The sequence below is a fragment of the Eubacterium sp. AB3007 genome (genome assembly GCF_000688015.1).
Lineage (GTDB): Bacteria > Bacillota > Clostridia > Peptostreptococcales > Anaerovoracaceae > Aminicella.
In genome coordinates this window covers 1,267,594-1,498,279 of sequence record NZ_JIAD01000001.1, presented here as the reverse complement: position 1 = coordinate 1,498,279, position 230,686 = coordinate 1,267,594, and the positions used below count along the sequence as shown (strand labels likewise).

General features: G+C 54.1%; 179 protein-coding genes, 2 other RNA genes, 4 pseudogenes and 1 riboswitch (2 of these 186 running past the window's edge). Of the genes and pseudogenes, 145 read left to right on the top strand and 40 right to left on the bottom strand.

Annotated features, from left to right (window positions below; translation table 11 throughout):
• From P156_RS12850 to P156_RS0107075, 5 genes are all read left to right on the top strand, one after another.
• Positions 1-2,007 carry the 3' portion of a zinc ribbon domain-containing protein gene (locus P156_RS12850; protein ID WP_027869524.1) on the top strand. It extends 555 nt beyond the left edge of the window, so 2,007 of the gene's 2,562 nt are visible here — the last part of the coding sequence; the start codon falls outside the window, past its left edge; it ends in the stop codon at positions 2,005-2,007.
• A 34-nt stretch (positions 2,008-2,041) separates the two neighbouring features.
• Positions 2,042-4,900, top strand: coding sequence for a UPF0182 family protein (locus P156_RS0107090; RefSeq protein WP_242838706.1), 2,859 nt, complete (start codon positions 2,042-2,044; stop codon positions 4,898-4,900).
• A 138-nt stretch (positions 4,901-5,038) separates the two neighbouring features.
• The gene (locus P156_RS0107085; RefSeq protein WP_027869522.1) at positions 5,039-6,958 is read left to right on the top strand and encodes a glutamine synthetase; all 1,920 of its coding nucleotides are present in this window, start codon (positions 5,039-5,041) and stop codon (positions 6,956-6,958) included.
• A 44-nt stretch (positions 6,959-7,002) separates the two neighbouring features.
• Positions 7,003-8,283, top strand: coding sequence for a serine--tRNA ligase (gene serS, locus P156_RS0107080; RefSeq protein WP_027869521.1), 1,281 nt, complete (start codon positions 7,003-7,005; stop codon positions 8,281-8,283).
• 84 nt (positions 8,284-8,367) lie between these two features.
• On the top strand, positions 8,368-9,318 hold the full coding sequence (locus P156_RS0107075; RefSeq protein ID WP_027869520.1) for an NAD(P)-dependent oxidoreductase: 951 nt from the start codon (positions 8,368-8,370) through the stop codon (positions 9,316-9,318).
• A gap of 31 nt (positions 9,319-9,349) precedes the next feature.
• Here the strand turns inward: P156_RS0107075 and P156_RS13555 are convergent.
• Positions 9,350-10,240, bottom strand: a pseudogene (locus tag P156_RS13555) (LysR family transcriptional regulator).
• Positions 10,241-10,445: 205 nt separating this feature from the next.
• Here P156_RS13555 and P156_RS0107065 point away from each other — a divergent pair.
• The 8 genes from P156_RS0107065 to P156_RS0107030 all read left to right on the top strand — a co-directional run bounded on the left by P156_RS0107065 (position 10,446) and on the right by P156_RS0107030 (position 18,367).
• On the top strand, positions 10,446-11,873 hold the full coding sequence (locus P156_RS0107065) for an aminotransferase class I/II-fold pyridoxal phosphate-dependent enzyme (protein WP_027869519.1): 1,428 nt from the start codon (positions 10,446-10,448) through the stop codon (positions 11,871-11,873).
• Between the two features lie 251 nt (positions 11,874-12,124).
• Entirely contained in the window at positions 12,125-13,441 is a 1,317-nt protein-coding gene (rsxC, locus tag P156_RS0107060; protein ID WP_051600790.1) for an electron transport complex subunit RsxC, read from the top strand.
• Positions 13,441-14,442, top strand: coding sequence for an RnfABCDGE type electron transport complex subunit D (locus tag P156_RS0107055; protein ID WP_027869517.1), 1,002 nt, complete (start codon positions 13,441-13,443; stop codon positions 14,440-14,442). The genes rsxC and P156_RS0107055 overlap by 1 nt, the downstream gene beginning before the upstream one ends.
• Complete coding sequence (locus P156_RS0107050) at positions 14,432-15,007, top strand: FMN-binding protein (protein ID WP_027869516.1); 576 nt, start codon at positions 14,432-14,434, stop codon at positions 15,005-15,007. The genes P156_RS0107055 and P156_RS0107050 overlap by 11 nt, the downstream gene beginning before the upstream one ends.
• On the top strand, positions 15,007-15,666 hold the full coding sequence (rsxE, locus tag P156_RS11960; protein WP_051600788.1) for an electron transport complex subunit RsxE: 660 nt from the start codon (positions 15,007-15,009) through the stop codon (positions 15,664-15,666). Before P156_RS0107050 ends, rsxE begins: the two co-directional genes overlap by 1 nt.
• Complete coding sequence (locus tag P156_RS0107040) at positions 15,666-16,244, top strand: electron transport complex protein RnfA (protein ID WP_051600786.1); 579 nt, start codon at positions 15,666-15,668, stop codon at positions 16,242-16,244. The genes rsxE and P156_RS0107040 overlap by 1 nt, the downstream gene beginning before the upstream one ends.
• Before the next feature lie 17 nt (positions 16,245-16,261).
• Positions 16,262-17,242, top strand: a complete 981-nt coding sequence (locus tag P156_RS0107035) for an RnfABCDGE type electron transport complex subunit B (RefSeq protein WP_027869514.1) — start codon at positions 16,262-16,264, stop codon at positions 17,240-17,242.
• A 324-nt stretch (positions 17,243-17,566) separates the two neighbouring features.
• A complete protein-coding gene (locus tag P156_RS0107030) occupies positions 17,567-18,367 on the top strand; it encodes a PucR family transcriptional regulator (RefSeq protein ID WP_185752159.1) in 801 nt (266 codons plus the stop codon).
• Positions 18,368-18,446: 79 nt separating this feature from the next.
• On the opposite strand, the gene P156_RS0107025 is transcribed toward P156_RS0107030, so the two are convergent.
• Positions 18,447-19,313, bottom strand: a complete 867-nt coding sequence (locus tag P156_RS0107025; protein ID WP_027869512.1) for a DUF6591 domain-containing protein — start codon at positions 19,311-19,313, stop codon at positions 18,447-18,449.
• Positions 19,306-19,563, bottom strand: coding sequence for a helix-turn-helix transcriptional regulator (locus P156_RS11955; protein ID WP_051600785.1), 258 nt, complete (start codon positions 19,561-19,563; stop codon positions 19,306-19,308). Before P156_RS11955 ends, P156_RS0107025 begins: the two co-directional genes overlap by 8 nt.
• Positions 19,564-20,433: 870 nt before the next feature.
• Between P156_RS11955 and P156_RS0107015 the strand changes: the two genes are divergently transcribed.
• The gene (locus P156_RS0107015) at positions 20,434-20,667 is read left to right on the top strand and encodes a hypothetical protein (protein ID WP_027869511.1); all 234 of its coding nucleotides are present in this window, start codon (positions 20,434-20,436) and stop codon (positions 20,665-20,667) included.
• 130 nt (positions 20,668-20,797) lie between these two features.
• On the opposite strand, the gene P156_RS0107010 is transcribed toward P156_RS0107015, so the two are convergent.
• The 4 genes from P156_RS0107010 to P156_RS0106995 are packed head-to-tail and all read right to left on the bottom strand — an operon-like array spanning position 20,798 to position 23,989.
• Complete coding sequence (locus tag P156_RS0107010; protein ID WP_027869510.1) at positions 20,798-22,594, bottom strand: aminopeptidase P family protein; 1,797 nt, start codon at positions 22,592-22,594, stop codon at positions 20,798-20,800.
• A 60-nt stretch (positions 22,595-22,654) separates the two neighbouring features.
• Positions 22,655-23,008, bottom strand: a complete 354-nt coding sequence (locus P156_RS0107005; RefSeq protein ID WP_027869509.1) for an arsenate reductase family protein — start codon at positions 23,006-23,008, stop codon at positions 22,655-22,657.
• Between the two features lie 11 nt (positions 23,009-23,019).
• Positions 23,020-23,637 (bottom strand): Gx transporter family protein, encoded by a 618-nt coding sequence (locus P156_RS11950; protein ID WP_242838705.1) that lies wholly within the window; start codon positions 23,635-23,637, stop codon positions 23,020-23,022.
• Entirely contained in the window at positions 23,621-23,989 is a 369-nt protein-coding gene (locus tag P156_RS0106995) for a NusG domain II-containing protein (RefSeq protein ID WP_081818573.1), read from the bottom strand. The genes P156_RS11950 and P156_RS0106995 overlap by 17 nt, the downstream gene beginning before the upstream one ends.
• 16 nt (positions 23,990-24,005) lie before the next feature.
• Here P156_RS0106995 and P156_RS0106990 point away from each other — a divergent pair, with 16 nt between their 5' ends.
• From P156_RS0106990 to P156_RS0106965, 6 genes are all read left to right on the top strand, one after another.
• Positions 24,006-25,022 (top strand): FAD:protein FMN transferase, encoded by a 1,017-nt coding sequence (locus tag P156_RS0106990; RefSeq protein ID WP_034802353.1) that lies wholly within the window; start codon positions 24,006-24,008, stop codon positions 25,020-25,022.
• A gap of 290 nt (positions 25,023-25,312) precedes the next feature.
• Positions 25,313-27,061, top strand: coding sequence for a GH3 auxin-responsive promoter family protein (locus tag P156_RS0106985; protein WP_027869506.1), 1,749 nt, complete (start codon positions 25,313-25,315; stop codon positions 27,059-27,061).
• 35 nt (positions 27,062-27,096) lie between these two features.
• Positions 27,097-27,975 carry a RimK family alpha-L-glutamate ligase gene (locus P156_RS12845; protein WP_051600779.1) on the top strand — a complete coding sequence of 293 codons (879 nt, stop codon included), beginning with the start codon at positions 27,097-27,099 and terminating at the stop codon, positions 27,973-27,975.
• A 28-nt stretch (positions 27,976-28,003) separates the two neighbouring features.
• Positions 28,004-29,776 (top strand): ABC transporter ATP-binding protein, encoded by a 1,773-nt coding sequence (locus P156_RS0106975; RefSeq protein WP_027869505.1) that lies wholly within the window; start codon positions 28,004-28,006, stop codon positions 29,774-29,776.
• Positions 29,773-31,533: an ABC transporter ATP-binding protein gene (locus tag P156_RS0106970; RefSeq protein WP_027869504.1), complete on the top strand. Its 1,761-nt coding sequence runs from the start codon at positions 29,773-29,775 to the stop codon at positions 31,531-31,533. Before P156_RS0106975 ends, P156_RS0106970 begins: the two co-directional genes overlap by 4 nt.
• 12 nt (positions 31,534-31,545) lie before the next feature.
• Positions 31,546-34,059 carry a RimK family alpha-L-glutamate ligase gene (locus P156_RS0106965; RefSeq protein WP_027869503.1) on the top strand — a complete coding sequence of 838 codons (2,514 nt, stop codon included), beginning with the start codon at positions 31,546-31,548 and terminating at the stop codon, positions 34,057-34,059.
• 54 nt (positions 34,060-34,113) lie between these two features.
• Here P156_RS0106965 and P156_RS0106960 read toward each other — a convergent pair whose 3' ends face one another.
• On the bottom strand, positions 34,114-35,502 hold the full coding sequence (locus P156_RS0106960) for a PLP-dependent aminotransferase family protein (protein WP_027869502.1): 1,389 nt from the start codon (positions 35,500-35,502) through the stop codon (positions 34,114-34,116).
• Positions 35,503-35,617: 115 nt separating this feature from the next.
• Here P156_RS0106960 and P156_RS0106955 point away from each other — a divergent pair, with 115 nt between their 5' ends.
• The 7 genes from P156_RS0106955 (at position 35,618) to P156_RS0106925 (ending at position 41,678) form a co-directional block, all read left to right on the top strand.
• Positions 35,618-36,175: an ECF transporter S component gene (locus P156_RS0106955; protein ID WP_034802350.1), complete on the top strand. Its 558-nt coding sequence runs from the start codon at positions 35,618-35,620 to the stop codon at positions 36,173-36,175.
• A 156-nt stretch (positions 36,176-36,331) separates the two neighbouring features.
• Positions 36,332-36,730, top strand: coding sequence for a hypothetical protein (locus tag P156_RS0106950; protein ID WP_027869500.1), 399 nt, complete (start codon positions 36,332-36,334; stop codon positions 36,728-36,730).
• Positions 36,731-37,073: 343 nt separating this feature from the next.
• Positions 37,074-37,793 (top strand): A24 family peptidase, encoded by a 720-nt coding sequence (locus P156_RS0106945; RefSeq protein ID WP_027869499.1) that lies wholly within the window; start codon positions 37,074-37,076, stop codon positions 37,791-37,793.
• Between the two features lie 141 nt (positions 37,794-37,934).
• Positions 37,935-38,687, top strand: coding sequence for a tRNA pseudouridine(38-40) synthase TruA (gene truA, locus P156_RS0106940; protein WP_242838704.1), 753 nt, complete (start codon positions 37,935-37,937; stop codon positions 38,685-38,687).
• Positions 38,688-38,708: 21 nt separating this feature from the next.
• Positions 38,709-39,188 (top strand): dCMP deaminase family protein, encoded by a 480-nt coding sequence (locus tag P156_RS0106935; protein ID WP_027869497.1) that lies wholly within the window; start codon positions 38,709-38,711, stop codon positions 39,186-39,188.
• 31 nt (positions 39,189-39,219) lie between these two features.
• The gene (locus P156_RS0106930) at positions 39,220-40,332 is read left to right on the top strand and encodes an MraY family glycosyltransferase (RefSeq protein WP_034802347.1); all 1,113 of its coding nucleotides are present in this window, start codon (positions 39,220-39,222) and stop codon (positions 40,330-40,332) included.
• Positions 40,329-41,678, top strand: a complete 1,350-nt coding sequence (locus P156_RS0106925; RefSeq protein WP_027869495.1) for an MATE family efflux transporter — start codon at positions 40,329-40,331, stop codon at positions 41,676-41,678. Before P156_RS0106930 ends, P156_RS0106925 begins: the two co-directional genes overlap by 4 nt.
• Positions 41,679-41,937: 259 nt before the next feature.
• On the opposite strand, the gene P156_RS0106920 is transcribed toward P156_RS0106925, so the two are convergent.
• Positions 41,938-42,810 (bottom strand): PhzF family phenazine biosynthesis protein, encoded by an 873-nt coding sequence (locus tag P156_RS0106920; RefSeq protein ID WP_027869494.1) that lies wholly within the window; start codon positions 42,808-42,810, stop codon positions 41,938-41,940.
• Between the two features lie 168 nt (positions 42,811-42,978).
• Here P156_RS0106920 and mtnA point away from each other — a divergent pair, with 168 nt between their 5' ends.
• The 13 genes and pseudogenes from mtnA (at position 42,979) to rpmE (ending at position 54,073) form a co-directional block, all read left to right on the top strand.
• Entirely contained in the window at positions 42,979-44,028 is a 1,050-nt protein-coding gene (mtnA, locus tag P156_RS0106915) for an S-methyl-5-thioribose-1-phosphate isomerase (RefSeq protein ID WP_027869493.1), read from the top strand.
• Positions 44,029-44,928 carry a DMT family transporter gene (locus P156_RS0106910; RefSeq protein WP_027869492.1) on the top strand — a complete coding sequence of 300 codons (900 nt, stop codon included), beginning with the start codon at positions 44,029-44,031 and terminating at the stop codon, positions 44,926-44,928.
• 30 nt (positions 44,929-44,958) lie between these two features.
• Positions 44,959-45,738 (top strand): ScpA family protein, encoded by a 780-nt coding sequence (locus P156_RS11940; RefSeq protein ID WP_051600777.1) that lies wholly within the window; start codon positions 44,959-44,961, stop codon positions 45,736-45,738.
• A complete protein-coding gene (gene scpB / locus P156_RS0106900) occupies positions 45,735-46,346 on the top strand; it encodes an SMC-Scp complex subunit ScpB (protein WP_027869491.1) in 612 nt (203 codons plus the stop codon). Before P156_RS11940 ends, scpB begins: the two co-directional genes overlap by 4 nt.
• 1 nt (position 46,347) lies before the next feature.
• Positions 46,348-47,001, top strand: a complete 654-nt coding sequence (locus P156_RS0106895; protein WP_027869490.1) for a CpXC domain-containing protein — start codon at positions 46,348-46,350, stop codon at positions 46,999-47,001.
• Positions 46,998-47,717, top strand: coding sequence for a pseudouridine synthase (locus tag P156_RS0106890; RefSeq protein ID WP_027869489.1), 720 nt, complete (start codon positions 46,998-47,000; stop codon positions 47,715-47,717). The genes P156_RS0106895 and P156_RS0106890 overlap by 4 nt, the downstream gene beginning before the upstream one ends.
• Positions 47,718-47,803: 86 nt before the next feature.
• A pseudogene (rho, locus tag P156_RS11935) lies at positions 47,804-49,042 on the top strand (transcription termination factor Rho); the annotation flags it as partial.
• A gap of 12 nt (positions 49,043-49,054) precedes the next feature.
• The gene (locus P156_RS11930; protein ID WP_051600775.1) at positions 49,055-50,107 is read left to right on the top strand and encodes a DUF1385 domain-containing protein; all 1,053 of its coding nucleotides are present in this window, start codon (positions 49,055-49,057) and stop codon (positions 50,105-50,107) included.
• Positions 50,104-50,976 carry a peptide chain release factor N(5)-glutamine methyltransferase gene (gene prmC / locus P156_RS0106875; RefSeq protein ID WP_027869488.1) on the top strand — a complete coding sequence of 291 codons (873 nt, stop codon included), beginning with the start codon at positions 50,104-50,106 and terminating at the stop codon, positions 50,974-50,976. Before P156_RS11930 ends, prmC begins: the two co-directional genes overlap by 4 nt.
• Positions 50,973-51,743, top strand: coding sequence for a hypothetical protein (locus P156_RS0106870; RefSeq protein WP_185752158.1), 771 nt, complete (start codon positions 50,973-50,975; stop codon positions 51,741-51,743). The genes prmC and P156_RS0106870 overlap by 4 nt, the downstream gene beginning before the upstream one ends.
• Positions 51,744-51,789: 46 nt before the next feature.
• Positions 51,790-52,395 carry an AAA family ATPase gene (locus P156_RS13330; protein ID WP_027869486.1) on the top strand — a complete coding sequence of 202 codons (606 nt, stop codon included), beginning with the start codon at positions 51,790-51,792 and terminating at the stop codon, positions 52,393-52,395.
• 18 nt (positions 52,396-52,413) lie between these two features.
• The gene (locus P156_RS0106860) at positions 52,414-53,745 is read left to right on the top strand and encodes a sodium:proton antiporter (RefSeq protein WP_027869485.1); all 1,332 of its coding nucleotides are present in this window, start codon (positions 52,414-52,416) and stop codon (positions 53,743-53,745) included.
• Between the two features lie 127 nt (positions 53,746-53,872).
• Positions 53,873-54,073 carry a 50S ribosomal protein L31 gene (rpmE, locus tag P156_RS0106855; protein WP_027869484.1) on the top strand — a complete coding sequence of 67 codons (201 nt, stop codon included), beginning with the start codon at positions 53,873-53,875 and terminating at the stop codon, positions 54,071-54,073.
• Between the two features lie 505 nt (positions 54,074-54,578).
• On the opposite strand, the gene P156_RS11925 is transcribed toward rpmE, so the two are convergent.
• Positions 54,579-55,280 (bottom strand): cyclase family protein, encoded by a 702-nt coding sequence (locus tag P156_RS11925; RefSeq protein ID WP_242838703.1) that lies wholly within the window; start codon positions 55,278-55,280, stop codon positions 54,579-54,581.
• Between the two features lie 803 nt (positions 55,281-56,083).
• On the opposite strand from P156_RS11925, the gene prfA reads away from it, so the two are divergent.
• The 6 genes from prfA to P156_RS11920 are packed head-to-tail and all read left to right on the top strand — an operon-like array spanning position 56,084 to position 61,378.
• Entirely contained in the window at positions 56,084-57,148 is a 1,065-nt protein-coding gene (gene prfA / locus P156_RS0106840) for a peptide chain release factor 1 (RefSeq protein WP_027869483.1), read from the top strand.
• The gene (locus P156_RS0106835; protein ID WP_027869482.1) at positions 57,148-58,146 is read left to right on the top strand and encodes an L-threonylcarbamoyladenylate synthase; all 999 of its coding nucleotides are present in this window, start codon (positions 57,148-57,150) and stop codon (positions 58,144-58,146) included. Before prfA ends, P156_RS0106835 begins: the two co-directional genes overlap by 1 nt.
• A 16-nt stretch (positions 58,147-58,162) precedes the next feature.
• Positions 58,163-58,594 carry a ribose 5-phosphate isomerase B gene (rpiB, locus tag P156_RS0106830; RefSeq protein WP_027869481.1) on the top strand — a complete coding sequence of 144 codons (432 nt, stop codon included), beginning with the start codon at positions 58,163-58,165 and terminating at the stop codon, positions 58,592-58,594.
• 12 nt (positions 58,595-58,606) lie between these two features.
• Complete coding sequence (gene upp, locus P156_RS0106825; RefSeq protein ID WP_027869480.1) at positions 58,607-59,236, top strand: uracil phosphoribosyltransferase; 630 nt, start codon at positions 58,607-58,609, stop codon at positions 59,234-59,236.
• 14 nt (positions 59,237-59,250) lie between these two features.
• Positions 59,251-60,585 carry a tyrosine--tRNA ligase gene (gene tyrS / locus P156_RS0106820; protein ID WP_081818488.1) on the top strand — a complete coding sequence of 445 codons (1,335 nt, stop codon included), beginning with the start codon at positions 59,251-59,253 and terminating at the stop codon, positions 60,583-60,585.
• A gap of 1 nt (position 60,586) precedes the next feature.
• Positions 60,587-61,378: a nucleoside phosphorylase gene (locus tag P156_RS11920; protein ID WP_051600773.1), complete on the top strand. Its 792-nt coding sequence runs from the start codon at positions 60,587-60,589 to the stop codon at positions 61,376-61,378.
• A gap of 428 nt (positions 61,379-61,806) precedes the next feature.
• Here the strand turns inward: P156_RS11920 and P156_RS0106810 are convergent, their stop codons facing one another.
• Entirely contained in the window at positions 61,807-62,769 is a 963-nt protein-coding gene (locus P156_RS0106810) for an NAD(P)-dependent oxidoreductase (protein WP_027869478.1), read from the bottom strand.
• A gap of 15 nt (positions 62,770-62,784) precedes the next feature.
• Positions 62,785-63,303 (bottom strand): cob(I)yrinic acid a,c-diamide adenosyltransferase, encoded by a 519-nt coding sequence (locus P156_RS0106805; protein WP_027869477.1) that lies wholly within the window; start codon positions 63,301-63,303, stop codon positions 62,785-62,787.
• A gap of 209 nt (positions 63,304-63,512) precedes the next feature.
• Here P156_RS0106805 and P156_RS0106800 point away from each other — a divergent pair, with 209 nt between their 5' ends.
• From P156_RS0106800 to P156_RS12840, 3 genes are read left to right on the top strand one after another with little or no spacing between them, the layout of a single operon-like run.
• Positions 63,513-63,992, top strand: coding sequence for a GtrA family protein (locus tag P156_RS0106800; RefSeq protein WP_207638243.1), 480 nt, complete (start codon positions 63,513-63,515; stop codon positions 63,990-63,992).
• Complete coding sequence (locus P156_RS0106795; RefSeq protein ID WP_027869475.1) at positions 63,989-64,537, top strand: TetR/AcrR family transcriptional regulator; 549 nt, start codon at positions 63,989-63,991, stop codon at positions 64,535-64,537. The genes P156_RS0106800 and P156_RS0106795 overlap by 4 nt, the downstream gene beginning before the upstream one ends.
• A 3-nt stretch (positions 64,538-64,540) precedes the next feature.
• Positions 64,541-65,758 carry a class II aldolase/adducin family protein gene (locus P156_RS12840; protein WP_051600770.1) on the top strand — a complete coding sequence of 406 codons (1,218 nt, stop codon included), beginning with the start codon at positions 64,541-64,543 and terminating at the stop codon, positions 65,756-65,758.
• Positions 65,759-65,806: 48 nt separating this feature from the next.
• Here P156_RS12840 and P156_RS0106785 read toward each other — a convergent pair whose 3' ends face one another.
• The 3 genes from P156_RS0106785 to P156_RS0106775 form a co-directional block, all read right to left on the bottom strand.
• Positions 65,807-66,754, bottom strand: coding sequence for a serine O-acetyltransferase (locus tag P156_RS0106785; protein ID WP_051600768.1), 948 nt, complete (start codon positions 66,752-66,754; stop codon positions 65,807-65,809).
• A gap of 2 nt (positions 66,755-66,756) precedes the next feature.
• Complete coding sequence (gene hslO / locus P156_RS0106780) at positions 66,757-67,644, bottom strand: Hsp33 family molecular chaperone HslO (protein ID WP_027869473.1); 888 nt, start codon at positions 67,642-67,644, stop codon at positions 66,757-66,759.
• 89 nt (positions 67,645-67,733) lie between these two features.
• Positions 67,734-68,204, bottom strand: coding sequence for a hypothetical protein (locus tag P156_RS0106775; RefSeq protein ID WP_027869472.1), 471 nt, complete (start codon positions 68,202-68,204; stop codon positions 67,734-67,736).
• A 238-nt stretch (positions 68,205-68,442) separates the two neighbouring features.
• Here P156_RS0106775 and P156_RS0106770 point away from each other — a divergent pair, with 238 nt between their 5' ends.
• The gene (locus tag P156_RS0106770) at positions 68,443-69,966 is read left to right on the top strand and encodes an EamA family transporter (protein ID WP_027869471.1); all 1,524 of its coding nucleotides are present in this window, start codon (positions 68,443-68,445) and stop codon (positions 69,964-69,966) included.
• A gap of 33 nt (positions 69,967-69,999) precedes the next feature.
• On the opposite strand, the gene P156_RS0106765 is transcribed toward P156_RS0106770, so the two are convergent.
• From P156_RS0106765 to P156_RS0106755, 3 genes are all read right to left on the bottom strand, one after another.
• Positions 70,000-70,881 (bottom strand): LysR family transcriptional regulator, encoded by an 882-nt coding sequence (locus P156_RS0106765; protein ID WP_027869470.1) that lies wholly within the window; start codon positions 70,879-70,881, stop codon positions 70,000-70,002.
• A gap of 181 nt (positions 70,882-71,062) precedes the next feature.
• A complete protein-coding gene (locus tag P156_RS0106760; protein WP_027869469.1) occupies positions 71,063-71,629 on the bottom strand; it encodes a 4Fe-4S single cluster domain-containing protein in 567 nt (188 codons plus the stop codon).
• Between the two features lie 61 nt (positions 71,630-71,690).
• The gene (locus P156_RS0106755) at positions 71,691-74,036 is read right to left on the bottom strand and encodes an anaerobic ribonucleoside triphosphate reductase (RefSeq protein WP_027869468.1); all 2,346 of its coding nucleotides are present in this window, start codon (positions 74,034-74,036) and stop codon (positions 71,691-71,693) included.
• A gap of 191 nt (positions 74,037-74,227) precedes the next feature.
• Here P156_RS0106755 and P156_RS0106750 point away from each other — a divergent pair, with 191 nt between their 5' ends.
• The 7 genes from P156_RS0106750 (at position 74,228) to P156_RS0106720 (ending at position 83,347) form a co-directional block, all read left to right on the top strand.
• A complete protein-coding gene (locus P156_RS0106750) occupies positions 74,228-74,740 on the top strand; it encodes a transcription repressor NadR (RefSeq protein WP_027869467.1) in 513 nt (170 codons plus the stop codon).
• Positions 74,741-75,049: 309 nt separating this feature from the next.
• The gene (locus P156_RS12835) at positions 75,050-78,604 is read left to right on the top strand and encodes a long-chain fatty acid--CoA ligase (protein ID WP_051600766.1); all 3,555 of its coding nucleotides are present in this window, start codon (positions 75,050-75,052) and stop codon (positions 78,602-78,604) included.
• Positions 78,605-78,620: 16 nt separating this feature from the next.
• On the top strand, positions 78,621-79,115 hold the full coding sequence (greA, locus tag P156_RS0106740) for a transcription elongation factor GreA (protein ID WP_027869466.1): 495 nt from the start codon (positions 78,621-78,623) through the stop codon (positions 79,113-79,115).
• A gap of 10 nt (positions 79,116-79,125) precedes the next feature.
• A complete protein-coding gene (gene lysS / locus P156_RS0106735) occupies positions 79,126-81,063 on the top strand; it encodes a lysine--tRNA ligase (RefSeq protein ID WP_051600764.1) in 1,938 nt (645 codons plus the stop codon).
• 119 nt (positions 81,064-81,182) lie between these two features.
• Entirely contained in the window at positions 81,183-81,521 is a 339-nt protein-coding gene (locus tag P156_RS0106730) for a PadR family transcriptional regulator (protein ID WP_027869464.1), read from the top strand.
• A complete protein-coding gene (locus P156_RS0106725) occupies positions 81,505-81,798 on the top strand; it encodes a hypothetical protein (protein ID WP_027869463.1) in 294 nt (97 codons plus the stop codon). The genes P156_RS0106730 and P156_RS0106725 overlap by 17 nt, the downstream gene beginning before the upstream one ends.
• Positions 81,799-81,937: 139 nt before the next feature.
• Positions 81,938-83,347, top strand: coding sequence for a helix-turn-helix domain-containing protein (locus P156_RS0106720; protein ID WP_081818487.1), 1,410 nt, complete (start codon positions 81,938-81,940; stop codon positions 83,345-83,347).
• A gap of 2 nt (positions 83,348-83,349) precedes the next feature.
• Here P156_RS0106720 and P156_RS0106715 read toward each other — a convergent pair whose 3' ends face one another.
• On the bottom strand, positions 83,350-84,207 hold the full coding sequence (locus P156_RS0106715) for a PucR family transcriptional regulator (protein WP_034802340.1): 858 nt from the start codon (positions 84,205-84,207) through the stop codon (positions 83,350-83,352).
• Positions 84,208-84,552: 345 nt separating this feature from the next.
• Between P156_RS0106715 and tnpA the strand changes: the two genes are divergently transcribed.
• From tnpA to P156_RS0106695, 4 genes and pseudogenes are all read left to right on the top strand, one after another.
• Entirely contained in the window at positions 84,553-84,957 is a 405-nt protein-coding gene (gene tnpA, locus P156_RS0106710) for an IS200/IS605 family transposase (protein ID WP_027869460.1), read from the top strand.
• The gene (locus P156_RS0106705) at positions 84,954-86,051 is read left to right on the top strand and encodes an RNA-guided endonuclease TnpB family protein (protein ID WP_027869459.1); all 1,098 of its coding nucleotides are present in this window, start codon (positions 84,954-84,956) and stop codon (positions 86,049-86,051) included. The genes tnpA and P156_RS0106705 overlap by 4 nt, the downstream gene beginning before the upstream one ends.
• Before the next feature lie 135 nt (positions 86,052-86,186).
• Positions 86,187-87,200: pseudogene (locus P156_RS11905) on the top strand (aminotransferase class I/II-fold pyridoxal phosphate-dependent enzyme); the annotation flags it as partial.
• Positions 87,201-88,364 carry a pyridoxal phosphate-dependent aminotransferase gene (locus P156_RS0106695; protein WP_027869458.1) on the top strand — a complete coding sequence of 388 codons (1,164 nt, stop codon included), beginning with the start codon at positions 87,201-87,203 and terminating at the stop codon, positions 88,362-88,364.
• A 68-nt stretch (positions 88,365-88,432) separates the two neighbouring features.
• Here the strand turns inward: P156_RS0106695 and P156_RS0106690 are convergent, their stop codons facing one another.
• The 3 genes from P156_RS0106690 to P156_RS0106680 form a co-directional block, all read right to left on the bottom strand.
• Entirely contained in the window at positions 88,433-89,107 is a 675-nt protein-coding gene (locus P156_RS0106690; protein ID WP_027869457.1) for a hypothetical protein, read from the bottom strand.
• A gap of 68 nt (positions 89,108-89,175) precedes the next feature.
• Positions 89,176-90,516, bottom strand: coding sequence for an MATE family efflux transporter (locus P156_RS0106685; RefSeq protein WP_027869456.1), 1,341 nt, complete (start codon positions 90,514-90,516; stop codon positions 89,176-89,178).
• Positions 90,517-90,579: 63 nt separating this feature from the next.
• Positions 90,580-91,218, bottom strand: a complete 639-nt coding sequence (locus P156_RS0106680; RefSeq protein WP_027869455.1) for a uracil-DNA glycosylase family protein — start codon at positions 91,216-91,218, stop codon at positions 90,580-90,582.
• Between the two features lie 1,007 nt (positions 91,219-92,225).
• On the opposite strand from P156_RS0106680, the gene P156_RS0106675 reads away from it, so the two are divergent.
• The 3 genes from P156_RS0106675 to P156_RS0106665 are packed head-to-tail and all read left to right on the top strand — an operon-like array spanning position 92,226 to position 95,721.
• Positions 92,226-92,783 (top strand): HdeD family acid-resistance protein, encoded by a 558-nt coding sequence (locus tag P156_RS0106675; protein ID WP_027869454.1) that lies wholly within the window; start codon positions 92,226-92,228, stop codon positions 92,781-92,783.
• A gap of 1 nt (position 92,784) precedes the next feature.
• Positions 92,785-93,330 carry a DJ-1 family glyoxalase III gene (locus P156_RS0106670; protein ID WP_027869453.1) on the top strand — a complete coding sequence of 182 codons (546 nt, stop codon included), beginning with the start codon at positions 92,785-92,787 and terminating at the stop codon, positions 93,328-93,330.
• Between the two features lie 9 nt (positions 93,331-93,339).
• On the top strand, positions 93,340-95,721 hold the full coding sequence (locus P156_RS0106665) for a clostripain-related cysteine peptidase (protein WP_027869452.1): 2,382 nt from the start codon (positions 93,340-93,342) through the stop codon (positions 95,719-95,721).
• A 47-nt stretch (positions 95,722-95,768) separates the two neighbouring features.
• Here P156_RS0106665 and P156_RS11900 read toward each other — a convergent pair whose 3' ends face one another.
• From P156_RS11900 to P156_RS0106645, 4 genes are all read right to left on the bottom strand, one after another.
• Complete coding sequence (locus P156_RS11900) at positions 95,769-96,584, bottom strand: MBL fold metallo-hydrolase (RefSeq protein ID WP_185752157.1); 816 nt, start codon at positions 96,582-96,584, stop codon at positions 95,769-95,771.
• A gap of 281 nt (positions 96,585-96,865) precedes the next feature.
• The gene (locus P156_RS12830; RefSeq protein ID WP_051600758.1) at positions 96,866-97,852 is read right to left on the bottom strand and encodes a G5 and 3D domain-containing protein; all 987 of its coding nucleotides are present in this window, start codon (positions 97,850-97,852) and stop codon (positions 96,866-96,868) included.
• A gap of 3 nt (positions 97,853-97,855) precedes the next feature.
• A complete protein-coding gene (locus tag P156_RS11890; RefSeq protein WP_051600756.1) occupies positions 97,856-98,674 on the bottom strand; it encodes a zinc dependent phospholipase C family protein in 819 nt (272 codons plus the stop codon).
• Between the two features lie 13 nt (positions 98,675-98,687).
• Complete coding sequence (locus tag P156_RS0106645) at positions 98,688-100,376, bottom strand: sigma-54-dependent Fis family transcriptional regulator (protein ID WP_034802336.1); 1,689 nt, start codon at positions 100,374-100,376, stop codon at positions 98,688-98,690.
• A 170-nt stretch (positions 100,377-100,546) separates the two neighbouring features.
• Here P156_RS0106645 and hutH point away from each other — a divergent pair, with 170 nt between their 5' ends.
• Together hutH and P156_RS0106635 are read left to right on the top strand one after the other, a co-directional pair.
• The gene (gene hutH, locus P156_RS0106640; RefSeq protein ID WP_027869450.1) at positions 100,547-102,088 is read left to right on the top strand and encodes a histidine ammonia-lyase; all 1,542 of its coding nucleotides are present in this window, start codon (positions 100,547-100,549) and stop codon (positions 102,086-102,088) included.
• 253 nt (positions 102,089-102,341) lie between these two features.
• The gene (locus P156_RS0106635; protein ID WP_027869449.1) at positions 102,342-103,964 is read left to right on the top strand and encodes a BCCT family transporter; all 1,623 of its coding nucleotides are present in this window, start codon (positions 102,342-102,344) and stop codon (positions 103,962-103,964) included.
• A gap of 141 nt (positions 103,965-104,105) precedes the next feature.
• Here P156_RS0106635 and P156_RS13735 read toward each other — a convergent pair.
• Both P156_RS13735 and P156_RS0106625 read right to left on the bottom strand, forming a co-directional pair.
• Positions 104,106-104,219 (bottom strand): annotated as a pseudogene (locus tag P156_RS13735) (helix-turn-helix domain-containing protein); the annotation flags it as partial.
• Positions 104,220-105,020: 801 nt separating this feature from the next.
• The gene (locus tag P156_RS0106625; protein WP_027869448.1) at positions 105,021-106,310 is read right to left on the bottom strand and encodes an IS30 family transposase; all 1,290 of its coding nucleotides are present in this window, start codon (positions 106,308-106,310) and stop codon (positions 105,021-105,023) included.
• 500 nt (positions 106,311-106,810) lie between these two features.
• Between P156_RS0106625 and cobI the strand changes: the two genes are divergently transcribed.
• The 26 genes from cobI (at position 106,811) to P156_RS0106495 (ending at position 141,158) form a co-directional block, all read left to right on the top strand.
• Entirely contained in the window at positions 106,811-107,509 is a 699-nt protein-coding gene (gene cobI, locus P156_RS0106620) for a precorrin-2 C(20)-methyltransferase (RefSeq protein WP_027869447.1), read from the top strand.
• Positions 107,510-107,551: 42 nt separating this feature from the next.
• Positions 107,552-108,391, top strand: coding sequence for an ABC transporter ATP-binding protein (locus tag P156_RS0106615; RefSeq protein WP_027869446.1), 840 nt, complete (start codon positions 107,552-107,554; stop codon positions 108,389-108,391).
• A gap of 40 nt (positions 108,392-108,431) precedes the next feature.
• The gene (locus P156_RS0106610) at positions 108,432-109,163 is read left to right on the top strand and encodes an ABC transporter permease (protein WP_027869445.1); all 732 of its coding nucleotides are present in this window, start codon (positions 108,432-108,434) and stop codon (positions 109,161-109,163) included.
• Positions 109,164-109,476: 313 nt separating this feature from the next.
• On the top strand, positions 109,477-110,292 hold the full coding sequence (locus P156_RS0106605) for a sirohydrochlorin cobaltochelatase (protein ID WP_027869444.1): 816 nt from the start codon (positions 109,477-109,479) through the stop codon (positions 110,290-110,292).
• Between the two features lies 1 nt (position 110,293).
• Positions 110,294-111,382 carry a hypothetical protein gene (locus tag P156_RS13550; protein ID WP_051600754.1) on the top strand — a complete coding sequence of 363 codons (1,089 nt, stop codon included), beginning with the start codon at positions 110,294-110,296 and terminating at the stop codon, positions 111,380-111,382.
• A complete protein-coding gene (locus tag P156_RS0106595) occupies positions 111,379-111,846 on the top strand; it encodes a bifunctional precorrin-2 dehydrogenase/sirohydrochlorin ferrochelatase (protein WP_027869443.1) in 468 nt (155 codons plus the stop codon). Before P156_RS13550 ends, P156_RS0106595 begins: the two co-directional genes overlap by 4 nt.
• Positions 111,846-112,793 (top strand): hydroxymethylbilane synthase, encoded by a 948-nt coding sequence (gene hemC / locus P156_RS0106590; protein ID WP_034802331.1) that lies wholly within the window; start codon positions 111,846-111,848, stop codon positions 112,791-112,793. The genes P156_RS0106595 and hemC overlap by 1 nt, the downstream gene beginning before the upstream one ends.
• A complete protein-coding gene (gene cobA, locus P156_RS0106585) occupies positions 112,790-114,298 on the top strand; it encodes a uroporphyrinogen-III C-methyltransferase (protein ID WP_027869441.1) in 1,509 nt (502 codons plus the stop codon). Before hemC ends, cobA begins: the two co-directional genes overlap by 4 nt.
• The gene (gene hemB, locus P156_RS0106580; protein WP_027869440.1) at positions 114,299-115,282 is read left to right on the top strand and encodes a porphobilinogen synthase; all 984 of its coding nucleotides are present in this window, start codon (positions 114,299-114,301) and stop codon (positions 115,280-115,282) included.
• Between the two features lie 27 nt (positions 115,283-115,309).
• On the top strand, positions 115,310-116,551 hold the full coding sequence (locus P156_RS0106575; protein WP_081818483.1) for a DUF819 domain-containing protein: 1,242 nt from the start codon (positions 115,310-115,312) through the stop codon (positions 116,549-116,551).
• Positions 116,552-116,641: 90 nt separating this feature from the next.
• Positions 116,642-116,831, top strand: a riboswitch (cobalamin riboswitch).
• Positions 116,832-116,956: 125 nt separating this feature from the next.
• Entirely contained in the window at positions 116,957-118,132 is a 1,176-nt protein-coding gene (locus P156_RS0106570) for a sirohydrochlorin cobaltochelatase (protein ID WP_034802328.1), read from the top strand.
• Positions 118,133-118,138: 6 nt separating this feature from the next.
• The gene (locus P156_RS0106565) at positions 118,139-118,630 is read left to right on the top strand and encodes a hypothetical protein (RefSeq protein ID WP_185752156.1); all 492 of its coding nucleotides are present in this window, start codon (positions 118,139-118,141) and stop codon (positions 118,628-118,630) included.
• Between the two features lie 160 nt (positions 118,631-118,790).
• On the top strand, positions 118,791-120,050 hold the full coding sequence (locus P156_RS0106560; RefSeq protein ID WP_027869436.1) for a 6-phosphofructokinase: 1,260 nt from the start codon (positions 118,791-118,793) through the stop codon (positions 120,048-120,050).
• 422 nt (positions 120,051-120,472) lie between these two features.
• Positions 120,473-121,930: a 5-bromo-4-chloroindolyl phosphate hydrolysis family protein gene (locus P156_RS12825; protein ID WP_051600752.1), complete on the top strand. Its 1,458-nt coding sequence runs from the start codon at positions 120,473-120,475 to the stop codon at positions 121,928-121,930.
• Positions 121,920-123,110, top strand: coding sequence for a toxic anion resistance protein (locus tag P156_RS0106550; protein ID WP_027869435.1), 1,191 nt, complete (start codon positions 121,920-121,922; stop codon positions 123,108-123,110). The genes P156_RS12825 and P156_RS0106550 overlap by 11 nt, the downstream gene beginning before the upstream one ends.
• A gap of 27 nt (positions 123,111-123,137) precedes the next feature.
• On the top strand, positions 123,138-123,518 hold the full coding sequence (locus P156_RS0106545) for a DUF4234 domain-containing protein (RefSeq protein ID WP_051600750.1): 381 nt from the start codon (positions 123,138-123,140) through the stop codon (positions 123,516-123,518).
• 253 nt (positions 123,519-123,771) lie between these two features.
• Positions 123,772-124,911 carry a leucine-rich repeat protein gene (locus tag P156_RS0106540; RefSeq protein ID WP_185752155.1) on the top strand — a complete coding sequence of 380 codons (1,140 nt, stop codon included), beginning with the start codon at positions 123,772-123,774 and terminating at the stop codon, positions 124,909-124,911.
• A 15-nt stretch (positions 124,912-124,926) separates the two neighbouring features.
• Positions 124,927-126,324, top strand: a complete 1,398-nt coding sequence (locus P156_RS0106535) for a VWA-like domain-containing protein (protein ID WP_027869432.1) — start codon at positions 124,927-124,929, stop codon at positions 126,322-126,324.
• A 207-nt stretch (positions 126,325-126,531) separates the two neighbouring features.
• Positions 126,532-128,073 carry an AAA family ATPase gene (locus tag P156_RS0106530; RefSeq protein WP_027869431.1) on the top strand — a complete coding sequence of 514 codons (1,542 nt, stop codon included), beginning with the start codon at positions 126,532-126,534 and terminating at the stop codon, positions 128,071-128,073.
• 398 nt (positions 128,074-128,471) lie between these two features.
• Positions 128,472-128,774, top strand: coding sequence for a DNA repair protein (locus P156_RS0106525; protein WP_207638242.1), 303 nt, complete (start codon positions 128,472-128,474; stop codon positions 128,772-128,774).
• Positions 128,758-129,408: a signal peptidase I gene (lepB, locus tag P156_RS0106520; protein ID WP_242838702.1), complete on the top strand. Its 651-nt coding sequence runs from the start codon at positions 128,758-128,760 to the stop codon at positions 129,406-129,408. Before P156_RS0106525 ends, lepB (P156_RS0106520) begins: the two co-directional genes overlap by 17 nt.
• 187 nt (positions 129,409-129,595) lie before the next feature.
• A complete protein-coding gene (locus P156_RS0106515) occupies positions 129,596-131,155 on the top strand; it encodes an isopeptide-forming domain-containing fimbrial protein (protein WP_027869428.1) in 1,560 nt (519 codons plus the stop codon).
• Between the two features lie 281 nt (positions 131,156-131,436).
• Positions 131,437-132,318 (top strand): class C sortase, encoded by an 882-nt coding sequence (locus P156_RS11875; RefSeq protein ID WP_081818481.1) that lies wholly within the window; start codon positions 131,437-131,439, stop codon positions 132,316-132,318.
• 2 nt (positions 132,319-132,320) lie between these two features.
• Positions 132,321-133,454 (top strand): Cna B-type domain-containing protein, encoded by a 1,134-nt coding sequence (locus P156_RS0106505; protein WP_185752154.1) that lies wholly within the window; start codon positions 132,321-132,323, stop codon positions 133,452-133,454.
• A 9-nt stretch (positions 133,455-133,463) separates the two neighbouring features.
• Positions 133,464-134,033: a hypothetical protein gene (locus tag P156_RS0106500; RefSeq protein WP_027869426.1), complete on the top strand. Its 570-nt coding sequence runs from the start codon at positions 133,464-133,466 to the stop codon at positions 134,031-134,033.
• Positions 134,034-134,297: 264 nt separating this feature from the next.
• Positions 134,298-141,158, top strand: coding sequence for a SpaA isopeptide-forming pilin-related protein (locus P156_RS0106495; RefSeq protein WP_081818480.1), 6,861 nt, complete (start codon positions 134,298-134,300; stop codon positions 141,156-141,158).
• 224 nt (positions 141,159-141,382) lie between these two features.
• Here the strand turns inward: P156_RS0106495 and P156_RS0106490 are convergent, their stop codons facing one another.
• The gene (locus tag P156_RS0106490; RefSeq protein ID WP_027869424.1) at positions 141,383-142,027 is read right to left on the bottom strand and encodes a DUF4878 domain-containing protein; all 645 of its coding nucleotides are present in this window, start codon (positions 142,025-142,027) and stop codon (positions 141,383-141,385) included.
• 462 nt (positions 142,028-142,489) lie between these two features.
• On the opposite strand from P156_RS0106490, the gene P156_RS0106485 reads away from it, so the two are divergent.
• The gene (locus P156_RS0106485; RefSeq protein ID WP_027869423.1) at positions 142,490-148,855 is read left to right on the top strand and encodes a SpaA isopeptide-forming pilin-related protein; all 6,366 of its coding nucleotides are present in this window, start codon (positions 142,490-142,492) and stop codon (positions 148,853-148,855) included.
• Between the two features lie 199 nt (positions 148,856-149,054).
• On the opposite strand, the gene P156_RS0106480 is transcribed toward P156_RS0106485, so the two are convergent.
• Positions 149,055-151,322, bottom strand: coding sequence for a cation:proton antiporter (locus P156_RS0106480; RefSeq protein ID WP_027869422.1), 2,268 nt, complete (start codon positions 151,320-151,322; stop codon positions 149,055-149,057).
• Between the two features lie 136 nt (positions 151,323-151,458).
• On the opposite strand from P156_RS0106480, the gene metG reads away from it, so the two are divergent.
• From metG to istB (P156_RS0106460), 4 genes are all read left to right on the top strand, one after another.
• Positions 151,459-153,378, top strand: coding sequence for a methionine--tRNA ligase (gene metG, locus P156_RS0106475; RefSeq protein WP_027869421.1), 1,920 nt, complete (start codon positions 151,459-151,461; stop codon positions 153,376-153,378).
• Positions 153,378-154,310 (top strand): TatD family hydrolase, encoded by a 933-nt coding sequence (locus tag P156_RS0106470; RefSeq protein ID WP_081818479.1) that lies wholly within the window; start codon positions 153,378-153,380, stop codon positions 154,308-154,310. Before metG ends, P156_RS0106470 begins: the two co-directional genes overlap by 1 nt.
• A 1,126-nt stretch (positions 154,311-155,436) precedes the next feature.
• Positions 155,437-156,636, top strand: coding sequence for an IS21 family transposase (istA, locus tag P156_RS0106465; RefSeq protein WP_027869409.1), 1,200 nt, complete (start codon positions 155,437-155,439; stop codon positions 156,634-156,636).
• 12 nt (positions 156,637-156,648) lie between these two features.
• Positions 156,649-157,413, top strand: coding sequence for an IS21-like element helper ATPase IstB (istB, locus tag P156_RS0106460; RefSeq protein WP_027869408.1), 765 nt, complete (start codon positions 156,649-156,651; stop codon positions 157,411-157,413).
• Between the two features lie 77 nt (positions 157,414-157,490).
• Here istB (P156_RS0106460) and P156_RS0106455 read toward each other — a convergent pair whose 3' ends face one another.
• Entirely contained in the window at positions 157,491-158,405 is a 915-nt protein-coding gene (locus P156_RS0106455) for a hypothetical protein (protein ID WP_027869419.1), read from the bottom strand.
• Positions 158,406-158,570: 165 nt separating this feature from the next.
• Between P156_RS0106455 and tilS the strand changes: the two genes are divergently transcribed.
• From tilS to dusB, 5 genes are all read left to right on the top strand, one after another.
• Complete coding sequence (tilS, locus tag P156_RS0106450; RefSeq protein WP_027869418.1) at positions 158,571-160,013, top strand: tRNA lysidine(34) synthetase TilS; 1,443 nt, start codon at positions 158,571-158,573, stop codon at positions 160,011-160,013.
• Between the two features lie 199 nt (positions 160,014-160,212).
• Complete coding sequence (gene ftsH / locus P156_RS11870; protein ID WP_081818478.1) at positions 160,213-162,402, top strand: ATP-dependent zinc metalloprotease FtsH; 2,190 nt, start codon at positions 160,213-160,215, stop codon at positions 162,400-162,402.
• Entirely contained in the window at positions 162,386-163,963 is a 1,578-nt protein-coding gene (locus P156_RS0106440; protein ID WP_027869417.1) for a PucR family transcriptional regulator, read from the top strand. The genes ftsH and P156_RS0106440 overlap by 17 nt, the downstream gene beginning before the upstream one ends.
• 11 nt (positions 163,964-163,974) lie before the next feature.
• Positions 163,975-164,793 carry a type III pantothenate kinase gene (locus P156_RS0106435; protein WP_027869416.1) on the top strand — a complete coding sequence of 273 codons (819 nt, stop codon included), beginning with the start codon at positions 163,975-163,977 and terminating at the stop codon, positions 164,791-164,793.
• Positions 164,784-165,770 (top strand): tRNA dihydrouridine synthase DusB, encoded by a 987-nt coding sequence (gene dusB / locus P156_RS0106430; protein WP_051600748.1) that lies wholly within the window; start codon positions 164,784-164,786, stop codon positions 165,768-165,770. The genes P156_RS0106435 and dusB overlap by 10 nt, the downstream gene beginning before the upstream one ends.
• A gap of 89 nt (positions 165,771-165,859) precedes the next feature.
• Here the strand turns inward: dusB and P156_RS12820 are convergent, their stop codons facing one another.
• Positions 165,860-166,264 carry a DUF3783 domain-containing protein gene (locus P156_RS12820; RefSeq protein ID WP_051600746.1) on the bottom strand — a complete coding sequence of 135 codons (405 nt, stop codon included), beginning with the start codon at positions 166,262-166,264 and terminating at the stop codon, positions 165,860-165,862.
• 124 nt (positions 166,265-166,388) lie between these two features.
• Between P156_RS12820 and P156_RS11860 the strand changes: the two genes are divergently transcribed.
• Together P156_RS11860 and pgeF are read left to right on the top strand one after the other, a co-directional pair.
• Positions 166,389-167,951: an FAD-binding oxidoreductase gene (locus P156_RS11860; RefSeq protein WP_034803031.1), complete on the top strand. Its 1,563-nt coding sequence runs from the start codon at positions 166,389-166,391 to the stop codon at positions 167,949-167,951.
• Complete coding sequence (gene pgeF / locus P156_RS0106415; RefSeq protein WP_027869414.1) at positions 167,948-168,814, top strand: peptidoglycan editing factor PgeF; 867 nt, start codon at positions 167,948-167,950, stop codon at positions 168,812-168,814. Before P156_RS11860 ends, pgeF begins: the two co-directional genes overlap by 4 nt.
• A gap of 389 nt (positions 168,815-169,203) precedes the next feature.
• On the opposite strand, the gene P156_RS0106410 is transcribed toward pgeF, so the two are convergent.
• Entirely contained in the window at positions 169,204-170,202 is a 999-nt protein-coding gene (locus tag P156_RS0106410) for a helix-turn-helix domain-containing protein (RefSeq protein WP_027869413.1), read from the bottom strand.
• Positions 170,203-170,432: 230 nt separating this feature from the next.
• Here P156_RS0106410 and ybaK point away from each other — a divergent pair, with 230 nt between their 5' ends.
• Together ybaK and P156_RS0106400 are read left to right on the top strand one after the other, a co-directional pair.
• Positions 170,433-170,921, top strand: coding sequence for a Cys-tRNA(Pro) deacylase (ybaK, locus tag P156_RS0106405; protein WP_027869412.1), 489 nt, complete (start codon positions 170,433-170,435; stop codon positions 170,919-170,921).
• Positions 170,918-171,589 (top strand): hypothetical protein, encoded by a 672-nt coding sequence (locus P156_RS0106400; RefSeq protein WP_027869411.1) that lies wholly within the window; start codon positions 170,918-170,920, stop codon positions 171,587-171,589. The genes ybaK and P156_RS0106400 overlap by 4 nt, the downstream gene beginning before the upstream one ends.
• A gap of 1 nt (position 171,590) precedes the next feature.
• On the opposite strand, the gene P156_RS11855 is transcribed toward P156_RS0106400, so the two are convergent.
• Together P156_RS11855 and P156_RS0106390 are read right to left on the bottom strand one after the other, a co-directional pair.
• Complete coding sequence (locus P156_RS11855) at positions 171,591-172,475, bottom strand: FAD-binding oxidoreductase (protein WP_051600745.1); 885 nt, start codon at positions 172,473-172,475, stop codon at positions 171,591-171,593.
• Between the two features lie 157 nt (positions 172,476-172,632).
• Entirely contained in the window at positions 172,633-174,060 is a 1,428-nt protein-coding gene (locus P156_RS0106390; protein ID WP_051600743.1) for a YjiH family protein, read from the bottom strand.
• Positions 174,061-174,394: 334 nt separating this feature from the next.
• On the opposite strand from P156_RS0106390, the gene P156_RS13320 reads away from it, so the two are divergent.
• From P156_RS13320 to P156_RS0106370, 5 genes are all read left to right on the top strand, one after another.
• Positions 174,395-174,574 (top strand): hypothetical protein, encoded by a 180-nt coding sequence (locus P156_RS13320; protein ID WP_185752153.1) that lies wholly within the window; start codon positions 174,395-174,397, stop codon positions 174,572-174,574.
• Between the two features lie 36 nt (positions 174,575-174,610).
• Positions 174,611-175,810 (top strand): IS21 family transposase, encoded by a 1,200-nt coding sequence (gene istA / locus P156_RS0106385; protein ID WP_027869409.1) that lies wholly within the window; start codon positions 174,611-174,613, stop codon positions 175,808-175,810.
• A 12-nt stretch (positions 175,811-175,822) separates the two neighbouring features.
• Positions 175,823-176,587, top strand: a complete 765-nt coding sequence (istB, locus tag P156_RS0106380) for an IS21-like element helper ATPase IstB (protein WP_027869408.1) — start codon at positions 175,823-175,825, stop codon at positions 176,585-176,587.
• A 147-nt stretch (positions 176,588-176,734) separates the two neighbouring features.
• On the top strand, positions 176,735-177,040 hold the full coding sequence (locus P156_RS11850) for a transposase (protein ID WP_034802323.1): 306 nt from the start codon (positions 176,735-176,737) through the stop codon (positions 177,038-177,040).
• An 11-nt stretch (positions 177,041-177,051) separates the two neighbouring features.
• Positions 177,052-177,909: an IS3 family transposase gene (locus tag P156_RS0106370; protein ID WP_051600425.1), complete on the top strand. Its 858-nt coding sequence runs from the start codon at positions 177,052-177,054 to the stop codon at positions 177,907-177,909.
• A gap of 445 nt (positions 177,910-178,354) precedes the next feature.
• Here P156_RS0106370 and P156_RS0106365 read toward each other — a convergent pair whose 3' ends face one another.
• Positions 178,355-178,897, bottom strand: coding sequence for an NADH peroxidase (locus tag P156_RS0106365; protein ID WP_027869407.1), 543 nt, complete (start codon positions 178,895-178,897; stop codon positions 178,355-178,357).
• Positions 178,898-179,125: 228 nt separating this feature from the next.
• Between P156_RS0106365 and P156_RS0106360 the strand changes: the two genes are divergently transcribed.
• The 10 genes from P156_RS0106360 (at position 179,126) to P156_RS0106315 (ending at position 190,545) form a co-directional block, all read left to right on the top strand.
• The gene (locus P156_RS0106360; RefSeq protein WP_027869406.1) at positions 179,126-180,757 is read left to right on the top strand and encodes a hypothetical protein; all 1,632 of its coding nucleotides are present in this window, start codon (positions 179,126-179,128) and stop codon (positions 180,755-180,757) included.
• Between the two features lie 102 nt (positions 180,758-180,859).
• Positions 180,860-181,084, top strand: coding sequence for a NifU family protein (locus P156_RS0106355; RefSeq protein ID WP_027869405.1), 225 nt, complete (start codon positions 180,860-180,862; stop codon positions 181,082-181,084).
• A 15-nt stretch (positions 181,085-181,099) separates the two neighbouring features.
• A complete protein-coding gene (locus P156_RS11845) occupies positions 181,100-182,614 on the top strand; it encodes a Sapep family Mn(2+)-dependent dipeptidase (protein WP_051600741.1) in 1,515 nt (504 codons plus the stop codon).
• Positions 182,607-183,170, top strand: a complete 564-nt coding sequence (locus P156_RS0106345; RefSeq protein ID WP_027869404.1) for an ECF transporter S component — start codon at positions 182,607-182,609, stop codon at positions 183,168-183,170. Before P156_RS11845 ends, P156_RS0106345 begins: the two co-directional genes overlap by 8 nt.
• On the top strand, positions 183,171-183,590 hold the full coding sequence (tsaE, locus tag P156_RS0106340; RefSeq protein WP_242838701.1) for a tRNA (adenosine(37)-N6)-threonylcarbamoyltransferase complex ATPase subunit type 1 TsaE: 420 nt from the start codon (positions 183,171-183,173) through the stop codon (positions 183,588-183,590).
• Entirely contained in the window at positions 183,578-184,384 is an 807-nt protein-coding gene (gene tsaB, locus P156_RS0106335) for a tRNA (adenosine(37)-N6)-threonylcarbamoyltransferase complex dimerization subunit type 1 TsaB (protein ID WP_027869402.1), read from the top strand. The genes tsaE and tsaB overlap by 13 nt, the downstream gene beginning before the upstream one ends.
• Before the next feature lie 15 nt (positions 184,385-184,399).
• On the top strand, positions 184,400-184,873 hold the full coding sequence (gene rimI, locus P156_RS0106330) for a ribosomal protein S18-alanine N-acetyltransferase (protein ID WP_034802321.1): 474 nt from the start codon (positions 184,400-184,402) through the stop codon (positions 184,871-184,873).
• Positions 184,874-185,129: 256 nt separating this feature from the next.
• The gene (gene tsaD, locus P156_RS0106325) at positions 185,130-186,149 is read left to right on the top strand and encodes a tRNA (adenosine(37)-N6)-threonylcarbamoyltransferase complex transferase subunit TsaD (protein ID WP_027869400.1); all 1,020 of its coding nucleotides are present in this window, start codon (positions 185,130-185,132) and stop codon (positions 186,147-186,149) included.
• Between the two features lie 108 nt (positions 186,150-186,257).
• Entirely contained in the window at positions 186,258-188,360 is a 2,103-nt protein-coding gene (locus P156_RS0106320; protein ID WP_027869399.1) for an ABC-F family ATP-binding cassette domain-containing protein, read from the top strand.
• Between the two features lie 172 nt (positions 188,361-188,532).
• Positions 188,533-190,545 (top strand): C69 family dipeptidase, encoded by a 2,013-nt coding sequence (locus P156_RS0106315; RefSeq protein ID WP_027869398.1) that lies wholly within the window; start codon positions 188,533-188,535, stop codon positions 190,543-190,545.
• A gap of 46 nt (positions 190,546-190,591) precedes the next feature.
• On the opposite strand, the gene hypB is transcribed toward P156_RS0106315, so the two are convergent.
• Positions 190,592-191,266 (bottom strand): hydrogenase nickel incorporation protein HypB, encoded by a 675-nt coding sequence (hypB, locus tag P156_RS0106310; RefSeq protein ID WP_034802319.1) that lies wholly within the window; start codon positions 191,264-191,266, stop codon positions 190,592-190,594.
• A 109-nt stretch (positions 191,267-191,375) separates the two neighbouring features.
• On the opposite strand from hypB, the gene acpP reads away from it, so the two are divergent.
• A complete protein-coding gene (gene acpP / locus P156_RS0106305; protein ID WP_027869396.1) occupies positions 191,376-191,606 on the top strand; it encodes an acyl carrier protein in 231 nt (76 codons plus the stop codon).
• Positions 191,607-191,658: 52 nt separating this feature from the next.
• Positions 191,659-192,300 carry a redox-sensing transcriptional repressor Rex gene (locus tag P156_RS0106300; protein WP_027869395.1) on the top strand — a complete coding sequence of 214 codons (642 nt, stop codon included), beginning with the start codon at positions 191,659-191,661 and terminating at the stop codon, positions 192,298-192,300.
• A gap of 60 nt (positions 192,301-192,360) precedes the next feature.
• Here P156_RS0106300 and P156_RS0106295 read toward each other — a convergent pair whose 3' ends face one another.
• Positions 192,361-192,531, bottom strand: a complete 171-nt coding sequence (locus tag P156_RS0106295; protein ID WP_027869394.1) for a DUF362 domain-containing protein — start codon at positions 192,529-192,531, stop codon at positions 192,361-192,363.
• A 74-nt stretch (positions 192,532-192,605) separates the two neighbouring features.
• Between P156_RS0106295 and P156_RS0106290 the strand changes: the two genes are divergently transcribed.
• From P156_RS0106290 to recR, 5 genes are all read left to right on the top strand, one after another.
• Positions 192,606-193,418, top strand: coding sequence for a hypothetical protein (locus P156_RS0106290; protein WP_027869393.1), 813 nt, complete (start codon positions 192,606-192,608; stop codon positions 193,416-193,418).
• 26 nt (positions 193,419-193,444) lie between these two features.
• Positions 193,445-193,621, top strand: an RNA gene (ffs, locus tag P156_RS13130) — signal recognition particle sRNA large type.
• A gap of 57 nt (positions 193,622-193,678) precedes the next feature.
• The gene (gene dnaX / locus P156_RS12815; RefSeq protein ID WP_051600739.1) at positions 193,679-195,490 is read left to right on the top strand and encodes a DNA polymerase III subunit gamma/tau; all 1,812 of its coding nucleotides are present in this window, start codon (positions 193,679-193,681) and stop codon (positions 195,488-195,490) included.
• Positions 195,491-195,567: 77 nt separating this feature from the next.
• Positions 195,568-195,933, top strand: a complete 366-nt coding sequence (locus tag P156_RS0106280) for a YbaB/EbfC family nucleoid-associated protein (protein WP_027869392.1) — start codon at positions 195,568-195,570, stop codon at positions 195,931-195,933.
• 13 nt (positions 195,934-195,946) lie between these two features.
• On the top strand, positions 195,947-196,549 hold the full coding sequence (gene recR / locus P156_RS0106275; RefSeq protein WP_027869391.1) for a recombination mediator RecR: 603 nt from the start codon (positions 195,947-195,949) through the stop codon (positions 196,547-196,549).
• Between the two features lie 165 nt (positions 196,550-196,714).
• On the opposite strand, the gene P156_RS11835 is transcribed toward recR, so the two are convergent.
• Entirely contained in the window at positions 196,715-198,136 is a 1,422-nt protein-coding gene (locus P156_RS11835) for a sodium-dependent transporter (protein ID WP_051600737.1), read from the bottom strand.
• 177 nt (positions 198,137-198,313) lie between these two features.
• Between P156_RS11835 and P156_RS0106265 the strand changes: the two genes are divergently transcribed.
• From P156_RS0106265 to P156_RS0106240, 6 genes are all read left to right on the top strand, one after another.
• Entirely contained in the window at positions 198,314-198,808 is a 495-nt protein-coding gene (locus tag P156_RS0106265) for a YbaK/EbsC family protein (protein WP_027869390.1), read from the top strand.
• Positions 198,805-199,704, top strand: coding sequence for a YitT family protein (locus P156_RS0106260; RefSeq protein WP_034802316.1), 900 nt, complete (start codon positions 198,805-198,807; stop codon positions 199,702-199,704). Before P156_RS0106265 ends, P156_RS0106260 begins: the two co-directional genes overlap by 4 nt.
• A gap of 12 nt (positions 199,705-199,716) precedes the next feature.
• Complete coding sequence (locus tag P156_RS0106255; RefSeq protein WP_027869388.1) at positions 199,717-200,568, top strand: bifunctional 5,10-methylenetetrahydrofolate dehydrogenase/5,10-methenyltetrahydrofolate cyclohydrolase; 852 nt, start codon at positions 199,717-199,719, stop codon at positions 200,566-200,568.
• A gap of 13 nt (positions 200,569-200,581) precedes the next feature.
• Entirely contained in the window at positions 200,582-202,558 is a 1,977-nt protein-coding gene (gene uvrB, locus P156_RS0106250) for an excinuclease ABC subunit UvrB (RefSeq protein WP_027869387.1), read from the top strand.
• A 98-nt stretch (positions 202,559-202,656) separates the two neighbouring features.
• The gene (uvrA, locus tag P156_RS0106245) at positions 202,657-205,488 is read left to right on the top strand and encodes an excinuclease ABC subunit UvrA (RefSeq protein ID WP_027869386.1); all 2,832 of its coding nucleotides are present in this window, start codon (positions 202,657-202,659) and stop codon (positions 205,486-205,488) included.
• Between the two features lie 111 nt (positions 205,489-205,599).
• Positions 205,600-207,033 carry a nicotinate phosphoribosyltransferase gene (locus P156_RS0106240; protein ID WP_027869385.1) on the top strand — a complete coding sequence of 478 codons (1,434 nt, stop codon included), beginning with the start codon at positions 205,600-205,602 and terminating at the stop codon, positions 207,031-207,033.
• A 73-nt stretch (positions 207,034-207,106) separates the two neighbouring features.
• Here the strand turns inward: P156_RS0106240 and P156_RS0106235 are convergent, their stop codons facing one another.
• Positions 207,107-207,580, bottom strand: coding sequence for a hypothetical protein (locus P156_RS0106235; RefSeq protein WP_027869384.1), 474 nt, complete (start codon positions 207,578-207,580; stop codon positions 207,107-207,109).
• A gap of 86 nt (positions 207,581-207,666) precedes the next feature.
• On the opposite strand from P156_RS0106235, the gene P156_RS0106230 reads away from it, so the two are divergent.
• From P156_RS0106230 to P156_RS0106175, 11 genes are all read left to right on the top strand, one after another.
• The gene (locus P156_RS0106230; protein WP_027869383.1) at positions 207,667-208,638 is read left to right on the top strand and encodes an RluA family pseudouridine synthase; all 972 of its coding nucleotides are present in this window, start codon (positions 207,667-207,669) and stop codon (positions 208,636-208,638) included.
• Positions 208,635-209,195 (top strand): signal peptidase I, encoded by a 561-nt coding sequence (gene lepB, locus P156_RS0106225; protein ID WP_051600735.1) that lies wholly within the window; start codon positions 208,635-208,637, stop codon positions 209,193-209,195. The genes P156_RS0106230 and lepB (P156_RS0106225) overlap by 4 nt, the downstream gene beginning before the upstream one ends.
• Positions 209,196-209,204: 9 nt before the next feature.
• Complete coding sequence (lepB, locus tag P156_RS0106220) at positions 209,205-209,783, top strand: signal peptidase I (RefSeq protein WP_051600733.1); 579 nt, start codon at positions 209,205-209,207, stop codon at positions 209,781-209,783.
• Between the two features lie 5 nt (positions 209,784-209,788).
• Positions 209,789-210,259 (top strand): SsrA-binding protein SmpB, encoded by a 471-nt coding sequence (gene smpB / locus P156_RS0106215; protein ID WP_027869380.1) that lies wholly within the window; start codon positions 209,789-209,791, stop codon positions 210,257-210,259.
• A gap of 415 nt (positions 210,260-210,674) precedes the next feature.
• Complete coding sequence (locus P156_RS11830; protein ID WP_034801954.1) at positions 210,675-210,980, top strand: transposase; 306 nt, start codon at positions 210,675-210,677, stop codon at positions 210,978-210,980.
• An 11-nt stretch (positions 210,981-210,991) separates the two neighbouring features.
• Entirely contained in the window at positions 210,992-211,849 is an 858-nt protein-coding gene (locus P156_RS0106200; protein WP_051600425.1) for an IS3 family transposase, read from the top strand.
• A 485-nt stretch (positions 211,850-212,334) separates the two neighbouring features.
• Positions 212,335-212,550, top strand: coding sequence for a helix-turn-helix transcriptional regulator (locus P156_RS0106195; RefSeq protein WP_027869379.1), 216 nt, complete (start codon positions 212,335-212,337; stop codon positions 212,548-212,550).
• A gap of 2 nt (positions 212,551-212,552) precedes the next feature.
• On the top strand, positions 212,553-213,887 hold the full coding sequence (gene larC / locus P156_RS0106190; protein ID WP_027869378.1) for a nickel pincer cofactor biosynthesis protein LarC: 1,335 nt from the start codon (positions 212,553-212,555) through the stop codon (positions 213,885-213,887).
• 127 nt (positions 213,888-214,014) lie between these two features.
• Positions 214,015-214,387: a transfer-messenger RNA gene (ssrA, locus tag P156_RS13125) on the top strand.
• 653 nt (positions 214,388-215,040) lie between these two features.
• A complete protein-coding gene (locus tag P156_RS0106180; RefSeq protein ID WP_027869376.1) occupies positions 215,041-224,637 on the top strand; it encodes a Spy0128 family protein in 9,597 nt (3,198 codons plus the stop codon).
• Positions 224,638-224,937: 300 nt separating this feature from the next.
• Positions 224,938-230,686: the start of a SpaA isopeptide-forming pilin-related protein gene (locus P156_RS0106175; RefSeq protein ID WP_027869375.1), read on the top strand. The gene runs 7,016 nt beyond the window's last position; 5,749 of the gene's 12,765 nt are visible here — the first part of the coding sequence; its start codon is at positions 224,938-224,940; its stop codon lies off the right edge, out of view.

The window sequence follows — 230,686 nt, the reverse complement described above, 5'->3', positions numbered from 1 at the left end:
TTCTACACGTATAACAAGAAGAACGAGGAATTCCAGGCACTGCTTGACAAAGAATATAACCGTTTGAAGGATCAGTTGGATGTAGACTACAGGGAGCCGGAAGAGCCGGAGGGGACAGCGACAGGTATTGCCCAGAACCCGGTCTTTGAGGCACCCAGTTTTGGTGCACCTGGAGCGGTAACAGAGGAACCTACCAGAGTATTTGACGCGGCTGTGTTTGAAGCAGCACCTGCGTTTGAGGCACCGGCCTTCGGTGTTGCACCTGCCTTTGGAGCAGCAGAGGAAGAGGCGTCCGTTCCTGCGTTCGAGATGCCGACCTTCGACGACGCTGTAGAAGAGGCAGCTCCGGAGGAGCACATCGCGCAGGCAGAAGCAGAGGAAGCCCCGGAAGCAGGCGCTCCGGCGTTTGATCTGCCAGAGGAACCGGCCCCGGAAGAAGCTCCGGCTGCGCCACAGGAGGAGCCTGTTTTGGCAGGTGCCCCGGCGTTTGATCTGCCTGAAGTAGAGGAAGCCCCGGAAGCAGGCGCTCCGGCGTTTGATTTGCCTGAAGTAGAGGAAGTCCCGGAAGCAGGCGCTCCGGCGTTTGATTTGCCTGAAGCAGAGGAAGCCCCGGAAGCAGGTGCTCCGGCGTTTGACCTGCCGGAGGAGCCCACGTTCGAGGCGCCGCAGGCAGAGGAACCGGCATTCGAGGCGCCGCAGACGGAGGAACCATCCTTCGAGATGCCGCAGGCAGAGGAGCCGGCATTCGTCATGCCGGAGATGCCCACCTTTGAACCGATCGTGCCGGAGGCGGAGGATGTGGCTCCGCAGGCACCGGCCTTCGAGATTCCGATGACAGAGGAACCTGCAGAGGAGCCGGCGTTCGTGATGCCGGAACTCCCGACATTTGATCAGGTCGCACCGGTCGAGGAAGTGGCCGCAGAAGCCGAGGCAGCACCGGAGATTCCGACGTTCGAGCCAGAGGCACCGGTTATGCCAGAGATGCCAGCCTTTGAGGCAACTACACCGGAAGTACCCAGGACAGAGGAGTCCATGGTGGAGATCCCGTCCTTTATGAGGACAGAGACACCGGCTTTCGAAGAACCTCAGGTTTCCGAGGAACCGGCAGCAGAGTTTGCTTTCCCGACATTTGAGCCGGAGGCACCGGTAGAGGAGCCAGCCGTACCGGTAGAGGAACCGGTTGCACCGGTAGAACCGCAGCAGCCGGAGCCGGAAGTTATAGGATTTGAAGCACCGCATACCCCGGAGGGATATTTTGTCGAGACGCCGCAACCGGAGATCCCGAGAGAACCGGTCGTTGCTGCTGAGCCGCAGCAGCCGGCTATGGAGGCAGCGCCGGCAGATTCGTTCGCGATGCCGGAAGCACCAGCACAGAATGAGGCAGAGGCGCCTGTATTCGAAGCGCCGACGAGTCCGTTCACTACAGCGAACTCTCCATTCGAAGCAGCGGCAGATCCGTTCGCAGCACCGCAGCAGCCGTCTCAGACCGAAGCGGCGACTTCTGTGTTCGAAGCACCCGTGTTTGAAGCACCTGCATTTGAAGCACCGGCACAGGCCCAGACAGCACCAGAAGGTTCTCCGTTTGGCGCTCCTGCGGACCCGTTCGCTGCTGTACCGCAGGAAGACTTTGTGCATCAGGAGGCACCGCAGACTGTACCAGTACCGGAGATGGATCCTTTTGTGCCGACGAAGTCTGAGGACAACGCCGCGGAGATCGAGAAGATGATCCGTGAGGATACGGCTGGGGGGATCCCGAACGATGATAACAAAATCACTTTCCAGGACGTATTCAAGGATGAGCTGGAGGCCGAAGCGAAGGCCAAGGCAAGGAAACCCAAGAAGTATCTGGGACTGAAGATTTTTGCCATCATTCTCTGTGTACTGATCGTGCTGGAGATCGTGGTGATCTGTATCAAGTATCTGGCGCCGGAAAGTGCTGCATCTGTTCAGTTGCAGAATATGTTCAATGGCGTATATAACGGGCTGTCGTCTATATTCGGTGGCTGAGTTTATAGAATAATATAGTTTGGAGGAATTTGAGTTGAAAGGGGCAAAACAGGAATCTGGAGCCAAGCCGAAACGCAGGCTAAGTGTGGTTCTGCTGTTCGTCATGATCATCATAGGATTGATCGTGATGCTGGTTGACTTTATTACGGACTGGATGTGGTTCGATGAAATGAACTACGTACAGGTGTTCCTGAAGGGCTTGGTAACAGAACTAGAGATTGGAATACCGACTTTTATTGTAGTATGGCTTCTCGTGGAGTATTATCTGCGAAGGCTGCGAAAGAATTATTTTGTGCATATAGAATCGGACGAGCAGACAGATATGAAAAAGCTCGGACGGTACACCAACCTGGTGGCGGTTGGGTTTGCGGCGGTGGTGGCCTTTGTCACCGCACAGAGACTTTGGTTTCAGGCGTTGCAGTTTACCAATAGCACCGGGTTTGGCAAGAAGGATCCGCTGTTCCACCTGGATATATCCTTCTATATATTCAGGCTTGACTTTCTGAAGCAGGTCAATGAACTTCTGCTGGTGGTCATTCTTCTGATCATCGCCATGACCATCCTGTACTATGTGATCCTTCTGGCGCTTCATTCGCCTCGTCTCATGGAAGAGGAAGTGGTGGATGATTACACAGACGATGACGAGGAGAGGTACACAGGACATTCCAATCCGTTTGGTACCGGTTCTCCCTTCGACAAAGTCTTTGACAACATGAAAGGAGCCAGACGTCCAAGAAGACGGAGGTTTGATGACAACAACTTCAAACAGATCCTGTCCATCGCGTCACATCAGCTGACGGTCATGGGCGTGGTGTTCTTCCTGATGCTGGCCGTGGATTTCTTCCTGAGGCAGTTCGACCTGCTCCATGCGCACACCGGCGCAGTGTACGGCGCGGGATTTACCGACGTGTTCGTGGTGCTCTGGATGTACCGGGCGCTAGCCGTGCTGGCAGTGATCGGAGCCTTTGCGACTGCGATCTATATCCGGAAGAAGAGCATCAAGAAAGTTCTGACCGTGCCTGTCATCATGATCGGCGTGGGCGTGTTGGGCGTGGTGCTGGCCATCGTGGTACAGAGCATCATCGTTTCACCGGACGAACTGGACAAGGAAACCAAGTACCTGAAGCGGAACATCGAGTATACACAGCACGCGTATCAGTTGGACAATGTGACCATCAAGCCTTTTGCGGCGAATCAGAACCTGACCAGCAAGGATATCAGCAACAACGAGGCGACGATCTCCAATATCCGTATCAACGACTACGTACCTGTGAAGACCTTCTATAACCAGACACAGAGTATTCGTCAGTACTACGAGTTCAACGATGTGGATGTTGACAGATATGTGATCAACGGGGCCCTGACCCAGACCTATCTGTCGATCAGAGAGATCGATGAGAACAAGATCAGCGATACCTGGCTGAACCGTCATCTGAAGTACACTCACGGATATGGTCTGACTTTGTCCAAGGTCAACACCGTTACCAAGAGCGGACAGCCGGACGTTCTGATCAAGAACATCCCACCGGAATCTTCTGTCAGCGAGATCCAGGTGAAGCAGCCAGCCATCTATTTCGGTGAGATGACCAATGACTACTCTCTGGTAGATACCAGTGAGGATGAGTTCGACTATCCGGATGGCAGTCAGAACAAGTACACCAAGTACGATGGTAAGGCAGGCATCAAGATGAACCTGTTCTCCCGCATCATGTTCGCGATCCGCGAGAGCAGCCTGAAGATCCTGGTGTCCACCAACATCAAGAGTGATTCCAAGATCATCATCTACAGAAACGTAAGTGAACGTGTACAGCGGATCATGCCGTATCTGAGTTACGAGGATGACCCGTACGCAGTAACTGTAGACGGCAAAGTCTACTGGATCGTGGATGCGTATACCACCAGTTCCTACTACCCTTACTCTCAGCCATATAGCGGGGAGACCGGGACCACCAACTATATCAGGAACTCGGTGAAGGTCGTGGTAGATGCCTACAACGGTGATGTGAACTATTACATCGTTGACAACGATGATCCCATCGCCAAGACCTATCAGAAGATCTACCCGAAACTGTTCAAGAACTTTGAGCAGATGCCGAAGTCGCTGCAGTCGCATATTCGTTACCCGAACGCGCTGTTCCAGGTGCAGGCGGACATCTACGCCAGGTATCACATGAACAACGTGAAGGTCTTCTATCAGAACGAGGACGAGTGGAACATCGCCAGCGAGACCTACGGCACCAAGAAACAGATCATGACGCCGAACTACTATATCCTGAATCTGCCGGGTGAGAAGGAGGCTGAGTTCATCAACTCCATCCCGTACACTCCGAAGAGTAAGGAAAATATGACGGCGCTGATGATTGCCAGAAATGATGGCGACAAGTATGGACAACTGGTTCTGTACCAGTTCCCGAAGAGCAAGACTATCTATGGTCCTTCTCAGGTAGAGGCCCAGATCGGTCAGACTACAGAGATCTCTCAGGACTTCTCCCTGTGGTCCAATGCGGGATCCAAGTACAGCCGTGGTAACCTGTTCGTCATTCCGATTGAGGATTCTCTGCTCTACGTTGAGCCGATCTATCTGGAAGCTGCCAACGCGGCGATTCCGGAAGTCAAGAGGGTCGTGGTCGTGTACGGCGACCAGATCGCCTACAAGTCCACTCTGGGAGATGCACTTGAGGAACTCTTCGGTGCCACCGGTGGTGCGGACAAGACTGGAGAGATGGAAGCCGAGGGCGATGGTTCTGATAGCCAGAGCCTGACCAGGGATGACTATATCAAGAGAGCGCAGGAAGCCTACAACAACGCCCAGAAGGCATTGAAGGATGGTGACTGGGCAGCCTACGGCAACTATATGGACAAGCTGGAGGATTCCCTGAAAAACCTCGCCTGAAGTGCGTAGCAACACGCATAACAATACTTAATATCTAAGCCTCTGGGACATTCCTCGGGATGTCCCATAGGTTTTTTGGAGAAGCACGCAAGGAGAGGGAGCGTGCGGACAGCAGCGCAGGCTGCAGAAAGGACGCATATGCTGGAGTTTGACATCGAGAGGATGCTGTTTACTATCCCTCCCGAGAAGCACGGGAAGGAAGACATCGCTGCGGTGCTGTCAGAGCACCCGGAGGTATGCTTTGTATCTTTTGTGGGAATCGACATGGGCGGGCACGACACGGACGAGAAGATCCCGGTGAGCGCTTTTCTGGAGGATATCGACAATCTGTTAGCCCACGGTGTACAGACTGATGGCTCCTCGGTCGCTTTGCCCAAGATCGCAGACCTGGGTAATGCCAAAGTAGATATTATCCCGGATCTTTCCGTTAACTGGTATGTTGATTACAATATGCGAAATGTGATCAGAGGACTCGATATGCCGGTGGGAACGCTGCGGATCCCCTCCTTCCTGGTACACAACGATGCCTTCCAGTGTGGCAGCCGTTCCATCCTCCGGAACTCGCTGAAGTACCTGAAGGAACAGGTAATGGAACTGCTTCGGGAGCATCCCTACGCCTTCCAGTACATCCAGGGGGCGGAGAGCGTGGACGATATCCAGGAACTGGTACTGACCAGTGCGACGGAGTTGGAGTTCTGGGTCAGAACGCCGGATGACAAGGGCGACAGAGAGCAGCTTTTCATCGCCCAGACTCTGAAGGAACAGTACTGGAAACGGACTTACGGCGAGGTACGGACCGCGCTGGAGGAAACCCTGATGATCCTGGACAAGTATGGGTTCCAGGTAGAGATGGGTCACAAGGAAGTAGGCGGTGTCAAGGCCAAGATGGGGTCTGGTGGCCACTACGACCATGTGATGGAGCAGCTGGAGATCGATTGGAAGTACGCAGATGCCATACAGGCGGCGGACAACGAGAATCAGGTCAAGTACGTGGTGCGTGATATATTCACAAAGCATGGTCTGGACGTGACCTTCATGGCCAAGCCTTTTGACGGAGTCGCCGGGAGCGGGGAGCACACGCACATCGGGTTGGCCGCAAAGCTAAAGGACGGGAGCATGATCAGTCTATTTGCCCCTGGGGACATGAAAAAACATTTCATGAGCCCGGTAGGGTTTGGAGCCCTGATGGGGATCCTGAAGAACTACGAGGTGATCAATCCCTTTATCAGTTCCTCCAACGATTCTCTGAATCGGCTTAAACCCGGATTTGAAGCACCGGTGTGTATCGTCACATCTCTGGGGAAAGGGATCGACCGCCCCTCTCGTAACCGGACCGTGCTGGTCGGGTTGATCCGGGATGCGCATAACCCCTTATCCACCAGATTCGAACTTCGTGCTCCGAATCCGAAGAGCAACACCTATCTGGTGCTGGCCAGTGCTTATATGGCGGTGGTAGATGGCATCCGGGCGGTGTTGGAGCACGAGAAAGACCCGGAGGAGCTGGAGGCCTCCCTGTCCAAGAAGCACGGTGTTCCGGACTTCTATCTGGAGACAGAGCGCGAGTACCGCAGCGAAGAGGATGTGTTCATCCATTATACGGAAGAAGAGCGGGAGCATCTGTTTGGAAAAGCGCCTGCCACTGTGTGGGAGAACCTGGCTGCCTTCGACAAGTATCCGGAAAAGACCCGGATCTTCAGCGAGGGGGGCGTCATGAACGAGTTGCTGCTGGCCTCCTACCGGGAGCAGATCCTGTCTCAATGGAAACTGGAACTCCATGACCGGCTCATTCCCAACACCATGGTGTTCATTCGCTCCTGCAAGAAACGCCACAGCGATGACGATTTCTCGGATTACGACATGATGAACTGGTCGGAGATCGATCGGCTGCGTCATGAACTGGGAAAGGATACCATCAGCGAGAAGTGCCTGCTGACCCGGGCGAAAGAAGCGCTGGACAAAAAAGAATACGACAAGGCATCGGCGATACAGCTGGCCATCAAGGACAGAGTTGAGAGGCTGACGGAGCTGTACAATACATATAAGAAAAATCTGCTGTAGCACGGGCAGGCCGTGCAGGACATCACCATAGACGGAGGAAAGACATGCTGGATATCAAGAGGATCAGAGAGGATTATGAGGGAGTCAAGGAGAGAGTAGAGTACCGCGGCAAAGGCGATTTCGGCATCGGAGATGTGAAGAAATACGATGATCAGCGCCGAAGCCTGCTGGCCGAAGTGGAGGAGATGAAGCACCGTCAGAAGGTAGTCTCCAAACAGATTCCTCAGATGAAGAAGGCTGGCGAGGATACTTCCGAGATCATGAAGGAGATGAAGGCTTTGTCAGGCCGGATCAAGGAGATGGACGGAGAACTGGCCGAGGTCGAGAAGAACCTGAAGGATGCGCTTCTGGGTGTACCGAACATGCCGGCAGAGGGCGTGCCCTTTGGGAAGGATGATGCGGACAACGTGGAACTGCGTAAGGTGGGAGAACCGAAAACGTTCGAGTTTGAACCCAAGGCACACTGGGACATCGGGGAGGACCTGGGGATTCTGGACTTTGAGCGGGCTGCGAAGATCGCGGGAGCACGGTTCACCGTATATCGCGGTTTGGGAGCACGGCTGGAGAGAGCAATCATGTGCTTCATGCTTGATCTGCATACCATGGAGCAGGATTACACAGAGATCCTGCCGCCTTTCATGGTGAACCGGGATGCTATGACAGGAACCGGACAGTTGCCGAAGTTTGAGGAAGACATGTTCTACCTTCCGCAGAAGGATTTCTTCCTGATCCCCACGGCAGAGGTGCCGGTGACCAATCTGCACGCCGGCGAGATTCTGAAAGAGGAGGACCTGCCGATCCACTATACTGCGTACACCCCTTGTTTCCGTGCAGAGGCGGGCTCTGCAGGGCGCGACACCCGTGGGGTGATCCGGCAGCATCAGTTCAATAAGGTCGAGATGGTCAAGTTCTGCCGCCCGGAGGATTCCTGGGAGGAACTGGAGAACCTGACCCTGGACGCGGAGGAAGTGCTGAAGCGTCTGGGACTGCCCTACCGGGTGGTGAAGCTGAGCTCCGGGGACCTGGGGTTCTCCTCGGCGACCACCTATGACATCGAGGTCTGGATGCCCAGTTACGGACGGTATGTGGAGATCTCCTCCTGCTCCAACTTCCTGGATTTCCAGGCGCGTCGGGCAGGGATTCGCTTCCGCCGCGAAAGTGGCGGCAAGCCGGAGTTTGTCCACACATTGAATGGCTCGGGCCTTGCTGTAGGGCGCACTACCGCCGCGGTGCTGGAGAATTTCCAGCAGGCTGATGGCAGCGTGGTGATTCCGGAGGTGCTGCGGAGCTACATGGGTGGTGTAGAGAAGATCGAAGCCAGATAGTGATAGGCGAAGTTCGGAGCAGGCGTCAAGGTTGCAGCATATCAGCAGCTCCATTCGCAAAGCTTTTGAACGAAAGGAAATATAATGAACATCGTACTACTTGAACCGCTGGGGATCTCCGGCGAGAAACTGGAAACATTATCGAAGCAGCTTGAGGCACAGGGACATAGCTTCCGTGCGTATTCGGAGCTGACCCTTGATACGGAAGAACTGAAGAAGAGAAGCGAAGGCGCAGAGGTCCTGATGATCGCTAACCATCCCCTTCCTGATGAGGTGATCGATGCCTGCGATACACTGAAAATGGTATCGGTGGCGTTTGTCGGGATCGACCACGTGGGAACGGAGGCCTGCAGCAGAAGGAATATCCCGGTTTATAATACAGGCGGCTACTGTGACGATGCAGTTGCAGAACTGGCTGTGGGGCTGGCGCTGGATCATCTCCGCAATATCAGCAAAGGGAATGACGCTGTCCAAGGCGGTGGAGGCAAGGCCGGTCTGCAGGGGAATGAACTACGTGGAAAGACTGTGGGCATCATCGGTACAGGGAGCATTGGCTGCCGGACAGCAGAGATCTTCCGGGCCTTTGGATGCAGATTGATCGGATACAGCCGGAGCGAGAGACAGAAGGCGAAGGAGCTCGGAATCGAGTACAGAAGTCTGCCAGATCTCATGGCAGAAGCGGACATCGTTTCTGTTCATACACCGCTCACTCCCCAGACCCGGGATCTGATCGGCAGAGAGGAGATCGCCGTTATGAAGCCAGGGGCGATCCTGATCAATACCTCGCGAGGGCCGGTGGTCAATACGGAGGCAGTGGCAGAGGCGATCCAAAGCGGACAGATCCGGTATGGAACGGATGTATATGAGAACGATCCTCCGCTTCCGGAAGGACACTCCTTCCTGGGAGCACCAAACCTGATCTGCACACCGCATGTGGGTTTCGATACGGTAGAATCCATCGAACGCCGGGCGGACATGGTGTTCGAAAACATCCAGACCTGGATCAACGGCGAAGACAAGAGAAGAGTGCTTTAGGGAAGCGATTTCCGGAGGTGTTGCACAAAGCTTACTGAGTGGCGGGCAACGCCTCTTTTTTTAGTTGTTTTTCTGCGTATTGAACGAATTGCTTTATGGCCGGGCGCGCTTTTCTCACAGATGGAACTATGATCCCAAGGGTGATAAACTGCGGCGGATCCAGAGGCAGCTTGACTACTTCCGCATCAAACTTTCCGGTGATCAGTTCGTTCATCATACTGATGCCAAGACCGTGGGCCACCATATTGATGGCAGAGAAGTGGTTGATCGTGGAATACCGAACATTGGGAACGATCTGGCTCTTTCGGAAGATCCGCATTAGATCCTCGTCGTTGGCGTTCGCTGCCATAATGAAGGGTTCTTCCCCGCACCGCTCGAGAGGGAAGGAGGCTTACGATGCAAGGGGGTGATCCTTTGGGATAATAGCCAGGATCGGATCCACATGCAGTGGAATCCATTCCATCTTCATTGGCTCAATGCAGGTGGCAAAGCCGATGTCCGCAGACTTGTCCTGCAAGCGGTTTAGGACGACCTGGCGAGGCCCTTCCATAATATGGAACTCAATGTTGGGGTGCATCCTCTGAAAATCTGCAATCAGCCCCGGAAGCCAGTGGGTCGCCACACTGAAGTACGAGGCGATGGAGATGCTCCCGACGAGCAGTCCATTAATAGCGGAGGCCATCTCCTGAATCTGTGATTCCTGCCTAAGCAGATCTTTGATGAGGGGGAGCATGCGTTCTCCGTCCTTGTTCAAAGTCACCCCTTTGTCGCTTCTGTTCAGAAGTGTCAGCCCCAGTTCCTGCTCCAAAGCGGTCACCAGTTGTTGAACACCGGCAGGGGTATACCGCATCTGGTCTGCGGCCTTGGAGAACGTTCCTTTCTCAATAGCAGTCAGAAATGCTCTGTATTTCGCAGTTTCCATTCTATCACTTCTCGTTTTACCATTTTCGACAGGGTTACAGTTAAAAAGCGCGGACTGTATATACATTTCTCTTCGTCTTCGACGCATGAGCACAGCAGGTCGAAGAGGATGTTGTCTGCAGTCGACTGGAAGCTCTCGTCTTGCCAAAGTACGGCGGACAAGGTATGATACTATTAAGAATGAATATCATTGGAGGAGACTAACGATGGCAATCACTGATTATCTACTGCGGCACCAGGCGACCAACCCCGTGTCCTTCCACATGCCGGGGCACAAGGGCAGCCGCCTGTTCCGCCGTCTGGGCTATGACGCGTTTCTGGACAACATCGTGGATATCGATATCACGGAGATCCCCGGCGCGGACAACCTGTTTCAGACAGAGGGGATCATCGCGGAGACCATGGCACGATACCGCCGCCTCTACGGAAGCCGGCAGACCTACCTGTTGATCAACGGAAGCAGCAGCGGCCTCATCGCATCCATTCTGGCCACTACAGAGCACGGCGATGATATGATCGTGGCCCGCAATTGCCACAAGTCTATCTTCAGCGGCGTGGAAATGGCGGGGGTACGTCCGGTTTACGCCTATCCGCAGATCGTCGCTCCTTACGGTATCTCCGGTCCGGTCAGTCCTGAGGAGGTAGAGCGCTGTCTTCGGGAGCATCCCCGGGCGGCTGCGGTGATCCTGCCTAGTCCCAACTACTACGGCATCTGCAGCGATATTGCCGCCATCGCGGAGGTGGTGCATCGATCCGGTAAGATCCTGATCGTCGACCAGGCCCACGGCGCGCATCTGAAATTCTTGGATGCACAAAGCCTTGCCGCCGAGGATCTGGGTGCAGATATCGTCATATGCAGTACCCACAAGACCCTGGCCTCCTTTACAGAAAGCGCGGTCGCAAATGTCATGGGCGACCGCGTTTCCCTCCAGCGCATGGAGGACGCGCTGGGCAAGATGGAGAGCACCAGTCCTTCCTATATATTGATGGCCTCCCTGGACGTCAACGCAGATATACTGGAAAAACACGGTGCATCCCTGATGGCAGAATGGAAGGCCTGCATAGAGCGGTTTTACAGGGAGGCGGCCATCCGGATCCCCGGACTTAGAATCATGGAGCATCCCATGCTGGATCGCACCAAGATCAATCTGGATATGAGCGGCTACGGCCTTTCCGGTCATGCACTGGAACAGGCGCTGACTGACCGGGGGATCTGGCCGGAACTGGTGACGGGAGACATCGTCATGTGCATGACCGGCGTCGGGAACCAGTGGTCTGATTATGAAGCACTCCTGCAGGCGCTGCAGGACATCGCAGCCACAGCACCTGATCGTGCCGGCGCTGCATGTACGACATGTGCCAACGGACCTCTTCGGGATCCAGAGGCGTCTGCCTGGTCTTTTCCGGTCCTTACACAAAAGCCGATTCCGAAAAACAAAGCTGAATTGCCATTAGGCGATGCGGCAGGCAAGGTATGCGCGCGCGCGCTGATCCCTTATCCGCCGGGCATACCCATCGTGTGTCCTGGCGAGGTATTGACGGAGGAGATCTGCAGATATATAGCGGAGCTCAGGGCACAGGGGGAGAACGTCATCGGGCTCAGTGCGGAAGGAACGGTGTGCGTTGGCATATAGTGAACCGCCATCGCATCACTATGTTCTTTTATGTATTCTGTATTTTTTTGTGTGTAAATTAATAGTGCTTTTTGATATGGTTAGGTGTATAATGACTGCGTATGGTTTTATGGTGGGGTAGAATCTGCCCGGAGACGGGAGCCGGAGATCCGCCAGCCTGGTGCAGGCGCAGTGATCTGACGGTTCGGGAGGACCTCACCGATTATGCGGAATTATGCTAACGATAATTTTTTAGAAAGGAAGGTTTCTATATGAGTTCTAATGCAAAGCATTTGCATAGCATCGATGCCGGCCATTACAAGAACACGGCCAGCTGTGAAACCGAGATCATGCCGATCCCAGACATTGTCAAGATTTCAATGTCGCAGCACATCGGCGCCCCCTGTAAGCCGCAGGTGAAGAAGGGCGACGAGGTGAAGGTAGGTCAGGTCATTGGCGACACCGATGCTTTCGTGAGTGCACCGATCCACGCGAGTGTATCCGGAACCGTCAAGGGAATCGAGACACAGCGTAACGCAATGGGCGGAAGTGACACACTGGTGGTCATCGAGGCCGACAAGAAGCAGGAACTGGCAGAGGGGATCAAGGCACCGGAGATCACCGATATGGAGAGCTTTGTGGCAGCCACCAGAGCCAGCGGACTGGTAGGTCTGGGAGGCGCATCCTTCCCGACACACATCAAGTTCAATCCTAAGAACAAGGACGAAGTCAAAACCTTCATCGTCAACGGCGCAGAGTGCGAGCCGTTCATCACATCTGACCACAGGACCATGTTGGAGGATGCGCAGAACGTGATCGATGGAGCGCTGGAGATCATGAAGTGGCTGGAGACGGACATGGGCTACATCGGCATCGAGCAGAACAAGCCAGATGCTATCGCTCAGTTCGACAGAATGATCGCAGAGCAGGGAATCACCAATCTGAAGACATTCAAGCTCCTGGACAAGTACCCGAAGGGCGCCGAGCGTGTGCTGATCTATGAGATCACAGGACAGCACTGTCCCGCAGGCGTACTGCCGGCAGACCTGGGAGTCATCGTCTCCAACGTTACCTCCGTCGCTTTCTTCGGGCAGTACCTGAAGGATGGCATTCCACTCATCAAGAAGAGAATGACCATAGACGGAGATGCTGTGAAAGAGCCGAAGAACATCATCGCTCCCATCGGAACACAGATTCACGATATCATGGAGTTCTGTGGTGGCTACAAGGAAGAGCCCACCAAGATCCTGATGGGTGGACCGATGATGGGAAGAGCGATCTTCTCCGATGCTATGCCGATCGTAAAGAACAACAACGCGATCCTGGCATTCAGTAAGAAGCAGGCTCACATTCCGGAAGAGACCGCGTGCATCAACTGCGGCAGATGCCACCAGGCATGCCCGTTCAACCTGTTGCCGACAGGATTGGCAGAAGCTTATGAGCGCGGCGATGCGCAGAGGCTGTCTGACCTGCAGGTCATGCAGTGCATGGAGTGCGGAAGCTGTTCCTTCGTATGTCCGGCAAGACGGCCGCTGGCCTTCATCAACAAGCTGGGTAAAGGATTAGTAAAGGAGGCTGGGATCAAATAATGGATAATAAGTTCTACAACAACCTGACTGTATCCTCGTCACCGCATCTGGTCACAAGCCTGGATACAAGTAAGACCATGTTGATGGTCCTGATCGCGCTGGCACCGGCATTCATCATGAGTGTCGTAGTGTTCGGCATCAGAGCAATCATCCTGACTGCCGTATGTGTGGTCGCATGCGCCTTCTTCGAGTGGGCGTACAACAAGCTGATGAAAAAGCCGAATACAGTCGGTGACCTGAGTGCCTGTGTCACCGGTGTGATCCTGGCTATGAACCTGCCATCCAACTTCCCTTACTGGATGGCCATCATCGGATGCTTTGTGGCTATCGTCATCGTGAAGTGCCTGTTCGGAGGACTGGGCAGAAACATCGCCAATCCGGCCATCGTCGGCCGTATCGTGCTGCTGCTCTCCTTCACCACACAGATGACCACTTGGCCCGTGCCGAGACAGGCGCAGACCGATGCCACCACCGGTGCCACCGCGCTGGGTGTGCTGGCCGAGGTCGTCAAGGGGAAGGCCAATGTTTCTGATCTTCCGTCCAACGCGGACCTGTTCCTGGGCTTCGTCGGCGGATCCATGGGTGAGGTCAGTGCGCTGGCCATTCTCATCGGTGGTTGCTTCCTGATCTGGAAGAAGATCATCAGCCCGGCTATTCCGGTATCCTTCATCGCAGCCGTATTCGTGTTCTCGTTGATCTACTACGGAGTCAAGGGCGGCGACGCCAGCGCTCTGCACATGGCCATCTTCCATGTCTGCGCAGGCGGCGTGATGTTCGGTGCCTTCTTCTGTGCCACCGACTATGTCACCTCTCCGATCATGACCAAGTCGAGAATCATCTACGGCATCCTGTGCGGCGTGATCACCATGATCATCCGGCTGTTCGCCAGCTATCCGGAAGGCGTTTCCTTCGCCATCCTGTTCATGAACATGTGCACACCGCTTCTGGATGACTTTGTGATCAAGAGAACCTATGGAGGTGCAAAGAAAAATGAAAAGTAATACATATAAGGAGTATATTGCACCTGTCGTCGTTCTGGTCTGCATCTGCGTATGCGTCACCGCGGCGTTGGCCATTGTCTACGGGATGACAAAGCCCGTCATCGACACCAACTCCAAGGCGGCTGCCGATGCCACCAGAGGAGAACTGCTGCCAACAGCTGAAGCCAAGTTCGTTGCGTTTGACGGCGACATCATCAAGGATTTTGAGAAAGACGGCGTCCGCGTGGACGAGGTCTTTGTGGCAGAAAACAAGAGCGGCATGGTGTGCACCTGCGCATCCAAGTCCTTCGGCGGTGAATTGACCATGATGGTGGGTATCGACAATCAGGGCAAGGTCACAGGCGTGAAGGTCACCGCCCACTCCGATACACCGGGACTGGGTACCAAGGACTTTGAGGACAGCTATCTGAAGCAGTACAAGGGCCTTGAGGAACTGAATGCCACCAGCGTCAAGGACGACGGACAGATCAAGTTCATCAGTGGAGCTTCCGTTTCCGGAAGTGCCGTCCACTACGGTGTGTATGCCGCATTAGCACAGTATAAGGCAATGGGAGGTGTACAGTAATGAACAAGAAAAGCAGACTGAGCATCCTGACCAACGGATTCATCAAGGAGAACCCGGCACTGGTGCTGTTGCTGGGAACCTGCCCGACACTGGCAGTTACCACCTCTGTGGTCAACGGCCTGGGCATGGGTGTTTCCGCCACCGCCGTACTGGTTTGCTCCAACATCGTTATCTCACTTCTGAGAAACATCATTCCGGACAAGGTACGTATCCCGTGCTTCATCGTTGTCATCGCCGGATTCGTAACGGTGGTACAGCTGGTGCTGCAGGCCTATGTGCCGTCCCTCTATGCGTCTCTGGGACTCTTCATCCCACTGATCGTAGTAAACTGCATCATCCTCGGCCGTGCCGAGATGTTCGCAAGCAAGAACAACGTATTTGACTCTGCTCTGGACGGAATCGGCATGGGCATCGGATTCACCTTCGCGCTGTTCTGCATGGGTTCCATCAGAGAGCTGCTGGGCAACGGCACCTGGCTGGGTATCCACATCCTGGACAACTTCATTCCGGGTATGGGCATCTTCAACCTGGCTCCGGGCGGATTCTTCTCCTATGCGATCTGCATCGCAGCCGTGGCATACTTCACTACCGCAAGGCCGAAGAAAGAAGTCCCCGCAGGGATCCCCACCGATGAAGAAGCGAAAGAGGAGGTGGCATGATGTTAAGTAACATGATCGTGATCATCATCAGCATGGTGCTGGTTAGCAACTACCCGCTGGCTCAGTTCCTCGGAATCTGCCCGTTCCTGGGAGTATCCAAAGAGTTAGATTCCGCAAAGGGTATGGGCATCGCCGTTACCTTCGTCATGGTACTGGCGACCGCGGCCACATGGCCCATCATGCAGGTTCTGGACAAGTTTGAGATCGGATATCTGCAGACCGTGGTATTCATCCTGGTCATCGCCGCGCTGGTACAGCTGGTCGAGATGTTCATGAAGAAAAGCATGCCCGCTCTGTATAAGTCCCTGGGTGTGTTCCTTCCTCTGATCACCACCAACTGCGCGGTACTGGGCGTTTGTATCTCCAACATCCAGAACGGCTACAACTACATTGAGGCACTGGTTTGCGCCTTCGCAGCTGGAATCGGTTTCCTGGTTGCTATGGTCCTGTTCGCAGGCGTCAGAAGCAAGCTGGTGGACGAGAGCAGAATGCCGCTGTCCTTCAGAGGCGCTCCGATCACATTAATTACTGCTGCTATTCTGTCCCTGAGCTTCATGGGCTTCCAGGGCATGGTATAAGATTGGAGGGACGCTGAATGAATCTGATTGTTATTGCCATCGCGGTGGTAGGAGCGGTAGGACTGATCGCAGCCTGCATCCTGAGCTACGCTTCCAAACTGTTCTTTGTCCCCGTGGATGAGAAATTTGTGAAACTCCGTGCGGAAATGCCGGGCGCCAACTGCGGCGGCTGCGGATTCGCCGGATGTGACGACTATGCCAATGCGCTGGTAGCGGACGAGGATCTGTCCTGCAGCAAGTGCCCGGTGGGCGGAGCCGATCTGGCAGAGAAGCTGGCAGAGATCATGGGCAAGTCCGCTGATGCGGGCGAGAAGCAGATCGCAGTGGTCCAGTGCAACGGCACCAAGGACGCAGTGAAGGCGTTGCTGACCTACAAGGACATCCCCACCTGTAAGGCGGCCAAATCCCTGTTCGGCGGCATGAATGCCTGCCCCTTCGGCTGCATGGGCCTGGGGGACTGCGTGGCGGCATGTGACTTCGATGCTATCGAGGTGAAGGACGGTGTAGCTACCGTCAACAAAGACAAGTGCGTGGCCTGCGGTGCTTGTGCTACTGCATGCCCCAACAGCCTGATCCGCATCTCCCCGGCAAAGAACGTGGTCATCGTTCGCTGCCACAACACCGAGAAGGGCGCCCAGGCACGGAAAGAGTGCGACAACGCCTGCATCGGCTGCATGAAGTGCGTCAAGGTATGTAAGTTCGATGCCATCAAGGTGGAGAACAACCTGGCCTACATCGATCCGGACAAGTGCAAGAACTGCGGCCTCTGCGCCAAGGAATGCCCGACAGGTGCGATCCACAACGAGAGACCGAAGAAGAAAAAGCCGGTGGATGCTGCCAAGGTAGCGGCTGCCAAGAAGGCGGCTGCCGAGAAGAAAGCCAAGGCCGAGGCTGCCAAGAAGGAAGCCGAAGCTGCTGAGGCAAAGGACGCCGAAAAGGCTGAGAAGCCGGCTGAGGCGGATACAAAGCCAGAAGCCAAGGAAGAGAAGGCGGAATAGTAGAACACTTTCCTACACATAAACCGAATAAGATAAAAGGGGATGTCCCAAAAGACGGTATCATACCGTTTAAGGGACATCCCCTTTTTTCTTATTTCCAATGCCTTATTCAGCCGGTAATATGTTCTGCCTGGGATGACTCCCAACCTGTCCTGTTCCGCAAAGCGAAGAAAAAAACCATATCGCGGAACAGATTTCCGCAAAACAGAATTCTTTCCACTAGAGCGGAAGAAATCCTCTGTCCTGTTCCGCAAATCGAAGAAAAATCCCGAATCGCGGAACAGATTCCCGCAAAACAGGGTTTTTTCCACTAGATATGAATCTATGAGTATTACGGTTCGGGATTGTCTCAGTCTGCCCTCTCTCGCATCGGCGAGAGTGGTGGCGGGCTATCAGGGTCTGGACAGTGTGGTGAAAGCGATATCGGTCATCGAGTTCGACGATTACGAGGATGACTTCTTTGTGCCTGACGAGATCGTCATCACATCCTTCTATGCGGCGAAGAATGACGTAGAGGAACAGTGCCGCATTCTTGAACACTCCAAAGCTAGCGGAGATGTGGCGGTGATCCTCTTCTATTCGGATGTGGTCATGGGAGGGATCGACTCTCGCCTGCTGGACACGGCAAACCGGCTGGGCATACCGCTGATCGTGCTCCCGGAGGACAATCTCGCGCTGAAGTACAGTGACGTAATCGCAGAGGTGATGGAGGCGGTGGTGCTGGACAAGCAGGCGAACGAACAGATAGATGACAGCGTCACACTGGCAAAGCGCATCTATCCGCAGGAAACGACGTTCAATTTCTGGCAGCTCTCGCTTGCGGAAGAGTGCCGGGACCTGTTGCTCTCCCGAGATCCCTCTGCGCTGAAGGCCTACCAGTCTCTGATCGAACCACTGAAGTCGAGCGATGGCCTGCTGGACACCCTGGCGGTCTATCTCATCGATGCGGATTCGCAGCTGGCCAGGGCGGCGGAACTCACCTTCCTCCACCGTAACACGGTAATTTATCGCCTCAACAAAGCAAAAGAACTGCTGGGCAGCGATTTCACCCGCATGCCTTTCAAGGCAAAGCTGTATTTCGCATTGGCGCTTGCGCGGGTGATGGAAGATCTGTACCAGAATTAACGAAAAGAGGGGCTGCTGCCCTCAGCGTCCTTTAACGCTTTGTGCAACAGCCACCTCCACTCAAAAAGACTGCATTTTGCTAGTTCCCACTCACCTCCAGCAATTTCTTCTGAATCCGGGCATTCACCTCGATATAGTAGGCAAGGTCCGCCTCGGATAGTTCGTCCTGGTCAATGGATTCCAGATCGTTCATGACCTTCTGGTATTCGTTCATGTAATCGGTATAGTCGCTGAGCATTCCAAGCGCGTCCCCGGATTCCTGATATTTCTTCATGAACTTTACATACTTGTTGAAAAACTTCTCGTATCCATCCATGGTCTTCTTGAAATCTTTGGATACCTCAGGCTTCTTTTCGGCCTTGGCGGATTGGGCGATCTTGTCGAAGTCGTTCATGTAGTCATATTGTGAATCAACAGACTGTCCGAGCAGGAGTCCTGAAAGCTTGTGCTGCTCTTCGTTGAAGAATAGGTAGCACTTTATTTCCATTTCTTTTTCATCCGCTTTGCCGTTGTAGGAGACGCTGATCGCGGGCATTCCGTTGATCGTCATATCAAGATCTGTCTCCTTGTCGGCAGAATCGGTCGCCTCCTTAGTCAGCGATGCTACAAAGCTTTCCCGGTAGTCCTTATCGAAATCCGTGTTCTCATCCAGATCTGCATCACTGATCATTAACACGACGGGAGCCTCTCCCGTTTCCGCATAGTAATACTGCTTGTCATTGGTGGAATTGTCCTTGCTGTACACAAAGTAATCCGGCAGGCTATAGGTCACTCCGTTAACCGTGACCTCCTGTTTGGTGGCTTTGTCAAAGCCGTCCTTGGATTCTTTCGCCGGGGCTTTGTCCTCGCCGCCGCCGCTCCCGCCGCCGCAGGCACAAAGCGCTGTTACCAGCGCTACGACCAGTGTTGCCAGTAGCGCGATCTTCCATTTTCTGTTCTTACTCATACGACACCTCGATTCTGATTATTGGTTTTGACGAGTTCAGCCTGTAGGTCTCCTGGTTGACGGAGAGCAGCCAATCCAGGCTGACGGAGAATTCCCGGGCGATGACCAGCAGGTTCTCCGTCTCCGGAATGCCGGCGCCTGCTTCCCATTTGGCAACGGCGCTGCGAGAGACATCCAGCCGCTCGGCGAACTGCTCCTGGGAGAGCTCCTCCCGCAGGCGGAGTTCCTTCAGTTTTTCTCCAAATGACATAGGCCTTACCACCTTTCCGTTTGATGTTGTTTTCATTGTAGTACGCTCCTTTCGGTTCCGCCATCATCTGCGCGTAACATTGTGTTACGGTGCGTGACGGCTGTTTGTTATAGACGGAGCGAAGTTCCTGACGTGCTCGCACGCCGAGGACGAAGCGAACGTCTGCAACGAGCGCATCGCTTACTTCTCCGCTCGTTATAGGAGCTGTAATTTTTGGAGGGGGGCACAAAGACTGGTATCCATTCGGCTGATTGCCAAAGAAACTGTTCCCATTATCGAATATTCCGTATACCTGGATACAGAAAACTGGAATTAGGCGGGTTTTCGTATCCGCTGTCTATATTTGGTGGCCCTTGGAAACAAAATGCGCCTGTAAAGGTCTCGTGGATACGAAAAACGCCATTTTTTTGGATTTCGGTTTCCAAGGCCCTGTCAGAATTGCATTTGGAAATCGAACGATTCTGTAATCGCCACTTTGGCAACCGTATATGTAATATCCACAGAGGGTGAGGCAAAGGCAGAGATGGAAAATGTGAAGAACACATTTAGAAGTGTGGATCAATGAATTGAGATTGGGATTATGGCAAAATCGTCTATGCTTATGGCAGTGCCATAAGTATAAGAAGAAATGCCATAAGAAAACGAGCAAAACTCACGATTTCTTATGGCATAAACGGCTATTGTTATGGCATTGCCATAAGCATATGCATTTCTGCCATAAGGAGGCTCGCCTTGGCGGCTCCGACAGGAAGAGCGGACTGTTGTATGACCGTACAACACCGGAGGGTGTATCTTTGGAACTGCGGATAATGAAAAGAAGATGTAGAAGAACTATAATTTAGGTACCAGAAGAGAAAAGGAGGTACCAAAATGAAGTTCAGAAGCATTTTCCAGAGCAAAGATGTAAAGAAAGTCTGCAAAAGCGCATTCAACATCATGGGTGTGAGTGGACTGCCAAGGGATCTGGCCAGGGAGGTAGCCTCCGGCTACGTCAGGAGCATGGTCAGAAACAGTGACACTCCATACGTCAGCACAATTATGGAGAAAGAGATGGACCGTATCCAGGCAGAGAAGGATCTGGCAGTGGTGAACCAGATGTTCTGATCTCCATTCAACAAGCCCATAATAAGCATGTGATGGCGACCTCTCATCGTCACAGAATTCAAGATAAAAGTGCCAGAGGAGATGAACTCTTCTGGCACTTTTTTGTTACACCAAATCAGGGCGGCAGTCTTTATAGCGGCTTGCAGGCCTCGGCCAGCCAGGCAGCGGTATCGTCCGATACCAGCGGGCTGAGGGTCTGGAGCACCTCTGCGTGGTAGGCGTCGATCCAGCGTCTCTCCTCTTCGGTGAGCATCTCCACCACGATCGCTTCCCTCTCATAGGGGCAGTAGGTGATGTTCTCATGGGCCAACTGGCCGTCCTCCCGTTCGTAGCAGAGCATTTCGTTCTCGATCCGGACGCCGAACTCGCCGGCGATGTAGACCCCCGGCTCGTCTGTGGTGACCATTCGGGGCATGATAGCATGTTCCCCGGCCCGGAAACTGATGTTGTTGGGGTCTTCATGGACGCTGAGCACATGACCGACACCGTGGCCGGTGCCGTGGTTGTAGTCCAGACCGTGCTCCCGAAGCGGCCCCCGGGTCAGGGCGTCCAGCTCGATGCCCTTGGTGCCCGGAGCGAATACCGTTGTCATGAGGCGGATGTGCGCCTGAAGCACCAGTGTATAGTATTCCTTCTCCTTATCTGTGAGGGGACCCATGGCGATGGTTCGGGTGATGTCCGTGGTGCCCTTCAGGTACTGGGCGCCGCTGTCCACCAGCAGGAAACCTTCCGGGAGCACGGGAGCATCCGACTCAGGGGTGGGTTCGTAGTGAACGATGGCTCCGTGAGGGCCATAGGCAGAGATGGTCGGGAAGCTGATGTCCAGAAATCCCGGCTGGGCCTGGCGGCACTTCAGCAGGAAGTCTGCCGCATCGATCTCCGTGAAAGACTCCCCGGCCTTCGATTTTAGCCAGCGGATGAACTCGGCCATCGCTACGCCATCCCGCACGTGAGCCTCCCGGGTGCAGGCCAGCTCTTCGTCGTTTTTCAGCGCTTTTGGCAGACAAAGCGGAGAAGGAGCATCCAGTATCTTTACGCCGGCAGGCACGCTCCCATAGAAGGTGCTCCCGGTAGTATCGCCGTCCATCCAGACCGTGCTCCCTTCCGGCAGCTTCGTCAGCGCCTGAGTGATCTCGTCGTATCCCCGGCACTGGAAGCCCTTTGCCTTCGGCGCCTGGTTGACGACAGTGGCGCCGGCAAGCGCGGCGGCAGATCCGGGTGTAGCCGCCGCGCCGCCTTCGGTCAGGGGCTGCAGGGTGAATACCTGGACGCTGTCCATGCCGATGATGGTATAGGCAAAGAACACCGGGGTGCAGTCCACATCGCTGCCCCGCTTGTTCAGCAGCCAGGCGGTTTCCATCAGATCGGAGACGAATACGTAGTCCGCGCCGCCTTGCTTCATGACGCGGCGGATCTCCTCCAGCTTGTCTTCCGTGCTGCGGCCGGTGGTGAAAGCGGGCAGGTCATAGATGTCGCCCGCAGCCAGGGGCGGGCGCGACACCCACGCTGCGCCCGCCAGGTCCAGATCCTGGCGGATGTCCAGGTTCAGACTGGCGTACTCTTCTGCCTCCCGTGCCGTGATCAGGCGTCCGTCAAAGCCCAGGGTAAGGCGGACGTCAGTGCTTTGTGCCTGGAGGAATTCGGTCAGGGTGGGGACGCCTTCCTCGCCGGACTTCATCAGCTCGATGCCGCTGCCGGCCAGCTGCTCCGCCCCCTGCAGGAAGAACCGGCCGTCGGTCCACAGCCAGGCGTTCTCCGCGCCCACCAGCAGGGTGCCGGCGTCGCCGGTGAAGCCGGAGTAATACTCCCGGCACTTGAAGTAGTCGTTGACGTATTCTGAATGATGATAATCCTCGCTTGGGATCAGGTACAGGTCGATGCCTTCCTCGGCCATCAGTGCCCTCAGGGCGGTCAGTTGTTCTCTCATGGTTCCTCTCCGTTTCTTGTCTGGGTGATCCGGCGCGCCGGGCGACGGATCGTCCTTCTGCTATTTCAGTTTCTCTTCCCACTCCGGTTCCTTGAATCCGGTGAGCACAAAATCGTCGCCCACCAGAAGCGGGCGTTTCACCAGCATGCCGTCGGTGGCCAGGAGCGCGTACTGCTGGTCCTCGGTCATGCCGGGCAGTTTCTTTGCAAGCTCCAGGGAGCGATACTGCATGCCGCTGGTATTGAAGAAGCGCTTAAGCGGCAGCCCGCTCCTGGCGTGGTAGCGGCGCAGATCCTCCTCAGTGGGGTTGTTTTCCTTGATGTCGATCACGGTGTGTTCGATCCCGTTCTCCTCCAGCCACTTCAGGGCCTTCTTGCAGGTGGAGCAACGGCTGTAACAATAGACTTTGAGCATGGGTTCTCCTTTCAATTAAATAGCTGCTTCGGCAGACTCCTGTCGATGATATAGGCCACGATGCCCATCAGGATCCCCGCGGCCAGACCGGTGAACAAAAGCACCGGGAAGTAGGCGAACATGCGGATGTTCTCCACGATGACAGCGGCCACCACCACCTGGCCGAAGTTGTGGGCCACGCCGCCGGCCATGCTGACCCCAACCATGGAGAATAGGCCGGTGCGCTTCAGCGCCCACATGACTGCCAGGCTGATGAGGCCCCCGGCCAGGGAGTACAGCATGGCGAACAGACCGCTGAAGAGCAGTCCGGACAGGCAGATGCGGATCAGGTTGATGGTCAGGGCGTAGCGGGCGTCCATCTCATATAGGGCGATGAGGATCACCAGGTTGGCCAGGCCCAGCTTGACCCCGGGAATCCCTACACTGTACGGAATCAGCACCTCTACATAGGTGAAGATCAGGGCCAGGCAGGCGAACATGGCGCTCATGGTGAGGCGGCGGGTCCGCGTGGTGCGGGAGGTGCGGGTCTTGCCGGAAGCTCGAGCTTTTCGGCTTGTCTGGAGCGTCCCGGCGCGAGGTTTGTCGTCTGTGCGTCTCGCCTCGCGGGCGTTGTCAGTTGGAGATGGCATCGTACTCACCCCCTCCCCTGATCTCGATCACCACCCGGTTGGGCAGGCAGACGATGGACTGGCTGGTACGGCGGATGCTGCCGGTCTCCACACAGTTCTGGTTGCGGCAGTCCGAGTGGGTCATTTGCACCGCCCCATCTTTTATGGTAAACTTGTTGGTGTGACCGTGCTGCCGGATGGTGACGGTCTGATCCTTGGAAAGGCTGTACGTCCCGTAGGGCTTGCCGTTCACGGAGACCAATACCCTGGTGCCGGTGACGCTTCCCGCCACGGACAGCCAGGACAGCCCCAACCCGATGACCAGCAGGCACACGAACAGAACGATATCGGCTTTTCTTATTATTTTACGCAATAGAGGTTCCTATTCTATGAAAAAAATAACAACGATCATGGCGGCCATACTGTTGGCTACCGTTCTCATTATACCACAGACCGCCTGCAGTGCAAACGCAGAACCCGTCAGCAAAGAGAGTTTCTACTTCGACACCACCTGCCAGATCAGCGTCTTCGACATGGACGGCATGAGTGAGGAGGCGGCAGGAAAGGTCATTGACGGCGCCTTTGGGGAGTGCCGGAAGTACGAGGACTTGCTGAGCAAGACGGTGGAGGGTTCTGACATCTGGAACATCAACCACGCCGGAGGCAAGGCGGTCAAGTGCGATCCGCTGACCATCCAGGTGATCCGCAAGGGGTTGGAATTCTGTCGGAAGACCGACGGGCGGTTCGATATCACCATCGGCAAGGTGGATGCGCTGTGGAATTACCACGATCCTGGCGCGACGCCTCCCGGGCACAAAGCTTTGTCCGAGGCCCTAAAACACGTGGATTATCGCCTAATTACGATCGATAGAAATACCGTGAAGATGAAGGATCCTGAGGCGGAGATGGACCTGGGCGCCATCGCCAAGGGGTTCATCGCTGACGGGCTGGCGGACTACCTCCGAGAGCAGGGGGTCACCAGCGCCATCATCAGCCTGGGCGGCAACATCGAGTGCATAGGGGACAAAGCAGGATCGGATTTCAACATCGGTATCGAGAAGCCTTACTCGGACCAGAGCCAGATCGTGGGGGCCACGCCGCTGGCGGACGGCACCATCGTCACCTCCGGCACCTACGAGCGGTTCCTGGAGTACGAGGGCAAGAAATACCACCATATCCTGGATACCACCACGGGTTACCCGGTGGATACGGACGTAGTGGGGGTGAGCATCAAGGGACCCGCCGGCCACTCGGTGGACTGTGACGGCCTGTCTACCACCTGCCTGATCCTGGGGCTTTCGGAAGGAAAGGCGCTGATCGAGTCCATGGACGGGTACGAGGCGCTCTTTATCCTGGAAGGCGACAAGATCGTGAAGACCGACGGGTTTTCGTTTGAGGAGGAGTAGTATGAGTAAAAATCGATTCGATTGTTCATAGTGAATAAAAAAGAAGAGAAATAGAAAGGCTGCTCGCCTATCAGGGCAAAGAACCTCGAAACTCATTGCAAACAATGGGCTTCGGGGTTTTTTCGTGTTCGGATTAATTTCCTGTAACGAATCCCATCTTGTGACCGTAAAAAGACCTAAAAATATACACTTTAAATTATATTATGGTATAATAAAGAGGAGTTTGATGTATATCTACGTCACATTCCTTTCATATGAGAATTAAAGGAATTGGAAAGGACAATATATTAATGAGCAGAAAAAAGAAAAAGGAAGGATCACTGAAAATTCCGAAGGTGCTTCCGACGAAGGTGGTCAACACAGCCATCATCAATCACATGATCAGAGAAGGGAGAACGGCGAAACGGACACTTGACAGAAACAGCAAGGAGGCCGTTCGCATTTCCAATGATCTTCTGATGAAACTCCTGAATGACAACAAGGACACGGAATACGGGAGGAAATATGATTTCGCGAACATACACAGCATCGAGGAATATCAGGACAAAGTCCCGCTTTGTGACTACGACACACTGGAGCCGTATATAAAGCGAATGGTGGAAAATGATGAAGAGAATCTCCTCAGCTGCGAAAGACCAGTTCACTATGCCTTAAGCTCTGGGAGTGTCGGTGTGCCGAAGCACATTCCGGTATCAGCTGCGGAGCTTGCCAAATACAGAAGGTATGGAACAAGCATGTGTTTTGGGGTGGTGGATGAGTACTATCGGAATACCACAGGCAAGTCTTTTAAGAAAGGATTTGTCGCCGACTGTCTGGAACTCAAGTTTCAGGAAACGGCACACGGGATCCCAAAGGGCGCCATCTCTGGGAATATTCTGAAACAGGTAAAGGACACAACACAGTACTTCGTATCACCTCCGTGGGATGTCCTGAACCCAAAGGCAGAGATGGATCTGAAGTATCTGAGAGCCAGATACGTATTGGAGAGAAGGAATATCGTATTCCTGAACTCTGCCTTCATGACGGCGCTGGTGGATCTGTTGGAGTATTCCAGGTCCAACTGGGAGATGCTTTGTAACGACATTGCATGTGGAACCATCGACAGTAGCATTGAGATCCCGGACGATTGGAGAGAGAAATTCGAATCGCAGCTCAAACCGAACCCGGAAAGAGCGAAGGAACTGGCCGCTGCCTTTAAGAAAGGACCGAATGGCATGGCGTTGCGGATCTGGCCGGATCTTCAGTTCGTTGCCAGCATCGGAACAGGTGGGTTCTTCACTTATTCAAAAAAGATGCATACATTTACAGGAAAGAACATTCCTTTCAACCACCTTGGCTACGCTGCTTCTGAGGGATTCTTCGCAACGTCCAGGCATGTGGGGGACTCTTCCTTTGTCCTCGTCCCGGACGGGGGTTTCTATGAGTTTATTCCGGCAAAGTCGGAGGATGACAGTGTCCGGCCGCTTACCATCGATCAACTTGAGGAGGGAGAGCTCTATGAACTGGTGCTGACGAATCTGTCCGGGTTTTACCGTTACCGCATAAAGGATGTCATCCGGGTAACAGGCTTTTACAATGAGGCTCCAATGCTCGAGTTTGTCTTCAGGAAGAGCCAGCTCCTTTCCATTGCAGGGGAAAAGACAAATGAAGAGGCAATAAGATGGTCTATTGAACAGTTTATGAAGGACGCAAGTCTCGATGTAACTGATTACAGTGTATACGCGGATACCGACGAGGAACCCGGGCATTATACATTTTTCATAGAGCCTGACAGGGTCATCAGGAAGGAGGAACTGCCTGAAATGAGAGATAAGCTTGAGGCGAGGGTTATGCAGGCAAATCCATCCTATGGAGAGAAGATCAGAACAGGGGTGCTTGCTCCTTGCGAGATCATTCCAGTGCAACAGCAGACCTACCAACTCTACCGTGAAATGATGATCATGAAGGGGGTTTCTCCAAACCAGTTAAAGCCCGTACGCGTCATCGATACGCCGATCAAGTACCGGTTCTTTAATGGTCTCAGGGAAAGATACGAATAGATCAAGAGAGATGCTGTGAAGGAGGAAAAGAGAATATGAAAGTTTGGTTTATCACAGGTGCGATCGTTCAGGGAGATTCTATTGAAAGGGCACTGGAAAGCGGGCGCGAGCTCCTCAGGAAATATAACATCGAGGCCGAGCATTTCAGGAGAAATGACATTGATTACACGGTCTCATCAGACGGTGAGCCGTCGCTTTACGCGAAAGGAGAGAGAGTATCACCTCCTGACAGATTTATCTTTTACGGCGCATTCGATGCGGTGATGGAGGGGATCGAGGAAGCCTTGGTTGCCATGGGAAGCGTGTCGGTCAATCCCATCGAATCAAAGAGGATTGCCGGAAACAAATTAAAAACAGCACATTTTCTGTCCAGAGAGAAGATCCCCCAGGCGAAGGTGATGCCGGTATTCCGCTCAACGCCAGTGGACATCATAGAAACAGAAGTAGGAATCCCCTGCGTTGTGAAGCCGGCCGTCGGATTTGGCGGCAAGGGGGTTGAGCTGATCCAAAGCCGAGTGGAGGCGCAGGCGTTCCTTGACGAGCTTCCTGAGATAATGTCAGATGGAGTGATGATAGCGCAGCCCTACATAGAGAGTTCCAAGGGGAGAGATCTCAGGGTTCTGATGGTAGGCAAAAAGCCCTATGCCGCCTTTGTAAGACAGGCAGGGGATCCTGAGGAGTTCCGTTCGAATATTCATCAGGGAGGACACTACGAAGATTTCAAACTCACTGACGAAGTGATCTCTCTATGTGAAAGGACGGCAAAAGCAATCGATCTGAATCTGTGCGGTCTGGATCTTCTCTTCGGGGAAGATGGCTTCATCGTTGGTGAGGTGAATGACAGTCCGGGACTTGAGACACTGATTAAAAAGGTGGGATTCGAAAGATTCCTGAAAGCGCTGCTGAGTGCCTGAGAATTATTGATATGAGAGGAGAATATCTTTGTTTGTACTATTTGGAAGATATCTGAAAAACTACTGGAAGCAGATGTTTTTGGTATTCATATTTGTCCTTGGGCAGGCCTATACCCAAACCAGCCTTCCTGATTATTTCAATCGTATCCTCAAGAAAGGCATCGCGAATGCAGATATGGATTATGTCTGGCAAATGGGGATCCAGATGCTCATCATGACGTTCACCATGGGTGTCCTCATGGTTCTTGCCGGAAGGTTCTCTGCCTATGTGACCGCCAGTTTTACCACGAGGATACGGGCGGACCTGTTTGCTAAGGTGCAGACTTTTTCGGATCTCGATTATCAGCGGTTCAACCGGGAGACGCTGCTCACCCGGGCGACCAGCGATACGACACAGATGCAGATGGTTGTGATCAATATGCTGCGGAACGCCCTTCTGGTTCCTTTTGTGGCCGTTTTTACATTTGTTCGATGCATATTTCTCAACGCGTCCCTTTCGCTGATCATCGCCGGGACCTTCATTCTATGTGCTTTCATAGTGATACGGCGAAATAGAAAGAGCATGCCGAAGTTCGCGTCATTGCAGGCGAAGACCGATCGGGGAAGTGTGCTCATGAATGAGAAACTGACCGGCATGCGCACCATTCGCGCCTTTGGTATGAAGGACTACGAAGTCGAGAAGCTGTCAAAGGCAAATGAGGACATACGAGATCAGGCCATTGATGCGGGGGTGTACATCGCGCTTTTGGTTCCGTTGGTCCATGTCATCATGAACCTCACGATTGCATTGATTCTGTTTGTCGGTACATGGGAGATGCGGGAGACGATCGTAAGTCTCGCAGATCTTCTGACGTATATCCAGTACAGCACCATGCTCGCAGGCGGGTTTGCCACGGTGATGGCCATTGTCAACGCGCTTCCAAAATGCGAAGTTTCGGCCAAGAGAATCATAGAGGTCCTGGATTATGAGGCGGAGAGTTATTCGACGGACGAATATAGCCGGGCGAAGGGAAGCGTCGGAGACAGTCACGTATCCGGTTCGGCAGAAGGGCAGATCCGTTTCGAAAACGTCAGTTTCGGATACAACGGTGCCCATGATATGGTTCTTGATAATATAAACATAACCTTCCCGGCGGGGAAGACCACCGCGATCGTAGGTGCGACGGGAAGCGGCAAAACAACGCTCCTGAAGTTGCTGCTGCGGTTCTTCGACACCAGGTATTTCGGTTCTGTGTTCATCGATGGAACCGATACCCGTGATATGCCGGTGAAGGAGCTCAGGAATATGATCTCCTATGCACCGCAGAAGGCGCACCTTTTTGCCGGCACGATCGAGAGCAATCTGAGGGTTGCCAGTCCTGACGCGACGGACGAGGAGATCAGAAAAGCCTGTGACATGGCAATGGTCACAGAATTTATGGATAAAGGCAATGAGGGGCCGTCCAAGGCAGTCACGCAGGGAGGCGCCAATCTCTCCGGAGGGCAGAGACAGCGAGTGTCCATTGCGAGAGCCTTTGTGAAAAAAGCTCCTGTTTATCTTCTGGATGACACATTTTCCGCACTCGATTTCAAGACGGATGCTGCGGTGAGAGCAGCAATGAGAGAAGAGCTGGCGGGTAAAACCATCATAATCGTCGCCCAGCGTATCAATACGATCATGAACGCGGATCAGATCGTCGTCATGGATCAGGGGAGGATCACCGCCTGCGGGACCCATGAAGAACTTCTGGAAACGAGTGATATCTACCGGGAAATCTTCCGCACGCAGACATCCGATGAAGGAGAGGAGGCGCAGGCATGAAAAAAGAAAAAAAGAAAGGCGGTCGAGGATCCTTCATGCGGCTCATGAGATACATGGCAGGAAGCCGCCGTCTTGTGGTGCTGGTCGTCTTTATGCTGATCTTCAGTACAGTGTTTGACATATTTGCCCCGAAGGTTATCGAGAGCATCACGGACAGTTTGGCGCCTTTGGAGGGGAGTTTCTTTTCCATGTATGAGATACTTCCCCGCCTTGGCGTTCTCGTAGGAATGTACATTCTGAGCGGCATCTGTCTGTACCTCTCCAGACGCAGCCTCGTGAAGATCGCGGAGAATACTGCTTTCAGCCTCAGGCAGAAGCTCCAGAAAAAACTGCAGGTACTACCGCTGTCCTTCCTGGACTCACAGAAGAGGGGGGATGTGCTGGCAAGGCTCACCAGCGATATGGTAACACTGACGAATGTGATTCAGACCAATCTGTCGACCCTGTTCACAAAAGTACTTACCATCGTGGGAATACTGGTAATGATGCTGCTGACCAATGTCTGGCTTGCGCTGATCTTTTTCGTAATGATCCCATTAAGTTACACTGCGATCCGCATCATTACAGGTGCTACGAGAAAACTATTCAAAAGCCAACAGGAAGCAGTGGGAGAATTGAACGGCCACATCGAGGAGATGATTTCCGGCCATGATGTCATGAGGGCATTCAACTACGAAGAGACAGCCTATGACACCATGGAGACGATCAACAAGAAATTCTTCCGGACATATTTGTCATCGAGAACCTGGTCGGGGCTGATCACTCCGGTGACGACACTTCTCAACAATCTGGTGTACATCGCGGTGTGCGTGCTCGGCGGGCTGTTGAGCATTAAGGGCGTGGTCACACTGGGGGCGCTGACCGCTTTTCTGATCTACGCCTACAATATTTCCAGCCCGATCAATACTTTTTCGACAATGCTCAATCAGGTGCAGGCGGGGCTGGCTGCAGCGGACCGGATTTTCAAACTCATCGATGAGGAAAACGAGTCTGAGGACAACGAGGAACCGCAGGAGATCTCTGGGGTTGCCGATGGAGCGGTGGCCTTTGAGCATGTCAGTTTCGGTTACGTTCCGGACAAGATTCTCATGAAGGATGTCAGTTTCAGGGCGGAGCCGGGACAAGTGTTCGCCATTGTCGGTCCATCCGGAGCAGGCAAGACGACACTGGTGAACTTGCTGATGCGGTTTTATGAAATCAACGGAGGTAACATCACTCTGGACGGCCTGGATACGGCAAAAATGACCCGGGCCGGACTACGAAGCCATATGGGAATGGTGCTCCAGGACACCTGGCTGTTCTCAGGGACGGTTCATGAGAATATCGCCTATGGCAGGCCGGAAGCGACCAGGGAGGAGGTCATCGAAGCAGCGAAGAAGGCACAATGCCACAGTTTCATCCAGAAACTTCCTCAGGGCTATGACACTGAGATCAATGATGAGACGGGAGCTCTGAGCGTCGGCGAAAAACAGCTCCTGTCTATAGCAAGGGTTGTTCTTGCCGATCCGGAGATCCTGATACTCGATGAGGCGACCTCCAATATCGACACGAGGACAGAGGTGATGATCACAGCGGCCATGAATGACATGATGAAGGGGCATACGACCTTCATGATTGCCCACAGGCTTTTTACCATCAAAAATGCGGATTGCATCATCTTCATGGTAGACGGAGATATAAAAGAAGTTGGAACCCATGAACAACTGATGGCCCGGAAGGGCTACTATGCGGAACTGTACAATAGCTCATACGCATAAGAAAGGAGCAATATGAAAGGTTGGTTTTTGACAGCAGGGAAATTTGAAGCTGCGACAGAGAGACTTCTCAGCAATGTAAATGTAGGTGATCATACCATAGAGATCATTGACTGCGGGAAAGCTGCGTACGAAATCGACAACGGACTTCCCTCCAGGATTTGGGTCAACGGGAAGGAAGAGACTCCTCCTGACTTTTTCTACATTGCTGATTCCGACGGCGAAAACGGAGTGGTATTTCCTTTTGCGCGGCAACTGGAACAGTTGGGATCGTTCAACTATAATCCCATAGAGGCAAAAAAAGCGGCTATGAGCAAGATCGAGACGTATCAGATCCTTGCCAAGGAAGGCATTCCAGTCGTAAAGACCCTTGTTTTCAGGGAGAGTATGAGCAAGGATCTCATTCTCTCGGAGATCGGTCTTCCGCTGATCATGAAGCCGGATGATGGATTCGGAGGGATCGGCGTCGAGTTGATAAAAACGGAAGAAGAACTGGAGAAGACGATGGAGAAATTGGCCGGCTCCCAGTCCAGAATGCTGATCCAGAAATATGTGGCCTCCTCAAAAGGCAGGGATGTGAGAGTCCTGACGATCGGTTTTGAAGCCGTGTTTGCCGCACAGCGGAAGGCATCCGATCCCAATGAATTCCGATCCAATCTGCATGTTGGCGGCACCACTGAGGAGTATCCGCTGACAGAGGAAATGAAAGAACTTTGCCACAAGGTTTCGAAGGCGATTGGCCTGCGTATGGCAGGGATCGATCTTCTCTTCGGAGAAAACGGCTTTGTAGTAGGAGAGGTGAATTCCTCTGCAGGGTTCGATTCCTGGCTTGGAAAAAAAGATCTTGTATCGGTCTTTCTGAAGGATCTGAAGAGACAGATGATGAAGCGGCCGCTTGCCCACTGGAGGACACTACAACTGAAGGAGGCGGCAAAGCGTACGCAGCTGCCAAAGCTCCTCATGGGTCTTGACGACTACGGATTCCTGAAAGCGACAGAAGCGCTTTTCGCCGACTGCAAAGGCACCCAGGAGCTTGTCCTCTTCGAGATCCTGAACGCCTGCAAGGACACAGAATTCGGTAAAGAACATGGCTTTGGAGAGATCCAGTCTCTGGAGGACTTCAGAGAAAAGGTAAAACTTTCGGACTGGGCTGATTATGCCACCTATTCCGAAAGGCTTCAGGCCGGTGAGAGTGATCTTCTGTTCCCCGGAAAAGCGAACTTTTTTTACCGTACTTCCGGAACCACTGCAAGCTACAAATTCATTCCGGAAAGCGAACGGGAAGCAGCAGCGAGACAAGTTATCTCAAGAGCCAGAATCACGGAGATTTTCATGATGACCTCTCCTGAGGTGGCGACCAGAGTATTCGCGTTTTTCAATAAGCCGTCTCTTGACGTGACCAGCGGCGGAATCCCATGCGGTACCGCGTCCGGCAGATCATCAGAGCTTGCAAACCCGGAGCTAGTCAAACATCTAACCTATGTGCCGCAGGTGGTCAATGAGTTTGAAGGCGATGAACTTCTGTATGTTATGCTTCGCTGCTCCCTCGTCTATAATGACGTGACCGCTCTGCTTGGAAATAACGCAAAGATGATGAAGAACCTGTGTGACTATGCGGTACTCCACGCGGAGGAACTGATCGAAGATATCCGAAACGGTGGAATCAGGTACGATATGTCCGACGGGTTGAAGGACATGTTGAAATATCAGCTTGCGCCTAATCCAGAAAGAGCAGATGAGCTGCTGAAACTGAAGGAGGAAGGGCGGTTTATCCCTCGGTACTACTGGCCGAATCTTATGGCGGCAGGTTTCTGGCTCGGAGGAAGCGTTGGCGTACATGTCTCTGAAGTACGGAAATTACTTCCCGAAAAGACCAGATACATCGATGTGGGATACGGTGCCAGCGAGACCAAGTTCAATATTCCAACGAAACCGGAGACCCCGGCGGGCGCGCTATCCTCGTTCACGTGCTTCTATGAGTTCATCCCCGAAGAGGGGGGCGAGCCACTCTTTGCCTGGGAACTGGAAGATCAGAAGAATTACGAGCTTGTACTGACTACAAACGCGGGTTTGTATCGGTATCGTCTGAAGGATCTGGTGCATGTAGACGGGTTTACCGGAAACACGCCCAACATATACTTTGTCACAAAACTGACGGATGTAGCAAATCTGGCGCAGGAGAAGATCCCGGGGTCCATGCTTGCGGAAGCGATCTCGGAAATATGCGAAGAAGAGGGCGTGGGCTGTCAGATCGCTCAGGTGTATCCGGATCCGGAGAAGATGAGTTATGTGATCTGCCTTGAGCCCGACAAAGCACCTGCCGATGAGAAAGCTTTTGCCGATGCGTTGGATAAGGGTCTGTGTGAAAAACTCGTTCAGTATGCCACCTACAGAAAGAAACTCCTTAACGCATGCGGCCTAAGGCTCATGGAAGAGGGCTGGGGGGCGCAGCTCATGAAAAAATACGCCAAGGGAAACGCAACAGTGGCGCAGGTCAAGGTCCCGGTCGTTATCGACAAGCTCCCATAATGGGGCATATTCCTCTATGATCGGATCTTGTCGTGCATCTCACCCTGCAGTCCACTACCGCCACGCGTCGATCATGGCCTTCACGCAGGGGCCGATGTCTCCAATAGGGACCCGGTTGTAGTAGAAGATCAGCTCGGCAGTGGTCTGGTCGGTGAGGCTGGCCACCGGAACCAGATAGAGACCTAGCTCAGCGGCCCGGCGGCAGAGCTCGTCCGGCGCGATATAGGTCTGGACCCGCAGGGTCAGATTGATGCCGGAGTGGGTGTTCATAGGGGTCACGAACCCTGTTGCATATTCCGACAGCGCGGTGAGCGCAGCCTGTAGCTTTTGGGCGCACAGGCTGCGCAGTTTTTTTATGTTGGTATAGTAGTACCCCTTCTCCATGAACATGGCCAGGGCCAGCTGCTCCTCCTTGGAGCAGGTCTGGTCGTAATCCCGCTTGATGCGGCTGAAGATCTTCGCCATGGCCTTCGGCAGGATTATGTAGCTGATCTTGATGGCCGGGAAAAGGGTGGAGGAGAAAGACCCGAAGTACACCACGCGCCCGGCTTTGTCCAGGCTGGCCAGGGGCGGGATAGGCTTGCCGAAGTACCTCAGTTCGCTGTCGTAGTCGTCCTCCAGGATCAGGCTGTCGTTGGCCTCTGCCCACTCCAGCAGCTGGTAGCGCCGCCCCACAGGCATGACGGAGCCGGTGGGGAACTGGTTGGAGGGGCTCAGGTAGACGGCGGAGGCGATGTTCATGGGAAGACGTTCGATCAGGATACCGTCCTGGCGCACGGGGATCCTGGTGATGGAGAACTCGTGGTCGCGAAAGATGTTCTGCACTGGCAGATACCCCGGATCTTCGGTGGAGATGTGGTCGATGCGCATCTTCCTGAGGATGCGGATCAGGTGACCGGTGAGCTGCTGGGTCCCCGCGGCGATGACCACCTGTTCCGGGGCACAAAGCACGCCCCGCGCCGTATATACATACCGTGCGATCTCGTGGCGAAGGGCAGGCTCCCCCTGGGGATCGCTTTCGGACAGGAGCAGGTGAGCGTGCTCGTTCAGAACGGCGGACAGGCACTTCTTCCACTTGACGAAATCGAAGGAGGCTGTGTCGTACCGGTATTCTGTCTTCTGGATCTGATCGGTGTCGAAGTCTATGGGCTCTGTGATCAGCGTTTCCAGTGTCTCCGGGATCTGACCGGCTACCTTCAGGTCGGCGGCGTAGTATCCGGAGTGGGGCCGGCTGGTCAGATACCCCTCTACCACCAGCTGGTCGTAGGCCTGGCTGACGGTGGTGACGCTGATGCCCAGATCCTTAGCCAGACGGCGCAGAGAAGGGAGCCGCTCGCCGGCAGTGATCTCTCCTTGAATGATGGCTTGCCGGAGGTGGTCATATAACTGTATGTAAAGTGATGTGGTGGAATTGTGCTGAATATCCAGTGCAATTGGCTTCATATTCTGCCTCCTTGTATAATTGTACTTGGGAAAATAAATATAATTGCTTATTTTAATAAGTACACTTTGGTGATATTATACTGGTGGAGAGAGAAAGAGTCAAGAGGAGATCGAAATGAAGCGTTATAACAGTGATAAGAGAATAAACACCGTGGTCATGACGGGGCTGATGATGGGTCTGATCCTGGTGGCCACCAGCCTGTTCAAGGTTCCCGTACCGCTCAGTCAGGGCTACGTCCATCTGGGGGACGGCATGATTTTCCTGGCGGTGCTTCTGCTCGGGAAACGGAACGGTGCGCTGGCAGCGGGGCTGGGCTCTGCACTGGGAGACTTGCTGGGAGGCTTTGCCCTCTGGGTCCCCTTTACATTCGTGATCAAGTTCCTGATGGCCTACCTGATGGGGGTGGTGATCGACCTGCTAGAGAAGCACGGACACCCACTGGCAGAGAAGTTCAGTGTATCCAGCGCAGAAGTGCTGGGCATGGTACTGGGTAGCGCGGAGATGTGCGCCGGCTACTTCCTGGTGGAGCGGGTGCTGTACGGCAATTGGGCAGCGGCCGCCGTTGGGATCCCCTGGAACATTGGTCAGGCGGTCGTGGGCATGATCGTAGCCTTTGTGGTGGCTGCAGCCCTGTGGAAGACCCCGGTGAAAAGGTTTTTTCTGATGAGATAGTCGTGTGAGTATTGGGTCACCGCGCCTTTGAGGCGCGGTGTTTTTTATATGGAAGAAATCTGACAATTACCATATAAAGGAAAATAATATAAATCCTGTATTGACCGTCTATGGGGAAAGGGGTATAATGGCGCTACTTTAGGAGGGTGGTTTACGATGACATTAGACGAGATCAACAGACAAAAGCATGCTGCGTTGGTGGAGAGGAAAGGGCTTTGTGAACACCTGTTGGCGGAATTGCCGCAGGGGTGTATGGTGGTGAGCCGAAAGAAGGGAAGAGATTACTACTCGATCGATCAGAAAGGGAAGAGGCTGGCTTTGAAGCGAGATGATCCGCTGGTAACAAAGCTTTGTGACAGAAAACTAGTGGAACGTGTCCTTGCGGGAATCGACCAGGCGATCATCGAAATCGAAAAGGGGAAGCAATGCCGAGCGGTATTTGATCCGAATGAACTGATTCAACTCTTGCCCAAGGCGTATCGGACACCCAGCAGCGAAGTGTTTCGGGAGATGGGGTTCGAGGATGCCAGGAGCTGGGCGACCGCGCCGGTCTGATCGTCGGCCGTGATGTGCTGTTCACCTTCGATGGCTTCAACGGGGAAGTGGATTATGGGTTGCTGCGGCAGCAGATCAAAGAGTTTATCGATTATAATCGCTCTCTTTAACGTTCGCAGACAATGATCCCTGGGGGATTCCACATGCCGATAGTGTTCGCTCTGGAATGTGGAATTTTCGGTGTGGATAGTTCTACATTTGATGGGTGGAAATGTGGTTATGTGGAAAATAGATCTGAATCGTTCTACAGATCAACGTAACTATAGCGAAATGTCGAAAACCCTTCCGGGTTCATGGACAAAGCCTGGAATGTGGGGTAGAATGAAAACAGGGAGGCAAGTGTATGGAATCCATGATCCCATATTTGATCGTATTATTGGAGTGCACCGGTGCGGTGATTGCGGCAGTGATTTTGGGGTGCGGTGCGGTGTACTGTTTCAACAGGATGCCGGCGAAGTGGTTCTGCGACTATGGGCAGGACCCAACACCGGAGATGACAGACCCGTATACGCAGCGCATCAAGTCCTGGCCCTGGAAGGTGGTGTTCACCATCGGGTTCGTGATCATCGGGATTATGTTGGTGAGAGATGACGTGCGGTTCGCTGTTCCGGCGCTTTGCACCATCTGGCTGTTGCTGGAGATGGCCATCGGAGACATCAAATACCAGATCGTACCGGACCAGCTTGTAGTCCTGACCGCGATCACGGCAGTGGGATACATTCCTTATTATGATGATTGGAAGCACTGTGTTTTTGGGATGCTGATAGGATTGGGGCTTATGGGATTGGAAGCCTTGATCGGGAAGGTCTTGTACAGGAAAGAGACAGTGGGCGGAGGCGACATCAAGCTTTTTGGGGCGCTGGGGTTCGTACTTGGTCCCTATGGGATCTTGATAGTGTTCGTGATGGCCACAGTGCTGGCTGCTGTGCACTTCCTGACACTGACCCTCAGGAAGAAAGTAAAGAAAGGGGCTTACCTGCCCATGGTTCCGTACATCACGGCAGCCGCGGCGGTGTATCTGGTTTTCCTTTGGGGAGTGCCGGAGGTGTATATCACTCTGTAGCAAAGGTGTGTCAAAGGGTGTGTCAAAGGGGACGGTTCTTTTTGACACATTTCTGCCACTGCAGAAAAAGTGTCAAAAAGAACCGTCCCCTTTGACACACCCGCTAGTAGTTGGTATAATAATGAAATGGAAAGAAACATCTTGCTGAAGATAGAATATGATGGCACGCATTTCTCGGGCTGGCAGAGGCAGCCGGAGAGGCGGACTGTTCAGGGGGAACTGGAGAAGGCGCTGAGCAGGCTTTGTGCGCAGGAGATCCGCATTGATGGAACTAGCCGGACGGATGCGGGGGTGCATGCACTGGGACAGTGTGCCACCTTTCATGGGGAGTTCGGCATCCCTACCGACCGGATCGCCAGGGCGGTCAATGACCATTTTTCGCGCATCGGGAAGGACGGAGATCTTCGCATCGTGTCGGCAGAGGAAAGACCGATGGGATTTCATGCCAGGTTCGATGCGAAAGGCAAGAAGTATCGATATATGATCCGTTGCGGAGCCGGGATGCCGGTGTTTCTCAGCGACTACCGCTACCACGTGAGGGATCAGCTGGACACAGCGGCGATGAAGAGAGCGGCTGCGCAGATCGTAGGGACCCACGATTTTGCCTGTTTTCAGGCGGCGGGGGGAACGCCCAGGGAGACCACGGTGCGGACGATCCAGGCCCTGACCATCCGGGAGATTCCGGTGGAAGAGGGGTTGGATATTGCCATCGAGGTGTCCGGAGACGGATTCCTGTACAATATGGTCAGGATCATCACCGGCACGCTGGTGGATGTGGGCATCGGAAGGATCTCCGCAGAGGAGGTCGGGCGCATTATCGAGAGCAAGGACCGCAGAAACGCGGGGCACACGGCGCCGCCCCAGGGACTGTACCTGGTGGAAGTGTTCTACTGAAGGCAATAAGGAGAAAGATAGATGGCATACATCGAGGACACCAGAATTTCCTGGGATGAATATTTTATGCAGATGGCGGAGCTGACATCGCAGCGGTCTACCTGCCTGCGCAGACATGTGGGGGCGGTGATCGTCCAGAACAAGCATGTGATCGCTACCGGATACAATGGGGCACCCCGAGGTCTCAAGCACTGTGCGGAAATCGGTGGTTGCCTGCGGGAGGAACTGAACGTCCCGTCAGGAGAGCGACATGAGCTTTGCCGTGCGCTGCATGCGGAGCAGAACGCCATCATCCAGGCGGCCGTACTGGGCCAAAGTGTGGATGGGGGCTCGATTTACATCACTCACCAGCCCTGTGCCATCTGTTCCAAGATGATCATCAATGCGGGGATCTCCCGAATCGTGGTGAGGGAAGGGTATCCGGATGATCTGGCCAGGGATATCCTGGACGAGGCAGGACTGAAAGTGGTCACTCTGGATAAACTCGCGAAAGACAAGTAGATTACTGTTTATATTGATATAGAGGGAACCTATGGGAGAGATCGGACATCTCACTGTCTTCTTGTCGTTCTTCATCTCGCTGATCGTATCGGTGTTCATGACGCCGCTGTCGATCTGGCTGGCTCCGAAGATCGGCGCAATGGACATACCGAAGGACAACCGAAGAATGCACACAAAAGCCATGCCGCGGTTTGGGGGGATGGCTGTTTTCCTTGGAACGACGCTTTCGATCCTGATTTTTGCCAACGGCAATGAGCGCATGATGGCGGCAGTGCTGGGTGGCGCGCTCATGTACGCTCTGGGGGTCTGGGATGATCTCAAAGATCTCCGGCCGGGAATCAAGTTTGCGGGGCAGTTTGCGATCGCCATCCTGATGTACACCCTGGGACTTAGAATCGAATTCATCACCAACTTCAGCGGCGAGGGACACCTGCGCTTTGGGGTTGCGCTTTGTTTTATTGTGACGGTGCTCTGGATCGTGGGGATCACCAATACCATCAACCTTATCGATGGGTTGGACGGGCTGGCTGCAGGGGTGGCGGCCATCGCTTCCCTGAGCATTGCTTACGTGGCTTATATCCACGGAGACAAGTTCGGGTTCATGTTAGTGTGCATGGGCATGATGGCAGTGGCGGGTGGTTCCCTCGGGTTCCTGCCATATAATTTCTACCCGGCCAAAACCTTCCTGGGCGATGGCGGATCACTGTTCCTTGGGTTTATGATTGCTGTTCTGTCAGTGGTTGGCCCCCTGAAGAGGTCTACCCTGATCGCTGTGGTGGTACCGGTGATGGTGCTGGGCATTCCAATCTTTGACACCTTCTTTGCCATTTTCCGCAGAGTGATCAACAAGCGGCCGATCATGCAGGCCGACAAAGGACACCTCCACCACCGACTGATGGAATCCGGATACGGACAGCGCCGGGCAGTGCTGATGCTGTACGGGATCTCCGGTGTCATGGGAATGGCGGCGGTGCTTATGAGCAGAGAACTCATCAAAGACGCTTTTGTGCTGGTGATCATCGCCTGCATATACCTGTACGTATTCCTGACGGATCCGAACCACAACCACAAGATGCCGAAGATCAAGGCGGTCAACATTGAGAAGGAAGAGAGAAAAGCACGAAAGGATGGGCGAATCCGATGATCGACAACCGATTTCTGCTGAAGAAACTGGTGCGGATCGCCGTGCCCATTGCCATCCAGGGCAGTGTGGCAGCTACCCTGAACCTGGTGGACAACCTGATGGTGGGTTCCCTGGGAGAGGCAGAGTTGGCAGCGGTGGGCATCGGCTCTCAGATCTATTTTATTCATTATTTATTCTTGTTTGGCTTCAACAGTGGTACATCTACCTTCCTTGCCCAGTTCTACGGGAAAGGAGACTTCGCCAACATCCGGAAGAGCACCGGGTTTGCGATGACGGTGGCCATGGGGATCAGCCTTATTTTTTTCGTGGGGACATTACTCTTCCCGGAACAGATCCTGAACATTTACACCGAGGAGCCACATGTCAAGTACCTGGCCATGCCTTACCTGCGTATCTGTACGGTGTGCTTCCTGATGGTGGCGGTGAGCGCACCCTTTGAGATCGCCTTCAAGGCCATCCAGCGCCCCACCGTTCCCCTGATGTCCGGCGTGGTCATGTTTTCCACCAACACGATCCTGAACTACATCCTGATCTTCGGAAAATTGGGATTCCCGGCAATGGGGATCAGCGGCGCGGCCATCGCCACGGTCTGCGCCAGAGCGCTTGGGCTCTGCCTCATGCTGTTCTTCGCCTTCCGTGCCCAAAGCCCTTTGCGCGGGTCCCTGCGGGCATTCTTCGGATGGAGCCCGGAATTGATGCATCGGATCGTGAAGAACGCCATCCCCACCACCCTCAACGAATTGCTGTGGTCCATCGGTACATCCATGTACGTAGCGGCCTTCTCCCGTATGGGGACCACCTCGTATGCGGCGTATCAGGCCTCGGAATCCGTTCGTCAGATCTTCAGTTTTGCCGCCTTCAGTGTGGGAGATGCGGCCCTGATCCTGGTGGGAGAGAAGCTGGGAGAAGGGGACCATGAGTACGCCTACGAGTTGGCCAAGAAACTGTTGAAAGTAGGGATCGTGGTAGGCCTTGTGTTTGGCGGCGCCCTCATGCTGGCCGCCTGGCCGCTGGTACACCTGTTCGCCCTGTCTCCCCTGGGCCTGACCTATGCCTTTCGGACGGTACTGGTCATCGGTGGAACTCTGTTCATCGTGCTGTTTTCCGGTATCTGTACGACCGGTGTGCTCCGGGGCGGCGGCGATACGGCCTTTGCCGCCCGTACAGAGATCCTGTGCATCTGGCTCATTGCCGTACCCATCGCCTTTGCGGCTTCTCTCTGGTGGCACCTGCCCATCTACCTGGCGGTGCTCTGCATGCGCCTGACCGAGGTGACAGAGAGCATCATCTACATCTTCCGTATACGTTCCAGGAAATGGATGAATACCGTGATCCGGGACCTGTGACCGGATTGCGACGGGTGCCAGCTGAGCGCGGAGGGCGCCAGCCGAGCGTGGTAATGGTTGTTTGGCGAAAAAAATAGTGGCGTCGCCACTACCTGTCCGGGCTTTAGCCGCCATATTGTGGGCTAGAGCCTGTTTTGTTAGTGGTGACGCCACTATGCTATTCGAAAATAGCCGGTACATACAGCATCCATGCGGCCGAAAAGGGGCGGCGCCCCTGTCATGAGGGGGCGTAAGGCACCCCTGTCGAAAGCGAGCCGGTCTAAATATGGATCTCTCCCTCGGCCAGCACCACGGCGCTCCCGCCGACCTTGATCTTGCAGGGATCCAGCGCGGCATCCAGCTGGGACAGGATGATGGATGGCCGATCCATGGCCTCCCCTTGGATGAACTTGCAGGCATCCTGCGGGCCGATGATGTTGTTCAGATAGAGGTAGTAGGTCAGAGCCCCGCTGGAGGTGCCGGTGGCGGCCTCCTCGTCGATGTCATACAGCGGCGCAAAGTTCCGGGTGTGGGCGGTGGCACCTTCCTCGGTGTCCAGGGTGAAAGCGTGTACACCCGTGACCTGATAGTGCTCTGACAGAGCGGACAAAGCCTTCATATCCGGTTCCATGCTGTTCAGCGCCTCCCGGGTCGGCAGCGGCATCATGATGTCCGGAAGCCCGGTGGAAATCAGCTGCGGCCTCAGATCCAGGGCAAGGGGATCGCAGTCTGCGCCCATGATATCATACAGTTCCTTCAGTGCCTCCTGGGTCTCGATGGTACCCAGGTCCTTCGGCTCGGCCATATCCATCATGACGAATCCGTTGCTGACGTTGATCGCAAGGTCGCCAGACAGGGTGTGGTTGGTGCAGATATCTCCATCCTTGATGATGCCCAGGTGCTGCAGCGCGCAGAAGGAGCCGATGGTGGCGTGACCACAAAGCTCTACCTCCGCGGCGGGTGTGAAATACCGGATCTGGAACTCTGTCGGGCCCAGTTGCTTGATGAATGCCGTTTCAGAATAGCGCAGCTCTGCTGCCGTCTTTCGCATGATCTCATCCTCCGGAAAGTCCTGGTTTCCCAGGAGAACAACTCCGGCCGGATTGCCGCCGAAGGTGGTCTCGGTGAATGCATCTACGATCAGAAATCTCATGGTGGATACCTCCTTATCTTGTATCTTTATTCATTGTATCACGGCGTGGGCGGCAGTGCAATACCCGCGGGAGTCCCTTTCGGAGGTTGCACCGTTGGTAGGAAAATGATATAATAATTTGTTACGTAAATCCACGGGCGATCTACGCCCGTTATATTGGAGGCATATATGAAAGTAGAAGAGATCGTACCGATCAGGTTCTCGGAGCGCCAGATGCTGGTCCTGGACCAGACAAGGCTTCCCGGGGAGGAGAAGTACATCGAAATGTTCGGCAAGGAAGACGTCTTTGTGGCCATCAAGAAAATGAAAGTCAGAGGGGCTCCGGCCATCGGCATCGCTGCAGCCTGCGGGCTTTATATTTCTATGCTGGACTACGAAGGACGGGATCTTGCGGATTTCCGCCATGAGGTCCACGAGACAGCGCTCTACCTGGCGAAGGCGCGGCCTACAGCGGTGAACCTGAGCTGGGCGCTGAACCGGATGGAGGAGAAGCTGGCTTCCTACGAGGGAAGCGTGAGCGGCGCCAAGCGGCTTCTGTACGAGGAAGCTACCGCGATCCGTAAGGAGGACGAGGCCTCCTGCCGTCGTATGGGCGAGTATGGACTGAGCCTGTTGAAACCGGGCATGGGTATTCTGACCCATTGCAATGCAGGAACACTGGCTACTGCCAAGTACGGGACCAGTCTGTCTCCCATCTACCTGGGACAGGAGAAGGATTACGGGTTCCGTGTGTTCGCAGATGAGACACGGCCAGCCCTGCAGGGGGCACGGCTGACAGCCTGGGAACTGATGAAGGCCGGCGTTGACGTGACACTGATCTGCGACAACATGGCCTCCCAGGTCATGAAGAACGGCTGGATCGATGCCGTGGTGGTCGGCTGTGACCGCATGGCCGCCAACGGGGACGGTGCCAACAAGATCGGAACCTCCGGAGTGGCCATTCTGGCCAGAGAATACGGGATTCCCTTTTACATGTTTGTGCCTACCTCCACCATCGACCTGGAGTGTGAGAAGGGGGAGGACATCGAGATCGAGCTCCGGGACGGGAAGGAGATCTATCAGATGTGGTACAAGGAACCCATGGCACCGGAAGGCATCAAGACCTATAACCCTTCCTTCGACGTGACTCCTGCGGAATACATTACTGCGGTGATCACGGAGAAGGGGATCGCTTACCCGCCCTATACCGACAGTTTGAAGGAGATCATGGAGAGATAAATGGAACGGAAGAATTTTTTGGAGAGATATGTCAAGATCATCGTGGTACTGGCGGTGGTGGCGGGATCGTCTTCGGGTATCTTTGGCGCAGCCATTCAGGCGCCGTCCATGGCCATCGGCTTCTGGCGGCTGACCATGGGACTGCCTTTCTTTGCGGTGCCAGTGCTGCTCAACCGCCGGGAGGAATTGAAGGCGTTGAGCCGGAAGGAACTCATCTGGTCCTTCGTGGCGGGCGCTTTCCTGTTCGGCCACTTCTTCACCTGGTTCAACGCCGTCAAGATGACCAACATCGCCAGCGCCGTCGTGTTGGCTGCGTTGCACCCGCTGGTGGTGCTTCTCATCACCCTGTTCGTCCTGAAGAAGCATGTCGGCCGCCGACCAATCATGGGCATCGTGCTGGCGCTGCTAGGCGGCGCCATGGTGGCCGGGCTGGACAAGAGCCAACTCTCCAGCGGCAATTTCGCCGGTGACGTGCTGGCTTTTCTGGCGGCGGTGTTCATGGGGCTGTACTTCTGTGTAGGTAACGAGGTCCGCAAGACCGTGGCTGGCCCTACCTATGTGTTCCTGTGCTTCCTGTCCTGCTGGGTCTGTTTCTCGGTGGGCATCGTTGCCACGGGTACGCCGGTGCTCGGCTACTCCGCTCACGACTACATCCTTCTGGTGGGCATGACGTTGGTCTGCCAGATCGGCGCTCACGCCGTGTTTAACCTATGCTTCGGCTACGTGGACTCCCTCTACGTGTCGGCCTGGGAGTCCGGCGAGTCGGTGTTCGCCATCATCATGAGCCTGCTCTTCCTCCACCAGATCCCGACATCCTGGGAAATTCTCGGTGCCGTGGTTGTGGTGATCGGACTGCTGTATTATAATTATCATACTGGATTGGAGGAGCGCAGCGCCTAGTGCACAAAGCTTTGTGCGTGGAGACAGAGAATGAGCTATAAAGTCAGACTGAGGACCTTTGAGGGGCCTTTCGACCTGCTGGTATATCTGATCGAGAATGCTCAGATGAGCATCTATGATATCCAGGTGTCGGAGATCACAAGTCAATATCTGGAGTATCTGGAGATGATGCGGGAGCATAACATCGAGCTGTCCTCGGAGTTCATGGTACTGGCGGCGGAACTGATCGAGATCAAGTCCCGCATGATGCTGCCAAGGCCGCAGACGGAAGGAGATGTGCTGGGAGTGGAGGATCCCCGGAGCGAGCTGGCAGAGCGCTTGCTGGCTTACAAGCGGTGCAAGCAGCAGAGCGAACTTCTGGCGGTCTGCGAAGAGAAGCAGCGGGGCGTGTTTGAGAAACCCCAGGAAGATATTTCCATCTATTTGGACAATCCGGACGAGTACCTGCAGCTGGACATCGATGATTTTGCCCAGGCCTTTCATGCGTTCCTGCAGAGGAAGCGTCGGTTGGATGAGACTCGCCGGAATTACACCAGGGTGGAACGGGAGCGGGAGACCATCGAGAACCGCATGACCTTCATCCGCGAGACCCTGCAGAAAAGCGAACGGGCAGGAGAGAAGGACGTCTCCTTCCGGGAACTGGTACCGGAACAGGGGAACCGCTACAGCGTATCGGTCTCCTTTGCCTCCATGCTGCAGATGATGAGGGAACACTATCTGGATGCTGATCAGAAGGTGACCTTTGGGGACATCCGGGTGTTCCGGGGGAAGCGGCCGTTTGAAGATGCCGGAGAGGGAGGAAATGGATGACAAGCAGAAAAGTGATCAAGTCGGCGTTCGAGTCCATGCTGTTTGTGTGGGGGCAACTGCTGCCTGCCAAGGACGCGGCAGAGGTCTTTGATATTTCCGAGGCAGATGCCATCGGGATCTTTCAGGAACTGCAGGAGGAATACGAGCAGGAGCGCCGAGGCATTCGGATCCGCCGGGTGGGAAAGGCATTCCAGTTCGTGACCTATGGGGAGAATGAGGAGTTCGTCAGAAGGCTTTGTACCCCGGTGAAGATCAAGCGGCTGTCTCAGGCAGCGCTGGAGGTGCTTGCCATCATCGCCTACAAGCAGCCGGTGACCAAGGGAGAGATCGACGCGATCCGTGGTGTCCGTTGCGACCGGGTGGTGGAAGGACTGGTGACGAAGGGCCTGGTCAGGGATCGGGGACGCTCCGAAGCCGTTGGCCGTCCGATCCTGTACGGGACAACAGACGAGTTTCTGAAGCATTTCGGGTTTGAGAGCCTGAAGGACTTACCAGAGATCGAGGATATAGAAGAAGTCATCGGGATGGATGAGCCGGAGGAGGACTCCCGCCAGATGATGTTGGATATTTCAGGTGCCGCCGATGGCGCACAGACAGAGGAGGAATAGAATGCCGGCAGAAATCATCGAGATCGAATGCCCCAGCTGTGGGTGCGAGTTTGAAGTTCCCATGCGGGAGTTTGTGGATGCCCAGGAGGATCCAACTGTCAAGAAGAAGATCATTGAAGGGGAGTTCTTCCTGAATGCCTGCCCGGACTGTGGCGATCAGATGCTGGTGGAGTACCCGGTGATGTATACCGACCCGGAGAAGAAACTGAACGTTTATCTGGCACCGGGCCATGAGGAAGATCTGCTGGACCAGATGAACAGCCTGGACATTCCGCCGGTGGATGACACAGCGGACGTGGTCTACCGCGTGGTTGGCAATGGCGTCAGTCTGATGGAGAAGATCCTGCTTGCGGAGAATGGCCGGGATGACCGGGTGATGGAACTCTACAAGTTCACCGTCTGGGATCAGGTCCAGGACGAGTGGCCAGACCTGGAGCCGGGGGATCTGCTCTACATGTATGACGAGGATGGGGAGTACCTGGTGATCTGGACTTCCGATAACGGCGAAGACGAGATGCTCTCCATCGAACTGGATGAGGAACTGTACCAGGAGCTTGCAAAGAACTACCTGCAGCACATGGAGGTCCCGGCAACGCACTATGCGGAGGTGGACCAGTACTGGATCCGCCAGCGTTTTGAGAGGGGAGAGGAATGAGGATCAACCGATATATCGCCCAGTGCGGGGTGACCAGCCGTCGCAAGGCGGATGCGCTGATCGCCGAAGGAAAGGTGGAGGTTAACGGTGTCCGTCTGATGGAACCGGGATACGATGTGAAGCCCGGAGATATCGTATATGTGGACGGCAACAGGATCGACGCTGTACAGAAGAAACTCTATTATGCCATGAACAAGCCGGTGGGGGTGATCACCGCTGTGACGGATGACCGAGGACGCCCCACAGTATGTGATCTGTTGCCGGAGGCTGCAGAGAGGGTGTTTCCTGTGGGACGGCTGGACCTGAACACTTCGGGTCTGCTGTTTCTGACCAACGATGGCGATTTCGCCTTCGCTCTCACCCATCCGCGCCACGAGGTGGAGAAGACTTACATCGTTCGGGTGGCGGGCAACATTCCGAAGGAGAAGATCGCCCGGCTGCGGAGCGGTGTGGATATAGGGGGATTCGTGACCTCCCGGGCCAAGGTGGACGTGATCACATGGAACCGCCACTCCATGGTCTTGTCTGTGACCATCCATGAGGGAAAGAACCGCCAGATCCGCCGTATGTTCGAGGCGGTGGGTTATCCGGTGCAGGAGCTGGAGCGTGTTCAGGTGGGGAACATCAAGCTGGGGCACATCAAGCCCGGCCACACCCGTGCGCTCACAAAGGCAGAAGTTGAGAGCCTGCTGCAGGCAGCAAGTAAGAAGTATTAACAATAAACAAAGTTAAGGAATAAGGTATGCCAGTAAAAAATAAAATAGAAAAATCCGAAGAGAAGAAGCCCAGAAGACGTCGGACAGTGAAGGCAGAGACGACACCTGAGGCGGAGGTACCTGTGGTCGCGCCCGCGGAGGAGGCCGAAGAGGCAGTCTCTGGCCAGGGCGAGGATCGGGAACCCGCCAGGGAGCCTGAGCAGGAGGATCGCCCAGAGGTCACCGGGATCCTGGAACTCGCTGAGGACGGGTTTGGCTTTCTGCGCTTTGACAACTTCCTGACCAGCGACAAGGACATCTACGTGTCCCCCACGCAGATCCGCCGTTTCCATCTGAAGACCGGAGATGAGATCTGCGGCATCACCCGACGGCCTCATGCCGGGGAGCGGTTTGGCGCGCTTTTGTACGTGAAGAGCGTCAATGGAGAGGAGCCGGGGGCGGCGATCCGTCGGCCGGATTTCTCACGGTTGACGCCTATCTATCCCACAGAGAAACTGGTACTGGAGAACAATCCACTGGAGCTTTCGACGCGGCTAATCGACATCATCGCCCCTATCGGAAAAGGACAGCGAGGACTGATCGTAGCCCCGCCGAAGGCCGGCAAGACCACCCTTCTGCAGAACATTGCCAGGAGCATCGAGAAGAAATACCCGGAAGTAGAACTGATCGTACTCCTGGTGGACGAGCGTCCGGAAGAGGTCACGGAGATGCAACGCTCCCTTAGCAGAGGGAAGGTCATCTACTCCACCTTTGATGAACAGCCCCAGCACCATGTCAAGGTGGCGGAGATGGTATTGGAGCGTGCCCGGCGGCTGGGAGAACACGGTAAGGATGTGGTGATCCTTCTCGACAGCATCACCCGGCTGGCCAGAGCCTACAACCTGACCATTCCCGCCTCCGGAAGGACCCTGTCCGGCGGACTGGATCCGGCGGCGCTCTTCAAGCCAAAGAACTTTTTTGGCGCTGCCAGAAACCTGGAGGAGGGTGGCAGCGTAACCATCCTGGGAACCGCCCTGGTGGAGACCGGAAGCCGCATGGACGACATGATCTACGAGGAGTTCAAGGGCACCGGCAACATGGAACTGCACCTGGACCGCAAGCTCCAGGAGAGGAGGATCTTCCCAGCCATCAACCTGGAGAAATCCGGCACCAGACGGGAAGAACTCCTGATGGATCAGGAAGCCATGGAGGCCATCTGGACAATGCGCAGGGCTTTGTCCTCCCAGTCTGTACAGGAGACCACCGAGCAGATCGTGGATACCCTGGCCAGAACCAGGACCAACAGCGATTTCATACACATCATCAAGGAAGTGTTCTATAAATAGGAGAGCATATCTATGGATATGAAGAAAATATTTCTCAAGGACGCCTGCCCTACCAGCATCGGAGGGCAGGCGGTCATCGAGGGTGTCATGATGCGTGGTCTGACGCGCACGGCCATCGCCTGCAGGATCCCTGACGGGCGGATCCATCTGAAGACCATGCCCAACGGTGCCTCCAGCAAATGGATGAAACTTCCCCTGATCCGTGGGGTGGTCTCCTTTGTGTATTCGCTGGTGGCGGGCACCAGGACTCTCACCTACTCGGCGGATGTGCAGGAGTATTTTCTGGATGACGAGGACTACGAGCCGGGCAGGTTCGAGAAGTGGCTCACGGAGAAGTTCGGCAGCCAGACGATCTGGAACGCCATGATCCTCTTGTCGGTGGTGATCGCCCTGGTGTTCTCCATCGGCATATTCGTGCTGTTGCCCACAGCCCTCATCGGCTGGATGAAGGCCTTTGTCGACAACGCGGTAGCACTGAACCTGATCGAGGGAGTGCTTCGTATCCTCATGTTCATCGCGTACATCGTGGTGATTGCCAGGATGAAGGATATCCAGCGGGTGTTCGAGTATCACGGTGCCGAGCACAAAACCATCCATTGCTTCGAAAACAACCTGGAGCTGACACCTGCCAACGCCCAGACTTTCTATACGCTGCATCCCCGTTGTGGAACCAGCTTCCTGATGTTCGTCATGGTCATCAGTCTGATCCTGTTCTCTCTGCTGGGATGGCCCTCTCTGATCTGGAGGATCGCGTCTCGTCTGCTGCTGATCCCAGTGGTGGCGGGGCTTTCCTACGAGCTCCTGAAGTGGGCCGGACGCTCGGACAACATCGTAGTGCGTGTGCTGAGCCTGCCGGGTCTCTACCTGCAGAAACTGACTACACGCCCCCCAGACGATTCTCAGCTGGAGATAGCCATCGTGTCCCTGAAGGCGGTGCTGGTGGATGAGGAGACACCCTATGTGGAAGGAATCTGTGATCTGGACGGGACTATCGTAGAGCCGCTGGACATCGAAAAGGAGCGAGAAGAGAAGGAGAAAAAGACGAAAGAGGGGGAAAACGCATGACCGTGCGGGAATTGATCTCATCGGGAGCTGCTTTGCTGGCAGAGGCCGGTGTGGAGGACAGCAGACTGGATGCGGAGCTTCTCTATGATCATATAACCGGACTGGACCGGACGCATCGGATCCTCCAGTACCGGGAAGAGGTAACAGAAGAGATCGTAGAGACGTACAGCGAGATACTGGCTCGCCGGGCAGCCGGCGAGCCACTTCAGTATATCACAGGAGTGCAGGAGTTCATGGGACTTCCATTCCATGTGGCCCCGGGAGTGCTGATCCCGCGGCCAGAGACAGAACTTCTGGTGGAGAAGGCGGTGGCATGGGCGAAGTCCTTCTGTGAGAAGTCCGATACTGCCAGAGCGTGCAGGGTGCTGGATATCGGCTGTGGCAGTGGAGCCATCGGTGTTTCGCTGGCAAAGCTGGTGCCGGCAGCCAGCGTGACCTGCACGGACATCAGTCCTGCAGCGCTGGAAATCGCCCGGCAAAACGCTGCCCGACTTTCGGTGGAGGTGGAGTTCCTGGAAGGGGATCTGCTGGCGCCTGTTGAAGGGCGAAAGTTCGATCTGATTCTGTCCAACCCACCCTATATCGCCAGAGACGTGGTCCGCGGTCTTGCCAGAGAGGTGCGGGATCACGAGCCTGAGATGGCTTTGTGCGGAGGTGAGGATGGATTGGATGTCTACCGGCAGCTGGCGTCGTCCCTGGGGGATGCGCTGCAGCCGGGAGGCGCAGTGATGATGGAAATCGGCCACGATCAGAGGGAAGCGGTGAAGAAGATGCTGGAGGAGACCGGGGTATTTGCCGGGATCGTGGGGTACCGGGATCTGGCGGGCCGCGACCGGATCATAACAGGGGAAAGGATCGCAGAGGAATGAATCGTCCGAATATGTACATCGGAATCAAGAATATTCTCGTGGCCCAGGTGCTGGCGGTGCTGCTCCTGGGGCTGATGACACCGACGAACACGCTGGTGGCCAAGTACGACAGCGGTGGCGTGATCGGGAACCTGCATATGGCAGTCTGGTCGGTGAGCACTGTAGGCTGGATCTGCGCGGGCATGTGTATGATCCTGGGGCTTGCACAGCTGCGGAACAGCTCCCTCTGGTTCCACAAAGCCTACCACCTGATGCTCGCTATTATTGCCGGGGTCGTGGCGGGGAGCGTGTGTTTTGCGGCGGCTGTGTTGATCGGCCCGATGCAAATGCGAGAAGGACTGGAGGAGATCGAGGCGTCCTACCAGACCTACTGGCTGTTCGGGTTGCTGTTGATACTGGCTGTGGTATTTCTCCTGACAGTTGTGATCCTCGGTGTGGTGTTCAACCGTTTCTTTCTGTGGGGATGCGCTGCCATCTCGGAAGAATTTGGGCACCCTGGGAATGCGTTGGTCGCTCGGGTGTTGTTTCCTGTAGGGATTGCGACGCTGATCGGTGGGATCGCTGCCGTGTGCTATTACTATTATCAGTCGCTTAGCAGTGCCGTGGACAGTCGGATGATGGAAAGCGCCCGGTTCGACCTGGGGCTGATGGGGAGTCTGTGGCTGATGACACAGCTTCTGGTGATCGTGGTGACCTTCCGCACCTGGCGATTTACAGTGGAAGAGAAGCCAGCAAGACCATTGACAGATGACACACGGATGATATAATAGTTTACAACAATAAAGTAATATCTACGGCAGGAGGTGATTTGCTATGAGTGAGAAAAAAATCATTACCATCAGCCGGCAGTTCGGCAGCGGAGGACACTCCATCGGACTTGCCCTGGCGGAGAAACTGGACCTGCCGTTCTACGACAAGGATCTGATCATGGAGGTGGCCAAGAAGGCCGGCTTCGATGAACGTTTCGTCAGGGCAATGGATGCTGCAGAGGTGCCGGCAAGGGGTCTTGCGGCGTTCTTTGTAGGACGTGATATCAAAGGGAAATCCTTCCAGGACTACATCTACGATGCGGAGTGCTCCGTGATCAACGATCTGGCAGAGAAGGGCCCTTTCATCGTGGTAGGCCGGGGCGCGGATTTCATCCTGAAGGATCGAGAGGATACGCTGAAAGTCTTTGTGTACGCAAGTAGGGAGTACCGGGCCAAACGCATCGTGGAGCGATACGGCAAGACCGAGATCCCGGTGAAGAAACTGGTGAAGGAAAAGGACAAACGAAGAGCAGCACGCTACAAGTACCACACCAAGCGGGAGTGGGCAGATGTGCAGAACTACGATCTGGCATTGAACACTGGACTGCTTGGGCAGGAGGAGAGCGTTGAGATTATCCTGCGCACATTGGAGGTACTGAAGGGCGAGTAGCAAGAAAGGTCTAGGCACATGGAAAAGCTCTTACTGTGCATTCCCTTTATAGGGATGCTTCTATCGATCGCCATCTTTCCTCTGACCAAACCGGAATGGTGGGAGGAGAAGAAACAATATGCAGTCATCTTCTGGTCTCTCCTGTTTGTGGTCCCCTTCGGTATCATGAACGGGTCGCACGCGGCGGTGGAGAGCGTCGCAGAGGTGATCTTTGGGGACTATATCGGATTCATTGTGCTTTTGTTCGGCCTTTTCTGCGTCTGCGGAAACATCACCATATCCTCCAATGTGGACGGATCTCCCAAGGTGAATGCGCTGATGATCCTGGTAGGGACCATCTTCGCAAGCTGGATCGGCACCACAGGGGCCAGCATGATTATGATCCGACCGCTGCTGCGGGCGAACCGCTGGCGGAAACACAAGGTACAGACAGTGGTGTTCTTCATCTTTCTGGTGTCCAACATCGGTGGCGCACTGACGCCGGTGGGAGATCCACCGCTTCTGATGGGATTCATGCGGGGGGTTCCTTTCTTCTGGAGTTTGCAGATCGCCCCGATCCTGGTGCTGAACACGGTGATCCTGCTCGCGATCTATCTGTTTCTGGATACGAGAGCCTACACCAAGGATCTGGCGGAGGGCCGCTATCCGGATCCTGAAAACATCAGTGAAACACGCCTGGTCAGCATCAGTGGCGCCCACAATGTACTGTTTCTGGTGATGATCGTGGGCGCGGTCATCATGACCGGTCTGCTGCCAACTTTAGGAATCCTCAGTGGGAAGATCCACATCATGGGGGAAGTCACCTTCAACCACGTGTCTATACTGGAGATCATCCTGATCCTTCTGGCGGCATACCTGTCCTTCCGGACAACCAACAAGTCCGTCCGTGATGCCAATGAGTTTGGCTGGGATCCTATCGTGGAAGTGGCTGTGCTGTTCATTGGTATCTTCATCACCATGGTGCCTGCACTGAGCCTGCTGAAGGAGGTCGGACCGAACCTGGGACTGACAGAGCCGTTCCAGATGTTCTGGACTACCGGCGCGCTGTCCAGTTTCCTGGATAACACACCGACCTACCTGGTGTTCCTGACAACGGCAGGGACATTGGGGGCCTCTTCCGGTGTGGCGACAACCGTGGGCATCATATCGCAGCGTATGCTTCTGGCCATATCCTGCGGTGCGGTATTCATGGGTGCCAACACATATATCGGCAACGCACCCAATTTCATGGTGAAGGCCATTGCTGAGAGTTCTGAGGTAAAGATGCCCTCTTTCTTCGGTTACATGATCTGGTCACTGTGTTTCCTGGTGCCGGTGTTCATTCTGGACACGTTGATCTGGTTCTGGTAGCAGAAAACAGTTGACTTGCGTAGGGCTTTGTGATATGATGATAAGGCTGTAGCGGTGTGTAGCAGTCTCACACGCCGGCAGTAATATTATGCAAGGGCGAGTGCCTGAGCAGGAAAGAGGTATAAGCATGAAGGAAGGAATCCATCCTGAATACGTGGAATGTAAAGTAACTTGCGCATGCGGTAATTCTTTTACAACCAGATCGACCAAGCCTGAGATGAGGCTGGACGTCTGCTCGGCATGCCACCCGTTCTTTACAGGTCAGCAGAAGTTCATCAACCGTGGTGGACGTGTTGAGAAGTTCAAGCAGAAGTACAACCTGGACTAGTCCTGTTATTCAGAAGAGAAACCGAAAGACCTCCCGGAAGCGGGAGGTCTTTTCCGTGTGCGCCCGGCGAGCGTACGGGGAGCGCTCGGGGGAGATTGCTGGCCAGCGGTCGCTTGTTGGCCAGCGGATAGTTGGTCACCGGCGAATTGTTGGCCGGCGGCAGTTAGTCACCGACGAATTGTTGGCCGACGGCTAGACTTCGCCCGCCGAACTGCTGACTACAAAAAAACTCCGGGGTGGTATTTTGTAGTAGGTTTTTGGTGAAGTGACTACACTTTCGCGGGAGATCTGCGTTTTTGTAGTCGTTTTCCCCCTGACAGCACCTGAAAACTTCCATATATTGGAATTCCCCTGCTGGGACCTACTACAGAATCCGCCAGCGGCGCTGTTTTTGTAGTAAATTGGACAAAAACCTACTACAAAATCCTGCTCAAGCCGGAAAAGTGTAGTCCGACTCTTGCGGAAGGAACCAGAAGAAGATGGCTGAATTGGAGAGATGCCTGTGTCAATCAAACCATGCCACGGCGCGGATCGGGGAACCGTCGCAGTCTCTGATCTTCAGAGGAAAACAGCTGAAATGGAAGAGGTCCGTGCCACACTCACCGAGGTTGCATAGGTTCTCGATGTTGAGGATGTCTTTGTGGCGGAAAAGCTTCTTGTGTCTGGTCAGATTCTCGTCGGCGATGGGGTCAAGGCCGATCACATCGAATCCGATCCCCTTGTAATCACCGCCGAGGATATAGTCCATGACATCCTCGTTCAGGCAGGGGTAATTGCCAAAATACGTGTCTTTCCCACAGCGCTGATCCCAACCAAGGTAGAAGAGAAGGAAATTGGACTGCAGGGCTTTGTCCCCGCAGCTATCAATGAAATCCATAGTGATGGGCGCTCCTTCGGCAAGCGAAGTGCAGTCAATGACCAGCACCTCGCCCATGAACTGTTCCGGCGGGAACTGGTCCAGGGTGGTTCTGTACCCGGGTAGGCGAGTATGTTGGGTTCGATGTAATGGGTCAGGTCGATGACTTTCATGGGTACCTCCTTGTGCGTATTTATCATCTCTTCGATCTTCCTCAGTCTTCCGTAGCAACTTCTTCGCTTCTTCTCGAATGTCAGGATGCCTGGCGATGACAGAAAGGAGGCGGAGTTTTCGGGCGTTCTCGTAATAGCCCCTCTTCCGTGGGGCTTTGTCACAGAATTCCAGAGCCACCAGCGCCTACTGGAACGCATTCTCCAACCCCTGCTCCAGCTTATTCAATGATCTTTTTCGATGAATCCAGGGTTGGTGTGAGGATCATATGCTCCGCAAGGATGCGATCAGACAGCATATCGGAAAGTGTATAATTCATTGTATCACATCCTTGGAACTATTCGCGCCTGAAGTTCCATGCAAAACGGGGGTATGGGTGATCTGCATGGAACTATTCGCGCCCGGAGTTCCATGCAAAACGGGGATTTGGGTGATCTGCATGGAACTATTCGCGCCCGGAGTTCCATGCAAAACGGGGGTATGAGTGATCTGCATGGAACTATTCGCGCCTGAAGTTCCATGCAAAACGGGGGTATGGGTGATCTGCATGGAACTATTCGCGCCCGGAGTTCCATGCAAAACGGGGATTTGGGTGATCTGCATGGAACTATTCGCGCCTGGAGTTCCATGCAAAACGGGGGTATGAGTGATCTGCATGGAACTATATTGAGAACACGAATCGCAATTAGACGATTCATTAGACGCAACAAGGTTCCCCTCTCACGCAAGTGCGTTAAGTTTCCTCATTTGACTGATCTGCATGGAACAGGCCACAGACGAAAACCCATTGTATTGCCTGTCCCCAAATCTCAGAGCCATTGAGACCCTGCATGGAACTATTCGCGCCTGGAGTTCCATGCCTCGTACCCTCTGCCGGCTGACGAAAAGCCAAAGAAAGTAGCAAAGAAAGTCTCAAATTAAGTGGTAAATAGCACGGATGTATGATAAAATAATTTGTTAGAGCGACAAGGAGATATAGAGATATGTTTGAGAAATTAGAGAGCGTAGTAGATAAGTACAACGAGCTCACCAAGGTGGTAGCGGATCCGGACGTGATCGCCAACCAGAGTGTCTGGCAGCAGCATATGAAGGAGATGGGGGAGATGGAACCCATCGTCCGCAAGTATCAGGAATACAAGGCGGCCAACGAAGAGCTCGACTTCGCAAAGGAGATGCTGGAGAGTGAGTCCGACGAGGAGATGCGCGATCTGGCCAAGGCGGAGATATCCGAACAGGAAGAAAATATTGAGAAACTGGCAGGCGAACTGAAGGTTCTGCTGATCCCGAAAGATCCTAACGATGAGAGGAACGTCATCCTGGAGATACGTGCCGGCACCGGCGGCGATGAGGCAGCCCTCTTTGGCGGCGACCTGTTGCGGATGTATACCCGTTATGCGGAGCGCCACCGCTGGAAGGTGGAGATCATGGATCTGAACGACACAGGCATCGGCGGCGTCAAGGAAGCCGAGGTCATGATCAAGGGAAAGGGAGCTTACTCCCGTCTGAAGTATGAGAGCGGTGTACACCGGGTCCAGAGAGTGCCGGAGACAGAGGCTTCTGGAAGGATCCACACTTCCGCAGCCACCGTGGCGGTGTTGCCGGAGGTGGATGATGTGGAGGTCCACATCGATCCCAATGATGTCAAGGTGGACGTCTACCGGGCATCCGGTAACGGCGGCCAGTGCGTCAACACCACAGACTCCGCTGTACGTCTGACCCATCTGCCCACCGGGCTGGTGGTCACCTGCCAGGACGAGAAGTCCCAGATCAAGAACCGGGAGAAGGCCATGAAGGTCCTGAAGGCCCGTCTGTACGATAAGATGCGCCGGGAGCAGGCAGCGGAGATCGCCGCAGAGCGGAAGGAGCAGATCGGATCCGGCGACCGCAGTGAGCGGATCCGGACCTATAATTTCCCCCAGGGAAGAGTATCCGACCACCGAATCGGCCTGACGCTTTACAAGCTGGATGCCATCCTGGACGGTGACATCGAGGAGATCATCGATGCGCTGACCACCGATGACCAGGCCAGAAAGATGAACGACTTCTAATGGTTACCAGAATTTTGAGCGAGAACGAGCAGGATCTGCGCTTAGCCGGAGAGATCATCGCTGCAGGAGGCCTGGTGGCGTTCCCTACAGAGACGGTGTATGGCCTGGGCGCCAACGCCCTGGATCCGGATGCGGTACGTAAGATCTACGAGGCCAAGGGCCGTCCCTCCGACAATCCTACCATCGTCCACATCGCTGACGAATCTGCCCTGAAGCAACTTACCTGGAGGGTCACCCCGGATATGCAGAGGCTGGCTCGCAAGTATTGGCCGGGGCCGCTGACCATGGTGGTGCCCCGCCGAGACACTGTGCCCAATGTGACTACAGGGAACCTGGACACGGTGGGAGTGCGCATGCCGGATCATGTCACCGCCAGGGCGCTGATTCAGGCGGCGGGGTGTCCCATCGCTGCGCCCAGCGCCAACCTCAGTGGCAAGCCAAGCCCCACCACGGTGGAGCACGTGATCGATGACATGGACGGGCGCATTGACGCCATCATCCGGAGTACGCCCTGTACCATCGGCATCGAGTCTACGGTGATCGATATGACAGGAGAGCTCCCCATGATCCTGCGGCCGGGGTTCATTACCCGGGAGGATGTGGCACGCACCCTGGGGAAGGATATTCTGGTCGATCCCACGTTGAACGAGAAGCCGGAGCCGGGGGTAGAGTTTCGGCCCAAGGCCCCAGGCATGAAATACAAGCACTATGCTCCCGAGGCAGATATGATTATATTTGAGGGAGAGACCGAGGCGGTAGAAGCGGCCATGGACGAGGAACGCGCCGAGCGGGAAAGTCTGGGCCAGAAGGTGGTGGTGATCCGCTATAGTCAGGAAGATACTGAAACTGCAGCCCACGAGTTCTTCGCGGCTCTGCGGGAGGCAGACAAGGACAAGGCAGATATCATTCTGGCAGCAGCTCTGCCACAGGAAGGCATTGGCTTTTCTGTGATGAACAGGATGCTGAAGTCAGCGGGATATAACGTGAGGAAGGTCTGAGAAAGAGAGGTAAACTATGATTATCGCAATCGCCAGTGACCACGGCGGATTTCAGCTGAAGAAACAGGTGCGGGAGCACCTGGTGGAGAGAGGCTACAAGGTAGTGGATCTGGGCACGGACTCCGAAGAATCGGTGGATTATCCCCTCTTCGGCAAGGCCTGCGCAGAGGCAGTAGCCTCGCACAAAGCCGACCTGGGCGTGGTCTGCTGCGGCACAGGGATCGGGATATCCATTGCAGCCAACAAGGTGAAGGGCATCCGCTGTGGGCTTTGTACCTCGGTGGAGATGGCGACGCTGACCAAGCAGCACAACAACGCCAACATGCTAGCGCTGGGTGGACGGACCACGGATCCCGCGCTGGCCATAGAGATCGTGGACGCCTGGCTGGACACCGAGTTCGAGGGCGGCCGTCACCAGAGAAGAGTCGATATGCTAGACGAGATGTAACAGGAGGACACTATGAGCAAGGTATATGTATTTGATCATCCGCTGATCCAGCACAAAGTCGCGCTGATGAGAGACAAGGCCACCACCGTCAAGGAGTTCAGAGAACTGGCAGAGGAAGTCGCCATGCTGATGGGATTTGAAGCGACACGCAATCTTCCTATGGAAGAGGTGGAGATCGAGACCCCGATCTGTACGACCAAGGTGAACATGCTGAAAGGCGAGGACATCGCCATCGTCCCCATCCTGCGGGCCGGACTTGGGTTTGTGGATGGCATGCTGGCGCTGATACCCAATGCCAAGGTGGGACACGTAGGGCTCTACCGCGATCCGGAGACCCACGAGCCGGTGGAATACTACTGCAAGCTGCCTACCGATATCGAGAAGCGGCAGATCTTTGTGGTGGATCCCATGCTGGCTACCGGCGGAAGCGCTGTGGCGGCCATCGATTTCATCAAGAAGAGAGGCGGCAAGGACATCACCTTCATGTGTCTGATCGCGGCGCCGGAGGGGATCGAGACCCTGGAGAAGGCCCATCCGGATGTAGATATCTTCATCGCTGCCAAGGATGAGAAGTTGAATGAGAACGCCTACATCGTACCTGGTCTAGGCGATGCCGGTGACAGATTATACGGAACGAGATAGAGAGTGAGGTTGAAGTGAAAAATTTTATCCCTGATAATGTCAGCACATATGACAATGTGTACGATGTCCTGAAGGAGCGCGGTTTTATCGAGCAGACCACCGATGAAGACGCAGTACGCAAGCTTCTGTCCGAGGAGAAGATCAAGTTCTACATCGGATTTGACCCGACGGCGGACTGCCTGCATGTAGGGCATTTCATGCAGGTCATCATCATGATGTACATGCAGAAGTACGGCCACACCCCGGTGGTGCTGCTGGGCGGCGGTACAGGCATGGTGGGTGACCCAAGTGGACGCACAGATATGCGTAAGCTGATGGATATCGAGACCATCGATGAGAACTGCCGTCAGTTCAAGAAACTGTTCGACCGCTTCCTGGAGTTCGACGAGGAATGGAAGTACGAGGGCAACGACGGCGTGTTCGCCCCTGGCCACGAGAACAAGACCCCAGAGCCGGGCAAGGCCATCAGCGTCAATAACGCCCACTGGCTGCGCCCGCTGAACTATGTGGAATTCGTCCGGGCGGTAGGTACCCACTTCAACGTGAACACCATGCTCCGGGCAGAGGCGTTCAAGCAGCGCATGGCCCGGGAGGGCGGCCTGTCCTTCTTTGAGTTCAACTACATGCTGATGCAGTCATATGACTTCATGGTCATGGCCCGCGACTTCGGCGTGAAGATGCAGTTCGGCGGTAACGACCAGTGGTCCAACATTATCGGTGGTGTGGATCTGACCCGGAAGATGACAGGGAAGGAAGTCTACGGCATGACCTTCTCCCTGCTGACCAACAGCGAAGGCAAGAAGATGGGCAAGACCGCCAAGGGCGCCCTCTGGCTGTCGCCGGAGAAGACCTCCCCGTATGAGTTCTACCAGTACTGGCGGAACGTGGGAGATGCGGATGTGGAGAAGTGTCTCCGCATGCTAACCTTCCTGCCTATGGACGAGGTGCGCCGGCTGGCTGCGCTTGAGGGTGCGGAGATCAACCATGCCAAGGAAGTGCTGGCATACGAGGTCACCAAGCTGGTCCACGGCGAAGAAGAAGCGAAAAAGGCACAGGATGGTGCCCGGGCAGCCTTCGGTGGCGGTGCATCTACAGAGAATATTCCGACGGCGGAGTACGAGGCTGCCGCGTTCGAAGGAGAAGGGAAAGGCCTCCTGACGCTGATGACGGAACTGAAACTGGCTGCCTCCAACGGAGAGGCTCGCCGCACCATCCAGCAGGGTGGTCTCAGTGTGAATGGCGCCAAGGTCACCGACCCGCGCACCATGGTCACCAGGGACATGTTCCAGGACGGCGAACTGCTTCTGCAAAAGGGGAAAAAGAAATTCCAGAAGGTGGTACTGAAATAACATGAGTATAGAATCAGTTTTCGATCCGTATTCGGAGGAGATACTGAAGGCCTCGGCACTGCCGGAGCATGCCGGAGGGGCAGCTTCCGGCAGTGTTGCCTTTCCGGAGAGAGTCATCATGACATTCTCGGAGAGAATCCTCCGACAGGTTGCCAGTATGGAGGGAGCAGAGGAGATCGGGTTCCTCCTGGCAGGTTCCAAAGTCCCGGTCTACCGCATTCCCCTCGGCCTGAATGGGGAAGGGACGCCGAAGTTCGCGGCTGTGGTGCGTACCGGAATGGGAGCGCCTATGGCGGCAGCGTTTATGGAAGAGCTCATCGCCAAGGGCGGTCGCAGATTTATCGTGTTTGGTTCTTGCGGGCTTCTCACCGGAGGACTACCCCCGGGCCATGTGATCGTTCCGGACCGGGCCTGGCGGGATGAGGGGACCAGTTACCACTATGCGCCGGCGGCTGACACCATCAAGCTCCGAAACGCCTTTTATATCGCCGGATTGTTGAAAGGGCTGGATGTTCCCCATACGATGGGTGGGATCTGGACAACAGACGGTCTCTACCGAGAGACCGTGGACAATGCCGGTAAGCGGCGGGAGGCCGGCTGCATCGCAGTGGATATGGAATGTGCCGCCCTGCAGGCGGTTTGTGACTTCCGGGGCTGCGAGCTCTACCAGTTTGTCTACGCAGAAGACAGTCTTGTGGATGACCAGTGGGATCCCCGCACTATGGGAAAGGTGCCCGCCGTGCAGATGGAGAGTCACCTGCAGTTGGCGATGGAAATTGCCAGACGGGTATGAGAGGGGTGAATGACCGCTCTCTATGATGATGGATTCAAAAGACACAGAGGCTGTCTCAAAAGAGACGGCCTCTGTTATTTCTCTAAAGAGGTGACTGACCGCCAGCCAGACCTTGACTACGGTTGCCCAAATAGGAAATGAATGCGTTTCTATCTCCCAAGCACAAAGCAAAGGCACCCTGGGATACGCATTTTTTCCGAAAGCCGGTTTTTGGCATCCCGGTTAAAGATCTATGAGTCATTGGGTATAGATTTCCTGAAAACAACCTCTCTGGATACAGAAAAGTCTGTTTTCTGGGATTCTTGTATCCGGGTAGCTATCTTGAGGTAAAATGGGTACAAGTATTGCAAAATATCGATTTTGGGAAACTGCTGGTGTGTCCGCAAGGCACGCAAGCGCGGATCAGATGCAGAAGGCATCCGGCGGCTTCACTGTTCCCGGAAATACTGCAGGATCCCCAGGATCGAGTTCTCCACCATGTCGGACACGGCTTCCCTGGTGTAGAAGGCCATGTGGGGAGTCACGATCACGTTGGGGTAGGAGTTTAGGATGGCAAGCTGTCGGTTGGTCAGCGGTCTCCCCATCCTGTTATAGTAGTAGATCCCGTATTCGTCCTCGATGGTGTCCAGGCAGGCGAATCCAAGCTGGCCGCTCTCAATGGCATCGATCATGGCATCGCTGTCCACCAGAGGCCCCCGGGCGCAGTTTACCAGCCCGCTGCCGGGTTTCATCCTGGCGAAAGCATCAGCGTCCAGAATGTGAAAGTTGCTCTCTGTGGCGGGAGCATGCAGTGTGATCACATCGCTCTCTCTGAGCAGCGTGTCCATGTCCGTGTAGGTTAGGATCTCCGACAGCTCACTGTGGGGGAAGGGGTCATAGGCGAGCATGCGGCACCCGAATCCGGTGAGTTCGCGGGCAACACAGGCGCCGATCCGTCCGGTGCCCACGATGCCGACCGTCAGGCTGCCCAGTTCGCAGGCAAGTTTGCCCTCCAGCGTGTAATCCTGCAGAGCCGCCCGCTGGCGAATGTACTTTAGCTTGCGGATCCCGAGCAGGATCATCATCACCGTGTAGTCCGCCACCGTGGCGGGGGAGTAGGTGATGTTCAGCACGCCCATTCCTTTCTCACGGGCGTAATTGTAGTCAATATGGTCATAGCCGATGGTGCGGGTCATGATGCACCGGACCCCCAGGTCGTAGTAGGCGTCGATCATAGCTTTGTCCACCGGGGCGGTGAGGATGTTGATGGCATCATAGCCCTTTGCCAGATCTACGTTTTTCAGTGTTGGCTTGCTGCTGACAGAATCAAACTCGATTCCATATAGCGCAGCGAATTTATCAAAATAGACCCGCTCATCATACTCGCGGAGTCCGTATACAAACATTTTCATAGGCTTCTCCTGTATTTAGCGTTCGATTCCATCCCGTGCTTCCACGCCGGCCTCGTAGTAGTGGCGCAGACAGGTCATGTCCGTAGCAAGGTCAGCCAGCGCCAAAAGGTAGTCGGGAGCATAACGGCCGGTGATGATCAGCTCAGTGCCGGGAGCACGTTCTTTGACGAGGCACAAAGCCTCCTGCTCCGTAATCATGTTGAAATAGGTGGCGATGGTGAACTCATCCAGGATCACCACATCGTAGTCACCGCTTCGGAGCACCTCGGCAGCACGTTCATATCCATGGCGAGCTGCCATGCGATCCCGCTCAGAGGGCTCCAGTGTGGTGATGCAGCCATCCAGTCCATACAGTTCCACCGTGATTCCGGGGATGCTCCGCAGCACGGAGACCTCGCTGTATTCCATACTCTTGATGAACTGACCTATATAGACACAAAGTCCTGCACCGGCTGCCCGGACAGCCAGCCCGAGCGCGGCCGTTGTCTTTCCTTTTCCGTTTCCGGTGTAGATCTGAAAATAACCCTTCTCCATGAGATACCTCCAATCCTCTATTGCATTGTAGCGCGGGTGTTCTCGTTCGTCAACTGCGAGGAGGGTTAAAAAATGGTAAAATTGACGTTTATAATTATAAAGTTTTGTATTTCGCTATTGCATTACAGTGTAAATAGTGTAAAATATTAAGTATATAGAATAATTATGGCGGCCTACGGAGAACCCTTTCGGACAGACGGAGGAAGACTTTGTTATCGCAGAACGAACAAGGCATTGACACGAGCACGCGAGGGCGGGAGGCGCGATATGTTCCGGATGCCAGAGAAACACGAACACAGATCATCAAGTTTGTTCTATTCTCAGCGTCGGCGGGAATCATCGAGACGCTTTCTTTTACTGTTCTCGACCTGATCACAGGATGGTCATACTGGCCATGCTATCTTATCGCTCTGTCACTTTCTGTGTTGTGGAATTTCACCCTCAACCGGGAGTTTACTTTCAAGTCTGCTAACAACGTACCGATCGCCATGCTCAAGGTATTTCTGTTCTACTGTGTGTTCACGCCGGCATCGACCTGGTGGGGACATGCATTGACGAAGTATGCGGGCTGGAACGAGTATCTTGTTCTGGGAATTACCATGGCCATCAACCTGACTACAGAGTTCCTGTACGACAGATTCTATGTATTTAGAGATACCATGAACACGAACAAGCGAGGAAGACTATGAAGAAGAGGCTATCTGGAAAACGCGCACGCAGCCGTCGCATCATCATGCATTCGGCTAAGAGATTGTTCGAAGAGAAGGGCATCGGACACGTCACATTTAACGATATAGCGGAAGAATCAGAGATGTGTCGGACAACGATCTTCAACCACTTTGCTACTATCAACGATCTGTACTATGCGCTGATCGATGAGGAAGTAAAGGATCTCGTAGATCTGTACAAGAGTGGAGGCAAAACTGGGAAAGATGCGATAGAAGAACTGTTCCAGAAGCTGCTCGAGGATACTGAGAAGTATCCGGTGCTGGCAAGTAAGCTGCTGAACAACGCGATGATCCGTGATGATGAGGCACCCGCTTTCCAACGGATCGAGAGTATCGTTTGGGAGAATCTCCCCGACCTACCGGAGCACGAGAAAGACGATAGAGTCGTTATGATCACGGGCGTTTATTATGCCCTTTTGAACCACTATTTCATCAACAAGAAGGAGTTCGATGCCGCACGGATGCACGAGACTTTCTGCCGTCTGGCGGCGCCCTACATGTGTTAGAATATGGATAAGACGGATGTAATCAGGAAGTACGCTGTACACCTTGGTCTGCAGCCATATTATACGGCGGGCCAGGCGCAGATTTTTCTGAAGAAGGATGGGTACTGCTTTGTTACCGACCCGGAGACGGATTTTCGGCAGTTTGAGTATGCCTGCATATCGGATTGCACCGAGCTGGCGGATCCACATAAGGACATACTCATGGCCGCGGGAGATCTGGAGGCGCTTGTGGTGGCGCGGACACCTTATGCGGGTATCTGTGCTGCTTCCGGCAGGGAGATCTGTGCTTCGCTGGACGATATGGCTCAGATCATCGGACGGAAGGTGATTGCCGTAGGCGGGTCCGTGCGATCCGTCCAGAAGGCGCTTCGCAAGGCAGGAGCAGTCATGGTTTCCGGAGATGATCCCTATGTGATCACCGCCGGAAGAACACTGTCAGAAGCCTGCGTGGCCCTGGACATTCTGGAGAAATCTGCAGAAGTGAACCTGAAAGCCTCCGTGATCGGTGGACGGAAACCGCTGGGGGCAGTGGACTGCCGCCTGATGCGTGCTGTCTACAGGCGAAAGTACTCCCGCCCATCCCTGGAACAGGAGCAGATCGGGCAGGTCGCTCCGGAGCATGGTGCTGGGCCGGAGAACGACGGGAGCACGCTCCCTTGGAAAGAGGCTGCCGAAGCTCTGGTGAAGTACGGACGGATGCTGGCGGAGAAGGGCTTGGTCCAGGGGACCTGGGGCAACCTTTCCGTGCGGCTGGATGAGGAGTATATGCTTTGTACACCATCGGGGATCGATTACGAGAGATTACGACCGTCGGATATGGTGCGGGTACGGATCGCGGATCTGCACTACGAGGGGGAACAGAAACCTACCTCGGAGAAGGGGCTTCATGCTGGCATTTACAGAAGGAGGCCTGAGGCGAGAGCGGTGCTCCACACCCATTCCAAGAACTGCAGTGTGTTCGCTGCTGCGGAGATGCCCTTGCAGGTGGAAGAGGAGGAGAGCCGGAGCAAGATCGGTGAACTCATCAAGGTTGCCCGATATGCCCTTCCCGGGACCAGGAAACTCACGAGCAGAACACTGGATGCCCTTGGAAACGGGTCAGGTGCGATCATGGCCCATCACGGCATGGTCTGTCTCGGAAGTGATCTGGAGGATGCCTTCCAAAAATGCTGTCTGATCGAAGAGGCGGCGATGGAAGCCATCGACCGAAGAATGAAATAATTAGGAACCAAACAGGGCCGTCTCACATGAGATGGCCCTGCTTGTTCTTTATTTGTTTTGATTCTGCACCGTCACCTCGCTCTGGGTCAGTACGGTGGAGTAGGGTGGGACCGAGCGGGTCACAAAGGAGTTACCGCCGATGACAGAACCCTTACCGATGATCGTGTTGCCTCCCAGGATGGTGGCCCCGGAGTAGATGGTGACATCGTCCTCGATGGTGGGGTGGCGCCGGGTGCCGTGCAGCTGATGGCCGAGTTTGGTGGACAGGGCTCCGATGGTCACGCCCTGGTAGACCTTGACGTGCTCCCCGATGATGGAGGTGGAGCCTACCACGATGCCGGTGGCGTGGTCGATGAAGAAGTACTTACCGATGGTGGCACCGGGATGGATGTCCACGCCGGTGATCCGGTGCGCGTACTCCGTCATCATACGGGGCAGGAGCGGCACGTTCAGCAGGTGCAGCTCGTGTGCCATGCGGTAGATGGAGGAGGCCAGCAGGCCAGGATAGGCCAGGATGATCTCTTCCTTGTTGCAGGCAGCGGGGTCTCCATCGAAGGTGGCCTGGATGTCCGTGTTCAGGTACTCACGCATGCGGGGGATGGCCCGGAAATACTCCAGGCAGATCCGCTGGGCAACGCGCTTGCGCGTGGCTTTGTCGGTGTCCTCGTAGGCGGTGTCGCTGAGGAGCGCGATCTCGATCTGCTTGCGCAGGTTGTACATCACGTCTTCGATGAGCACATGGATTTTGGTGGTCAGGTTGCGGGTGCGATACTCGTGCTCCCGGTAGTAGCCGGGGTAGAGGATCATCTGTAGTTCGTGGATAATCAGCTCGATCTTGTCGGGATCTGGCTGCTCTGCGATGTTCATGTCATCGATGTCCCGGCCTTTGTTGTAGTCGTCGAGAATGATCCCGACGATCTCGTCGATCTCCCGGTCCATCGTCTGCTTGTTGGTTTCCGTATATGAACGCAGTGGTTGCTTTGTAAAGATTTCCATCTCTATTCCTTTCCGAGCCCGATTCGCTCGATCTCCTTCAGTTCCTCGATGCCGAATGTATAGGCGGAGTTGCAGAAGAAGCACTTGACCTCGATCTCTTCTCCGTCAGCGATGATGTCGTCCAGTTCCTTCTTGCTCAGGGTGGAGAGTGCCCGGCTGATCCGTTCCTTGCTGCAGTCGCAGTGGAACCTGGTCTCGCAGGTCTCAAAGATGTCTAGTCCGAGATCCCCCAGGATGAACTCCAGGATCTGCTCCGGCCCCTTCCCCTCCTCTAACATGGTGGTCACCGGTGGCGTCTGGGCGATGCGCGCCTCCAGGGCGGAGATCGTCTCCTCGGTGGCGAAGGGCATGAGCTGGATGATGAATCCTCCTGCACAAAGCACGGAGCAGTCCGTGTCCACCTTGACGCCCAGACCTACTGCGGAAGGAGTCTGTTCAGATACGGTGAAATAATAGGCCAGGTCGTCGCCTACCTCGCCGGTCTGGATCTCCACCTGCCCCGAATAGGGATCCCGGAGCCCCAGATCCATGCTGACACTGAGGATCCCGTTTCCGATGGCACCGCCCACGTCCAGCTTGCCCTTGGATTTCGGGGGAATATCCACATAGGGCTCAGTGACGTAGCCCTTCACGTTGCCCTGTCCGTCGGCGGTGACTGTCATTCCCTTGGCAGGTCCGTCGCAACGGTACTGGATGGTGAGCAGGTCCTTCTCCCCCTTCATCATGGATCCCATCATGGCGCCGGCAGAAAGGAGTCTGCCAAGGGCGGCGGTGGTGACGGGGGTGAGTCCATGGGTGGTCCTGGCTTTCTCTACCATGTCCCCTGCGGTGATGGCGAAGGCGCGGATGCTGTTGTCCGCGGCGGTAGCTCTTACGATATAGTCTGACATAGTTCCTCCTGTTTTCTTAACTCCTTGCTATGATACCACAAACTGCGGGGAAAGAAAAGAGAGCGCCGGTATTTTGGCGGCGCCCGTGATCAGTTGAATAGATTCCATTCTCTATCGGCTAACTGACGGAGCTTGCGGAGGTCCTCAGCGTGCTTTGTAAGGAAGACTTGCTCGTCTTTGTTGTAGGGGGCGAGGGTGTGGTCGACCTTGATCTGTCGCGTTCTTTGCGACTTGTCGTCCTGTAGTATCACACCGTATTCTTTTTTGTCCCCGATAAGGGATATCCAGATGATCAGTGCAATCTCCTCATTTCCTGCAGACAGGTTAGTCCGGAAGGATAGGTAAGGCGCTTTGTAGAAAGTCAGGTTCATATCGTCAGCCTGTTTGCTGTAATCACCGAGTGCATTTTTGGAAAACCCGTTGTCTGCACTGGCATATGTGCGCTGAGCGTGCAGGTTCAGGCCGGCATGCACTGAGGAATACAGCACCAGGAGAACTGCGAAAAAAAGAACAACAGTTATGATTGCTTTTCGTTTAGAGGTGGATGGTTTTTGTTGCATGATGGGTAAAATCCTCTTGAATTTGCTTTGTGAGTGGTTGCACCAACGATAGAAGACAATTGGTTTTTGATGTTATTGCTAATGATTATACCAAAACAATACTAACGTGCTACTAACACTTTTAGCCAAATAGCAATTATAGCATTCTTTTGCACGGTCCAGGCATGGTTGACAAAAAGACGAAACAGGGAGTATTCTAATAGTCAGTGAAATCAAAGGGGGAGGAGTAAGGCAGAAGATGAAAAAAGTAATAATCTGCATACTATTGACCGCGTTCCTGTTTGGCACCATGGAGGTGGCCCTGAAGAGCGCGGGGGCAAGTTTTGATTCCGTACAGCTGACATTTCTTCGATTTCTGATCGGAGGGATCATCCTGGCGCCCTTCGGAATCAGGGAGGTCAGGCGCAGGGGAACCATCATACATCCGGCGGATCTGGGCTGGCTGTTTCTGGTGGGATGTATGGGCATTCCGGTGAGTATGCTTTGTTTCCAGCTGGGGGTAGAGCGGTGCAACGCCGCGACCGCCGCCTCGTTGATCTGTCTGAACCCGCTGTTCACCATGGTGGAGGCCCATCTGTTTACATCGGAGAAGATGGACCGTCTGAAGACCGTCGCCTTTGGGATCGGCGTTGTCGCTGCAGTGTTCATGATCCGGCCCTGGGATATCCAGCCCGGGAACACGGTGGCCGGAATGGCGCTGATGCTGGTGGCCTCGGTGACCTTTGCGGCGTACACGGTCATGGGGAAGAAGACCATCGGCAGAATCGGGACATTTGCTCAGACCAGCATTAGTTTTGTGCTGGGATCGCTGGTGTTGCTGGTGGTGTTGCTGATCACCGGACGGCCGGTGGTGGCGGGGGTCGCGGAGAGTCCGCTACTGGTGCTCTACTGCGGTGTGTTCGTCACAGGACTCGGATACCTGTTCTACTTCATTGCGATCAAGTACTCGGATGCCACCACAGGTTCCATCGCGTTTTTCATCAAGCCGGCCATCGCACCGGTGCTGGCGCTGGTGTTGCTCCACGAGTCCATCCTGTGGAATACCATCGTAGGGGTGGTGCTGCTCATCAGCGCCTCCCTGTTGACGCTGTACGACACCTACAATCAGCGGACGCTGGATGAGGTGGCAACGGAGAGACAATACGAGCACGAGCTGGACGGGATCTTTGCGACACGCAAGCCGAAGACCATCGACAAGCGGCGGTACTTCGCCTGTATGATCCCGCTGGTGGAGATCGATGGCAAGGAGCACATGGTGCTGGAGTCCAGAAACCGAGGTGTGCTGTTCAACCAGGGCGAGGTGTGTTTCCCTGGGGGAGAACTGCGGCCGGAGGAAGCGCCGGAGGACTGCGCTATGCGCGAGACGGTGGAGGAACTCGGCATCGACCGGAAGGCACTGCACATCATCAACCAGATGGATACCTATCATGGGTTGACAGGTGTCAAGATGTATTGCTTTGTGGGACGGCTGGATACGGCGGACTTCCACCCGGATCCGGAAGAGGTGCAGGAGACCATTCTGGTGCCGGTGGAATATCTGCTAGAGAAGGAGCCGGAGATGCATCATCTGGATATCGTGCAGGAGGAGACGGACGATACGCTGGCGGCGCAGATCGCCAGGAACGGGAACAACTACCGGTGGATGAAGGGGCGTCGGGAGATTCCGATCTACAACTACTACGGGGTCCCGATCTGGGGGATCCCGGCCATGATCATCATGGATTTCGCGGCGATCGTGAAGAAGGCAAGGAAGAAGAGATAAAGAAAACGAGGCTGTTGCGGCAGCCTCGTTTTTTTACAGGGCGGTGATCTCCTCCACGCAGCGGATGAACACCTGAGTGGCGGGCAGCGGAGTCTCGTGGGCTCTGGTCGCGATCCCCAGCGTCCGGTACAAAGGCGGATCCAGGGGGACGATCACATTGTCCACGTTGTGGTTGCTCAGCATGAGCTCGCCGCAGATCGAAATGCCCAGGCCGCTGTTCACCATCTCAAGGGCGGTGAAATCGTTTTTGCAGGAGTACATGACGTTGAAGCGGTAGCGGTTGTTGGTGACGGATTCCGGAAAACCGGGATCATCTGCTCCCGCATCTCCCGTACTGTATGAAATGAAGGGATAACTGGTCAGTTCCTTCAGGGTCAGTGTCTCACGGTTCGCTAGCTCGTGGCCATGGGGAAGGATAGCAAAAATCTCATCCTGGCGAAGGGTCTTCGCCTCGTAGGCTTTCTTTTTCTTGAGTTCAGTAATGGCCACGTCGATCCGGCCGCCGAGCAGTAGTTCCTCGATGGCCTCGGATTCTGCCTCACGCATGTAGACCTTGATGCCGGGGTGCTTCTCGGCGAAGTGCTTAAGGATATCTGGCATCCAGGCGGCACTGATGCTGGACAGGCAGCCGACGGTGACGGAGCCTGTCTCCAGTCCGCGCATGTTGGCGCACTCCTGGCGGATGTGGTTCTCCCACTTGTTCTCCTGCCGCATATAGGGCAGGAGCCGTTTGCCGGCGTTGGTCAGTACGGCGCCCTTGTTGGTACGGGTGAGCAGCTTGATCCCCAGATCCTTCTCCAGACTGTTGATCATCTGCGTGATCCCGGATTGCGTATATCCCATGATCTCGGAGGCTCGTGTGATGCTGCCGTGCTCTGCGACCAGCAACAAAGCCTCATATTTCCTGTTATCCATGCTATAATATGCCCTTATATCAAGTATAAGAAAAAACCGTTTTACTTATTATACGGTCTAAAGTATCATAAGTCAAGAAGTGCGCTGAACATAGTTCGCTTACAATACAATAATGAATAAAATTACCCCAGAAAAGACCGCCGTCAGGCGGTCTTTTCTGGGATATATGTGATTTTGATGCTTACTGGCCCAAATCTACCAACGTCAGATGTCCTGTCGACAGCGTCTTCTTCATATCGATGACGCGCTGGTTGGTGCTGCCTCGGTAGAGCAGGGTCAGATCCCGATGGGGCTTCTGGAAGCGCCCATCGATCAGCACATCGATGGTCATCAAAAGCTGCCGAAGGGCTTCCCGCATGGCGGGGTCTTCCCAGCGGGCATCCCGGGAGGCATATCCGCTTCCGTTCGGATCGGCGAACCGAAAAAGTTCCTCCAGCGTATATCCGCTGTACATCCAGATGTTCAGCCCTCTCTTGCGGATCTCTCTGGCCAGAGCCAGAAATCCTTCTGGCTGGCAGGAGGGTTCCCCGCCGCTGAAGGTGACGCCGGAAAGCAGAGGGTTCTCGTCGATGGCCGCCAGGATCTTCTCGATGGAAACATCCTGCCCACCACCGAAATCGTGGGTCTCTGGATTGTGGCAGTCAGGGCAGTTGTGAGGGCAGCCCTGACAGAATACGGCGAACCTAAGGCCAGGACCGTCTACGATGGATTCCCGGGCCACGCCGGCGAGTCGAATGGTTTCGTTCATTAGTATATCCTCCCATCAAAAGGGGCTGTTGCAGTGCAACAACCCCTTGAATGCTTTTGCCTTACAGCTGCTCCATACCGCTGTCAACACTGTGTTTGACGCGGTCAGCCTCCTCGGCAGTCTTGGCGTCGTTCCAGTTATCCATGGTACCTACCAGGTAACCGGTGATGCGACGGATGCGCTCGAACTTGGGCTCGCCGTCATCTTCTCTGCGCCCGCACTGGGGGCACTCGTTGTCGATGATGCCGGTATAGCCGCAACAGGGATCTCTGTCCACCGGGTGGTTGATGGAGCCGTAGCCGATGCCGCTCTCTTTCATGCAGCGGACCACAGCCTCGTAGGCATCCAGGTTCTTCAGTGGATCTCCGTCCAGCTCGATATAGGAGATGTGGCCGCCGTTGGTCAATTCGTGGTAAGGTGCCTCGCGGCGGATCTTGTCGAAGGCGTTGATGTTGTAGTAAACAGGAACATGGAAGCTGTTGGTGTAGTAGTCTCTGTCGGTGACCCCCTCGATCACGCCGTAGCGCTCCCGGTCGATCTTCACGAAACGGCCGGACAGCCCCTCTGCCGGGGTTCCGATCAGGGAGAAGTTCAGGCCTGTCTTCCGGGCCTCCTCGTCCATACGCTTTCTCATGTAAGCGACGATCTCAATTCCGAGTTTCTGTGCTTCCTCGGACTCGCCGTGGTGGACGCCGATCAGGGACTTCAGGCATTCTGCCAGACCGATGAAGCCAACGGTCAGCGTTCCGTGCTTGATGACCTCCTCGATGGTGTCCTCCGGTCCCAGTTTCTTGGAGTCGATCCAGACACCCTGACCCATGAGGAAGGGGAAGTTCTTGACTTTCTTCTGGGACTGGATGTGGAAGCGTTCCTTCAGCTGTCCGATGCACAGGTCGATCATGTGGTCCAGGCTCTCAAAGAAGATCTCCTGATCGCCTCTGGCCTTGATGGCCAGGCGGGGCAGGTTGATGGACGTGAAGGACAGATTGCCTCTTCCGTAAACGATCTCTCTGGAGGGGTCATGCACGTTGGCGATGACTCTGGTGCGGCATCCCATGTAAGCGCACTCGGTCTCCGGGTGACCTGGCTTGTAGTACTGCAGGTTGAATGGTGCGTCCAGGAACGAGAAGTTCGGGAACAGCCGCTTGGCGCTGGTTCTGCAGGCCAGCTTGAACAGATCGTAGTTGGGGTCCTCCGGGTTGTAACTGACGCCTTCCTTGACCTTGAATATCTGGATCGGGAAAATAGGAGTCTCGCCAAAGCCCAGACCGGCCTCGGTGGCTTCCATGATGCACTTCATGACCAAACGGCCTTCCATGGAGGTGTCGGTCCCGTAGTTGATGGAACTGAAGGGCACCTGGGCACCGGCTCTGGAGTGCATAGTGTTCAGGTTGTGGATCAGGGCCTCCATCGCCTGGTAGGTCTTCCGGACGATCTCTCTATCGGCGAAGAGCTTGGCCTTGTCCTGGAGGCGCTCCATGGTGGCTTTGTCGCCGATGGTCTCCAGCATCTTCAGCTCGATCGCCTTGTAATTGTTGTCCCAGGCCATGCACGGCACATCGCCGGTCTTCTCCTCCACCTCGGCACCGAACTTTTTCAGCTTGTCCGCGCCGTTCTCGATGTTGTAGAGGAGCTCCAGCATCTTGCCCAGGTTGGTCCAGTAGAGGCGCTTGTAGGCCTTCCGGACGCCCGGTGCCATGCTGTAGTCAAAGTTGGGGATGGACTGCCCGCCATGCTGGTCGTTCTGGTTGGACTGGATGGCGATGCAGGCCAGTGCTGCGTAACTCTCGATGTCGTTGGGCTCTCTCAGGTGACCGTGTCCGGTGGAGAAGCCGTCCTTCAGGAGGTCGACCAGATCGATCTGGCAGCAGGTCATGGTCAGCGTATAGAAGTCCATGTCGTGGATGTGGATGTCTCCGTTCTCGTGGGCCTTGCCGTACTTGGGATCGATGACGTACATCTTGTAGAATTCCTTGGCGCCCTCGGATCCGTACTTCAGCATGGTGCCCATGGCGGTGTTCCCGTCGATGTTGGCGTTCTCACGCTTGACGTCGATCTCCTGTGCTTCCTTGAAGGTCAGATCCTCATAGATGTGCATCAGCTTGGTGTCCATGTCACGGATGCGTGTACGTTCTGCACGGTAGAGGATGTATTCCTTGGCAGTTCTGGCGTGACCGTTCTCGATCAGGATCTTCTCGACGGCATCCTGGATCTGTTCCACGGTCGGGGTGTCGTTGTGACATACCTCCAACAGATAGAGTTCTACCTGCTTGGCCAGGTAGGCGGACATGGCCTTGTCCTTTCCGCCCAGCACCTGGGCCGCCTTGAAAATGGCATCGGTGATCTTGTCGATGTCAAAGTCGACGACTCTTCCGTCGCGCTTAACAATGCGTTCGATGGTTTCCATAATACATGTTCTCCTTATATTCCATACACTAGATATTGTGCTTTTTTGATTAACGCTAAGAGAAATTATACTACAACTCCCACCCATGGTCAATGGTGTGAGAGAAGCTTTTGGAAAATAATTTGCCCACGGGGGAAGGTTTTGTGTATAATAATAGATGTAACGACAGTTGTAAAGACCGTGGAGGGTGTATGAACGGCGAGGAACGCAGACAGAGGATACTGGGAATTATCAAAGAGGCGAGCAAGCCTGTGTCCGGTACGGCACTGGCGAAGGAACTCGATGTAAGTCGGCAGGTAGTGGTGCAGGACATTGCGTTGCTGCGGGCGGCAGGCGAGGGGATCGTCTCCACTAACCGCGGTTATACGCTGGTGCACAGTGCCAGCGAGCGTGTCTTCAAAGTGAACCACACCGATGCGCAGATGGAAGATGAGTTGACCACCATCGTGGATATCGGCGGGACGGTGGTGGATGTGTTCGTCTGGCACAAAGTCTATGGAAAGGTGCAGGGAGACCTGGGGATCGATTCCCGCCGCCGTGTCGAGCAGTTCATGGAAGGGATCCGAAGCGGCAAGTCCAGCCCGCTGATGAACATCACTTCTGGCTATCACTACCACACTGTCCGCGCCGCTGATGAGGCTACGCTTGATCTGGTGGAGCAGGCCCTGGCGGAGAAGGGGTACCTGGTGGAAGAGAAGGAATAGTGCACGGAGGCAGCCCTCGCAGAAGGCTGCTCTTATTTTTTTGCATGAAACTCCGATTTCAGGTCGATCAGATGTCTCGCCTGGCCGAGATGGTTGACAGTGGCAGTGAAGCTTTGTCGGATATCTCCGGATCTCATGCCCTCCAGAATCGCGGGTGATATGGGCAGGCTTCCTTATTTTTATGTTTTGGCCACTACACGCATTTTCCGGATCTTGCTCCGATCCCTGTCCGGTCGCTGATTTCCGGTTGAATTCCCTGCTGAATAATGCTACAATATATCCGAATATACTCTAAAGAAGCGAGGAACTATGAATAACAAGAAATATGACGGTTTTCTATATGGTGTCGACCCAGTCGAGGACCTGAAGGAAATCATCGAGAAGAGTACCAGCCGCGTACCGGAGAAGGCAGCGTATTTGGAGAAGGACCGCAAGGCGAAGAAGTTTCTTCCGATCACATACCGCAAGGTGAAGGAGGATCTGGACGCTTTCGGGACCAAGCTTGTAGATATGGGACTGGCCGGGAAGAAGATCGCTGTTATCGGCGACACCAGTTACCGCTGGATCCTGACCTACTTTACGGTGGTGGCGGGTGTGGGCGTGATCGTCCCTCTCGACAAGAATCTGCCACAGGAGGAGCTCCTGGGGCTTATTGAGCGTTCAGGCGCCAGCGCCATCGTATATGCCAACAAGAGCCGCAAGCGCATCGAGCCGCTGTTTAGGAATCCCTATGACATCGAGTTTTTCATCTCCATGGAAGCAGAGGAAGACGATAGTCAGGTATACTCCATGCAGAAGCTCATCGATGCCGGAAAGGAACTGTTGGCAGAGGGGGATGACCGCTACACCAGTGTGGACATCGATCCGGAGCAGCTGGCGGTACTGCTGTTTACCTCCGGGACCACCGGTCTGTCCAAGGGGGTCATGCTCTCCCACAGAAACATCGCGGCCAATGTCATGAACATGTCCAAGATGTTCCGCATCCCTGACCCAGGCATCGTACTGTCGATTCTGCCGGTACATCACGCCTACGAGATGGTGTGTTCCATCTGGACCACCTTTTATCAGGGACAGACCATCGCCATCTGTGAGGGCCTGAAATACATTCAGAAGAACATGGCCGAGACTAAGGCCAACGTTATGCTGGGCGTACCTCTGGTATTTGAGAAGATGCACAAGGGCATGTTCAAGCAGGCAGCCAGCCGTGGCGAGGAAGAGAAGCTGCGCAGAGCCATCGACCTTTCCCGGCGAATGGGGCTGTACAACAACCGTGCCCTCATGAAACGCATGTTCAAGGCTGTCCACAATTCCTTCGGCGGCCATATGGAGAAGTTTGTGGCGGGCGGTGCTGCCATCGACCCGAAAGTCATCGAAGACTTTGAGGCCATGGGATTCAACATGATCCAGGGATACGGCATGACGGAGTGTTCCCCGATCGTGGCCGTGAACCAGGATCGCTATAGCAAGGCAGCATCCGTGGGCAGGGCTATGCCGGGTACCGATGTCCGAATCATCGACCAGGACGAGGACGGCATTGGCGAGGTCATCGCCAGAGGGCCTTCGGTCATGATGGGCTACTACGAGAACGAAGAAGCCACCCGGGAGGCGATCCATGGGGAATGGCTCCACACCGGTGACCTGGGATACATGGACAAGGACGGATTCATCTATCTCACCGGCCGCAAGAAGACCGTGATCGTCACCAAGGGCGGGAAGAACATCTTCCCGGAAGAGGTGGAAACTGTACTGCTGGAAGAACCATACATCGCGGAGACACTGGTCTACGGCGTGGATGACGAACGTGCCGGCAATGTGATGATCACCGCGGATATCTATCCCGACTACAAAGCCCTCAAGAAAGCAAAAGGTGAGATGAATTCCAGCGAAGTCTACTATTTCTTCAAGGAACTTATCGATCACATCAACAATAAGCTGCCGCAGTACAAGCGGATCAAGCGCATCAACATCCGGGAGAAGGAGTTTGAGAAGACCACCACCGGTAAGATCAAGCGCTTTGGAAACAAGATGACCACCGTGACCGGACAGAAGCAGGGCGAAGGCAGGGTCCGCAACAGCGAGATCGTGCGCAAGGCCATGCACCGGGCCAAGGAAAGAGAACAGGAACTGCTCACAAGCACCGATCCATATGTGGTCCACAAGAAAAGCCGTGCCATCATGGATATCCGGCACATGCTGTCCACAAGCGTGGATCTCTACGGTAAGCGGCCGGCAGTCTACCAGAAATTCGACCGGAAGGAGGCCTTCCGGGAGATCACCTACAACGAGATGTATAGCGACATCAATGCGCTGGGCACAGCCTTCCACAATCTGGGCCTGCGCCGCAAGCGGATCGCTGTCATCGGCAAGAACTGCTATGAGTGGGGCACCAGTTATCTGGCCACCATCTGCGGTACCGGCGTCGTGGTTCCTCTGGACAAGGAACTTTCCGAAAGCGAGCTGAAACAACTGGTGATCGATGCTGAGGTCTCAGCGGTGGTATTCGAGAAGAAATACAAGGACATGTTCCTCCGCATGCGGAAGGACAAAGCCACCTCCCTGGAGACCCTGATCTGCTTCACAGAGGCTGATCAGGAGGAGGGTGTCCTGGCCTGGGCAGACCTCATTAAGGACGGAAACGCCCAGCTGGCCAAGGGAGATCGCCAGTTCCTGGATGCGGAGATCGATCCGGACGAGATGACCGTGATCCTTTATACATCGGGGACCACCGGTGTCTCCAAGGGCGTCATGCTGTCCCACACCAACCTTTGCGACGACCTGATGTCCGCGCCGACGATCCTGGATGTGGGGCCGGAGGATATGTTCTTCTCCGTGCTCCCGATCCATCACACCTACGAGTGCACCTGCGACTTTCTGATGCCGCTCTACAAGGGCGCATCCATCGGATACTGCCAGGGCCTGAAGTACATTCAGAGCGACATGCAGGAGCTGCATCCGACCATGTTGCTGGCGGTGCCTCTGATTATCGAGGCACTCTACAAGCGTATCTGGAAGGAAATCCGAAAGAAAGGCAAAGAAGACACTTTCCGGAGGCTATTGGCCATGAACCGGCTTACCGGCAAGGTCGGTCTGAATATCCTGAAGCCCTTCGTCAAGGAGATCCACGACACTTTCGGTGGCAGGATGCGCGTTATCATTTCCGGTGGTGCGGCCATCGATCCGGAGATCCTGGAGTTCTTCAACCAGGTAGGCTTTGTGTCCGTGCAGGGATACGGGTTGACGGAGTGCAGCCCCATGGCAGCGCTGAACCCGGATCGCCACAAGTACATGCGCAACGCATCGGTGGGACACCTGCTGCCGGGCATGGATGTGAAGGTAGTGGACAAGGACGAGCAGGGGATCGGAGAGATCTGCCTGAAGGGACGCAACGTGATGCTTGGTTACTATAACCAGCCGGAAGAGACCGCCAAGGTGCTCCGGGACGGCTGGTTCTACACCGGTGACCTTGGGTACGTGGATGAGGAGAAATTCATCTATATCACCGGCCGAAAGAAAAACGTCATCATCACTGCTAACGGGAAGAACGTGTTCCCGGAGGAGTTGGAGAACTACCTGGCCCAGGTGCCGTACATCGCAGAGAGCATGGTCTGGGGCGGTGACAAGGATGGATCCAATGAGACGACCATCAATGCTACGGTGACGCTGGACGCCGAGGAGCTCCAGGAGGCGCTGGGAGAGAGCTTCAAGAAGGAAGAGGCAGAGGCGCTTGTGCAGGCGGCGGTAGATGAGATCAACGAGGACCTGCCGCTCTTCAAGAAAATCAAGCACGTAATCGTCCGAGATGAGGATTTTGAAAAGACGACTGGACATAAGATCAAGAGATTCGTGGATGCGAACAGAGAATAAGGAGGGATTATCGACCATGAACGAAGAAGTTATTCTGATGACGCAAGAGGAGTACGACCGAAAAGAAGCGGAACTCAACGAAATGAAGGGAGCCGGACAGAAACGGGTCTCTGAGAAACTGAAGGAAGCCAGATCCTTTGGAGACCTGTCTGAGAACGCAGAGTACGATGCAGCGAAAAACGAGCAGGCAGAACTGGAGGCTGAGATCCTGAAACTGGAGGATCAGCTGCGTCGAGCCAAGGTGGTCAAGGAAAGTGAGATCCGCAATGACCGGGTCAATGTAGGTCATCTGGTAGAGGTGGAGGATATGGAATCCGGAGAGAAGCTGCAGTTCGTCATCGTCGGTTCCACCAGTGATCCTTTTGCCAATCCTCCGAAAGTGGCCAACGACGCCCCCATCGGACGTGGACTCATCGATAAGAAGAAGGGCGAGGTCGTCGAGATCCCTATTCCTGACGGCAAGCTGCATTATAAAGTCACCGGCATTTCCAAGTACGTAGAAAAGAAATAAGGAGAGAAGAATGAGTACAGACGACAGACTGAACCAAGCGCCCGCTGAGGAGGGCATGTACGAGCAGGATCTTAGCGAACAGAGGAAGATCAGAAGGCAGAAACTGAAGGATCTGCAGGAAGCAGGACGCAATCCGTACCTGAATGAGACCTGGGACGTGACGGCGCACAGTCAGGACATCAAGGATAATTTTGAGGCGCTCGAAGACCAGGAGGTCTCCTGTGCCGGTCGAATCATGAGCAAGCGCGTCATGGGTAAGGCTGCCTTCTTTGACATTCAGGATAAGCAGGGCCGCATCCAGTGCTACATCAAGAGAGACGACATCGGCGCTGAGGAATACAAGTGGTTCAAGACCTACGACATCGGTGATATCGTAGGCATCGAGGGTCTGGTATTCAAGACCAAGACCGATGAGATCTCCATCCACGTGCAGAAACTGGTGCTTCTGTCCAAGTCTCTGCAGGTGCTGCCAGACAAGTGGAACGGCCTGAAGGACCAGGATATCCGCTATAGACAGCGCTACGTGGATCTGATCATGAACCAGGATGTTCGTGAGACCTTCATGAAGAGAACCAAGATTATCCACGAGATGAAGAGGGTCCTGGAGGAGGATTATGGATACATGGAAGTGGACACCCCGATCCTGACTCCGATCGCAGGTGGTGCCAACGCCAGACCGTTCTCCACCCACCACAACACCCTGAACATGACCCTTCATATGAGAATCGCCAACGAGCTCTACCTGAAGAGACTGATCGTCGGCGGTCTGGACAGAGTCTACGAGATGGGCAAGATGTTCCGTAACGAAGGCATGGACCGGAACCACAATCCTGAGTTCACCTCCATGGAGTGCTACATGGCCTACGGCAACATGGAGAGTACCATGGATGTCACCGAGCAGCTGGTCTACAAAGCACAGATGGCAGTCAACGGGACTCCGATCCTGAACTACCAGGGCAAGGAATTCGACGTGACTCCGCCCTGGAGACGCCTGAACATGACCGATGCCGTCAAGGAGATCACCGGCGTGGACTTCAACAAGATCGATAACGACGAGGATGCTGTCGCCGCCGCCATCGAGTACGGTATGGATGAGGAAGAAGCAAAGGCTCTGGGTAACCGTGGCAAGCTGATCGCGGAGTTCTTTGAGGAATACTGCGAGGACGTTCCGGGCTACCTGGATGGGCCTGTGTTCGTGGTAGGGCATCCGGTGGAGGTTTCCCCGCTGGCCAAGAGAGATCCTAAGGATCCTCGCATCACCAGACGTTTTGAGGCATACATCAACGGTTGGGAGATCGCCAATGCCTTCTCCGAGCTGAATGACCCCATCGACCAGTACGAGCGTTTCGCCGAGCAGCAGGCAGAGCTGAACGCCGGCATCGATGATGAAGCCCACCCGATGGATCTGGACTTTGTCAATGCCATCGAGGTGGGTCTGCCTCCGACAGGCGGACTGGGCGTAGGTGTGGACAGAGTGATCATGCTGATCACCAACTCCCAGAGCATCCGCGACATCATCCTGTTCCCGACCATGAAACCAGAAGGCAAGATTATCCACGAGAAGAAGGAGATCGACCTGTCCAAGGTGAAGGTAGAGCCTCTGTTCGAGGAAGTGGTGGACTTCGAGACCTTCAGCAAGTCCGACTTCCGCGCCGTGAAGATCAAGGCCTGTGAGGCAGTTCCCAAGAGCGACAAGCTGCTGAAGTTCGTCTGCAACGACGGCTCCGGCACCGACCGCATCATCCTCAGCGGCATCCACCCCTGGTATGAGCCAGAGGAGCTGGTAGGAAAGACCGCCCTGGCGATCACCAACCTGCCGCCGCGGAAGATGATGGGCGTCGAGTCCAACGGCATGCTCTGCTCCATGCTCTACGACTACGAGGGCAAGGAAGAACTTGACTTCATCATGCTGGACAAAGACATCCCGGCAGGCGCAAAACTATATTAAGAGTAAAAGACCAAGTCAGGACCACCGGCTCAGCCGGTGGTTTTTTTGTTGACAGATAGTACAGATTGTGTATATTACAAATAAAGATATATCATAATCCGTACTAGGAGGAGACGATCATGGGAAGAACAGCAAATAGCGGAGCGCTTACGGAAACGGTTACATATATTCTATTGCGACTGCATCGACCGGCGCACGGCTATGCCCTGATGAAGGACATCGCGCAGATGACAGACGGACGGGTGAAGCTTGGTGCAGGTTCCCTCTACGGAGCATTGGACACCTTACAGAAGAAGGGGTGGATCAGAGCGCTTGACGAGCATCCGCAGGACAGACGGATAGAGTACATCATCACAGACACAGGGAAGAAGTTTTTTGAAAAAGAACTTCTCCGTCTGCAGGAACTCCTGCAAAACGCAGAGAAAATAAAGGAGGTACCCTATGAAGATGACCGCTAAAAAGGTCTTTCTGGATATCCAAAAGGAAGAAGATTGGTTGAACGAGCAGGCGTACTTTGATTTCCTGGAGCAGACCGGGATCTCCCAGTTTCTGTTGGGGCTCTACCTGTTGGTACAGACTCTGCATTCTATACAGGAACGGAGCGTACCCTTTTGGTTCGTCGTCGCTGTCGATGTTGGCTTGATGATTTCTGGAATGATCTTCTTTGTTCTGTGGCTCCGAAAACACAGGAAATACGCCATGTCTAAAGACGAAAAGGACATCTGGGAAGCCTGACCAAAGCGTGAAGAGGCATGCGCTTCAGGCTTTGTGCTCCGGAAAAGCGGTTGACTTTAGTTATCGGATATGATAATATTTCGTTGCAGGGGATTATCGTATGTGATAAGTGCTGGGGAGAACCGGAAGGAGAAGCGTTATGAGTGAGAAGGATCGGAAGAAAGGCAAGGCTGAAGTCGACAGGAACTCCCTGCGCTATCGTACCGCCAGGCAGCTGTATGCCCAGCGTCTCATGTGCCAGATGAGTCAGAAGGATCTGGCGGAGCAGGTGGGCACCCAGGTGCCCAATATCTCCAGGATGGAAAGTGGCAGGCAGAACATCACGGTGGACTATGTGGAGGCACTGGCGAGCGCCATGGGCCGGGAGGTGGAACTGGTGCTCCGGGATGTCCATCCGGGGTATGGGGACTCGGAGATCTACTGCCTCCGTCTCTACGACGAGGAACTGGTGCGGTTTCGGATGGTGCGGGAGGAATATAAGCTGGAGATCTCCGTGCTGGAGGTCAACGAGGAGAAACGAGATCTTTTCCCCCTGGATCTGGAGGTAAGTCCGGAGGGGATCATCGAGTGGCTGAGGAATCGGGTGGTCCCGTCGAACCGGGAATTTGTTGGGAAGATTCTGGTAGCGTTGGGGTTGGAGATCAACGATCTGAAGGGGATCATCGATGTGTGTTTTGGTTTGTCCCTGAATGATAGCTATTGGGTGGTTCCCGTCGGGTTTGACGGCAGTTTCGGCCAGTACAACCTTTATGAGAATCAATTCAGTAAGGCACTATCGTTGATCGCATATGCTGGATATGGAAAAGCCCATCGAAATTTCCAGACTACCCCGGAGCTGACCACCGGGGGCATGCTCCGGAAGGCCTGGCGTTACAAGGAGAAGGAGAGCATCTGGCTCTACAAGAGCGGCACCGAGGGTTTTGCCAATGCGGGGAATGAGCCCTACTGTGAGTACTATGCGGCGCAGATCGCAGAGAGGATGGGGCTTCATGCGGTACCTTACGAGCTGGAGAACTGGCACGGCATACTGGCTTCCAAGTGCAGGCTCTTCACGGACATCGATACCGCCTACATTCCCATCGGCCGAATCGTCCGTACAGGGGGCATTGATGCGGTGATCGACTTCTACAAGGAGCTTGGAGAGGACTGCTACCAGGAGCTGGCCAGTATGCTGGTGTTCGATGCGGTCATCATCAACGAGGATCGACATTACGGGAATTTCGGTCTGTTGCGGGACAACCATACCGGGAAGTTCATCGGGCCGGCGCCGATCTTTGACAATGGGCTATCCTTGTTGTGCTATGCTAAGAAGATCGATTTTGAAAACGGTATCGAGGATTATGTGGAGACCCGCACCAACCCCTACGGGGGGGACCGGCAGTTCATGGATCTCTGCAGGATGGTCATGGGCCCCAGGCAGAAGGCACAGCTCCGCAGGCTCATCGGCTTCCGGTTCCGGGAGAGCGACCTGTGCAACCTGCCCTCTTGGAGGATGCAGGCCATCGAGGAGATCATTCAGGAGCGGGTACGGATGCTCCTGGCCATGTAGGTCTACTCCTCCATCATCCACACCATGTACGCCACAGCCAGATCCCGGAACAGCTCGTGGTCGGTCCGGTCCGGGGAGCCCAGCAGTTCCTTCATCCGGGCCAGTCGGTAGCGGACGGTGTTGGCGTGACAGTGCAGAGCGGCGGCGGCAGTGAGGATGTCGCCGCCGCCTTTTACGTATGCGGAGATGGTTTCCTGGTAGCCATCCAGCTGCTCCCGGCAGCGTGCCGCGTATTCCCGTAATTCTGTGGTGCCGGCCAGGGGCATCAGCGCCGCGTAGGCGCCCAGTTCTTCGTAGCGGCTGAGTCCTTCCCCCCGCACAAAGCCTGCCATCCGCCCGTACCACGCCTGGCGGATGGCGACATCCAGATTCCCAGCCGGGTGGACCTGGCTGAGGAGGGTGTGTGACGCTTCGGACGGGATCCGGAGCTGCTCAAGCGCCTCCTGGAGAACCACCCGGTGGGCTTCCTCGGTGCTTTGGTCCGAGGTGATCAGCAGAAACAGTCCGCCATCATACCTGATTACCAGAGCCTTTTTCTTCAGGTGTTTGCTCATATAGTAGGCACGGTAAATACGGGCGATGTCAAGCTCTGGGCTCTTCAGGTAGAGAGCGGACACCGACCGGCGCAAAAGCAGGGAGATCCCGTGGCGGGCAGTGTCGATGTCGCCCGCCGCGGCCGTCCCGTGGACCATGTTCCGGAGCAGGTCTTCGGACAGATATCTGGCGTCATCCTGCTCCACAGCGGTCATGATCTCGAAGATAATATTCTCAAACCAGGAGCCTTCCTCGATGAGGAAAATCGGAAAGCTGTGCTCCTCGCCGTAACGGAGCACCTCCTCTGGGAGCACGTTGTATATCACCTGTTTGCAGGCAAGGCCGGCGACTCCGGCTTTGTGAAAAAACCAAAAAATGCGGTATATTATTGTGTAACTTACAAACGACGTAGAGTTGATCCGTGCTATACTGAACTCAGTTAAGTAAACGGAACACCATTTCCAGGGAGGTACGGAATGAATATCAAGACCTTTAACAAAAATCTCAGCAAGAAATCCCCCATCCTCTATAGGTGGCGGGATGAATTGCCTTGAGCGGCAGAAAATGAAAAATCATCAAAAATAAAAAAGAACACTTGTTCCCATCTCTCGATTGTGTTATAATGTAGGAAAGAAATCAATTCAGTCGAATGAAAGAGAACAGGCGGGACAATGAGAGAATTGGATCATAATCAGCATTCAGTATATTCACTTTATTACCATTTGATCATGGTCACCAAATATCGGCGGAAAGTCATCGATCATGATATATCGATGAGAGGAAGAGAGATCTTCGAACGGATCGCATTGGGCTACGGGATCACGTTGGAGGAATGGAACCATGATCGGGACCATGTCCATGTCATGTTCCGGGCGATCCCCGCCACAGAGATCAGCAAGTTCATCAATGCGTATAAAAGCGCAAGCAGCAGACTGCTGAAGAAAGAGTTTCCGGAGATTCGGAATAAACTGTGGAAGGAAGCGTTCTGGAGCCAGAGTTTCTGCCTGATGACAGCAGGCGGTGCCCCCATCGAAGTGATTCGGCAGTATATCGAGAGTCAGGGGGAGAAGAGATGAATCGCGCGGTAAAGTGTCGGATCCGACCGACCAGGAACCAGGAAGTAATGATGGAGAAGACCTTCGGATGCTGCCGTTTTCTGTATAACCGGATGCTCTCCGACCGAATGACGGGAGATGTCCTGGGGGAGCCGGTAAGACCGCGGCCCGCGATGTACAAGAAAGAGTATCCGTGGCTGTCAGAAGTCGATTCTCTCGCTTTATGCAATGTGCAGATAGATCTGGAAGCAGCCTTCCGAAATCACAGAGACCGAAGAGGGATCGGATATCCGAGATACAAGTCGAAGCATCACAGCAAACGCAGCTATACGACGAATGTAGTGAATGGGAACATTCGTGTCGAGGGGAAGAAGCTCCGGCTGCCGAAGATCGGAATGGTGAGAATCAAGGTGCATCGGGAGATCCCGGGCGAATGGAAGCTGAAGTCCGTTACGGTAAGCAAAGAGGCGAGTGGGAAATACTTTGCATCGCTGCTGTTTGAAGTTCCGGAATGTGAAAGCCAAGCGGAAGGAACGATAGAAGAGAAGAGATGTTTGGGGATCGATTATGCGATGGATGGACTGGCGGTGTTCTCTGACGGAAGCAGAGCAGCGTATCCGGGATTCTATCGGAAGGCAGAGGAGCGGCTTGCGAGGGAGCAGCGGAAGCTCAGCCATTGTGAGAAAGGGAGCCACAACTACGTCAGGCAAAAGCGGAAAGTGGCAGTCTGTCATGAGAAAGTGCGGAACCAAAGGAAGGACTATCTGCATAAGCTGAGTAGAGATCTGGCGGACCGCTATGATGTGATCGGAGTGGAAGACATCAATATGAAAGCGATGAGTCGGAGCATGCATTTTGGGAAGAGCGTGATGGGCAACGGATATGGGATGTTCCGGGACATGCTGGAGTATAAGTTGGAGGACCGAGGGGGAAACCTTGTGAAGGTAGACCGTTTCTTCCCGTCGAGCAAGCGATGCAGCTGCTGTGGGAGGATCCGGAAGGACCTGCGTCTGAGAGACCGGGTCTATCGATGCAGCTGCGGAAATACTATGGATCGTGATGTCAATGCAGCGATCAATATCCGGGAGGAAGCGATAAGAGTTTTGGCATCATAAATACAAAAGTAATACGAAGAAAACAGAACCGTGGGGCACACGGGGATAGCTCGTTGATACTGACAGAAGTATCTGTCTTGAGCGAGAAGCCCCCACTTCTAGGCATAGCGAAAGTGGTGGGAGCATGTCACAGTTGAACGTTGGATGGATGATCACGAGACGAAGTGCAGGTACAATCTGGCAGACATGAGGCTCAGCTATAGCCACATCAAAGGCTCGCCGGAGCTGCTGGCTGGCATCGCCAGCCTGTACCAGGACGTGAAGGCGGAGGACATCGTGCCTATGCACGGTGCCATCGGAGCCAACTATCACGTGATCAATACCCTGATCGAGCCGGGCGACAACATGATCTCCGTCATGCCCACCTATCAGCAGCACTACTCGATCCCCGAGTCCCTGGGAGCAGAGGTGCGCATCGTGCCTCTGAATCTGGAGAACCACTTTCTGCCGGACATCGACCTGCTGAAGAGCCTGGTAGATGATAATACCAGAATGATCACCCTCAACAGTCCTAACAATCCCTCCGGTTCCGTGATGCCCCTGGAGCAAATGAAAGCCATCGTCGAGGTGGCCCGCAGCGTGGATGCCTACGTTCTCTGCGACGAGGTATACCGGGGTATCACCGAGGACGGCAGCTATATGCCATCCATCGTGGATATCTACGAGAAGGGCATTTCCGTCGGGAGCATGTCCAAGACCTTTGCCATGGCAGGCGTTCGATTGGGGTGGTTCGTTTGCAAGGACGGATCGCTCATCGCCCGCTGCCACGAGCGCCGGGACTATGACACCATCAGCTGCCCGGTGATCGATGATCGTCTGGCTGCGCTGGCCCTGAAGAACAAGGACGCTCTGCTGGCCCGCAACAGCAAGATCGTGCTCACCAATCGGCAGATCCTGGACGACTGGGTGAATGCCACTCCAGGAGTCTACTACCAGAAACCAGAAGCAGGTACCACCGCATTGGTTTACTACGGTAAGGAAATGGGGTCCAGAGAGCTTTGTGAGAGGCTGCTTGCTGAGAAAGGCGTGCTATTCACCCCAGGCGAGTGCTTTGAGATGGAAGGGGCCGTACGCATCGGTTATGCCTTTGATTCCAAGGAGTTGAAGACCGGTCTGGACCTGTTCGCAGAGTTCCTGAAGGAGATTTAAATGAAGAATAAGTACATCGCCAAGCGGTATTGGAAGGACAAGTCCACTGCTATGGGCCAGTCGGATGAGATGGCAAAGAAATTCAGCGATGTGATCGACCTGTCCCTGGGAGATCCGGATCTGATCACCGACAGCCGGATCATCGAGGCGGCGTTCCGGGACGCCAGGGAGGGACACACCAAGTACACCGATTTCCGGGGAGATCCGGAGCTGCGGGCAGCCATCTCAGATTACTATAGAGAAGAGTTCGGTATGGAGGTCGCAGATGAGGAGATCTTTGTGTCCACCTCCGCCTGCGAAGGAATGTATCTGGTGCTGGAAGCCATCCTGGACGATGGCGACGAGGTGATCCTGCAGGCACCGTTTTTCACACCGTATCCACAGCAGGTGGAGTTGGCCCGAGGCATCCCGGTGGAACTTCCCACCTATGAGGAAGAAGATTTCCAGATCAGTGTGGAGCGCCTGGAGGGGCTGATCACCGAGCGCACCAAGGCGCTTATCATCAACTCCCCAAGCAACCCAACAGGTAACTGTTTGACCACAGAGACCATGGAGAAGATTGCGGCAATTGCGGAGAAGTACGACCTGCTGGTCATTGCCGACGATATCTATACGGCATTCAGCTATCAGACGGAGTTCGTGCCCTTCGCGTCCCTGCCGGGGATGCGTAAGCGCACCATCGTCCTGAACTCCTTCTCCAAGAACTTCACCATGACAGGCTGGCGCGTAGGCAACATCATCGCACCGGCAGAGATCATCCGGGTGGTCCAGCAGATCAACGAGAACGTTGTGTTCACCGCGCCGTCAGTGTCCCAGCGGGCAGCACTGTTCGCCCTGCGGAACCGTAAGGAGATCCAGCCGCCCATGGTAGAGGAGTATCGGAAAAGGATGTTCTATGCCGCGGAGCGGGTCAACCAGATCCCAAAGCTCAGTGTGCTGTACCCGCCCAAGGGATCATTCTACCTGTTCATCAATTGCAAGGCCGCCGGCCTTTCCAGCGAGGATGCCAGCGCTCTGCTCCTGGAGAAGGCCCACGTGCTGACCCTGCCGGGCAACGCCTTTGGAGACTGCGGCGAAGGGTTCCTGCGGATCGCATGTACCGTCAGCGTAGAACGGCTGGGGGAGGCCTTCGACCGGATCGCCGCTGTGCCGGAATTGCAGTAACGAAAAAGGGGATGTCCCAAACGGTATGATTCCGTATTTTGGGACATCCCCACTGATGACTATCTATCCTAACCATCCAGGTTCGCCATATTGAAAAACTCTAATTCGACACCACTCTTCTTGTGCTTCATAATGGCAAAGATTTGACCTTCGTCGATGTCCACGGAGCTGCCGTTATGCAGTTTGAGTTCTTTCGAGGTCTTGCTGTCCCAGCCACCGATGTAGATCAGTTTCCAGTCCTTGGAAGGGATGATGTTGATCGTACCGTGGAGTCCCTTGTGCGCATCATTAGAATAATCAGAGCTTGCGTTGAAGAATCCTGCGTATTGGGTGCTTCCTACCTTGAAACTGGAAAAGCCGTTGGTGTAGGTGATCACCGTAAGTTTTGTCTTGTATTTCTTGGCTTTCTTGGACCATTTCTTTCCATTCCATTTCTTGGCGTAGAGGGTGAGTTTGGTTTTGCCAGGTTTCTTGATCTGCAGATAATAGCCCTGCATCTTGTCGTGTTTGATCACAGCTACCTTCTTTTTGCTGGACTTGCTCTTGGTGAATTTGAACTCCGGGTTCAGCCAGATGCGATTGGCTTCTTTGTCTCCGGTCTTGTAATAGAAAACAGTCAATTTCTTGTCCATTGGACGGGACGCAGCCGATGCGGTCTGTGTGAACGCCGGCAGCGACATGGTGACCAGCAGAGCAAAGGTCAGTACTGTGACGAAGAATAATCTCTTTCCTGTGTTTACCATAGGCGTCCTCCTCTGTAACTGTCGTATAACTTCTTCTGGCCAAAGTATCGCACAGGACGAAGGCTTTGTCAATAGAGCGCCCGGATGTAGCGGCGAAGAAGCCAGGTCGCGGCCAGCATCATCACGCACTCCGTGACAGGCTGTGCACAAAGCAGTCCGAGAAACCCCCACAACCGGTTGAACAGCAGAAGCAGGGGAATGAACAGCACAAGCTGGCGGCAAATGGTGATCCCCAGGGCGTACAGCGGCTTCCCTATGGACTGGAAGGTGGCGCGGCAGCTGGAGATCGCCCCCACAAAGGGCAGGATCCACATGTTGATGCGGAGCACCTTGCTTCCAATGGCGATGACCTCCGTACTCTGGGTGAACAGCCCGATGAGCAGCGGTGCGCCGAGCCCAAAGATCCCCATGACACAAAGCTCTATGCCCCCGATGACCAGAATGTTGGCCTTTAGCAGCCGGAGCATGCGGGGGTAGTTGCGAGCACCGTAGTTGTATCCCATCAGAGGCTGCAGGCCGGCAGCGAACCCTTGATAAACGTAGCTGCCCAGAGACATGATTTTTTGGGAGATGCCCATGGCGGCTACTGTCAGTTCGCCGTAGCCTACCGCCAGATTGTTCAGTACCACGAAGGTGGCGCTGGTCAGCAGCGTCTCCAGAGAGGCGGGCAGACCCACCCGGAAGATCTCACCGATGATGGCAGGGTCTGGTCGCAGGTGGTAGCGATGGAAAGTCAGGAGGGTCTTTCTTCTGGCATAGTAGACAAGGAAGAGGGCGACGCCCAGCGCGTTTCCCAGCACGGTGGCGATGGCAGCGCCCCGTACACCCATATGCAGTCCAAAGATGAAAAGCGGGTCCAGCACCACGTTGGCCACGGTGCCCAGTACCATGCCGATGACGGAGTATTTCACGGATCCTTCTGCGCGCAGGAGCTGGCCGAAGGAGTAGTTGCCGATCAGGAAGAAATCTCCCAGAAACAGTGCCTGTACGTAAGCCTTGGTGTAGGCTGTCGTTTCGGCGGCGGCCCCCAGCATGCGGACGATGGAATCCAGCAGCCCCAGTCCTGTGGCGGCAATGAGAAGGCTGAGGACCAGGGTGACCTGGTAGCCGGCCAGCAGGGTGTGCTCGGCTTTGTCTGTGTTACCCGCGCCCAGGCTGCGGGCGATGAGGGAGGAGGCGCCGGTGCCCACCATGTTGCCAAAGGCAATCATGATCATCATCACCGGGTAGCCCAGATTGACGGCAGCCATCTGGTAATCCCCCGGCAGCATGCCGATATAGAAGGTATCTACCAAATTGTAAAGCACCATGATGAACATGCCCGCTACCAGCGGCAGGCCCATCTTCAGGACCGCCTTGTGGGGGACTTCGTCACGCATGGTGATGATTCGCTTGTCTTCTTTTTCCATGTCAGTTCCTTTCGCACAAAGCCTTCGCCGCCCCATCGCCCAACGCCCGCCACCGGGCAGCGATCAGAGATAGTCGCCCAGCGCCTCCTGCCAGGCGTCGATCAGCCGTTCCAGTGACCAGGCGGCGTTGGCCGGGCTGGTGGAGGGCAGGCGAATCGCCTCCATCCCTGTGACGGGGCGCAGATAGCGGTCGTAATATTTCTGTGCGGCAGCACCGTTGGCGACGATCACCTGAATGGCACAGTGTTCCGTGATCCGGGCGATGTCCACCGGGACGATGCCGCGGATGCTGGCATCGCTGGAGCCCTCGATCTCACAGCTTTCGATGCTGTCCCATAGGGCAATGCCGTGGCGGAGCACCAGCGCGCGGCGGGCGGCGACCAGTGGGTCTTCCCCGGGAGGCTCGGTCGCCGCGCCGCCGGTTGCCGCGTTGCCGGATGCCGCGTTGCCGGATGTCGGCGAGCCGACTGGGGTCCCGGCGTTGGTCGGTATCGCTTCGCCGGCACTTCCACGCGGGCCGTTGACTGCGACCGGCACCGGCTCGCCAGTCAGGGCAGCGATGACCTTCCAGAACCGGTTCTGGGGGTGCCCGTAGTAGAAGTTTTGTTCCCGGGATTTCACAGACGGAAAGCTGCCCAGGATCAGGATCCTGCTGTTCTCGTTAAAGACGGGTCCGAAACCGTGGGTCTGGTGCTGGCGCATGGGGGCCTCCTTTTGGGGGCGGTTGCGGTGGCAACCGCGGTGTATGCTGTTGCGGCGGCGGGCATGGTGTGTGTCGCCCGCCGCCGCGGTTTCTCCGAACAGTATTATAGTCTTGCGGGAATGGGATGTCAAACCAGGTACATCGGGTACAATCCGACCGACTGGCTGGTTCAGCCTCCTCTCGATATTCCGTCCACACGATTCCGTGCCCACACGGCGCTCCCTTTTTCCGTCAGATGATTATGCAGATAGTATTGACGGAAAAAAAAGACTGGTTTTGGTCTTACGGCTCGTGTGGAAATGCAACAAATAGGATGTATTTACAATTCTGGAAAACTGAACGTGGTTTTTGGGAGGAATTGTGCCAATTCGCCCACTATAGACCTCATTATCTCCTGTGACTACCCTTTTTGGCCCCCTCGATTTCCGTCATATGGAGTCGGATGCACAAAGTAACGGAATCCCAGTGTGACCAATGGCGTATGAATGGATATTACATCATCATATCGCGCCAAATATCCACGGCAAGATCACTGCGCCAATATCCTCAGGGCAATCCCCACAGGCAAAAGGCCCGGGCGCAACACCCGCCACTATTAACACAGGGCAGAAAGAAAAACTGAGGCTCCTCACGCTTGCACTGCGCATGGAACCTCAGTTCTTTGATTTGTCTTATTATGGGTTTTTGTATAGTATTATGAGAAAGTTGTTGTTATGAGAAAGTTGTTATGTTAAGAAAGTTTTCTATAGTTTATGTGAGTGTAATTCTATTCGCCTGGGTGTTCGTCTATGGCATCATCTCCTTTCGATGGTTTAAGTATAGCGGAGATATGTGATGGACAGAGCATTGTCTCTTGCGAATTCCATGAACGGTTTGTGGAGGTTTCTGCGCAAAAGCATCACAAAGCCATCACATAACAAGGCTTTGTCTTCTAAACAGAGGGAAACCGTGGTATAATAAAACACAAGAGAATCTATCGGAAATAGGACGTGTAAGGAGGGAACCCATGGAACAGGTTCGTTGGTCGAAATACATCGTTTCGCTGATTTATGTTGTGCTGGGTGCGATCATCATCGCGCAGCCGACCATCATCGGCAAGTCGTTCTGCATCATCCTGGCGGTGACGCTGGCCATCATAGGTGGAGCCAGCATCGCCAGTTACATCCTGACGAAGGTAGAACACCGGGTGGCAGAGGGCAATAACGGGCTGGCATACGGCATTATCCTCATCGTGCTGGCGGTGTTCATCATGCTGCAGCAGGAGCTGGTGATCTCGTTGATCCCCTTCATTCTGGGGCTGATGATCACCATCCGGGGAGTGATGATGATCCAGTATGCCGTCAACCTCAGGAGGTTTGGGTACGGCGATTTCAAGGTCAACCTGATCATCGCTGCCCTGGTGACCGTGTTTGGTCTGGTGATCATGCTCTTCCCCTTTGAGATGGCGAACGCGTTCTTCATTGCCATGGGGGTTGGGTTAGTGTTCGGTGGTGTCATGGACATCGTGGCGAACATCCTGATGGGCAGAGAACTGAAGAAGTTCAACAAGGAAATGGAGGAATAGTATGGTTTACGTATATCTGGCAGAGGGCTTTGAGGAAGTGGAGGCGCTGACCACCGTGGACGTGCTCCGGCGTGCGGGGGTCGAGGTGCAGACGGTATCCATCACCGGGAACAAAGCCGTCCGTGGTTCTCACGGCATTACGGTAGAGGCAGACATTCTGTTCGTGAACGCGGACCATGAGAACTGTGAGATGCTGGTGATGCCCGGTGGACTCCCGGGAGCGGAGTATCTGCAGAACCACACAGGGCTGAAGGAACAGATCCAGAGGTTCGCAAGAGAGAACCGGAATATCGCGGCGATCTGCGCGGCGCCCATGATGCTGGGGGCCCACGGGGTCATTGCAGGGCGCCGCGCCACCATCTATCCGGGCATGGAAGAGAAACTGGTGGGAGGCACTGCCACGGGCGAAGCCGTCACGGTGGACGGGAACATCATCACCGGTCAGGGGCCGGCCAAGGCCATGGCTTTTGCGCTGGCACTGGTGGAACACCTGAAGGGCAGAGGCGTTCGCGACGAAGTGGCAGCAGGCTTGTTGTTTGAAAAATAGGAGGATGGCATGAAAAACAGACCCAGCGCACGAAGGAAGACAGTCACAGGCTCCGGTCATGTCAGCCGGCCAAGCGGAGGATCCGGCAGCGGATTCGGAGGTCACCACGGCGGACATGGCGGAAGCTCTGGCGGACACGGCGGCGGCAGCTTCGGGGGTGGCAACTACGGCGGCAGTGGTCACGGAGGAGGGTTCCCCACCAGGGCTGCCGGCGGCATGGGCCTTGGCACCGTTGTATTGCTGGTGCTCGTGTTCCTGTTCTCCGGAGGCAACCTCTGGGATCTGGGGGGCGGCGGTGACTACACGGATGTGATCAGTAGCGGCAACGGTGTCAGCAGCGGATGGCATCAGGAGTCCAACTCCGGGAAGCTGAACACCCAGGTGTCCAGCCAGGCGAGGGAGAAATTCACGACCATCAAGGGGAATGGCAGGGACAAGGTCACCCTCATGGTCTTCATGTGCGGCACGGACCTGGAGTCCCGGGCGGCCATGGGCACCAGCGACCTCAACGAGATGCTGAAGGCAACGCCTTCCGACAACGTGAACGTGCTGGTCTATACCGGCGGCTGCCGGAAGTGGAAGAACAATGTGGTCAGCAGCCGCTGCAACCAGATCTATCAGGTGAAGAACGGCCAGTTCCAGTGTCTGGTGAAGAACGCAGGTACGGGTGCCATGACGGATCCACAGACGTTGACTGAGTTCATCCGGTTTTGTGCCAAGAACTTCCCGGCAAACCGCCAGGATCTGATCCTTTGGGATCACGGAAGCGGCTCCGTGGCGGGCTACGGTTACGACGAGAACTACGGCAACGGCGACTCCATGAAGATCAACGAGATCCGTCAGGCGCTGAAGGACGCCGGGACCAAATTCGATTTCATCGGATTCGATGCCTGTCTGATGGCTACCTATGAGACGGCGCTGGCTCTCAGCGACTACGCCGATTACATGATTGCCAGTGAAGAGGTGGAACCGGGCATCGGCTGGTACTACACCGGCTGGCTGTCCGCCCTGGCGAAGGATCCTTCGCTTCCCACTCTGGAAGCGGGGAAGATCATTGCGGACGATTTCACCAAGGCATGTAACCAGCAGTGCCGTGGCCAGGCGACCACGCTGTCTGTGGTGGATCTGGCGGAGTTCTCCCAGACGCTGCCGGCAGACATGAAAGGCTTCTCCGGCGCGGCGGTGCGTGCCATCGAAAGCGGAGAATATCAGGATGTGGCCAGTGCCCGGAGTGGATGTCGAGAGTTCGGAAAGAGCGCCGGCATCGACCAGATCGACCTGGTGGATTTTGCGGCGTTGATTGGAAGCGGGGAAGGCAAGGTCCTGACCAAAAGCCTGCTGCAGTCTGTCAAGTACAACCGGACCAGCGGCAACATGACCAACGCCTATGGCCTCTCCATCTACTTCCCGTACCGTCAGCTCCGGAACGTGGATTCCATGACGGACACCTACCGGAAGATCGACATGGACACGGACTATGCCAAGGCCATCAAACGATTTGCCCAGATGCAGGCCAGCGGACAGGTGGCAGGGGGCAACCAGATGCCATCTTTGTTCGGGGGCAGCGGGAGCGGCGGCGGACAGGCCGTCAGCGGTCAGGATATGGCGCAGCTGCTGCAGACTTTGTTCTCGGGGCAGTTGGGCAACTATGCCAACTACGGGCTGGAAGGTCTGGGCCGCAGCAACACTCGCTTCCTCACGGAGGACCCCATGTCAGCGGAGGAAGTAGCGGACTACATCGGTGAGAACCGTATCACAGCGGCGGACCTGAAATGGCAGAAGAACGGGGACGGCAAGTCGGTGATCCAACTCACCGAGGAACAATGGTCTGCGGTGAGCATGGTGGACAAAGCCCTGTACATAGAGGATGGAAGCGGATACATCGAGATGGGAGCAGATAATCTTTATGATTTTGACGAAGATGGCAATCTGTTGCCGGATACGGATATCGACTGGCTGGCCATCGACGGACAGCCGGTGCCTTACTATCATATGGACACCGTCGAGAAGGGCGAGGGCAAGTACATCGTCACCGGCCGGGTGCCGGTGTGGTACAACGGCCTGGCGGCCAACCTGCTGATTCGGTTCACCGAGGCTTCTGAATACGGGGAGATCATCGGTGTGGATCTGGACTATGACGAGAGCGTGACCCAGACCCAGGCCAAGACCATCCGCGGTCTGGCCAAGGGGGATCAGCTGAAGTTCCGCGCCAGATATTACAACAGAAATGGCAGGGAGAAGGACGAGTTCCAGCTGGGCAAGACCCAGAAGGTCAGTGACCCGTCTGCGATCGTGGTGAGCAACGTGTCTCTCCCCGACAACAAAGCCCACATCTTGTACAAATTCACCGACATGTACGGCAAGACATACTGGACGCCAGAGATCAACTAAGAACGCCAGCGGGCGGCGCAACACATACTGTGTGCGCCGCCCGTTTTCTATATTTCCCAGCTTTCTCCGTCGCGTTTTATATGGACCACCCGGTCTGCATAGGCCGCGTTTTCTTTCAGTGCGCAGAAGCGATCGGTGAGGTCGAACTGTCCCCACTGGTGCATGGGGAAGATGACCCGGGCGTCTGCGTACTGCATGTATTCCTGAATGGTCAGCGCCCACCCACGGGCCTTCTCCGGCCGTGGCTGCATCCACCCGTCCGCCCGCCGGTGCAGCGGGAATTCTTTGTAGTACCAGTCAGCCGCGAATTCTTTGTCCAGCCTGGGATCCATCGAAAGCATGGCCACGTCAGCGGTGCGCCCGGCGATGCGCGCCAGCTCCTCGTGGTACATATGCACAAAGCCTATGTTATGCGCTGTCCCTTCCCAGATCCAGTTGCTGTGATCACCGGCATGGTAGATCTGCTGTCTTGCAGCGCCATCCGCCGCCGTACACCAGAAGGCGATGCCTTCATCGGTAGAGTGGAGGGTCTCAACCTTCAGAAGGGAGTCCTGGTAGGTCTCGTGCGGCTGCAGGATATGGGTCTGTTTGCAGTTGGCTGGCGGGATATCCCGCGGGTCGATGTCGTGCCCAAGCAGGAAGGTGACCAGCGCAGCGTCCCCCGCCGTGCCCGTCGCCGCGCGTCGGTCAGCCAGGCTGTAGATCTTCCGGCTGTAATGGTCACTGTGGCTGTGGCTGGTCAGCACGTAGAGCGGCTTGGCCGGATCCAGTTCCGGTAATGTGCCGCGGAAGTAGTCGAAGAGCAGATAAAGGCTATCTGTCTCCACCAGAAAAGAACTGTGGTGAATGAACGTGATTATCATGATTTTTTTGGACCGCGCCATTGTGCGCGGTTTTTCCTTTCCAAAGATTGGTCGAATGTTTTCAGAGTCTGCAAGAATTTTCACAGGCATGCCTGGAATGCGTAGGGGAATAATCGCAAATATTAGCGATTATTCCATACGGTTTTTCCTGCATGCATGACGTACTTATATGTGCAGATGCGCGGATGCACAGGCGCGAGGATTCACGGATGCACAGGCGCGCGGATTCACGGATGCACAGGCGCGCGCATCTGTGGGGGGCTGGACGGTATGCGGCCGGGCTAGTTCAGCACATAGGTCTTGACGTTGCGGCGTCCCCAACTGTAGCATTCCTTGGTGCTGTGCATGTAGAGGTCGATGATGTTGCCCTTAACTGCGCCACCGCAATCGTTGGCTACGGCGGTTCCGTATCCCTCTACCCAGAGCTTTGTGCCATAGGGAATGACCTTGGGATCCACCGCGCAGGTGCCGTAGTGGCAGGCCTGGCCGGTGGCGCCATGGGCGTTCTTGCCGGCGTAGTAGGCTGTGGCGTTGGCAGTGAAGATACGATCATAGGTCACCTCGCCGTCCTCGCCGGTGGCACTGGTGCCCAGGCGGACCTTGTTGTCCTTCGTCTTCCGCAGCCACTTAGAGAGCTCCTTCTTGGTCTTTTTCTTCTTGCCGTTGACATAGGTGGTGGTATAGGTGTATTGCGCCTTGCCATCGTGGCCGTCGGTGCTTTGGAGCTGGCCGGAGGGAAGGGAAGAATCCAGGGTGAGGATGTCTTTGGCGGGGATGACCTCGTCCTTCGTCTTCACCTTGTAGGTGACCTTCTTCACCACGATCCGGGTATCGGCAGCCACTGTTTTGTCCAAGGCGGGCTTGATGATGTCATCCTCGGTGACCGCGACCTGATTGCGCCTCAGGTTCTCCTTCACCGTGCCGGGGTAGAGCAGCAGAGTCTGCTTCTGGCCGGCGATCTCCGCTTCCCGCTCCACTGGACGCTCCACACTGATCTTGTGGCCGCTTCCCAGGGGCTCTTCGCCGGAGGTCAGCACCACGTCCGTCTTTCGAAAGTCCTCAGGATGCTCCGCCACAAAAGTGCCCACATCGGGAGCACGGGTGATGTGGCGCTGGGTTTTGGTGCCCTCCACGGTCAGGTACTCGATCTTAACAGAATACTTGTAGAGTTCTGTGATGGCGTAGGTGAGTCCAGCCAGCAGAAGGCACAGGAGCACCAGAATGATGATCTGGTGGCGCATCTTGAATTTTGGTTTTCGTTCTTCCATAAGTCAGTCCTTTCCAAACGTGTGGTTGAATTCCGGGCCGAAGGGGGTGCCGTCCTGCAGGTGGGCCAGCAGCTGGGCGAGCATGTCAGGCGCGAGGATGAGCGCTTTGTCGTACAGTTCCTTCAGTCGAAGATCGCTGTCTACGCAGTCGTGGTTGGGGCGTGTAGTGATAAAGAGATCCCTGCCATGGCCTAGAGTGGCCAGTTCCATGAACACCGGGCGCAGTGGCCTTGGGGCTGCCAGCGCCCGCAGGATCCACAGCATGGACACCTGGGCGCCGTAAATCTCCCTCTCCGTCAGCAGCGGATAGAAATCCCGCATCACCAGGGCCGCCTTATGTGAAGGCTTCAGGTGGTGTGTGGGGCTGTATTTCAGAGGATCCAGCCTGTCCAGCACCATCAGATGCCGGTCGAAGGATGCCTCGATGGCGCTGTGGCTCACCCCTTCCTCCTGCTTGCAGTAGACATACGGGTGGCATGACCGATCCAGCATATAATGACAAAGCACTCCCAGCAGATAGGACATATAGGCCCTGGGTGCATCTCCCTTCCGGAGCACGGGCGAGGTGGCTGCCCGGTCATCGAGACGATTCACCACCTCCGCACAGTGTGCAAAAAACAGATCCCCGCGGGTGCGGTGGCAGGCCCTGCCCAGGTTTTTTACGTGATTGTGTTTCAGAGGCCGGTAGTAGAACAGCACGTCCGGGCCGTGGACCCCCAGATCGTACAGGGGGCGATGTCGGTCCACGGCCCGCTGCAGCGCTGGGTCCAGAAGGTTATATACATCACAGCCAAATCGATAGTGTGCATAGGTCGTAGGCATAAGAACTCTCTTTCTATAGAATGATCCCGTATTTTCGGATCCGGTACTGGAGGCTCTGGCGCTTGATGCCCAGGGCGGCGGCAGTCTGTGAGATGTTGCCGCCGTACCGGTCCAGCGCCCGGCGCAGGATCTCTTCCTCGTATCGATCCATGACCGTCTGCAGCGTCTCCCGGTGCCAGTCCGGCTCGGCGGGCGCTGGTGCGGCGCCGGGCCCAAAGCCTTGGCCGGCGCCGAGTCCGAGGGCCGCGGATACCGCTTCGCCTTCCAGCAGATATTTTGGCAGATGATCCATGCCGATGGTGTCCGAATCGGTGATGTTCATGGCGTAGTCTACCACGTGGAACAGCTCCCTGACATTGCCCGGCCAGTCGTAGCTTTGGAAGAACTGGAGCACTTCCGGCGTCACATGCTCCACCTTGTTGACAAAGTGCGGGTTGTTGTTCCGGATCCGCGCCCGGAGAAGCGCCTCCGTATCCTGGGGATGCTCCCGCAGAGAGGGGAGGTTGATCATCACTGTGGAAAGCCGGTAGAAGATATCCCGGCGCAGCCGGTTTTCCCGGATCGCCGTGAAGGGATCCTCGTTGCAGGAGGAGATGAACCGTACGTCGATGCGGATGTCCCGGGTCCCTCCCACCCGGCGGATGGTCCGCTCCTGAACGGCCCGGAGCAGCTTGGACTGCATCGTCAGACTCATGGAGTTCAACTCGTCCAGGAACAGGGTGCCGCCACTGGCCTCCTCCAGGTAGCCAGTCCGGTCCACGCTCCCCGTAAAGCTTCCTCTTGCGGTGCCGAACAGCAGCCCCTCCATGAGAGATTCCGGGATCGCCGCGCAGTTGATCGGGAGGAACCTGGCTTTGTGCCGGGAGCTGGCGTTGTGGATCGCCTGAGCAAAAAGCTCCTTCCCGGTGCCGGTCTCACCCACGATGAGCACGTCGGAATCCTGCCCGGCCACTTTCCTGGCGATGGAGACCGCCTCCTGCAGCGCAGGCCCTTCTCCCAGGATATTTCGGAAGGTATAGCCGGCAAAATGCAGGGTAGGTGTGTCCTCCTCGTAGGCGTCCAGCGCGCGGTGGATATCGTTCATCCGCTTCAGATAGTCGCTGACCACCTCCCTGGTCTGCTCGAACACAGCGGCGCCCAGCACATCCCCGTCCCTGCGGATGGGGAAGGCGGTGTTGGCGGTAGCCAGCCTGGTGCCGTCGCGGGTGGAGAAACTGTCCACACGGTTGATGACGGGTTGTCCAGTGCGCAGTGCGGTAAGGGTAGTGCTGATGTTTTCGTCCAGCCGGTACATATCCAGCAGGTGCATCCCCTCCACGTCCAGATCTTCGGGAATGTCGGAGATCTGCCGGCTTCGCGCGTTGAAATACACCGCGTAGGCGTTTCGGTCGTAGATCTGGACCCCCTCCGGCAGCTGGTCCAATGCGCGCTCCAGCAGGTACTCCCGATCGGTGCCTTGCCTCAGCAGCAGGACCTCCTTCTCCGCACAAAGCATTCGCCCGCACAGAAAGCTGTTCTCCTTCCAGGTCACCACGGCGGTATGTCCGCTTGCGGGAAGATGAGGGAAGATCGAGGAAGCCGGCTGCCCCAAAAACCCGTCCCAGCTCTCTGCAAACTGTCGCTGCAGATCTTCGCTGTACCAGCGGATCGAATCAATGCGCCCCTCCGGATCCAATTCTATTGTCACATGTACAAAATGCATGGGTGTTCTCCTTTCGTATGATTATACACTATTCTGCGATATTTGCAAAGAGATATTGCGGGCTGCAAAGTGAGTTTGCATGTTGCGCAGTGCACAAAGCCGTTTTACGGGCGTTTGCGTTTGGCATGGATTTTGCGCTCTAATGATTTAGCGAAGTAAAGGAGGGGACCATGGATAATAAGAAAACGATGACGATCATTCTCGGGGACCGGCTGGATCTGGAAGAGTTTATGGCGGTGGTGCGCGGCGGCGCAACCGTGGAGTTCTCTGAGGAGTATGTGAACCGTGTCAACAAGGCGCGGGCATTGGTGGAGAAGTGGACCCGGGAAGAACACGTTATGTATGGGGTGACCACCGGGTTCGGTGTGCTTTGTACCAAGGTGATCACCAGCGAGGAGGCGGCGCAGCTGCAGCACAACATCGTGGCCAGCCATTCCACCTCGGTGGGGCGGCCGCTGAGCATCGAAGCGGTGCGAGGCACGATGCTGATGGTGCTGCAGAACCTGGGGCAGGGCAACAGCGGCGTCCGGATCGAGGTGCTGGAACGCTACCGGGACTTCCTGAACCGGGGCATCACACCCTGGGCGCCGGGGGACGGCTCGGTGGGCTATCTCAGCCCGGAGGCGCACATGGCCAGGGTCATCGAGGGGAACGGCAAGGCGTACTACCAGGGGGAACTGATGGAGGCGTCCTGGGTGCTGGCCAAGGCGGGGATCGATCCCATGCCGCTGGCCAGTAAGGAAGGGCTGACCCTCACCTCGGGCACCACCTCACCTACAGCAATGGCGGCCATCGTCCTCTATGACATGATCAACGCAGCCAAGTGTGCGGACATCATCGGGGCGCTGACTCTGGAGAACGTGCGAGGCACCATCCGGGCGTTTGATGAACGGGTCTGCAAGGTGCGGCCCCACAGCGAGCAGGCAGGCACGGCTGACAATGTGCGCAGGATCCTTGGGGATTCTGAGGTGATCCAAAACTGTGTGGGAGAACGGTTGCAGGATGCGCTTTCCCTGCGATGCATTCCTCAGCTTCACGGGGCAGCCAAGAAGACCCTGTACGATGCCCGCAAAACCATTGAAACGGAGATGAATTCCTGTTGCGATAACCCCATCATCTGGACGGAGGAGGGGGAGGAGGATGTGATCTCCGCATGCAACTGCGATTCTGCCTACGTGGGAATCGAGATGGACTCGGCCGCCATCGCCGCCACCAACCTGGCCAAGATAAGTGAGAGGAGAAACAACCGGCTCATCGACGGAACCAGCCAGCCCTTCTATCCTGCGTGTATGGTGGCCAATCCGGGACTCAACTCTGGGCTGATGATTCCGCAGTACACCCAGGCCGGGCTGCTGAATGAAATGAGGATTCTGTCCCATCCGGCCACGGTGGACAACACCCCCACCTGCGCCGGGCAGGAGGATTACGTAGCCATGGGCTACAACGCCGCCAAAAAGGCTTTGTCCATCAGCGAAAAACTGGAGTACATTCTGGCTATCGAACTGCTGGGGGACTATCAGGCGCAGTATTTTACCGGGGGCTGGGAGCCGCGGGGGAGCGTGAGCCAGGCGATTTACCAGGAGATCGGTGCGCATCTGCCGCTGATCGAGCACGATACCTTCCTCTACGATCACATCGAGTTTCTGCACAGCCTGATCCATAACGGACTGCTGCGCGAAAAGGCGGAGGCCATCGTAGGCGCGCTGGCGTAGCGCCGCCGCTGCGTGTGCTGATGTAGCGCCGCCGTTGTGCGCGCTGGCGTAGCGCCGTCGCTGCGTGTGCTGATGAAGCGCCGCCACTGCGTGTGCTGATGAAGCGCCGCCACTGCGTGTGCTTTGTGTGGTGCCAGACCCTTCATCGATTAATCGCAAATATTAGCGATTAATCGACGGGTGCTCGGAGACCCTTTGGAGGAAAACAATTGGGAAGAACAATCGTTATCATTAAAATTTTCGGAGGTTAGTTATGGGAAAAAAGAAAGTTCAGATACGTAAGCCCGTGTTCATATCCATGGGCGTGATCTACATATTTATTATTGTGTTGGGGCTGGTGGCCCCGGCGAAGTTTGCCGCGGCGGAGACGGCCATCGTGGAGTTCGCCTGCCTGAAATTTGGCTGGGCCTATCAGCTACTGACTGTGGTGTTGCTGGGCTTCTGTTTCTGGGTGCTGTTTTCCAAGAGAGTAGGCAGCATTCGGCTGGGTGGCGAGAAGGCGCAGCCAGTCATGTCCCGGTGGGCATGGTTCGTCATTTCTTTGTGCGGCGGCATCGCTACGGGCATCGTCTTCTGGGGCATCGCCGAGCCGGTGACCCACTACATGGACGGGATCCCTCTTTTTGAGAGCATCAAGGCGCAGTCGCCGCTGGCGGCTAAGATGGCTTTGTCCACCACCTACCTGCACTGGGGCCTGGCGGAATACTGCTACTACTGTGTAGCCGGCATCGTCATCGGCGTGGCCGTCTACAACCTGAAGCTTCCGTATCGGATCAGTTCCTGCCTGTACCCCCTGCTGGGAGAGCGGGCCATGGGCTGGATCGGTACCGTCATCGATATCATCTGCGTGTTCGGCCTGGCAGGCGGCGTTTCCGCTTCCCTGTGCGAGGGCGCGCTGCAGATCGGAGCAGGCCTGGGTATCGTGGCCACCTTTGATCCAGGCAAGCTGACCTGGATCAGCATCCTCATCGCCGTAGTCATCACCTTCCTTCTGTCCAGTTACACCGGAATCGCAAGAGGCGTACGGTTCTTCTCCGACCTGAATGCCAAGATCTATATGGCGCTGCTGGCTTTTGTCCTGTTCTTTGGACCGACGGCTTACATCCTGAACCTGGCGACGGAGGCCCTGGGCTTCCACTTCAACAACGTGCTGGAGCAGGTCACCTACACCGGTGCCTGGAACGAAAACGACATGTGGCCTACCTGGTGGACTGTCAACTACTGGAGCTGGATGATCGCTTACGCCCCGCTGATGGGTATCTTCTACGCCAAAATCGCCCGGGGCAGGACCCTGAAGGAGTTCACCGTGTATAACTTCCTGCTGCCGGGAGGTTTCGGTATGCTGTGGTTCGGCATCTTCGGATCCGCCTCCATCTTCTACGAGAACAAGTCTCACACCATCTGGCAGGTGATGAGCGACAAAGGGACCGAGTCGGCGGTATTCGCTTTCTTCGACAACCTGCCGCTGACGTTCCTGATGAGATGCGTCTTCCTGTTTACCATCTTCATCTCCATCGTTACACTGGCGGACTCCATGACCACCACCATCTCGTCTTTGTCCATCAAAGCGAAGAACGCGGCCACCGTGGAACCGCCGGCGCCCATCAAGATCTTCTGGGGCATCACGCTGTCCCTTGTCTGCTTTGTGAACCTGGCCACCGCCAGCGACGTGGGCGCCGTCAGCGGCATCGACGCCACCAAGCAGCTGGCCATCTCCGTGGCCTTCCCGCTGCTCATCGTCATGATCCTCATGGTCGTCAGCGGCATCAAGATGCTGGTCCAGTACGACCGGTACGACACCGTGGATCACCCGGAGAACTCCGTGGTCGCAAAGGACCAGATCGTGGACTACGACGTGGACGAGGTCGTGGACTGATAGAATCTTTGTGAGAGAAAGGGCTGTCTCAAAAGGCGGCGTGTCAAAGCGGCGTGCCAGAAATGGCGCGCCGCACGCTTTTGTGATAGCCCCTGCAGTTTCCCGGATCCCCCTCCGTTTCCTAAAATCTATATCCCGCAAATATTGTTCCCACTTTGATATTGCCTGCCTCGATACATCGATCATTTCTGCTAAGTTCTCTTGGGAAAGCCCTTCATTCTCCTTGAACCATTGCTGTAATGTTTTGTCAGAAATGTGTTTCAGTGAGGGAGGGTTCTCAGGGGTGTAATCGAACAGAGTTTTAGTGGAAACTGATTTTTGATTGCAATATAATCGAGAGTTATGCCAGCCCCGTAGGAATAATTGTAATGATACCTTACATCCGTTTCGTCCGCATAAGTGACGATGTACAGTCGCCCGCCCGCCTTGTCAATATGAGATTCGACGGACTTGTTTGCCTGATAGTCTGGATCGTTGGTATTTTCTTTTTCATAGTGTACCTCGATGTTTGGTTTTAATATATGCGGCTAGACTTTGTCCGCCGAACTGCGGACTACAAAATAAGTTCAGGGATGGTATTTTGTAGTAGGTTTTCGGTGAGACGACTACACTTTCACGGGATACCGGCGTTTTTGTAGTCGTTTTCCCCCTGATAACAGCTGAGAACTTCCATATATTGGAATTTTCCTGCCGGAACCGACTACAAGATCCGCCAGATTCGATGATTTTGTAGTACATTGCACAAAATTGGACAAAATCCTACTACAAGTTTCATCAGAGGGGTTGTTTTGGTTGTTTGATACAGTAAGTGCACGTTTGACGATTGTAAACGCAACTAATTTCTCACTAGTATAAATCAGGAAGTTGTGAATGCACTTCTCCAACGAATTGTGGCAGATTGAAGAAGTAAGTTGACGTATGAAGTTGTAATCGCGCTGGAAATCATGTAAAATTCAAGTATGAAGGCACACTAAAACCCGGGTATGAAGAATGCCCGTTTTCAGAAGTTGAAATTGCACCTTGCGAAAAGGTGTGGTCCTGTCTTCATTTTCCGGACTACTTAATGAGTTCGGGCTTAAGGTTTATGGAATCGGCGGCGATCTGCTTCATGGATAGAATGCTGGGAACACTCTTTCCATAGATTGAGGTGAATACCTCAAGCGGTGACCGCCCGTTCCATTTTTTGCGCGGATATGAGTTGATATGGTTCATCATCAGGATGACCTTTTCCTGCGATAAATCATCCATCGACTTGCCCTTTGGGATGATATACCGAATAAACTGGTGATTCCGTTCACAGTGCGCCTTCTGATTGCTGTTTTGCGGATCACAATAAAACACATGGCAGAGTTGTTCTCCGGTTTCAGGATCAAGTTCGATTTTCGTGGGATCGGTGAATTCGCTGCCTCGATCGACCAGAATAACCTGAAACAGTTCCTTGAAGAGTTCTTTTCCCAGAATCTCTCTGAGTGAAGCAAACACAGAGGAAACAGTGGCCGCATTGTTCTGTTCCCGCAGGAAGGCCATCTGCAGATCGCAGTTGGTAAACATGAGGGTGAGAAGAACCTTGCCGCCCTTTCTGCCGATGACAGAATCGCCTTCAACCACATTCATATCCGGATGCTGCGCCATAAATGAAAGATAGTCATCATAAGAGCGCCCCTGATGGCAGGCTTTGTCCACGCGGAGCACCGGACCGCTTTTCCGGCGGTATGATCTACGTACCTTACGGGCGAGATCCAGATTCTTTGCACCAAGAAGGCCGTTTTCAATGTAATCATAGGCTGTCCGTGCCGTGATGGGGAGTTCATCGCGATGGTTTTGAAACACGACATTGACCGATTGTCCCTGCTGGATCAGCGGTGTGACGAGCTCATCCATGGCCTGTAGCTGCTCTTCCGACAAAGAGATGCCAGTTCTTGATTCTTTCAGCGTCGTCTCATACGCATCCTGTGCTTTGCGGGCATTGTAGATGTATCCGTGGAGCCAACAGCGCGACATGGATTCGCAGGCATTGCAAACATAGGGGGCTTTCGTAATGCCAGGGCAGATATCTTCCTGGAATCGTTCGCAATGGATGTTACAGTCTCCGCATCGAACACGGCAGGAACGCGTACGTTTGTGGCATTCCTGAGAGCAGGTTGTGGGCAGATCGCAGGACTTCCTGTGGATGCAGTGGTTACCGTTTCGTGCCTTGAACGTACGATTCTTTTTGACTTCACGGCTAATGGTCGTTCGGCTTTTGCTGAGTCGGGTGGCTATCTCACTGAATCTAAATCCGTGAGCCAGGAGTCGCTCTATGACGATACGGTCTTCCAGTGTCAGGTGTTTGGATGTCTTCTTCATTGTATTAACCTCCTTTTCGGGAAGAAGACAGGACCATATATATCATAGCACATAGAAAAAACCGCGAGAGGTTGTAAGTGCACCTTCGCGGTTTAGATAGAGTCGAAGTTGTAACTGCACGAAATCCCGTGCAGTAAAGAAATCAATTGACCGAGGGGTTGTTTTTGTAGCAGGTCGCTCAAAAAATTACTTCAAAATCCCGCTCAAGCCAGAAAAGTGTAGTCCTGCTCTTGAAGAAACCAGAAGAAATCTGGAGGGCGGTTGCACATTAAGTGATAATTGAACACGATGTTCGTTTATGTTGCCATACAATATGCGCATCGTCAATCACGGCCCCGATGCCAGACCCACCCGGGAAACATCCGGCGCCAAAACGAATAAGACAGGAAACGGCCGGGGACTTTACATTCCCGGCCGCATTTTGTATACTTATAGTCGGAAATACCTTACAGAGGGCTGGCAGGTCCCCTGCAGTTTTCGTATCTTGAGAGGAGCAAAGGATGAAAAAAGGAAAAGTATACGGCGTCGGTGTGGGCCCGGGGGATCCGGAGTTGATGACCCTGAAGGCAGTGCGGCTTATCGAGGAGAACGATGTGTTCTTTGTGCCCGGAAAGGAGCCGAAGGAGACGGTGGCCTACAAGATCGCCGCGGCGGCAGTGCCTGCCCTGGCGGAGAAGGAGCTGGTGCCGGTGTACATGCCCATGCGGATGGACAAGGAGGAGATTCTGCGGCAGCATCGCAAGGGCGCCGACCTCATGGAGGAGTACCTGGACAAAGGCAAGGACGCGGTCTACCTGACCCTGGGTGATTCCACGGTCTACTGCACCTTCACGTACCTGCAGGCTTTGCTGGAGGAGGACGGCTACGAGACGGAGCTGGTGCCGGGCATCACCTCCTTCTGTGCGGCGGCGGCCCGGGTGAACATCCCGCTCTGCGAATGGAACGAGCCCCTGCACGTCATGCCGGCCATGCACAAGCTGGGGGACAAGCTGGACCTGCCCGGCAACTACGTGCTCATGAAATCCGGCAGCCATATGGCCGAGGTAAAGGAGATCCTGCGGGCCAGCGGCCGGGACGTGAACGTAGTGGAGAACTGCGGCATGCCGGATGAGAAGGTGTACCACGATGTGGAGGAGATCCCCGACGAGGCGGGCTATTTCTCCCTGATCATCGCCAAGGAGCATAACAGAGACCTGTAGCGCGCGGCGGCGTGCACAAAGCTTTGTGCAGCGGAGGAAATTATGATCGAGATTCGCGATCTGACAAAGAAATTCGGAGATTTCACCGCGGTGGATCACATCAGCATGACCATCGACACCGGGGAGTTCTTTGGATTCCTGGGACCCAACGGGGCCGGGAAGACCACCACCATCAGCATGCTCTCTACGGTGCTTTTACCGTCGGAGGGGGAGATCTTCATCGATGGCCGGAAACTGGACCGGAAAGCTTCGGCGGAGAAGAGCAAGCTCTCGGTGATTACCCAGGAGTTTTCCATGCGTCAGGACATGACCATGGATGAGGTGATGGAATACCAGGGACGGCTGTATTATCTGCCGAAGAAGGTGATTCGCCAGAAGTCGGATGAGCTTCTGGAGTTCGTAGGCCTGGCGGAATACCGTCACCGGGTGGTGCGTTACCTGTCCGGCGGCATGAAACGCAAGCTGATGATCTGCCGGGCCCTGATGACTGAGCCGGAGATCCTGCTTCTGGACGAGCCCACGGCGGGCATGGACGCTATTGCCCGCCGGCAGATGTGGAACCTGCTGCGGCAGCTCCACGGGGCGGGGATCACCATCCTGCTGACCACCCATTATATCGATGAGGCTCAGTCCCTCTGTGACCGGGTGGCCCTGATCAACAAAGGCAAGCTGGACACCATTGCCGCCCCCCAGGCGCTGATCGATGAACTGGGGGCGTTTGCGGTGGATGAGACCAGCGAGGAGACGCTGGAGAGCCATTACTTTGCTGCCAGGGAGGAGGCCATCGCCTATCTCTCCCGGTCGGAGAAGGATGCAGCACTCCGCAATACGACGCTTGAGGATGTGTTCGTGGCCCGGATCGGCCGCGGACTTGGAAAATAACGCGCGGCAGCACCCGGAGCCGCCGCGCGGCGGGAGTTATATGGGAATTATCGCAGTACTTTGGGAAAAATGGCGGGAGTTCCGCAGGGACTTCTACAAGATCACACTGGCGGCCACTATCTCGCCACTGATGTATCTTATCGTGTTCGGACTGGGCATTCAGACCACGTCCCACGGTGAGCCGTACTTGAATTTTTTGATTCCTGGCATCGTGGCGATGTCCACCATGACGGGGAGTTTCAGCGCGGTGGCACAAAACATGAGCGTGCAGCGGCTCTACGAGAAGGCGCTGGATCAGGTGATGATCTCGCCCACGCCCCTCTGGCAGTTCATCCTGGGACAGGTCATCGGCGGCGCCCTGCGGGGCATGTACGCGGCGGGAGTGATCCTGTTGATTACACTGCCCATCGCTGGCTCACTGGTCTTTAACGGCTGGTCCTTCCTGATCATGTTTCTGAACGGTACGGTGTTCGCCACCATCGCGCTGGTGCTGTCCTTCCTGGCCAAAAGTTACACGGACGCCCCTCGCTTCACGGCCTACATCATCACGCCCATGTCGTTTCTGTGCAATACTTTTTTCTCCACGGAGTCTATGCCCCCGGGAATCCGTCAGGTGATCGCGGCGTTGCCCCTGTCGCAGGCCTGCGAAATGATCCGCAGCATCGCCGGCGGCGGCGAACCAGGAGTCGTCGGTTTCCTGGTGCTCCTGGGGTATCTGGTGGTCTTTTCCATCATATCCGTGGTGTTCATCTATAAGAAGAAAAACCTGTAGCGGCGGCACAGGCGTCCAACGCACCCAAAGATGCGTGAGTCTGTTCGCGCAGATATGCAATGGAACCCTTATGGCATTAATCGCTAATATTAGCGATTAATCGTGACGGTTTTGGAACATACATTAGAGTACGAGTGCGCGCCGAGAAGACCGCGAGAGCGGGTGCGCGCCGAGAAGACCGCGAGAGCGGGTGCGCGCCGAGAAGACCGCGAGAGCGGGTGCGCGCCGAGAAGACCACGAGCACGAGTGCGCGCCGAGCAGAACGCGCCGCGTTTGACGGCAGAGCCCCTGCCGATAGGGAAGGTGAGGAAACATGAGTAAGAAAGCTTTGTTGATTGTGAGTTTCGGGACATCGTATCCGGAGACTCGTCAGAAAACGATCGAAGCCATTGAGGCGTATCTGGCGCAGGCTTTCCCGGAGCGAGATAGCTTTCGGGCCTGGACCAGCCGCTTCATTATCAAGAAGGTTGCCCGGGAGCAGGATCTGGTGGTCATGACGCCGGAAGAGGCATTGGAACGGTTGGAGAAGGAGGGCTACACAGATGTGCTGGTTCAACCCACCCATCTGACAGACGGGTACGAGAACCGCCGGCTCATCGGGATCCTGGAGGAGCACGCTGAGGCTTTTGAGAGCGTGCGGCTGGGACGACCCCTACTTTTCTTCCCGGAGGACAAAGCCGAACTTGTGGACATCCTCGACCAGGTCTATCCCCGGCAGACCGGGGAAGTGCTGGTGCTCATGGGTCACGGCTCAGAGGATCGGCCCACACCGGATTACGATGAACTGAACGCGCTGATGGCGCGCCGTCAGGTGCCTGACATGGTGGTGGGCACCGTGGAAGGCGCGCCGGGCCTGCAGCCAGTGGAAGAAAGGCTAAAGGAATTGGCCGGCCCGGAAGCCGCGGCCGGGGTCATCCACACCTTGCTGCTGGCGCCGCTGATGATCGTCGCCGGCGACCACGCCAACAACGATCTGGCAGGAGAGGGACCGGACTCCTGGAAGAGCCTTTTGGAGGCAAAAGGATACAGGATCTGTGCCCATCTAAATGGTCTGGGGGAATACGAACAGATCCAGCAGAAGTTTGTCCGCCATGCGCAGGAAGCAACACCGCTGGCAGAATGGAGATAATGTGAGACGATTCGAACACGATAATCGAATACTGAAGATCGTCGCTTTGGCTTTGTGCCTGGTGATGATGGCGGCTGCGGCGCCGCTCGCGGCGACAGTGCACGCCGCCAGCGGCTACGAGAAGGTGGCAGGGATCACTTCTACCGCAGGCGAAGTGGGCAAGTACGGCATGACGCCCATCCGGGGCATCGACGTGAAAGACGGACGCCATACCATCAAGGTGGACAGCAGCTCCAAATTCTTTCGGGTCAGCAAGGCCACGCTGACGGTGAAGGATGGCAAGATGAGTGCCGTGATCCTCATCGACAGCACCAGCTACGAGTGCATCTATCTGGGAGCCGGCACCCAGGCCGCTCAGGCGCCGAAGTCCGACTACATCTACCCCAAGGTGAAGGACGGACAGTCCTGGTTCACCATTCCGGTGGAGGCCCTGGATATGGCCATCGACTGCGCCGCCTTCAGCAAGAAAAAGAGCATGTGGTACGACCGGAAGATCCTGTTCGATGCCACCAGTCTTCAGGCCGGCGTGCTGAAGATCCAGCTGCCGGATTACGACCTCATCGACGAGGCCGTGAAAAACTATGACGAGAAAAACGGCACCGACAGCGCAGGCAGCAGCGGCGTACAGCAGATGGGAAGCGCTGAGCCCGCCAAGGTCAGCCGGGATGACGGGACCTATTCCATCGAGGTGAACATGACCGGTGGCTCCGGCAGAGCCAGCGTCAGCTCCCCCACCTGGCTCATCGTGAAGAACCACAAGGCATACGCCCGGCTGCTGTGGAGCAGCAGCCATTACGACTACATGATCGTGGGCGGAAAGAAATACGTCAACGAAGCGACAGATGGTGGAAACTCTACCTTTACCATCCCCATCACCGTGTTCGACAAACCTTTTAATGTCATCGCAGACACTACCGCTATGGGCGACCCGCTGGAGATCACCTACCAGCTGACCTTTTATCGCAGCACCATCGCCAGCAAGAACCAGGTGCCCCAAGAAGCCGCCAAGAAGGTTATCGGCATCGCCCTGGGGATCATCGTGGCAGGCGGCGTGCTCAACTGGATCGTAAAGAGGAGGAAAAAGAATTGAGTGATAGACCGTTTTTCCCGTTATTCGTGGATCTCAGCGGGAAGGATATCCTGTTCGTAGGAGGTGGCAACATCGCCACCCGGCGCATACGGGCCATGCTGCCATATGTGGAGCGGCTGTCCGTGATCACCAAACAGGCTTCTCCGGACCTGTTAGGGCTGGCAGAAGAAGGCCGGGTGGATCTTCAGGAGAGAGGCTTTGTGCCAGAGGATCTGGAGGGGCGCGACATGGTGCTGGCCGCCACCGATGATCCGGCGCTGAACGAAGAGATCGCCGCCCTGTGCAGAGCGCAGGGGATCATGGTAAATGTCTCCAGCAACAAAGCTTTGTGCGACTTCTACTTCCCCGGACTGGTGCGGCAGGGTGAGACCGTCATCGGCGTCAGTGCCAGCGGTCAGGACCACGGGAAGGCAAGGAGAGTGAGGGAGCGCATCGGCGAGATCCTGACGGAGGAGGGCATTTGATGAAGAAAGTTCGCATCGGCAGCCGGGAGAGCCGGCTGGCCATGATCCAAAGCAATACAGTGGTGGAGTTCCTTGCGTCAAAAGGCATTCCGGCAGAGCTGGTGACCATGAAGACCACCGGGGACAAGATCCTGAACAAGACACTGGACAAGATCGGCGGCAAGGGCCTGTTCGTCAAAGAGCTGGACCAGGCCCTCGTGGACGGCCGCAGCGACCTGTCCGTCCACAGCCTGAAAGACATGCCCATGGAGGTGCCGGCGGAACTTCCGATCCTGGCTTTCTCCCGGCGGGAGGACCCCCGGGACGTACTGGTGCTCCCGGAAGGGGAGACCGAGATCGACTTCCGCAAGCCCATCGGAAGCTCCAGTTTCCGGAGGCGGATCCAGATCGAAAAGCTGTTTCCCCAAGCCCGGGTGGAAAGCGTCCGGGGCAACGTCCAGACCAGACTCAGGAAGCTGGACGAAGGCCAGTACGGCGCCATCGTGCTGGCGGCAGCGGGGCTGAAGAGGCTGGGGCTGGAGCATCGGATCAGCCGGTACTTCAGTCCACAGGAGATGCTCCCGGCAGCAGGCCAGGGGATCCTGGTGCTCCAGGGGAGAGCGGGGGAAGACTATAGCTGTTTGGAAGGGTACGAGGACCCGGCCGCAGCCTGCGCGGCACTGGCAGAGAGGGCTTTTGTACGTTGGCTGGACGGCGGCTGCACCTCCCCCATCGCCGCCCACGCGGTGCTGGAGGCAGGCGCGGGGGAAGAGCGCCCGGCAGACCGCGCCGCGGAGCCAACCATCCTCCGGCTGGAGGGACTGTACTACGACGATCCCACCGGGCGCTGGCATAGGGACAGCATGGAATGCTCGCTCCCAGAGGGGCCTGAGGCAGAAGCTGCGGCAGAGGCCGCCCAGGCACTGGGGGTCCAGCTGGCAAAGAAAATGAAGGAGGTCTACAGATGAGCACAGGAAAAGTCTGGCTGGTGGGGGCCGGCCCCGGAGACATCGGCCTTTTGACCAGGAAGGCGGAGCAGGTCATTCGGGAAGCAGATCTCATCGTCTACGATGCGCTGATCGGCAGCGGGATCTTCTCCCTGCTTCCAAAGGACGCAGAATACATCAGTGTGGGGAAGCGGTCCGGCAACCACACCATGCCCCAGGAGCAGATCGACCAGGTCCTCCTGGAAGAGGCACAGAAAGGCAAGAAGGTGGTCCGCCTGAAGGGCGGCGACCCCTTCCTCTTCGGCAGAGGCGGCGAGGAGCTGGAGCTTCTGGCAGAGCACGGGATCCCCTACGAGGTGATCCCCGGGATCACCTCCCCTATCGCGGTTCCTGCCTATAACGGCATTCCGGTGACCCACCGGGACTACACCTCTTCCCTGCACATCATCACCGGCCATAAGCGGAAGGGGGCCGACTACGACATCGATTTTGAAGCCTTGGTGCGTACCCGCGGCACCCTGGTGTTCCTCATGGGTATCGCCATGCTCCCGGTGATCTGCCAGGGACTTCTGGATGGCGGCATGGACCCGGATATGCCGGCGGCGGTGCTCCAGCAGGGGACGACGGCCCGGCAGAAACGGGTGGTGGCCACCGTGTCCACCCTTCACGATGAAGTGACAAAGCAGGGCATCGAGACTCCGGCCATCATCGTGGTGGGCCGGGTCTGCCAGCTGGCAGATCAGTTCGCATGGTACGAGAAACTGCCCCTGGCCGGCTGGCGGGTGGTCGTGACCAGGCCCGCCGGCCTGATCTCCACCATGTCCGCCCGGCTCCGGAAGCTGGGAGCTGAGGTGTTGGAGATGCCTTCCATCGAGACCGTTCCCCGGGAAGACCAGAGCGCGCTCCTGGCGGCGCTGGAACACGCCGGGGACTACCAGTGGGCCGTGTTCACCAGTCCCACCGGCGTCCGGGTGTTCTTCCAGACCATGGAAGAGGCCAGGAAAGATATCCGCTGTCTGGCGGGACTGAAGATTGCCGCCATCGGTGCCGGTACCCGCAAGGAAGTGGAGAAACGGGGGATCCTGGCAGACTTTGTGCCCTCGGTGTATGACGGCGACACCCTGGGACGTGAGCTGGGAGCACAGCTTGCGGGAGGAGAACGGATACTGCTCCCTCGGGCAGCCGTGGGCAACCAGACCCTGGTGGAGGAGTTGGAAAAGGCAGGCGCCCAGGTGGACGACATCGCCACCTACGACACCGTGGATGCTCCCGCAGGGGTGCTGGACGAGAAGGCTTTGTTCGAAGAAGGAAAGATCGACTGCGCTGTCTTCACCAGCGCATCCACCGTCCGGGGCTTCGCCGCCCAGACAGAAGGCCTGGACTATAGCACCGTTGCGGCGGCCTGCATCGGGAAACAGACCTTAGCCGCCGCCGATGCCCTGGGCATGCAGACATTTATGGCAGAAAAGGCCACCATGGACAGCCTGGCTGAGCTGGTGGTCCGCATGAAAGGAGAACGTAAGTAAATGGACATGATCGTCAGACCAAGAAGACTGAGAACCACCGAGCAGATGCGGAAGATGGTCCGGGAGACCAGGGTAGACAAAGCATCTCTGATCTATCCCATCTTCGCCCAGGACGGCGAAAACATCAAGGAACCCATCGAGGCCATGCCTGGGCAGTTCCGCTACAGTGTGGATCAGCTGCCCTACATCCTGGATGAGCTGGCAGAGGCGGGGGTGCAGAACATCCTCATGTTTGGTATTCCGGAGCACAAGGACGCGGTAGGCAGCCAGGCCTACGCCGAGGACGGCATCGTCCAGCGCGCTCTGATGGAGACCAAGAAGCGCCATCCGGAGATGGTGGCCATCGCGGATGTGTGTATGTGCGAGTACACCGACCACGGCCACTGCGGCATCCTCCACGACTGCTACGTGGACAACGATGACACCCTGCCCATGCTGGCCAGGATCGCCCGCACTCAGGTGGAGGCCGGCGCGGATGTGGTGGCGCCCTCCGACATGATGGACGGCCACGTCACCGCCATTCGCCAGGAACTGGACAAAGCCGGGTTCGTCAACACCCCCATCATGTCCTACGCGGTGAAATTCGCCTCTGCCTTCTACGGTCCCTTCCGGGTGGCGGCGGACAGCGCGCCCCAGTTCGGTGATCGGAAGAGTTATCAGATGGATTTCCACAATCGCAGGGAGGCCCTGAAGGAGGCCATGCTGGACGTGGAGGAAGGGACGGATTTCCTCATCGTCAAGCCTGCGATGGCTTACGGAGATCTGATTCGGGAGGTGGCGGATGCCACCGATATCCCCATCGCTACCTATAGTGTCAGCGGGGAGTACAGTATGGTGAAGGCGGCAGCGGCCCAGGGCTGGATCGACGAAGAGCGCATCGTGGGAGAGATGGCAGTGGGAGCCTTCCGTGCGGGAGCTGGCATGTATATCACCTACTTCGCGAAAGAAATCGCGGCAATGATCGACGCAGGAAAGATTGGATGAGCCGGAATGGCGGAGTGAGGTAACAAAGTGTTAAGTGCGATATTCCAGCCGTGGCTGGGGAGAGATTCTCTGGTGGCAGCTGACGATACATGGAGCCTGTTGTTCGTGCTTTGTGCAGGAGTGGCGCTGGCGATCTATCTGGAGCAAAAGTATGACTGGGCAGCGAAAGCTTCAGGGTGCATCCTTTGTCTGGTGTTGGCCATGATCCTGTCCAACCTGGGGATCCTGCCCATCAACTCAGCACTGTATGACGATGTCATCTGGGGCTACGCGGTGCCTATGGCGATCCCGCTGCTCCTGATGGAGTGCAACCTGAAGGTGATCTGGAAGGAGACGGGACGGATCCTGATCATCTTCCTGATCGGCGCGGTGGGGACACTGGTGGGAGCAGCCATCTCTTTCACACTGCTGAAGAACATGGTGCCGGAACCTGCCGGAGTGGCGGCCATGATGACCGGGACTTACATCGGCGGCAGCTTGAATCTGGCGGCATTGTCGGACGAATTCAGCGTCACCGGAGAGGTGGTGGGAGCCGCCACCGTGGCGGACAACCTGCTGATGGCGGTATATTTCTTTGTGCTGATCATGTTCGCGGGAATGAAATTCTTCCGCAGGCATTTCGGCCATCCCCACATCGATGAGGTGGCGGCGGGCCACGCAGCCGGAGGCGAAAACCAGGCGGCGGCCTTCTGGAGCCGGAAGGGGATTTCTCTGAAGGATGTAGCCATGAACCTGGCCTACACCGTGATCATCGTCTGGCTATCCAAACTCATCGGCGGGTTCATCGGGGAGCTGGTCCCTACCAGCAACATGCTGCTTTCCATGATCAACGCCTTCTTCGGCTCGCAGTATATCTGGATCGCCACCCTGTCCATGCTGATGGCCACCTATGCGGGGGACAAGATCGGGAAACTCAACGGATCCCAGGAGATCGGGACGTATTTCATCTACCTGTTCTTCTTCGTCATCGGTGTACCGGCCTCCATCATAGTGATCATCACCCAGACCCCTGCCCTGTTCCTGTTCACCGGGATCATGGTGGCCTGCAACATGTTGTTCTGTTTCGCGGGGGGCAAGCTGCTTCGGTTCGATCTGGAAGACTGCATCATGGCCTCCAATGCCAACATCGGAGGGCCTACCACGGCGGCCGGCATGGCCATCTCTCAGGGGTGGAGCAAACTGGTGGGGCCGGTGATGCTCATCGGTACCTTTGGGTATGTGATCGGCACCTATCTGGGGGTCATTGTTGGCAACCTGCTGGGGGCGTAGAGTTTCCCCAGAGACAACTTATGCCTCGCATTGTTGATTATTGGAGGCGTTGATTGACAGCCTGTTATTTTTGTGGTAGATTCATAAGTGATGAATACAACTGATGGGGAACAGGCTTTGTCCTTCGGGAGAGCCTGCCACCGGGAAGCAGGTGAGATTCCTGCAGAGTTCTCGTTACTGTAATCAGGGAGCAATGGCCATTATACCACTGGGAGACCGGGAAGGAGGCTGGCGCGTAGATCTGTAACTCAGGAGACCGACCATCAGGAGGGGGAGACCCCGCCACGAGCAATGGGTTGTGTATTTGGTTTTTTACGAGAGAGACCCTTTGTTTGTGTTGTACAGACAGAGGGCTTTTTGTATTCATCGGCAATTGTTTCACTATTAACTAAAGGAGTTGTAGTTATGAAGAAATTATTGGTTTTGATGCTGTCAGTCATGATGGCGGTAGTATTCATGACCGGTTGCGGTGGCTCACAGACAGAAGAGAGCGGCGGCGGAGATGCTGACAAGGAAGCGGCACAGGCCTGTGCAGACGCCATCGATGCAATCTACGTAGGCGAGTGGTCTGAGGACACTGAGCAGCAGTGCCTGGATGCCAAGGCCAAGTGGGATGCACTGACCGATGAGCAGAAGGAAATGGTCGAGGGTGAGGAAGCAGATCCGGGTTACTTCGGTGACGACACCGGCGATGCCTCCAAGGACGATCCTTTGAACGGAGACAAGATCGGTGACAAGGAGATCCTGGTGGTCAGCTTTGGTACCTCCTTCAACGATAAGAGAGTGGCCTGCATCGGTTCCATCGAGAAGGCTGTACAGGAAGCCAACCCTGACTGGGCTGTCAGAAGAGCGTTCACCTCTCAGATCATCATGAACCACATCTTTGCCCGTGACGGCGAGAAGATCGACAACATCAAGCAGGCACTGGCCCGCGCTGAGGAAAACAAGGTCAAGGAGCTGGTAGTCGTGCCGACTCACCTGATGAAGGGTAAGGAGTACGACGAAGTGGTCGAGGCCATCAACGAGTATAAGGACAAGTTCGATTCCCTGAAGTTCGCAGAGCCTCTGCTGGGTGAGGTAGGCAAGGATGCCTCCGTCATCAACGAGGATAAGGAAAGATGCGCCAAGGCTGTCACCAAGGCCGCTGTCAAGGACGCCAAGTATGACGATCTGGACGCTGCTGAGAAGGACGGCACCGCTTTCGTATTCATGGGACACGGAACCTCTCACGAGGCCAACATCACCTATGACCAGATGCAGAAGCAGATGGACGAGTTGGGCTACAAGAACGTCTTCATCGGCACCGTTGAGGGTGAGCCTGAGGATACCGCTTGTGACAAGGTCATCGAGAAGGTAAAGAAGGCCGGCTACAAGAAGGTCATCCTGCGCCCGCTGATGGTCGTTGCCGGTGACCATGCCCACAACGACATGGCAGATGCAGACGATCCGGAATCCTGGGTAAGCCAGTTCACCGCTGCCAAGGCATTTGACAGTGTGGATTGCCAGATCACAGGTCTGGGCGAGATCAAGGCCATCCAGGAGATGTACGTTGACCACGCCAAGGATGCGATCAACAAGTAAATGGGGATGTTCAGACAATTAGCTTTGAAGGGGCGGCTGCTGGTGATCTGCCTGCTGCTGCTCTCCCTGGGAACCGTGCTTTGTGCCTGCAGCGGCGGTACACAAAGCCCTGCGGAGAAGGCGGGCCTGACAGATGGTCAGTACACCGCAACGTTCACCACGGACAGCAGTATGTTCCACGTGAACGAGTCAAAGAACGACCAGGGAATCCTCACCGTGAAGGATGGCCAGATGACCATCCATGTGACGCTGCAGTCCAAGCGCATCACCAATCTGTTCTACGGAAAGAAGAAAGACGCGCAGAAGGATGGAGCGGAGCTCATCCAACCGACAGAGGATCAGGTTACCTACGACGATGGGTACAAGCAGACCGTCTACGGGTTCGATATCCCGGTGCCGGCCATCGACCAGGAGTTCGATGTGGCGCTGATCGGGACCCACGGCAACTGGTACGACCACAAGGTCAAGGTGACAGATCCGAAGCCATTGCAGGAGTGAGTACGGGCGATGAGTCCGGAATATAATTTAAGTAAGGTATTTCCACAGAAGAGGCTGTCCCGCGCGGGCAGCCTTTTCTGGTCTTTGTTCAAAAAAACATTGCAATCAAGGGGAATTTGTTATAGAGTAATAAGGTAAAGTTTATGTAAGGAGATTAACCATGAAGAAACAGAAAAAGAGGAATGTTATCGTAGGACAATCCGGAGGTCCTACCGCGGCCATCAACTCGTCTCTGGCGGGTGTGTACAGAACCGCGAAAGAAAGAGGATATAACAAGGTATACGGCATGATCCACGGCGTGCAGGGACTGTTGCAGGAGAGGTACATCGACCTGTCCAAGCACATCCAGACAGGCCTGGACGAGGAATTGCTGAAGAGGACCCCGGCGGCGTACCTGGGTTCCTGCAGATACAAGCTGCCGGAGATCCACGAGGATCAGAAGACCTTTGAGAAGATATTCCGTATTCTGGACGATCTGGAGATCGATTGTTTCATCTATATTGGCGGAAACGATTCCATGGATACCATCAAGAAACTGTCTGACTATGCGCTGGTGTTCGGTTCCAAGATCCGCTTCATCGGCTGCCCCAAGACCATCGACAACGATCTGGCGCTCACCGACCACACGCCGGGATACGGCTCCGCCGCCAAGTACATCGGTACCTCCGTCAAGGAGGTCATCCGCGACAGCTGGTCCCTGGAGACAGAACACGGCCAAGTGATCGTGGTGGAGATCATGGGAAGAAACGCCGGATGGCTCACAGGGGCGTCGGCTTTGTCCAAGGGCGAGGACTGCGACGGACCGGACGCCATCTACCTGCCGGAGGTACCCTTTGATATGAAGAAGTTCCTGGACCACACCAGAGAACTGCTGCAGAAGAAGGCCTCCGTGGTTATCTGCGTTTCCGAGGGAATCAAGACCGCTGATGGCAAATACGTTACAGAGGAAGAAGGTTCCCCGGTCTACACCGACGCATTCGGCCACAAGCAACTGGCGGGTACCGCAGCGTATCTCTGCCGCCGTGTCTCTGAGGAAATCGGCTGCAAGACTCGCGCCATCGAGTTCAGCTCCCTGCAGCGGGCAGCCAGCCATTTCGTGTCCAGGATCGATATTTTGGAGGCCTATGAGGTAGGCGGTGCTGCCATGAAAGCCGCCGACGAGGGCTACAGCGGCCAGATGGCTGTCATCATCCGGACTTCCGATGATCCGTACCAGGCAGGCACCGAGGTCAAGGATGTCCACAAGATCGCTAATGACGAGAAGCTGGTGCCGCGTGATTGGATCAACAAGGAGGGGAACAACGTAACGGATCGTTTTGTCAGCTACGTGCGTCCGCTGATCCAGGGCGATGTCCAGCCCATCATGGTAGATGGCATCCCACGCCACCTCTACGTCCCCGGTTTCCAGGAGATGATGTAAATATTCTGTGAGATCTGCAAACCTTACGGTGTAAGCGCCGTAAGGTTTTTTGTGTTGCGCCGGCATGACAGGCCCGCTCCCGACCGGAGTTCCATGCAAAACGAGGGTATAGACGATCTGCATGGAACTATTTGCGACCGAAGTTCCATGCAAAACAGGGATAAAGCGATCTGCATGGAACTATTTGCGTCCAGAGTTCCATGCAAAACAGGGATATGGACGATCTGCATGGAACAACCACTCCAAAACAGATCGTTAATAGGCGATATAAACGAAACAGCGGCGTTTCTCTCTCCAGAGAAATAGACCGTTCCAATTCCACAAATCAACTGTATATATCTGTCTGGATTGTGGTATAATACGAATACGGGTAATTGCAAGACCCGCAAGGGGAAGAATAGACAGTTCTTTTGGAGGAGAGAATGAGCTACGTAGATAATATGACCGATCTCGGTGACAAAGTCATGGGCAGAGTCTCCAGCGCCATCGATCAGGAAGATTTCAGCGGCCTGGCAGACGGGATCCGGGAGGATTTTCGGGTGTTCGCCGATGACCTGAAGGCACAGGGGTTCAACTTCGGCAAGACTCCTGCGGGGCCTAGATATGACATCAACGATCTGGATCACAGCAATAACAGTCCCAAGGTGGATTTTGGGTGCGGCAGCCACGCGCAGGCGCAGTCTCGCCCCAAGCCGCATGCACAAAGCCAGCCGCATGCACAAAGCCAGGCGCAGTCTCGCCCGCAAGGGCAGCAGGCAGGCGCCGCCTTTAACAACGCTCGCCCGCAAGGACAGCAGGCAGGCGCCGCCTTCAACAACGCTCGCCCGCAAGGGCAGCAGGTCAAACCCCAGTACCAGTCCAAGGCCAGACCCCGGTATGGTCGTCCCTATGCAGGCCCCGTGCCTTTCATGCTGAGGACACCGGGGAAGGGAAATAACATCGGGCTTTGTGGTGTTGGGATCGTAGGCATGCTGATGATGCTTGCTTCCCTGACAGAGGAGGGCGTCATCTCCATGGACAACCTGGCGGGGCTGGGCGTGCGCGCGGCCTTTCTGCTGGGATTTCTGATTTTGTTCGGCATCGGATTCGTCGGGAAGGGAATCACCGACACCTTCTATAAATATGCGTCCATCATCGGGCGAGAGGAGTACATCGACATCAAGGACCTGGCAAAACACGCCGGCGAGTCAGAGAAGACAGTCCGCAAGAACCTGGAACGAATGATCAAACGGAGAATGCTGCCCCATGCTACTTTTGATGACAGCGGCAAGACGCTGATCCTCAGTTCCAAGGCCTACAAACAGTATACCCAGGCCAAGGAGGCCAGCGAAAGCGCCAAGCGGAAACAGGCAGAAGTCGGGAAGAATCTGGAGTCCATGGATCCCGCCCTGGCCGCTCAGGTGCGCGGCATCCTTTCCGAGGGGGACGTCTTCCTGGGGGATCTGGCCAATGCCCAGGCCCGGGTCAAAGATCCAGAGATGAAACGGCGACTCACCGAGCTGGAGCAGGTGGTCTCCCGGATCTTCGACAGGGTGCAGGAGGCACCGGGCAGCGCACGTACCCTTCGCCGGTTCATGAACCAGTATCTGCCCACCACCCGTAAGCTGATCAACGCCTACATCGACATCGAGAACCAACCGGTGGAAGGCGAGAATATCAGAGATACCAAGCAAGAGATCGAAGGGGCGATGGACACCATCAACAACGCCTATGTGGTGCTTCTGGACAGCCTTTATCAGGATGTGGCCTGGGACGTATCGGCGGACATCTCCGCCATGAAGACCATGTTCCAGCAGGACGGTCTGATGGAGGACGGCATGCACAAAGCAAATCCTTTCGAGGGAATCGTAAGCAACGAGGAGGTTAACAATGGAAAATAAGATTGATGACATCAAAACACCACAGCTTGTGATCGATAAGGGCGAGACGCCGCAGGTCGAGGGCATGACAGAGATTCCGCAGGCACCGAGTTTTCCGGTGGTCGCTGAGGAGCAGAAGTCGGACGAGTCTGGGTTATCCCGTCTGGAAGATTCCCTGACTGAGAAGGAACTGGCACAGGTGGAGAGCTTTGTGCCGCAGATCGACGTTTGCGACACCGCCGCGGTGATGAACTACGGCGCCGGCACCCAGAAGAACATCGCCGAGTTTGCCAACAAGACCCTGGCCAACGTGAAGACCAAGGACATGGGTGAGGTGGGGGCGATGATCACCACGCTGATGGGGGAACTGAAGAGCCTGGACGACCCGGAGGACGAGGGCGGGTTCTTTGGGTTCTTCCGCAAGAAGAAAGACAAGCTGGAGACGTTGAAGGCCAGATACAACAAGGTCGAGACCAACGTCACCACCATCGAGAACGAACTGGACGCGCGCCAGACGCAGCTCATGAAGGACTCTGCCATGCTTGACCAGATGTACGAGGTCAACATGACGTATTTCAAGGAATTGACCATGTATATCGTGGCCGGTAAGAAGAAACTGGAGCAGGTGCGCACAGAGCAGCTGGCGGCGCTGGAGGAGAAGGCGCGGCAGACCGGCGCCCCGGAAGATGCCCAGGCGGCGAAGGACCTGGCGGCGCAGTGCGAGCGTTTTGAGAAGAAGCTGTTCGACCTGACCACCACCCGGACCATTGCCATGCAGACGGCACCGCAGATCCGCATGGTGCAGGCGGCGGACAACGAGATGGCAGAGAAGATCCAGTCCACCATCGTGAACACCATCCCGCTCTGGAAGAACCAGATGATCATCGCTCTGGGCGTGGAGCACTCAACCCAGGCAGCCAAGGCCCAGAAGGCGGTCTCCGATATGACCAACGAACTGCTGAAGAAGAACGCGGACGCGCTGGAGATGGCCACCGTGGAAGTCGCCAAGGAGTCCGAGCGCGGTATCGTGGATATCGAGACGCTGCAGCACACCAACCAGAAGCTCATCGATACGCTGGATGAGGTGCTGCGGATCCAGAAGGAAGGCAAGGATCGCCGTGCTGCCGCAGAGACAGAGCTGGCCGCTATCGAGAATCAGCTGAAGGCCAAGCTTCTGGAGGCAGCCCAGGCTTCGAAGTAGCGATTATTTTACGAAAGGGGAGAGGATATGGACACTTACACAAAGCAAATCAAGCAGAGGAGCATATGGGTCGGCATCCTGCTCACGATCATCACCTGCGGGATCTATTATCTTTACTGGATCTTTGTTCTGACGGACGATTGGAACCTCATCACGGAAGCACAGGGACAGCGGCCGGGGACAACTCCGGGACTGGTGGTGATCCTGACCCTGATCACCTGTGGACTCTACGGGATCTACTACTGGTACTATCTGTCCAAACGGGTCGCTCGGGTGGCAGACCGCAACGGCAACGCCCTGGAGGATGACACGCTGCTTTGTGTGATCCTGTGCCTGTTCGGCCTGGGGTTCATCTCCGCTGCCATTCAGCAGAACAACCTGAACATGTTCGTGGATTACGGGATGTAAGGCGCGGGAGAGATGCGGTTGAAATGATCGTGTCGAATGCCGCAGGCAGCCAAAAGGATTTTGCATAGTATTGCCCAGAAACCCTACGGGAATGAGTACAGATATTTGTTCTTAATCCTGTAGGGTTTCTGAAACGATGGGAAAACCATGTGTGGATGCCCTTATGCTATTAATCGCTAATATTAGCGATTAATAGCATAAGGGCACGGAGGAAGGTATGAGGGCGCCTTTTAGGAACAGCAAGGAGAACGTGATGAAAAAGATAACTGGATTCGGTAACTGGCGCCTTCAGTATGTAATAACGGAAGAGAGGAAGGAGGCAGGCCACGGAGAAGGTCACCGTGCAGGCGAGGTCACGAGTGAGGTCACGATCGTCCGCGCCGTAACCTGTGACCGGCACGCGGTCCTGCCGGAGGCGCTGCCCGTCGGCCTGTCTGAATCAGTTGGACAGAAGAATGGCAGGGCCCCCATGTCACCCATGCTGCCGGTGGTGAAGATCGCCGGGCATGCTTTGTCCGCGGACCCATGGGATACAAGCGATGTGGCGGGGGTCCAGGAGATCGAGATCACGGACGGAACTCCCCCGGTGGAGGAGGACCAGTGGAGCAACCGTCAGATGCTGTCCTTGCGGCTTCCGGAGGGGATCCGGGAGGTGGGCGATTATGCTTTTCTCAACTGCAGGAGCATGCAGCGAATTGAGCTGGCGGATCGGGAGATCAGCTGGCAGAGGGCGTGTTTCATGAACTGCCGGGCTTTGCAGCAGGTCGTGCTCCGGCGACAGCGGATGGAACTGGACGGTACGAATATGGCGTTTTTTGTGGGGGAGACCACCGGAGAGATGGAGGTGGTGGTCCGGGCCGGGCGCGAGGAAGCGCGGCTGGTCTTCCCGGACTATCTGGAGCTTTACACGGAAAACAACGAGGCCCGTCAGTTCGACTACACCATCGAGGGGGCGGGCTACCCCTACAGACACGTGTTTCGGGACAAGCGTCTCAGCTGGCACGACTATGACGGGCTTTGGAAGGCCTATCTGGGCCGGGAGACAGACCTGGCCCGGGCGGCCCGAATGGCCTGGTACCGGGTTAGCCGCCCGGTAGAGCTGACGGCGGAGCACCGAGAGTCCTATCTGGAGTACGTGAAAGATCATTTTTCGGAACTGGCGGAGCACCTTCTGGAAGGCGGGAGCATGGAGGCCGGAGCGGGTATTGACGCGGCAGGCAGCGGTGAGCTGGCCCTGTTGGTGCGCCTCGCCGCCCCGGACGCTTCGCTGCTTGCTGCGGCGGCCGAAACCGCCCGCCGCCTGGGCCGTACCGACTGTCTGGCAGTCCTGATGGAGGAAGAACACAAGCAGGCTCCGGCGCCCTCCGGGCGCCGGAAGACCTACGAACTGTAAAGGCTGGTGTATCCGATGGCAGAGAAAAACTATGATAGGATCGGTGGCGAGATTCTCGCCGCCGCCAGAAACGAACTATATATGGCCATGCCGTTCATGGATGTGGCCCTCAGTACGCTGGCCCTGGTCCCGGCAGGGGGCGCGTCGCCGGAGGGCGAAGGTGCGACGCAGGAGGGCGCCGTCCCCACCATGGCTACGGACGGCGCCGCCCTGTACTATAATGGGCGGTGGCTGGGGCGCCAGTTCGTGCGGGCGCCCCAGCTGGTCAACCGGGGGTATCTGCATGTGGTGTTTCATTGCATGCTCCGCCATATCTGGAAGGCCAGAGGAAAGGATCCCTACCTGTGGGACCTGGCCTGCGATACGGCGGTGGAAGCCCTGATGGACGAGCTGCATTACCCGTGTATCCAGTCAGAATTTGTGCCACTGAAGAAACAGTTCATCGCGGAATGCGCCTCGGAGATGAAGGTGGTCACTGCGGAGGGGGTCTACCACCGCTTGCTGCGGATGGAGATGGCGCCCCGGGAAGTAGCGACGTTGCGGCAGGCGTTTCTGGTGGATGACCACGGGCTTTGGGTGCCGGAGGAGCAGCAGGAGCAGCAGAAACGGGAGGAGCAAGACAAGAATTGGTCAGATATCGGTGAGCGCTCCAGGACGGCTGCGGAGACGGTGATGGCTGGACGGGGCACCGGTGGAGAGACCGTGGCAGACCAGATCAGGGTGGCCATGCGGGATGACGTGGATTACCGGAAGTTCCTGCGGCGTTTTGCGGCGCCTCGGGAGATCATGGAGGTGGATCCGGACAGCTTTGATTATATTTTTTATACGTACGGGCTGCAGCTCTACGGGAACATGCCCCTGGTGGAACCGCCGGAAACCAAGGAGGAAAAGCGCATCGAAGACCTGGTGATCGCCGTGGACACGTCCATGTCCACTTCGGGGGCGCTGGTAAAGGAATTTCTGGCATGTACCTGGGCGATCTTGCGGAGTACGGAAACTTTTACGCGAAAGGTGAACATCCGCATCATTCAGTGTGATGATCGGGTGCGCGCGGACGATCCGGTATATGATATGGAACAGCTGGCAGAGTACATGGAACACTTTCGGTTGGAGGGCGGGAGCAGCACGGATTTTCGTCCGGTGTTCGCCCACGTGGACAGTCTGGTGAAGGGCGGAGCATTCTCCTCCCTGCGGGGACTGATCTATTTTACCGACGGGATGGGTATCTACCCGAAGAAACGGCCAAACTACGATGTGGCTTTTGTGCTTCTGGAGGAACCGCCGGCATCGGTGAAGATCCCGGCCTGGGCCATCAAACTGGTTCTGGAGCTGCCGGATCTGCGGGCCGCCCGCGACCGACTGGAGGAGGAAGAACCGGAGCTCATCGACTGGGACGAACTGCCGCGAACCTAGCGATGGCGGCGACCGTGCGAGGGCAGCGATCGTGCGATGCTGGCGGCCTGCCGCGTGCACAAAGCTTTGTGCGAGGGCGCGCACGTGTGGTTGAAAAACCGTGTGGCATTAATCGCTAATATTAGCGATTAATAGCATATGGCTTGCGGAGAGCAGAGATAACCAGATGACGAGAATCGACATAATAAGGAGATAATAGATATGGCGATGAATATCAAGCAGGCGAAGCAGCAGATCGAAGACACGCTTCGTGCCTATCTGACGAAAGACGAGCTGGGGAACTATCTGATCCCCACCATCCGGCAGCGACCGGTGCTGCTGATGGGGCCGCCGGGCATCGGTAAGACGCAGATCATGGAGCAGATCGCGGCGGACACCGGGGTGGGGCTGGTGGCCTACACCATCACCCACCATACCAGGCAGAGCGCCATTGGCTTACCGTATATAGAGCATCGGACATATGACGGGCAGGAGGTGCCCATCACCGAATACACCATGAGCGAGATACTGGCTTCCGTTTACGATTTGATGGAGCAGACTGGTGTTCGGGAGGGGATTTTGTTCCTGGACGAGATCAACTGCGTATCGGAAACGCTGGCGCCGGTGATGCTCCAGTTCCTCCAGTGCAAGACATTTGGGAATCGGAGCATGCCAGAGGGATGGCTTATCGTGGCGGCGGGCAATCCGCCTGAGTACAACCGCAGTGCCCGGGAGTTCGACGTGGTCACCCTGGACAGGGTCAAGCGCATCGACGTGGAGGAGGATCTCGGCGTCTGGAAGGAGTACGCCCGCGCAAAGGGTGTTCATGGCGCGGTGATCAGCTATCTGGATATCAAGAAAGAAAACTTCTACCGGCTGGAAAACACCCAGGACGGGATGCGATTTGCCACCGCCAGAGGCTGGGAGGATCTCAGCGAGCTGATCCTGGCCTACGAAAAACTCGGCCTTCGTGTGGACCGCACGGTGATCGAGCAGTACATCCAGATGCCGGAAATTGCAAAAGATTTTGCCGCCTACCTGGATCTCTATTATAAGTATCAGCGGACCTATCATGTGGAGGAAGTATTGAGCGGCAGCTGGGAAAAAGTTGCGCTTACCCAGCTGCGGTCGGCACCTTTTGACGAGAAACTATCCGTTATGGGCCTTCTGGTGTCGCGTCTTTCGGAGTTGGCGGGGCAGACCCGCCGGCAGGAAGCGCTGGCTGATGCCGTGTTCGCCGACCTGAAAACTTTCAGGGGACGCCTGGAGGGCGTTCCCACGGGCGAACCTGCTGCCAGTACGCACCAGCCGGAACCCCTGCCTTTGTTGGACGGCATCGCCGAGGAACGGCGGCGCCAATGGAAACGCGCCGCCGCTGCCGGCCAGCTCAGTAAGGAAAGAAAGGAACAGATCCAGAGGGAGATCCAGGTTTTGGAAGAGATCATGGACGGCCTCCGGGAGAAGGAAGAGGACGGGAAGGCTTTGTGCCGCGAGGAGGCGATGGAGGTCGCGCGGGAGACGATGGCGGCTGTCAGTGACCGTAGAAAGGCGTTGGCTGACCAGACCGGGGCGTGCTTTGACAACACCTTCCGCTTCCTGGAGGAGGCGCTGGGACAGGGCCAGGAGATGGTTATGTTTGTCACCGAGATCACCGCCGGCGCGGATACCAGCTGGTTCGTGGAGAATTTCGGGTGCGAGGCGTATTATCGGCACAACAAGGAGCTGTTGTTTGATGACGTGCGGGCGCGCATCCGGCGGGAATTGGAGTAGGATGGCAGTTGGGTGCACAGAGACGACCGTGCACTCCCGGATCAGCAAAGGGCAGCATGGTGAGAGAACGGCATCCGAGGGGCTTTATAACCGGAATGTTGAGATCTCGGAAATGTTCGTATTTCAATGATTATTGGCTTTTTGTCCAAAAATAGAAAATGGTTTACTGTACTATAGTGCGAAATGATAGAATTGTCTGTTTTTTCTTGACTCACAAATAATATGATGCTATAATTACCATAAAGTTAAGCCGACATCATTTCGGTATAATTACGATTATAAACAGATTGTCTTCGGTATTAGACGCAACAGGGTTAGGGCTTTGACTAAGGATACTAGAGAAGAGAGTCCTTTTGGTGTCTAATTAAAAGATGAGAAAGACGTTGGGTAAAGGGAGTATGAGCGTATTCAATAAGAAAAAGACAGCCGGGATGCCGGAGGGTAAGGCTGACAAGCCCCTGTCCAAGCTGAAGCGGAAGGAACTCCTGGAGATCATGCTGGCCCAAGGCAGAGAGATCGACCGGCTGCGGGAGCAGAACGCTGAACTGGAGGCCAAGTTGGCCAGTCGTGAAATCGATTTCAGCGAGATCGGATCGCTCGCACAGGCATCTCTGGAGATCACAGGTATCTTCAAGGATGCAGAGGAAGCCGCCGTTACCTACCTGGAGAATATCAGGAGGAAGTATGAGCGGGATGAGTAGCGAGCGTGAGGTCATGGAAACGCTGGTGAACACTGCCACGGCGCAGGCACAGGATCCTCAGAAGGAGGTAGAGCTTCCGGCGACCGCAGATATACAGACCGCCTACGAGAAGGTCCTCTACCGATACAATCTCAAGCAGTCTATCGTCAGTACGACCAACATTCTGATCGTGGTCGCCGCCATCGCGGTGCTGATTTCCATGTTGCTTCTGCCGGTGCTGCGGATCTACGGCCAGTCCATGAACGCCACACTAACCAGCGGCGAACTGGTGGTGGCCGTGAAGGGATCCAGTTTCCAAACAGGCGATGTGATCGCCTTCTACTATAACAACAACGTGCTGGTGAAGAGAGTGATCGCCAACTCTGGTGATTGGGTAGACATAGATCTCGATGGAAATGTCTTTGTGAACCAACAGCGGATCGATGAGCCTTATCTCGATCATAAGGCGTTTGGAGAGCCGGATATCGACTTTCCGTACCAGGTTCCGGATGGCAGGGTGTTCGTGCTCGGAGACAACCGCTCCGTATCTATTGATTCACGACACCTGGCGGTTGGATGCGTAACGTCAGAGCAAATAGTCGGAAAAATCGTTTTCCGGATATGGCCACTGACAAAGCTCGGACCGGTTCACTAAATATGATTATAAGCCCGCGGACTCTGAGGGGAGGTTCCGCAGACTCATAATACCGTACTCGCTGCGGATATCAGCAGGGGGAATCAACTTTGCCCTTCGGGGCATCCACTATGGCCGCAAGGTCACTAACAAGATGGGCCGTTTGGCCATAGTATCATGCCTTGAAAGGCAAGAAAGGAAGGCATTTATGAAACATATTAAGAAAGTGATAACACTGTTTCTTGCATTAGCAATGATGCTTGCCATGAGCAGTGTTACGTTCGCAGCTGATGGCGATTTGACTGTTGACGCAAAAGTAACGGTCAGTGGGTTTGAAGAAGGCGACACCGTAACTGCTTACCAGTTTATTACTTGGGATGCAGAAAACAACAATTGGAAAGTTGCAGAGGGAGTTGGACTGACTCTTGATCAGATCACAGACGGCCTGACAAAGGAAGAACTCGCAACACTTGCAAGCCACACAGACAAGATGACGGCAGCTACAGGCACAACTACTGGCACAACTTGGGAAAAGACTTGCGGCACAGTTGAAACAGCAGGTTCCTATCTGGTTCTTGTAACTGCTAATGATGCATCCCACATTTACAACCCGGCTGTAGTATCTGCAGACTTCGATGGCACAAATTCGGCCGCGGTTAATTTGAGTGAGGATACAGCAAACATTAAGAAGCAAAATGTTACTGTTGAAAAGGAAGCAAACAACGCTCCGGATGACTATGACGTGCAGGTTGGCGACATCGTTCCGTTTACAGTAACAGTCACTGTTCCTCAGTACAATACGAACTGGACAGAGCCGTATTTCGCAGTATCCGATACACTTTCCAGCGGTTTGACAATTGCGGATGGCCATACTCCAGTTGTTAAAAATGGTACCAAAACACTCGTCAAAGACACAGACTATACTTTGACAAAAGGATCCGCAGGCCAGGATGGCTTCACTATCACCTTTACTGAAAACTATCTGAAGGAAAATGCTTCTGCATCACTTACAATCGAATACTCCGCTCTTGTTGGCGAAGGAGTTAAGGACACATCTCAGGTTCACGAAGAGAAGAATAAAGTAAAACTGGAGTTCTCGAACAATCCTTCAGATTCAAGTAAACACAAGAAAAAAGAAGTTGAAACTCACCACTACACCTTCGCTATTGATGCTAACAGACTTGGTGAAGGCTCTCAAAAGACAAATGAACTTATCAAGGTAGGCGTTGATAAGAATGGAAATCCAATTACACAGTATAACGAGAAGGAGTCTATGCCAACGGGTGCCAGTCCTCTTGCTGGCGCTACATTCAAGCTCACTGGAGTAGGTCCTAACAACACACCAAATGGATTCGAGCAGACATTTACAACTCAAGCTGATGGAAGAATAACTTTCAACAACCTCGAAGTCGGTACATATCAGCTTGAAGAGACAAAAGCTCCTGCGGGATATACAAAGGATACTACAGGACCTCACACAGTAAAGATTGAAGCAGAATACAATGCCGATTCTACGCTTAAGAACTACACCATCACGATCGATGGAACAGCTACCTCCACATATACAGCAACAACAAGTGAAAGTACAACAACATATGAGGCTCCAGCGAATGGAAACCCTGTATTCCCGATCAACAACAAGAAGGGAGCAGAACTCCCATCCACAGGTGGTATGGGTACCACGATCTTCTACATCCTGGGCGCTCTGCTCGTTGTTGGATGCGGAATAGTCCTTGTTTCAAGAAGAAGAATGAACAAGAACAAATAGTTTAAACATCTCGTTTAAACTTAAACGAAGGTTAATTGCCGGGTGGGAGCGTTTGCCCCTGCCCGGCATGAAGACATTAATCGATTCTAAATGAAATCCCCTCATTTAATTCTTTTTATTAAAGATATTGAATTAAAAAAGTTGTCGGACCTGCGGAAACCGATCGATCACCGGACAGTTATGCACATGATGGATCCTTTTCCGGAAGTCCGAGCATTCAGAAAGCTCAGACCCGAGCTGGATAACAGATGAAAGATATAAAGGTGTAGTGTAGAAAAACGATGAGAGAGTGGATTAAGCGAAATCTTTTAACGGTAGTCTTGACTGCCGGTATGCTAATAGGAATCAGCTTATTGCTCTACCCATCTGTAGCAAATTACTGGAACGGGTTTCATCAGGCCAGAACCATCATGGAATATACCCAGGTGGTTTCCTCGATGGACAAGGATGACTACAAGAATATCCTTCGTGATGCTAGGAAATACAACAAAAGGCTATCAAAGACCGGCTTTCGGTGGTCTATGTCCGATGCTGAGCGTCGCGATTACGAGAGACAGCTTAAGGTTAAGGGCACAAAAGCTATAGGCTATATAAGTGTCCCGAAGTTGCATATCAGGCTTCCGTTGATGCATGGTACTGATGAAAAGGTGTTGCAGACTGCGATAGGCCATCTCGAGCAGACATCGCTACCGGTGGGAGGCAAAGGAAGCCACTGCGTCATATCAGGACATCGTGGTCTTCCGTCATCACGGCTTTTTACAGACATAGACAAGATCAAAGAAGGCGACACGTGGACCATAACGGTACTCAATGAGACTCTCACATATGAATGTGACCAGGTGCGGATTGTCTTGCCGAATGATCTATCAGATCTGAAGATAGAAAAAGGCAAGGATCTGTGCACCCTGATCACTTGTACACCATACGGTGTAAACACACACAGATTGCTGGTGCGCGGGCACAGGGTGCCCAACGCGAATGGCTCGGCGGATGTCACAGCAGATGCCATCCAGATAGAGCCGATATTCATAGCGCCGTTCCTGGCGGGAGCGATGTTGCTGATACTGCTGATATTATTGCTTATATCGACTAGACGCGCGAAGCGTATGGGACCGGAAGAATATATATCGAAATACTTCGAAGAGAAGGGACTCAAGAAATGAAGATGAACAGAGACACAATCCCAAAGACAGCCGGTGCGCTGCTGCTGTCACTGCTGCTGGCGGTCACTATGGTCTTTGCCATGCCGCAACAGGCAATGGCTGATGGCGGTAACGCCACGGTCACACTTGGTAAGGTCAAGGGCCTTTCTGCCGGTACGGAATTCGAGTTCGAGATATTCAAAGTCGGGCATTATACCAATACTGGCGCGTTCGCGCTTGACGACGCGGTCAAGGATGCCCATGTGAAGCTCGATTACAAGAAGGACGACGCAGAGGGCTGGCTCGCTTCGGCATGGTCTCTCGCAGAGTATATCGACAACAACGGGATCGAGCTTGAGTCACTGGGCAAGTATAACCTAAAACCGGGCGAATCATTCACAAAAGAAGGGCTCGTGGATGGTCTCTATCTGGTTAAGAGTAAGACAGTGAGGGACAGCAAGAGCGAACTCACCAACTGGACTCCTCGTCCGGTCTATATTGCGATTCTCGGTGGCGACAGTACCATCACACTCGACAACAATGTCGTTATCAAGATCGTCAGAACCGCGGTCACGATCAACCACAGAGTCACGAAGATATGGTCGATTCCTTCGGGAAAGGAAAAATCCGCCAAACCTTCGGAGATCAATGTAAACATCCGTTACGGCGGCAAGATCATCGACACCATCAAGCTCAACTCCGGCAACAACTGGACATATGCCTGGAGTTCTGAAGAAGATGGGGATAAATACAAGTACATCAGTGAGGACGGAGATAAAGAAGTCAGGTTTACTCCGGCAAACAATAGCCACAAGTGGACCTGTGACGAGATCTTTACGGAGAAGAGCTTCCGGGAAGCGTACGGAAGGGCTCCGAGCAAGGACGAGGCAGCGGCTCTCGCCAAGCTCAACAAGTGTTTCACCGTAGAGGTGCTGGCCGACACAGTTGCGGCCTATGAGGTGGACGATCCGGTCACACAGAAGGCGCAGGTGACACAGCATCGAATCAAGAACACTTATGTGCCGTCGAAGACACCACCTGAGAAGCCAGATACCGGCGACGAGACCAATATCAGGCTGTGGGCAGGCGCGCTGGCAGTTGCGGCAGTGTTGCTCATTGTGATCTTCGTATACAGATGGAGGAGAAAAGAGAAATAAAAGCAGGTGATGACTACAAAAAACAGAAAAAATCCCCTGGTCAGATGGATCCTCGTGCTGTTGATACTGGCCGTGGCAGGGTATGCAGGGTACAGGGTCCTGCAGGTCAGGCAGGCAGACAGAGATGCTGATGCCGTACTTGCGGTCATGTATAAGCAGATACCGAACCTCGGAGTGGATACGGGGGTTTCCACGGGAGTTGGACAAGACCCGATGTTGACTTTGTCCATAAACAACATCGATATAGTGGGATGCCTTGAGATCCCTTCTATAGATCTCATGGCTCCGGTAACGGTTGCTGGAGAAGAGAAGGAAGGGTTTGTCTCCTTTGTGAGCGGGTCACCGATAAAAGGAAAACTGATGCTTGAGGGCGACAAAGGAACCACTCTCCAGAAGCTTACCAAGGTTCAACCAGAAGCGGTTGTAGCTTTTACCGACATCGAAGGGATACGTTACAACTACAAAGTAACTACCCAATACAACCTCAAGAATTGGGACGAGGGCTACAATGACCTGATGATCTGTTACAGAACCAATGACAAGACGAGGTTTTTACTGGGGTGCGCCAGGGCCGAATAAGAAAGTATAGTTCTCTGGCTATGGGAAGACAGAAAGATCAACTGTGAGGGGATCGAGACAAAGAGATGTGAAGGGGGATGCGAATCGCGATAAACCACGAGGTGGAAGGTTGTCTGCATAGCAGTTCCATTCAAACGTTGGGACCAGGCAGACGGTTACCAGCTCTGCCTCCGTCACAAGAGTGACAAGAAAACAGTTTTGTAGCAGGATTTGTGATTAACCAGTAAGGGAAAGACTTCAAGTAAAGAACGAGTGAGGCCTGGTATGAAATACAATGATAGCAGATGGAGTAGCCGTCCATGGAAGAAAGCATTTTCTACGGTGCATTACAAGAGAGGGCTGACGATATTGTTGGCAGTGGCAGTTCTTCTTGTCATATCGTATACTCTCATCCTGCCAGCCAGCACTCTCACCGCTGACCAAGCAAACGAGCAGGGCGGTGTTGATGTGCCTCAGGAGGAACTCCAGATTGCGGAAGAGGGCGATGCTGCGGACGACGAATCCGAGCACAAAGCTTTGTCCAAGAAAGAGAAGAAAGAGAAGGAAGAGAAGGAAGAGAAGGAAGAGAAGGAAGAGACTGTTGACTCCCTGGCCTATGAAGGTGAGGGCTATGTCGTCCGGATCGAGAATGCCGATCTGGCGGCTGATACTTCCCTGAATGTGAAGGAGATCCGGGAGGACAGCGACAAGTCCAAGGAGCGCAAGGCCTACAAGCGCTACTACAAGGATGCGCTTGAGGCTGTACAGAAAGAGAAGGGCGGCAAGGATATTGCCGGTCTTTCTGTTGCAAAATTTTATGACATTACACTGGATGCGGACGGTCAGGAGATCCAGCCGGATCAGGCCGTGGACGTGACCATCGCCTACGACAAAGCGCTGGCACTGGAGGATCAGAAAAACCTCCGGGTCATCCACTTCCGCGAAGATCCCGAGACCGGCGAAGTGACGCCGGAAGTCCTGGATCGCAAGGACGTGGCGCTTGATCTGAACAAGAATGGAAAGTTGAAGAAAGCCGCGTTTCAGGCGGAGAGTTTCAGCGTATATGCCGTGGTGTATACGGTGGATTTCCACTGGGATGTGGACGGCGAGAAGTTCCAGTACAGCATTCCGGGGGGCGGATTCGTCTCCTTCCGGGATTTGGTGAAGGCGCTTGGCATCGTGAAGGACGACAAAGCCACGGACGCGGACGAGGTGCAGCAGCTGCTGGACCAGATCGAGAAGATCGAGTTCTCCAAGCCTGAGCTTGTCAGCGTCAGCAAGGTGGAGGAAGACACCACCGTAGGGGCTCTGAAGGAGGCCCTGGGTTTGGAGTGCGAGTATTCCGCTGACCTGACCAAGGCGCAGATCGCAGAGATCGACGTCCAGAAGGCCAAGGCCGGGGACTGGGCCCTGATCGCGCTGAAGCCGTTTACGACCGACGAGACCCTGACCGTGACCATGAAGGACGGGGCAAAATGGGAAGTGAAGGTGACGGATGCCTCTTATACTGCGACGAAAATAACTGATCTCGACGGAAAGACAGGAGCATTGGTCAATAACAACGGCTATAATAACGGCTATAATAACATATGGCTTCATAACGCGCTTCAGAGCAGTGCCCATACGACCTATGGCAGGCTTAACGCGATTGAAGTCACGATCACTGATGGAAAGATAGATACTACCAGCGGTTCTTTGACGGAATGGACATTCCAAAAGGTCGAGGGAACGAATGACCAATACTATATTAGTGCGTCTGAGAATGAATATCTGAACATTAACTCCTCGGGTCTTTTTGTGACCTCTAATCCACAGGCGTTAGTTGTTCAGAGGGACAGTAACAACCGTATTCGCATTCATTTAGAAGATACCGACAACTTGGGACGCAATACAGCAGTGAACTGTGTTTACAATTCGACAGCCAATGGATACGGTACATACAAAGATAACCGGATGGGCAATCCCGGCGAGTGGTTTGATTTCTACGAGGTGGAAGAGGTCTTCCCTGTCACCCTTCATTTTGTGAAGGAAGATGGAACGCCATTTGCTGCCGGGGAAGTAACCTATGCTGACGGTACTCCCGTTGCGTATGCCGATGGCAATTTCAAAGTCGATCCTTCTAAAGTGGTGGTTGGCAGCGACGGTGTGATCGACCTGAACCAGTTCAAGGTCAACGGCAATACTCTGTCGAATACGCATAAGAGTACAATTGCCAATATGACGTCTACTAATAGAGATGATCATCCGCATACTATTATTGGAAATGAACTTAGATGGAACAACGGTACGCTGCAATACAAACTGTATTATACTAGCACAGATAAGGCAAAATGGGCCTGGTTTGATGTGGGATATGAGGCACGGGACTGGGATTCTAACAGCGGAAATCCATCAAATCCGGGAAGAGTTGCCGATAATGATTCCAATCCGCTGGATTATTATCTGGTCTACAGCCCTGATCCTTCAAGCAGCTCCGGTGGCGGGCAGGGGGGATCATCCGGCGGAAACCTTGAAGAAGTCGGCAAATCCAAAACCCTGACGCCTAACAATGACGGCACGTATACCATGGAACTTGGCGTTACGACCCACGCGAAGAGCCATGAAGAGAGCAACGGTATCAATATTATTGTCCTGTTTGATACGTCAAGCAGTATGACGAGAAGCGTCGACAATCCTAATACAAAGCTCAACGATTACAAGACGAATTCCAAGAGCAGGTTTTATCAGGCGACAAGGGCATTGAATACTTTCCTGTCTGATTTCTGTCAGCAGTACAACACGACAGAAAAACCGGATACTATCCAGCTTGCGCTGGTTGATTTTAACTATGTTGCAACAAAACGCACGTTTGGCGGATCGGATTGGACAAATAATGCCGGAACTTTTTTCGATACGCTGAAAAATCTGGACTGCCCTCAAGGAACAAACTGGTCGCAGGCACTGGCGCAGGCAGAAACACTCAAGGCCTCTGCCGACAGCGATCCGACCTATGTGCTGCTGATGACAGACGGTGCGCCGTCCCAGTACTGGCTCAGAAGCGATATTACAAATGGAGACTATTTCCTGAGCGGTCAGGCATGCTATCTGGCATCCAGAGATGAAGCCCGCGGTGTGGTGAATCAGGGAATGGATCTATTCGGCATCTTCTCATATGGGGATTCGGATGACCAAAATAACGACTATCTTGGAGAACTTGTAGACTATGCCTACAATGACGAGGTAAGAGGAACGCATGCTTACTTTGCATCTGACGGAGAAGAATTGAAGAAGAATCTGTCAAAGGTTTTCGGCTTTATGAGCGAGAACCTGGCAGATGTCGGTGTCAATTACAACGATGGCATTGCTCTGGACACGACATCCACAGCACTGTCGCACATTTCCGGTCCCCTTGGCAGCATCACATATTCAAAGACCGGCGGCAGTGGAACGCCGTATACAGTAGTTGTGGATTCGACGGGAAAAGCCACATTCAAAATCGGAAGCAGTGAACCCTATACTGTAGTTTCAGTGGATCAGCCGACAGAGATTACATATACGAAGATCTCCGGATCCGGCGAGAATATTGTTGTCGATAAAAATGCGAAAGCAAATGTGTACCAGTGTACGGTCGGCACCGGATCCGATGCGATTACGTATACCATGCCGATCGCAACGCTCGAGATTAATAATACGACAAAAGAAGGTGACCTGAACTGGGATTTGTCTCCTCTCGGGTTCCTGGAAGACAATGCAAATTATAAAATCAGTTTTGTTGTATGGCCTGATCAGGAAGCCTACGACTACGTTGCCGACCTGAACAACGGGAAGATGCAATGGAATACCGGTACGCAGGAAGCAGTCTATGAGGCTGATGGTACTACAGTCAAGTATTATAAGAATGGTGTAGCGAAGTATCCGAATATTGTATACAACCCGCATACCAAAAAGTATGCTGCGCTGACCAATACAAAGCAGGATGTCACCTATTACGTCGGCAGCGAGCGCACAGGAACATCCGGAGAACAGTCCGCTTACAGCGGTCAGTATGAGACCCACCCGGTGCAGCCCGATCCTATGCCGCTGGAAGCTTCCCTGTCAAAGATTGAAAAAAAGTGGAACGTCGACAGAGATCCAAAGATCCTTGCTGAGCTTCTGTATGGGAATAAGGACAAAGACGGAAATTGGATCCCCTATTCCATACGGTTCGGTGTTCATATAGATGGAAAAACCGAAGAATACACATCTGTGACCCTGGGCTGGGAGACAGAATGGGATCCTGAAACCAACGACTATGTCTGGGCGGATGAGCCCTGGACAACGGTGCCTTACGGCGGAAAAGACCATCCGATCGGTAAAAGCTGGGTCAAGGACTTCTCCATCGCAACAGGCCTGATGCTCAGCACAGAGCGAATGAATGCGCTTGGCCTGGATACGAACGCATATCCGAAGCATTTTGATTATACAGATGCTGATGGTCAGACTGTGACCTATTATATTCTGGAAGACGGTCACGATTATACCCTGGAGGAATCCCCGAAGATGGGGTATGAGTTTGATTTTGAGTCGCCGGTTTTCCATCCGATGCTGGTGGACGGCAAGCTCCAGAGCGTGACCTTCATTCGCTCTGAGCCGGATTCAGATCACCCCCAGGGAATCATTACCGGCATCGAGGAGATTACCGATGAAGAAAACGGCATCAATTCTCTGAAGGTCCAGAATACACTTCGCGGCTATATCAATCTGAAAAAGATCGTAGTCGATGAAGACGATGAAAGGCTCGCCGAAGACCAAACCAAATTCGGCTATCGTATCGATCTGAAGAACAGCGAGGATGTATTTGAGGGCGATCATATTCCTTGGTATGGTGTGAACAGCCTGTTCTATCATGATGATTCCTTCAATTACTATCAGGCATATGTGGATGACAACAACAATCTGAAGATATGCACTGAAAGCGGCGGGTTGGAAAACCCTTATGATGCAGTTGTAGGGACTGTCGACTCTACTACAGGGGCATTTACGCCAGGTGGAACCTTCGATCCGAATAATGTTATCGGTCAGACACTTAAGTTTAACGATGGTTCAGGGGATCGGATCGTTACGATCAAGGGTAATCGAACCGAAGCCACGGATGAGAAGAATGCCTGGGCTGAAATGAAGATCTCACAAAATGAGACCTTGAGTATTGCGAACGTTCCACATGGGACAACATATACAATTAAGGAAAAGAAAACCACAGGATATCAGCTGTTCCAGATTGAGTCAAATAAGCCAGATAATACGACTGTTAGTTTGAACGATTCTTCCATCGAAGGAACCATCGTTGCAAATACGAATAACGATGTGACGTTCACGAATAAAGTCATTCGGGGTAACCTGGTGGTCACCAAGGAATTATTGGGCGATCTCGAGGATACGACGGATACCACGGCTTTAAACAAGGAGTACAAAGTTTCGATACGGAACAGTGCCGGCAAGTACCTGCAGAATACAAATACAAAGGCCTTCGGGACGTCTCCGGTTTGGTTTACGGTTTCCGCAGGTCAATCCCTGACGATCAGTGATCTTCCAATAGATACATACACCGTTACTGAAAAGACAGATGGCGGTGACATGGATATCGGAATATTCAATTGGAATAGCCAGATGAGTACTTCTACAGGAAGTGCTGAGCTGTTGCAGGGTCAGACTAGCACAGTGGAGCTGAAAAACTATTATAACGAGACTTATTCACCGGCACCCTCTGTTTTCGACGTTAAAGAGAATCTGGCGGTAAATAAGACATGGGAGAATCTCGCAGGTCGTGAAGTTTCTGATGATGACGAAATCAAGATCAAAATCAGCGTGAAGTCTGAAGAGGCGTATGTACCTGTAATGTTGCAACTGTATGACGGAGATAGCACTCTCAACGCTCTGAGCAAAACATTTTATGTGCCGGAAGGCAGTAACGTTGCATTCACAATGCAGAGAGGAGGAACGGGGAAAGCCTGGAGACGAGTGTATCAGTATAGCAGTGTTTCGATGTACTCTGATTCCGGGACACCGGTTACCTTCAGTAATACTGTGCCGAATACTGGCGGAGCAAGCACCGGTGGTTCAAATCCGACAGATAATCCGGTCACATACACTGCTCGTAATGTAGGGGCCGGGAAACCTGTAGAATACAGGCTACAGCCTTGGAAAGAAGAGGTGGATTGGATTTCGGGAGATCCTACCGGGCAAGGTCAGTTCAATATGAGGTTTGCTGTTACCCATAATAATACAGAAGCGACTTACTACGAATCTGTGGCAGCAATGCGTGACGCTTTGATCAATGAGCATACTACTTCAGAGACGTTGGTTTACACTATGAAAAAAGGGCAGCCACCGGTACTGGATACCGAGAATAGCAGCAGTAGTGTCACACCTGCGGAAATTGATTGGACGACTGGTTCGTGGTCTGCAGTCCTTAAAGACATGCCTACGTATCAAAGAGTAAATGAAGGCGGGAAAGAAATCTTCCGTGTCTACTCTTACGACATCGAAGAGATACAAGTAAACGGACAGACTGTGACAGATGGAAAAACGGATGAATACCAGGTCGAAGCTGCGACAGGTGATCCGGTGACAGGACAGGATGGAGTGGTGACTACAACAACGGATATAACAAACACGGAGATGTCTATTCCGGTCACTCTTTTGAAGACTGATGATACGGAGAACAGCGCTAATTATCTGTCCGGAGCCATATTTGAACTTCAATATAAAAAGACATCGGATGGAACGTGGCAAAAAGCGTCGAAGACCGAAATAACACAGTTGAATGACTTAAGTCAGTTCACAATCCCCGGTGATGCCGATGGTATCACACTCACGGGCTTAAAAGCCGGTTTCTATCAGTTGGTTGAGATCAGTCCTCCTATAGGCTATATTATTACTAACGAAACGCCTGTTGCTTTTGAAGTTAAGAGAGGCGAGATCAGCAGCACAGACGGAACGGTCGAAGGCGTTCGCTATACGGCAAAAGGCGCAGATAATGATGCATCATTCATCATCCCGAACACCCCCGGCACACCTCTTCCCCACACCGGCGGGCTGGGCACCACACTGCTCTACATGTTCGGCACACTGCTGGTCAGCACGGCTGGCGCAGGTCTGGTGCTGAGGCGAAGGCGCAGGACAAGTTAATGACACAGAAGAAAGCTGGTCTCAGAAATGAGGCCAGCTTTTGGCAAGAACTGCAAAGTGAATAGAAAGCGGTAAATTACTCGGTACTACACAATGAGTACCCTATCGATTTTTTGAAGTAGGTTCCGACCACGATAAAACTACGGGAAGCAGCAGGTTTGAGAAGTCAGTACTGGCTTTTCGGACTCTGCCTCCATCGTTGGAGGCCCACCGTAGAGGCAATTCTATTGTCCGCCGTTGTCAGAGAAAAGGCCATCCAGGTCTTTAATGGAACTCATCATTCCGCCAAGAAGAGCGTCAGCGAAGTCGCTGTCTTCCTCGATTTTGTCGATCTTCCAGACGCCGTCTTTCTGCGTCATGGTGAGGGTGGCTGTCTTGGTGTAGGTCTTCTCCTTCAGGCCGTCGATTTTCTTCTTTAAGAGGGAGGTAGCCAGCTTCTCCATCTCCTTGTCGGAGGGATCGCTGAAGGCCATCTCGAAAGCCTTGCTGATGTAATCGGTCATGAAATCTTTCATGGCCTCGCCGATGGGATAGGTGGTGATCTTGACAGTCACCGTAGCTGTCTTATCTTTGATTTGCTCATCGCTTACCTCATACTCGAACTCCGGGATCTTCGCCAGGAGGGACTTCAGCATTTCCTCGTCCTCGTTCAGTGTCTCGGTGGAATCGCCAATCGCATTGAACGCTTCGCTAATGTTGAAGTCGCCTGGTTCGTACACTGAGTTGATGGCATCATCATCCCCCTTCTGGATCCCGGTCAGAAAGGTATTCGCCGTCTCAGTGGGGGTGGGAGCCGATGCGCCGCATCCCTCCAAACCGAACATTGCGATCACACAAAGCACCAGAAACAAAGCTATTCTTTTCTTCATACGAAACTCCTTTTCAACCAAAAAACTATATCTTATTGCTCCTCATCCTGTACCTCCATTATAGCATAGCATTGTGAAAAAACCACCGGTGGAGATACGAGATAACAACTTTGCCCTAAATTGCCAATAGCCTGCAGAATAGTTGAAATAGAAATAGTAGGGCAGGCTACCCCCCCAAGGGGAACTGTGTCAACAGCAAGAGCGGTTCTATGCCATGTCATGGGCAGCGAGATGCCGCATCGGGGAATGACAGAATTGTACTTGTGTACTATCTCGTTTATTATTTCTTGTAGAAATGGCAAAAAAATGGTAAAATAAATAAAGTATAACTATAGGACAAAAGCCATTTGGACGTAGCATCATACTTGGAAAGGATTGAGTTTGAGTAACAGAAAGATTAGATGGAAAAGTCAGCAAGTAAGGAAGGCACTTGCGACCATAGACCATAATCGAGGGCTGACGATGATACTGTCGATTGCAGTCCTTCTTGGCATATCTTTCATGCTTTCTCTTCCTGCCAAGACGCTCACTCCAGACAAGGCTGTAGAGCAGGGCGGTATAGATGTCCCCCAGGAGGAACTTCAGGAGGAAGAGAAGGGCGATCCGGAGACCGTTGACTCCCTGGCCTATGAGGGTGAGGGGTACGCGGTCAGGATCGAGAACGCAGAACTCGACGCGCAGACCGCCCTCAACGTGAAGGAGATCCAGGAGGACAGCGACCAGGCGAAGGAACGGAAGGCATACAAGCGGTACTATGAGCAGGCGCTGAAGGCTTTGCGCAAGGAGAAGGGCGGAGAGACCATCGCCTCGCTTTCCATGGCCAGGTTCTACGACATCACTCTGGACGCGGACGGGAAGGAGATCCAGCCCGAGCGGGCCGTAGATGTGACCATCGCCTACGACAAGGCGCTGGCGCTGGAGGATCAGAAGAACGTCCGCATCATCCACTTCCGGGAGGATCCCGAGACAGGCGAGGTAAGCCCAGAGGTGCTGGACCGGAAGGACGTGGTGCTTGCCCTGAACAAGAAGGGCAAGCTGGAGGAGGCCGGGTTCCAGGCGGAGAGCTTCAGCGTATATGCGGTGGTGTATGCGGAGTCGCAGATCTCTGCTCCTGTCAAGACTGCGGACGGGAAGGACTATGTCATTACCGTGACGTATGACACCAGCACCAAGATCCCGGAGGACGCCAGACTCATCGCGAAGGAAGTCCAGAAGGGCGACGATGGCTACAAAGCCTACGTAGAGGATACAGCGGACACCATCGGCAGTCAGGTGGAGGATCTGTCGTATATCCGGCTCTTTGATATCAAGATCGTGGACAAGGATGATCCCAACGTGAAATATCAGCCGGCAGAAGGAACGGCAGTGGATGTCAGGATCGAGCTGGCGGATAAGGAGACTGGCAAGAAGGCGGAGAAGAACACAAAGGTCGTGCACTTTGCCGATGGAGCGGAAGCCGGTGAAGTAATTGACACACTGGATGTTGAGGGGAATGAGATCCACTTTCAGGCGAAGGGGTTCTCCGCGTATGCGATCGTGGAAGGACCGGAGGCAGTACCGATGGGATGGAAAACAGTGGGCTCTGTTTCCGAGCTGATCTCCATGGGGAGTCAGGGGCTTTATATTGGCCATCCGGATGGTTATTATTACATGAACAGCATTACGGCAGACAGCAAGAGAACCGGTATTACCAAGACCAAGCCGGCCCAGACATATCCCGCTGATAAGGCAGCCAAATACTATTTTGAGCAGGTTCCCGGAACAACAGACAAGGTCTACGCTTACTGCTATGCGGCGGATGGCACGACGAAACAGTATGTCTATAACGGAGGCAACAACAGCCTTTCCTTTGCTGCGGAAGAATCGGAGAAGACAGCCTTTACGGTAACTCAGAACAACAACGGCACCTTCAAACTCAGCAATGGAAGCTGGTACTGGAACATGCAGAGCGGAGCAAGCGGAATTCGTTTCTGTTCCTGGAACAATTCCAATGACACCAACAACAATGTGAATTTCTGGTATTATACCGAAGTTACGAGCGATCCCTATGCGTTGGATAATACCTCCTATGGCCTGATGTTCTGGGACGAAAGTCTCTACGGAAAGGCCATGATGGCAAGTTCAAAGACTGAGAACGCGCTGGATGCAAAGGCGCTGATGGTCCTGGCAACCGAAGACAACAAAAAACATCTGTTCGTACCCAATGACAGTGACATTTCCATGTGGACGTTTCACTGGGAGCATGATGATTATTATTATCTGACGGTGACGGTTGACGGAGCAACCAAATACCTGAAGATCGACCCAAGTGGGCTGTCCCTTGCTGACAGCAAGAGCGAAGCCAGTTTGGTTCAGGTGGTTCCCGGAACGGGTGTGCATGCTGGTCAGATCTGTCTGAAATCTGGTGATGCCACCCTGACTTACAGCGGGACCACGGCATCCGGGTTTACTACAGGAGGCAGCAGTGGAACGGAATGGCTTGATCTTGTGGAACTTTCTGAGCTTACGTCGGATTATTACAAGACCTACTCTGCCAGCAAGGTCAGCGTTTCAGACAAGAACATCAAGACCGGCTCCAAGGTCATCGTATATACCAGGGCCTGGAACGAAGAAACTTTGAAATATGAGTACTATGCCATTGATCACGATGGCACTCTGGTGCGGGTCTATGAGAAAGGGGACTCCATTGAGTGGGCCGGGAATGTCATCAACACGATGCTCTGGCAGTTTACCGACTATCCCGACGATAACGGAGACCCATCCTATTATTACGAACTGTACAACGAGTACGCCCAGAAGTACCTGGCCCCGCAGTTAACAGGAGGACAGATCGTGGCGGACGATCCCATCGGCATCAACATGAATGGACGCCGGTACGGTCATTACTACTCCGATATCCTGGCGTGGGACAAAGCAAGCTATTCCTATACGGGTCTGAAGGTCGAGAACGGTCAGATAGTATCCTGCCCCAAGTCGGAAGCGATGGATTTCTATTTTGCTGTGATGGAGGAGGTTCCGGTCGATGATGCGCTGACGACAGTGAAAACAGTGGATCATACCCAGTACGGGATCACCATGAAACTGGTGGACTTCAATTCGACAGTAACCAGAGTAGACAACACCCCTACGACCACGGAGCAGCATGCGGTCATGGGAACCAGCGTTTTCACACAGTGGAATGAGCAGCGTGGTTTGTTAAGTACGAATCTTGGAGCAGATGGCTATCCAATCGCCAGTAAAACAGATAAATCGCTCGGAGACCTGTTTCAGGGGGCGAAGGAAGTCAACCATCTCTTCATCGAAAGCACTTATAACGCCAGTGGCTATTTTGAGTATGACAGCGCCCAGAATTTCGCCAGTCTCAACGGGGCGGCAGGCGGTAACTACACTTCCGGTTTTGATCATAATTTCACCGTCTACAAGGAGATCGGCTCCTATGACGATTCGAACAAGAATACCCTGAAGCACGGACAGTTTCTACCCTTCAACAATATTGAGGCAGGACGATTTGCTTCCGTGAACAGGCAGAATCTTTATTCAACAACAGGAGATCTGCTGCCGAATAGCGATCCAAGGAAGTACGAGAACCTGTATCTTGTCAATGATCCCGCCAAAGCAGACCTCTATTTCGGCGTGGAATTGGAAGCCGGGTTTACGCAGCCGCCTGGTGGCCTTGATGACTGGGGTCATGACATCATCTTTGAGTTCACCGGTGACGATGACTTCTGGCTGTACGTGGACGATGAGCTGGTGATCGATCTGGGAGGCGTTCACAGTGCCCTGCCGGGGTCTGTCAACTTCTCCACCGGGGACGTGATTGTGAATAACCAGCACACGACGCTTCTGGACATCTTCCGGGAGAACTACAAGGAACGCAATTCGATTCAGAGTGATGATGACGAGAGATTGATCGAGTATCTGAAGAAGCATTTTGATTACAACGAACAGACGGGAGAATTCAGCAAGATATTCAAGGACTATTCCACACACAAGATGAAGATCTTCTACATGGAGCGTGGCGGCGGTGCCTCCAACCTTCACATGCGCTTCAACCTGGCATCCGTGAAACCGGGCACGGTCGAACTGAGCAAGGAGCTGTCGGGTGTAGATGGATCCGAGTCCCCCTTGGCTGAGTTTGCCTATCAGATCAAATACAAGAAGAACGGTCAGGAATACCTGCTGAAAAACGCAATGCAGGGAACGGCCGATCAGGAAGACTACGTGTTCTATAAGAACACGGACAATCCGGTGAAATTTGAACCGTCCAGGAAGATCGGCGGTGTGGATTATGACAATGTTTTCATCCTGAAGCCGGGAGAGACGGTGACGGTCAATTTCCCCACATTCGGTCCAGAGAACGAAGAAATCGATTCCTATTCCATTGTTGAGTGCGGTGTGAATACGGAAGTCTACGACAGTGTGGCAGCGAATGGAACTGTGCTGGAAGGAACGGCCGTGACTGGTGCCCCGCACCGGAAGGATTTTGGCATTGGTTATCAGTCTACGGAAGATCGTCCAAGGGCCGGCTTTGTGAATACCGTCAATCCTGAGGCGATAAGAACACTGACTTTCCGCAAGAAACTGTTTGACGCAGATGGAGAGACCCCGATCACGGACGATCCCACCGCCTTCGACTTCCGTCTCTATTTCGGCACGGAGTCAGATACGGAACTTTCCGGGGTCAATATGTATACCTATCACGTAAGGGATAAGGAAGGGGACTACTGCAGCTGGGATGCGGGGGCCCAAAAGTTTATAAAGATCGGGAGCGGGATCAAAGACTATACCCAGCTTTCGGATGAACAGAAAAAAGCCGCAAGTTTCAGCACTTCTATGAACGGATCGATCTCCATGATCCCAGTAGATTATACTGTGGAAGTGCGTGAGATCCTGGCGGGGACGAAGTACATGGTACAGGAACGCCCCTCGGAGATTCCGGACGGGTATTCCTTCCAGAAGTACGTATATTATGATGACTACGATCTGACTGGCAGTAATGACAAGCCTGAGACAGCCGTCTATTCCGGAGAAGACGCTGATGCGGTCGCCACCGCAGGGGCACCGGACAGCCAAGACCATAACGGCACGATCTATAACGAGATCGCAGCAGGGAAAGACCCCCATGTGGATATCTGCAACCTCAAGGGTTATGGACTTCGTGTAAACAAAGTCTGGACGGATGCGGACTATATGGATGGTCGTGCGACCACGTATTTTGCGGTCTATACCAAGAAGCAGAATCCTGGCAGTGAACATGGCCAGGGAATTGGATTACTGGATCTGGTACCGGGTAGTCTGCGGGCCCTGCCCTATGGCACGACGACTCTATACTGGTATTGGCTGAGGCTGCCAGTAGGGGGAGTATCGTTTAACGACTACGTGATCCGTGAGGTGGAAATCAAACACGGGAATCCTGAGTATGACGAAGAAGGTGTCGTCACCAATGTGAGTGATCTGACATTCCAGCCCATCAGAGAGGGAGAGACACTGACGCTTGATGGGAGACAGAAGGGCGAGACAGAGCATGCTGATTTTACCTACTCCGTGCATTATACGCAAGGAACCATCTCTGCCGGATCCAATGTCCGAGTGGATACGACAACCAACGACCGACCCGGGATCATCCTGAAGAAACAGGACTTCCACGGCAGAGCTCTGGCGGGGGCGACATTCCTGCTTACAGAGGAGAGCAGCAACACTCCGATCGGGACGTTTACCTCCGACTCTGACGGATATCTTACGACAGCGTTCCTCAGCGAAAACAAGAATTACACGCTGACGGAGATGACTACGCCACAGGGGTACCATGGGCTGGAACAAGCGATGACGATTCAGGTGACCGGCGACCAGTCTGACCAGGAGGCAGGAAATAATGGAAGCACTGTGACGGTCAGTGGACCGGATAGCGAGTATTACTCCCTGACGCAGGGAAGCGGAACCACCCCTGCAACGCTGATCATCAAGAACCGTCCATACATTCTCCAGGCAAAGAAACAGGATGGGGATACGAAGGTGCCATTGTCAATGGTTCATTTTGAACTGCATAAGCAGGTAACGGTTGGCGGTGTTACGATCTTTGATAATGCAGTGATGACGGGATATGAGGATCTGGTAACGGATGAGGATGGAACGATCCCGCTCATCGACAATACACTTCCTGCCGGAACCTATCAGCTCCGGGAGAAGACCCCACGGGCCGGTTATCAGACGCTGCCTGGATATATTGAGTTTACTATCAGCAAGACAGGAGCGATCAGTTTGCTGCCTCAGGGGAGTTCGGCAGATTGGGTTTCGCTGACAAAAACGACTGACCCGGAAGAAGAGGGGACACTTGCCTATACGCTGATCATCAATAATTATATCGATGCTTCAGTGACTGTCAGAAAAGTGGACGAAAACAACCAGAACCTTCTGGGATCGAAGTTCCAGTTATGTAAACATGGGACAAGCTGGGAAGTTGTCGAGGCTTACAGGGAGATCGACCTGACATCAGGGAATCAGAGGACTCTGGAAAAACTGTCAACAGGGACCTATCGTCTGGAAGAGACGCAGGCACCGGATGGATACGTGGTTCTGAAGAAATACACGTATTTCAATATTGCGCAGAACGGAACGGTTACCCTGACAGACGAGAGCGGCACTGGCACAAACAGCAATGAAAACGCGAGCCTTTCCAATTCAGGTAATATCATCACCATCAGGAATACGCCCGGCGCTTCTCTTCCATCTACCGGCGGCCCGGGTGCAATACGTCTCTACCTGCTCGGCATCCTGCTGATCGGCACGATGGGCGGCGCCCTGCTGTTGCGGCGAAGAAGAACCATATGAGGAAAGAAAAGGGATCTCCCCAAATGACGGTAATACCGCCTTGTGAGGAGATCTCTTTTTTAGATGTAAGGGCAACCCCTGCCTAGGGGTTATGGCAAATCCATGCATGCTTATGGCATTGCCATAAGCATGCATGGATTTGCCATAAGCGAAGAATCAACGATTGGCGAAAGGCCCGAACGGACCGGGCCGGAAGGCCCTACGACGAGATCAACCGGCCGATGTCATTGTTGGCGCCGATGACCCACAGCAGATCACCGGCCTGGATCACCATGTTGGGGTCCGGGATGAGGGTGGTGTAGTTCTGCTTCTGGAGACCCAGCACCATGCAGTGCAGGCGGTCACGGATGCCGCCGGTGCGGATGGGCTTGCCGGCAAAACTCTCTTCTCCGCTGATCCGTACCACGCAGCAGGAGACGGCGTGCTTGACATCGTCGTAGTCGGTATCCATGAATTGCCTGAGGGTGCGGGTCTTGTAGTCAAGAGGAAGCCCCATCAATTTCTTGAAGTTAGTCAGGGACGCAGGCTCTGCTACCGCATAGACTTTGTCCCCCGGGGCCAGGACCATGTTGCCCTCAGGGAGCACCTTCTGCCGGTGGCCACGGCGGATCTTGATGATGTACACGTTGAAGAGGTTGCCCCACTGTAGCTGTTGAAGCGTTTTTCCGATATACCGGGCATCCTCCTGCACAAAGAAAGAGATCAGGTGGAGCCTCTCGTAGAGCTGCTGGTGGGCGTCCTGCCCTGTCTCTGCTTCGAATTCCTTCAGGGTGGTCTCATTGAAGTTGGACAGGAACCGGGTCTCCAGGTGCAGGTAGAAACTGGCGATGAATCCAGTGCGGCTCAGCGCAAACACAGCCACCAGAATGATCAGTACGATCAGGCTCCTGTGCACGTGGAAGAAATGAACGGCCGGGTAGGCAGCGATGATGCTGATGGCCACCATTTTCACTATAACAAGCGCCAGGAGCGGAAGATGGTTTACTCTGTGTTCCAGCCACAGCGACGTGAAGGTCGGTCTTCGGGAGTCCAACATGGGACGCACAAAGATCACCACTACCGCATAGAAAAGGAGCAGGGTGATTCCAATAGCGATGTAGGGAGACACCAGAGTCCGAAGCGCTGGATAGACAAGTCGTTCCGAGGCGATGGCTGCCACCAGCATGATGATCCCGTAGAGGCCAAAGGTCTTCAGGTATTGGCGCATGTGTTGTCCCCACAGACTGTCCGGGGAATCCTCCTCCTCTTCGTCAGAGGTGAAGGACTCCAGCATCCGGACGTACTTGTCGGGCAGCTTCCGGTTGATGAACTGGGAGAAACGCTCCGCGTTCTTCATCAGGAAAGGGGTGATCAGGATGGTGGCAATGGAGGCCGATACGATCACCGAGTACATGTAGTCCTTCATGACTCCCAGGCTGATACCCAGAGAGGCGATGATGAACGAGAACTCCCCGATAGGCGCCAGGCTGAATCCGCTCTTCAGAGAGTTCACAAGGCTTTGTCCGGAAAGGAGCATACCTACGGAAGCGAAGAAAAGCTTGGCCAGCACCGCGACCACCACCACCGGCAGGATGATGTACCACCGCTCCGTAATGATCGAGGGATCCACCATCATACCTACTGACAGGAAGAAGATGGCGCCGAAGAGGTCTTTCACGCCGCTGGTGACGCTCTCGATGTGGTGGACGTGGATGGTGCCTGCCACCAGCGAGCCGGTGAGGAAGGCCCCCAGCTCCGGCGAGAACCCCAGCTTGGTGGCGATGATCGCCATGGTGAAACAAAGCCCTGTGGACAGGATCACCACGAGCTCGTCGGTGACCACATCACCGATGCGGTTCAGGAAGGTGGGGAGGAAATAGATTCCCAGCAGCAGCCAGATCAGCAAGTAGAACAGCATCAGGGTGAGCTTCAGGGCCAGATCCGTGCCGGTCATGTCGGACTGAGTGATGGAGATCGTGGGGAGGATGATCAGCAGGAAGACGCTGATCACATCTTCGATGATCAGCGTGCCCATCACCAGGCTCGTGTGTTTCTGGCCTTGCATCCCCAGTTCCTCAAAGGATTTCTGTATGATGGCGGTAGAACTGATGGAGATCATGACCCCCAGGAAGAGGCTGTTGATGCTGTTCAGTCCCAGGGCGATGCCAAGGCCGTAACCTACCACGATCAAACCGCCCATGATCACCGAGGCGGAAATCAGCGCGGTCTTGCCGATGCGGGCCAGCTTGTGCAGATCGAACTCCAGCCCGATATAGAACATGAGGAAGGTGACCCCGATCTCGCTCCAGGTCTCGATGGAGGAGGTGGATTTCACGTCCATGAAGAGGGGGAAATAGGGGCTGATGAGAAAGCCGGCCACGATGTAGCCCAGGATGATGGGCAGGTGGATCCGCTTGAATACGATATTGATAACCCCTGCCGTCATCAGCATGATGGCAAGGTCGATGATCAGGGAGGATAGTTCCATGTGGGCTCCTTTTCTTTTTGTCCTATTGTATAACAGCGGCAGGAGATGTGCAAGTTGACGTTACGAAGGCTTTGTGATACGATTAAGGCAGTATGGCTTTGTCCCATTCGACAAGGCAAAAGAAAGGAATGATATCATGGAATCTAAAGGAAAGTATTACATCACAACCCCAATCTATTACCCAAGCTCCAACCTGCACATAGGCCATACCTATTGCACAGTGATGGCGGATGCCATGGCCCGGTTCAAGAGGCTCAGCGGATACGACGTCCACTTCCTCACCGGTACTGACGAGCATGGGCTGAAGATCCAGCAGATCGCCGAGAAGGAAGGCGTGACTCCCCAGGAATACGTGGACCGCATCGTGGCCGGCGTCAAGGATCTGTGGAAGACCATGGAGATCAGCTATGACGATTTCATTCGGACCACCGAGGAGCGCCACGTGAGCCGCGTGCAGCAGATCTTCAACAAGATGAACGAGAAGGGGGATATATATAAGAGTGAATACGAGGGCTGGTACTGCACCCCCTGTGAGTCCTTCTGGACGGAGAGCCAGTTGGTGGATGGGTGCTGCCCGGACTGCGGCCGAAAGGTGGAAAAAGCCCACGAGGAGGCGTATTTCTTTAGACTCTCCAAATACCAGGACCGCATCCTGGACCTGTTCGAGAACAACCCGGATTTCCTGAAGCCGGACACCCGTCGTCATGAGATGATCGAGTTCGTCAAGCAGGGACTGGAGGACCTGTGCATTTCCCGGTCCACATTCGACTGGGGTATTCAGGTCCCCATCGATCCCAAGCATGTGATCTACGTGTGGCTGGATGCCCTCACCAACTACATCACCGCTCTGGGCTATCCGGATGACCCGGAGGAGTTCAACCACTACTGGCCGGCAGACGTCCACCTGGTGGGCAAGGAGATCGTCCGGTTCCACTCCATCATCTGGCCGGCGATGCTCATGTCTCTGGATGTGCCTCTTCCCAAGCAGGTGCTGGGCCATGGCTGGCTGCTGATCGACGGCGGCAAGATGAGCAAGTCCAAGGGCAACGTGGTAGATCCGGTGGTCCTCATCAACCGCTACGGCATCGATGCCCTCAAGTATTTCCTGCTGCGTGAGTATACGTTCGGGCAGGACGGCGTGTTCACCAACGAGGTGATGCTGAAGAGAATGAATTTCGATCTGGCTAACGACCTGGGCAACCTGGTTTCCAGAACGGCTGCCATGATCGAGAAATACTGCGGAGGTATCGTTCCTCCGGCGACCACCGAGGATGATATCGACCGGGAGTTGAAGACTCTGGCGGTTGGCGTGGCTCCCAAGGTAGAGGCTGACATGAACCGTTTCGCCTTCAACAACGCCCTGGAGAACATCTGGACCCTGGTGCGCCGAGCCAACAAGTACATCGACGAGAAGACGCCGTGGATCCTGGCCAAGGACGAGGCTCGCAAGGCTGAACTGGATACCTGCATGCATAACCTGGCGGAGTCCCTGCGGATCATCGCCATCCTGATCTATCCGTACATGCACACCACCACCGAGAAGATCAACGAGCAGATGGGCATCACCGGCGAGATCCTCTGGGAGAACGCCATGACCTTCGATCTTCTCGACGGCAACCGTGTCAACCGCGGCGAACCGATCTTCCCGCGTCTGGACATCGAGAAGGAACTGAAGGAACTGGACGATCTGCGCAAGGCAGCGGCTCCAGAGCCGGAGAACATTCCGCTGGAATTGAAGCCTACCATTGAATTTGACGATTTTGCCAAACTGGACCTTCGTGTCGGCGAGATTATCTCTGCTGAGAAGCACCCCAAGGCGGACAAGCTGCTGGTCTTCCAGGTGAAGATGGGCACCGAGACCCGCCAGATCATTTCCGGCGTGGCCAAGGACTACAAGCCGGAGGAGATGGTAGGAAAGAAAATGGTCGTAGTGGCTAACCTGAAGCCTCGGATGCTTCGCGGCCTGGAGTCCCATGGCATGTTCCTGTTCGCGCAGGACGGGGAGCGGACCCAGCCGGTGGAGACCACAGCGGCTTCCGGATCGGCGGTGGAATAATGGAGATAAGGGAGCGCGGGGCGAACAAGGTGGCCAAAGGGATAGCTGACGGGCCGGGCTTTGTGCCTGCCCCGATCACAGCGCCGGACGGCACGCCGAAGTGTTTGTTTGACGCCCACGCCCATATCAACGAGGAGTCCTTCACTGAAGAGGACCGCCGAGCGCTGGCTGCGGAGATCGAAGCTTCGCCGGTGCGGTTTGTGATGGACGCCGGTGCCAGCTTGGACACCTCCCGGCAGAGCATTCTGGATGCGGCTGCCTACCCTTGGGCATACGCCGTGGTAGGGGTCCATCCGCATGACTCCAGAGAGCTGAACGAAGAGAACTTCGGGGAGATCCGCCGTATGGCTGCTGAGCCAAAGGTATGCGGTATCGGTGAGATCGGACTGGACTTCCATTATGACCGGTCTGAGCGGGACGTGCAGCGGTACTGGTTCCGCCGGCAGATCCAGCTGGCGAACGAGCTGTCCATGCCCATCGTGATCCACACCCGGGAAGCCGACCAGGAGACCATGGATATTCTGAAAGAAGAAGGTGCCTTCTCCCGGGAGAGGAAGGCGAAGTTCCAGAAGCGGCCCGGGCCGGAAGGCTTTGTGGACGACGCGCGGGTGCTGATCCACTGCTACTCCGGCAGCCTCGAGATGGCACGGCAGTATGTGCAGCTGGGAGCCACGATTTCCATCTGCGGGCCGGTGACCTTCAAGAACAACCGGCGGACCGCGGAAGTGGCGAAGGAGATCCCCATCGAGTTTCTGACGGTGGAGACGGACTCTCCCTACCTGGCGCCGGAACCGAAGCGGGGGCGTCCCAACATGTCGCCTTACGTGCAGTATGTGGCGCGGCGGGTGGCGGTGCTGAAGGGCATGGACTACGAGGACGTGGCCCGGATCACCTGTGAGAACGCCATGCGGTTCTACGGGATAAGTGAGTAAGATGAAGGCTGTTACCTTGAGGTGGCAGCCTTTTGTGTTGGTGAGAGTCGGCAGGGATGGGAGTTGTGCTGGAGTGACGCGGTGGGGATGTGGTGGGCACCGGGACTAAGGGCTAAGGTGAATTGTTCCGATAAAAAGGAAAACCACCCGTATTGCGGAAAACAGTTCCGCAGTTGGCTATTTTATTCGAGTTAGCGGAACGGAACAAGGATTTTGTTCCGCGATCTGAGGTTATTCGTTGATTAGCGGAAGGAAGTTCCGCATTTGGCTATTTTTTTCGAGTCTGCGGAACGGAACAAGGGAATTGTTCCGCGATCTGAAGTTTTTCGTCGATTAGCGGAAGAAAGTTCCGCAGTTGGATATTTTTTTCGAGTTAGCGGAACGGAACAAGGATTTTGTTCCGCGATCTGAAGTTTTTCGTCGATTAGCGGAAGAAAGTTCCGCAGTTAGCTGTTTTATTCGAGTTAGCGGAACAGAACAAGGGAATTGTTCCGCGATCTGAAGTTTTTCGTCGATTAGCGGAAGAAAGTTCCGCAGTTGGCTGTTTTATTCGAGTTAGCGGAACGGAACAAGGATTTTGTTCCGCAACCTGAGGTTATTCGTTGATTAGCGGAAGAAAGTTCCGCAGTTGGCCATTTTATTCGAGTTAGCGGAACGGAACAAGGATTTTGTTCCGCGATCTGAAGTTTTTCGTCGATTAGCGGAAGAAAGTTCCGCAGTTGGATATTTTTTTCGAGTTAGCGGAACGGAACAAGGATTTTGTTCCGCGATCTGAAGTTTTTCGTCGATTAGCGGAAGAAAGTTCCGCAGTTGGATATTTTTTTCGAGTTAGCGGAACGGAACAAGGATTTTGTTCCGCGATCTGAAGTTTTTCGTCGATTAGCGGAAGAAAGTTCCGCAGTTGGCTGTTTTATTCGAGTTAGCGGAACAACTGCTTTGATGGAAGTGTGCCTCTGCAAATGTTGCCGCTACAGTACGGTCGTGCTGGGCTTTGTGTGAAGTGCCCCGGCCGAGGAGGGTGTGCCCCGACCGCTGTAAATGGGAAAATAAAAATGTACAAAAAAGGGAAAATAAAAATGTACAGTTTTAGCTGAGATGGTAGTCTGAATCCATGGAGGGTAGATTCATGGATAACAGACTGCTGACTCAACTGGAGATATTGAAATTGAGCGGAGAGAAACCGAATTTCTCAAAGCTCGGAAGAGAATATGGGATCGATCGCAGGACGGTAAAAAGGTATTATGACGGCTATGCCGGGAAACCTGCGACAAGAGATAAGCCAAGCAAACTTGATCCGTACGAAGCTGTCATTCGCCAGAAGATGGCGATACGCGGAGCAACAATAAAAGCAGTGTATGAGTTTCTGTATTGCAAGTATGGTGAATCGATAGGCACATATTCAAACTTCCGTAAATATGTGGTAAGCCGCGGGATAACACCCAAGAAGAAAGTACGCGGTCATCCACGCTATGAAACAGCCCCCGGCCTACAGGCACAGGTGGACTGGAAAGAAGATCTTCAAATAACAAATTGCCTGGGTGAAGTATTCACAATACAGGTATTTGACTACAAGCTCGGCTATTCTAGATACTGCCGTTTCGTTTACAAGAGAACAAGAACTCAACAGGAAGTGTTCGACAGCCTCATACAATGCTTCATGGCAACAGGCGGGGTTCCGAGGGAGATCTTATTCGACAATATGAGAACGATCGTCGACATCACTGAAGACGGACGAAGGATCAACGCTAAAGCGAAGCAGTTTGCGAAAGACTTTGGATTCAAGATCAAACTTGCAAAGCCGAGGCACAGCTATACCAAGGGAAAGGTCGAGACCATAAACAAGTTCATGGAATGGCTTCGGGTCTACGAAGGTGAATTTGAGACCGAAGATGACCTGACCCGGATAATGCTTAGCATAAATGATCGGGTAAATACCGAAGTGTGTCAGGCAACGAATATGCCGCCATATCTCCTGTTCCAGAAGGAAAAGGACATGCTGCAGCCGCTGCCATCGCCATATGTGATCGACTCATACCGAGAGTACGACAGAAGAACCAAGGTGCAGAAGGATTCGCTCATCGTATTCAGGAAGAGCAGATATTCCGTGCCGCCTGAATACATTGGCAAGACTGTGCATCTCAAAGCTTTCGGTGATGATCTGAAGATCTATTTCGAGAACAGATGCATCGCACAGCACAAAATCTCAGACAAGCGGATCAACTATGACCGGACACATTATCTGGAGCTTTTGCGGCCTTTGGTCAGGAGCGACGATCTGGAATCATTTGCCGAACAGAATCTGAGGCAGTTTGACAGTTTCCTGTAGACAGGAGGAAACATGGCAAGCTACGCAAAACTGGTTAACGGGCTCGAAGAATTGAATCTACCCAAAATTCAGGAGAACCTGGGAACATATACTGAAATGGTGAATCAGGGAGATATGAGTTTCACTCAGGCGCTTGAAGAACTCGTCTCCATAGAGTGCAGTTACAAGAAAGAGAGGCTCAACCACGCAAATATACACAAGGCGAACTTCCCATTCCTCAAAACTCTGGACGACTTCGACTTCACTTTCCAGCCGGGACTGAATAAGGCCGAGATACAGGAGTTTGCCAATCTGGGGTTTGTGGAGCGGATGGAGAACATCGTGTTTGTGGGCTCTAGCGGAGTTGGTAAGACACACCTTGCTACATCAGTAGGCATCGAATGTGCAAAGGCGCGATATTCAACGTACTTCATCACATTCGAGAATCTGATCCTGCAGCTCAAGAAAGCGCTAAATGAAAACCGGCTCGAACAACGCTTGAAGTTCTATGCCGGTTACAGGGTGCTCATCATAGACGAACTTGGATATATGCCGATCGATAATGATGCGTCCAACCTTTTCTTCCAGCTCATTGCGAGAAGATACGAAAGGAACAGCACGATCGTCACCACAAATATGGCATTCTCAAAGTGGACTGAGGTATTTGGATCAGCAACACTGGCCAACGCGGTGCTCGACAGGCTGCTTCACCACTCATCCGTTATATCCATCAAAGGGCCGTCTTACAGGCTGAAGGACAAGCGCGCATTCCTTGATAGCCAGCCTGAAAAAAGCTGAAAATTGTACAAAATTATTTTCCACTTTTTGTACAAAATTAAATTGACATTTACAACCGCCATTACTCGACTTCCCATTTACCCGTAGAACGATGGGAAGAGCAGTCTGCGGAACAGGTTTTTCAGGCTTTCCCGGTTTTGGAGGTCATGCTCGAAGGACCAGGTGATCTCACAATGTCTGACCGAGCGATTGGGCAATTCGACAATGGGGAAGGAGTGATAGTCGTTCAGACGTTTGAACGCGTTTACGGCGTAGTTGTCGAGCTGGAAAGCGCCCAGATGTTCATGCACGTTGATCCCGGCAAAGAAATTAGGGAATTTAAAATCGGCATAATAACTGTCTCTAGATGGCGAATTGCCTGTGTGGGGATTCTGGATCCTGACGATATCCTCATATCGGTAGGGGATTCCCAGGGCCTCCAGGGTGTTTCCGAGAGAGACTTCGGATTTTGAGCGCATCCACACCCCGCTGTTGGTCTGGTATTTCAGGTTTTCAGGGTAGTATGGGTTAGGCGAGTAAGGCTGATCGATCCATTCGTTCTGCTCTTTGGTAAAGACAATGCGACAGAGATCCAGGTCGAAACCTGCGTAACGCTCCAGTCGTTCCTGGCGTTTCTGGAACAGTCTTTGCAGCTTCGGGCTGTCCAGTGCCTTCGTAAGACGTTCCACCCGGGTCTCGATGATTGGGATCGTTTCTTCGAGAAAGGCACGGCGAGAGAGCTGGCCGATCTCATCGGTGTCCCCTGAGATCCCGATCTCCCGGCCCTGGGCTGTCAGCTTGCCAAAATACACTTGCCCGTCGCGGTGCGTGTGGATGCGAAGCCTGGAAGAGGGGAGGATAAGCAACTCCTGCTTCAGTGCTTCTGCCAGCCGCTGGTCCTCGGCGAGCTGTTCCCGGAATATCTCCTGCACAAAGTCGAGTAGACCACTTGTCAATAGATGATTGGATGATGCGAGGGTATCGCGGGCGGTTCTTGGCCTGGTCTTTTTCATAGAGTATCTCCTGTTATTGCTTCTGATAATAGTATACCTCATTTTCACAAAACCGGAAGAACCAATACCGACATCAATTTGACCAATATCGACATCCATTCTGCTTTGTGGTATCATGAACCTATCAGGCAGAAACGGAAATCCGAATGGTGAGAGTATACGACCATGGAAAACAGAATTACAGATATTGTATCCAAAACCGACATGCTGTCAGACTACCACCACATCGTGCTGGGGCTCTCTGGAGGTCCGGATTCGGTGTGCCTTTTTGATGTGCTGATGCGAGCAGGCTTCCAGATCTGGCCGGTGCACGTGAACCACATGTTGCGGCCTGGTGCGGCGGATCGGGATCAGGCTTACGTGGAGGCACTCTGCGAGGCACAAAGCCTGCCGCTGAAAGTGGTGAAGGTCGACTGTGCCGCCATGGCCCGGGAACAGGGGCTCACCTCAGAGGAGGCAGGCCGAAGCATCCGCTACGAGGCGTTCCGGGAGAAAGCAAGGGAGGTTCAGTCCGCGATCCGGGCCGGAGAGGTTGCGCCCGGCAAGATCGCCATTGCGCTGGCTCACCACGCGGATGACCAGGCAGAGACCATCCTGCAGCGAATCATCCGGGGCACCGGCACCGATGGTCTGGTGGGCATGGAACCCGTACGCACCGACGAGTCCGGGTTCGACATTATCCGGCCGCTGCTCGGTGTGCGCCGTGCAGACATCGAAGCCTACTGTGAGCAGCGGGAGCTACACCCCTGCATCGATCACACCAACAGTGAGCCTGTCTATGCCCGCAACCGCATTCGACTGGAGCTCATCCCCATGCTCGAGCGATATAATCCCAGGGTCGTGGAGGCCATCGATCGCTTGGGGGACATCGCCGCCGAGGACAAAGCCTTCTTGGATGCTCAGGCCGAAGCGGCCCTAAAGAACTATCAGATCTGGAGCGTGGCCTCTTCGCAGCGCGCATTCCATATCGATCTTCTCCAGGAGCCATTGGCCATTAGCCGGAGAGCGCTGGCCCATGCGCTGGCTGAGATAGGTCTGGCGGAGGACGTGACCGCAGCTCACTACAAGGCGATGCTGGCACTGGCAAGAAGCGACAAAGCCTCCGCTCAGGTGGATCTGCCCCACGGGTACAAGGCCCGAAAAGAGTATGACCGAATCGTGCTGAATCCTCCGGAAAGTTCGACTGAAGCATTGCAATTAGGCGATGCGACTGGCGTGACAGGGGGTTTGGCAGGGGTTCAGGTCCAGGTGATGGACGCCGCAGAGTATCAGGCTTTGTGCGTGGAATGGAAGCCAGACACCTTTGCGTGCTTTGACCGGGGGAAACTGGCGGCGAGGTTCGGGGAAGCGCCGGAGGAGAGGATCCTTTGGCGTACCCGAAGAGAAGGGGATGTACTGCTCCTGCGTGATGGGCGGAAGAAGCTGCAGGATCTCTTTGTGGATGATAAGGTGCCCAGGTTCCGGCGGGACAAAGTCCGCATGGCCGTCATTGACAGTGAGGTTCTTTGGATTCCTTTGCAGGAAGGGCTGATCCGGCGTGCAAGATACACAGCAGCATACTCGGTTGGTGCTGAAACGACGGAACTTGTGGTGGTCTGGAAGGTCTGAAAGGTGCATATTCTGGAAATCAAGGAGGGCCGGAAGCATCCGGCCTTTTTTGTGTGCAAAACTCCACAAAACCTTCACAAAACCGGGGTCTAAAATGCCATACCAGTTGTTGAAATCAGTAGGGATATATGATAGAATTATGTGTCTGATTTGTTTGTGGACACAAATTTTCGAATGAAAGGGAAGGAGATATTATACTTTGAAGAGATTTCTGAAGAATTTTCTGATCTACTTCGTGATATTCGCGCTGGTACTGGGGGCGGCCATCATCTACAAGAACGGCGCTGGAGCCAGCAAGCAGAAGGTCAAGTATTCCACCATGGTACAGTACTTCCAGGACGATAAGGTCCAGGAAGTGAACATCGACGACAACAAGATCACGGCCAAGGTGGGCGAGGATAAGTATGTATATTGCTACGCCAGCAACATCGTGGACATGCAGTGGATCGAGGAAAACTACGTCCTGAAGGGCGCCAAGGAGAAGAAATTCGCATACGACAGCAAGCCGGAAGGGGCAGGGTCCACGGTTTTGTCCCTGTTGCCGACACTGGTTATGGTCATCGCACTTGGCTTCCTCTTCTATTTCATGATGAATCAGGGCGGAAACGGAAAGGCATTCCAATTCGGAAAGAGCAAGGCCAGGCTGTATAGCGGCGAAGGCAAGAAGATCACCTTTGCGGACGTGGCCGGCCTAAAGGAAGAGAAGGAAGAACTGGAGGAGGTCGTGGACTTCCTGCGTGATCCGGGGAAATACAGGAGTGTTGGCGCCAGGATCCCCAAGGGCATCCTGCTGGTGGGCCCGCCGGGAACCGGCAAGACCTATGTATCCAGAGCTACCGCCGGCGAGGCCGGTGTGCCATTCTATACCATCAGCGGATCCGACTTTGTGGAGATGTTCGTAGGCGTGGGCGCCTCCCGTGTCCGCGACCTGTTCGATCAGGCCAAGAAGAACGCCCCATGCATCGTGTTCATCGACGAGATCGATGCTGTGGGACGTAAGCGTGGAGCCGGTCTGGGCGGTGGCAACGATGAGCGTGAGCAGACCCTGAACCAGTTGCTGGTGGAGATGGACGGATTCGGCGAGAACTCCGGCATCATCATCCTGGCTGCGACCAACCGTCCGGACGTACTGGATCCGGCTTTGCTTAGACCGGGCAGATTCGACCGGCAGATCGTCATCGGCATCCCCGATGTCAAGGGGAGAGAAGAGATTATCCGCGTCCACTCCAAGGGCAAGCCTCTGGCGGACGAGGTGGCGCCGGAGATCCTGGCACGCCGTACACCGGGCTTTACCCCTGCGGACATTGAGAACCTGCTGAACGAGGCGGCGCTGATCACAGCCCGCAGAAACGGCCGAAAGATCCGCATGGAGGAGATCGAGGAGGCGACCACCAAGGTGATGGCAGGCCCCGCCAAGAAGAGCCGCATCATCACCGAGGCGGAGAAGCGTCTGACTGCGTACCACGAGGCTGGTCATGCCATCGTCATGCGGAGCATCCCGGATTCCGATCCGGTACACCAGATCACCATCATTCCTCGCGGTTCCGCAGGTGGATTCACCATGTCCCTGCCGAAGGAAGACAAGTACTTTGAGACCAGGGGCAATATGATCAACAACATCAAGCACCTGCTGGGTGGCCGTGTGGCTGAGGCCCTGACCCTGAAGGACATCAGTACCGGTGCCAGCAACGACATCCAGCGGGCTACCGATATCGCCCGGGATATGGTCACCAGATACGGCTTCAGCAAGAAGCTTGGCCCTGTGAACTACAGCGACTCCGAAGATGTGTTCCTGGGGCGTGACTTCAGCAAAACCAAGGCCTATTCTGAGGGCGTGGCGACGGAGATCGACAACGAAGTCCGCCGTATCATCGAGGAGGCTTATACAGAGACCGAGGCCATCCTGCAGGAGAATATGGACAAGCTGGAGACTGTGGCCCAGGCACTCATGAAGGTCGAAACCCTGGATGGCGAACAGTTCGAGGCTCTCTACACCGGCAAGGTGACGGCCGATGAGCTGGAGCAGATGGTCAGAGAGCAGGAGGAGGAGACACGCCGCAAGAACGCCGAGGAAGCCCGAGAGACGGCTCGCCTCCGTGAAGAGGCGAAGGCCCGCGAGGAAGCTGACCTGGCCAGATATGACACCGCATACATGGACGAGGACGACCCTGCGGCCCAGGAGGCAGAGGACGCTTTTGAGCAGGCGGTGGAAGACGAGGCTGCGGCCCAGGAGGCGCTGGACGAGCTCGAGGAAGGCGCGGACAAAACCTTGGGCGAGGAGGCGCCTGCAGACATGGATAGCGACGATCCACTGGATGCGGAAGCAACGGAAGAAACCGAAACTCCAGTCGACTTAGAGAAAGGGACCAGCCATGAAACTGACCGTTAATGACTGTCTGCAGCTGGAGGCCCTTGCTGCCTACAAGCTGCTGGCAGGTAAGAGAAATCTGGAAAACAAGGTAGGCTCTGTTTCCGTACTGGACGCAGGCAACGCCCACGCTGCCATAGAGGAAAACGGCATCCGAGAGCAGCTGGTGCTTACCTCCTTTAGCGGTGTGGACAGCCTGGCGGAGAAGAAAAGGATCCTGTCTGCTTTGACCAGAGAAGGAGTTTCCGCGCTGGTGCTCTTTCACCAGGAAGGGCGAGGCGCGAAGGATCTCAGCGCCCTTGCTGTGGAAGCCGAGAAGATCGGGATCCCCCTGATCCAGATCCCGGAAGAGAGCCATGTGCGCTATGCGGATGTCATCAATCAGGTGACCGACAGAGTGCTCTACGGTGATAGCTTCAAGAACGGACTGATCAACAACACCATCTACCATTTGCTGAACTTTGAGAAGCACAACGACTTCCGGTTGGCCCTGAAGGATGCGGCCATCAGCAACGATTTCCAGGTGGTGCTGTTATCCAAGGATTTCAACCCGATCCTCACCGTGGAAACACGGCAGAGGACCACCATCGCCGACGCCATTCGCATGGGGAAGGAGAAGGACGTAGAGAAGAACAGCGTCTACACCTTCATCGATGTAAACGGTGTCCTGACCTACTGGGGACCCATTACCATCAACGGAGAGAAACACTTCCTGTTCATCGTAGATAACGAGGACAACTATTCCGCCGGCGAGATCACCAAACTGGCGGAGATCATAGAACTGGCCATGGGGATGTGGAAGTTCACCCCCGAGCGTGATGTACGGGCGGAGTTTCTGAAGGCGCTGGTCCGCAACAACAAGAGCCTGGCCTACTCCCTGAAGGACGAGATGAACATTCTCAGCGAGGATGTACTCAGCGTGTTCTATGCCAAGGGAATCAACACCCAGCAGGCCCGCCACATCCTGTCCGAGTTCGAGACCAGGGAACACATGGAGATCATGCGAATCGAGGAGGACGACGAGACTTACGGGCTGATCATGAAGATGCCCGGAAGACGTTCGAGTGATACCAATCCCAAGCTGGCAGTGCTGCAGCTCTTTGATCATCTCAAGGAGGGCAGCAAGACCGTCCGCATCTTCCACGCCACCGGCATCGACGGGATCGAGGGGGCGGCAGACGCCTTCCGTCTCATCGGCGAGACGTGGACGTTCGTGGAGAGTGTCTTCCCTTATAAGAGGGTGTTCACAAAGTACGAGCTGGCGCTTGTTATCAACTGCATCAACCTGCAGGTTCAGGGAGGCCACCTAAAGAAGAACTACATGGATCTGCTGGACCCGTTTTACCGGGAGATGGGCGAGAACAAAGCCCGCCAGCTCCTGGAAACACTGGAGACCTTTGTGCTTGATGCCGGAATGAACTCCGGTAAGACCAGCACCTTCATGGGGATCCATACCAATACTGTCCAGTACCGACTGAAGCGCATCAACGAGGTATTGGGTGCCGAGATCACCGGCAACCGTGTGATTCCCGGTCTTACTATGGCACTGGCGCTCAAGCGCCTGGAACGCGTTGTCAAGTGAAAGGAAAGAACATGTTATTAGCTTTTGATATCGGGAACACCAACACCGTTGTCGGTGTGTTCAGGGACAGGCAGCTTGTGACAAACTGGAGGATCGAGACGGATCCAAACAAGAGCGCTGATGAATACGGCATGCTGGTACACCAGCTGTTCTCCTACGAAAACCTCAAGATGAAGGACGTCAAGGACGTCATTATCTCCACCGTCGTGCCCTCCGTACTCTATACCGTACAGCACATGGTACAGAAGTATTTCAACAAGAAGGCGATCGTGGTGGAATCCGGCGTCAAGACTGGTCTCATCGTGAAATACGATAATCCCAAGCAGGTGGGGGCAGACCGTATTGTCAACGCGGTGGCTGCCTACAACAAGTACGGCGGCCCCCTGATCATCATCGATATGGGTACCGCTACCACCTTCTGTGCTGTGACCGAGAAAGCAGAATACCTGGGCGGCACCATCGCCCCGGGCCTGAAGATCTCTTCGGATGCGTTGTTCCAGCGTACAGCCATGCTCCCCAAGGTAGACCTGGAGGAGCCGGGACAGACAATCTGCAAGAACACCATTCAGTCCATGCAGTCCGGTCTGATCTACGGGCACATGGGAATGACGGAATTTATCGTCAACAAGATGAAGAAGGAACTGGAGGCCATCACCGAGAGCGGGAAGCCTGTCACCGTGGTGGCTACCGGTGGCCTGGCCACCATGATCGACGGCGGGGTGGACTGCATCGATTATGTGGATAAGCTCCTGACATTGGAAGGGCTGGAGATCATCTACCAGAAGAACCGTCGCTGCAACAGACACCACAAGGAAAAAGAATGCAACTAAACGACAAGCAAGACCGGGCGCCCCATATCGGCGCCCTTTCGCTAAAGAATCCCTTTCTTCTGGCGCCCCTGGCGGGGATCACCGACGCGCCCATGCGCCGCATATGCGAAGCGATGGGCGCGTCTTTGGCATACTCGGAAATGGTCAGTGCCAAAGGGCTCTATTATGGAGACAAGAAGACGGATCGGCTGCTATATATGTACGAGGAGGAAGGGCCGGTGGCGTATCAGATCTTTGGTCACGAACCGGAGATCATCGCCTATGCGGCAGAGGCGCTGGAGCCCCGCCGCCATGCGGTGCTGGATATCAACATGGGGTGTCCGGTGCCAAAGGTGGTGAAGAACGGGGAGGGGTCTGCGCTTCTGAAGGACCCTGTCCTCATCGAAAAGATCGTGAAGGCGGCGGTGACGCACACCAGCCGCCCGGTGACGGTAAAGATCCGCAAGGGCTTCGGCCGCGATGAGAATTGTGCGGCGGAAGCCGCTCTGGCAGCGCAGGCCGGCGGTGCAGCGGCGGTGGCGGTGCACGGCCGGACGCGGGAACAGTATTACACGGGGGAGGCGGACTGGGATGTCATCCGAGAGGTGAAGGAAGCACTGTCCATTCCTGTTATCGGAAACGGGGATGTCACTGATGTGGATTCAGCCTTTCGCATGATGGAAGAGACCGGATGTGATATGGTAATGATCGGCCGGGGTATGATGGGCAACCCCTGGATCTTCCGGGATCTGGACCGGGCCTGGCGCGGCCTTCCGCCGCTACCCTCACCAGATCTCCGGGAGAAAAAAGCTATGCTCCTTCGTCAGTTGGACGACCTGGTGGACTACAAAGGCGCCTATATCGCTGTCCGCGAGATGCGCAAGATCTGTAGCTGGTACGTGAAAGGCATGCCCGGCAGCGCCGCCTTCCGCCAAAAGGTAAACCAGATGACTGACGTGGCTCTGCTCCGCGCCGAGATCCAGGCCCTGCCGGAATAAAAGTGTGTCAGAGGGGACGGTTCTTTTTGACACACTTTGCCGTGTGTCAAAAAGAACCGTCCCCTCTGACACACCCTGACACACGCGCACTATTTTGACTTTGCCATCATCTGCATCATCTGGTGCTCCCGGGAAATGTCGCGGATCAACTGTGCCACGGTGAAACCTACGTTGGTTTCGGTCAGCATGGCTTTGTGCGGGATGCGGACGCTGGCGGCACGCATGTCCGCTAGGAACTGATCCAGCAGGGCTTCGTCGAACCCGCACATGAGGAGCAGGTGGGAGGTGAGGATGTCGTCCGTGATCTCGCTGGCGTCGGCCTCATGGGCACCGTCGATCATTCCGTCCATCCCCAGCAAGTCGCCGATGGTGGCGCCCAGCTGTTCCTCCGGGATATCGCCGCACGCGATGCCGCGGGTCAGAAAGATCTTCCGAAGGGTTTTCCCCGCCGGCGTGTCATCGGTCAGATTATATAATAGTACAAGTGGTTGCATAGCGTCCTCCTTTGGTTTGCCTTCATTATATCCGAAAACGGATCGAAGCGGAAGGGGGGACTTGCCGCTGAGTGTGTCAAAAAGAACCGTCCCTTTTGACACATCAGGAAGGAGGCATGGTGGTATGAGATCTATTCACACAACTGAACAGATGACGGACTATCTCCGGGACGAGTCCCGGAGCACGGGGGAGGCCGAGGAGGTGTATTTCCCGGCGTCCGAGGAGGACGTGATCCGTATCCTGCGCCAATACCCGCACAAAACAATCACGGTCCAAGGTTCCCGTACAGGATTGACAGCGGGGGCTGTGCCACAGGGAGGAATCGTGCTGAACATGAGCAGGATGAACCGCATACTGTCCGATTTGCAGCCCGGCTGCGACACGGTGCGCGTGCAGCCGGGCCTGGCCCTGCAGACTCTTCGGGATGCCCTGCAGGGGACCGGGCGCTGGTTTCCACCTGACCCGACCGAAACCAGCGCCTCTATCGGCGGTATGATCGCCAACGACTCCTCCGGTGCACGGACATACAAGTATGGGAGCATGCGGAAGCATGTGCAGAAGATCCGTGTGGTGCTCCGGAATGGGGAGGTCCTTCAGTTGAGTCGCAGCCGGAAGGCGGCAGACGGAATGCCGGAGGCAGTGGAAGCCGTGGGCGCATCTCACGGGGGATGCGCCCACGGCCTGGAGTTTTCTTTGTGCACAGAAAGCGGCCGCGGGATCCGCGGCCGCCTGCCGGAGGTGCCCGTGCCCGATGTTTCCAAGGACGTGGCGGGGTACTATATACGTCCGGATATGGATATGATCGACCTGTTCATCGGATCGGAAGGGACCTTGGGCATCGTGACCGAGGCAGAACTCCTGCTGCAGCCACTGCCGGAGCATGTTTGGGGATGTATGGTGTTTTTCGGAGAAGAGGCGCAGGCGCTGGAGTTCACAACGCGCCTGCGGCAGCTTCCGCGGGCGGAAGCCATCGAATATTTTGATCGGGATGTGCTGGCTCTCATGGGGCGTGCCCAGAGGCAGGGCGAGATCCTGGTGGACGCTGTCCCGGTGCCGGAGCACCGTTGTGCCATCTATGTGGAATACGCCGGAACGACTCGCCAGGAGATGCTTCGCCTGTTCCGCCCGGTCCAAAACGCCATTGGGGAGGCAGGCGGGGATCCGAGGGATTCCTGGCTGGCCATTCACCGCAGTGATCTGTCCAGGCTAAAAGACTTCCGCCATGCGGCACCTGTATGCGTCAACCATGTGATTGCCAAGGCACGGGAGGAGCATCCGTCCATCACCAAGTTGGGCACAGATATGTCCGTGCCAGACATTCACCTGAGAGACGTGTTCCGGATGTACCGGGCCGGCCTCGCCGGAGGCGCCTCTGATGGTCCGGAGGCACCTGGGGTTCCGGACCCCTTCCGCTCTGCCATCTTCGGTCACATTGGGGACAATCACGTCCACGTTAATATCATGCCCCGCGACGAGGATGAGTACGTGCGGGGGAAGGCTTTGTATACCGGGTGGGCGCAGCAGGTGGTGGCCATGGGTGGATCGGTGTCGGCGGAGCACGGAATCGGCAAGCTGAAGAGATGGCTTCTGAAGGAGATGTACACAGAGGAGCAGCGGAGAGAACTGGCGGAACTGAAAGCGCTCTTTGATCCCGGGGATACCCTGGGGAAAGGAAATATACTATGAAGGAATTGCAATATCGGGAGCATCGACATGGAGGGGCGCGCTACCTGACCTTTCCGGAATGGGAGCGATACGGTGAACTGCGGCATCTCTTTACGACCAGATGGGGCGGCATCAGCACCGGTCCTTGTGAGAACTGGAACCTCGGGTTCGGCAAAGGCAGTGACCGGGATACGCCGGAGCACCGGGAGCACAATGTGGCGGTGCTGGCAGATTGTCTGGGGACGACGCCGGACCGGATGGTCTGGACTCAGCAGACCCACACTACCAATATCCGGAACGTCACCGAGGCGGATGCCGGCAGGGGTACCGTCCGCCCGCGGGGGTATACGGACATCGATGGGCTTGTGACGGATTGCAGGGACATCGCCCTGGTTACCACCCACGCAGACTGCAATCCGCTATATTTCTACGATCCTGTGCGCCATGTCATCGGCCTGGCCCACAGCGGCTGGAAGGGCACCCTGCAGGGGATCGGCCGGGTTATGATCGAGAAGATGCAAGGGGACTACAGCTGCGATCCGGCGGATATCCTCTGTGGCATCGGGCCGGCCCTGTGTGGGGATTGTTTTGAGGTGGACAAAGTCGTGGTGGATCGGTTTCTGGAGTCGGATCCCCGGTACGCCGCCTTTGCCTACCGGAAGGATCGCATCGGTCTGGTGGAAGACCACCTGGGGGTGCTACCCAAATATTATCTGGATCTCTGGAAGGTGAACCGCCTGCTGTTGGAGGAGGCTGGAATATTGCCGGAACATATCTGGTGCATGGGGCTTTGTACCAAGGAAAACACCCGCACCTTCTTCTCCCACCGGGGCCAGAACGGACGCCGCGGGCTGATGGCCGCGGCGATGATGCTGGAGGAATAGAGAGTAGCGGCTGTCTCAAAGTGAGGCAGCTGCAAGCTTTAGAGAAGTTCCTGTTCGCGAGGGAGGGCAAGGATTTCGTCAGGGGATGTGTGGAACCAACCGTTCGAATTCCTTCATTTTGGGGAATTAGCTCAATCTGAAGGAATGGCTGAAATTTTTTCCTTCGTAGCTCTGCTTTGTACAATTCTGAAGGAATAATATTCAACGATTCCTTCAGAACTTGCGAACCGCACTTCCTCAAGGAAAATGTGCAGATGGAGCAGGACTTCTGGTACCCATTGCGGTAGAATTCAAAACCGCACCGTACTCTATTGCGGAGAGAACGGTGCGGAGGGGGATGGCCACTATAACGAGCGCCAGATATCACCCGCATTGAAGAACGTGGAGGACTATCTGATACGCATCTTCAGGATCTCCCGGTAGACGGCGAACAAAACACCGGCCACCGGCCAGATGATCCAGGTGCGGTCCCACATCGCGGTGAGGAAACTGGTGCCCAGGTATAGCGCGGTGACCAGGCACCAGTAGATGGTGTCGTATTTTCCGAGCCGCTTGTTGATCCTGGTATAGTCCCCTTCCTCCAGCAATCGGTCGAATCCACCCTGGCGTACGCAGGTCTGCACGATGAGCCGCACGCCGATGGCGATAAGGACCAGCATGATACAGATGGAGACTGGCTCACCCACGATGGAGATCAGTGTGTTGCTGCCCAGGTGTAGGGCGCCCACCATTAACATTGGAATGGCGGCTATCACACAGAGCAAGATGCCGATGGTCAGGAGTCTGGTGTGTGTCGGGGCGTAGTTGTTCTTCCGTTCCCGCACCATGCCGGTCACGCCGTAAGCGGTCTCAATCTTCACCTTCTCCAGGTACTCATAGGGTTTTCCGCGGAAGCCGGCCAGTAGGAACATGCCCACCGCACAGGCCACCATGGCCAGCAGGATGCCCAGCCCGAGGGCGTTCGCCCTGTCCTCGGCAAGACCGATGCGACCTGCCTCTGCGAAGCTGCTCAGTAGGATCAGGATCACCGGAGACAGTATGCAGAGAAGCACACCGTTGGCGATGATCATGGCACTCTTCTCGTTGAGGGAAAGGAAGGTGCTGGCCTCCTCCATGGATACTGTCCGGATCTCATCCTCTTCGAAGCGGATGGGTTCCACCGGAAGCGGGTCTGGGGTGGTGATCGTATTGATCTCGTCTTTCAGAAGGTAGTCTGTGGTCACCCCGAAGAGTTCTGCCAGCTGCAGGATCCGCTTCATGTCCGGGACGGACTGTGCGCTTTCCCATTTGGATACGGACTGCCGGGAGACCCCCAGGCGGTCGGCCAGTTCCTCCTGGGACCAGCCGTTTCTCTTTCTGTTTTCTATGATCTTGTCTGCTAATATCATAATGTCCTCCTTTTGTGATTGTGGGGCAGCGCCCCTGTTTTCTATATTCAGTATAAGTGGAGGATCAGTTGCAGACCACCAATCCGGCCTGTCAATCTGTCAACTCTTGGTTGCAACTGGCGGGTTCGCACCGCCTGTTCATTGTTAGTATACATGTTCAGAGGGCTTTCCGCAAGACTGGTGGCGTTTCAACCGGTGATGTGGTATGATGGAGGCAAGGAGGTTGTACCATGGCGAACAAGGACAAGACCAATGTCATGAGGATTCTGGATCAGAAGAAGATCCCCCACAAGGAGTATTCCTTTCCAGAGGTGGAGAGCACCAATGGTGTAGAGATCGCGGAGATCCTGGGGGAAGATCCCCGGCAGGTGTTCAAGACCCTGGTGACCCAGGGCAAGTCCAGGGCGTATTACGTCTTTGTGATCCCGGTGGCCCGGGAACTGGACCTGAAGAAAGCCGCCAAGGCGGTGGGAGAGAAGGCCATCGCCATGATTCCTCAGAAGGAACTGCTGCCGCTCACCGGATATGTGCATGGAGGCTGTTCGCCCATCGGTATGAAAAAATCTTTTCCTACAGTGATCCACGAGAGCGCCCGGGAACTGCCCACCATCTATTTTTCTGCGGGGCGGATCGCCCACCAGGTGGAGGTGGCGCCGACGGAACTTCCTAAGGTGCTGCGGTTTCAATATGCGGATGTATGTACGGAGGTCATAGAATGAAGAAAATATACGTTGCGTTGCTTGCAGGGCTTTGTGCGATCCTGATGGCGGGGTGCGGGTTCGACGCCTCTGCCGTAGACAAAGCTTTGTGTGCGGAGACCTGGCACATGTTCAAGACGGATCACCAGGGACATACCCGGGCCTATCAGTACACTTTTGAGAAGGGAAAGGTGACTGTCGAGTACCTGGATGTCACGGCGTTGGCGGAGACGGAGCCGGCCTATGTGAGAGCCAGAGATGTTCGGCTGGAGGAAGAGGGAACTTACGACTACAAAATCGGAAGGGACAACATCACCATCAAGGCAGAGGACACGGAGAAGATCCCCTATACCTTCGCAGATGGCGCGCTGACGCTGGCGGATGGCCAGTATTTCACCCTGGAACGGGCAGCGGAGAACCTGATGGGAGAGTGGAACGCGGTGGACAGCTTTGGCGACAACACGGTGACCCATCTGCTGACGCTGAACGAGGATGGGACCTCCGTGTACACCAATATCGAGATCATCGCAGGCAAGAAGACCAAACAGAAATACAAGGGGAAGTACCAGGTCTGCAATGGCTACGTGAAGAACCACGAGAAGAAGACCGATGCGGACAAGTACTATTTCTATACGTTTAACGGCGGCAACATGAACATGATCGGATTCCAGAGGACGGAAGAGGAGTGAGTCACAGGACAGTTCCGGGATTAAGCAGTCCATTGGGATCGAACACATTCTTGATGCCGCGCATCAATTCCAGTTCTGCTGGTGGCAGCTGTAGTTTCAGATCAGCGATGAATGCGGGGATACAGGAGACTGGTACCGCATAGTCGTAACTGTCGCAGATATCGTCTACGATATAATTGTAATGCTCACTTCGAATCAGGAGCAGGGTATCCTGCTCTGTTTTCTTTTCTGCGATCAGGCAGGGGTAACAGGCGTGCTTTTCGCAGATCTCGTTGATCACCTTGACGGCGTCAAAGAGCCGGTCTTCTGTCTGTTCTGACAGGATGATCAGCAAGTCCGCGTTACCATCCTTGGCCTGCCACTTCATCCCCAGCATTTCTGCCGTTCCAGTGAACAGTCGCTTGTCCATATATTCTACGGCAAGCGGAGTCGTTCCGCTCTTCAGGATATCCGTGACGGCATCGCAGGCATCCTGAAACCTCTCGAAGGGGGCTACCAGTGTACAGGAATACGGGTCCTTCGGATAGATCTTCAGGATGACTTTGGTGATGATGGCCAGCGTTCCTTCGCTGCCCAGGATCAACTGACATAGGTTATACCCTGCGTTGTCCTTGATCAGCTTGCCTCCCAGTTGCAGGATCTCACCGTTTGGAAGAACGATCTCGATTCCCAGGATGTGCTTGCGCATCACCCCATGGCGGACCGCCCTGGCCCCGCCGGCATTAGTGGCTGCCATACCACCCATTTGGGCGCCTTCGTCGCCGGGGTGGACAGGGAAACTGAGGCCATCGGATTTTTCAAGTTCTTCCAGTAACTGCATCAATGTGACGCCACTTTCCAGCACGGCTACCATGTTCTTCTCGTCGATCTCCAGAATGTGGTCCATCCGTTTCGCATGCTGTCTCCAGAGAACTCTCATCAAAAGGATTGATCTCGGCGGGAGCTCCGGCGCGGTTTACCCGCCCCTTCTCGCTGTCGAACTGTACTTTCTGCATATCGGGCACTTCTTTGATCAGGACCAGTATCTTCATTACGCTTTCTCCTTAGAACGTCACAAACAGGTTGGTCAGGAGCGTCACCAGGGGGATCGCGATGACCGTTCTCTCAAGGAAGACCAGGAACAGATGCCCCACGTTGACGGGGACTCTGGACTTGATTACGATGAGACCGACCTCGGTCATATAGATGATCTGCAGCAGCGACATACAGCCGACGATAAACCTGGTCCGCTCGATGGCGTAGTCGGCCAGCATCAGCGGCGGGATGTACTGATCCGCAAAACCTACCAGACAGGCGGGCGCCACATCCATGGCCCCCTCGATCCCACAGAGCTGCATCTCCCAACCAAAGGGGATGGAGATCCAGTTGAAGATCGGAGTGTATTCGACCAGGATCAGGATGATGGTTCCCCAGCTCATGACGACCGGGATCAGGTCCAGGAACATGGTCGCGTAGATGTGCAGGCCAGAGTTGAAGACTGTCTTGCCGTTTGCGGTTTCTGCCCTGTGACCGGCCATGTTCAGTGCCCATTTTGTCTTGGAGACGCCAACCGGAACGTTTTCGCGGATCCGTTTGCCGGAGATCTCATCATAACTGTCCGGCAGGAAACGCAGTGGAGGGATCCTGGGTATGATCATGGCCAGGACCACACCGCCGATCAGACTGATCAGATAGAACACGGTGAACTTGTCCTCCACCCCCAGCAGTGTTGCGATGACATAGCAGAAGGGGATGGACACAAAGGAAAAGTTGCAGGAGATCGTAGCGGCTTCTCTGGCGCTGTAGAATCCTGCCTCGTACTGGCCGGTGGTCAGGATAGCGGCTGCGTTGGAGGTGCCGAGCCAGGAGGTGACCAGGTCGATGGCACTGCGGCCGGGTACGGTGAACAGCGGGCGTACGACTTTGCGCATGAACACGCCCACAAACTCCATGATGCCGAAGTCTGTGAGGAGGGGCATCAGGAACGCGATGCACAGGATCACGGAGATCAGTGTCGCGGAGACGCCCAACATGGAACCGCCGGTCGCGCCGGACCAGATCATCTTGGGGCCGACCTTGAAAAACGCCATGTAAACGATGATCAACCCCAGGATGCGGCTGACAAAGTAAAGCGGGGCAGGGGAGAAGATCTTCTCCACCTTCTCATTCCTGGAGAGAAAGGCCGGGTGGAATAACTTGTTGATGATGGTCAGCACGGTGGAAACGGTGATGAACAGCAGCACGGCAACACTTGCCAGATTGACATTCTCCAGCTCCAACAGGTCGGACACCCAGTTGATCAGGATCCCGATCGGAATCGTGAAACTGGTTCCCCGAGGAATCGGGATCAGGAACAGAAAGAGTCCTGCCAGCGAGGCGATCGCAAACTTGACGATATTCTTCTGTTCCACTGGTTCGAGCTCCACCTCGGTGATCTGCTCGTCGTCGGTCCCGGGATCTGCCCCGGGAGGGAACACTTTCTTTTCACTCATAACAAACTCCTTTTCTCATTTTAACTATGGATAATTCCAAAAACCAAAATTATTCTGACTCAATTGTTTATTTTTGGATATGTTGTTTAATATGATACCACACAGAAGGCGGTATTGCCAGTCGGTTTCTGGAAAAATATACTCATTGTTGAATAATGGTGAAAAGAAAAGGGACGGTCACGAAATGAGGAGCCGAGGGCTTTGTCTCACTTCGATCTGCTGTTCCGCTAATCGATGGATAATCCCGTATCGCGGAACAGTTCTCCCGCAAAACGATGAAAAAAACCGTATTGCGGAACAAATCATGTGTTTTGTTCCGCCAACTCGGAAAAAAATGGCCAAACGCGGAACAGTTCTCCCGCAAAACGATGAAAAAACCCGTATTGCGGAACAAATCATGTGTTTTGTTCCGCCAGCTCGGAAAAAATGGCCAAACGCGGAAAAGTTTCCCGCAAAATGTAAATGGGAAAATAAAAATGTACAAAAAAGGGAAAATAAAAATGTACAGTTTTAGCTGAGATGGTAGTCTGAATCCATGGAGGGTAGATTCATGGATAACAGACTGCTGACTCAACTGGAGATATTGAAATTGAGCGGAGAGAAACCGAATTTCTCAAAGCTCGGAAGAGAATATGGGATCGATCGCAGGACGGTAAAAAGGTATTATGACGGCTATGCCGGGAAACCTGCGACAAGAGATAAGCCAAGCAAACTTGATCCGTACGAAGCTGTCATTCGCCAGAAGATGGCGATACGCGGAGCAACAATAAAAGCAGTGTATGAGTTTCTGTATTGCAAGTATGGTGAATCGATAGGCACATATTCAAACTTCCGTAAATATGTGGTAAGCCGCGGGATAACACCCAAGAAGAAAGTACGCGGTCATCCACGCTATGAAACAGCCCCCGGCCTACAGGCACAGGTGGACTGGAAAGAAGATCTTCAAATAACAAATTGCCTGGGTGAAGTATTCACAATACAGGTATTTGACTACAAGCTCGGCTATTCTAGATACTGCCGTTTCGTTTACAAGAGAACAAGAACTCAACAGGAAGTGTTCGACAGCCTCATACAATGCTTCATGGCAACAGGCGGGGTTCCGAGGGAGATCTTATTCGACAATATGAGAACGATCGTCGACATCACTGAAGACGGACGAAGGATCAACGCTAAAGCGAAGCAGTTTGCGAAAGACTTTGGATTCAAGATCAAACTTGCAAAGCCGAGGCACAGCTATACCAAGGGAAAGGTCGAGACCATAAACAAGTTCATGGAATGGCTTCGGGTCTACGAAGGTGAATTTGAGACCGAAGATGACCTGACCCGGATAATGCTTAGCATAAATGATCGGGTAAATACCGAAGTGTGTCAGGCAACGAATATGCCGCCATATCTCCTGTTCCAGAAGGAAAAGGACATGCTGCAGCCGCTGCCATCGCCATATGTGATCGACTCATACCGAGAGTACGACAGAAGAACCAAGGTGCAGAAGGATTCGCTCATCGTATTCAGGAAGAGCAGATATTCCGTGCCGCCTGAATACATTGGCAAGACTGTGCATCTCAAAGCTTTCGGTGATGATCTGAAGATCTATTTCGAGAACAGATGCATCGCACAGCACAAAATCTCAGACAAGCGGATCAACTATGACCGGACACATTATCTGGAGCTTTTGCGGCCTTTGGTCAGGAGCGACGATCTGGAATCATTTGCCGAACAGAATCTGAGGCAGTTTGACAGTTTCCTGTAGACAGGAGGAAACATGGCAAGCTACGCAAAACTGGTTAACGGGCTCGAAGAATTGAATCTACCCAAAATTCAGGAGAACCTGGGAACATATACTGAAATGGTGAATCAGGGAGATATGAGTTTCACTCAGGCGCTTGAAGAACTCGTCTCCATAGAGTGCAGTTACAAGAAAGAGAGGCTCAACCACGCAAATATACACAAGGCGAACTTCCCATTCCTCAAAACTCTGGACGACTTCGACTTCACTTTCCAGCCGGGACTGAATAAGGCCGAGATACAGGAGTTTGCCAATCTGGGGTTTGTGGAGCGGATGGAGAACATCGTGTTTGTGGGCTCTAGCGGAGTTGGTAAGACACACCTTGCTACATCAGTAGGCATCGAATGTGCAAAGGCGCGATATTCAACGTACTTCATCACATTCGAGAATCTGATCCTGCAGCTCAAGAAAGCGCTAAATGAAAACCGGCTCGAACAACGCTTGAAGTTCTATGCCGGTTACAGGGTGCTCATCATAGACGAACTTGGATATATGCCGATCGATAATGATGCGTCCAACCTTTTCTTCCAGCTCATTGCGAGAAGATACGAAAGGAACAGCACGATCGTCACCACAAATATGGCATTCTCAAAGTGGACTGAGGTATTTGGATCAGCAACACTGGCCAACGCGGTGCTCGACAGGCTGCTTCACCACTCATCCGTTATATCCATCAAAGGGCCGTCTTACAGGCTGAAGGACAAGCGCGCATTCCTTGATAGCCAGCCTGAAAAAAGCTGAAAATTGTACAAAATTATTTTCCACTTTTTGTACAAAATTAAATTGACATTTACACGCAAAACGATGAAAAAACCCGTATTGTGAGGTGTACCCCAAAAAGTAGAGTCTGCAAAGCATGGTATAATGCATGTAGATTGGAGGTACACCATGTCAAGAACAAATTACAGCAAACAGTTCAAATTGATGGTGGCAAAAGAAGCATTGCTGCCTGAAAACAAGAATCTGGAACATGTCATAGCCGACAAGTACGGAATCATGCCGTGGACTGTCATACGATGGCGTAATCATCTTGCTGAAGTTGGTGAAGATAAAGCCTTTCGAAAAGGGTTTACCAAATCAGATAAGAGGACCGATCGGGAAAAAGAGCTTGAAAAAGAGAACGCAGAGCTTCGTGAGGAGGTCGAAATACTAAAAAAAGCAGCGGCCTTCCTTGCAAATGTAAAGCGCGATTGAAATATCTTTTCATGCGTGAGCATAAACACGAGCACAGCATTGCGAGGATGGCCAGAGTACTAAAGGTGTCAGAGAGCGGATACTACAAATGGCGCAGACGAGTCGATGGGCCACTTACGGAGAAAGAGAAAGAAGACCTTAAGATCACAAAAGAGATATACGACATATACAGAGCTTCCAGAGGATCATACGGATCAAGAAAAGTAACCGTTATCCTGAATAAAGGTCGCAAAAAACGTGTCAACCATAAACGTGTCGAGAGGATCATGCAGGAGTGCGCTCTCTTTTCCAGGACATGCAGAAGGTTTGTCTGCACGACGGATTCAGACCATGACGAGCCAATCGCCGACAATCTTATCGACAGAGACTTCAGCGTTGATGCCCCGGATAAAAAGATGGTAAGTGATACAACAGTCATTGCTACGGAGCAGGGAGATCTGTATGTGGCCGGAATACTGGATCTGTATGGAAGGCTTCCCGTAGGGTTGGCAATGAGCGTGCATAACGATAGATTTCTGGTAATGGATGCATTAAAAGATATGCTTCTCAGAGGCTGTGGAAGTCCGGGATGCATCATACATTCGGACAGGGGTTCGACCTACTGTTCGAAGGAATACAGGAGAATGCTGAGCAGGCAGGGATTCATATGCAGCATGAGCCGTAAGGGAGATTGCTGGGACAATGCACCAATGGAAAGTTTCTGGGGTAAAATGAAGTCAGAATGGCTAAAGAAAAAATACAGAACAATCAACGAGGCAAAAGGTGATATATATGAATACGTGTGGCACTTTTATCCTCGTAAAAGGCCACACGAATCCATCAATTACTCAACCCCGTATGATTATTATCATAGGGGAGAAATCATATAGGAGTGACTCTACTTTTATGGGTACACTTCATTGCGGAACAAATCATGTGTTTTGTTCCGCCAGCTCGGAAAAAATGGCCAAACGCGGAACAGTTCTCCCGCAAAACGATGAAAAAACCCGTATTGCGGAACAAATCATGTGTTTTGTTCCGCCAGCTCGGAAAAAATGGCCAAACGCGGAAAAGTTTCCCGCAAAACGATGAAAAGTCTCATATCGCGGAACGGGAGTTCAGTTCACACAATCCGGGGTACAATCGCACTGCGATCCCGCGGAAAGATGTGTAGCGATCCCACAGAAAAAGGGACGCCTCCAAAGCCGGTGATTCTACCGTCTCTGGGGGCGTCCCCGTCATCTTCTGATTAAATATGTCTATATCCTGTGTACATGCAAAGGGCGAACCCGATGACAGTCAGACAGGCAAAACGCTTGTGCCATTTCATGGAGCTTAACCGAAGTATCTATCCAGCAGACCCTTGAAGGCAGCGCCGTGTCTGGCCTCGTCCTTTGCCATCTCGTGAACGGTGTCATGGATGGCATCCAGACCCTGCTCCTTGGCCTTGGTGGCCAGGGCCTTCTTGCCCATGCAGGCGCCGGCTTCGGCGTCGACTCTCATCTCCAGGTTCTTCTTGGTGGAGTCGGTCAGAACCTCACCCAGCAGCTCAGCGAACTTGGCAGCGTGCTCAGCCTCTTCCCAGGCAGCCTTCTCCCAATACAGGCCGATCTCAGGATAGCCTTCTCTGTGGGCAACTCTGGACATGGCCAGATACATACCTACTTCAGAGCACTCTCCCTCAAAGTTGGAACGAAGGTCAGCGATGATCTCCGGATCCACACCCTGTGCTACGCCGACAACGTGCTGGTCAGCCCATTCGATGCCGCCCTCCTGCTTGACGAACTTGTCGGCAGGAACCTTACATACAGGACATCTCTCTGGGGGCTGGTCTCCTTCATGAACATAACCACAAACGGAACATACCCATTTCATAATCAAAATCCTCCTTACTGTTCTCAGTTCTTACAATTTTGTGAACATGTATATTGTACCATAAAATATGTCTGTTGAAACAGACTTTCGTACGAAAGATGGGGAAATAACTTTTGTGAGGTTTTTGTGTAAATGCTTGCCCAAGGGGAAGGTTGGATGGTATAATAATTCTGTAGGTTTATGTGTTGGAAGGGACGGAAGATGAAGAGACTTCGCCTCTCACAATTGCATATGAGAAGAGGATCTCTGCAGGCCCATCAGAGTCTTTTGCGGAGACTTATCCTGGCGGATCTGGTGGTCCTGGCCATCCTGCCGATCCTGTTCGTCGTGTTCACAGATTACTACCTGATCGACGATCTGAAGGTGGAACAGGAGGGACTTGTGTTGTCCGCAAGCTGGGAGGACAACCATGTGGGAAAATATCATGTGGTGGTGTCCAGAGATGACGAGGTGGTCTGTGAGGAAAACACGGAGGAACCCCGGTTTTCCATGGATCTGACAGAGGTGGAGAAGCCCTATAAGGTGGCAGTGACCTCTCGCCTGAAGGGAGGTGTCCTGGGTCGTGAGACCAGGGAGATCGACACACAGAAGGCCGACCAGAATATCTATCTGGACCATTATCTGGTGGAAGGTTTTGAGAAGAAGCACACGGCTTTGTCCGGAGAATCCAAGACACGGCTGCGTTTCCGATCCAGCGATGAGAAGGTAGCTACCGTCACACGAGACGGAAAGATTAAATACGGTAAGAGCGGCACGGCGAAGATCACGGTCACGGCGGCAGAGGACAGCCTCTACAATGAGGCGAAGGAAGTGGCGGTGGTGAACGTCTACCCCACCAAGCTGAAGACACCCAAACTGAAATTGGGCGAGGAGAAGAAATCCTCTGATGTCCACACCAGTGTGAACTGGGATGCGGTGCCCTATGCTTCCAAGTATGTGGTGAGCAAGTACGATCCCTGGACGGGGACTATGAAAGAAGTCAAGGAAGTCCGGCACGGTGATCCACTCAGTGTCGAGATCCAGAAGAACGATGAGACCTATGTGGTACAGGCCAAGGCGAAACTTCTGGGCAAGGACGTGACCAGCGACGAGTCGGAACCGTTGGACATCAAGTCCGGATCCCATGACGCCGAGGCGTATGAGTCCCTGCATATTCTGGACGAGCTGACCGACGACAAGTTGGAGGAGGTCGTACAGGTGCAGGGCGAACCGGGGACGACTTGTCCGCAGTCCTTCTCTTACACTGGGAGCGGCTATCTGCTGGCCTTCACCAACAAGTCCGGCAACAAAAACGCGTTGGTGGAGTATTCCGACGAGGGCGAACGGCTTAGGGCGGAGTATGTGAAGATGGGGCATGCCAATGGCAGCACCTACAACCCGGTGACGGGGAAGGTCTACACCCTGAAACGTCATCTGCAAATCAAGTCCAGAGACTGCAAGACATTCAGTTTTGATGATTTCTCGGGGACGGGGACGTTCAAACTTCCCAAGATGGCCTCCGGAATCAGTTATGACACCTCCAACGACAAGTTCTACCTGTCGGGAGGCGCGTCGGTGTTTGTGACCGACGGTAACTTCAACATGGAGCGGACCATCCGCAAGGTGATCCGGCGGAAGCACACCCAGGATACCGGCGGTGCCAATGGAGTAGCGCTATGTACTTCCTGGAACGGAGGCTCGGACAGTTACGTGGACCTCTACCGAGTGTCCGATGGTGGATACCTGGGGACCTACAGCGTGCCGATCGGTGAGATCGAGAGTGCCACCTTTGTGGACAAACATCTGGTGGTCCTGATCAACAACGTGCACGGCACCAGCAAGGACGCGATCTACAGAACCAAGGAAGTGATTCCTGTGATCTGATGTTTCAAGATGGCGGGCTTTGTGTATATATGTAAGTGATAACGAGGCGGCGCGGGTGACCGGGCTGCCTGGAATAGAAACAGAAAGGAAACTACAGAAATTATGGAAGAGAGAATCAACGCAGCATTAGAAGATGTCAAGCAGATCCTGGCAAGGGACGGCGGCAGCATTGAGCTGGTCGAGGTCACCGAGGACAATATCGCCAAGGTAAGACTGATGGGACACTGCGCAGGATGCCCGGGGGCCAGAATGACTCTGAAGGGAATCGTGGAGCAGATCCTGGGACAGGCTGTTCCTGAGATCAAGGGTGTAGAAGCAGTCGACTGATCAGAAGGAGCGTCAATGGACCTGACATACTGGATCGAACAGAATAAGGGCCATGCACTGGACGCACTGAAAGAACTCGTCAGAATCCAAAGTGATGCGGGGGATCCTGTACATACCTCGTCCGGAGAGATTTATCCATTCGGACAGGGCGTGCAGGATGCTTTTGCGTACATGCTTTCTAAGGGGGAGGAGTACGGGTTCAGTGTGCAGAACGTGGATGGCTATGGCGGTCACATCCAGTGGACCGCAGGACCTGCGGCGGAGACCGTGGGGATTCTGGGGCACCTGGACGTGGTACCGGCACAGGACGGCTGGAGCTTTGATCCCTACGGGGGAGAAGAGACGGGAGGCGATGGGCCTGAGGGGGCCTTCCTGCAGGGGAGAGGGACCACAGATGACAAGGGGCCTCTGCTGGCAGCGTTTTATGCCATGAAGGCACTGAAGGATGCAGGGTATGAACCTCGCCGGAGGATTCGCCTGATCCTGGGATTGGACGAAGAGACCGGCATGACCGGCATGCGCCACTACCTGGAGCAGGAAGGTCCGCCGGACATTGGGTTTACACCAGATGGCGATTTCCCGGTAGACAGCGGAGAGATGGGCATGATCGTCTGCGAACTGGCGCGAAAGCTTTCCCGGGGACCCACCAAGGGGCTGGCACTGACCAGGTTGTCCGGCGGAAATTCCCCCACCATGGTCCCTGACCGTGCCCGGGCAGTGGTGAAGGCCGACAAGGCCGCCTACGAGGTGATCCGCCAGAAGGCGGCTGACTTCGGACAGGAGACGGGCCACAAGATCCGTTGCAGAGGCGTGGGCAAGTCCCTGGAGCTGCTGGCGGATGGCAAGGGCTGCCACGGAGCGACGCCCTGGGCGGGGCTGAACGCAATCTCAGTGATGTTTGATTTCCTGGGCCGCCTGAACTTTGTGAACGAGGACCTGAACGATTTCATCCAGTTCTACAACCGTCATATCGGCTACGCGCTGGATGGGAGCGGCATGGGTTGTATGATCGAGGATGACCTGTCAGGAAAGACCATCTGGAATACCGGGATGGTGAGCTACGATGGGGACTCCATCACCCTGAACGTGAACATCCGCGTCCCGGTGAGTTCCTCGGTGGAGGCGATCTACGCGGGCATGACCCCGGTGCTGGATGAGTACGATCTGGGGATCGTCAAGCTCCGGGAGATCCCCCCGCATTATTATCCCGATGATCATCCTCTGGTGAAAACGCTGCTGGAGGTTTACCGGGATATGACAGGAGACGAGGAGGCCCGGCCGCTGGTAATCGGCGGCGAGACCTATGCCAAGTGCTGCCGGAACGTGGTGGCGTTTGGGGGTCTGTTCCCAGGCGATCCGGACGTGATGCACCAGAAGGATGAGAAGATCCAGGTCCGGCGGTTTTACCAGTTGATAGAGATCTATGCGGAGGCCATCCAGAGGCTGGACCAGATGGCGATTCCGGCAGATATAGATGCGAATTTAGAGGCGGCTACTGTGGCCACTTGTGAGGAGGAAGAGAATGAATAACGATTCCAAACAGACCAGAGTGAAGATGACCACTCTGGCCATGCTGACAGCTATTTCCTGTGTACTGGTGTTTCTCACCTTGCCGTACCCGCTGTTCCCGGCTTTCAAGTACGATCTGGCGGACATTCCGATCCTGATCGCTACATTCAGCTTTGGGCCTCTGGCGGGTATCATCGTGACCGCGCTTGCATCCTTTGTTCAGGCGTTCATCCTGGGACAGGATAACTGGATAGGTTTCGTCATGCACATGTTCGCCACCGGCTCCTTTGTGATCGTGGCGGGGAACATCTATCGCCTCAACAAGACCAAGAAAGGCGCCGTTATCGCTCTGGCGGCAGGAACCGTGACCATGGCGGTGGTCATGTGTATCGCCAACTACATCATGGATCCGTTGTTCTACGGCATGCAGAAGGAAGCCGTAGCAGCCATGATCCTGCCTGCGATCCTGCCCTTCAACCTGAGCAAGGCAGGCATCAACTCCATCATCACCTTCTTCATCTACAAGCGCATTTCCAAGTTGATCCACAAGGCGCAGGGTACGCCAGGGAGCCACTAGATGCGTAGGGTGATGATTCGCGATGAGTCAGAGGCGGTGAACTTTGGCCGATCTCTTGCACAAAGCCTTCAGCCCGGCGATATTCTGGCGCTGATCGGGGACCTGGGAACCGGGAAGACGACCCTGACCCGGGCCATCGCCAGCGGTCTGGGCATTACAGAGCCGGTGACCAGCCCTACCTTCACCCTGGTGAAGGAATACCGCACGGGGCGGCTGCCGCTGTTTCATTTTGATGTGTACCGGCTGTCGGACGGGCAGGAACTGATGGAGACCGGTGCGGACGAGTATTTCGATGCTGGGGGCATCTGTGTTATCGAATGGGCTGACCGGATCGCGGAGATCCTGCCAGACGAGACCAAGTGCATCTTCATCGACTACGGAGAGGCAGAAGGAGAACGGATATACCAATGTACATTTTAGGGATAGAGACGACCGGCCCGGTGGGGTCGGTGGCGCTATACGATCTGGACGATGATCGTCCGATCGCTCAGAAAACCACAGAAGAACCCATGGGACATCTGCGGAATCTTATGGCGATGGCCTCTGATCTGCTGGAGGAGGCAGGAGCGGTCCCATCGGACATCCAGCTGGTGGCCTGCTCGGTGGGGCCTGGGTCCTACACAGGGATCCGCATCGGAGTCACCAGTGCCAGAGCCATTGCACAGGCTCTGGGCGTGCCCTGCGTACCTGTCGGCGCGCTGGACCAGTTTCGGCAGGTGGCCATGCGGACAAGGCATCCGTTGGCGGTGATCTTCAACGCCCGCCGCGGTCAGGTGTACGGGGCGGTGTATCGGTATGAGGAGCAGGAGAGAACGCTGGAGTACGATGCAGTCGTCAAAGTTCCGGTGGTGGTGGACGTGTTGCCGCCAGGTCCGTATATGCTTACCGATGTACTGGAGAAGACAGCGGATCTTCCGGGTGTGGTCTTCTATGGGGATGGCGTAGACGCCTACCGGGAGCAGCTGGAAGGCATGACGCTGGCCCCGGAGACGGAACGATATCCATCGGCGGCATTGACGGTGCGTGCAGCGATCGCAGAGGTGCTGCACGCGGCGGAGGCAGCCGCCGCGCCTGGGGAACTCGAGCCCGGCACCACCACCTTCAGGGAACTTCTTCCCCGTTACATGCGGGAGACAGAAGCGGAACAGAAGCTGAAGGACGGCACCCTGGCAAAACTCCGGGCCGCTAAGATGGCGAAATTCCGCAGCAGATAGAGTGCAGGAGGGGATATGGCAGGAGAACTGATCATCAGAAAAGCGAATATCGGGGATCTGGAGGGGCTGGTCACAATCGAGAAGGCCTGTTTCGACACTCCCTGGAGCAGAGAGTCGTTGGCCCATGATCTGGATTCGAACCCTCTGGCGATGCTGCTTTGTGCGGAGATCGATGGAAAGATCGCCGGCTATATCGACGTGTGGATCATCCAGGAGGAAGGGCATATCAACAATGTGGCCGTGCTGCCGGAGTTCCACCGCATGCATATCGCCACGATCCTGATCCATACCATGATTCGTGTTACAGAAGCCAAAGGTGTCCTGAGCCACACGTTGGAAGTGGCTCGCGGCAACCAGGCAGCCATCAGTCTCTACGAGAAGTTCGGCTTCCAGAAGACCGGCGAGCGACCGCATTATTACGAGAACGGGGAGGACGCGCTGATCATGTGGCGCTTGGGTGACCCCAGCGTGCACGAGGAGGAGTCATAACCGCCCAAGGCGGCGGAGGCGCTGCGGGGCAGTGGAGTGGATTTCTATTATCTGGAAAGGATTGCTTTGTCGGCAGAGTGAATAATCGTGTATATTGAAAGTGTTGTGGATATTTCCGCCAAAAACTCCGGCAAATATCCATAAGCCATACCCGCCACCGCCACATACCATATCCATCTGCCAACTCTACGCACCAATTCCGACGCATCCAGACCTCCGGATCAACAGCAGGCGACAACAGAAGAAGGACACAGCAATGAAAGACGGAAAGTTCATTACATTAGGCATAGAATCCAGCTGCGACGAGACGGCCATCGCCGTGGTGGCGGACGGGCGGGAGATCCTGTCCAACGTCATCTCTTCGCAGATCGATATACATACGAAATTTGGCGGCGTGGTGCCGGAGATCGCTTCGCGGCACCACCTGGAGAACATCAACGAGGTACTGGAGCAGGCACTGGCGGAGGCCGGCGACCTGTCCCTCCGGGACGTCGACCTCATCGGTGTCACCAACGGGCCGGGCCTCATCGGCGCCGTGGTCATCGGGGTAGCTACCGCCAAGGCGCTCTCCTTTGCCACAGGGATCCCGCTGGTGGGCGTCAACCACATGCACGGCCATGTGAGCGCCAACTACCTGCAGTATCCCGACCTGGAACCACCCTTCCTGGCACTGATCGTGTCCGGCGGGCACACCAATCTGGTTCAGGTTACCGACTACAACCGCTGCGAAGTGCTGGGCGGCACCCGGGACGATGCAGTGGGGGAAGCGTACGACAAAGTCGCCCGCGTCATCGGCCTGGGCTATCCCGGCGGACCCAAGGTGGATCGCACCGCCCGGGAAGGAGATCCCGAGGCCGTGCACTTCAAGCGGGTCATGCTGGAGGAGGGCAGCCTGGATTTCAGCTTCAGCGGCCTGAAGACCCAGGCACTGAACTACATCAACCGGGAGAAAATGGCGGGCAGAGAGCTGAACATTCCCGACATCTGCGCCGGGTTCCAGCAGTCCATCATCGACGTGCTGGTGCACAAAGCCATGCTGGCTGCTGAACGCACCGGAGCAGACCGGCTAGTGGTGGCAGGCGGGGTGGGCGCCAATAGCGCGCTCCGCACCGCCCTGGACGAAGCCTGCCTCTCGCGCGGCATCGCGTTGTACACGCCTGCGCCCATCCTCTGCACCGACAACGGGGCAATGATCGCTTCCGCAGCATACTACAAATACCAACAGGAAGGCGCCGATGACCTCCATCTGGACGCCTATGCGAATTTACCATTGTAAGTAAAGCGCGCCCGGCGCCCCCGCTGCGCGGGGGCCCCGGAGTCCAGCCGACCTGCACTCCTCTGGACTCCGGAATCTCCCGGGCGCTTTCCATTTGAAAGAAAGACTATGATCGTATTATCAGCAACAGAATTAACCAAATCTTACGGCACAGATGTGATCCTGGACAGAGTCTCCTTCCATATCAACGAGGGGGATCGCATTGGGATCGTAGGGGCCAATGGCGCCGGCAAGACCACCCTGCTGAACATCCTCACCGGAAACGATACGGCGGATGGCGGGGAGTTTTTCGTGTCCAGAGACCTGACCGTGGGGTATCTTCGTCAGAAGGATGACTTCCGGGAGGACAGCACACTGGCTTCAGAGGTGGAGCGGATCTATGGACACTTCCATGAGATGGAGGACGAGATCCGGAGGCTGTCCGATGAGGTGGCCGCACTGGCGGAGGGCACGGCCGGCGTAACGGCGGGCCCGTCAGAGAAGGCCGCATCGGCGGACTACACCCGTGCCCTGGAGCGTCTGGGCGTGCTGCAGGACCGGTACCGGGACGAGGGCGGTTTCACCTACAAGAGCGAGATGAACGGCATTCTCACCAGTATGGCCTTTGGGCCGGAGTACTATGACAAGAAGATCTCTACATTGTCCGGCGGGGAGCGCACCCGGCTCGCCCTGGCCTGCCTGCTCATGGAGCACCCGGACATGCTGCTCCTGGATGAGCCTACCAACCATCTGGACATCGGTATGCTGAAGTGGCTGGAACAGTTCCTGAAAAACTACAAAGGGACCCTGGTTATGGTGTCTCACGATCGGTACTTTCTGGATCAGATGGCGACGCGGATATTCGATCTGGAGCATCGCCGGCTGAAGACCTATAACGGCAACTACACTGCCTTTGCTGAGAAAAAACGAGCCCAGCGAGAAGCAGACCTTCGCGCCTACAACAAGCAAAGAGAGGAGATCCGCCGGCAGGAGGACATGATCCGCCGCTTCAAGGAGCGTGGGACGGAGCATCTGGCCAAGAGGGCGGCATCCCGGGAGAAGCGACTGGCCCAGATCGACCGGTTGGACAAGCCGGAGGCGGAGCTGGGAAAGATTCGCATCCAGTTCAAACAGAACTACCAGAGCGGCAGCGACGTGCTCCTGGCAGAGGACCTGTCCAAATCCTTCGGGTTTGGAGCGAGTCGGAAGGAACTGTTTGCGGGGGTACACTTCGACATCAAGCGAGGGGAACGCATCTGTATCGTAGGTCCCAACGGAGTGGGGAAGACCACGCTGCTCCGAATGATGATGGGGGATCTTCGGGCCGACACCGGGTTCATCCGCCACGGCCACAACCTAGAGTTCGGCTACTACGATCAGCGGCAGGCCATGTTGGATAATAGCAAGACCGTCATGGAAGAGGTCCACGACACCTTCCGACTCTACAAGGACAGTGAGATCCGTGCTATCTTGGGTCGATTCCTGTTCACCGGAGAGCAGGTGTTCCTGCAGGTAGGAGATCTCTCCGGCGGAGAGAAGGCTCGGTTGGCTCTCTTGAAACTCATGATGTCCGGCGCCAACGTGCTGGTGCTTGACGAGCCCACCAACCACCTGGATATCGATTCCAAGGAGGTGTTTGAGGAGGCTCTGGCCGAGTATCCGGGCACGGTGATCGCCGTCTCCCATGACCGATACTTCTTGAACCGGGTTGCCACCAGGATCTTTGAGTTGGAACGAAGCGGGATCACGGAGTATGTGGGCGGCTACGATTACTACGAGGAAAAGAAAGCCCAGATATCCTCGGCCAAGCGCTACGCGGCTGAGTTGTCTGGCACAAAGCCCGCTGCCGGCGCCCCTGCTCCCCATGATGGCAGCACAGCTTCGGCCGGGAAACCATCCGGAGAGGAGGCCCTGGTGGCAGACATCCGCCGGGCACAGACATCCGCCGGACTGGCAGGGACGGACGAGACCGGGAAGGCTTTGTCCGCCGCGGAGGAGCGCGCGCTGAAAAAGAAAAAGCAGACCGAAGAGAAGCGTCTGGCAAGGAAGAAAGCGCAGCTTGAGGAGGAGATCGCCTCTCTGGAGGAGGAGATCGAGGATCTTCAGCAGGAGATGTGCCAGCCTGAGGTGCTGGCAGACCCCAAGCGGCTGAATGAACTGGATGAGGAAGTGAAGGCCACCAAGGAAGAACTGGAGCACGTCTACGAGGAGTGGATGGAGCTGGAGGAGTAGCCGCGGAGGAGTTCCGACAGGGGATAAGGAACTGCCGTTTCCCAGGCGATTTGACGCGGCGGCCGTCCTATAGTATAATAAAAGATGAACGAATTGTACATCTATTGTGACGAGCCTGATGGGAGGGGGCTCCAGAAGAGGTATTGTATTAGTGTCAAAAAGGGGAAAAGATATGAGATTGAAGAGAATGATAAGCACGGTGTTCCTGTCATTCACGCTGATCCTGACGATGAGTGCCTCTGCGTTTGCATGTACCAGTATTTACGTCGGATCGGACGTCAGTGAGAACGGGAATGTCTATGTAGGGCGTAGCGAAGATTACACGAACAACTATAACAAGATGCTGGGGGTCGCTCCTGCCACAGAGCACAAAGCCGGCGACATGTTCGTCGACTGCAACGGATTTCAGTGGCGGTATCCGAGCAAGACCTATGCATATACCTATATCAAGGAAAGTCCGAAGATCAACCCGGATGAAACCGTTTTCGATAACGATGGAAACCCGCAGGGAGAGCCTTATGCGGCAGGATGCGTGAATGAGAAGGGCGTCTACATCACGGCGACCGTGACAACGAGTTATAACAACAGCGCAAAGGCCGCAGATCCTCTGGTCAGCAATGGCATCGCGGAGGTCTCCATTCCGTCTGTGCTCATGGCCAATGCTGCGTCCGCCAAGGAGGCGGTAGATCTGCTGGCAAGGATAATCGACGAGAAGGGGAGCGGAGAGTGCTATTTCATCCTGATCGGAGATGGAAAAGAAACCTGGGGGTTTGACTGCGTAGCCGGGCATCAGTATGTGGCCACCAGACTTCCCAGCGATCAGGTCGGGTTCAATCCGAACATCATGCTGATCGGCGAGGTGGATGTCACAGATACCGAGAATGTGGTCGCTTCCAAGGAGCTGGTCAGCCTTCCTGAGGAGAAGGGGTTCCTGAAGAAGGGAAAGAGCGGAAAGATCCATGTCGCATCGACTTACAGCAGGAGTTTTCAGAACACCAGATACTGGCAGGGAGCCTACTACATGGATCCAGAGCAGGCCGAGAAGATCGATCTGAATCAGGTCAACGCAGACAACCCGCTTCCGACCATGATGACCCCGAACCGGAAACTGACAGCGCTGGAGACGATACGCTTCCTGGGATACCGGGGAGAGGGTACAAAGTACGACGGGAATGTGAACCCAAGGCTTTCCAGCATTGGAAACAACCGCCATACAGAGTGCCATGTTTTCGAGACCAGAAAGGGATTCCCTCTGGAGATGACGACGATCGAATGGGTCACACCGGCAGATGCGGAGTTCGGTATTTTCCTGCCGTATTACGGCGCGATGATCACCGATGTCCACGATGCCTACAAGGTGGACAGTGTTTCCTACGTGCCCAATTCGGTCAACTGGAACGCGAACGTGATCAACGATCTGTGTGACAAGAACAGAGCCAATCACGTTGGAGACGGCATCAAGGAATATTTTGTGAAATACCAGGCAAGCCTGATCGAGCAGCAGGCCAAGGTCGACAAGGATATGCTCACGATCTATGAGTACGATCCCGCACTGGCCAAGAAAGCCGCTACCGATATTGGGAAGGAGCAGGCGGAGCAGTACATGAAAGTGACCGACTCTGTCGTTGAGGAGCTTCGAGCCTATGTGGCTGCCGGAGATTTCAGCAAGCCGCTGAAGGTCACCATGGCGGAGAAGAACGTGATGCCGGATTATAAGGTTCCCGCGGAATATCTGCTGACTGTGGCACAGGGCAAGCTGGACAAGGCGAATGATAAGATCAACGCCCTCCAGAAGGAACTTAAACAGTCGAAGGACAAGAGCGCGAAAGAGATCAAGGAGCTGAAGAAGCAGCTTAAGGCGGCAAAGGAAGAAGCCACCAAGTCGAACAAGACGCTGAAAAAAATAGCGAAACAGCTGAAAGTCAAGAAACTGAAGGTCAAGTCGAAGTCCAGGAAGGCGACCGTGAAGTTCAAGGCGGTCTCCGGCGTTACTGCTTACCAGATCCAGTACAAGCAGAAGGGCAAGAAATGGGCAGATCTGACCAAGTCCACTACCAAGACCAAGGTCAAGAGCAAGAAACTGAAAAAAGGCAAGAAATACACCTTCCGTGTCCGGACCATCACAAAGGTAGATGGTAAGAACGTTTACGGGAAGTGGGCAACCAAGAAAGTAAAGATCAAATAATAACAACGGGAGGGAGCCGCAGCTCCCTCCCGCTCTGTATGGCGTTTCATGCCTTCCACTCTCTGATCTCCCGGCGTAGCCAGTCTGCCCAGGAATCCATCCCCTCGCCGGTCTTGGCGCAGATGGGGATGACCTCTGCCTTTGGGTTGCGCAGGGCGATGTTTTTCCGGCAGGTATCCAGGTCAAAATCGAAATAAGGCAGGACATCGATCTTGTTGACGAGCACCACATCGCAGATGGAGAACATGAGGGGGTATTTCAGGGGCTTGTCATCTCCCTCCGGAACGGAGAGAATCATGGCGTTTTTGGATGCCCCCGTGTCAAACTCCGCCGGGCATACCAGGTTCCCTACGTTCTCCAGAATGGCCAGATCTACATCGCCTGTTTCCAGAGCCTCCAGTCCCTGGGCGGTCATGCCTGCGTCCAGATGGCACATGCCACCGGTGTGGATCTGGATGGACCGGGCCCCGGTCTCGGCGATGGCCCTGGCGTCCACATCGGAGTCGATGTCCGCCTCCATGACGCCGATCCTGTATTCCTCCTTCAGCATCTCAATGGTCCGGGTCAGGGTCGTGGTCTTGCCGGATCCCGGAGAAGACATGAGGTTGAGCAGGAAGATCCCCCGGCTCTTCAGTTCCTCTCGCAGTCTGTCTGCCTCCTGGTCGTTGTCCGCAAAGATACTTTCCTTTACTTCGATTATCTTGACTTCCTTCTGATCCATAGTGATCCTCCTTCTTGAAACAAGTATACCACATAGCAATTTCCCCTTGCAATCGGAAGACTTCTCAACTATAATGTATTTGATATTAGAACAAGCGAGGAGGTTAGTTATGTCTTTTGAAAAGATCAGAGATATTATCGTGGAGCAGCTCAACGTTGAGCCTTCCATGGTTACTATGGATACCAACCTGATGAAGGATCTGGAAGCAGATTCTCTGGATGCTGTAGAGATCATCATGGCGATCGAGGAGGAGTTCGACATCGAGATCCCAGATGAGGAAGCAGAGAATTTCCAGGTGGTGAGCGATCTCGTAGGCTTTGTAGACGATAACATCGAATAACAGGACAGACCCGCCTCACCGGCGGGTCTTGTTGTAAGAGAAGGAGAGGAGCATGGCCAAGAATACCAAGATATCCAACGCCGTCATCAAGCGGCTCCCGCGTTATCGCAGGTACCTGATCGAACTGAATAAGAAGGGCGTAGAGAAGATCTCTTCCAAGGAGTTCAGCGAACTCATTGGCTATACCGCTTCCCAGATCCGGCAGGATCTGAACAACTTCGGCGGGTTTGGACAGCAGGGATACGGGTACAGCGTAGAGGGATTGCTGAAGGAGATCAGCGCCATCCTGGGGCTGGATCAGGTCTACAAGATGGTCATCGTCGGTGCCGGCAACCTGGGCCAGGCCATCGGGCGCTACACTCACTTCCACAAGCAGGGGTTCAAGATTTGTGCTATGTTCGAGGTGGATCCGGCGCTCATCGGCCGCGATCTGGACGGCGTCCCCATCCTCGACGAGGAAGATATGGTCCAATATGTGGAGAAGGAGAACATCGACATCGGCGTCATCTGTGTCAACAAGGACAACGCGCAGGGGGTGGCAGACAGGCTTTGTTTTGCGGGGGTGAGAGGCATCTGGAACTTTGCCACCGCGGACATCGAGGTCCCCTCACACGTGGCGCTGGAGGACGTGCATCTGTCCGACAGCCTGCATTCCCTGGCGTATCATATGAACGACAAGCGCAAAAAGGGATAGTCCCCAAAAGCAAAACCGCTTCGCGTAAGCGAAGCGGTTGTTTCTACCAGTCCTATGTCACTATGCCTCTACCGGCGCATCAACAGGACAAGACTCTGCGCAAGCACCGCAGTCGATGCAGGTATCTGCGTCGATTACATACTTGTCATCGCCTTCGGAGATCGCCTCTACCGGGCACTCAGGTGCACAAGCTCCACAGCTAATGCAGTCGTCTGTGATTTTGTAAGCCATTGTATTCCTCCTTATAAGATTGATCTTAACTGAATTCCGGCTTTATTATACCAGAAAGGACGTAGCAAGTAAAGATGAAAGTTTACTCTCTGACAGGAAAGAGCGGGACCGGCAAAAGCTTTCAGGCCATGAACCTCTGCAAGGAAAAAAACATCCAAAGCATCATCGACGATGGGCTTTTTATCTGCGGGCATCGGGTGGAAGCGGGGGTCTCCGCCAAGCGCCAGAAGACCATGGTGGGCGCCATCAAGACGGCTTTGTTCAACAAGCCGGAGCATCAGGCGCAGGTGATGGCCGCTATCGCCCGCACAAAGCCCTCCTCTATTCTGATCCTGGGCACGTCGGACCAGATGGCAGACCGGATCGCCGCACGCCTGGAGCTCGGTCCCATCGATGAGCGCATCCACATCGAGGACATCACCTCGGAAGAGGAGCGTACCGTGGCGCGGAAGCAGAGGATCGGGCAGGGGAAGCACGTGATCCCGGTACCGACCTTCCAGGTGAAACGCGCCTTCGCCGGCTACTTTATCTCGCCGCTGAAGATCATCAAGGACAACCTGCGGGGAAGTGCCCAGTCGGAGCGGACCGTGGTCCGGCCTACCTTCAGCTACATGGGGGATTTCATCATCTCTGACAAGGCGGTGGCGGATATCGCCCACTGTGTCGCCAAAGAGAGCCCGGATATCTCGGAGGTATCCCGTGTCTATGTGAACACCAAGCCTGAGGCACTGCAGATGTATGTCACAGTGGATCTGCGGGAGGGGTGCAGGCTGTGGAAGGCTGCCGAAGGGTTCCAGCGGCGATTGGCGGAGGTAGTGGAAGCCATGACCGCTTTTAACATCGTCAATGTCAGTATCAACGTGCGGAAGGTGGCCGGAGAGTCTTGACATTCCAGACCAAAAGCAATATAATTAAATATTGAACGGGGCTCTGCCCTTTAATAGCTTCGCCTGACATGGTTTGGGTCCTGCGCAATAGGATGCCGTGAACCTTGTCAGGTCCGGAAGGAAGCAGCAATAAGCGGAAGTTCTTATGTGCCGCAGATAAGCCTTCTCCAACGTCATGCGGAGCTGTTAAAGGGCAGATATTTTATTAGAACCAGACTGCGGTGCGATCCGTCGCCCGCGATGGAGCGTGGAGAGACAGAATGAAGCAATACAGGGCTTTGTACAGGGAGAACAGACCGGAGGTGTTCGACGAGATCCTGGGACAGGAGCAGATCGTTCGGATCCTGAGGCACCAGATCGCCACGGACACGGTGAGCCATGCCTATCTGTTCTGTGGAACCCGGGGCACTGGCAAGACCACCACGGCCAGGATCCTGGCCAAGGCGGTGAACTGCACTGGAGAAGGTGAGCGCCCCTGTGGGGAGTGTCCCAGTTGCCGCGCGATCGCGGAGGGGAATTTCATCGATGTGATTGAGATCGATGCGGCATCCAACAACGGTGTGGAGAACATCCGGGAGCTGCGGGAGAGTGTCAATTATCCTCCCAGTGCAGGACGGCGGAAGGTCTATATCATCGACGAGGTCCACATGCTGTCTACCGGGGCGTTCAACGCACTCCTGAAAACACTGGAGGAACCGCCGGCACATGTGATGTTCATACTGGCCACCACCAACCCGGAGAAGTTGCCGCAGACGGTACTGTCCCGGTGTATGCGACTGGATTTTCGGCGGGTGTCCGCTGCTGAGATCAAGGCCAACATGGCCCGGATCTGCCAGGAGCACGGCGTTGAGATCACGGAGGGGGCGTTGGCACTTCTGGCAAGGAACGCAGACGGATCGGTGCGTGACTCCCTGAGTATCCTGGAACAGTGCATGTCCTCCGGGGAGGCACGTTTGGACCGGGACAAGATCCTGGAGTTTCTGGGGACGGTCTCGGAGGAGTTCTACATCGAGTTGACGGAGAAGGTGCTGACCCGCAACATATCCCAGGCGCTTTTGCTTCTGGAAGGCGCTATGGAGGAAGGGAAGGACGTCCGACAGATGATGAAGGACTGGATGGCCCACTACCGCGCCCTGTTGATCGCGAAGTTTGTGAAAAATCCCGGAGATATGCTGAACATGTCTTCGGAGAACATAGAATTGTTGAAGGAACAGAGTGCCAAGATCGAACTGGCAGAGTTGAACAGCAGCATCGTGACGTTGGCGAAAACCATCAATGATGCCCGCTATTCTACCCAGGCGAGGATCCTCATGGAGGTGGCTATCGTCACCATTGCAGGGGGATTGGAGTACGGCGCCAGACCGGCAGCTCCGGCGAACAGGCCGGCGACGCCCACGAGCAGACCGGCGACGCCCACCGCTTCCACAAAGCCGGCAGCAGAGCAGAAACCGGCACCGGCGACGACGGAGGGCGGAATACCAGCCATCCAGATCGAGGAGCCAGAATTCGATTCCGCGGCCATGGAGGAAGCCATGGCGACCATGCGGGCTGACGCGGTGCCGAAGCAAAGCCCCTATGCAGGCACGGATAGAGATGGGGCACCATCGAGGCAGGTGAACTCTGTTGCCGCACCTACGCCGGCAGTTCCGGTCAGTGCACCTTCTGAACCAGAGAAGAAGGCGCCGATGACAGCGCCCAACGCCGCCGCGGCAGAAGAGACAGAGGAAGTGCCGGAGGCTTTTTATTCCCAGGAGGAGCTGGACCAGCTCTGGAACGATATCTTTGAGCAGGCAGAACCTCTGGCAGCCACCACCAACAGCATGCGACGAGCAATGCTGGCCGCTGTGGGGGAGCGCCAGTTCAAGGTTATCGCCCCCAGCAAGATGGCGAAGGGGGTCCTGATGATGGACGAAGACCTCATCTCAGACCTCATGAGCCGGCAGTTGGGGAGGGAGATGCACATGGTGATCAAGGTCCAGGGGGATGGCCCCTCCGGGGGCAAGCCGGATGCGACGGAGATCGCCAGACAGGCCTCAGCAGTGCTGGGCACAGAGGTGAAGATCCGGGACTAGGAGAACAGGTATAGAATGCTTTGTGCAGCAGAGGACAGAGCGACATATAGGAAGAAGTAAGAGCAAGGAGGAGAACAATGGGCAGAGGAATGAGAGCAGGCAAGCGGCCGAAGACAGGCGGCGGAGGCGGAGGCCGTAAGGGCCAGATGGCGCAGATGCAGCAGGTGCAGGCTATGCAGCGGCAGATGGAGCAGATGCAGGCGGAACTGGAGGAGAAGGAGTTCAAGGCCAGCGCGGGCGGCGGTGTTGTGGAAGCCGTTGTCAGTGGCAAGAAGGAACTGCTTTCTCTGACGATCGACCAGGACGTGGTGGATCCGGATGATGTGGAGACTTTGCAGGATCTGGTGATCGCGGCAGTGAACGAAGGCATGCGCCAGGTGGACGAGGAGTCCAGCGCGGCTTATGACAGCCTCACCGGCGGATTGAATATCCCTGGGCTGTAGAGGATAGGATATTATGGCACAGTATCCGAAACCGCTGGCCAGACTTGTAGGTGAACTGGGTAAACTGCCGGGTATCGGGAACAAGACTGCCCAACGGCTGGCGTTCCACGTGCTGTCCCTCTCTGATGGGGAAGCGGTGGCCCTGGCTGACTCGATTCGGGAAGCCAAGAAAGCTATGCGTTACTGTTCTGTGTGCGGAAACCTGACAGACACTGACCCCTGCGCGATCTGCAGCGATGCGGGGCGCCGCCAGGATGTGATCTGTGTAGTTGAGAGCCCGCAGGACGTGATGGCGATGGAGAGGATCCGGGAGTACAGCGGCCAGTACCATGTTTTGAATGGGGTGATCTCCCCGATGGAAGGGATCGGCCCGGAGGATATCAACCTCAAGCAGTTGATTTTGAGACTGCAGCAACACGAGGAGATTCAGGAGGTGATCCTGGCCACCAACCCCAACATAGAAGGCGAGGCTACCGCGATGTACATCTCCCGGCTGCTCAAGCCTTCCGGCATCAAGGTCACTCGCATCGCCCACGGCCTTCCGGTGGGAGGTGATCTTGAATACGCAGATGAGGTGACACTGCTGAAGGCGATGGAAGGAAGGACGGAGATATAGTAGACGCTTCAACACGGACGGATGACTCATCCGTCTTTTTACTTGCCTTCAAACCGTTGTGTCCGCAGGATCGCTTGATGATAGAAGATTCATCGAACCTCCTGAGGCCAGCCCCCGGCACAAAAAAACCCGCCGCGTACGCGGCGGGTCGTAAGTCCCTTTGGATTATCCCATCAAAGCCTGGAACCAGGCGGTATCAGAGAAGAAGAAAGTGGAGATCTGTACGAACACGATCAGCGCCATAAAGACCGGGATAATGTAGCGCAGGCAGAAATTGACGAAGCCCTTGGTCTTGTAATCACTGGACTTCTGGATCTCGTCATCCAGGTAGCCTCTGCGCACCCAGCCAAAGAGGATGGCGCAGATCAGTCCACCGAGCGGCATCAGGATCCCCTCAGCGCCCAAGTCGAACACATCCAGCCAGCTTCCCAGCCCGAAGGGCTTCCACATACCCGCGTTGCCGCCCAGCTGGTCGAGAGAGACCAACGCAGCACCGATCAGGGTGGTGATGGAGATCAAAGCTGTGACCTTGAAACGGTTGGGGCCCTGGCCTTTCTTGATCTGCCAGTCCATGATGGCGGAAATACCACCTTCCATCATGCCGATGGAGGAGGAGAAGGCCGCCACGAACACCAGCAGGTAGAAGATGAATCCGAAGAACGGTCCCACCGGACCCATGGAGTCGAACACTGTCTGCAGGGAGACGAACAACAGTCCCGGGCCTCCAGAAGGCTCAATGCCTGCGGAGAATACCGCTGGGATGACCGCCAGTCCAGCCAGTAGCGCGGCGATGGTGTCCAGGAAGGGAACCAGCATGGCGCTCTTTTCCATGTCGTCTTCTTTCTTCATATAGGATCCGAAAGCGATCAGTGCACCGGATGCCAAGGAGATCGAGAAGAACATCTGGCTGCCGGCGGTGGCGAATACCTTGAACCAGCCGGTACCTGCGAACACTGAAAAATCAGGCTTGAACATGAAATTCAGACCGCCACTTGCTCCCGGCAGGGTGCAGCAGCGGATATCGGTGATGATCAGCATCAGCGCCAGCAACGGCATACCAATGGAGCAGAACTTCTCGATGCCGTTCTCGATGCCGCGGAAGACCACATAAGAGGTCATCAGAAGAAAGAGCGCCGTAAAGAGCATCATGCCGCCCATGTTGGAAATGAATCCGCCGAAGAACGCATCACTGGCCTGGCCGTGCACTCCCCAGCTGGCGTGGAAGATATCTCCCAGATTGGCCAGCATGTAACGGATGACGATGCCTCCCAGTACACAGTAGAAGCAGAGCAGGAAGAAGGGCACGATGGTGGCGAACACACCGTTGATCGCGAATTTTGGATGAGCGGTGCGGTATGCCTCCACAGCCGCCTTTCTGGTCTTCCGGCCCAGAGAGATCTCCGCCAGCATCAGCGGGTAGCCCGCAACGATGGCGAGGATGATGTAAATAAGCAGGAAAGCAAATCCTCCGTTGGCTCCCATCTTATAAGGGAAGCCCCAGATGTTCCCAAGACCGACCGCAGATCCTACGGCAGCCATCAGGAAACCAAAGTTGGACTTGAAATTTCCTTTGTTTAGATTGTCCATAACAACAAAACCTCCGTAATATAAACATATAGCGCATTCAATGCCTGAGGAAAAAATGCGTAACACGTTAATTATACATTTGTGAGCATAGAATGTCAATGATTGACGGTTGAAAAGCGCCGCGGATAGGGGTAAAATAGAGTGATGTATCATCGATCGATAAGGGAGGATTCAGAAATGTCTATTGAGAAGGTAAGAGCGTATTTCAGGACGCTTGGCATAGAAGACAGGATCCGGGAGTTCGACGTTTCCAGCGCCACCGTGGATCTTGCCGCCCAGGCAGTAGGCGTAGAGGGCGCGCGGATCTGCAAGACACTGTCCTTTCAGGATCCGGAGGAGCCGGACGGCTGTATCCTGATCCAGATGGCAGGGGATGCCCGGCTCAACAACCAGAAGTTCAAGGCCACCTTCCATCACAAGGGGAAGATGCTGCCGGCGGAGGAGGCGCTTCGCATTACCGGACATGCTGTGGGAGGCGTGTGCGGGTTCGCCATCGACAACGAGAAGGTCCGGATCTACTGCGACGAGTCTCTGAAACGGTTCGACACAGTGTTCCCGGCAGCTGGCAGCGGCAACAGCGCCATCGAGCTCACCTGTGATGAGTTGTTCCGTTACTCTGGTGCGCTGGAGTGGATCGACGTTACCAGGCTTCCAGAGGAGGCAGCCCAATGAAACAACAGACAAAGGACCTGCAATGTCTGGCCGACAAGGAAGAGGAGTTCCAGAAGATATTCCTGAAGCTTTGTCTCTGCACCATCGGCGCGGTGGTCATGGCCTTCAACCTGAAGAGTTTTGTGGCCACGGGAGACCTTTTTCCTGGGGGATTCGCAGGGGTGACGCTTCTGATCCAGCGGAGCGCCGCCCGTTTCTTCGGCATTGCCATCCCCTATTCCGCGCTGTATATTCCTCTGAACCTGATTCCCATTTACATCGGGTTTCGGTATATCGGACGGAAGTTCACCATGTACTCGCTGTATGTGGTGGTGCTCAGCAGTCTTTTGACGGACTGGATCCCGCAGATCCCCATCACCTATGACATACTTCTCATCGCGGTGTTCGGCGGCATCGTCAACGGTGCTGCTATCAGCCTGTGCCTGCTGAACGGCGCCAGCGGTGGTGGGACGGATTTCATTTCGATCTATTTCTCTGAGAAGAAGGGAATCAACACCTACAACTATATTTTGGCGGGGAACGTGGTGATCCTGACGCTCGCGGGGATCATGTTCGGCTGGGACAAAGCCTTGTATTCCATTGTCTACCAGTTCGCCACCACCCAGGTGATCCAGCTTCTCTATAAGCGGTATGACAAGTCCACGCTGCTGATCATCACCGAGATGCCGAACGCCATCTATGACAAGATCCGCATCACCACTCACCACGATGCCACCATGTTTCAGGGAAAGGGTCTCTATATGGACAGCCAGAAGTTTCTGCTGTACTCCGTGGTGTCCTCGGAGGATGTGAGCCTGCTGGTGAAGGTCATCAAGGACACCGATCCCAAGGCGTTCATCAATGTGCTGAAGACAGATACCCTGATGGGCAGATTTTATAAGAAACCGAATGAGTAAAGGAGAGGAACCATGGCAGAAGTGATCATGACAGGAAAGGAAGTCATCGCCTCCATGAAGGAAAGGATGACCAGAGAAGTTGAGGAACTGAAGGCGAAGGGTATCCAGCCCAGGATGAATATCATCCGGGTGGGCGCCCGGGGAGATGACCTGGCTTATGAGAGAGGCGCCCGCAAGCGTCTGGAGAGCGTAGGGGTTGAACTGGAAGTGACAGAGCTTCCGGAGGACATTCAGCAGGCAGAGTTTGAAGAGGCGTTCCGCAAGGTAAACGAGGATCCTTCTGTACACGGTATCATGCTGTTCCGCCCTCTGCCAAAGCACCTGAACGAAGAGCCTGTGGCCAGGATGCTGGATCCGGAGAAGGACATGGACTGCATGAGCCCGGTGAATCAGGCGAAGGTATTTGCCGGAGATCCGACGGGATACGCTCCCTGCACCCCCCAGGCGGTGATGGAGATGCTGGACTTCTACGGCATCGATCTGAAAGGAAAGAAAGTCACCCTGGTGGGCCGCAGCATGGTGGTGGGGAAGCCCCTGGCCATGCTCATGCTGGGCAGACACGCCACGGTCACCATGTGCCACACCCGCACCAGGGATCTGGCAGCGGAGTGCCGCGCCGCGGACATCGTTGCGGCGGCGGCCGGCAAGGCGGGCATGATCACCGCAGACATGATTTCAGATGGTTCTATCGTGGTAGATGTGGGTATCAATGTTAATGAAGAAGGTAAGCTCTGCGGCGACGTGGCCTATGACGAGGTAGAGAAGGTGGCCGGTGCCATCAGCCCCGTGCCGGGCGGCGTGGGAGGCGTGACCTCCTCCGTGCTGGCCAGCCACGTGGTGGAAGCCGCCAGGAGACGACTTTAGTAAGGAGTAACGATTGGAATTCAAACTGCATGCGGATTATAAACCGACCGGCGACCAGCCCCAGGCCATTGAGAGGCTGGTGGCCGGTTTTAAGTCTGGAAAGAAAGCCCAGACCTTGCTGGGGGTCACCGGATCCGGAAAGACCTTTACCATGGCAAACGTCATCCAGCAGATGCAGCGGCCCACGCTGATCATCTCACATAACAAGACCCTGGCCGCCCAGCTTCACGGTGAATTCAAGGAGTATTTTCCGGAGAACGCCGTGGAATACTTTGTGTCCTATTATGACTACTACCAACCTGAGGCGTATGTGCCCTCCACGGACACCTACATCGAGAAGGACTCTCAGATCAACGAGGAGATCGATAAGCTTAGGCACAGTGCCACAGCGGCCTTGTTTGAGCGGCGTGACGTGATCATCGTGGCCAGCGTCTCCTGTATCTATGGACTGGGAAGTCCTTTTGATTATGAGCATCAGATGCTTTCGCTGCGTCCTGGGATGGTGAAGAGCCGGGAGGAGATCCTGCGCAAGCTGGTGGATATCCAATATACCCGTAACGACATGGTGCTGGAGCGCACCAACTTCCGTGCCCGGGGGGATGTGATCGACATCTTTCCGGCGGGGGAGAGTAATGCGGTGCGAGTAGAACTGTTCGGGGACGAAATCGAGTCCATCAAGGAGATGAATCCAGTCACCGGCGAGATTGTAGGCCTGCGGGATCACGTGGGTGTTTTCCCGGCGACCCACTACGTGACCAGCCCGGAGAAGATGGAGAAGGCCCTGGTGACCATCAACGAGGAGTTGGAGGAGCAGATCCAGTGGTTCAAGGATCGGGGCAAGCTACTGGAAGCCCAGCGCATCGAGCAGCGGACCAGGTACGATCTGGAAATGCTGCGGGAGATCGGGTCCTGCAAAGGGATCGAGAACTACTCCCGTCACCTGAACAACCTTCCCCCGGGTTCCCGGCCTTTCACGCTGGTGGACTATTTTCCGGATGACTTCATCGTGATGATCGACGAGTCTCACGTGATGCTCCCTCAGCTTCGGGCCATGTACGCCGGAGACCGCTCCCGCAAGCAAGCGCTGGTGGATTATGGCTTCCGGCTGCCCTCGGCACTGGACAACCGCCCGCTGAAATTCGAGGAGTGGGAGAGCCTGATCAACCAGATCATGTTCGTCAGTGCCACCCCGGCGGCCTATGAGCGTGAGCACTCAGAGGGGATCACGGCGGAACAGGTGATTCGGCCCACCGGGCTGCTGGATCCCAAGATCGACGTGCGGCCGACGGAGAACCAGGTGGACGATCTGGTGGCGGAGATCAACCACACCATCGAGACGGGCGACAAAGCCTTCGTCACCACTCTCACCAAGAAGATGGCGGAGAGTCTGACGGACTATCTGAAGAACGCCGGTATCCGGGCGCGCTACCTGCATTCGGAGGTGGACACGCTGGAACGGCTCGAGATCATCCGGGATCTTCGGCTGGGCGAGTTCGACGTGCTGGTGGGCATCAATCTGCTGCGAGAAGGGCTGGACATTCCGGAGGTTTCTCTGGTCGCCATCCTGGATGCGGATAAGGAAGGGTTCCTGCGCACAGAGACCTCTCTGATCCAGACTATCGGCCGCGCGGCCCGAAACGCCTCTGGCCATGTGATCATGTACGGCGATTACATCAGCAAGGCAATGCGGGCGGCTATCGATGAGACCAACCGACGCCGAGGGATTCAGGAGGCCTATAACAAGGAACATGGGATCACGCCAACCAGTATCCGAAAGTCTGTCCGGGCGGTGATCGAGGCCACCAAGGTGACCGAGGAGAAGAAGCAATATAAAGGAAAGAAACCAGAGGAGCTTACCACCAGGGAACTTCGTGCCTATGTGGAGCAGCTGGAGAAAGAGATGCGACTGGCGGCAGAGGACCTGCAGTTCGAGCGGGCGGCACAGCTGCGTGACCAGATCTTTGAATACAAGAGCAGTCGCCTGAAATAGGACGACAGGCATGCGCCGAAACCGTACGCATTAATCGCTAATATTAGCGATTAATGCCATACGGTTTAGAGTAATTAATGCAAGCAGAAAGGAAAACTATGGCAAACGAGATCATCGTCAAAGGGGCCAACGAGAATAACCTGGACCACCTTGATGTCAGAATACCCAAGAATCAGCTGGTGGTGCTCACCGGATTGTCAGGCTCCGGGAAGTCCTCGCTGGCCTTCGATACCATCTATGCGGAGGGACAGCGGCGGTATGTGGAAAGTCTGTCTTCCTATGCCCGCCAGTTCCTGGGGCAGATGGACAAGCCGGATGTGGAGTTCATAGAAGGGCTTTCGCCCGCTATTTCCATTGACCAGAAGACCACCAGCAAGAACCCCCGATCCACGGTGGGAACGGTGACAGAGATCCACGACTACCTGCGATTGCTGTATGCCAGGATCGGGATCCCGCACTGCCCTGTCTGTGGCAGGGAGATCACAAGCCAGAGTGTGGATCAGGTGACCGAGGCCGTCATGGATTACCCGGAGGGGACCCGGGTGGTGGTCATGGCGCCGGTGATCCGTGCCCGGAAAGGGGAACACGTGAAGGTGCTAGAGAGGATCCAGCGTGACGGCTACACCAGAGTGCGGGTGGATGGTGAGATCATGCTCCTGGGTGAAGATGAGATCACACTGGACAAGAAATTCAAGCATACCATCGAGATCGTGGTGGATCGGATCATCGTGCGGGAAGGTCAGGACAGCAGAGTGGCCGAGGCTGTAGAACTGGCCATGAAAGAAGGCGAAGGACTGGTCGTCATCCAGTTCCAGGACAACGACTTCCAGCGGGAGCAGGTGTTCTCCTCCAGGTTTGCCTGCCCGGAGCACGGCGCTTCTATCGAAGAACTGGAGCCGCGGACCTTCTCCTTCAACAGTCCCTTCGGAGCGTGCCCTTCCTGCAGCGGTCTGGGTTTTACGGAGAAGATCATTCCGGAGACCCTCATCGACATGGACAAGAGCATCCTGCGGGGGGCCCTGAAGAACGTCTATGCCACCATGGAGTTCAGCGGGTTCTACCGGAACATGGTGCGGGTGATGGCAGAGCAGCAGCGCATCGACCTCAGCCTTCCGTTTAAGGAGCTGCCGGCGAGATTCCGCAAGGAATTGCTCTACGGCACCGGTTCCAAGCACGTGAAATACGACTATACCAGCCGCAGTGGCAAGGTGACTCACTTCGACCATCCTTTTGAAGGGCTGATCACCAACGTAGAGCGTCGTTACCGGGAAACCGGCTCTGATTTCTTCAAAGAGCGTATGCGCAAACACATGGTGGTCAAAGGATGTCCTGACTGTCAGGGAAAGCGCCTCCGGCCAGAGGTGCTGGCGGTGACTGTTGGCGGGATCAGCATTGCGGACTTCTCCGACATGTCCATCAAGGAGGCATTAGCCTTCATTGATAACATGGATCTCAGCGAAAGAGATCGGGCCATCGGTCGACAGATCCTGAAGGAGATCCGGGCCAGACTGAACTTCCTGGTGAACGTGGGCCTGGATTACCTGACTTTGTCCAGGTCTGCAGGGTCGCTGTCCGGCGGCGAAGCTCAGCGGATCCGACTGGCCACCCAGATCGGCTCTGGGCTCACCGGCGTGCTGTACATCCTGGACGAGCCCAGCATCGGCCTTCATCAGAAGGACAACGTGAAGCTGCTGGAGACCCTGCGTCATCTGACGGATCTGGGGAATTCCCTGATCGTGGTGGAACACGATGAGGAGACTATGTATGCGGCGGATCACATCATAGATATCGGCCCCGGCGCGGGGATCCACGGCGGCAAGCTGGTGGCACAGGGGACAGTGGAGGACATCAAGGCGTGTCCGGATTCCATCACGGGCCAGTATCTGTCCGGTGAGCGAAAAATCGAAGTGCCTATGGTACGGCGTCCCGGCAACGGGCAGCATATCACCATCAAAGGGGCTGAGGAGAACAATCTGAAGAAAGTCAACGTGGATATTCCTCTGGGCAAGCTGGTGTGCGTCACCGGTGTGTCCGGTTCCGGCAAGTCCAGCCTCATCAACCAGGTCCTCTGCAAGGGGGCGGCGAGGATCGTAGGCGGCAGCCAGGAGGAAGCGGGCAAGCACAAAGCCATCCTGGGCCTGGAGCAGATCGACAAAGTCATCAACATCGACCAGAGCCCGATCGGCAGGACGCCCCGGTCGAACCCGGCAACCTACACCGGCATGTTCACTCATATCAGAGACCTGTTCGCCACCCTGCCTGAGGCGAAGATGCGTGGCTTCCAGAAGGGGCGGTTCAGTTTCAATGTCAGCGGTGGACGCTGCGAGGCATGTAAAGGAGATGGCATCATCAAGATCGAGATGCACTTCCTGTCGGATGTCTACGTGCCTTGCGAGGTCTGCAAGGGCAAGCGGTACAACCGGGAGACACTGGAAGTCAAATATAAGGGAAAGAGCATCTACGATGTGCTGGATATGAGTGTGGCAGAAGGTCTGGAGTTTTTCAAGAATATTCCTTCCATCCGGCGTAAGTTGGATACATTGGATCAGGTTGGTCTGGACTACATCAAGCTGGGGCAGCCCTCTACTCAGTTGTCCGGCGGGGAGGCGCAGCGTGTCAAGCTGGCCACAGAGCTATCCAGGAAATCCACCGGGAAGACTTTGTATATCCTGGATGAGCCGACGACAGGCCTGCATTTCGCCGACGTGGACAAGCTGCTGGCGGTACTGGACAAGCTGGTGGACGCAGGGAACACCGTGGTGGTCATAGAGCACAACCTGGATGTGATCAAGCGAGCGGACCACATCATCGACCTGGGCCCGGACGGCGGCGATCGGGGCGGTACCATCGTTGCTCAGGGTACGCCGGAAGAGGTCGCCCGAAAACGCAAGTCATATACCGGACAGTTCTTGAAGAAACTGTTGAAATAGTGTACAATAGATGTATAGTGTTGACAGCTGACAAGACAGTGTACATTCCTTGCTGTCGGACGGCTACGGAGTAAGCGGCTTGGATCCCGCAATATCAAAAGGAGAAGAACGATGCTTAAAGGACAAAACCTGACGATGCTCACGGATTTCTATGAGATCACTATGGCGAATGGGTATCTGAAGTCAGGGCTGATGAATGACATTGCTTATTTCGATCTGTTTTTCAGGAAGGTGCCGGATGACGGCGGTTACGCCATCATGGCGGGACTGGAGCAGATGATCGATTACCTGGATAACCTGACTTTTACGGAGGAGGACATCGACTATCTCCGTGGGAAGAACATTTTCTGTGAGGAATTCCTGGATTACCTGAAAAACTTCCGGTTCGAGTGTGACGTATGGTCCGTCAGGGAAGGGACACCGATCTTCCCTCACGAGCCGATCATGACGGTGCGCGGACCGGTGATCCAGGCCCAGTTTGTTGAGACAATGCTGCTTCTGGTACTGAATCACCAGAGCCTGATCGCCACCAAGGCAAGCCGCATCGTTCGGGCGGCTCAGGGACGTCCGGTGATGGAGTTTGGTTCCAGGAGAGCCCACGGCGGTTCGGCTGCCATCTTTGGCGCCAGGGCAGCGTATATCGGCGGCTGCTGCGGAACTGCATGCACCATTTCTGATCGTGACTATGACATTCCCGCACTGGGGACCATGGCGCACAGTTGGGTACAGATGTTCCCGGACGAGTACACCGCCTTTAAGAAATACGCGGAGATCTACCCGGACAACTGTGTGTTGCTGGTGGACACCTATAACGTCCTGAAGTCCGGCGTCCCCACCGCCATCAAGGTCTTCCAGGAGATGAAACCCAAGAAGATGGGCATCCGCATCGACAGCGGAGACATCGCCTATCTGACCAAGCGTGCCCGGAAGATGCTGGACGAGGCAGGACTGGAGGATTGTTCCATCACCATCTCCAACTCTCTGGACGAGTACCTGATCCGGGACGTGATCCTGGAGGGAGCCAAGATCGACTCCTTTGGTGTTGGTGAGCGTCTGATCACGGCCAAGTCCCAGCCGGTGTTCGGCGGCGTATACAAGCTGGCCGCACTGGAGAAGGACGGAAAGATCATTCCCAAGATCAAGATCTCTGAGAACGTGGAGAAGATCACCAACCCAGGGTTCAAGACTTTGTGGAGACTGTACGACAAGGAGAGCGGGAAGGCGCTGGCGGATGTGATGACGCTGGACGGCGAGACCATTCCGGAGGATGGGGAATACGAGATCTTCGATCCAAACGCTGTCTGGAAGAGAAAGAAGCTCAGCAATTTCCGGGCGGTGAACCTTCGGACCCAGCTGTTCGACCACGGAAAGCGCGTCTACGATTGTCCTTCCATCGAGGAAGTGAAGGCGTACTGTGAGGAGCAGATGGAGACTCTGTGGGAGGAGACCCTGCGTTTTGAGAATCCGCAGACCTACTACGTAGATCTGTCCCAGAAACTGTGGGATGTGAAGAACAAGCTCATCGAGGAGCACAATCAGAGATAGGGAAAACAACAAGTCCCGCGCACCGACGAAAGTTGTCGGTTGCGCGGGACTTTCCTTCTGGATCGAGTCTATGCTATTTCTTCTTGACTACCGCCTTGACGATCTCTTCCTTGGTCATACCGGCAGCAAAGGTGTAGGAACCCTTCTTCAGCTTGTTGACCTTCAGTCCGGCCTCCTTGCAGGTGTTGTTGAAGTCGGTCAGATTGAGGAACAGTCCGGCGTTGATCAGGGTCTGGATGTCATCCCCTGAGGACTTGCCCTTCAGTTTGACACTGAAATCTTCCGCCAGCGCATCCCCGTTCCAGGTGGCCTTAAGGGAGCCTGTGGTGGTGGTCTTCTCGGTGTTTCCGGTGGAGGTGGTACCTCCACTGGTGTCCGCAGCCTGCAGATCTGCTGCGATGGCCTCCGTGTTCAGTGTCTTGGGATAATCCATGATCACATCGATCCGCCATACGATGAGGACGGCGGCGATGAGCAGGATGATGATCGCCAGGAATATATCGCTATGGTTGTAGTTGAAATCGCGGATGGATCTCTTGTTTTCCATTCCTTACCTCCTTGATGATACGTACAACCATTTTACCACAAGAATCGAGAATAGACAATGCGTTTTATCTGTTGTATAATAACTCTATGGTTACATTCAGCATTGGAGCAAACGAGGGAGCACAGCGGCTTGATAAGTTCCTGAAGAAGTATCTGCGGGGCGCGCCGCTGAGTTTTGTGTATAAGGCCATTCGCAAGGACGTGAAGGTGAACGGCCGGCGTCAGAAACAAGACTATGTATTGAAGGAGGGAGACGAGGTCACCCTCTATCTTTCGGAGGAGGATCTGGCGCGCTATCATCCCGCCCGGAAAACCGTCCGGGCACGCAAGCAGTTCACCGTAGCCTACGAGGATTCGCAGATCCTCATCGTGGATAAGCCCCCTGGGCTTTTGACCCACGGGGATGGACGGGAGAAGGGTAACCACCTGGCCAACCAGGTGTTGGCCTGGCTGATCGGGGAGGGGAAGTACGATCCCAGGGAGAAGAGCTTTGTGCCGGCACCGGTGAACCGGCTGGATCGGAATACCGCGGGACTGGTGATCTTCCCCAAGACCTACGACGCGTTGAAGGTGATGAACCGTTTGCTTCGTGACCACGCCAGCATCCGGAAGTTCTACCTGACCATCGTGGCGGGGGAACTGCGGGAGCCGCTGCGCCTGCTGGGGGCAATGACCCGGGACGAATCCCGGAACAAGACGCTGGTCAGCGAGGTAGGGAAGTCCATGGAGACATTGGTTGAGCCGCTTCGGAGCGTGGAGAGCTATACACTCTGCCAGGTTGAGATCCGCACCGGCAGGACACATCAGATCCGGACACAGTTGGCAGATGCCGGCTATCCGCTGGTGGGAGATACCAAGTACGGGGACCCGTCGATCAACCGGATCATGCGTGACCGGTTTGGCCTCACCGCACAGTTACTGGTGGCCTGGGAGCTGGCGTTCTCGGATATGCCGGCGGGCTATGAGCATCTGAATGGAAAGCGGGTACAGGCGAAGAAACCAAAAAAATTCAGAGAGATAGAGGAGGCCCTTGGTCTCTCCGGGAAAGGCAACTTATGAGCAAGGGAGAACAGCTGACAGGAAAACAGATCGCATGGTCCTGGATCAAGGACATTCTCATCGCGGTGATCATCGCGGTGGTCATCATCCAGTTTATCAAACCCACCATCGTGAAAGAGAGTTCCATGGAACCTAATTTCTATGAGAACGACTATCTCTTCGTTTACAAGATGGCATACAAGTCCAAACTGCCGGCCAAGGGGGATGTGGTGATCTTTCAGTCGGATCTGACCTATAATGGCAAGAAGAAACTCCTGATCAAGCGTGTGATCGGTCTGCCGGGGGACACCATCACCATCCGGGATGGGCAGGTGTTCATCAACGGACAGAAGGATGACCAGAGCTACACGGCAGATGGATTTACCGTAGGCGATATCATTGAACACAAGGTGCCAAAGGGAACGCTTTTCTGTATGGGCGACAACCGGGAGGTAAGCATCGACAGCCGTTACGAGGAGGTCGGTGATGTGGAGACCGATCGCCTGGTAGGTAAGGTGGTCTTCCGTGCTTTCCCGTTCAACAAGATCGGCCCCATCCATAATCCGTACGAGGGGTAGGAGGCGCACATGGCTGCGAGGAAACAAGAAAACCAAAAGAGCGCGTTGCGAGGCTGGCTGACCGATATCCTGGTCGTCGTTATTGTGGCGGCAGTGATTCTGGTGTTCATCAGACCAACTATTATCAGCGGGGACTCCATGCTCCCGAAGTTCTTTGACGGAGACTACGTGATCGTCTACAAGATGGCATATCATTCCAAGATGCCCAAGAAGGGAGACGTAGTAGTCTTTGAGACAGAGGAGGAGGTTCCTGGCGCTGAGGAGGGCGAGAAGCTTTTCATCAAGCGTGTCATAGGCTTGCCGGGGGATGTGATCGACATCCACGATGGGCAGGTGTACATCAATGGAGAGAAGGACGACCAGGGGTATACACGAGATGGTGTAACGGACGAGCCCGATGGAGATCTGAAGGCACACAAGGTGCCGGAGGGAACGATCTTCTGTTTGGGAGACAACCGGTTGAACAGTATGGACAGCCGTTATGCAGGAGTCGGTGATGTGAGCATGGAGCGAGTGACCGGCAAGGTGGTGATGCGGATCTACCCCTTCGGTCGTTTCGGAACGCTGCGCAACCCGTATGAGAGGTAACAGTAATGAAGGAGCGAACACTGAAGCTTGTGGCGAACAACAAGAAAGCACGCCACGACTATTTTATCGAGGATAGCTATGAGGCGGGGATCGCCCTCACCGGGACGGAGATCAAGTCCGTCCGGGCAGGAAAGGTAAGCATCAAGGAAAGCTATGCCAGGATCCAGAACGGGGAGGTCATTCTGCTCGGGATGAACATCAGCCCCTACGAGCAGGGAAACCGGTTCAATGTGGATCCGCTCAGGCCCCGGAAACTGCTTCTCCACAAGAGAGAGATCCGCAAGATGCTGGAGGCGACCACCCGCGAGGGAATGACGCTTGTTCCCTTACGCATGTATATCAACAAAGCCGGACTGGCCAAGGTAGAGTTGGGCGTCTGCCGAGGCAAGAAGAACTATGACAAGCGGGAGACCATCGCCAAGAAGGATGCAGCCCGCAAGATCGACCAGGCTATCAAGAAAAGCCTGCGAAGGTAACAGGAGCTGTCTCTAAAGAGGCTGTTGCACAAAGCGTTGGTAGGCTACCCCCCTCACAAGTAGGACACTGAATATAAACCCTACTTGGGGGGTAGCCTACCATGCTGAGGGCAGCAGCCCTCTTTCTTTGGGGCGCACGGGGAGGCTTGCCGGCCGGCGGCGGTTTGCCGGCCGCCGATAGTATGCCGGCCGGCGGCGGCCAGACTGCGCTCGCCGAACTGCGGACTACAAAAAAAGCTCTGGGACGGTATTTTGTAGTAGGTTTTCGGTGAGACGACTACACTTTTACGGGAGAACAGAGTTTTTGTAGTCGTTTTCTTCCTGATAACACCTGCAGTTTTCCATATATTGAGGTGTACCCCAAAAAGTAGAGTCTGCAAAGCATGGTATAATGCATGTAGATTGGAGGTACACCATGTCAAGAACAAATTACAGCAAACAGTTCAAATTGATGGTGGCAAAAGAAGCATTGCGGCCTGAAAACAAGAATCTGGAACATGTCATAGCCGACAAGTACGGAATCATGCCGTGGACTGTCATACGATGGCGTAATCATCTTGCTGAAGTTGGTGAAGATAAAGCCTTTCGAAAAGGGTTTACCAAATCAGATAAGAGGACCGATCGGGAAAAAGAGCTTGAAAAAGAGAACGCAGAGCTTCGTGAGGAGGTCGAAATACTAAAAAAAGCAGCGGCCTTCCTTGCAAATGTAAAGCGCGATTGAAATATCTTTTCATGCGTGAGCATAAACACGAGCACAGCATTGCGAGGATGGCCAGAGTACTAAAGGTGTCAGAGAGCGGATACTACAAATGGCGCAGACGAGTCGATGGGCCACTTACGGAGAAAGAGAAAGAAGACCTTAAGATCACAAAAGAGATATACGACATATACAGAGCTTCCAGAGGATCATACGGATCAAGAAAAGTAACCGTTATCCTGAATAAAGGTCGCAAAAAACGTGTCAACCATAAACGTGTCGAGAGGATCATGCAGGAGTGCGCTCTCTTTTCCAGGACATGCAGAAGGTTTGTCTGCACGACGGATTCAGACCATGACGAGCCAATCGCCGACAATCTTATCGACAGAGACTTCAGCGTTGATGCCCCGGATAAAAAGATGGTAAGTGATACAACAGTCATTGCTACGGAGCAGGGAGATCTGTATGTGGCCGGAATACTGGATCTGTATGGAAGGCTTCCCGTAGGGTTGGCAATGAGCGTGCATAACGATAGATTTCTGGTAATGGATGCATTAAAAGATATGCTTCTCAGAGGCTGTGGAAGTCCGGGATGCATCATACATTCGGACAGGGGTTCGACCTACTGTTCGAAGGAATACAGGAGAATGCTGAGCAGGCAGGGATTCATATGCAGCATGAGCCGTAAGGGAGATTGCTGGGACAATGCACCAATGGAAAGTTTCTGGGGTAAAATGAAGTCAGAATGGCTAAAGAAAAAATACAGAACAATCAACGAGGCAAAAGGTGATATATATGAATACGTGTGGCACTTTTATCCTCGTAAAAGGCCACACGAATCCATCAATTACTCAACCCCGTATGATTATTATCATAGGGGAGAAATCATATAGGAGTGACTCTACTTTTATGGGTACACTTCATATTGGAATTATTCTGCCGGGACCTACTACAAGATCCGCCAAACCCGATGATTTTGTAGTAAATCGGACAAAAACCTACTACAATTTTCATCAGACTTGCTGTTTTTGTAGCAGGTCGCCCATAAATCTACTACAAAATCCCGCTCAACCCGGAAAAGTGTAGTCCGGCTCTTGCGGAAGGAACCGGAAGAGATCTGGGGCTGTTGCACAATCCTGCCATTCTCATGGCGGATACTTTGTGCACAGAATAGAGAATAAAGTGTTGACAAGTGTACTTTGCATACATATAATAGAAATGACAAGTAAACTTGCTATAAGTGCGATTAAGGGGTATAGTATAGCAATGTAAACTTGTCATATTGGGGTTTATGTGGAATGAGGGGGATGATATGACAAGTAAACTTGTCGATTGGTCCAGCAGGGAAAGGGAGGGGCCGCCCATAGGTCTGGGACCGGTGGAAGATCTGGTCCTGCATAATCATCTTAAGGAAGCGCGCCGGGAGAAGGGATACTCCCAGGGGCACCTGGCAGAGATGGTGGGCGTATCCCGTCAGACGATCAGCTCCCTGGAGACGGGACAGTTCAGTCCAACCGCCAGGTTGGCGCTTCTCCTATGCCACGCACTGGACTGGGAATTTGAGGAATTATTCTACTTGGAAAAGGGAGAGTGACAATGAAAACATTGTTTATCGAATGCAGCATGGGCGCAGCAGGCGACATGCTGATGGGGGCGCTCATGGAGATCGCACCGCGGAAGGCTGTGGAACAGCTGAAGGAGCTGGGGATCCCCGGGGTGGAGATCCTCCCTAAGAAGGGCGACAAGTCCGGCATCACCGGAACGCACGTGCGCGTGATGGTGAACGGCAGAGAAGAGGGTGAGGAAATGGAGCACCACGCCCGGGAGCATGAGCACGTCCATGAGGGGGAACCCCACCATCATCATGACCACGATCATCATCATGATCACAATCATGACCATGACCATGACCATGACCACGAACATATCCATGAGCATCACCACTTCACCATCGACGATGTGGGGAGGATCATCATCAAGCTGCCTGTGTCTGGCAAGGTGAAGAAAGACGCTTTCGCCGTTTACATGAAGATTGCGGCAGCGGAATCCAAGGTCCACGGCAAGCCCATGGATCAGGTGCACTTCCACGAGCTTGGGAGCATGGACGCCGTGGCAGACGTGGTGGGCAATTGCCTGCTGATGGACGCCATCGGTGCAGATAAGGTAGTGGTCTCGCCGATCAATGTGGGCAGCGGCACCGTATGGTGCGCGCACGGCAGACTGCCGGTACCGGCACCGGCCACCGCAGAGATCCTGATGAATAAGGAATACTATACAGACGGGACAGAAGGAGAACTTTGTACGCCCACGGGAGCAGCGCTGCTCACCTACTTTGCCGACGAATATGGAGATCGCCCAGCCATGCGCACCCGGGCCATCGGTGTTGGTCTGGGGCACAAGGATTTTGCCAGGCCGAACATCATCCGCGTATTCCTGGGGGATACGGTAGAGCATGCTCCGGCAGCCCCGGTGGGAGCACCGGAAGAGCCGGCATCGCTTCCAGAGGGAATGGATATGGCAGTGGAACTGTCGGCCAACATCGACGATATGACTGGCGAAGAGCTGGGTTTCGCGATGGAGGCTTTGTTTGCAGCGGGAGCACTGGACGTGTGGTATACGCCCATCATCATGAAGAAGTCGCGGCCCGCAGTGAAACTTTCTTGTCTGGTGAGCCCTGCGGAAGAGGAGCGGATCGTGCGGATCATGTTCCGCTACACCGAGACGGCGGGGATCCGGCGGACAGAGTGTGAGCGCTATGTGCTGGAGCGGGAGATCGCAGAGGAAGGCGGCGTCCGCGTCAAACATTACCATGGCCACGGAGTCACCCGGCACAAAGCCGAGTACGACGATATCGCCGACCGGGCCAGTGAAGAAGGGAAATCCTACCGTGAGATGCTTCAGGAGGTCGAGTTCGGGGGGAATGACAACTGATCTCACGGTGTTATGTGCAATTAGTTGCAGGGAGGCAGAGATATTTTGTCTTTGCCTATGGTACTTTGTATCAGATTGGGGTATAATCTATATACAGAGAATGCCTGCCATTCAGGCAGGCCATCCCGGGGATGTAAAGGTTTCGACGGGGGTAGTAAAGGAGCATAAGCGAGCCGCAGTTTGTCCGGTCTGCGTACTAAAGGACACGTTAAATACAAACGCTAAAAATAACAACAACAATTTCGCAATGGCAGCATAGCTAGCCCCGCTTCGGCGGCGCGAAGGTCAGCCCGGGTTCACCTGCAGGCCCGGAACCTGGCCTCGATCATGCAGGAAAACTCAGCAGTGATGCCCGTAGCTGCTGGGGACTAACGGGATAACTGATTACATGGCCCGCTGCCGGGCAGTGTGACCGGCGAAAATCCAAACGGCAGCTACGCTCGTAGAAAGTGCTTTGGAGTTATTTTCGGACGCGGGTTCGACTCCCGCCATCTCCACCAGGAACGAAAAAAGAGGCCTTGCGCCTCTTTTTTCGTTCGTAAAGAAGATGGGAGTCGAACCCGAAAGGGCATCGGCGTGAAGCGAGAAGGTTCAGTGAACCTTCGAGTAGCCGGTGGTCCGAGCCGACCGAAAAGGGAGGCGACGGACGGCGGATGCAGAGCATCCGCGTAACTCCCGCCGTCTCCACCAGGAACGAAAAAAGGCAACTTACAAGGATATTCAGTGGGCCAGCCAGTAGTTTCTCCTTCAGCATTTTCTTTGAAGAATTGTCATTCGCATTTTCTGAAGGAAAAACTTTAGGAATTCCTTGAGATTGTTGTCAACTGAATAGGATACTGTCTGCAGAAAGAGGCCCGAATGGGCCTCTTTCTTTGGCGCTACGCTATTCCTTTTTCTGACCTTATAGAATTGGTACTTAAGCAGTATTCATGAGCTTCCTACATGACTTGTAGAGTAAGAGTTCCTGTAATCCAGCGAAGTAAAGAAAATCGATTAACCAAAAGCTAATTTTCGCGATGATCTCATTGACAATAACAGTTTTGTAATGTAATATAAACAATACATAAGTAAAGCTAAATGAATTCTGGTCGGGTAAGCCAGAATTGATTAATTATTGATAAAGCCAATTGTAACTTTTAGCAGGAGAATAGTGATGCGTAACTCAAGAAATTTTAAGAAGACTATTGTCAGTCTGATCATGGCTTTTGTTATGGCGTTTGTCCCAATGACAGGCACCGGCACAATGACAGCATATGCTATAGCAAATGGAACACCGGTAGCTACGAATCAGAATGATGATGTCGACCAATCTAAAGCAAAAGTCAACACTGCTGCAGAAGAAGCAGTTCCTGACAACTCCAGGCAGGGTTCTGAGCAAAAGTCTCAGGCCAAGGAGGAATCTTCACAGAACTCAGTCAACAAGGATAAGGCGGAGGCCAAAGAGGCTGAGAACTATGTGAAGGAAGAGGCAACAAAGTCAGACAATCAAGAAGATGCGACAAAGCCGGACGATACTGAATCCGATCAAACTCGATCCAAGTATCAGTGGCAGGATGACCACATGAAGGTGACTGCTGTTCTTGAAGATCCATCAGCAATTCCCGATGATGCTGAGCTTGTAGTGAAGGCGATAAGCGAGGGATCCAAGGGATACAATTACGATGCGTATATGGAAGCCCTAAATAGCAACTCCGAATCAAAGTACGATGGAAACAATACGCTTCTGTATGACGTTGCATTCATCAAAGACGGAGTAGAACTTCAGCCGGAATCCGGAACGGTTTCGGTTACCTTTGAGTTCCTCGATGAGCAGCTCTCTGACTCGATTGGGGCAAAGAAAACATCCGATGTCAACGTCATCCATCTCCCGCTCAAGAAAAAAATAAAAGAACAGTTCGATACCACAGCCGACGCCAGGGACATCAGCGCTGGCGACATTAAAGTAGAAGAAGTAACCAAAGCCGATAACGCCCTCGCAGTCAACGTTAAGAACGAGACAGTCAATTTCGAGACCAGCGATTTCTCTGTGTTCGCGTACACAGTTGATTTTGAGTACGGCGAGTACAAGTTCAGCATCCCTGGTGAGGGAAGCATTGAACTGAGCAAAGTCTTCAAGAAGCTCCACATCGACAAGGACGTAAATAATGTAAAGTCAGTAACATTCTCTAACACTGATCTCGTTGAAGTTGAAGAAAACAAGGGCTTTTTTGATACAGACTGGACACTGACAAGCAAGAAGGCGTTCAGCACAGAAGAGACACTGACCATCACGATGAAAGATGGCAGTGAGATCATTATCAAGGTTACAGATGCGCAGGATGGTTATGAAGTTGCTGTGAATTTCGTTTCTCAGGATCAGTCTGTAACAGTTACTCCTGGTTCAGGAGATGCTCCTGCAATTTCAGGTAACTATTTTGCGAGAGCGGATATTGTTGATAGCCAGAATAACGTTGTAGGATGGGGAATAACACCTATATCATTGACTCAATCAAACCCTGTGGTTTCGATCAACAGTTTCAAAGAGTGTACGACTACAACGACTACTGACCCTGATACAGGTGTAGAGACGACAAATTACACAGATACCGGAAGTCAGATCAGTTATGCTGACGCAATTACTGCCGGCTATACTGTAAAAAATGTTCGTATCGTTAGCGGTAATAATCCAAATAACGGTAATGAAGCGCATGCCATGGACAGTTCGGATCCTGATGGTTATACATTTGTAAGCAATGTGCAGAACGATGATAAGACCCGTTCAGTTGTTACTCTTCGAGTAGCTAATGAATCAAAATATTTTGTCCGGGTAATAAGTGATAAACCGCTCACAATTCCTGAAGGAGTGTATCTTTATGCATGGGTCACCGTTGAGCATACTACCGGTACAAATACAGAGGCATTGGTGCCGGTAACAAGTGACTATTCATCCGATGGAGGCAAGACTTTTGATATTCCTGTGACAGAATGGGAGATTCCTTATCAGGGAAAGGCCCCGAATGAGAAGATTACAGGACATGAAAAGAAAGTTACTGTGAAGCTGTGGGCAGGAAGTGAAGAAGGTGTTATTTATAGTCCTGCAAATGCTTATAATGGAAAGCTTAACCCTATAGCAGAGGGTGGTGTTATTAATGATTACATTGTTAAGCATTATCCTGTAGTTCCGAAAGACTATCCCTCGGATCAGGATTATGAGAGAGTTACTAGTGCGGATAATGATAATAAAGTAACCTATCGTTATGATATAGTCCGTCTCAGTAAAGATACCAATCAGCTTCCGGAGTATTCACTTGAGTACATTCTGAATGGATATAATGTCGTAACACTTTGTGACCCTTCAGATACTACAGTACGTACGCATGATGGTATTAATTATGTTAATGGTGCTCTTAAAAATGACACACATATGATGGGAGGAGCTCTCATCAGAGGAGAATTGTCAGGCGACGCACCGATGATCGCTGACAGTTCATTACTCACCAAACCATCATATGTCGGATCATTTGCAAATCTTTCAACACAGGTAAGTGTCAACGGGCGTAATGCTAATAATAATCCTCCTGACTTCTATATAGGCAGTCAGAACATCGTTATTGGAGACACTGTTAACGGTGTTGATTTTAAAAATGACAAAGGACTTAACCGACAAGGAAGAACGATTGCCAACAGCAACTACATTGACTGGGATCGGCTCAGGAACGAAGTTGTCAGTACATCGAATACACTTATAGAGCATGCGACAACTGTAACTGTTACCAATGATCTTCCCCAGGATAGCGGAGCATATATTGTAACTATCCACGGCGGACAGAATATTACTATCAGCAACCCTGACAATCTTCCCTATAAAATCAAGATCGTTGATGTAGGTGATGCGAGCAAAGAAGATACAAAGGCTACTGTTGTGAATGTCCTTGATAGTGGGGATACTGCACTTCCAATGCTTTACCAGATAGACGGCGCAACCCCGGGAAGTTGGCTTGAAAATCATTCTGATCCTGATGGAAAGGGGTCGACTAAAGAAGATGGTACAGGTCTTTCAATTGTGTGGAATTTCCCTAATGCTACTTATGTCACAACATCAAGCCAGTCACCTGAGCTTGGTCATGTTGTAGCGCCTAATGCTGATGTAAGAATTGCTTCGGGTGATTATAACGGATGCATCGTATGTAACAGCGCATATTCTAATTCAGAAGGCCATCAGTGGGCTTATAAGGGTGGAAGCATTATAGATGCTGCAGTCAGCTTTGTATTAAAAAAGACTGTCAATGGTGTTGATCCTACATCAGACCAGAAATATACATTCATTTTGCAGGCATGGGATTCAGGCTGGACTCCTGAACCACAAGAAGGTGAGCAGAAAGACGAGAATAAGTATCAGGAAGTCCAGAACGAAGGTGCGAATGTTAACTTCAAAGAAATCAAATGGAGCAAAGATGGTACATATTTCTATTTGCTTAGTGAGAAGAATACAGGGGCAGATGAATTCACATCGCTTGATGGGACCAAGTTTGTTGTAAAGGCGAAAGTAACTCACACTACTGATAGTGCAGATAATATTATTTACTCTCACGAGGACACTTATTACAAGCTTGAAAAGGACGTAGATGTCACAACTGTGATTGGTGATGATGGCGTAATTACAGGAGAAAAAGTAACAGAACTGTCAGGCCCGGATGATGCTATGTTCGTGAACACTGTCACCGGTGGTCTTGCTATAAGCAAAGAAGTTTCCAACGAAAGGAATTCCACACAGAAATTTAAATTTGAAGTAAGTTTAAAAGATAAGGATAACAACGATTTAACTGGAACTGTTAGTGCTGTCATTTCTGAGGCTGACAAGGATGATGTAGGCAAGACTTATACTCTTAACAACGGTAAGTTTGAAGTAGAGCTTACCCCGGCCCAGACGGTTACTATTGTCGGACTTACTCCAGGAACAAAATTCGAGGTCGGTGAAAAAGCAACCGCCGGGTACACACAGACAACTCCGGCGAATAACGGTAATTTCAGTGGAACAATAGAAGCCGGAAAGACTCAAGTGTTTGCAGCTCATTTCATAAACGAAAAGACAGAGGAAAAGAGCGCTACAGCTTCCTTCGGTGTCACGAAGAATTTCACAGGCCGAACATGGGGAGACGCTGACACATTCAAGTTTACTGTGGAATGCGTGGATAATGCTCCAGCACCGACAGACTTAAACAAAACCGCAACTAAAAATGAACCATCCGTTAGCTTTGGTGATATCACATACAATGCTGTAGGAACCTACATCTATAACATCACGGAAGAGAAAGGGAATCTTCCTGGAGTAACTTACGACGAAGGTACTTACGTTGCTACTGTGAAAGTCGTTGAAGATTCTAGTTCAGAAACAGGTCTCAGCGCAACTGTTACATATTCATATAAGGCTAAAGGATCTGAAACAACTGAAGCAAGAAATGCAGAATCGGATGGAACGGTTAAGGTCACCAATACCTATGCAGCAGAAGGCACCGGCGAGATCAAGGTCAAGAAGACTCTTACAGGCCGTGACTGGACGAATGATGATGAGTTCACCTTCACGATCGAGAAAGCAGCTGATACTGAGTCTGGCACACCGCTGCCAGATAACACAAGCATCACGATCAAGAAGAGTGACGAAGATCAGACCAAGAGCTTTGGCGAGATCAAGTTCAAGAAGGCCGGCACCTACAAGTATGTAGTCAAAGAGACTAAGGGCAGCATTGGCGGAGTGACTTATGATACAACAGAACATACAGTCACGATCAAGGTCAAGGATAATGGTAAGGGCAAACTCGTAGCTGACGGATGCGAGCTGATCCAGACCAAGGAGTTCACCAATACCTATGCAGCAGAAGGCACCGGCGAGATCAAGGTCAAGAAGACTCTTACAGGCCGTGACTGGACGAATGATGATGAGTTCACCTTCACGATCGAGAAAGCAGCTGATACTGAGTCTGGCACACCGCTGCCAGATAACACAAGCATCACGATCAAGAAGAGTGACGAAGATCAGACCAAGAGCTTTGGCGAGATCAAGTTCAAGAAGGCCGGCACCTATAAGTATGTAGTCAAAGAGACTAAGGGCAGCATTGGCGGAGTGACTTATGATACAACAGAACATACAGTCACGATCAAGGTCAAGGATAATGGTAAGGGCAAACTCGTAGCTGACGGATGCGAGCTGATCCAGACCAAGGAGTTCACCAATACCTATGCAGCAGAAGGCACCGGCGAGATCAAGGTCAAGAAGACTCTTACAGGCCGTGACTGGACGAATGATGATGAGTTCACCTTCACGATCGAGAAAGCAGCTGATACTGAGTCTGGCACACCGCTGCCAGATAACACAAGCATCACGATCAAGAAGAGTGACGAAGATCAGACCAAGAGCTTTGGCGAGATCAAGTTCAAGAAGGCCGGCACCTACAAGTATGTAGTCAAAGAGACTAAGGGCAGCATTGGCGGAGTGACTTATGATACAACAGAACATACAGTCACGATCAAGGTCAAGGATAATGGTAAGGGCAAACTCGTAGCTGACGGATGCGAGCTGATCCAGACCAAGGAGTTCACCAATACTTATGCAGCAGAAGGCACCGGCGAGATCAAGGTCAAGAAGACTCTTACAGGCCGTGACTGGACGAATGATGATGAGTTCACCTTCACGATCGAGAAAGCAGCTGATACTGAGTCTGGCACACCGCTGCCAGATAACACAAGCATCACGATCAAGAAGAGTGACGAAGATCAGACCAAGAGCTTTGGCGAGATCAAGTTCAAGAAGGCCGGCACCTATAAGTATGTAGTCAAAGAGACTAAGGGCAGCATTGGCGGAGTGACTTATGATACAACAGAACATACAGTCACGATCAAGGTCAAGGATAATGGTAAGGGCAAACTCGTAGCTGACGGATGCGAGCTGATCCAGACCAAGGAGTTCACCAATACCTATGCAGCAGAAGGCACCGGCGAGATCAAGGTCAAGAAGACTCTTACAGGCCGTGACTGGACGAATGATGATGAGTTCACCTTCACGATCGAGAAAGCAGCTGATACTGAGTCTGGCACACCGCTGCCAGATAACACAAGCATCACGATCAAGAAGAGTGACGAAGATCAGACCAAGAGCTTTGGCGAGATCAAGTTCAAGAAGGCCGGCACCTATAAGTATGTAGTCAAAGAGACTAAGGGCAGCATTGGCGGAGTGACTTATGATACAACAGAACATACAGTCACGATCAAGGTCAAGGATAATGGTAAGGGCAAACTCGTAGCTGACGGATGCGAGCTGATCCAGACCAAGGAGTTCACCAATACCTATGCAGCAGAAGGCACCGGCGAGATCAAGGTCAAGAAGACTCTTACAGGCCGTGACTGGACGAATGATGATGAGTTCACCTTCACGATCGAGAAAGCAGCTGATACTGAGTCTGGCACACCGCTGCCAGATAACACAAGCATCACGATCAAGAAGAGTGACGAAGATCAGACCAAGAGCTTTGGCGAGATCAAGTTCAAGAAGGCCGGCACCTACAAGTATGTAGTCAAAGAGACTAAGGGCAGCATTGGCGGAGTGACTTATGATACAACAGAACATACAGTCACGATCAAGGTCAAGGATAATGGTAAGGGCAAACTCGTAGCTGACGGATGCGAGCTGATCCAGACCAAGGAGTTCACCAATACCTATGCAGCAGAAGGCACCGGCGAGATCAAGGTCAAGAAGACTCTTACAGGCCGTGACTGGACGAATGATGATGAGTTCACCTTCACGATCGAGAAAGCAGCTGATACTGAGTCTGGCACACCGCTGCCAGATAACACAAGCATCACGATCAAGAAGAGTGACGAAGATCAGACCAAGAGCTTTGGCGAGATCAAGTTCAAGAAGGCCGGCACCTACAAGTATGTAGTCAAAGAGACTAAGGGCAGCATTGGCGGAGTGACCTATGATACAACAGAACATACAGTCACGATCAAGGTCAAGGATAATGGTAAGGGCAAACTCGTAGCTGACGGATGCGAGCTGATCCAGACCAAGGAGTTCACCAATACCTATGCAGCAGAAGGCACCGGCGAGATCAAGGTCAAGAAGACTCTTACAGGCCGTGACTGGACGAATGATGATGAGTTCACCTTCACGATCGAGAAAGCAGCTGATACTGAGTCTGGCACACCGCTGCCAGATAACACAAGCATCACGATCAAGAAGAGTGACGAAGATCAGACCAAGAGCTTTGGCGAGATCAAGTTCAAGAAGGCCGGCACCTACAAGTATGTAGTCAAAGAGACTAAGGGCAGCATTGGCGGAGTGACTTATGATACAACAGAACATACAGTCACGATCAAGGTCAAGGATAATGGTAAGGGCAAACTCGTAGCTGACGGATGCGAGCTGATCCAGACCGAAGAGTTCACCAATACCTATGCAGCAGAAGGCACCGGCGAGATCAAGGTCAAGAAGACTCTTACAGGCCGTGACTGGACGAATGATGATGAGTTCACCTTCACGATCGAGAAAGCAGCTGATACTGAGTCTGGCACACCGCTGCCAGATAACACAAGCATCACGATCAAGAAGAGTGACGAAGATCAGACCAAGAGCTTTGGCGAGATCAAGTTCAAGAAGGCCGGCACCTACAAGTATGTAGTCAAAGAGACTAAGGGCAGCATTGGCGGAGTGACTTATGATACAACAGAACATACAGTCACGATCAAGGTCAAGGATAATGGTAAGGGCAAACTCGTAACTGACGGATGCGAGCTGATCCAGACCAAGGAGTTCACCAATACCTATGCAGCAGAAGGCACCGGCGAGATCAAGGTCAAGAAGACTCTTACAGGCCGTGACTGGACGAATGATGATGAGTTCACCTTCACGATCGAGAAAGCAGCTGATACTGAGTCTGGCACACCGCTGCCAGATAACACAAGCATCACGATCAAGAAGAGTGACGAAGATCAGACCAAGAGCTTTGGCGAGATCAAGTTCAAGAAGGCCGGCACCTACAAGTATGTAGTCAAAGAGACTAAGGGCAGCATTGGCGGAGTGACTTATGATACAACAGAACATACAGTCACGATCAAGGTCAAGGATAATGGTAAGGGCAAACTCGTAGCTGACGGATGCGAGCTGATCCAGACCAAGGAGTTCACCAATACCTATGCAGCAGAAGGCACCGGCGAGATCAAGGTCAAGAAGACTCTTACAGGCCGTGACTGGACGAATGATGATGAGTTCACCTTCACGATCGAGAAAGCAGCTGATACTGAGTCTGGCACACCGCTGCCAGATAACACAAGCATCACGATCAAGAAGAGTGACGAAGATCAGACCAAGAGCTTTGGCGAGATCAAGTTCAAGAAGGCCGGCACCTACACCTACAAGGTCAAGGAGACCAAGGGTACACTCGGCGGAGTGACTTATGATACAACAGAGCATACAGTCACCATCGAGGCAGTAGATGACGGCAACGGCAACATTGTTGCTAAGGAAGGATCCAAGCTGATCCAGACCGAAGAGTTCACCAATACCTATGCAGCAGAAGGCACCGGCGAGATCAAGGTCAAGAAGACTCTTACAGGCCGTGACTGGACGAATGATGATGAGTTCACCTTCACGATCAGTGCTGACGAAGGCACACCGCTGCCAGCTGACAGAAGCATCACGATCAAGAAGGCTGACAAGGATCAGACCAAGAGCTTTGGCGAGATCAAGTTCAAGAAGGCCGGCACCTACACCTACAAGGTCAAGGAGACCAAGGGTACACTCGGCGGAGTGACTTATGATACAACAGAACATACAGTCACCATCGAGGCAGTAGATGACGGCAACGGCAACATTGTTGCTAAGGAAGGATCCAAGCTGATCCAGACCGAAGAGTTCACCAATACCTATGCAGCAGAAGGCACCGGCGAGATCAAGGTCAAGAAGACTCTTACAGGCCGTGACTGGACGAATGATGATGAGTTCACCTTCACGATCAGTGCTGACGAAGGCACACCGCTGCCAGCTGACAGAAGCATCACGATCAAGAAGGCTGACAAGGATCAGACCAAGAGCTTTGGCGAGATCAAGTTCACGAAGGCCGGCACCTACACCTACAAGGTCAAGGAGACCAAGGGTACACTCGGCGGAGTGACTTATGATACAACAGAACATACAGTCACCATCGAGGCAGTAGATGACGGAAAGGGCCATATCGTTGCTAAGGAAGGATCCAAGCTGATCCAGACCGAAGAGTTCACCAATACCTATGCAGCAGAAGGCACCGGCGAGATCAAGGTCAAGAAGACTCTCGAAGGACGCAAATGGACTGCTGATGATGAGTTCGAATTCACGCTCAGTGGGTCCGGCAATGCACCGATGCCTGAGGAAGATACCATCGTTATCACCAAGGCTGACAAGGATCGGACAGTAAGCTTCGGCAAGATCGACTTCGATGAGCCTGGAAAGTACACTTACACAGTCAAGGAGACTAAGGGTGATAGCAAGGGCGTGACATACGATACGAAGAAACACAAAGTCACGATCGAAGTCGTCGACGACGGCAATGGCAACCTGGTAGCCAAGAAGGGCACAAAGCTGATCCAGACTGTAAAAATCACAAATGTGTATAAGGAAGCAGGTGGAACAAGAACAGGTGACGACACTAACTTAGTTGTCAGCGTTTTGATCTTGCTCTCTTCCGTACTTGCATTGCTCATCATAGTTGTCCGCCGCAGACGGTCAAAATCTGATTGTTAGTCAAGTACGCATATACTAACAGGAATATTCCGGATAAGAAAGAGGTCTTTTAAGGCCTCTTTCTTTTGATGATGTAGTTTAAAGTAACGGGGGAACTGTTACTGAGGTACTGTAGTATAGTGAAGCGGCTAATTATTCCTCAAAATAATAGATTAAAGCGAGACACAAGACATGTTTATATGGTATAATCGTTATATATTTTTTGTTATACAGTTATAGTCGGAACTTACTTCTATAACCTGGAAGTTTTTTGATTCGTATATCAATAGAAAACATTGATTAAGGATAGGGTGTGTTAAGATGAATTACAAGAACAAGAACAAGAACAAGAACAAGAACAAGAACAGTATGAGGTATCGTTTTCTTGTACAGTTACTCGCCATAACAATGACGATCAGTATGATGCCATATCAGGCATTTGCCACAACTGATGCTTCACAGCCCGAAGCAGTGACATCCACTGAAGAGACGGTCAACCAGTCAGAGGATGCACGGGGCAATGACGATGTAGAGGAACCTGAGAAGGAGCAGACCCAAGAGAATGACGATCAGCAGGTCAAGAATACGATCGACACAACGCCTGCACCGAAAGATGCAGAAAAAGACACCGATGTATCCGCGCCTGTGAAGAAAAAAGTGAAAAAGGCTTCTCCGGCAGCAAAAAGGTCCGAGGCGAAGAAAGATGCTGCCAGATCAGAAGGTCTTTCGCCTGAGGAGAAAGCTGAAGAGAACTACGGCCCAAACGGAAAGGCTAAGACTTTCAAGGTTTCACTGACAGACAACAAGGATACTGCGGAAGCCGGCGATTTGATTAAGTACAACGTTGATGCTACTATGTATCAGTCTGCCTTCTACAAGTATGACGGACAAAATCAGGAGCCGATGTTCACCCAGTGGGAAAACATCACAGTTAAACTGAAACTGCCGCAGGTAACGATTCCTGGCACGGGTGAAGTACGACAGGTGAGAATTACCGGTCCTAAAGATACAGATATTGAATCATATTCTCAGATCGATGCTGCTAACAACATCTGGGAAATCGTGCTGAAGAAGAGAACCAGAGATGCGACCAACAGTAATTCCGTGAATCTTGATATCAACACCAGGATTTCCGGAAACGGAGAACTGCCTGACGGTGCGGTTCTCCCGGAAGCAGAGGTGACGTTCAGTGCTGATTTTAATGTGCGCATAGATGAGGACGAGTCTGTTCCGCCAAAGAAGTATTCCAAAACGGTCACAGATACTACAGAGAACATTACTTTGTCAACACCGGATGAATGGATGCTGACAAAGTCTCCTTATGATGGTGCAAAAGCATATACCATAGATAAAGATCATGGAACAGTAACCGTTCACTATCTCGTGAAGTACGGATTAAAGGTAGGTGAGGGGGAGTCAGCAGCTCCGACGGAAGATAAGAACGTCTATGTCAGAAACGGACGTGCTCCGTTTGCTGATGATATTCAACTGACAGATACGCCAGAACTGAAACTGCACAACGGGGGGACGCTGGAAGCACAGGCTATTACAGTTACTCCTTATGAGAAAGGTTATATCTTTAAAGATGGCACTTCAGCTGACGAAAGCGGGGAGCCGAAAGCAATCAGTGTGAAGAGCGGGCAGCCTGTGGATCTGCCATATGCTGTCGTAGGAAAAAATGATAATGAAGTCGCAGAGAATGCTCCGGCCTTCTCGCAATATAACGTAGATATGGTCTATGATTACAGCAAGTTCATGGTTTGGTACCATGAAAATGCTGCTAAGACCACAGCGGATTCCAGCAATTTAGGTAAAATCGATTATCAGTTACTTGGACAGGACGCGAAGGAAACACAGGACGACGGAAAGACAGAGATTCCTGCGTATATAGAACCAGGTCATATCACAATCGAAAAATACATTGTCAATTTTGATGATGAACAGAAGAAACTCTATACATCTTCCGTCAAAGCGCCTGTATCCGGGCCAGCAACATTTAAAGTCTTTGAAGAAGACGGAACAACACCGGCAACAATATATTGGAAAGATTCCAACGACAAGTACCATGAGATCAGTGGAAACAAGGTAACCATCGATCCTGGTGCAGATGCGTCAAATACAAACGGTGATGACGGTAAGATTGCATTCTATCTCGATGCCGGGACCTATAAGATTCAGGAAACCGGAACGCCGGCGTGTACAGAGGCTGTTGGAGATAATCCGAAGACAGTTACTGTAAATGAAAAAGGGAAGGCAACTGTTGCCTTCAACAATAAAGAAAGACTTGGTGAAATCAAAGTTCATAAGACCGATGACTCCAACAATGAACTTCCGGTTTCCGGTGCGAAGTTCGGTTTATATAAAGACCGTCAGCACACCCAACTGATCGAAGAGGCAGATACGGACAACTCTGGTAACGCGACGTTCAGACGTTTGGTTCCCGGGATTTATTATCTGTGGGAAATCTCTGCTCCGGATGGCTATGTTAAATCAGACGAAGTCAAAGAGGTTAAGGTTACAGAAAACAACACTGCGGAAGCAGCAATTCAGGTAAAGAATCACTTAAACAAGACAGTGATCAAGCTTCAGAAACAGTACAGTACTGTTTCCGATCCAACCAATTTTAAGGATGTAACGGACGACTTCAGGACGTTTGATAAGGCCTTTATGCTGCAAACCAAAGCAGAAAATGAGGGAGATGACAAATGGAGAAATGTTGGCACCGTTGGTCACAGTATTGATAAAAACGGATCCACTTCGATTCAAGTCGATGAAGTCGATAATCAGAAACAGAAACTGATGTATCGCTTTGTCGAAGACCTTCCGGAAGGCTACTATGGCCTGAAAGGCGAAAAACCAAAGCAGAAGGTGACTTCAGATTCGATCACACCGGCGGATGGTGAGGATACCATCGTCATGAAGAATCTCAAGTCCGGTTTCATTGAGTTGACCAAGAAGAAAGTAGTGGTCAATCAGTCTTCAGGGAAATATACTCCGCAGAATCAGAGCGGCAAGGCGTTCCAGCTTTATCGTGTAGCGGAGGGCTCCGCCGCTGAACTCGTTGGTAATCCAAAGACTACAGGGTCAGACGGCAAATGTAAATTCAGTGATTTACTGTCTATTAACGCGGAGGGGAAGAAATACACCTACTATGTAGTAGAGCAGAATCCGGACGAAGGGTATACCTGGATCACAGATACGGAGATCTCTATCAACGGAACCAAGACACCTGCTGTGACGGTAGGATCCTTCCAGGATGGCACCAGCAGCAAGCTGACTCCTGTATCTTACAATATCAAGCAGGAGATCGTGATCGGGATCATCAAGAAAGATAAACTGACCGACGAGCAGCTTGCCAATGCCAAATTTGACGTTTCAGCGGAAGGGACAGAGCCAAAGCATATTACATCATCTGACAGTGCAGAGGCGAAGTTGCCAATCGAGCTCGGTAAGGAATATACTATTACAGAGACCGACGTCCCAACAGGCTATTATCTGGATAAAGAAAACAATGAAAATGTCCGGAAGATCGATACCAGGGGCTGGAAAGTTGGCATGGATGATAAGGGCAACTTTGTAGTCCTTAAGGCAGATGGAACAAAAGTGACATCTGAGGACCTTACATTTACTTTCAAGGATACGCCTTATAAGAAGATCCGTGTGACGAAGAAGGTTAAGGATGTAAATGATTCGGACCAGCAGGCCAGCAGCCTTTCCGGCATTACCTTCTCAATCTATATGAAAAACGGGGATGCATTTGAACCATACAAAGTCGGTGACAAGCCTGTTACGATCAAGGCAGATGGAATATCAGAAGTCAGCCTTCCAAAGGGTGAATATTATCTGCATGAAGACACAAAGCTTGATACAGTTGTTTATCCTGACCAGCATCCGGAGTTGTATCAGGACAAAGGTGTGTCTGCGGGTGGAAAGTTCTATTTCGGTCCGTATACTGTAACGAAGCCTTCTGACAGGCAGGATAGCCTGCTGCCCGTCGATGTTATCAATATTTACAACAGGGGAAATCTTGAAGTCACGAAGAAGCTCTTTGACGCGGAGAACAAGGAAGTGACGGCCCCAGGCAGTCTCGCAGGATTCCGCATGGAAGTCTACAAAGCAAATGCTGAGGGAAAACCGACAGGATCCCGGGTGACTTATGCCAACACCGCCAATGGTGGAAAGGCGACATTCAGGAATCTACCGGTCTATGATGCTAACGGAAGCACGATCAGCTATGTTGTAAAGGAAGTTTATACCGGAAAACAGGCAGACCATTTCTATACAAAGAACTTCCTTTCAAGTAAACATCCGCAGATGGTCCTCGGAGGTATAGCCGACGCTGGCTTTGTGGAGAACCATCAGTATCTGTCCGTTGATGTGGTCAAAATGTATTATGACGCACGTGAGAATGAACTGACAGACCTAAAGTATGAACTGGAGGGGGCAGTTATTGCTCTGTACAGGAACAACGGAGATGGTACATATACCTATATTGACAAGGATACCACGGACAAAGATGGTGAAGTATCCTTCGGGGAACTTGAGTACTCGGCAGACGGTTTTGTTGCTATAGAAGTCAGTGTACCGGACAGACCGGAGTACAAGTACATGCGACCGGTGCAGGGGGATTATCTGCAGACTGACGCACAGGGCAACTGTCCTGAGTCTCTTACAGAAACACAGGTCAACAAACTGAGCAAAGCGGCGCTCGTATCTACAACAACACCGAAGTATACCGGTGAGATTGACAATGTGATTCCCTGGACACAGATTCATGTGACCAAGAAGGATGAATATACCGGTGAAAAACTTGACGGTGCCAACTTCACACTGTATAAACAGGTTCTGCCTGAAGGAACAACAGCGGGAGAGCTCGCTTTTGATGCAGCGAACTGTACCGTGGTTGGAGAGTATACATCCGGCACATGGATTCACAATGACGAGCCGCAGAAAGGCGAGTTCCAGACTGATATTCTGGAATATGCAAATAATATTGTTTACTGGTTGGTGGAAACAAAAGCACCAACAGGATACAGGATTATTGAGTCAAAGAATCATGTGCTTTTCACAGCCGAAGACACGAATTATACCAACAAGACCAGCGGTAAGGTCTACAAACAAGAAAACGGTGATATAGGACTCGAGATCAATGCAATCAATCCACACACTGTACTTGATGATCCGCTCCAGGGGCCTGGAGACGGCACAGAAAACTGGGCGTTTATCGAGTTTAACAAGTGGAGGCAGAAATCGGATAAGGAAACTGCACGTAAACCAAGGGAACAATTGGTTAGAAGTGATTTTGCACTGATGCCAAACGCCACCTTTAGGTTGTATGCAGTAAAAGTGGATAAGGATAATCCCCAGAATGATCAGGAGGTGCTTCTCCTTGATACCATTACCACTGGTGATGAAAATGATGACTTTACCGGCAATCACACCACAGGATATGGTGTTTCCCGCAGCATGGATGCGTGGGCGATCTTTGATAAACTTGAAAGAATGTATCCAGACACCTGGGATCAGGTCATTACATTCAAAAGTGCATCTGATTCCGGATATGATGTGACCTATCCGTATGTTGTTGGCCCGGACGGAAAACCAATCGAGGATGCGCAGGGCCACCGTACCAGAATCAAAGGAACCTTCACGCTCAATGCAACACTGGTTGAGGTGTCCAGTTCTTCCAAATATGAACTGGATCTGCATAAGCATAATATGCAGATCACATTTGCTCCGAGGTCACTTTATCTTGGAAATGATAAATATGCAGTACCCGATATTGAAAAAACAGGTGATCATGGCGGATACTCTTCAGATTTCTGCGATCAGGACAGCCGGAGACTCGACTACAAGGATAACGAGCATCAGTCCATGGCTATCGTAGACTACCTTACGATCGACAATTCTGTCGTACTGCGTCATTTCGGATATGATCCAGAGCAGGTTGGGTATGAGCAGCTTCATGATGATCTGGAAACAAGTCGTGAAAATAATCCGTCCCTGTTCGTTTCTAAGCAGGTAACATTCGCGCTGGAGAAGTATAATTATAATGCGAATATACAGAAAT

Bases quoted from the DNA above. Each gene is read 5' to 3' on its own strand.
- P156_RS0107085 (WP_027869522.1), top strand. From the start codon at position 5,039: ATGCTGGAGTTTGACATCGAGAGGATGCTGTTTACTATCCCTCCCGAG.
- serS (WP_027869521.1), top strand. From the start codon at position 7,003: ATGCTGGATATCAAGAGGATCAGAGAGGATTATGAGGGAGTCAAGGAG.
- P156_RS0107075 (WP_027869520.1), top strand. From the start codon at position 8,368: ATGAACATCGTACTACTTGAACCGCTGGGGATCTCCGGCGAGAAACTG.
- P156_RS0107065 (WP_027869519.1), top strand. From the start codon at position 10,446: ATGGCAATCACTGATTATCTACTGCGGCACCAGGCGACCAACCCCGTG.
- rsxC (WP_051600790.1), top strand. From the start codon at position 12,125: ATGAGTTCTAATGCAAAGCATTTGCATAGCATCGATGCCGGCCATTAC.
- P156_RS0107055 (WP_027869517.1), top strand. From the start codon at position 13,441: ATGGATAATAAGTTCTACAACAACCTGACTGTATCCTCGTCACCGCAT.
- P156_RS0107050 (WP_027869516.1), top strand. From the start codon at position 14,432: ATGAAAAGTAATACATATAAGGAGTATATTGCACCTGTCGTCGTTCTG.
- rsxE (WP_051600788.1), top strand. From the start codon at position 15,007: ATGAACAAGAAAAGCAGACTGAGCATCCTGACCAACGGATTCATCAAG.
- P156_RS0107040 (WP_051600786.1), top strand. From the start codon at position 15,666: ATGTTAAGTAACATGATCGTGATCATCATCAGCATGGTGCTGGTTAGC.
- P156_RS0107035 (WP_027869514.1), top strand. From the start codon at position 16,262: ATGAATCTGATTGTTATTGCCATCGCGGTGGTAGGAGCGGTAGGACTG.
- P156_RS0107030 (WP_185752159.1), top strand. From the start codon at position 17,567: ATGAGTATTACGGTTCGGGATTGTCTCAGTCTGCCCTCTCTCGCATCG.
- P156_RS0107025 (WP_027869512.1), bottom strand. From the start codon at position 19,313: ATGAGTAAGAACAGAAAATGGAAGATCGCGCTACTGGCAACACTGGTC.
- P156_RS11955 (WP_051600785.1), bottom strand. From the start codon at position 19,563: ATGTCATTTGGAGAAAAACTGAAGGAACTCCGCCTGCGGGAGGAGCTC.
- P156_RS0107015 (WP_027869511.1), top strand. From the start codon at position 20,434: ATGAAGTTCAGAAGCATTTTCCAGAGCAAAGATGTAAAGAAAGTCTGC.
- P156_RS0107010 (WP_027869510.1), bottom strand. From the start codon at position 22,594: ATGAGAGAACAACTGACCGCCCTGAGGGCACTGATGGCCGAGGAAGGC.
- P156_RS0107005 (WP_027869509.1), bottom strand. From the start codon at position 23,008: ATGCTCAAAGTCTATTGTTACAGCCGTTGCTCCACCTGCAAGAAGGCC.
- P156_RS11950 (WP_242838705.1), bottom strand. From the start codon at position 23,637: ATGCCATCTCCAACTGACAACGCCCGCGAGGCGAGACGCACAGACGAC.
- P156_RS0106990 (WP_034802353.1), top strand. From the start codon at position 24,006: ATGAAAAAAATAACAACGATCATGGCGGCCATACTGTTGGCTACCGTT.
- P156_RS0106985 (WP_027869506.1), top strand. From the start codon at position 25,313: ATGAGCAGAAAAAAGAAAAAGGAAGGATCACTGAAAATTCCGAAGGTG.
- P156_RS12845 (WP_051600779.1), top strand. From the start codon at position 27,097: ATGAAAGTTTGGTTTATCACAGGTGCGATCGTTCAGGGAGATTCTATT.
- P156_RS0106970 (WP_027869504.1), top strand. From the start codon at position 29,773: ATGAAAAAAGAAAAAAAGAAAGGCGGTCGAGGATCCTTCATGCGGCTC.
- P156_RS0106965 (WP_027869503.1), top strand. From the start codon at position 31,546: ATGAAAGGTTGGTTTTTGACAGCAGGGAAATTTGAAGCTGCGACAGAG.
- P156_RS0106960 (WP_027869502.1), bottom strand. From the start codon at position 35,502: ATGAAGCCAATTGCACTGGATATTCAGCACAATTCCACCACATCACTT.
- P156_RS0106955 (WP_034802350.1), top strand. From the start codon at position 35,618: ATGAAGCGTTATAACAGTGATAAGAGAATAAACACCGTGGTCATGACG.
- P156_RS0106950 (WP_027869500.1), top strand. From the start codon at position 36,332: ATGACATTAGACGAGATCAACAGACAAAAGCATGCTGCGTTGGTGGAG.
- P156_RS0106945 (WP_027869499.1), top strand. From the start codon at position 37,074: ATGGAATCCATGATCCCATATTTGATCGTATTATTGGAGTGCACCGGT.
- P156_RS0106935 (WP_027869497.1), top strand. From the start codon at position 38,709: ATGGCATACATCGAGGACACCAGAATTTCCTGGGATGAATATTTTATG.
- P156_RS0106930 (WP_034802347.1), top strand. From the start codon at position 39,220: ATGGGAGAGATCGGACATCTCACTGTCTTCTTGTCGTTCTTCATCTCG.
- P156_RS0106925 (WP_027869495.1), top strand. From the start codon at position 40,329: ATGATCGACAACCGATTTCTGCTGAAGAAACTGGTGCGGATCGCCGTG.
- P156_RS0106920 (WP_027869494.1), bottom strand. From the start codon at position 42,810: ATGAGATTTCTGATCGTAGATGCATTCACCGAGACCACCTTCGGCGGC.
- mtnA (WP_027869493.1), top strand. From the start codon at position 42,979: ATGAAAGTAGAAGAGATCGTACCGATCAGGTTCTCGGAGCGCCAGATG.
- P156_RS0106910 (WP_027869492.1), top strand. From the start codon at position 44,029: ATGGAACGGAAGAATTTTTTGGAGAGATATGTCAAGATCATCGTGGTA.
- P156_RS11940 (WP_051600777.1), top strand. From the start codon at position 44,959: ATGAGCTATAAAGTCAGACTGAGGACCTTTGAGGGGCCTTTCGACCTG.
- scpB (WP_027869491.1), top strand. From the start codon at position 45,735: ATGACAAGCAGAAAAGTGATCAAGTCGGCGTTCGAGTCCATGCTGTTT.
- P156_RS0106895 (WP_027869490.1), top strand. From the start codon at position 46,348: ATGCCGGCAGAAATCATCGAGATCGAATGCCCCAGCTGTGGGTGCGAG.
- P156_RS0106890 (WP_027869489.1), top strand. From the start codon at position 46,998: ATGAGGATCAACCGATATATCGCCCAGTGCGGGGTGACCAGCCGTCGC.
- P156_RS11930 (WP_051600775.1), top strand. From the start codon at position 49,055: ATGGATATGAAGAAAATATTTCTCAAGGACGCCTGCCCTACCAGCATC.
- prmC (WP_027869488.1), top strand. From the start codon at position 50,104: ATGACCGTGCGGGAATTGATCTCATCGGGAGCTGCTTTGCTGGCAGAG.
- P156_RS0106870 (WP_185752158.1), top strand. From the start codon at position 50,973: ATGAATCGTCCGAATATGTACATCGGAATCAAGAATATTCTCGTGGCC.
- P156_RS13330 (WP_027869486.1), top strand. From the start codon at position 51,790: ATGAGTGAGAAAAAAATCATTACCATCAGCCGGCAGTTCGGCAGCGGA.
- P156_RS0106860 (WP_027869485.1), top strand. From the start codon at position 52,414: ATGGAAAAGCTCTTACTGTGCATTCCCTTTATAGGGATGCTTCTATCG.
- rpmE (WP_027869484.1), top strand. From the start codon at position 53,873: ATGAAGGAAGGAATCCATCCTGAATACGTGGAATGTAAAGTAACTTGC.
- prfA (WP_027869483.1), top strand. From the start codon at position 56,084: ATGTTTGAGAAATTAGAGAGCGTAGTAGATAAGTACAACGAGCTCACC.
- P156_RS0106835 (WP_027869482.1), top strand. From the start codon at position 57,148: ATGGTTACCAGAATTTTGAGCGAGAACGAGCAGGATCTGCGCTTAGCC.
- rpiB (WP_027869481.1), top strand. From the start codon at position 58,163: ATGATTATCGCAATCGCCAGTGACCACGGCGGATTTCAGCTGAAGAAA.
- upp (WP_027869480.1), top strand. From the start codon at position 58,607: ATGAGCAAGGTATATGTATTTGATCATCCGCTGATCCAGCACAAAGTC.
- P156_RS11920 (WP_051600773.1), top strand. From the start codon at position 60,587: ATGAGTATAGAATCAGTTTTCGATCCGTATTCGGAGGAGATACTGAAG.
- P156_RS0106810 (WP_027869478.1), bottom strand. From the start codon at position 62,769: ATGAAAATGTTTGTATACGGACTCCGCGAGTATGATGAGCGGGTCTAT.
- P156_RS0106805 (WP_027869477.1), bottom strand. From the start codon at position 63,303: ATGGAGAAGGGTTATTTTCAGATCTACACCGGAAACGGAAAAGGAAAG.
- P156_RS0106795 (WP_027869475.1), top strand. From the start codon at position 63,989: ATGAAGAAGAGGCTATCTGGAAAACGCGCACGCAGCCGTCGCATCATC.
- P156_RS12840 (WP_051600770.1), top strand. From the start codon at position 64,541: ATGGATAAGACGGATGTAATCAGGAAGTACGCTGTACACCTTGGTCTG.
- P156_RS0106785 (WP_051600768.1), bottom strand. From the start codon at position 66,754: ATGGAAATCTTTACAAAGCAACCACTGCGTTCATATACGGAAACCAAC.
- hslO (WP_027869473.1), bottom strand. From the start codon at position 67,644: ATGTCAGACTATATCGTAAGAGCTACCGCCGCGGACAACAGCATCCGC.
- P156_RS0106775 (WP_027869472.1), bottom strand. From the start codon at position 68,204: ATGCAACAAAAACCATCCACCTCTAAACGAAAAGCAATCATAACTGTT.
- P156_RS0106770 (WP_027869471.1), top strand. From the start codon at position 68,443: ATGAAAAAAGTAATAATCTGCATACTATTGACCGCGTTCCTGTTTGGC.
- P156_RS0106765 (WP_027869470.1), bottom strand. From the start codon at position 70,881: ATGGATAACAGGAAATATGAGGCTTTGTTGCTGGTCGCAGAGCACGGC.
- P156_RS0106760 (WP_027869469.1), bottom strand. From the start codon at position 71,629: ATGAACGAAACCATTCGACTCGCCGGCGTGGCCCGGGAATCCATCGTA.
- P156_RS0106755 (WP_027869468.1), bottom strand. From the start codon at position 74,036: ATGGAAACCATCGAACGCATTGTTAAGCGCGACGGAAGAGTCGTCGAC.
- P156_RS0106750 (WP_027869467.1), top strand. From the start codon at position 74,228: ATGAACGGCGAGGAACGCAGACAGAGGATACTGGGAATTATCAAAGAG.
- P156_RS12835 (WP_051600766.1), top strand. From the start codon at position 75,050: ATGAATAACAAGAAATATGACGGTTTTCTATATGGTGTCGACCCAGTC.
- greA (WP_027869466.1), top strand. From the start codon at position 78,621: ATGAACGAAGAAGTTATTCTGATGACGCAAGAGGAGTACGACCGAAAA.
- lysS (WP_051600764.1), top strand. From the start codon at position 79,126: ATGAGTACAGACGACAGACTGAACCAAGCGCCCGCTGAGGAGGGCATG.
- P156_RS0106730 (WP_027869464.1), top strand. From the start codon at position 81,183: ATGGGAAGAACAGCAAATAGCGGAGCGCTTACGGAAACGGTTACATAT.
- P156_RS0106725 (WP_027869463.1), top strand. From the start codon at position 81,505: ATGAAGATGACCGCTAAAAAGGTCTTTCTGGATATCCAAAAGGAAGAA.
- P156_RS0106720 (WP_081818487.1), top strand. From the start codon at position 81,938: ATGAGTGAGAAGGATCGGAAGAAAGGCAAGGCTGAAGTCGACAGGAAC.
- tnpA (WP_027869460.1), top strand. From the start codon at position 84,553: ATGAGAGAATTGGATCATAATCAGCATTCAGTATATTCACTTTATTAC.
- P156_RS0106705 (WP_027869459.1), top strand. From the start codon at position 84,954: ATGAATCGCGCGGTAAAGTGTCGGATCCGACCGACCAGGAACCAGGAA.
- P156_RS0106695 (WP_027869458.1), top strand. From the start codon at position 87,201: ATGAAGAATAAGTACATCGCCAAGCGGTATTGGAAGGACAAGTCCACT.
- P156_RS0106690 (WP_027869457.1), bottom strand. From the start codon at position 89,107: ATGGTAAACACAGGAAAGAGATTATTCTTCGTCACAGTACTGACCTTT.
- P156_RS0106685 (WP_027869456.1), bottom strand. From the start codon at position 90,516: ATGGAAAAAGAAGACAAGCGAATCATCACCATGCGTGACGAAGTCCCC.
- P156_RS0106680 (WP_027869455.1), bottom strand. From the start codon at position 91,218: ATGCGCCAGCACCAGACCCACGGTTTCGGACCCGTCTTTAACGAGAAC.
- P156_RS0106675 (WP_027869454.1), top strand. From the start codon at position 92,226: ATGGAACAGGTTCGTTGGTCGAAATACATCGTTTCGCTGATTTATGTT.
- P156_RS0106670 (WP_027869453.1), top strand. From the start codon at position 92,785: ATGGTTTACGTATATCTGGCAGAGGGCTTTGAGGAAGTGGAGGCGCTG.
- P156_RS0106665 (WP_027869452.1), top strand. From the start codon at position 93,340: ATGAAAAACAGACCCAGCGCACGAAGGAAGACAGTCACAGGCTCCGGT.
- P156_RS11900 (WP_185752157.1), bottom strand. From the start codon at position 96,584: ATGATAATCACGTTCATTCACCACAGTTCTTTTCTGGTGGAGACAGAT.
- P156_RS12830 (WP_051600758.1), bottom strand. From the start codon at position 97,852: ATGGAAGAACGAAAACCAAAATTCAAGATGCGCCACCAGATCATCATT.
- P156_RS11890 (WP_051600756.1), bottom strand. From the start codon at position 98,674: ATGCCTACGACCTATGCACACTATCGATTTGGCTGTGATGTATATAAC.
- P156_RS0106645 (WP_034802336.1), bottom strand. From the start codon at position 100,376: ATGCATTTTGTACATGTGACAATAGAATTGGATCCGGAGGGGCGCATT.
- hutH (WP_027869450.1), top strand. From the start codon at position 100,547: ATGGATAATAAGAAAACGATGACGATCATTCTCGGGGACCGGCTGGAT.
- P156_RS0106635 (WP_027869449.1), top strand. From the start codon at position 102,342: ATGGGAAAAAAGAAAGTTCAGATACGTAAGCCCGTGTTCATATCCATG.
- P156_RS0106625 (WP_027869448.1), bottom strand. From the start codon at position 106,310: ATGAAGAAGACATCCAAACACCTGACACTGGAAGACCGTATCGTCATA.
- cobI (WP_027869447.1), top strand. From the start codon at position 106,811: ATGAAAAAAGGAAAAGTATACGGCGTCGGTGTGGGCCCGGGGGATCCG.
- P156_RS0106615 (WP_027869446.1), top strand. From the start codon at position 107,552: ATGATCGAGATTCGCGATCTGACAAAGAAATTCGGAGATTTCACCGCG.
- P156_RS0106610 (WP_027869445.1), top strand. From the start codon at position 108,432: ATGGGAATTATCGCAGTACTTTGGGAAAAATGGCGGGAGTTCCGCAGG.
- P156_RS0106605 (WP_027869444.1), top strand. From the start codon at position 109,477: ATGAGTAAGAAAGCTTTGTTGATTGTGAGTTTCGGGACATCGTATCCG.
- hemC (WP_034802331.1), top strand. From the start codon at position 111,846: ATGAAGAAAGTTCGCATCGGCAGCCGGGAGAGCCGGCTGGCCATGATC.
- cobA (WP_027869441.1), top strand. From the start codon at position 112,790: ATGAGCACAGGAAAAGTCTGGCTGGTGGGGGCCGGCCCCGGAGACATC.
- hemB (WP_027869440.1), top strand. From the start codon at position 114,299: ATGGACATGATCGTCAGACCAAGAAGACTGAGAACCACCGAGCAGATG.
- P156_RS0106570 (WP_034802328.1), top strand. From the start codon at position 116,957: ATGAAGAAATTATTGGTTTTGATGCTGTCAGTCATGATGGCGGTAGTA.
- P156_RS0106565 (WP_185752156.1), top strand. From the start codon at position 118,139: ATGTTCAGACAATTAGCTTTGAAGGGGCGGCTGCTGGTGATCTGCCTG.
- P156_RS0106560 (WP_027869436.1), top strand. From the start codon at position 118,791: ATGAAGAAACAGAAAAAGAGGAATGTTATCGTAGGACAATCCGGAGGT.
- P156_RS12825 (WP_051600752.1), top strand. From the start codon at position 120,473: ATGAGCTACGTAGATAATATGACCGATCTCGGTGACAAAGTCATGGGC.
- P156_RS0106550 (WP_027869435.1), top strand. From the start codon at position 121,920: ATGGAAAATAAGATTGATGACATCAAAACACCACAGCTTGTGATCGAT.
- P156_RS0106545 (WP_051600750.1), top strand. From the start codon at position 123,138: ATGGACACTTACACAAAGCAAATCAAGCAGAGGAGCATATGGGTCGGC.
- P156_RS0106540 (WP_185752155.1), top strand. From the start codon at position 123,772: ATGAAAAAGATAACTGGATTCGGTAACTGGCGCCTTCAGTATGTAATA.
- P156_RS0106535 (WP_027869432.1), top strand. From the start codon at position 124,927: ATGGCAGAGAAAAACTATGATAGGATCGGTGGCGAGATTCTCGCCGCC.
- P156_RS0106530 (WP_027869431.1), top strand. From the start codon at position 126,532: ATGAATATCAAGCAGGCGAAGCAGCAGATCGAAGACACGCTTCGTGCC.
- P156_RS0106525 (WP_207638242.1), top strand. From the start codon at position 128,472: ATGAGCGTATTCAATAAGAAAAAGACAGCCGGGATGCCGGAGGGTAAG.
- lepB (WP_242838702.1), top strand. From the start codon at position 128,758: ATGAGCGGGATGAGTAGCGAGCGTGAGGTCATGGAAACGCTGGTGAAC.
- P156_RS0106515 (WP_027869428.1), top strand. From the start codon at position 129,596: ATGAAACATATTAAGAAAGTGATAACACTGTTTCTTGCATTAGCAATG.
- P156_RS11875 (WP_081818481.1), top strand. From the start codon at position 131,437: ATGAGAGAGTGGATTAAGCGAAATCTTTTAACGGTAGTCTTGACTGCC.
- P156_RS0106505 (WP_185752154.1), top strand. From the start codon at position 132,321: ATGAACAGAGACACAATCCCAAAGACAGCCGGTGCGCTGCTGCTGTCA.
- P156_RS0106500 (WP_027869426.1), top strand. From the start codon at position 133,464: ATGACTACAAAAAACAGAAAAAATCCCCTGGTCAGATGGATCCTCGTG.
- P156_RS0106495 (WP_081818480.1), top strand. From the start codon at position 134,298: ATGAAATACAATGATAGCAGATGGAGTAGCCGTCCATGGAAGAAAGCA.
- P156_RS0106490 (WP_027869424.1), bottom strand. From the start codon at position 142,027: ATGAAGAAAAGAATAGCTTTGTTTCTGGTGCTTTGTGTGATCGCAATG.
- P156_RS0106485 (WP_027869423.1), top strand. From the start codon at position 142,490: ATGATACTGTCGATTGCAGTCCTTCTTGGCATATCTTTCATGCTTTCT.
- P156_RS0106480 (WP_027869422.1), bottom strand. From the start codon at position 151,322: ATGGAACTATCCTCCCTGATCATCGACCTTGCCATCATGCTGATGACG.
- metG (WP_027869421.1), top strand. From the start codon at position 151,459: ATGGAATCTAAAGGAAAGTATTACATCACAACCCCAATCTATTACCCA.
- P156_RS0106470 (WP_081818479.1), top strand. From the start codon at position 153,378: ATGGAGATAAGGGAGCGCGGGGCGAACAAGGTGGCCAAAGGGATAGCT.
- istA (WP_027869409.1), top strand. From the start codon at position 155,437: ATGGATAACAGACTGCTGACTCAACTGGAGATATTGAAATTGAGCGGA.
- istB (WP_027869408.1), top strand. From the start codon at position 156,649: ATGGCAAGCTACGCAAAACTGGTTAACGGGCTCGAAGAATTGAATCTA.
- P156_RS0106455 (WP_027869419.1), bottom strand. From the start codon at position 158,405: ATGAAAAAGACCAGGCCAAGAACCGCCCGCGATACCCTCGCATCATCC.
- tilS (WP_027869418.1), top strand. From the start codon at position 158,571: ATGGAAAACAGAATTACAGATATTGTATCCAAAACCGACATGCTGTCA.
- P156_RS0106440 (WP_027869417.1), top strand. From the start codon at position 162,386: ATGAAACTGACCGTTAATGACTGTCTGCAGCTGGAGGCCCTTGCTGCC.
- P156_RS0106435 (WP_027869416.1), top strand. From the start codon at position 163,975: ATGTTATTAGCTTTTGATATCGGGAACACCAACACCGTTGTCGGTGTG.
- dusB (WP_051600748.1), top strand. From the start codon at position 164,784: ATGCAACTAAACGACAAGCAAGACCGGGCGCCCCATATCGGCGCCCTT.
- P156_RS12820 (WP_051600746.1), bottom strand. From the start codon at position 166,264: ATGCAACCACTTGTACTATTATATAATCTGACCGATGACACGCCGGCG.
- P156_RS11860 (WP_034803031.1), top strand. From the start codon at position 166,389: ATGAGATCTATTCACACAACTGAACAGATGACGGACTATCTCCGGGAC.
- pgeF (WP_027869414.1), top strand. From the start codon at position 167,948: ATGAAGGAATTGCAATATCGGGAGCATCGACATGGAGGGGCGCGCTAC.
- P156_RS0106410 (WP_027869413.1), bottom strand. From the start codon at position 170,202: ATGATATTAGCAGACAAGATCATAGAAAACAGAAAGAGAAACGGCTGG.
- ybaK (WP_027869412.1), top strand. From the start codon at position 170,433: ATGGCGAACAAGGACAAGACCAATGTCATGAGGATTCTGGATCAGAAG.
- P156_RS0106400 (WP_027869411.1), top strand. From the start codon at position 170,918: ATGAAGAAAATATACGTTGCGTTGCTTGCAGGGCTTTGTGCGATCCTG.
- P156_RS11855 (WP_051600745.1), bottom strand. From the start codon at position 172,475: ATGGACCACATTCTGGAGATCGACGAGAAGAACATGGTAGCCGTGCTG.
- P156_RS0106390 (WP_051600743.1), bottom strand. From the start codon at position 174,060: ATGAGTGAAAAGAAAGTGTTCCCTCCCGGGGCAGATCCCGGGACCGAC.
- P156_RS13320 (WP_185752153.1), top strand. From the start codon at position 174,395: ATGGCCAAACGCGGAACAGTTCTCCCGCAAAACGATGAAAAAACCCGT.
- istA (WP_027869409.1), top strand. From the start codon at position 174,611: ATGGATAACAGACTGCTGACTCAACTGGAGATATTGAAATTGAGCGGA.
- istB (WP_027869408.1), top strand. From the start codon at position 175,823: ATGGCAAGCTACGCAAAACTGGTTAACGGGCTCGAAGAATTGAATCTA.
- P156_RS11850 (WP_034802323.1), top strand. From the start codon at position 176,735: ATGTCAAGAACAAATTACAGCAAACAGTTCAAATTGATGGTGGCAAAA.
- P156_RS0106370 (WP_051600425.1), top strand. From the start codon at position 177,052: ATGCGTGAGCATAAACACGAGCACAGCATTGCGAGGATGGCCAGAGTA.
- P156_RS0106360 (WP_027869406.1), top strand. From the start codon at position 179,126: ATGAGAAGAGGATCTCTGCAGGCCCATCAGAGTCTTTTGCGGAGACTT.
- P156_RS0106355 (WP_027869405.1), top strand. From the start codon at position 180,860: ATGGAAGAGAGAATCAACGCAGCATTAGAAGATGTCAAGCAGATCCTG.
- P156_RS11845 (WP_051600741.1), top strand. From the start codon at position 181,100: ATGGACCTGACATACTGGATCGAACAGAATAAGGGCCATGCACTGGAC.
- P156_RS0106345 (WP_027869404.1), top strand. From the start codon at position 182,607: ATGAATAACGATTCCAAACAGACCAGAGTGAAGATGACCACTCTGGCC.
- tsaE (WP_242838701.1), top strand. From the start codon at position 183,171: ATGCGTAGGGTGATGATTCGCGATGAGTCAGAGGCGGTGAACTTTGGC.
- tsaB (WP_027869402.1), top strand. From the start codon at position 183,578: ATGTACATTTTAGGGATAGAGACGACCGGCCCGGTGGGGTCGGTGGCG.
- rimI (WP_034802321.1), top strand. From the start codon at position 184,400: ATGGCAGGAGAACTGATCATCAGAAAAGCGAATATCGGGGATCTGGAG.
- tsaD (WP_027869400.1), top strand. From the start codon at position 185,130: ATGAAAGACGGAAAGTTCATTACATTAGGCATAGAATCCAGCTGCGAC.
- P156_RS0106320 (WP_027869399.1), top strand. From the start codon at position 186,258: ATGATCGTATTATCAGCAACAGAATTAACCAAATCTTACGGCACAGAT.
- P156_RS0106315 (WP_027869398.1), top strand. From the start codon at position 188,533: ATGAGATTGAAGAGAATGATAAGCACGGTGTTCCTGTCATTCACGCTG.
- hypB (WP_034802319.1), bottom strand. From the start codon at position 191,266: ATGGATCAGAAGGAAGTCAAGATAATCGAAGTAAAGGAAAGTATCTTT.
- acpP (WP_027869396.1), top strand. From the start codon at position 191,376: ATGTCTTTTGAAAAGATCAGAGATATTATCGTGGAGCAGCTCAACGTT.
- P156_RS0106300 (WP_027869395.1), top strand. From the start codon at position 191,659: ATGGCCAAGAATACCAAGATATCCAACGCCGTCATCAAGCGGCTCCCG.
- P156_RS0106295 (WP_027869394.1), bottom strand. From the start codon at position 192,531: ATGGCTTACAAAATCACAGACGACTGCATTAGCTGTGGAGCTTGTGCA.
- P156_RS0106290 (WP_027869393.1), top strand. From the start codon at position 192,606: ATGAAAGTTTACTCTCTGACAGGAAAGAGCGGGACCGGCAAAAGCTTT.
- dnaX (WP_051600739.1), top strand. From the start codon at position 193,679: ATGAAGCAATACAGGGCTTTGTACAGGGAGAACAGACCGGAGGTGTTC.
- P156_RS0106280 (WP_027869392.1), top strand. From the start codon at position 195,568: ATGGGCAGAGGAATGAGAGCAGGCAAGCGGCCGAAGACAGGCGGCGGA.
- recR (WP_027869391.1), top strand. From the start codon at position 195,947: ATGGCACAGTATCCGAAACCGCTGGCCAGACTTGTAGGTGAACTGGGT.
- P156_RS11835 (WP_051600737.1), bottom strand. From the start codon at position 198,136: ATGGACAATCTAAACAAAGGAAATTTCAAGTCCAACTTTGGTTTCCTG.
- P156_RS0106265 (WP_027869390.1), top strand. From the start codon at position 198,314: ATGTCTATTGAGAAGGTAAGAGCGTATTTCAGGACGCTTGGCATAGAA.
- P156_RS0106260 (WP_034802316.1), top strand. From the start codon at position 198,805: ATGAAACAACAGACAAAGGACCTGCAATGTCTGGCCGACAAGGAAGAG.
- P156_RS0106255 (WP_027869388.1), top strand. From the start codon at position 199,717: ATGGCAGAAGTGATCATGACAGGAAAGGAAGTCATCGCCTCCATGAAG.
- uvrA (WP_027869386.1), top strand. From the start codon at position 202,657: ATGGCAAACGAGATCATCGTCAAAGGGGCCAACGAGAATAACCTGGAC.
- P156_RS0106240 (WP_027869385.1), top strand. From the start codon at position 205,600: ATGCTTAAAGGACAAAACCTGACGATGCTCACGGATTTCTATGAGATC.
- P156_RS0106235 (WP_027869384.1), bottom strand. From the start codon at position 207,580: ATGGAAAACAAGAGATCCATCCGCGATTTCAACTACAACCATAGCGAT.
- P156_RS0106230 (WP_027869383.1), top strand. From the start codon at position 207,667: ATGGTTACATTCAGCATTGGAGCAAACGAGGGAGCACAGCGGCTTGAT.
- lepB (WP_051600735.1), top strand. From the start codon at position 208,635: ATGAGCAAGGGAGAACAGCTGACAGGAAAACAGATCGCATGGTCCTGG.
- lepB (WP_051600733.1), top strand. From the start codon at position 209,205: ATGGCTGCGAGGAAACAAGAAAACCAAAAGAGCGCGTTGCGAGGCTGG.
- smpB (WP_027869380.1), top strand. From the start codon at position 209,789: ATGAAGGAGCGAACACTGAAGCTTGTGGCGAACAACAAGAAAGCACGC.
- P156_RS11830 (WP_034801954.1), top strand. From the start codon at position 210,675: ATGTCAAGAACAAATTACAGCAAACAGTTCAAATTGATGGTGGCAAAA.
- P156_RS0106200 (WP_051600425.1), top strand. From the start codon at position 210,992: ATGCGTGAGCATAAACACGAGCACAGCATTGCGAGGATGGCCAGAGTA.
- larC (WP_027869378.1), top strand. From the start codon at position 212,553: ATGAAAACATTGTTTATCGAATGCAGCATGGGCGCAGCAGGCGACATG.
- P156_RS0106180 (WP_027869376.1), top strand. From the start codon at position 215,041: ATGCGTAACTCAAGAAATTTTAAGAAGACTATTGTCAGTCTGATCATG.